Raw genomic sequence first — 230,686 nt, forward strand, 5'->3', positions numbered from 1 at the left:
GATAGTGGTAAAGTCTTCGGGCTTAACCTTAAAGCCAAAATTATTTTCCAGAACCACAACCATGTCTATATAATCCAGGCTATCCAGCGCAAGTGTTTCTTTCAGGCTTGCTTCAGGAGAAATCATTTCCCTTTCCACTTCAAATTCCTCCACCAGGAAATGGTTAATCTTCTCTACAATTACTTCTGTCGTCATAGCGGTTCTTTTTGCGATGTTTAGGTTAGGGGGGAATGGTGAATGGTAAATGGTGAATGGTGAATGATAAATAGGGAATAGGTCAACAGGTCAATGGCTTGACAATCACAAATTCGCGATTTAGGTAACATGTACAATTTCATCATGCAATAATCATTCACTTATTTAGCCTGCTCACCCATTAACAATTCCCCATTCACCATTCACTATTCACTATTCACTATTCACTGTATTTCTTCACAATCAAAGAAGAATTTGTTCCTCCGAATCCAAAGGAATTGGACAGAAAGCTGTTAAATTCTTTTTCAATCGTTTTTGTAACAATATTCAATTTAGCCGAATCTTCGTCCGGTTCCTCAAAATTAATATTTGGCGCGATGAATCCATAATTCATCATCAACATTGAATAAACTATTTCACTCGCCCCTGCCATCCAGCATTCATGCCCTGTCATCGATTTTGTTGAACTTATATAGGGGCGGCTGGTGCCAAAAACTTCATCAATTGCACGAGCTTCACTCGAATCACCTGCGGGTGTTGAAGTAGCATGGGCATTGATATAAAAAATTTCAGCCGGATCCATCCCGGCATCTTTCAGGGCCATATTCAGGGCGCGTACCGGACCATTTACTGTTGGATTGGAAATATGCCCCCCGTTTGAGGAAAATCCATACCCCACCACTTCACCCAGGATATTCGCTCCCCTTTCCAATGCACTATCCAGGCTTTCCAGTATAACTGTTGCCGCACCGCCACTGGGAATTAATCCATCGCGATTCTTATCAAATGGACGCGAGGCCCTGGCCGGATCATTTTCCCTTATAGAAAACGCAGAAAGCGCGTCAAAATTTCCCATCGAAAAAATATTTAACTCCTGGGCACCGCCACAGATTATCGTTTCCTGTAAGCCTGTCTTAATAAAATGATACCCCAGGCCAATTGCGTGAGACCCGCTTGCACATGCTGCACTTATGGTAAAATTGACCCCCTTCAAATGGAAGATGGTGGCCAGGTTCATCGTTACCGTAGAATTCATGGTCTGGAATACCGAGCCCGAGCCTACAAGGGTTGTGTCCTTTTTTTCACGCATCAGGTCAGTGGCAGTTACAACAGGTTCTGCTGAACTGTCGTTTCCATATAAAACCCCGATTTCCTTCTGCAGTAAAATTTCTTCGGTTATCCCTGCCTGTTGAAGGGCCTGGACAGTTGCCATATACGCATACTCACCCTGCTCGGGCAGCATGATCCTTGCCCTGCGGTCCAGCAAACCCTTGAGGTTCGGCCTTTCGACAAAACCTGTCAGGCCTGAACGGTAGCCAAATGCTTTACGTTCCTGGTCCAGCACTATACCAGATTTTCCCTCATATAAAGATTGCCGCACTTCATCCAGGCTCTTCCCTATACAGGAATAAATCCCCAATCCTGTTATCACTACTCTGTTCATACCTGACTACGTATATAATCCGCCATTTACTGATAAAACCACGCCTGTAATATAACCCGAATCGGGGGAAGCAAGAAATGCCACGGCATGCGCTACTTCGGCGGGCTGCCCGAACCTTTGTACCGGGATCATTGCCTTCAGTTCTTTCTCATTCAGCCCTTCAGTCATGTCCGTTTGAATAAAGCCGGGGGCAACAGCATTTACAGTTATACCGCGCTTGCCGATCTCCTGGGCAAGGGCCTTGGTTGCGCCGATTACACCGGCTTTTGCGGCAGAATAATTGGTTTGCCCGGCCATCCCTTTAATACCCGAAAGCGAAACGATATTGATTATGCGTCCCGACTTACGCAGCAGCATTCCACTAAGCACTTCACGGGTAACATAAAAAAAACCGCCCAGGCTGGTATCCAGCACATTCTCCCATTGCTCGTCTTTCATCCACATCATCAGGGTGTCATCCTTGATGCCTGCATTATTCACCAGTATTTCAATGTTTTTATCTTTATTATTTTCTATCCAGGCTCCCAATACTTCTTTAACCTGCTCTTTTTGCTGTACGTCAAACTGCAGCAGTTCACCATCTGCACCAAGGGCCTTTACCTGAGCCAGCGTTTCAAGGGCAGCTGCTTCATTGCCTTTGTAATTGACCAGGATATAATAGCCAAGGGCAGCCAACTTTACACATATAGCCCTTCCAATTCCCCTAGACCCGCCGGTTACCAGGACAGATTTCATACCTCTTATACTTTTAATGATGAGTGCTCCTTACTACAGCGCTTAATTTACAAAATAGTTCAGGCAACCCGCTCAATTGTTGAAGTTGCGGGATGTGTTACCACCGGTTCGGCATTTTCAAAATAGCGCTTGACCTTTTCCAGGTCTTTGTACCTGGGCTGGTCGTCTATGAATACCGGGAAAATAGCCCTGATTTGTTTGTACATATTGAGTGTGGAAGCTGCCATCCGGTCGGTGCAACCCAGGTAATCCACTGCCTGCAAAATGGTCATCATCTGGATGGCCAGCACTTCAAAGGAATTCCCGATCACCCTGCGGGTAAGTAAGGCTGCATTACAACCCATGCTTACGATATCCTGGTTGTCATTGTTATTGGGAATGCTATGGATATACATCGGGTTGGAAAGGGTCTGGTTCTCGGCGACAGTAGATGTAGCAGTAAATTGCATGCCCTGCATACCAAAGTTCAATCCCAGTGTACCGAGGTTCAGGAAAGGCGGGAATTTCTCATTCAGCTTGGCATTCAGGAGGTAGTTCAACTGGCGCTCAGACAACATGGACAATTTTGTTATGGCGATTTTCAACTTGTCCATTTCCAGGGAAACATAATCGCCATGGAAATTGCCGCCGTGGAATATATTGGCATTTTCATGATCAATAATCGGGTTGTCATTCACTGAATTAAACTCTGCCAGGATCACTTTTTCAGCCTGTGTTATAGTGTCTAAAACAGGTCCCAGTACCTGGGTTATACAGCGAAGGGAATAATATTCCTGCACCTTGTCTTCAAACACATCCTGGTCCATTTTATCCCCTTCATACAAATGTTTTTTCCGGGACCGGATCATATGGCTGTCGCCCAGCAGCTTGCGTAACATGGCTGCAACCACCTGCTGGCCGGGATGGTGTTTCACATGGTTCAATTCATGGGAGAAATGGTCATCATACGCTTCAACAACCTCATTTGTCATTGCCGACAGGAATACAGACCACTCCAGCAATTTTTTAGCCTGCAACAGGTTAATCAGCGCAATTCCGGTCATGGCAGAAGTACCATTAATGAGGGCGAGCCCTTCGCGAACATGAATTTTCAAAGGGGTAATTCCCAGTTCCGCAAATACTTCCGCCGTATCGCGCAATTCATTTTTATACCACACTTCACCTTCACCGATAAGGGTAAGCGCCAGGTGGGCCAATTGCACCAGGTCGCCGCTGGCGCCAACGCCACCATGTTCGTATATACAAGGATAAACCTGCTTATTCAGCAGGGCCACCAGCAAATGCACCAGTTCGGGGTGAACCCCTGAGTAGCCCTGCAGGAAATTATTCAAACGGGCCAGTAATAAGGCCCGAACCAATATAGGATCAATAGGGCGGCCACTTCCGGAACTATGGCTGCGGATCAGGTTATATTGAAGGGCAACCAGGTTTTCTTCACTTACCCGGTACTGGGCCATTGGGCCAAAGCCGGTATTAATACCATAAATTATTTTATTAGAAGCAAATCCTTTCAAAAATTCATGGTTCCTGGATACCTTATCCAACACAACTCCGTCTATGGCAACAGCTTTCCCGTCGCAAACAATTTCTTTAAACTCCCGGAGTGATAAATGTTTTTCGGTAATCAATTTTATCTCAAGTTGAGCAATTATGGAATGCTCCAAAAATAGGGCAAAACAGCTAATCAGCCTATATAAGCTTAAATTGTATGCAACCGGTTATCAATCAGTTTTTGGGCTTTCCGGCCACCTTCCGGAAATTGCATATGGTGCAATTCAGAAGCGGCAGCGAAAACAAGATCCGGTACTACCCTTAGCCGGGAACGCAAAAACTCCCTGATTTTGCTGCTTAACGGTTCTGAAGGTTCATTAACATGTACATGCACAATCACTTCGTCGGTGCCGAATTCATTGGTTTGCAATTCCACTACATAATCTGTTATTTCCGGTATTTCGTGCAAAACATCGTATAAGGCAGGTGGATAAAAAGTGGTGCCTTTCAGTTTGATCATTTGTTTTTTCCGGCCGATGACCGAGGTCAGCCGGGGTGTATTACGACCACAGGAGCAGGGATTATCAATCCGCCTGCAGATATCGCCGGTTTTATAACGCAGGAGTGGCATGCCTTCTACGCCCAGGGTGGTGATGGTCACTTCCCCGGCCTGGCCGGGCGCTACAGGCTGGTCAAATTCATCTAATAATTCCAGGATCAGCAGTTCTGCCATAAGATGTCCGCCATGGCCCGCCGGACATTCCGTAAATGCCGTTTGCATTTCCGTTGAGGCATAAGTACTAACCAGGTTGATTGGCCAGCTGCCGGTGATTCTCTGGCCGAGGCGATTTAACCGTCCGTCTTCCAGGCGGATACTTTCCCCGATACATAATGCCGTTTTTACACTTGTTTCAGCTAAATTGACCTTGTTGGCTTCGGCAAATTCAACCAGTTTTACCAGGAATGAAGGTACCCCGATAATAACGGTGGGGTTCACCCGCCTGATGGTTTCGTATTGCAGGAATGGCGCTCCCGGACCAACCCTTACCAATCCGGCACCCAGCTGCCGGATCCCCAGGTAATAGGCAATACCGGCCATGAATTGCCGGTCGAGGGTCAGCATCAGCTGGTAAATATCATCCTTTGAGCCGCCGGCAGACAGGAATGAGCAATATTCGTTATAGGACAACCGGGACAAATCATTTTCTGTAAGGGCAATAGTAACCGGGCTGCCCAGGGTGCCCGAGCTTGACATATATTCGGAGATCCTGTTCCTGGGGACGCATAAAAAATCCCAGTTCCTTAATTGCAGGTCTTCTTTAGAGGTCACCGGAATTTTTTGCAAATCATCCAGTGAGCGGATCATATCGGGTTGGATGCCATTCCCGTCAAAGAGCTCTTTGTAAAAGGGTGAATGGCCAGCCAGGTACTGGATGGTTTCCTGCAATTTCTTTTCCTGCAGGGACCTGATCTCGCCTGTTGCAGCAAATACTAAATCGTGCGAATACATATTGATGGTTGGTTCAATTTTCCAGGATAACAATAGCTGTTGCCATGGATGCCTGGTGGGATAAAGATACATGGATGCGTTTGATACCGTATGGCGCCAGGGTTTCGGCAGTTTGCCCGATTAGCCTCAGGTTGGGCTGGCCTTTGGCATCGTGTACAATTTCAATTTCATGGAAGGCGGTACCGTTAAGCCAACCTGAGCCCAGGGCTTTGAGGAAGGCTTCCTTTGCGGCGAAGCGGGCGGCAAAGTGTTGATCGGGGTGGGCTTTTTTTTCACAATATGCGATTTCACCCGGCGAAAAGACCAGTTCGCGGAAGCCCTGGCCTTTAGCAATTTTTTCAGCGATGCGTTGCACCTCAACAATATCAATACCAGTACCCAGGATCATGGGGGTCATTTTGGCCAAAACTAGGCAAAATCTCCGCTGGCGGGTCCGACTTATAGCGTGATCACCAATTCTGTTTCATTTTTTGGGATATCGAATGCCGCAAACCGAATGGTTGTTCCGGGGAGACTGGCATTTTCTTTTGTGGCGGTATAGGCCCAATCATACTCATTGTCCAGCTGGATAGCTTCGCCCGATTCGAGCAGTTGTCCATCGGGTGTGAAAATGGAGCAAAGAACACTGACCACTTTATAATTATCGGTGGCGGTAATGATGAGCTGCTGGCCGGGCTTACCGGTATAGGCCTTCAGCACGGGATCGCTGAGTTCGGGCGCTATTTTGGCGTCGCTGATGGCGGCATGGTAGACCGACTGGTGTTTGCGGGCCAGATTTTTATAGATGGCGCTAAGTTGCTCGTCTTTCCGGGCGAATTGGGCAAAATACACAGCTACCTGGAACTGTTGCTGGGCTGCAGATTGGCCGGGGGTAGGTTTCCGGTTTTTATCAATGCTCGGCCATTTGGCCATGATGGTTTTATCACCACGCTGGCGAAAAACCACCTGTTTTCCGAGGCCGCCATAGATGTTCCGAACCAGGATATTATCGGTTGCAATAGCCATAATATAGTGTTTTGTTATACTAAGATAGTATAATTTATATAATCAGGTTCGTTATTCGTTCGTCTTTCGTTCGTCTTTCGTTCGTCTTTTATATTATAATCAATGTACATGAGATGTATTCGCATTGTATACCAATTGTTTCCCGGATGGGCAGATCTTTAAAATTTTTAATCGGGGGGTGAGGTTTGGGGCCTTTTTGAACTTTTGCGGCAAAGCCTGGGAAAAGATCCCTGCTTTATCCACGAGCGGTAAGCGAATAACCTACACAAATTGAAGGAAACCGCTTCGTGGATAAAGTATTTGAAAAACCAGAAAACTCTAATCGATAGTAGTCCAGTTATAGGGGAAGCTTACAGTTTTTCTTCCTGGGTTAGTTTTGTCCGTTATATTTTGGGTCAAAGTCAACCATCCATTCAATACCATATTTGTCTGCAAACATTCCAAAGTATGAACCCCAAGGACTGTCTGCAATAGGCACTTCAATTTTTCCGCCTACCGAAAGTCCGTTAAATAATTTGTCGGCTTCTTCACGACTTTCTGCGCTAATTGATATCTTAAATCGGTTGTCATTTTCCCTTATTTGTCCCATAGGTTCTAAAACGTCAGAAGCCATTAACAAGTTGTTTTTACCGATAGGCAAAGCAATATGCATGATTCTATTTGCATCATTTTCTGCTACTGGAAATTCAGGGCTTGATATGTCCTTGAAACGAGTAATCCTTTCGAACTCTCCACCAAATACAGATTTATAAAATGTGAATGCTTCTTCGGTATTTCCGTTGAAGTGTAAATAAGGATTAATAAGTGCCATGATTTTTATTTTTTAGATTGTTAAATTGGTTATTTTCTTTCGTTAATTTTTAGCTTTTTTACACTAATTCTTCACAGCTGTAGCTATGAGCATTCAGCAAGCCTATTATTATCAAAACGATATTTTCTTCGCTGTCAATCCGCAAAATTTTATCGATGTCTTCAAGATCAAAATTCCATTTTGCTTTTGGCAGTATTTTCTCAATATGCGGTTTGAGTTTCTTAACCTGCATTTTAGATTTGACAGATGTTTTGAAAACGAAAATCATTTTTGCTGCAAATTCTTCAACAGATCTTCCAGGTTTTTCAATGTCATAGTAAATCCTTCTTTAAAGCCCATTTCAACCATCTTCTCCAGGCGGTCAAGCGATTCATTGTAAATACTAATTCTCACTTTGGTTGTTCCGTTTTCTTCGCTGAAATTAAAATCCCATTCAGAACCTGGTAATTCAGGGTTTTCATCTTTGTCTGCAAAAGCATTGTAAAATTTAAAATTGGTTTTTGGACTAATGGAAGTATATCGTTGAACTGACCAGCGCAGTTCCTGTCCTTCCGGGCTTACCATGGCATAAAATCTTCGCCCGCCCACTTCAAAATTCATGCTTTTTGTTTTTGATGCCCATGGTTTAGGTGCCCACCATTGGTCAAGAATTTCCTGTTTGGTAAAAGCGTCCCATACCAGCGAAAGATCGGCATCAAATTCCCTGGTTACAAATACCGTTTTTGTTGTTTTGTCAACGGTAAAATCAAATAATAAACTGTTGTTCATTTTTTTTGTTTTTTCATGGTTGATAATACTTTGTCAAGTTGATTGAATTGAGTTTCCCAAATTTTCCTGAATTGGGCTAACCAATTATCTATTTCCTGCATTTTTTGGGGATTTAAGTGATAATAAATTTCCCTTCCGGAATGCTCAGGTTTAATCAATTCGCATTCCTGCAGTACTTTAATATGTTTTGATACAGCTTGTCGGCTCATATCAAATTTTTCCGCCATTGCATTTGGTGTTAATGCCTGAATAGCAATTAAAGCCAAAATAGCCCTACGTGTTGGGTCCGCTATGGCCTGGAATATGTCTCGTTTCATTTTTCAATACTTAATTACGCAACCTTACGGTTGCAAATATATACGCAACTTTTGAGTTGCGCAAAATTTATTTGCAATTATTTTTTTCATGGTAAAACGTCGGGGGCAAATAGCCGATACCCTGGAGGCATCCCTGGATCACCTCGTCGGTGAAGGTGTATTCAATGTGTAAGCTTCCCCTCAATAGCTGTTCTCTCCTGTAGTGTAGCAATCTCTTTGGTGAGCGCCAGCTGGTAATATTTTTTAGCAGCTGCAATATCCTTTTTCCTTGCAGCCATATCCCCTGCCAGCACATAGGCATGGTAATAATTCGGGTTGCTGGCTATGATGCTGTCGGGATCTACACTTCCGCCATCGAGGATCCGCTGTTTGTAGGAACGGAATTGTGTAAAGCCGGCAAAGGCAGCTGTATTGACAAGTGTATCGGAAGCGATGGTTTGGGTAGAGTCGATGATCTCCTGGTCGATGCGCATGCCTTTCAGGCTAAAGACCTTGCTGAGGTTATAACAAACAAAGCGGCCTTCCTGCCAGGGTGCGGTGGAAACCCAGACCAAAAGCTTTTTCGGTTCAAATACAATGGAATGGTGCGCGATTAACTGGTTGATGGCTTTCTCATTACCCATGCCGATATCTGCGCCTTTCAGGCCCCTGGTATCACGCAGGATGGCAATTGTTTTTTCAACAGTGTTCTTTGGATTCCCGTTTAATAATTCCATCACCCGCTGGTAGCGGTAAGCAGAAGCGCTCTCCCTGATCTGGGTCTTATTGTCAACGGAGTTCACCAAACCCTTACTCTGGAAATGATTGGCACAAACAATATAATTCTGTTGCGGGTCATATATATCCAGTGAATCAGGGGTCTTTTCGATGATCACCGCTTTATTATCCGCGGCTGAACCCACCAGGAAGGACTCAGATACAAACATATGCCGGCTCCTGGCAATCTGCAGCGCCTGTTTAAGGTTGCCGGCATACTGCAGTATCTCCCGGGCCACCAATGAAACCGGTGTTGCCGAGCCCGATGGAAGGGCAGTTTTCGCAGCGTTGATAGTGACCGTGAGGCCAGCCTCATTCATGCCCGAAACAGCCCCTGTAAAACCACCCCAGGTAACCGTCATATAACCAAAACCAGAACTGGGTTTAAAGAATGCCACGATCTTGTCTTCAGCAAATTTGTCGCCGACATAGAAATCAAAATTGCGGCCGATGATAAAACTGCTATCAGCAGAACGGTCATTCCAGGTTCCGAAAGAAGTACAACCCACCAGTGCCATGCTTTGCAGGGCATGACCGATATCATGCGCTGCATGGTAGTTCAGGATCCGTTGGTACGGAGACCCGATATAATCATACTTTTCTGAAGCAGCCATGGATACCCCATAGATTTCCTTCTTGTATTCTTCCTTCACCTGGCTGGCCAGGTCACGGTTAAACCAGCCTATAAAATATTTCAGGAAATGCCGGTAAAATGTTGAAGGGATCATCTTTTCTATCTGAGCGCTGAAATGGTCCTCCTGCCGCTGCACCAGTTCCTTGGTCAGCTTTCCGTTGATGACCCCGCGTTCGAAATCATTCCCTTCAACATATAATTCAAATAAGCCACTCTTGCTTTTCCGGAACCAGTTGTTACCGAGATAATAAAAACCAGGTGAGGCCTCAGTGCGCTGCAGGTTTTCAACCGAATGGTCTGCAATTACCGGCGGATCAACTATGGAAACTTTATAGAGGTAAATAAATAATACCACCAAAAGCACGAATAGCGTACCCAGTATATACCCAATCCATTTCACTATTTTCCGCAGACTACGCATGCTTTATTTTTTCTATTAATTTTTCCAGGTCAGTGAATACACCACAGGTGGACAAAGCGCTTATACTAACACCCAGTATACCGTGCAACATCAGGTTTTGCCCGGTCAGGCAAAGATTGGGTATGCGGGTTAATGGAGATATGAAGGTACTTAAGGGATCCTTATAATCCTTGCTTACCCCATACATAGACCCATCTGTTGTTCCGATATAATCGCGGTAAGTCAAAGGCGTGGACGTATAATACGATTGGATGGATTCCCTGATGCCCGGGAATTTCCTTTCCACAAAACTGATCAGTGTTTCGGCCTTTTCCTTTTTATACTGTTCATAATCCTTGCCCCTGTCACCCGGAATAGTATCTGTATTAAAGGTATGCTGCCAGTCCGCAAATTTGCCGAAAGGCATATAAGCCAAAATGCACATGCCTTCTGCAAATTCAGATGAACGGGAGGATGCCGAAAAGAATATGCAGCAACTTTGCGGCCATTTATCTTCTTCGCAACTGATCGCTTCCCAGACACCATTTTTTTCGTGTATATAAAAATTGTGTTTGTAATAAGGGAAGCTGCCAGGCTTCATCACGGCATGCACACAAAATGAGGAAATTGTGTTTTCCATCCTTGCTATCCGCTTGCGGTATACCGAACGCAAAAGGCTGCTTTCGGTCATCTCAAGGGTTTGCTGCGGATGAAGGTTCGAAATAAAATGTTTAGCGGTTACAGTAGTGCCATCTGCGAGTTCAACATATTGAATAGCACCATCTTTTTCAACAAAGCGGGTTACAGTTGAATAATTCCTGATAACACCCCCATTTGCCCTGATTCTTTTAGCCAGGTGTTTTGTAATCTGCGATCCCCCGTTTACACATTTCCATGAACTCTCAATATAACTATTGAGCACCAGAGCATGAACATAAAACGGGGTCTTGTCACCCACGCCGGCATACAGGGTGTTATTTCCTGCAAGGACTTCCTGTAAACGCCGGTTGGATGTTACAGATTCAATGTATGCCTTTGTATCTATTTCCAGGATCTCTGCCTTCTCTGCAAAATTATCAGCCACCCGCAGGTTGTATAAAGGAAATTTGCTGCAAACTTCCCTGATCTTGTTACAGTATTGCCGGATATTATCTCGCTCACCGGGGAAATCAGCAGCCAGTGTATCAATAAACCTTTCATAACCCTGCGCCATGGCATATTCGCGGCCATCTTCCAGGAAAACGATTTTATCAAACACATCCTCATCCATTTGCTGGAGTTTCAAGGCATCCATCAAGCCCAGGTATTTGAACACTTTATTTAAGGTCTGCCCCTCGGATAACCCGCCGATATAATGCACGCCGCTATCGAACAAAACGCTGTCGCGGGCAAAGGTCTGCAGGCAACCGCCCAGCTGACGGTTTTTTTCAAGTATACATACCCGGTAGCCTTCAGCGCCCAGTATCGCCCCGCAGACCAGTCCGCCCAGTCCGCTTCCCACAATCACTATATCAAACTCAGGTTGCATGGGCAGTTTCTTTTCTTTCCAGAATATAAATGAAATTGGAGGTAAAATTACTATCCTTTAATTCACGGCAGTGAAAGCCCTGTTTTTCCGCCTGCGACTTAATCATGGAGGCGGACAGGTAATACAGGCGACCTGCATCAGACTTATTGAAGCCCATAACCTTTGTAGAGAAAAATTCAGTCAGTTTTGTCCGCCGGTGTGCTTGTTCCATTTCACTGTTGCCTTCCCGCAGGATTATTTTCCCGCCGGGTAAAATATGCTGCATGCATTTCTCCAATAGTGCTTCCTGCTGACCGTGTTGCAGGTAATGTAACATATCAGCAATAATGATCGCATCATAATAGTCAAATTCGAAATGCAGGGCATCCTTAGCGAGAAACCTGATAGATTGATCCTTTGAAAAACAATGGCTGGCAGTTAATATTTTTTCCTCATCATAATCAACGCCGGTAATATCCAGCTCTTTGTGTTTCAGGTGCAACATATAACTCATGGGTCCATATCCGCATCCCAGGTCGAGTAACTTGCCTTTTGCAGGCACTTCATTTAAGAACACCTGGTAGTTATTCTCAAGCCTTGCTTTTATGCGGATATACCATTCCAGAAAAGGGCCTTTATACCTGTAATTGGCGATCAGGTCATTCCTGAACCAATTACCATTTTCATTGGATTCCTTTCTTTGATTATATATATTTTTAAAATACCTGCTCACCAGTTTTGTACGTTCGGCATAGGTGGTTCCGTAGGATGTATTGTCGAGGCTGATTCTTGGTAATACTTCAATAATGATATGGCCATCCTTTAACAAATAGTCGCCCTTGCCCATGGTATGCCCGGTACCCAGTAAAAGTACAGGCAGCAGGTCGGCCTTCAGGTGTTCAGCCAGGAAAAATGCGCCTTTGTGAAACCTTTTTATGGTGCCGTCCGGCGACCTGGTGCCTTCCGGGAAAATAGCGATGGAATATCCCTGCCGAAACTTTTCAGTTAACTTTTCCAGGTTGTTTTCAACCCCAATAGATACAGGGAAGTAATCAGCCATGCGCACCACGAATCCGAAAACAGGCGAACGCCATACCCAGTCATTGGTTATCAAAATGATCTTTGGGTGCAGCATCACCAGGGATAAAATATCCAAAAAAGACTGGTGATTACTGATGATGACAGACGGTTTATCAAATTGTTCCTTACCCGGATTAATGATTGTCTTCTTTACATTAACCATAATATACATCAGGCTCTTTGTAAATTTCGACAACAGGAAGTGGTAGGCATACTTAGATTTTTCACCCGCGAAAGGATTCAGTTTTAGCAGTAAAACAGCCGCAACGGAAAGGATCAATGCACCGACTGTAAAATAAGTAAAGGCAAAAACAGAAGTGCAGGTATGCCATGCTGTTAGCGGTTGTTTACCTTTAGCGGTGCGGTTGGTGATAATAATCCTGAAAAGCACCGGGATCAGTACCTGGGAAATAAGCACCACACAAAGAATTCCCGTAATGGCAATCAGGGCAATGCTTTTTAACGACGGGTGTTTTGCAAAGATCAATACACCAAGGCCGGCAATTGTGGTGATAGCCGATAACAATATGGAAGACTTAAATGAGTCCAGGTTCTTCTTTCCTGTTTTATATTCCTGCAGCAGTCCGTCAATTGTAAAAAGGCTGTAATCATCACCTAAACCAAAAATCAATGCAGAAATTATGATGTTCACAATATTAAACGGGATGCCGGCAAGTCCCATGATACCGAGAATCCAGATCCAGGTGATGAGCATGGGGACGAAAGAAATCAGGGTTAGTTCAATGCGTCCGAAAGAAACCAGCAAAACAATGAACACGATACCTGCGGCCATCCAGCTGATGCTGTTGAAATCATTACGCACCATGTCAACCAGCCTGCTGGTAATATACTGCATATCCAATACGGTAATATCCTTCTCGTGATCAAAGGCCGCATAGACCGCTGCTTTTTGTTCCGGCGTTGTTTTTACGAGGGTCAATACTTTTACCTGACCGTCTTTTTTGATTATAAAATTATCCAGGATACCCGTAGCCAGTTTTGCTGAAGTTGAATCATCAACCGGCACAAATACTTTGTTGAGCAAATCAGTAACCGGCTGAAAAGCAGCAGCTTTGAACCCGGTTACTGCACCTTGTTGCTGCAGGTTTGACAATAATTTCGATTTCTTTTCAAAGGTCCAGTAAGCATTCCACCTGGAGATGCGCAGTCGTTGCAGGGAATCGGAAACCAGCACAGCTGAAAGGCCGGAATACTTTTTTACAACACCGTCCAGGGTAAGTTCTTCCAATTTCCCAACCACCTTTTCATTCCTGCGCAAGGCAGCCTGGAGATCTTTTCCCGGTGAAACAACGTACACTGATTGCAATGCAAAAGCATTGAGCTGGTTCATTTCCTTTTCTGCCTGCTTCAGTTTTTCCGGCATATAATTCATCCGGTTCATATCGGGTTCAAAAGCGACTTTCCCGACAAAGGCAGCGAAGAAAACAGTCAGTGCCAATATCAGCCACACCAGTTTCTTATTTGATTTCAGTTTGTAAGCAGCAAAGCGGTCGAGCCAACCATGTTGTGCAACAGCCGGACTATTGGATTTCCCAATCAACTGGGGCAGGAAGACCAGGGAGCAAACAGAAGCACCGATTAAGCTGAAGGCCCCGAACAGGCCCAGGTCGCGCAGCATTTCAGATTCCACCCATTGCATACACAAGAAGCCGCCGATGGTGGTGATACTTCCAATAGTCATCGGGTGGCTCAGGTCACGCAAGACCAATTCCATATCGGGCTGGTGCCGGTAATGGTTTAAAACATGCAGGGAATAATTAACAGCAATACCTAAAATGACCGAACCCGTTCCCAGGGCAATCACTGAAATTGAACCTTTAAATAAAGCAATGCAGGCCAGTGAAAAAATTGCACCAAACAATGCAGGCACCAGCACCAGGACCGGCGCCGTACCCCTGCGAAAATAGGCCGCTATGAAAATGATAAGAAACAGGATGGTAATGCCCTGCGTGACCATGGTGTCTTTGCGCAGTTGGAGCGCATTGCCCACGGCTACAGCGGTTCCGCCAAAATAATCCACCCTGATCCCAGGGTGGATATGCTGTAAGCTATCCAGCAGACGGTCAAGCCCCTGCAGGAAAATAGCATTTTTGCCGGTATTGTTTTTTGGGTAAGCCGGACTTATAAATAATACCAGTTTTTTCAGGTCACGCGTCAGGATATGGCTGTCGTATAATTCAAAGTGCTGGTCGTATTGCAGCAATTGTAATTTCTTCAAGGCAGGATTCGAAATTCCCGCCGGGTCTTTTGCGATAAATTGTTTCAGGGCCAAACCCGAAGGTGCGGTTAATATGCGGAAGTTCTTTTCCAGTGTAGTTTTTACCCCTGCTTCACTGATTAATGAATCGATTGTGGCATAATCCTTTTCCTCTAAAAATACAGGGAGGTGATCGTTGATCGTATTCAACATCCCATAGCTGGCTTCTTCATCCACTTTGTGGGAAACCTCGGTCACATAGCCGGGAATAGCCTGGTGGATAGATTGCACCAGTTCATCTGAAAAAGTAACCAGGCTATCGGGAATGGAAGCAGAAGAATCGGTGGCCGAAACGGTAAGAATCATTTTATCCAGCAACCTGGATTGCTGGAATACTTCATTCAGCGCGCGGGTCTTTTCATCTTTCGGGATAATGCTGGTGATATCTTCTTCCAGGTGGATGCGGCTGGCAATTAGTGCCGGTATTAAAAATGCCAGCCCAAAAGAACACCAGAAAATGATCCGGTGTTTTTTGAAAAAGCGATAAATCAGCACGAAAATATTTTCCATAAGAAGAGCCCGAATCTACAAAGCGTGACCAACTTTCTTTGAAAAGCGTTTTAAAAAAAAGTAGGCGATTAAGCCAATACTGATGCCTGCTAATATAGCCAGCGTAATACTCCCGGCAAGGTATTGTTCAAAATTCTGGTGAATGGCATCCAAAGAAAGATCGCCGGTCATGGGAATAAACTTAGCCTCATGACCCATCCAGGGGGCGCCAGCCAGGAAACTGGAATATAATATAAAAGGGATCATGGGCGGGATACTGATATTGGCTGCAGCGATCACGAGTACTTTATTCAGCCTCAGTAAAATAGCCAGAGCAATCCCTACAATCAGCTGAAAGCCCCAAATAGGTACAATACCCATAAATATCCCAAAACCGATTGATGCAGCTTTCCTTTCAGGAGATTGTCCGGGTTCAAGCATTTTCTGCATCAGCAATTCCCTTTTATCCCTGCTGAATAAAGCGCGGAAAAAGTTACGGGGCTTTATATATAAAAAGGCAATGAAGAAAAGGACCGTATTTAAAATACTAATACGGGTGAAGTCTTTAAATGGCCTGAAATGTGACACCCTTTCTTCTTTAGGAGGGTAATACACTTTCACCGGTACAAATAAAACTTCAATTCCCCTCCAGGCTGAACAAACCAGTACCTCGACTTCAAATTCATATTTCCGCGTAAAGAAATTAATGTCGCCCAGGGCTTTAACGGGGTAGAGGCGGTAACCGCTTTGGGTATCAGGAGCTTTAATACCCGTGTACAGCCAGAACCAAAAATTCGAGAACCGGTTACCAAAACTGCTTTTACCGGGAACATTTTCTACGTTCATATTCCGCGCCCCAACTACAATGGCCCGGGGGTGTGCATCAATTTGTCCTAAAAGCACGGGAAGGTCAGCAGCATAATGCTGGCCATCGGCATCAATAGAGATAGCATAGTCATATCCTTCATCCCGGGCCTTTTCAAAGCCTTTACGAAGGGCATACCCTTTACCCCGGTTCTTTGGGTAAGAAACAATTTTCACCCCGGGGTATTTCGCCAATGCGGTTTCGGTATTATCCGTAGACCCATCATTTACCACAATGATATTTGCAGTAAACCTGTATACATCTTCAATAACTGCCGGCAATGATGTGGCGTTATTATAAGTCGGTATAAGTACACAGGTTTTGCGATTAGAAAATTCCTCCTGGAAGGAAGGCATTGTAGTATTTGTCTGGTGTTCCATAGCTTACCTGGCCGCAAATAACGAAAAAGTACAGACTTAGACAGAAAAAGGGTTTCAATTGCTTGAAACCCTTTTTAAATGTAAAATATCCTTTTAAAATCAGGTCAATATTGCTTTCGCTTCGTAGATCTTCTCTTCCTTTCCGTTCTTAACAGAATATGTAAATCCTTTGTGGATAGCATAAGCGCCATATTCGCCTTTTTTGTTCAACGCAAGGAAACCGACCTGCAGGGTTTTCGCCCTTTCGGGGTTGCGGTTCACAATACGCTCAACTGCGTTTTTACAGGCTTTTTCAGGAGAAAGGCCCTGCCGCATCAGTTCGACCACGGTATGTGAACCGCAGGTACGGATCACTTCCTCACCCAGTCCGGATGAAGTTGCAGCGCCCACTTCGCCATCCACATACAATCCGGCGCCGATGATTGGGGAATCACCCACACGGCCCCGCATTTTCCAGGCGGCGCCACTGGTTGTGCAGGCGCCACCCATTTTACCCGTTTTATCAATAGCCAGCATACCAATGGTATCGTGGTTATTAGGTCCGCCGGGTAATTGTTTGGGGTCCACAGGCTTGAACTGGTTTTCGATATTGATCACCGGTGCATACTGTGAAGTTTTGAGCCATTCTTTCCAGGCCTTTTCTGATTCCGGTGTCAGCAGGTTTTCCTTCTGGAACCCATTAGCCAATGCAAACTGAAGGGCGCCTTCGCCAACCAGCATTACATGTGGTGTTTTCTGCATTACCAGTTTGGCGACAGAAATCGGGTGCACTATATTTTCGAGGAAAGCCACTGACCCGCAGTTGAGTGCAGTTCCTTCCATGATGCAGGCATCGAGGGTAACCTTACCATCGCGGTCAGGAAATCCACCATAGCCCACAGAATGGTTAGTAGGGTCAGCTTCCGGCACTTTTACTCCGGCTTCAACCGCATCAATCACGTCTCCGCCCGTGCTCAATAATTTCCAGGCTTCCGCGTTGGCCGCTTTGCCAAAATCCCAGGTTGAAATAACCACCGGGTCATTAATAACGGGGACCTTATCAAGGGTAACCGAAGCAAGAGCCTTGCGTTGCAACAGCAAAGCCATTGCCCCGGTTACTGAAGTTTGCAAGAATTTCCGACGATGCGACATTCAAAAGAATTTATACTATCGAACAATTAATTACCCTTACCAAATTCAGGTGCAGTCTTATCATACCAGACACGCTCCTTGGATAAAGTTAACGCATCCTGGACATTAGGCGTAAAGCCCTGTTCGGCATATGCAGCTGACCAGTTAGCGCGGTTTACTTCACCCGGGTCATTGATCCAGAAACGGCGGGGAATCGGCTCATTAAACACTTCGCGGGTGTAGTATTCAGAATTGTATTTCGGATACCCGGTCCTCCTGCTGAACACATAAGCTTCATTCGGCTGGCGAACAAGGTTCAGGTATTGCTGAACATAAATTCTTTCCAGGTCGTTTTCTGCGCCTAATGCCACTTCCGGACCAGCCAGGTAATTGGCAATTTCAGTAGCGCCGGATCCGGAATAAGGAGTCGTTGAACCAGCAACCTTTGCTATCGCGTTCATTGAACGAATGGAAGCTTCCACGCCTTTTTTGTACCACTCTTTATAATCACCGGAACCATACCCTTTCTTAATAAATTCTGCCAGCAGTAAACAGCTCTCACCTGCACCAGCCAACAATTCGGTATAGGTACCTGTAGTAGTACCATCGTAGCGTGGCGCAAAAAACTTACGATTGATTGTAGAAATCAGGAAGTACTTGTTTTCGGGACTAACTACAAATGCATTCTTGAAATAATTAGTCTGCGGTGCATTGATTGTCCAGTCAACAGGGCCGCCCTGGAATTGAATCAACGGATCATTGATATCAATAAAATCAGGAAGGGTTGCACCATACTTTGTAAGTGTGTCTTTAAAACTTCCTACCAGGTCATTTGGATTAAAGTAAACCCCGATACGCGGGTCATTTACTTTCTTCATGAAGTCTACAAGAGAAATAGTGCCGTATTTAATATCGCGGTAATTAATTGCTCCGCCAATTGGCTCATAATTCGGATTGCTGTACATCAGCTGTTCTTCTACTGTTGTAATTGGTCCAACAGAATTGGCAAGCACTTCCTGCACAATTGCAGTAGTTTTTGCCGCATCCTGGTTTTCATAACGGGCTGCAATACGCAGTTTAAGTGTATTAGCCAGTTTCACCCATTTTGTCCAGTCGCTTTTATAATACACATCAGAATTGCCATATGATTTCTCTGTGGCTGTACTTGCAGCAGACAATGTACCAATAGCACTATTCAATTCAGACAACCAGGTGGTGAATAATTGTTCCTGAGTATCAAAAACAGGATCGTACTTTCCTTCATAACGACCTTTGATGGCCTCTGAGTAAGGAATTGAACCGTTCATGTCGGTCACTTTTATACCATGCAGTACCTGGATGATATAAGTAACTGCCGCCATTTTAGCGTAATCTTCTTTATCCGTTTTCAGGTCAATCTGCCTCCTGATCTCAAACAGGTTAGGAAGGATGTTTGAATAGTAGGCATTATACCTTGAATTCGCATTCGAGGTCAATTCATACGGACTGGAGGTGAAATGCTGGGTGAAGCGGAACAATTGCTCCATGCTTTCCCAAACCCATTCGGTTCCCTGGTAAGTAGCCAGCTGGTCTTCAGAATAGGTGAGCAGGAATTTTACATCGGGATTCGTAACCGTTGATGGATTGGTATTAATTTCTCCAAAGTCTTTTGTACAACTTACCGAGAACATCATTGTCCCCAGCGTTACACCAAAGAGAAGTTTTTTATACTGAAGAATATTCATATAATGATTTTTATATTGATCGATATTTAGAAGCTAGCACGCAATGTGAACATGATATTCCTGACCATTGGAAGGAATCCGTTTTCACCGGAAAATGCTGTGTTATTTGAGTTATTAGAAGCCGGGTTGAAATTATACGGTAATGAATTTTGCAGGAATGCAATATCACGACCGGCAACTGACAAACTCAGGCCGTTCAGCTTCAGCTTAGTGTACAACTCCTTTTTGAAACTATAACTAAGCGCTACCTGGCGAAGTGCTATCCATGAGCTTTTAACTACCCAATAGTCAGCAACACCAGTAGATGATGAGCCATAACGGTAACCAAACTGAGGCAGGTGGGTTGGTTCAACCAAACCTTTATCGTAGGCTTCCTTAAATGTCAGGCCACCAACATCAGCCTGTGATCCATCTGGCTGGGTAATTTTCTGGCCAGCAGGGAAAACACCATCAACGATAATTCCATCATCATAAGTCTGGCCGTCATATTTACTTGTCCAGGTAATACCACCATGTTCTGCATCACGACCATGTAAGGTATTCGGGAAAACGCCGGTATGCGTTCCGAAGCGGTAACTGGCCAGGACGAAATCGCCACCAACTTTTGCGTCGATCAGGATGTTCAAAGAAAAACTTTTGTAGCGGAAGGTGTTATCCCATCCCCAACGGTATTTAGCATTAATATCGCCGACATCCTGCAGGTAATTACTGCGTTTAGGGAAAGCGGCACGGGCATCACCCCTCCAGCTGAGCACAGGCAATCCATTTCTTGGGTCTTCCACTTTATTGCCATTGGCATCTGTAGCCTGGTAAGGCTGGGAATGGATGGTTGTCCTTAATGTACCATAAGATTTTCCAACTACTGCCCAGGTGCTGATTTCAGCGATATCAGCGCCGAGGTTATATTCGGTCCTGCCGGGGTAAAGATCAACGATCATATTCCTGTTCCTGGAAATATTAAAGGCAGTATTCCAGCTGAAATCCTTGCTGCTGATGGGTGTTCCATCGATGGCAATTTCTATACCCTTGTTCTGGATTTCACCAGCATTGATCAGGATAGAGCTTACACCTGATTCAACGGGTGCAGTAATAGGCAGAATCTGGTTTTTCGTATTGTCCTGGTATAAACTCAAGGCAAAACCCACACGATTTTTCAGGAAACGCATATCCACACCAATCTCTTTGGAGACTTTCCTGAGGGGCTTGATGTTGGGTTGAAGAACCTGGCTTGATGTATAGGTGGATGTGGGTACAGTTCCACCATTAGCATAACTGAAACCATTCAAAGCGTAACCGGGATTCACCGTAAACGGATCAGTATCGCCACCCAGTGCGGCAATATTTGCCCTTAACTTACCAAAGCTGATAAAGGATGGCAGGTGAAATGTTTCAGTAAATATCCAGGAAGCACTTACTGCCGGATAATTGTAGAAATTATTTCCTGTTCCGTCAGAGTAGGTTAAGGCTGAAGACCAGTCACCTCTCCAGGTAGCCTGCAGGAAGAGCTGGTTTTTATACGCGAGGTCAGCACTTGCATATAAAGAATTGAATCTTTTCTTAGTCTGGATACCACCATTGGTGAGCGGTGGGTTAACAGAATTTGAAATAAAATAGTTACCAGGATAGTTCAGGCCTCCGCTTGTTTCACTGGAGGAATAAGTTGTTTTATAATTCTGCATCTCACCGCCTATATAACCAGATACGGAGAGATCCTTGTTGATATCCTTATTCATCATCAACATCCACTTCGCAAACTGGCTCTCCTTGGTATTGAAACCAAGTCCATAATAACCACCTGCAAAGTTTGGCAACTGTCCCAATTCCTTGGATTCAGATTTACGGTAGATATTATTGATATTACCTTCCAGCACCAACTTAGCCCAGCTGCTCAATTGCGTGGTAATTGCTACGCGGCTGCGCAGCAACTGCTCATTCTGTGTATAATTGTTGTTGAACAAGGAATACCAGAACCTTGTTTCAGGCGCTTTATTCGGCTCATCGGGATTGGCAGGATCCGGTGCGCCACCCAGTACACTGGTGTAATGCTCTGGCTGCATCCAGTACTTCGTATCGTAGTTCCGGGGAAGAACCCAGGTATACATGTGACCAATATTGAATGATCCGAATGCATCAAGTCCACCTAAACGTGGCGGATTCTTACCGACCAGGTTGGAATAAGAAGAACTTACATCAATACTGATGGCTTTAGTAACCTGGTGCGTAACGCGAAGGTCAAATGCATTTTTTACCATGGTATTATTCATGTAAATGCCTTCACCCTGGTTGTGGTTAACCGATAAGCGGAAAGTAGAGCGATCGGTTCCTCCCTCCAGAGCGACGTTTGTATTAGATCCGTATCCCTGCTGGTATGCGTCGAGGAAGTTGTTAGGCTGTGCAACGTATTTCGTCATCGTGCCATCGTAATTCTGCACTTCCTGGCCATTCAGGCGTGGTCCCCAGTTTTCCAGTTCACGGTTGATCTGGCGGTCGATATACTCTTTGCCGGTAATAGGATCAATAGGGAATACCTTGGTATACCAGTTTTCGTTTGGTTTGTAATTCGGTTCACGTGAATCGGTGAAAAATGCACCGACAGTACCGCCGCCAAATTCGTTCTGGAATTGCGGACCGGCATATGGATCAGTAATATTATAGCTCTGGTTAACCGTTACACCAATGCCCTTGCGCTGGACGCCTTTCTTTGTAGTGATCAGCACTACCCCATTAATGGCACGTGTACCATACAAGGCAGCAGCAGAGGATCCTTTTAGGATAGAAACCGTCTCAAAGTCTTCCATGTTCAGGTTCTTCAGGTCGTTACCGAAATCACGGCCGGTTCCGCTGAATACGTCGTTATCCATAATTACCCCATCAATTACAAAAATGGGTTGGTTATTGGTTCCCAGTGTAGAGTTACCACGGATAAGGATTTTCGTATTTCCGAACAAGCCTCCCGCGCCCTGGTCAATCTGTACACCGGCAACTTTACCCTGTAAGGCATTAATCGGATTCACCTCATTTGTTTTGGCCAGTTCAGAACCCTTAACCTCAGTTACAGAATAACCGAGTTGCCTTTTCTGTTTGGAGATACCGAGGGCAGTTACCACTACCTCGCCGAGGCTGGCATCAAGTGGCTGCAGGGTTACAGAAAGCATGTTGCTTGCGCCAACTTTGATTTCCTGGTTAGTAAAGTTTACGGAGCTAATAACGAGGATGGCATTATTGCCACTAACAGAAATACTGAAATTTCCGCTCTCATCTGTTGAGCTTCCGTTTTTTGTGCCTTTTTCCAAAACTGATGCACCCGCAACCGGGGCTCCTTTTGAATCTTTCACGTTGCCGGTCACCCGCTTTTGTTGTGATATTGCCAATGTTGTCCAGGAACATAGCAACACAACCAGCAGTACCCGAGTTGTTAATTTAATCATAGCAGTTGTTTTTTTAAAAAAGTATCCGTTTGTTTCAATCATTGCAGAACAGGCAAACCCTGGTTCTTATTCAAAGCGTTTTGATTAATATTTGGTTCGTCGAAATGGTCCATCACTAAAGTAGCAGCCCCGATCAGTTTGGCATCATAGCCTAAAGGCGAAATAGTGATTTCCAGGTTTTCAGAGAGTATTGGGATGCAGTGTTCATTCAATGCCTGTTGTATAGGGGTCATCCAGAATTTTCCGGCGATTGATCCCCTTCCGCTTAATATGATCGCTTCAGGATTGAGTAAATGGACCAGGATGGCAATCCCGCGACCAATATTGTAGCCGGCATCAGACAGCAACTCAATGGCAAACTGATCTCCTTTCAGCGCGGCATTAATTATATCAGTGTATGCCTTTTCCGGGTCATTGGCATTGAAAGCCTTACCAAGAACGGAAATCCGTCCTGCCTTAATGCCTTCGTTTACTTTTTCTATCAATACCAATAAGGAGGTTTCCGTTTCCAGGCAGCCGGTTTTACCGCAGCTACACAATTTATTGTTGTTAAACAGCGGCATATGGCTGAATTCCCCTGCAAATCCATTGTGCCCCCTGTATAATTCACCATTTAAAATCAGCCCTAAACCAACACCCCAGCTAATGTTGATGACCATGGCATCCATCTTGTTGCGGGCATTACCGAATTTCAGTTCTCCAAGGGCTATCAAGCTGGAATCATTGTCGATATATACCGGCAAATTGATTTTTTCCGAGAGGTATTGGGTAATCGTTTTATCCTTTATTTCCAGGAAAGAATAGTTAAGGCCTTTCTTAAAATCAATAAATCCGGGCATGCCAATTCCAATACCGATAATCCTGGTTTTGTCCACTGCCGATTTCCGGATGACTTCTTCAATTTTTTCAGCCAATAATGGAAGTGCGTCGGGATTATTATGGAGGGTCAGGTCGAATCTTTCAATTTCCCCGAAATAGTGGTTCTGGTTGGCCACCAGGGATATACGGGTAACCAACTGGTCCATGGCTACAGATAAAACATACATTATGTTCTCCCGTAAAGAATACATCATAGGCTTGCGACCTCCGCTGGAAGGCGCAAAACCCACTTCTTTAATATATTCTTCTTCTATAAGTTCTTCTATAATACGGGTAGTGAGCGGAATGCTTTTATTTATTTTAGTGCTGATTTCTGCGCAGGACATCACGTTCGTGAAGTACAACTGCTTTAAAACAGCTCTTTTGTATATAATATCTTTTGGACTATCCGCCATACCAGTATTAAGCAAATCTTATTTAAATGTTAATTAAAAATAACTATAATTTTAATTAATACGGCATTCTTTATAAATTTTTTAATAAGTCAATTTTATCATAACCCTGCTAAAAATTAACTGCCGCTGGGAGAGATGGGCACAAAAAAGCCGCTGCGAATTTGCAGCGGCTAATATAATACTGATAATCAGCTGATTATCCGACTTCTTCTGTTTTCATCATCTTAGTGAACCGGTTGCGGTCATTTTCATCCAGGTAGATTTTACGCATGCGGATGAAATTCGGAGTTACCTCGATACATTCATCCCCCTGGATATATTCCATACACTCTTCCAGGGTCATTAGTGTTTTAGGAGCGATGCGGCTCGCATCATCACTTCCACTGGCACGGTGGTTGGTGAGTTTCTTAGGCTCGGTTACATTCACGACAAGGTCACCTGGTTTAATATTCTCAGCAACGATCTGTCCGGCGTAAATATCTTCTCCCGGATCAACGAAGAAAGTGCCGCGATCCTGGAGTTTATCGATTGAATAGCCGGTTGTTTTTTCGGTATTCTTGGAGATCAGGACACCTTTATCACGTCCGGGAATAGGGCCCTTCCAGGGTTTATATTCCAGGAAGCGGTGTGCCATTACGGCTTCGCCTGTGGTTGCTGTCAGCATCTGTGTACGCAGGCCTATCAGTCCGCGTGAAGGAATTTCAAATTCCAGGTGTTGCATATCCCCCTTGGTTTCCATTACATGCATTTCACCTTTACGGCGGGTCACCAGGTCAATTACCTTGGAAGCAAATTCCTGCGGAACATCTACTACTAAAACTTCGAATGGTTCATGTTTCCTGCCATCGATGGTCTTCACAATAACCTGAGGCTGTCCGATGGTCAGCTCATATCCTTCCCGGCGCATAGTTTCGATCAAAATACCCAGGTGCAGGATACCACGGCCATAGACCATGAAACTATCCCCGCTATCTGTATCAAAAACACGCAATGCCAGGTTCTTTTCAGTTTCCTTCATCAGGCGGTCGCGCAGGTGACGGGAGGTCACGAACTTACCATCCCTACCGAAGAAAGGGGAGTTATTGATACTGAAGAGCATGTTCATGGTTGGTTCATCAACACTGATCAGGGGCAATGCTTCCATCACGTCAACATCAGAAACGGTATCGCCGATGTTGAAATTTTCCAATCCAACAATAGCACAGAGGTCACCAGCCAATACTTCAGTAACCTTGCGTTTGCCCATGCCTTCAAAAACATACAGTTCCCGTACGCGCTGTTTTTTGAAAGTGCCATCAGCCTGCATTAAAGCGATCGGCTGATTTTCTTTGACACTGCCGCGGGCAACTTTTCCGATGGCGATACGGCCAAGGAAGGAAGAGTAATCCAGGGAAGTGATCTGCATTTGCAGCGGACCTTCGGCTACTTTCGGTTCCGGTACATATTTAATAATGCCATCCATCAATGGAGTAATGTCATCACACTCTTCATTTTTATCGTTGAACCAGCCATTTTTCCCGCTACCATAAAAAGTAGGGAAGTTCAACTGCTCTTCTGTAGCATCGAGGTTAAAGAACAGTTCGAAAACCGCATCATGCACTTCATCCGGACGGCAGTTTGGTTTATCTACTTTATTGATGACAACGATCGGTTTCAGGTTCAGGTGAAGGGCTTTCTGAAGAACAAAACGGGTCTGCGGCATAGGGCCTTCAAAGGCATCTACCAGCAGGATCACACCGTCTGCCATTTTCAAAACCCGCTCTACCTCACCGCCGAAATCAGCGTGGCCTGGGGTGTCAATTACGTTGATTTTCACATCTTTGTAAACAACTGCGGCGTTCTTACTAAAGATGGTAATACCTCTTTCACGCTCCAGGTCGTTGCTGTCCATGATCAGCTCACCTGTTTCCTGGTTATCGCGAAACACTTTGGCAGTGTGGAGGATACGGTCAACCAGGGTAGTCTTACCGTGGTCAACGTGTGCAATGATTGCTATATTTCTGATGTCCATTTTCCTAATTACTTAACTATTAACTGGTTAGATAGGGATGCCTATTTCACCATATGCCTAAAGGCGCGCAAAGGTAAGCCTATTTGGCGGGCTGGCAAGTAATGTTGGAATAAAGATTTTGTTATATAAGTGTCCGGGGATCCGTTTTAACAGATCACTTATCCTTTTTAACGGCCACTGCGATCTTCGAATCGGCTGTTCCATAATAAAGATACCAACTGTCGCCGAAATGAACCAGTCCTTCCAGAAAACAGACATTATTCACCTGGCCTGTGATCTCAAAAGGCCGGTCGGGTTTAAAAAAATAATTGTCAGACCGCTTTAAAACGGTGAGTGGGTCTTTCGGGTCAACCAGCACCTGGCCGGCCGCATAGGTACCTTTGGGCAGGGAGCTATCGCCTTTACCCTCACTATTCATACTGTTATACATAAACAAAATGCCTTTGTCAGTAATCATTGCCGGGGGGCCCGATTCCACTAACCTGCTGTCAAACTTGCCGGGCCTTGGCCCAAATACTATTTTAAATGCCTCATAATGATTAGTTGAATCATATTGCTTTTTGGCAAGGTCGGTTTCTGCAACCGGGGTCCAGTTGACCAGGTCATCAGAAGTAGCGGCATAAATATTCGAATCACCCCAATACATCCAGTATTTGCCATTTATCTTAGTGGCGATCAACCTGTCTCCTTCCCTCCGGCAGATGACAGCCCCTGATTTTGACCAGTAGTTAATGTATTTTCCGCCTTCTGCATTTTTAAAGACCGAACCATGTTTTGTCCAGTTAACCAGGTCGGTTGAGCTGGCCACAAAGAGACGGGCGAGTTTGCCATCGTAAGTTGTATAGGTCATGAAATAACGCCCTTCTTCATTCTCTACAATCCGGGGATCTTCGCAGCCCCCTTCCCATTCATACATTTTATACTCGTCTTCAGCGGGAAATAAAACCGGGTCTTTCCTCCTGGTAAATACCAGTCCATCACTGCTTTCTGCCAGTCCTATCCTGGATGTTCCTGCGTATTTCCCGATTGTGTCTTCCGCGCGGTAGAGCAAATACACTTTCCCGTTTCTTACAATGGCAGCCGGATTGAATACGTCTTTATTTTCCCAGGCGATATTCCTTTTAAGGATCGGGTCTTCAAAAGTTCCCGTACCCGGCGTCATGCAGGGATTCACGCTATCGATTTTCTGAAAGCCGGTAAGCATCCAGTTTTGGTTGGATCCAATACCAGAACAACCCAATAAGAAAGAGGTCAATGCAAAAATGCCGGTTGCAACAAATATATATTTACGCATATCGTTATATTAAACCCTGATGTAAATTTTCTTTTTATCCAGCCACCAGCCAACCAGCCAGCAGGTCAGCATATAACAAACGGCAAAAAGCAGGGAGCCCGTGTAAGCGCCAAAACGCCTGAAAACGTTATCGTATATGGCCCTATAATAAGTATCACCCGACGATGTTCTCAGCATATTCAGGACGGTAGCCAGTATTTCAGACAAGAGGTAAATAAACAAGGGGTTCTTCCCCATTATTGTAAAAAAGCCAGTCCATTTAATCCTGCCAAGGAAATCAACCAGGTAAATAATTCCCGCAATAATCATACAATCCAACCCGGTTGTCAAGAGGACAAAAGAGCTGGTCCACAATTTTTTATTCACAGGGAAAACGCCATTCCAGCAATAAGCGCAGAACATCAGCAAGGAGCCGGCCAGTAGTAAAATGGCCAGGGTTTCCCATGTTTTGCCTTTACGCCTGACCAAATCACCCGCCCAGAAACCGATTACAACATTAACTATGGCAGGTAGCGTGCTGAGCAACCCTTCGGGTTCAAAACTAACCCCTTCCCCGTGAAACAGGTGTGCATCACCAAGCAACCATTTATCGAGTCGCAAACCCGCATTCCCTTCCATACTTAAGGGATCTGAAGGATCACCCAAAGTGAAGCAAAGTATCCAGTAGGCCATTAAGAACAAGGCCGAGAGCATATAGGTCGTGCGGGGTTTCAGGAAATAAATCAGCAGGGAGGCAAAACCATAACAGAGGGCAATCCTTTGCAATACCCCAAAAACCCTTGTTTCTGAAAACGGGAATGGAAGCAACTGGCGCCCATCCCACTTAATAAAAGGGAACCAATACATAAGGAAGCCCAGCCCGAAAATGATTACTGTACGCTTAAGGATTTTAGCTAAAACAGCGGACTGATTCAATCCTTCCCATTTGGGCATGACGAAAGCAATGGCATTCCCAACAGCGAATAAGAAAGAAGGAAAAACAAGGTCAGTCGGTGTAAATCCATTCCACTGTGCGTGAAGTAAGGGAGCGAAACTGGTTGCGCTGTTTCCCGGGGTATTGACAATTATCATAAAGCAAATCGTCATCCCCCTGAAAACATCCAGTGCAAGGAAGCGCTCTGAAGTTGTTGGATTCATGCAGTTGTGTTGGTCCCCCAATTTAATAAGAATATACCCATTTCATGGGTGCTATTTTTTGACCAGCGCTGCATGGAAAAGCAACTATCTTTGAAAGACACTGAACGATCTTCCATATGCGAAAAAAATGGTTGCTGGCAATTCCTGTTTTAATCATTGCCGGATATGCTGCCGGACCCTGTCCTGCAAAACCTGTGTATTCCCCGGTTATGCCTGCTGTTCCTTCAGGTGCTGCGGCCCTTGAAGCGTATGTGAAAAGCGGTGAAGCAATGCACCATATTAAACCGGACAATGAAGCGCGTATTATCTGGAATAATGACAGTCTGCGGCAACCCACAGAATACGCCATTGTTTACCTGCATGGCTTTTCTGCCTCCCAGTTTGAAGGAGCGCCAACCCATACCAATATTGCGCGGAAATTCGGGGCCAATCTTTACCTGGCAAGGCTTGCGGAGCATGGTATTGATACTACCGATGCCCTTGCCAACTTAACTGCAGATAAATATTGGGAATCAGCAAAGCAGGCCCTGGCCATCGGCAAACAACTGGGAAAAAAGGTAATATTGATGGGAACGTCAACCGGTGGATCCAATGCGCTGCAGCTGGCAGCGACCTATCCCGATGATGTATATGCGCTAATTCTATTGTCACCCAATATTGCCATTAATGACCCGAATGCCCGGCTGCTGAACAACCCCTGGGGGCTCCAGATTGCAAAAATGGTAATTGGCGGGGCAAACCGTGTGTCATCAGACCAGCGGCCTGTATATAAGCAGTACTGGAACAGCAGCTATCGCCTGGAAGCCACGGTAGCACTTGAAGAAATGCTGGAAACTACCATGACAAAAGAAATGTTTGCCAAAGTTAAGCAACCCTTGCTGCTACTATATTATTACAAGGACAAAAACTACCAGGACAATGTGGTAAAGGTTTCTGCCATGCAGGAAATGTTCAGGGAAATCAGTACCCCGGCAAAGGAAAAACGCGAAGTAGCCATGCCAAATACCGGCGACCATGTTATAGGGTCACCTTTTAAATCAAAAGATGCCGCGGGAGTACAACAGCAGATCGAAGACTTTATGCAAACCGTGGTTGTCCATTAAACTTACCTGATACCAACCATCCTGGCAGATTCATACATCTGGGTAAGGTTATAATCGGTTGCCAGTTTTTTATAGTTGACAAGATCAACGATGGTACCTATCAGGCAGAGGCCAGCGGTTAACAAGTACAAAATTCCCATGCCAACCTGGTCAAGAACAAAACGTTGAATGCCGGATGCCCCAACAAATCCCAGGCATGTCAGCAAAAGGATTTCCTGTGGTTTTTTCCGCTTTCCACTGTACAACATAAAAAATTGTTGCTGCTGTGATTCCGTCATACTGGAGGTCAGCTCTTTAAAACCGGCCATTTCTGCCGGTTGAAGGTCCTGAAAACCCATCAGGTAGTTGTCCATGAAGGCAAATTTTGTTGGTGATAATTAAAGATAGGATTCTGGTGAAAATAATCAGTACAGCAGGTAGCCCAAACCAATGGTAATGCCATGAAATGCCCCACTGGCCATGAAGGGCTGCATGCATACTGCGGCCAAGACCACAACCCGGACAGGCATTTACCCCCAGCCAGTGAAATATGCAAAGGCTTTGTTGGTGTGCGTCAGGTTGAATACCAAAATAAATCCAGAGCAGTGCGGCAGTCCAGATGAGCCATTCATTGTTCCGGTATAGCCAGGAGGTAAACATTCAGTCCCTGAATTTACTTGATTAGCGTTATATATAGCTTCAATAAACAGGTCAGGGATTAAATAAATCAACTGAAATAAAGACGCAGGCATTTCAAATCCCTATTTTTATGGACAAAACAGCTTGCTATGGTAAAATCCAGGATTGCGGGAATCGGTAAGTATTTGCCGAAAAATGTGGTTTCCAATAAAGACCTTACCAAATATATGGAGACCAACGACGAATGGATCCAGGAAAGGACGGGCATCAAAGAAAGGCGATACGCCGATCGGACAGGGGAAACGACAACGACCATGGCGGTTGAGGCAGCCACTGTAGCCATTGAAAGGGCAGGACTTACTCCACAGGATATTGATTTTATAGTATTCGCCACATTATCACCAGATTATTATTTCCCGGGATGCGGGGTGTTGGTGCAACGAGCCATGAAGATGAAAGAAATAGGTGCGCTTGATGTACGCAACCAGTGCAGCGGCTTTATATATGCTTTATCGGTGGCTGACCAGTTTATTAAAACCGGTATGTATAAAAACATCCTTGTCATCGGGAGCGAAAAACATTCTTTCGGGTTGGACTTCAGTACCAGGGGAAGAAATGTTTCTGTAATTTTTGGGGATGGTGCCGGGGCTGTTGTTCTGCAGGCAACCAATGAAGGCGGCAGCGGAATACTAAGCACCCATTTGCACAGTGATGGTGAAAGCGCTGAAATACTGGCCATGTACAATCCGGGTACCCATGCCAATCATTGGGGGCAATATGCGAGTTTCGACAAAGCTGAAATAGGTGAAATGTTTATGAGCCATTCGATGATTGACGAGGCCCAGAATTTCCCTTTTATGGATGGTCCGTCGGTATTCAAAAAGGCTGTGGTAAAATTCCCGGAAGTAATACTCGAGTCGCTCACTACAAACCATTTAAAACCAGGCGACCTAAATTTATTGATCCCGCACCAGGCCAATTTGCGGATTGCACAGTTTGTCCAGCAAAAACTTGGGTTGCGTGATGACCAGGTATATAATAATATCCAGCAGTATGGCAATACCACGGCGGCTTCGGTTCCCATTGCCCTATGTGAAGCCTGGGAAAAGGGGCTAATAGAAAAAGGCGACCTGGTTTGCCTGGCCGCCTTTGGAAGTGGTTTTACCTGGGCCAGCGCCTTGTTGCGCTGGTAAACCAGAATGCAATACCTACAATATTTTTTGTGTGTCAGTCATAAACACCCTGGTGCTAACCGTATAAGGATTGCCCTGGGTATCCATGTATTTGAGGTCTACATAGAAGGCCCGGTATCCTGATTCCGGCAAAGGCTCTGTGATAGTCAGTTTATCCTTCTTTGAGATATTGGTATCATCACTTGTCCACTTATCATTGCGGAAATCAGTATCCGGTGAATCAGCGTGCCATACAATAACGTCAATAAGTTTGTCTTTTGTGGCGTTGATATTCACTTTAATTCCCTTTTTACTAACTGATGTCGTCCATCCGCAATTAGGATATGCAGAGTTTGTCATCGTTTCGCCGAAGAAAGCACTCAAGGCTTGCAAAGCCTGTTTTTTATCGCCGAGGTCATGCCCGGCATTGGGTACGTAATGCAAACGGTTCTTACCGGGGATGCTATCCAGGTAATTTTTGATATTATCCACTACCCAATATTCATCATTAGTGCCCATAAAAATCAATTTAGGCATGGTCAATGTTTTGCGGTAGGAATAAGGGTCCACCATAGTGTTAATAGCCATTCCGCTTTCAGTTTTTGAGCCCTGCGGAATACCCAGTTTTACATAATCTTCAATCTGTACACTATAGTCACCCAGCGCTGTTAACTGGTATTGCAGGCTCACCGGCATATTCAGTACATCAATCACCATTGGTGCAATAGCCTGTGCCCGTTTATCATTAGCGCCAGTAAGCCAGGTAGTCCATCCGCGTTTGGAGGCCCCTGATATTACAAAGCGGTTCACGCTAAAATTGAGTTCCTTTTTTGAAAATTCCTGTACGGCATCCATTGCCTTAACGGCACTCTTCACCATTGGAAAAAGTAAAGGCCATGAATAGTCCTTCTTCTCTTTGAAGTTATGCAGTGTATAAGATATCAGTGCATCTTCAGTGAGGCTATCATACAATGGCTGGTTCGGGGTTTGCCTCAGTACGGCAACAATTGCGTGATTGGTTTCAGCAATTTTACCCATTGCATCATTAAAATCATCTTCGCGCCCGTTCCAGTTGGGCAGGCCGTCTTTCAGGGATCCGCCTGTGATAAAGAGGAGTGCGCCGTCGTACTTGTTTTCTTTTGGTACCAATATGGTAAGCTGGTGCTTCCAGGTATACTCCCGCCATTTTTGGGAAGTAACCAATAATGCATAAGCTTTTACATTACCAATGTCGTAACTGTCCTTTACTTCCCATTTAAAGCTGTTATCGCCATTATGCAAATAACTTTGCAAAGCCGTGGAAGGTGAAATGGGAGACTGGGCCAATACCAGTAAGGAAATAAATAATGTCGTAATACTTAAAGATATTTTCTTCATGTGAACCGGGTAATTTTAAATGTCTGAATTTTAAAGAAAGTAAAAACTATTTAGCATCACTTTGTGCAGCAGGGCTTTCCTTAACCAATTTAAGTGCTTCATTAATATAAATTTCGCCAGTCATTTCCCCCAGGCTCGTGCGGCTTACATAGTCATATCTTTCGAAGCTGTGGAAATCCACTTTGGTCAGCATGTAACCAAAGGCATCATTGGTTAATCCAAAAAGAAAAGGCTGTTTCGTGTGCATATTCCTTTTTACATAGTAACCAATATTGGGTAATGCTTCCCCCGGGATAGTCAGTACCTGTGCTGTACCAATATTCAGCAGGTTAAGTTGTGTAAAAGCAGAATCCGTGCTGGCATTACCCTTTGTCAAGTTCAGCGGAGAATGCGTAATCACATATTTCATGATATCAGATTCAATAGGGAAGCTGATTTTCCTGGATGTGCAAAACAGGTTGGGATCTGCCTGAACAGGGGCATTCGAAATAATGCGGAGGGCTTCATCTGCCAGAAGTTCGCCGATACGAATGCATTCCTGCCAATCATTGGCTTCCTTGCCATTATCAAGCCTGGTATCTGCGGTAACCATTCCTCCCTGCGCGCTATTCATAAACAAAGCAATACCACCGGCTTTTGATTCAATCCTGGAGTAAAGCGGGCCACAGAGATCCGGACTTAAAATACCCTGTCCAGAACCAATTATTTCAGGATGTATCGCGTAGTTAACCAGCGTTGCGATGGCCTTGCCTTTATTCTTTCCACCAGCAGCAATTGCCTGAATTACGCCGCAGCGTGGATCATACAATTTTGGTGCATAATAATTATAAGAAATTTTCCCCTTTGCATCAGCAACAGCAGTTTTTAATGAAGCAGGTTCCAGCTTTGAAACTGCTTCATTCACGGCATCTGCAATTTGTTGCACACACCAGTCCAGGTATTTAAGATCGGCATATGACGCGCCTTTTTCATCGGGGAATCCGTAAGCATCAGGGGCGCTATGGGTGTGGGTAACACCTATTAAAATATTCTCAGGTGGTATCCCTTTAATAAGTGCCCTTGATTTATTCCCTAACACTGATGGCCATCCTAAGTTATCAATATTCACGATGGCAATCCTGGTACCGCCTTTTTCAAGAACCAGGGCACGTGCGTAAAGTTCACCCTGTTTGATTTTTGTAGGTTTGGGTGTGCCTATACCACCAGACACCGGTAATAAAGGATCGGGGGTTATAACCCTTACTGCAGCGCCTGCTTTAAAGGTTTGGCTGTTCGCAAAAGGTACAAAAGCAACTAAACAAAAAATATAAAACAATACTCTTTTAATCATCTTTTTGTCTTTTTTAAGCAATATTTCAAAGGTTTGCCATTTATAAACCATCTACCAGGGTTTGCCTGTTCCTGTACTTATCCATGGTTTCGACCATGGGCTGTTTTTAGATCCATCATTTCCGAAATTAGAATACATGGTTGTTTCAAGATTATTTTCTGCAGCCGTTGCATTATTGCTATTCAGGTTCCTCTCTTCAAGAGGATAGTAAAATCTCACGGGAAGTTCTTTAGCAACTGTACGGCCTTCGACCCCATGCAATTCAGGATAGCCGGTTCTCCGCCAGTCAAACCATGCTTCTGTTGCTACTGACCAGCTGGCTATCCATTTCTGTGTTATGATCTGTTGCTGGGTACCGTTGAAAACCACTTCAGGCTGGTTGATGTAATTATTAAATTCACTGGTCACACCCCACGCATCGAATGAAGCCCTGATAGCTGCATTATAATGCAAGGCCGCATCACCCGCACTCCAGCCATATACTGAAGATGCTTCTGCCAGGATAAAATTTACTTCGGCAGCCGTCATCACCCTGGCCATTGCACCCTTTCCATTCGCGAAAGTTTTATTTACCCAGGAAACATGCGGATTATGGGCAGCCTGTTCGGCAGTTGGACTCAAATTATAAAGTTGCGGTGCATTTAACGCAACCGGAAGTCCGACATAATGCGGGTCCTGGTTAATATCATCAACGGTCAGGTTTTTTGCATTTAAATAACCGGTAGAAACTATTCGAACGGTCCTGGTTTCACCATCAATTACGGTATCGACTGTCCTGTTTACAGCTCCAGTAAGGCTGGGATCCAGCAGGATAGAAACCTGGACTTTTTCAGCCCATACAGCAATGCGCGGGTCCTTCAGCCTGAGGAGTTCCGTTACCAGGGTATTGCACATTTTGATCCTCCGGTAATTACTGCTGTCCGATTGCGGAACCGCATAGGATGGCCATGAATCAGCATCACTGTTACCAGGAAAACTCATGGTAGCGTCATCAGCAGCATTTGTTATAATCGGGTATTGGGTAGGATTACCTGCTATTTTTTCTATTCCAGCTTTTGCTATTTCCGGTTCTTTTACAGAAAGGCGCATGTAGTAACGAAGGGCGAGGGAGTTAGCGAATTGCTGCCATTTCTTCAAATCACCGCCGTAATACACATCCGCAGCCCCTATTGCTGACTCGTTATTATCTCCCTGGGACAATAAGGTATTCGCTAATTCAAGGTTAGCAAGGATACTGTCATAAATGCTTTTCTGGCTATCATAAGCGGGGAAAGTATATTCATTACCACCCATATCTCCCATCACGGCCTGTGAGTAAGGGACATCACCCCACAAATCTGTGATCAATCCAAACATCAGCGATTTCATGACTAATGTTATTCCTACACGTCCATTGTAACCCTTGGCTAATGATTTATCATAAACAAACTTGTTGTTCCTGAGGATATCATAAAAACTTCCCCAGCTATTGCTGTTACCCCAATCGTAGTTGTTATGGCCACCGCCCCAGCCATCTTTCTGAGTATGCTGCATTACACCTGCAATGTCACCATATCCCAGTGTTACAAATGTCTTGGCAGATTCAGTTAATACGGTTGATAAAACCAGGTCGGGGTTTGTAGTTTCCGGGTTAGCGCCATTTGGATTTTCATTCAGTTCCTGCAGGTGCTTTGAGCAGGAAAATAATACCGTGGCTAAAACGAGGAATGACAGTGCAAATATTTTATACTTATTCATAATAAATAACTATTTATGAATTACTTAAAAGGTTATGTTAAGCTTAACGCCCATTGGAATAGACCAAGGAGTTACATTATATCGTTCAATACCCTGTTTGAACTGCATACCCCCCTGGATACCAGTTGTAGGCTGATAGGCATTTTCAGGATCGATGCCAATTTTTGCCTGAGTCCAAATGATGATATTCCTGCTGTATACAGAAAAACTGACATCCTGCATCTTTAAAGACCTGGCAAATGAAGTCGGCAATGCGTACGATAAGGATACCTCCCTCATTTTGAGGTAGGAAGCGGAAAATAAAGTAGGTTCCGTAAACTCCCATGGGTTACTAACTGCATATAACATCGGGATCGTTTTATTAGGATTGTTAGGATCATCCATTCCTAAGATATTTTCACCGAGATTTTCTGCATATCCTGTTGGCTGACCATTAGCATCCCAGCCGGTTGCATAAACACCGGGTGCAAACAAGCCACCGTAGGGAAGGTTATATCCGCTGATAATAACAGGATAACTTGTACGCTCCGGAGTAGGCCAACCTACCCTTAAGAATTTTCCGTTATTAATTTTAATCAGCTTGTCTGCGTTAGCTACCAGGTAGTCACGCAGTTCCTTTCCGGTCATCGTACCCGGATCTATAAAATTGCCAAACTGCAGGGAAGCCTGTCCATCTTCAATACCATACCTGTAAGTCTGTGATACAAACTGACCGCCATTTCTCCAGTCAAGTGTCATATTTAAAGTCCAGCGCTTATAGGAGATGGAGGTTTGGAAGCCCATAATAAACCTGGGATTAAAATTCCCGATCTTATTTTTTACTGCAAGTCCATCCAGGGCTACCCATTTAGCGCCGTCTTCATTACCGTTATCAAGCAGCGGGTAACCATAATAGGGAGAACCTTTATCTTCTACGGTGCGCACTTTTGGACCATAAATATCTCCCACTTCTTCGCCTTTGAATGTATATGCGCCGCCCTTTGCATCTTCCCAATAAGTGAAGTAAGGCATTTCATCGGTCAGTTCCATTACCCTGGTACGGTTTCGGGTGAAGTTGGCACTAACATCCCATCTCCAGTCTTTTGTCAACACCGGAGTACCACCAAGGGTAATTTCATAACCGGTGCTTCTTAATAAACCGGCATTAATGTTTTTAGAACCATAACCGGTTGAAGGTGGCAGTGCTGTGCTGAAAATCTGGTTCTTGTTATCTACCTGGTAATAGGTACCGGAAAAGCGCAAACGGTTATTAAAGAGGTTAACATCAGTACCTACTTCAAAAGAATTAGCCTGTTCTGGTTTCAGGTTCGCATTTAATAATGTCCCTGAAGTGGTTAACCTGGGAACATCTCCCCATGTACCTGCGTTTTGAAGTACAGAAACTAACTGGTATGGGCTTGCATCATTACCGGCAATAGCATAACCGGCGCGCAGCTTAATCTGGTTGATATCAGTTGAATGAATTCCAAGCATTTCATCAGCCAGGACACTTAAAGAAGCAGAAGGATAAAAATAGGGTTTCGCTCCGGGCAGGGTGCTGGACCAGTCGTTACGACCACTCAGATCGAGGTAAACCATATCCTTGTATCCTACTGTTGCCATACCATACAAACTGTTTACACCCTTTTTATAAGTGTAGTTGCTGTATTCCAGGTTAGCAGGGAGTATGTTTTGCAAGGTAAATACACCGGGAACGATTAAACCTGTTCCATTTTTTGTGGCAGAGCGCTCATTACCACCAGTCTGGTAGCGGTTGTTACCACCGGCGGAAACAGAGAGGCTGAAATCACCCAGTTTCTTTCTATAGTTTAAGAGGAAATCCGCGTTTCCTTCAAAATTCCTGATATTATTTACACCGAAAGCTCCACGAGGATCTTCCGTATAGCTATTAGCAATAGTAGTTTGCCTTCTCTCGTTGATATTATCCAGGCCGTACCGCAACATCAGGCTGAATTCATTGGAAATCTGCCAGTCAGCCTTAATATTCCCGTATACCCTGTCGCGGACAAATGAGTTGTTTACTTCGTGTGCAAGGAAATAAGGATTATTATATACGCCATTATATTGAGTGCGTTGAACAAGACCCTCTTTGCCAGGCTCCCAATAGTCTTTCAGTTCATTGATGTCGATATGTGGTGAAACCATATATGCCCATTGCAAAGGATTGGCGCCTCTTTCACCGGCAGGCCTGTTGTTTGAATTGTTCCGGCTGAAGTCAATATTTGTGCTCAGGCGTAATTTATTGTTAAGTTTAAGCGAAGAGCTCAGGTTTAGGGTATGGCGGAAGAGGTCTGAGTTCGGAACGATACCTTTATTGCGCATATCGCCATAAGAAATCCTGTAATTAGCATTTTCTGTATTATTCGATACTGAGATGCCGTTTGTAGTGGTAATGCCCGTCTGCACAAAATCCCTGACATTATTAGGATGTGAAATTAAAGGAGTAGCGATCTGGTTCCCATTTGCATCCAAAGGACTATTCCATTGGATAGCGTTATAGCCCCTGTCCAATTCAGGACCGCCACGGCCACTGCTTGATTCATCAATAATAACATTATCGGGATTAAACCTGGGGTCTGAAACCCCGAGTGGGTCAGTAAGGATATTACCTGAAATGGAAACGGGTGTAGCAGGGTAAACACCAGAGGCAAATTTTGTCTGCCATTTCAAAAACTTATACGGTTTTTCAAAAACAGTATTGGTAATAAAATTAACCGTCATCCTTTTTGCCGCTTTGCCGCTTTTTGTAGTAATTAAAACAACACCATTACCAGCGCGTGAACCATATAATGCAGCAGCGCTTGGTCCTTTAAGCACAGATACACTTTCAATATCGTCGGGGTTAATACCACCGATTGCATTTCCGTAATCCACCCTGTTATCAGTACCAACCTGGCTAATATTGTTCAGTGTATTGGCAACAGGGACCCCGTCAATTACAAATAGCGGTTGGTTATCGCTGCTCAGTGAAGTAGCACCACGTATAACCATACTAACAGAAGAACCTGCTCCTCCAGTCTGGTTGATCGTTACGCCAGCCACTTTACCTGACATTGCATTCAGGATGTTTTCCTGCGCTACCCTGTTCATTTCCTTGCCGGCAACCTCTTCAACAGAATACCCCACAGATTTTTTTGTCCGGCTGATGCCAAGAGCTGTTACAACTACGCCAGAAAGCTCCTGGTTTGCATTTTCCATGGTAACAGTGAATTGGGTGCGGCCGGCAACGGCCACTTCAACTGTTTTAAAACCAACAGATGAAAATACAAGGGTGCTATTTGCGTCCTTTACTTTTAATGAGAAGGTTCCCCTGGCATCTGTGGTAGTGGCATGACCTGTCGCTTTTTCTGTAACGGTTACACCTGATATCGGACCGTTTTCATCTTTTACTGTTCCCTTTACTACAATTTCTGCCTGGAAAAATTCAGTGCCTTCAATGCCCGATACATTCCAGGCTGAATTAAAAAAAGTATTCTCTTTTTCCCGGATGGAAGCGGATGTGGATGCCCCATCATTCGCCAGCATTTTATTGGAAGCTGTTACCAGGAATAACAGCCCGATTACGAACCAGTATTTTCTCATGACCATTTAAATTGATGATTTTAATAAAGTATTACTTTAATGCAGTCCTATTATTTTTCCAGGAGGATGTAGACAGGGATATCTGCCCCGAATTCAGCGAAATGAATTGTGAAACTCAGGGAACCGAGTTTCATATCCGTACTGTTGATATTGTTGATCCAAAGAGGTGTGTCCTTATTATCTGTAGAAACAAGATGTAATGCAGATCCATAGACCTGTAAATTCCATTTCCCACTGTTTCCTGCATCGGGCAGAATCAGTTCTGTACAACCAGTAATGGTAAAATTGCCTGTTGAGTCGAAAGCATAAATATTATCAGCTGAACAGGTTATTCCCGGACCCGTAATGGGAAGGTAGGGTGCCAGGTTATATAAGCTGTACCCAACCGGAAAATCCGGTCCCCCAAATGGGTTTGGTATGGGATAGGCCAATACCAGGTCCTTTTGTTTCCATGTTCCTGTTACCCAACCTTTCTTGGTGGTGGCAAGATCTTCCGTCTTTGTTTCCTCCTTTTTGCAGGAAGCAATTAAAAATGCAGGAATGATAAGCAGTAATGAAAAAAACGTTTTGGTATTTTTTTTCATAGCGAGCGATTGTTTGGTTTACTATTAATATAAGAGCTATTTCTAGTTACAAAATATATACAAGACATATTACAAGCACATTTCACAGGAGGATAGTTTAATAGTCCTTAACGACGGATTAAGTAAACAAAAACAGTACACTTAGCTTTTCAATCTATTTAATAAACAATCGTTAGTTAGATTTTGAATTTAAGGAGAAGTATTTCAAATGTGAACATTATTTAACAATATTTTTTTTGGGCGACATTTTAGTATTATTTTCTGTCAACAACCTACCATTATTAAAGGACAAGATAATTTCCAGCACCAGATATCAATTGTTTCGATTATACATTATCGGTAGTTTATTTTCAATTTAAACTGGAATTTATATCGAGGGGGGCAAGGGAGTAATGGTGAAAAGGAAGCCATTCACCGTATTTTAACCTCATATTGCCAAATTTTCGCATTTGACTGGTAATTTATTAGAAATAACCTACTTTTCTTCCAGGGGGTATTTCATTCAACCTTACCAAATTCTGATTTATGAAAGTGTTGCAATTCACCATTCCTGTTCCGGGAGAAAAGAACATCATTGTTCAAAAAGAAAATCTTCCCTTTTTTTACCAGCACCTTCACCGCCATGATGAAATGCAGCTGACCTGGATTCAAAAAGGTGAAGGCACACTTGTGGTGGACAATAATATGCACCCCTTTCGTTCTAATGAGATCTATTGTATCGGCGCAAATCAGCCGCACGTATTCAAAAGTGACCCATATTACTTTACAGCGCGTAATAAGAAAATGGTTCAGTCCATGTCAATTTATTTCAACCCAAATGGTAAACTCAGGAATATTTTTGACCTCGCGGAAATAAAGTCACTTAAGACGTTCCTTCATAAACACCGGGCGGGATTTACCATTCCCGAGTCACGTGTGGCCGAGATATCAAACCAAATGAATAAAATCAGCGCCCAGACCGGAATGGATCAACTCATTGCATTCCTTGAATTATTAAAAAAATTCTGTGCCATCCCTGACCTGAAAGAATTATCAACTGTATCTGAAATGGCAAGTGTAAGCGAACATGAGGGAATCCGGCTCGGGAATATATATCACTATATAATGATGAACTATGCGAAACAGATCACGCTGGAAGAAGTTGCCGCACAGGCACATATGACCCCCCAGGCTTTCTGCCGTTATTTTAAAAAAAGGACAAGGCACACTTTTGTGTCTTTTCTCAATGAGGTGCGGATAAATGAATCCTGTAAAAAACTAACCGATGGAGGTTTTGAAAGCATTTCCGCAATAGCTTATACCTGCGGATTCAACAGTATTACAAATTTTAACCGAGTGTTCAAAACAATAACCGGGAAATCGCCCAGTGAATATGTGGGAACCTATTTCAATAATGCATTTGAACCACAGAATAACATGGCCCTTGCGGCATATTAAGGGCTAACACCAGTTATTTAACAATCCACTCGTGGATGCCGGCAGAGTGTTCTTTTGGCAATTGCACTTCAATCTTCAGCGCTGTTGTTTTTACTGTTTTGAAATGCACAGTATTGTATTTGTCCTTAGTGATTTCATAATTTCCTTCATTCTCAACCGGTAGCCAGGCTCCATCTTTTTTATAATAGATTTTCCAGTCAGCGGGGATCCGGCACCCCCCGAATGGCCCGTCATCAAACCAATAGACCATAGATTCCGAAACAGCATATTCCTGGTCAAAATCATATTGAACCCACTCCTTCGAATCTGTTTTAGGCCACCAATGCAGGTAAACAGAATTGTGGTCCTGTGAATTTTCAGGTTCAAACTGGTCATTCAATCCTTTAAGCATGCGCGGGTTAGACTGGGAGGAGCTGGCTTTGCTTTTTGAAGCAATCGTTGGGGCCGGTTTGGGATGGGCAGCTGATTCTACATAAGGAATCCAGACTTCCATTTCGGAAGGCCCGCGATTATTCCAGGCATAATAAGGAATAGCTTCAACGGCCTGTTCGGACTTCAATAACACATCAGAGTTCAATTGTCTTTTAGTTGAACTTCCTTTGGCAGTTAATACAACCACCCCATTCAGCAGTTTTTCATTATAGGCTGAAGAAAAGTTTTCATTTTCTTTTACAACTATATTCAAAACCGCACTGTCGAGGTTATCGGGCGCTTCGAGGCAATACACCAATGGACCACGCTGAAGGGCAAATTTGTTCTGGTCTTCTTTCACCTTTGCATTGGCGATTACTTTATTGATCTCCATCGGCAATTCAATGTCAACCTTGTCCCCTTTGCGCCACTCCCGGTTTATAACAATATAGCCCTTGTCGCTTTTGAATTCGATTAATTTCCCGTTCAGTTTAACAGCAACCGGGCTGCGTTTCTGGTCTAAAAAGGCATAAAGGCTACCGGGAATAGCTTCCTCACGGGCCCAGCCGGGGATCCTGAAGTGGATATTAAATCTGGATTTTTTCGAAGGATCCACTTTCACCAAAACATGTCCTTTCCATGGATATTCAGTTTCCTGGTCAATAGCCACTTTACCGGATGGAAGGTCTATTTCAGCAGAATTAGCGACATACAGGTTAACATAAATATTATTATCCTGCTGCGCATATACGTAGCCGGGAACTGATGGCATAAACCTTGTCATATTGGAGATACAACAGGCACAACTGAACCAGGGACTCCGTTGGTGCTGCCCCATAGATGTCAATGGATTGGGATAGAAAAATTTATCGCCACTCAATGATACGCCTGAAAGCAATCCATTATATAAAATCCTTTCCAGCACATCAATATATTTTGCATCGCCGTTCATCAGGAACATACGGCTATTCCAATACACGTTCGCAATAGACGCACAGGTTTCTGCATAGGCCGACATATTCGGCAGGTCATACGATGAGCCGAAGGCCTCCCCATTGCCGGTAGCACCAATGCCGCCGGTAAGGTATAATTTATGGTCAACCACATCCTGCCAGATATCATTGATGGCGCCAATATATTTTTTATCGCCGGTAAGGGCTGCTACATCAGCCATGCCGGTATACATATATGCTGCACGAACTGCATGGCCCACTGCCTCATGCTGGTCTGTGACCATTTTATGAGACTGGTTGTATTCTGATTCTTTGATATGCCCATCTCCACGGATATCTAAAAAGTACCTGGCAAGGTCAAGGTAAGCCTGCTTGCCGGTAACCCTGTACATTCGTGCCAGGCCCATTTCCACAACCTGGTGGCCGGGGAAATATGCAGCTTTGCCAGGACCAAAGTCCTTAACGAGCAGGTCGGCATTTTTAATGGCGATATTTAATAAGGATTTCTTTCCGGTTGCCATAAAATGAGCTACAGCCGCTTCATACAAATGACCCGCATTATATAACTCATGACTCAATTCGGGGTCTGCCTCCCACCTGTTGGGACTGATCCATTCGTGCAATTTCTCAGGTTTCATTGTGCGGAATGTATAGAGGTAGCCATCCGGTTCCTGCGCATCACCAATAATAACAATAAGGCTGTCGAGCGTTTTATCCATCGCCGGGTCGGGATTAACCTGTAATGAATAGGAAATGCCTTCAATAAGTTTATATAAATCAGAATCGTCAAAAGGATATTCTGTTATTTTACCCACAGGCATCTTGCCCGCAGCCTTAAGGAAATTATCTATACGGCCTGTTTCACGGCATTTGCGTAAAGTATAAGGGATGGTAACCCTTGCGTTAGTAGCAATTTTGGGGGCCCAGAAATTATCATGCAAATGGACTTTGGTGAAAGGTACCGGCTGAATAGGATAATCACCGGTAACGGATTGAGCAAATCCGGCAATGCAGGAACCTACAAGAAAAATGATTCCAAATAATTTCACTTTGACCATAATTTTGAGATTGACCTTTGGGAATATAAATGTACGGCTGACATTTAATACAAAGTTTACACAAATTGGCAGTTGCTAGCCGGATTTTCCCATTTCCTGGAATGGATTAGGATAATGTTTGTAAATTAATCAGCAATACGATTAAAATATAATTGCCATGAACAATCCCCGTCGCAAGTTTATTCGAACCAGTGGTAGCCTTTTACTGGGAACAGCAGTACTTCCAGCTATCGGATCTGAACTATTACCTGCATACCCATTTCGGACAGGAGCTGCTGACCGTTTGAATGTGGGTGTAATTGGTGTAAATGGAATGGGTTGGAGCGATCTCCAGGCCATTTTAAAAATTGATGGTGTAAAATGCATTGCCCTTTGCGATGTTGATGATAATGTATTAAAAAGAAGGGCGGCAGAATTGGAAAAGATGAATATGCCTGTAAAAACCTATTCCGATTACAGGAAGCTTTTAGAAAACAAGGATGTTGATATTGTGATTATCGGAACACCGGACCATTGGCATTGCCTGATTATGGTAGAAGCCTGTGCTGCAGGAAAACATGTTTATGTTGAAAAGCCATGTGGCAACTCCATTACCGAGTGCCGCATTATGGAGGCAGCCCAGCAAAAATATAAAAGCATTGTACAGGTAGGTCAATGGCAAAGAAGTGCACCGCATTTCCAGGATGCCATTGAATTCGTCCACAGCGGAAAGCTGGGCAATATCCGTACGGTAAAATCGTGGGCATACATGGGCTGGATGAAGCCAGTGCCCATAAAACCTGATGGGCCGGCTCCTGAAGGCGTTGACTATACACGTTGGCTGGGCCCTGCTACAAACAGGCCTTTTAATGGCAACCGCTTTCATTTTAATTTCCGCTGGTTCTGGGATTATGCTGGTGGGTTAATGACTGACTGGGGCGTTCACATGATTGATTATGCGCTATTGGGTATGAAAGCAGGGTTCCCTAAACAGGTAATGGCATCAGGCGGAAAGATGGCTTACCCGGATGATGCTTCCGAAACACCAGACACCCTCACCGCTATTTTTGAATATGAAAAATTCAACCTGGTATGGGAGCATGCAACCGGGATTGACCTTGGCCCATATGGATTAACACATGGCACTGCATTCATAGGCAACAATGGTACATTGGTATTAAACAGGGAAGGCTGGTATGTAACGGCAGAAGAAGATAAAATGGCACCGGTACCGATGCAGAAAGACCAGGGTAATTCTTTGGTACGGCATATGCAGAATTTTGTAGACGCTATCCGTGCGGGTAATGGAAGCACGCTGCATACCCCAATACAGGAAGCATCAAAAACTGCACAGGTTTGCCAGTTGGGTAATATAGCATTCCGCACAAGGGAAAAATTAAGCTGGAATACTGCTACAAATTCATTTGATTCAAAAGCAGCCAAAGAACTCATGACAGCAGGTTACCACAATGGATATACCCTGCCAAAGCTGGGCTAATATCCGGCCAATACAGATTAAAATTTACAAAGCGATCGCCCCATAGCGATCGCTTTTGATGTTATATATTACAGCAATTGAAATTACAGGGTATTATGAGTGAACCAAACTTTAAGCCGACCCTTCGTTTACTGGATGCAACCATGATTGTAGCCGGATCTATGATCGGTTCCGGCATATTTATTGTCAGCGCAGATATAACCCGGAATATTGGAAGCTCGGGATGGTTAATCGCTGTGTGGCTGATTACCGGTTTCATGACCATTACCGCAGCATTAAGTTATGGCGAACTCAGCGCAATGTTCCCAAAGGCCGGCGGGCAATATGTTTATCTTAAGGAAGCGTACAATCCCCTGATAGGGTTCCTGTTCGGGTGGAGTTTCTTCTCAGTAATACAAACAGCCACTATAGCGGCAGTAGCCGTAGCTTTTGCAAAGTTCACCGCCTATCTTTTCCCGGTTTTCAGTGAAGACAAAGTAGCCCTGAAATTTGGGGCACTGGCTATCTCACCGGCCCAGTTATTATCTATCGTTGTAATAGTTTTACTTACGTTTATCAATACACGAGGAATAAAAAGCGGCAAGCTGATCCAGACAACATTCACCCTCACCAAACTGCTAAGCCTGTTCGGATTAATACTGTTTGGTTTAATGGCTTTCCGGCCTGGTGTATGGGACTTAAACTGGACCAATGCATGGCACCTGCAATCGAGGACCCCGGCAGGCATATTGGGAGATTACAGCCTGTTTGCCGCACTTGGTGCCATAGCGGCTTCGATGGTGGGGTCAATATTCAGCAGCGACTCATGGAACAATGTGACATTTATTGCGGGTGAAATAAAAAACCCGCAACGCAATATCGGCCTGAGTCTTTTCCTGGGTACACTGATTGTTACTATTATCTATGTATTAACCAATATCACCTACACTGCGGTACTGCCGCTTGACGCAATTGCCGGCGCTGAAAAAGACAGGGTTGCTGTAGCTGCAGCACAGGAGATTTTCGGGCCTGCAGGCACCATGATTATTGCGATCATGATCATGATTTCAACCTTTGGCTGTAACAATGGAATCATTCTGGCCGGCGCCAGGGTTTATTATACCATGGCGAAAGATGGTTTATTCTTCAGCAAAGCCGGTTCCCTCAACAAGAATGGCGTTCCTGCATATGCCTTATGGCTACAATGCTTATTTGCCTGTGCCTGGAGCCTTAGCGGCAAATACGGACAGTTATTGGATATGATTTCTTTTGTAGTTGTTGGGTTTTATATGCTCACTATTGCTGGTATTTTTATCCTTCGCAGGAAAAGACCCGATGCCCTGCGGCCTTATAAAGCATTCGGGTACCCGGTGTTGCCAGTTATTTACATTATGATGGGCCTAAGCTTCTGTATTTTACTGATCATTTTTAAACCATCCTTTACCTGGCCAGGACTTATTATTACTCTTTTGGGAATCCCTATTTATAAGATTATTCCCAAAAAGAATAGCCCTGTTTAGTCTTAAAGGAGCAGTTAAAACCTGTTGGGGTCAAAGGCTTCGATGGAAACTGAAGTTTTTTTGCGGGAAGCGAGCTCAGCAACCAATTTACCGGTTGCAGGGCCAAGGCTTAAACCCATCATTGCATGGCCTCCGGCTACGATGAGGTTATCTAACGATTTTATATAACCGATATAAGGTAAGCCGTCCGGGGAGCAGGGCCTGAAGCCATACCAAACATCCTGTTCTGCCGGCATAGCGACCTGAAGACCGGGAAAATACGCTGGAATAGACTCAACAATTCCCCTTACCCTGTTCATATTTTTCGAATGGTTTACCGGGCCTAGTTCCATGGTTCCACCATACCTCATTTTACCTGCCATCGGTGTAATGGCTACCCTTGCTTCGCAAAGGATCGCAGGTATATTCAGGCTTTTTTGGGGATGATCTAACGTAAAGGAATACCCTTTACCCGGCATCAGGGGAATTTGCTGTCCGCATTTTTTCAATAATTCCGGTAACCAGGAACCTGCTGCAAGAATAAACAGGTCGGCTCCTATTGTCTGGGTTTCAGTTTGCACAGCGCTGACCTTTCCCTGTTTGCTGTCGATTCGGGTAATTTCAGTACCGGTAATAACGCGAACACCCCTCGCCTGTAAATGCTGCAGTAATTGCTGGTTAAGCTTATTGGGATATAAATGGGCATCACATTTATAATGTACAGCACCTAACACATCCAACGTCACAGCGGGTTCCAGTTGTTGTGCAGCCTGCCTGCCAAGGGTATCAACATCCAGTCCCATTGACCTTGCTTTTTCAGCAAGATGAGCTTCTTCTTCACCAACTTTCGGATCTTTGAAATACATCATGATTCCCTTCCTCTCGTAGGCAAAATCAAAACCAGGTAAAGACTTCAATTCCTCGTACAAGGAACGGCTCAACAGGTTAATATCCCTTAAATAGGGCGCCGCCGCCTCTGCTTTTGCCTTTGTAGCGCTTTGCATGAATTTTAATCCCCAGGAAACGAGGTTCCAGCTCAGCGAAGGTTTTACATAAAATGGACTCTTTGCATCAAACATCCAGCGAATGCCCTGTGATATAATACCCGGGGCCGCCAAAGGAACAAAGTGGCTGGGAACGATCATTCCCAAATTACCATAGGAACAATTATCTGCCAGGTCAGTGCGATCAATTATAGTTACATCCCATCCTGCTTCTGCCAGGTAGTAAGCGCTGCACAAACCAATAATACCTCCGCCAATAATTACTGCTTTCATAAATTAGCGGGTACAATAGGTTCGCGGGTATATTCGCCATTAACTTTTCGCATTATGCCAAGCGGATTGCTGTTTTGCAAAGCCTCGGGCAAGCTGGATTCCGGACAATCCTGTAAACAGATGGGCCGGAGGAAGCGCTTTATTGCTTCTGCACCCACCGAGGTGGAACGCGCGTCCGTAGTTGCCGGGAATGGCCCGCCATGCACCATAGCATGACATACTTCAACGCCTGTTGGTACATTATTGTAAATCACCCGGCCAACCTTACCGGATAAGGCTTCCACAAATGAACTATATTTTTTAACGTCTTCTCCAGTTGCATAAATGGAACCAGTTAACTGGCCATGAAGCCCCTGGATTGCTTCCAGCATTTCACTTTCATTCTCGCAAATTACTAACAGGGAAGCCGGACCGAAAATTTCATCCTGTAACATTTGCTGCTGAATAAATGCCTTCGCGCTAACCTGCAGCAGGCTTGGGGAGCCTTTATAATTCCCCTGTTCATCCGCTCCTTCCAGTAAAACAGTAACACCATCCACGGCGCTGATTTTTTTACGATCGCGGTAATAGCTGGAACAAATTGTCTTATTCAACATTACACCCGCAGGAACTGCAGCCAGGGCAGCCTGTAAGGCTACAATAAAATCTTCCGTAAGTCCATCCCTTGTTACAAATAATAAACCCGGGTTTGTGCAAAACTGCCCAACGCCAAGGGTAATGGAACCCGCCAGTTGCTGCGCAATGGCAGCATGATCTTCCGATAATTTCCCGGGTAATAACAGCACCGGGTTTATACTGCTCATTTCTGCATATACAGGAATTGGTGTAAGCCGATCATGGGAAGCAGTTCGGAATAAAGACATTCCTGCTTTAAACGAACCGGTAAATCCAATTGCTTTGATCCCTTCATGTTTGGCCAGCACCTGTCCAAGTGTTGCACCTTCACCTATAAGTGAAGAGAAGACCCCATCTGGCATACCCGATTTCTTCGCAGCATTTTGAATGGCCGTTGCCATCATTTCGTTTGTACCCAGATGCGCGCTGTGCGCTTTTACAATTACCGGATTCCCTCCAGCCAGTGCTGAAGCGGTATCGCCGCCGGCTGTTGAAAAAGCAAATGGAAAATTGCTCGCAGCAAAAACCGCAACCGGGCCAATTGGTACCTGAATTTTACGAAGGTCTGCCCGGGGTAAAGGTTTCCGATCAGGTTGTGCAGTATCAATCACCGCTTCCACCCATGAACCTTCCCGCAAAACAGCGGCAAATAAACGCAATTGGTTAACAGTCCTGTCGCGTTCTCCTGTCAGTCTTCCCATGGGTAAGCCGGATTCCAGGTTAGCACGTTCCAGCAGCTGGTCTCCCAAAGCCATGATTTCCTGGGCAATTGTTTCGAGGAATACTGCCCTTCCAATAGCGCTAATCCTGCTGTATACAGGGAAGGCTTTAGTTGCTTTATCAATGGCCAGCTGAATCTCTGCTGCAGAAGCAACGGAAAACCCTTCGGGTAACTGGGCACCTTTTAGTGTGCTGAAGGAAAATAATTTTTCTGTTTGTTCAGCGGCAATTCCGTGCCCGATTATACTAAGACCAGTTAGCATGTGCAAGGGGTTTCAGGTTTTTGTAATCTGGCAATTCAGGGCGAACTGCAAGTGCATCATTAATTGTTTTCAAAACAGTGACCCTTTCGGTGCCACTTAGGGGCATACGCGGTGCCCGGACATATTCACTGCCAATTCCGGTTGCTGTTGCGGCAAGTTTGATATACTGAACCAGCTTGGGATGAATATCGAGCTCAAGCAAAGGCATAAACCAGCGGTAGATAGAAAGCGCTTCCTGTATGCGGCCAGCTTTCACTAACCTAAAGATAGCTACTGTTTCCTGCGGGAAAGCATCTACCAGTCCGGCTACCCAGCCATCAGCACCCAAAACAAGGCTTTCCAGGGCAATCGGGTCAACACCTGTCAGTATTTTATAACGGTCCCCAAAGCGGTTAATCATCCTGGTTATATTCATTGTATTACGGGTGGACTCCTTAACAGACTGAATATTTTCAAAAGGCAGAAGTTCTTCAAACATGCTGATAGTGACCTCAATTTTGTAATCAACCGGATTATTATAGACCATAATCGGAAGGGAAGTATTGCGGGCTACAGCCTGGAAATAGGCTACTGTTTCATCATCAGAAGACTTATAACGCATAGGTGGTAAAAGCATCAACCCATCAGCTCCGTTTGCCTCGGCTTTCTGTGCCAATTCTACGGCAACAGCAGTGCTTTGCTCTGCAATACCGACGATTACCGGTGAATTCTTTGGAGAAATTTCCTTTGCATAAATCAGGAGGTCCCTTTTCTCTTCCATCAGCAATGTGCTTGCCTCACCAAGGGATCCACCAATAATCACACCATCAACCCCGGCGCTGACCTGCGCATCGAGATTGGTCTTAAACAAATCAAAGTCCACTTTATCCTCTTTATTAAAGGGTGTGAGTAATGCCGGGAATACACCACTCCAGTTAAAATTTGCCATAGATAAAAAATTTTATGCTTGAAATGCAAAAATAGGTCCGTATGATTCAATAACCTATGTGCTTATTAATATAAAATTTACCAATATTAACAGTTTCGTGGAATAGCTACCCGTCTTATTTAGCAGGTAAAGGATAAAACCGCCACTTAGTGGTAAAATCAATATTGGGTGGTTTCTGCAACAAAATTGTTCTCAATAATTCCACGGGCATTTCATTTTCCTGGAGGACCGCATCATGAAATTGCTTAGCAGTCATCTTTCCAGTTCCCACCAATTCTTTATTCAATGCATAAAACTGCAATCCACCAACCAGGTATGCGACCTGGTATAAAGGACCATAACCTCCGGTAAACGAACGACGTACTTCCCCTTCAGCGTTGGCACGTTCATGGCCGACCCGGTTTACCAGGAAGTCAATACATTGCTGTGGTGTCCATTTCCCCAGGTGATAGTTTAATGAAAAAATAATCCTTGCGCAGCGGTGCATCCGCCAGAACAACATACCGATCCTATCTTCCGGACCACGCGGAAAGCCTTTATCCCAAAGAATCATTTCCCAGTAGAGCGCCCAGCCTTCTATCCAGAAAGGTGTGCCGAAATTCCTGTAAGCATGGTTACGGCTGTTCATAAACATCTGGAGATGGTGACCGGCAATCAGTTCGTGATGAACTGTTGCCCTTGAAAAATGCGGATTATTGCCCCGCATACTCATTAACTTATCTTCTTCAGACATGCTATTCGTGGGGTAAGAAATAATAATTTCTTCACCCCCGAGGAAAAACGGGTTCACCAATTGGCGCTCCGGGCTCATCATACTCATCCGCCAGGTTTCCTCAGCAATAGGCGGGATTGTCACGAGGTCGTTTTTCTTAAGAAAATCAACACTCTGGTTATACAGGTCAAGGATCATTTCGGGTTGTTTACCCGCAGGAACATAAGTGTTTTTCACTTTCTCGAGGGCTTTTTTCCAATCGTTCCCAAACCCCATTTCATTACTGGCTTTCAGCATTTCCTTATCGCACCAGGCAAATTCCTTTTCAGCTATTGCAATCAATTCCTCCGGGCTATATGCTATGTATTCCTGTTTTAGCTGCCTCAAAACCTCGGCCTTGCCGATGGGCCTGCCAATTATCCCAGATCCATCGTCGGCACCAACAGCGTTTTTACGGCCCTGTTTTACCAGGTTTTGCCTGTAAATTTTTAAAAGGCTATCCACGGATCTATAAGGGGTTTCCATCCACCAGGAATATTGGGGATCATACCCGTTATAAAAATCATGTATGCTTTTTAAAGCCATTGATAAATCATTGGATAACTTCTCAGTTGCAAAGGCTGAATTAAGGTCAATCTGTTTGTCGTTGTCCAGGTTCTTAATAGCAGCCTTCAGTTGCACTGCCCAGCCATTCATGGTTTTAGCCAAATTCGGAGCATCAGGAGCAAGCCCCCTGCGCCTGTCTTTTTCGGCAGCAAATACTGCATCTGAAAAGGAAAGGTATTTCGAAGCCAGGCGGGTATTTTTTTCATCTTCGGTTAACCTGAACTGGTCATCCTGAATATTCTTTCTAAACAATATAAAATCAACTTTCCCTTCATCACTAAGCTGGTCAAAGCTGAATTGATCCAGTTTCCGGCTATATTGATTATCCAGTTCTTTTAACCTGGTTATTCTTTCCGGTGAGGATTCCAGGAAATAAAACCGGTCAAGGCTACCCCTGTCTTCACGATACTGGATAATAGTATTGGTTAACTCAGTGGCCTGAAGGGAAATTTCTTTATTGGTATTTACCTGCGAGAAAACCAACCCTGGGAAAACATATAACCAGGCGAATGCCAAACAGATTATTTTTTTCATACTTTCTGATATTATACATCAATTTATTAAAAAGCGACCCACCATATGGCGAGTCGCTTTATATAACCAGGTTCCGGCAATTAAAAACTATTGTGCATCCCACCAAAGGCGGTCAGTAAGTTTTGCTGTTTGCTGCGGTTGCGGGTTTGAAATTTTTTCTGACTGCGGATATAAAAACCTTCTTGGAATATCCGATAAGGCATTGGGGACTTTGGTCAGAACCGGGAAGCCGGTGCGGCGCCAGTCAACCCAATTTTCTATATTCAGGAAATTAGCCGTGGACTTTTCTTCAATAATACGTTGCAATGCATTTGCATCAGTTAATACACCGCGGATGGCCAGGTAGTTCATTACAGGCGCTGAAGCCGGGTCCAATCCAAGTCTTTCCATATTTGATTGAATTGCCGCAATATAAATGGGTTGTGCTGCTTCTGCCCCCAATTTAATCAATGTTGCTTCTGCTTTCAAAAAAGCAGCTTCGTCATACGTTAGCAGGAAATTATCAGAACTGGCACCGCCATAAAAAGTATTAGGAATAGAATAATCTTCAAGACTACCAACAAAATCCTCACCAATATCTTTACCATTATATTCACCTGTTGCAACAGCAGGAGCAACGATAACGGGTAAACGCGGATCATTCCTGTTTTTCAGTTCATCCACTAAATGTGAAGATAAAACAAGGGTTGAGCCGGGAAGGAAAGTAAGGTACCAGGGGTTTTCATTTCCTGCACTGCCAGGATAAGAAAACTTAAAATCATCATCTCTTGAACTCATGCCATTTTCAAGTGCCGACAGTGCCAGGGTTGCCTGGCCGGTGGCTGTATAACCTGGTGCTTTGGTTAAATGCATATAATACCTTGCCTTAAGGGTGTAGGCCAGTTTTTTCCACTTGTCAAGGTCGCCGCCATAAAAGAAATCATCGGAGGCTGGCGATTTTTTGCTATCCTTTGCAAGATCAGCAATACCATCATCAAGTTTTTGCTGTACTGCCTTGTATACGTCTTCCTGGGCGGTGTAAATGGGAACAAAATTTTCACTTCCCTTTAATGCTTCCACCAGGGGTAAATCGCCCCAAAAGTCCGTAGCCGCACCCAATGTATAGGCAAACAGGATTTTCCCTACGCCGGCATAAGCCGGATTGCCATTGGTTTCTGCTTTATTGATCATACTATTCAGGTTATTCAGTATGGTCACATATACATTACTCCAGTCGCCATCGGCTTCAGAATTCGTCATCAGGTAAGTTCCAGTATTGGGCACCGGTTGGTTGAGGCAAACTGTCTGCAAATAATGCTGTGTATAAATACCCAGCAATCCTGCATTCAAACTATGGGAAATAGAAAGTTCCGCAGGTGGAAGAATCAAAGATTCCTGCACATTTATCGGGCGGTTTGGATCATCGTTTACATCAATGAATTTTTTACAACCAGCAACCAGGACAAATCCTCCGAAAATTATTATTGTGATTAATTTTTTCATAATACTTGTGATTTAAAACCATTAAAAAGAAACCCTCACTGAAAAATTCACAGACTTTGAAGTCGGTGTCGAGAAAGAATAAAGCCCCTGGGAACCATTAGAAGATCCAAATGAACTCACCTCGGGATCACCTCCTGTAAAATGCGGTGCATAGATCCAGAGGTTTCTTCCGGTTACAGAGAAGACCAGGCCCTTCACTACGGATCTTTCCAATAATTTCTTAGGAAGTTCATAAGTAAGGCTTACGTTGCGGAGTTTTAAATAAGTGCCATCCTGGATTACTGCTTCAGTAATACTGTTTAGCCTCCGCCAGTAACTCTGCCCGCTTACTGTAATATCATTTGCTTTCCCGTCAGATTCTTTTATTCCCGGCACTATGCGGTCTGCGCGGTCTTCGGTTATTTTAGGTGTGCCATAAAAATAGCCATATCCATCAACGTTATTCTCGATATCACCGCCCATTTTCATATCAAAGAAGAAACTAAAACTGAATTGTCCATACCTGAAATTGTTATTTATGCCCGCCAGCCAATCTGGTGTAATATTTCCAATTATACCATCATTTTCGTCCCTGAATGGCAGGCCGTCATCATCAATTTTCAATTGTCCGTCTGCAGTACGGGCAAACCTGCCGCCGAATTTTACGCCATATGGCTGTCCCTTTATAATTTGAGTAAAGCCATTGCCTAATTGTTCAATTGGCGGATTAGCTGCATCATTAATTTCCAGAACCTTATTCCGGATCCTGCTATAATTGAAAGCAACATCCCAACTAAAACGGGAGGTTCTTACGGGAGTTGCGTTGATCAGGACCTCGAGGCCCTTATTCTCAAGTTTCGCACTATTGATAGTGGTAGAAGAATAACCAGAAGCTGCACTAACAACAACACCAGGAATTATTCCATCAATTGTTTGCTTATCAAAATAAGATAACTCTATACCTAGTTTGTTCTTGAAAAAACGACCCTCAAAACCAATTTCAAACTCATTTAACCTTTCGTTTTTAAGATTTGGGTTACCCAAAGTTGAACTCAGCGCAAAACCAGATTGTCCCTGGAATGGAAAGGTAATTGATCCAACAGTTGCTGAGCTATACGGCGTCAGTAATGAATATGGGGCAACCTGGTCATTTCCTACAGTTGCATAAGAAACCCTCAGTTTGGCGATATCGACCCATGACCTTGCCCTCTCACCCATAAATTCTGAAAAAATAAATGCTGCAGCCGCGGATCCGTAAGGATAGAAAGAGTTTTCCTTTGACAACACAGAGCTTCCATCATAACGACCAGTCAGTGACAGGTTCAGGAACCTGTTATAATCTATATTAGCCTGCATGTAGAAACCAACTTTCCTTTGCAGGTAGTTACTTTCACTAAAAGTAATTGTTGAAGCGTTGCTGATATTGTCGAAATCTTCAATAGTTGTACCCAAACCATTTCCCCGGTTATATTGCGAATAGGTGGAAATCATATTACTTCCCAGCAACAGGTTGGTGTTGAATTTTCCAAATTCCTTGTGGGCATTTACAATAAGGTCATTATTAAATTGCCTGAAACTGGTATTCTGGTCGATGATATGACCAGGTGTTGCGAGTGCGCTGCTGGGTGCTTCAACATATTTTGCCTGCTCTGAATAAAGGTCAGCGCCAAGCCTTTCTGTAACCGTCAGCCAATTGGTTGGTGTATAATTAAAAGTAATTACCGGGATTACACGATTAACTGTTGCACTGTTATTGATATTATCCAATACCCAATATGGATTATTACGTGAATACCTATACACTCTTTGTGTGCCATCCTCATTCAGGTATGGCAATGGATTCCAGGATATTGGCGCAGTATAAACAGTCCAGATCGGACTTTCCAGAACGTACCCTTCCGGTGGACGGTTACTATTGGTGCCGGAATAAGTAGCCTGGACGGTACTTGTCAGTTTATCGCTGATTTTATTGGTAAATTTTGTAAACAGGGAATGTCTTTTATAATCACTATTAGGAACAGTTCCTGTCTGGTCAAAATAGGAATAAGACATAAAATAGCTCGATGCTGCACCGCCCCCACTTACGCTTACCGAATTATTTGAAGTGATACCTGTTTTGAAAAACAAATCAGTTTGGTTATACCTGGGTGCAGGCGCCCCATTTATCTTTAAGGTATCCATTAAAGGACCCCAAACCCCACTTGTTTTCTGGTCTTCCCCATTATAAAACTGGCCGCCAAGTCCCTGGCCATATTTGTTTTGAATTTCCGGTAAAAACGGTTTTTCAAAAGAAAGGTCAGAAGAAAAAGTAAGGGTTGGTTTCCTGTTTACAGTGCCAGCCTTGGTGGTAAGCATAACTACGCCCCTTGCTCCGGATGAACCGTACAATGCAGTAGCAGCAGCGCCTTTCAATACGTTAACAGATTCAATGGTAGCAGGATCAATATCAGACAAACGATTGGTACCAGGGCCTGAATACAGGTTTCCGGTTTCATCATTATTGATAGGCACACCATCGACTACAATCAACGCCTGGTTATCGCCATAAATAGAAGTGTTACCCCGGATTACGATTCTTGATGAGGCACCTGGCGTACCGGAAGAACTGGTAACCTGCATCCCTGCTACCTTTCCCGCCAATGCATTTACCACATTGGGTTCTTTGGTTTTAAGCAACTCCTCACCTTTAACCTCCTGGGTACTGTAAGTAAGGTTTCTTTTCTCCTTTTTCACGCCTAGTGCCGTTACCACCACTTCCTCCAATTGTGCGCTTGAATTGGTTAATGTAATGCTGATATCATTCTGGCCATTAAGGGCAAGTTCCTGCTCTTTAAATCCCAGAGAAGAAACTACAAGAATCGCATTGCCGGAATATGGCAAAGTAAAACTTCCATCAGCATTGGTGGAAGCACCTGAAGCAGAATTTTTTATTTTTACTGTCGCAGATGGAACAGGAGCCCCGTTCTTATCCAGGATTTTTCCTCTCAGCAGTATTGTTTGTGAAAAGACCAATAAGCTACAAATAGCCATAAGGGTGGTCAGCAAACCCCTTTTAACGAGTAGTGTCATAAGCAGTAGTTTTCCTTAATCTCAAACATAACCCGAATTGCCGTTTACCTGTTTGTTCCGTTTATCTTAAACTTTACGAATATTAACCTTTCATGAAATGCTTACTGGTAGTTATTATTGTTTATAATACATTTATTTTTAATTTGATTTGGCTAATGCCTCAATGCTAAAAATGGTAAACAAATCACTAATTAACGGTGACCCATTATTATCACGGTAAATTATCTTCGGGCAATCAACCAGCAACTGCTAAACAAAGCAGAAAACATGAAAAAAACATTCTTTTGTATTGACGCGCACACCTGTGGTAATCCGGTTAGGGTGGTTGCCGGGGGTGGGCCAGCGCTTATTGGGAATTCCATGAGTGAGAAAAGGCAGGACTTCCTGAAAAACTATGACTGGATCCGCAAAGGGCTTATGTTTGAACCCCGCGGGCACGATATGATGAGCGGGTCAATCCTCTATGCTCCGCATGATCCCGCAAATGATGTGGCAGTACTGTTCATTGAAACCAGTGGATGCCTGCCCATGTGCGGCCATGGCACTATTGGTACAATTACAATAGGCGTTGAAGAAGGCCTGATTGTTCCCAGGACACCTGGTGTTATCAGGATGGAAGCTCCTGCAGGGTTGGTCAATATTGAATACAGGCAGCAGGGGCCAAAGGTAAAATCCGTAAAGCTTACCAATGTGCCTGCTTACCTGGCCGCATCTGAGTTAACAGTAGATTGTCCCGATTTGGGAGAACTGGTGATCGATGTTTCCTATGGCGGCAATTTTTATGCGATTGTAGATGTGCAGAAGAATTTTGCCGGGCTTGAACACTATTCTGCTGATAAACTAATTACATGGGCCCGCGAATTACGGAAACGCATCAATGAAAAATATGAATTCGTGCATCCTGAAAATGATACGATCAATGGATGCTCGCATATTCTTTGGACCGGCGCAGTTCTTGATCCTGCATCAACGGCAAGGAACGCTGTATTCTATGGCGATAAAGCAATTGACCGAAGCCCTTGCGGAACAGGCACTTCAGCCCGAATGGCGCAATGGTACACAAAAGGCAAGCTGAAGAAAGGCGATCAATTTATCCACGAAAGTATTATCGGATCAACTTTTATTGGCACCATTGAAGAAGAAACCGAAGTTGCGGGAAAGCCGGCAATCCGTCCGGGAATAGAAGGCTGGGCAAGGATCTATGGATACAATACTATTTCAATTGATCCTGAAGACGATCCTTATGCCTATGGTTTCCAGGTGATATAATAACTACTACATGAAAAGACTTTTTCCCTGCATGCTGGCTGTTGCAATGATTTCTTCAGCAATCCAGGCGCAATCTTATATTCCGGTAAAAAATGATACCCGATTTAAGGTGCATCCGGTAGCACCCATAAAGGCTTATGGCTTTGACCTGAAAGATATTCATATTGATAACGGGAGCCCCCTTAAAAATGCCATGGATAAAGACGCTGCATATTTGCTATTCCTGGATCCAAACAGGCTACTGAGCCGGTTTTATACCAATGCAGGACTCCCGGCTAAAGGTGAAAAATACGATGGATGGGAAAGCGAAGCAATATCCGGACATACCCTTGGCCATTACCTGTCGGCGATCAGTATGATGTATGCTTCATCAGGTAATAAAGAGTTCAAAAAAAGGGCGGATTATATAGTTGCAGAACTGGCCCGCTGCCAATCTGCCAGAGGGACGGGTTATGTAGGCGCCATGCCGGGCGAAGACAGCTGCTTTGCCAAACTATCACGCGGAGATATTAAAACAGGTGGCTTTGACCTGAACGGGCTTTGGTCGCCATGGTATGTAGTGCATAAAGTGATGGACGGATTAGTGGATGCCTATTATTATACCGGTAACAAGGAGGCATTGCAGGTAGTCATTGGCATAAGCGACTGGACGGCCAGGATTCTTAAAGACCTTAATGCAGAGCAGTTACAAAAAATGTTGCGCTGTGAATATGGCGGGATGAATGATGTACTGGCGCAGGTATATGCGATTACCGGTGATAAAAGACACCTGGCAACTTCCTATAAATTTTATGATGATTTTGTAATGGCGCCTTTGTCAAAACAAATCGATCCGCTACCTGGCAAACACAGCAATACCAATGTCCCGAAAGCCATCGGCAGTGCTACCCAATATGAAATAACCGGCAACAAAAGCGACCAGACCATTGCCTCCTTTTTCTGGAATACCATGGTGCATCACCATAGTTATGTAATAGGCGGGAACAGCAATTATGAATATTGCGGCGAGGAGGATAAACTAAGCGACAGGCTGAGTGACAATACCTGTGAAACCTGCAATACTTACAATATGCTTAAACTGACCCGGCATTTGTTTTCCTGGTCACCATCGGCAAAACTGGGCGATTACTATGAGCGGGCTTTATATAACCATATCCTTGCCTCGCAAAACCCGGAGGATGGTATGATGTGTTATTTTGTGCCGTTACGGATGGGCACTAAAAAACAGTTTTCCGATTCACTGCACACTTTCACCTGTTGTGTGGGAAGTGGTATGGAGAACCACAGTAAATATGGTGAAGGCATTTATTATGAAGGAGCTGACGGCAGTTTATATGTAAACCTGTTTATCCCTTCAACACTAAACTGGCGATCCAAAAAAATAAGCATCCGGCAGGAGACCGATTTCCCGACAGGCGACACAGTCAATTTCACAATTCAATCTAAAGGTGCTTCAGTATTCCCCTTAAAGATCAGGAAACCGGCCTGGTCCGATAAAACAATTATTTACGTGAATGGACAACCGCTTTCTGTGACTGTTGATATCGATGGATTCATTGTGATCAATCGTTCCTGGAAAAACAAAGACCGGGTACAACTGGTCTTATCCAAACAATTATACACGGAAGCCATGCCCGATAATGCCAATCGGATTGCTATATTATATGGCCCACTGGTACTGGCCGGTTCTTTAGGTACCACTATGCCCGACCCTGTATTTGGCACACCGGTTTTACTTACGGATGATAAAAACGTTAAGAACTGGATTAAACCCCTGGATAACCAGCCCCTTCATTTTGAAATGGTTGGCGTAGGAAAACCAAAAGATGTTCCATTGAGGCCCTTTTACCAGGTGTATAAGGAATACTACAGTGTTTATTGGGATTATTTCACCACCGCAGACTGGCAGAAGAGGCAGGCAGAATATGAAGCTGAGAAAAAGAGATTACAGGAAGTTACGGCACGCACTGTAGACTTTTTCCGCATCGGTGAAATGCAGCCCGAGCGTGACCATAATTTACAAGCCAGTGAAAAAAGTTACGTAAGTGATGCCATTGGTGTGAACGGCCGTGAAGTGAGGGCGGGTGGATTCTTCTCATTTGAAATGAATGTTGATACTACCGGGCAAAACACATTGATGCTTACATATATTGGTGATGATAAGGACCGGAAATTTGATATAGTGGTAAACGGGACCAAAATCAAAACTGAAGAATTGACCGGTGGCAAATCCGGCAAATTCTACGACCGGGAATATGTGTTGCCCGGGGAATTGATTGGTACCCATAAAAAAGCAACCATTCGCATAGAATCAAACTATGGTAAAACAGCCGGGCGTATATTTGGTGTAAGGATAATTAAATAAGAAAAATACCATGACTAAGTGGCCCTTGCTTTTCTGCATCTTCCTATCGTTTTTTTCCAGGGCACAAAAAAAGGACAGTGTTTTTCTATTTGCCTATTTTAAGAACAATGGTGAAGACGGGCTTCACCTTGCATCCAGCCAGGACGGTTTGAAGTGGGAGGCACTTAATAAGGACCGGCCCTTCCTGGCTCCCGCTGTTGCAAAAGATAAACTCATGCGTGATCCCTGTATTATCAGGGGGGCAGATGGCAAATTTCATATGACCTGGACCGTTAGTTGGAAGGATCGGGGGATTGGTTATGCCAGTTCATCCGACCTCGTTCATTGGTCAGCTCAACAGTTCATTCCTGTAATGTCTGATGAACCCGGAACCGAGAACTGCTGGGCACCGGAAATTTTCTATGACGCCGCAACCAAACAGTATATTCTATATTGGTCTTCAACTATTCCCGGGCGTTTTCCTGAAACTGCAAATAACGGCGACCACAATCATCGCATCTATTATGTTACCACCCGAGACTTTAAACAATTTAGCAAAGCAGCCCTGTTGTATGATGGCGGTTTTAACGTAATTGATGCAACCATCCAGTTAGCCGGTAGCCAATACCTGATGTTTTTAAAAGATGAGACCTTACGACCAGTACCCCAAAAAAATATCCGGATTGCTACAAGTCAGACAGCCACAAGCGGTTACTCTGCAGCAACAGGCCCTATAACAGGTAAATATTGGGCAGAGGGCCCAACTGCAATATTTAACAAAGGTCGCTGGCTGGTATATTTTGATAAATATACGGAGGACAGGTATGGGGCCGTTACCTCTGTAGATTTAAAAAATTGGACAGATATTTCAGACCAGGTCAAATTTCCTGATGGTGCCAGGCATGGGACAGTTCTAAGAATCAGCAAAGATGAACTTGACAGGCTGGTAAAGAGATAAAAGACTAAATAAACTAGCTTTGTCTTTTGTATACCCGAATGCCGAAACAACCAATCCATAGGAAAATTATTTTTCTGATAAATCCCATTTCCGGTACCAGGGCCAAGACTGAATTACATAAAAAAGTTTTGGCGGCTGCGGCCATGCATCACTGTGATGCCATCGTATTACCAACTGTTGCCAGTGGCGATTACAGTTTTGTAGAGCAAAAAATACTTGAAGATGCTTTTACTGATATAGTCATTTGCGGCGGAGACGGCACTGTTAACCAGGTTGTAAACAGTTTACACCATACAGGTATATATTTTGGCATTATACCGATGGGCTCAGGAAACGGATTGGCAAATACAGCAGGCATACCCAGTGTAACCGACAAGGCTATTGACCTCCTCTTTTCCGGCAAGCCCCGGTTCATAGATGCCTTTATGGTGAACGATCAGTTTGCCTGTATGTTATGTGGTATTGGTTTTGATGCAAAGGTCGCCCATGATTTTGCACAACAACCCGGAAGGGGGTTATTAACCTATACCCAACAAACCCTGAAGAACTACTTCACCGCAACACCCTACCAATTTGAATTGGTGGTTAATGACCAGGTCATCCAGACAGCAGCATTTTTCATCAGTATTGCCAATAGCAACCAGTTTGGCAACCAATTCACCATTGCCCCTAAAGCCAGCCTGAATGACGGATTACTGGATATTGTAATAGTTCCCAAAATGAATAAGGCAATATTACCCTTCGCATTAATCCAGCAAATCAGGGGAGGCAAACCGGCATCAGCAAAAGATTCATCCGGTACTACAATCCAATATTTCCAGACAGCCAAAATACAAATCCGGAATAAAGACAATGCGCCGTTGCATATAGACGGGGAACCGCGGGAAACCACGAAAGTATTGAATATAGGTATTGTGCCAAGATGCTTCCAACTGATCCAGCCGGCATCGTAGTTTTCTCATCGAAATGACGATGTCCTGTTAGATGAATCCGCCATCTGGACCTGCCTGAAAAGGTTAAATCCCTGTTTATTGAACTCATTATCAAGGGCCAGCACAATATCCCGTTTTTCCTCTTTGGTAAGGTGAAAATTCAGGGCGGCCTTTGAATCTTCCTTTACTGGTGTATACTGGAAACTGAGTTTATGAAACTGGTTTCCCATCATATCAGCAATAAACCCAAGCTGTTCATTTTGATTGTATTGCTGCATTTTATACCAATTATATTGCAACAATAACAAAGGTTTGGTCACCACTTCGGAAATATCTTTTGACTCGAAAGGATACTCCCATCCGCCACCGCGCCTGTCGCGGATTTGCAATAACACAACCCCGCCTGTATTTTCCCGAATCCAGTCGCGGAATACATTTATAAACCGCAATGCAGTTTCCAAACCATAATTATCCCTTAATCCAGCATCCATCACGTCTATTTTAGGTTCGGTGGGTAACCATACATTAGGCAGAACATATGGGAAAGTAGCGTTCATCCGGAGTGCCGTGAGTAAGCGCAGGTTCATGGGATCCTGCTTTGAAAATAAAGCAGCAAAATCAATAGCATCAGGATCCCGGCTATCCTGCAGCGAGCTGTCGCCAGCCGGTTTCATCAGGAAACTAAGCGGTAACGTGCTGATCAGCATTTTACGGCCGTCCCGGGTAATCACCGAATTGAACAGCATGTTCGGAATCACTGCAGCGCGTTCATCTGCGGCGAGTTCACTAAGTTCATGGTCCAATAAAAACCTGGTATTCCTGTTTAGTTTTTGTTCGAAAGAATAAGCCCTGTCTTTTACATATTCATATTCTCCCACTTTGAATTTTTGGGCAGGCGCTGCAAGGTCCCGCGCAATAAAAGAAGAAAAAGTGGGGTTTAGCAAATCCTTTGAAATATCATCCAGGTACTGCCGGTCCTGCAAATTAACAGGGTAACCCATATCCTTACGGCGGGCCAAAGCCCTGAAATAAGCAGCCCCAAGCATTCCGCCTGATGCACCTGTGATCATAAAGGTTTGCCGCATAAGGTGCCCATGGGATATGCTATCCAGTTTCTGCATTATCCCCATAGTAAATGTTGCACTGCGTGTACCCCCGCCACTTACCGCAATAAGGTATAAATATGGTTTTGCAGCTTTTTGCCTGGCTTTCCAATTCTCCAGCACCCGGATCATTACTTTTTTATCGGCAGCCACCTTTTCGGGAGTACTTAAGCTTTGCAGGTTTTCAGGTGTATACGCAGCACGGGCAATATCTTTCCTGTAATCCAATCCATATGCTTTATTTGTCGGATCAATGATACCGTAGCGGTACATTAAATTCAGGAAAAGAAATAGTATGACCGCAAATGGCACACTCCAGCTTTGCAAAAAATAGGAGAAAGCGCCAACAACCGCTACCAGGATAGCCAGGAAAACGGTTACGCTTGCAGCAGCGGGCAACTGGAAGATTTCATAATCGAGTAAAAAGCCGAGGAGCATCAGAAACAAAAAGGCAATAAAAATAGACAGCACTGCTGAAAAGTGGTGCCGGTTGAAAATATTCTCGAGGAACTCTTTACTATAGTGCGCCACGTCCCGTACAGCTTTCACCGAACCCCTGCCACTCAGGTAAGTCGTTACTTTAATCAGCCTGCTGCCACCGCTATTTAAAACTATATGAGGTTTTAATCCACGGTGAAAAGGCACCGGAGATGGCGAGAGGTTAATCATATTTCGTGAAATATGCATGTCTGCTCCAAAAAAATAGCCAAAAGAAATGGCAATAAGCAGAATTAGACCAGACAGGAACCCAGTAGTCAGCACCAAAACTTCGCCGACAGTCATCAGTTCCTTGTGCATATCAAAGTTCACCACCCTGATGAAGTAGAAAAGAAGGAAAACAAGCGGGATGATGGCATTATTAATACAATACTTTAAAAAAGGTCTTGTGGTTGTTGCCAGAAACCTGAAATGGCGGCTGAACAGGATGAATGTGGTGATATTCCAGCTCATAATGAATATGCCAATGGCAATACCAACTATGGCCGCACTGATTGCATCCACCCGTCCCATATATTCCGGGGACAGGTAAAGGGAGTTAACACCAAACGCACTCATGAAACTACCGTTCACAGCGCCGAATAGAATAAACCAAAAGAGCAATAATATCTGGAACTTCTTAAAGTGAAGCAGGATCAGCTGAACCGGGAAAGAATAAAATATGGCTTTCAACTTCTGCTTCATAACGCTTCAATATAGTGTTATAAACGCTTAGACAAGTGGTAAATTATGCCTGCTGCCTCCGTTTACCGAAAAGATAATACATGGCCACAAGTGATAATAACAGGAACATTGCTACCAGCTGGTGTAATTGCGCCATCCATTCAAAATTACCCCAATGGCCGGGCACTATCCCCTGGCTGGTCAGCACAGATAAAATGCCTAGCATCACCTGTACGACAACTAAAATAATTGGCGACCTGTTCCATTTTTTAATGAATGCCGGATTATCTGCCTGGCTTGATTTCCGGTACCAGAATATAACCAAAATAGTAATCAGGTATGCAAGGTTACGGTGCACAAAATGAATGGTTACCGGGTTGTCAATAAAGTTCAGCATAAGCGGACTGTCACGCCACAGTGAATCTGGCCACCACCGGCCATTAATTGTTGGCCATGTAGGCGCAACAGTAGCAGCCTTGTGACCGGCCATCAGGGCTCCATACATCAGTTGTAACCCAAGCAATACCAGCACAATAAGGGTCAATTTCCGAACCGGGGAAGATTCAGTCCGGTCTGTGTCCTGCACCAGTAACCGTAGTGCAAACCAAAATGTGTAACAGAGCAATCCGAGAGCAAGGATAAAATGTAATGCAAGACGAGTAGGCTTAACATAAACCGCATTGCCAGTCAAACCACTTGCAACCATGATCCAACCTACAGCGCCCTGTAATGCCCCCAGTAAAAACAATACCAGCAAAGGGTTGACCATATCCTTCCGCAAGAACTTTTTGGCAACCAGGTATACAAAACCAATTATAAAGACAAAACCCAGGAGCCTGGCCCAAACGCGGTGGAACCATTCCCAGAAAAAGATGAATTTAAAATCCTGCAGGTTAAACCCTGTATTCAACAAGCGATACTGTGGGGTTTGCTGGTATTCCTGGAATTTCTGCAACCATTGCTGTTCATTCAATGGGGGCAAGGCTCCTGTAACCACATCCCATTCAGTAATGGATAGGCCCGATCCAGTAAGCCTTGTTATTCCACCAAGTAATACCTGAACCATGATCATTCCCACGCCAATAAGCAGCCATATTGCCACTGCCCGGTTGCCTTTCTTAATTAAATTATCCATCATAGGGTTGCAAAGTTATTTTATACCATTCACCTGCCAATACTTTGCAACAAGAAAGGATTAAAAGAGCTTATTTATGCTCCGTTGGTAAGGCCAGGAGTGGTATATGCACACCGTCTGCAACCCGCGAAGTAATACTATAGTTGAATAGTTTTTCCAATACCGTCCGTTCATGTACAAACATGAGCAAAACAGCCTGTGAATAGTTAGCAGTAAACTGGACCAGGTTGCGCCATAAAGGCAAGTCGTCTTTTTTTAGCACCAGGTGCAGTTTTACAGCCGGGTAATCTTTCCTGAAAGAATCTGCCAAATCCTGTTCAGCTTCAGGAATGGAACTAATGGTAACAAGTTCAGGTGAAGCCTGCAGCCAGTTTGCCCATTTCAACACATTTCCCATAAACCTGCCGGTTTCCCGCAACGAAATAGCTGCCAATACTTCCTTAAACAGCACAGGTTGCCATGTACGGGGAATAGCCAGGACAGGGAAAATGGCGTGGTTAATCATTGTAGAAGTGTTTGAGCCCCAAAACCTGTCCAGCGCATTTGTTGCACCATGGGTGCCCATGATGATAAGTTCAGATTTACTCAGCAACATCTGGTTGATGATACCGCCATTGACCATAACGCTCTCTTTTACAAGACCGGAAATCTCCAATGGCTCATCACCAATACAATGCTTTTTACGAAATGCAATAGCTTCGTCGAGCTTCTGCCGGATAAAATCAGTATCCGTTTTATGGGCAGGATAATTCCAGCCTGCAGGATAATCTCTTATCACTTCCGCATTGGTAATATGTAACACGATAATGCTGCGCTTCGCCTGTTTAGCAAGAAGGATTGCCTGATCTAAAGCTGCGGCAGCATTTGCTGAAAAATCGAAGGGAACTAAAATATTTGCCATGGATGAAGGATTATTCTATATCAAGTCACAGACTTTTCACCAGATAAAGACAATTTACCAGCCAGGGGAAATTTCTTTACTGACAGCATAACTGAACTTTAGTTCAATATACGTCAGAAATCAGGCTGTTCCTTTTAAAATTTTATGCCAGTACAGCCAGGGTAATACATATTTTTTAAGGGCCCACATGCTCCACCGGGGTTTAGATTGATCAAACGGAAATGTTTCATCAATAACATTATCATAGTCAAATTCTGCCAGTATCAATTTTCCATAACCTACCACTAAAGGGCAACTGCCATAACCGCTATAGCTTCCCTCCAGGGCCTTTCCATCAATTAAGCTAAGGAGGTTCTTCACCAGGACTGGAGCTTGTTTGCGCACTGCCGCGCCGGTTTTGGCATTTGGAGTATTTGTAACGTCACCAATGCCGAAGATATTCCTGAAAGTAGTATGCTGCAGTGTATGCTTGTCCACATCAACCCAACCCGCTTCATTGACCAGTTTGCTGCTTTTAATAAAATCCGGAGCACTTTGTGGCGGTGTTACATGGATCATATCAAAATGCTTCACCACAGTTGAGGAAACGCCCTGTGCATCAATAACTTTAAAAGTCGCTGTTTTTCCGGGTCCGTCTATTGCAATAAGGTCATGTTTAAAATTCAGGTTAATCCGGTACTCATTAACCTTTTTCATAAGCTCATCTGCATACTTTTTAATACCAAAAATAACACCCCCTGCTGTTACAAATTCCACTTTTACCTGCTGGTTTCCCAAACCATGTTTGCGGAGGTAATCAGCAGCCAGGTACATGATTTTCTGGGGAGCACCTCCACATTTTACAGGGGTACCCGGACTTGTAAACAATGCTGTTTGGCCGGCTTTTAAGTTTTTAAGGCATTCGAAGGTATAGTTCGCATATTCGAAAGAATAGTTACTGGTTACCCCATTTTTTCCCAGGGTTTCTTTCAGTCCCTGCACCTGGTTCCAATTCAATTGGATTCCAGGGGCCACAACCATATAATCGTAAGTGTAGTTTGCACCACTATTGGTGGTAACCTGGTTGGATTCGGGCTGAAAACTAACAGCCGCTTCTTTTATCCATGTTACTCCTTCAGGCATTACTGACGCTTCAGGCCTGACAGTATCTTTCAAATCAAATACCCCACCCCCGACTAGCGTCCAGGCAGGTTGGTAAAAATGTTTTTCTGAAGGTTCGATAATGGCAATATTCAGGTTTCCCCTTTTTATCAGTAATTGTGCTGCTACAGAAATCCCGGCATTACCACCACCAATAATGAGGATCTGATAATGATTGTTCATGGCAATACTATTATTGCATGAATGTAGCCATTGGCCGGATCTTAATAGGTGACCAGTATCACATACCCATAAGATAAAAATCAAAAGATAAACTGATCCACGACCAATTTAATGTGGCAGTTTATCCCTGAATTTTCCATATACCCAGGTTCCGGCGATTGCACTCAACAAGGTAACCGCAATAACAGTTGCACCGCTTCCAATTTGGGCAAACAGCGGGCCGGGGCAGGCGCCGGTGATAGCCCAGCCAAAACCGAACATAAGTCCGCCAAAAACCTGACCCTTGTTGAATTTTTTAGGGTGTATGCTGATGGGCTCGCCATAAATAGTTTTTAAATTAAGCTTCTTAATCAACAATACTGACACCATACCCACAATAACTGCAGACCCTATGACACCATACATATGGAAGCTTTGCAGCCTGAACATTTCCTGTATCCTGAACCAGGAAATAATTTCGGCTTTAACAAGAACAATCCCAAAAACGATACCCACAGCCAGGTATTTCAAATTATAAAGCATGGGCTCGTCTTTCTGCATTTCATTAACGCACATCGCATCGAGAGACCTCACTTCGAAATCGGTATTATCTACTTCCAGCGGATCGGTTTTTAAAAATGGTGCATTACCCATATTTTCAGATAGCTTAAAGTGAAAGAATAAGTGGAAGGATGAAATTCGCCATAATAAATCCACCGGCCATAAAACAACAGGTCGCTACGAGTGAGGGCCATTGCAGCGTGCTTAAACCCATGATGGAGTGACCAGAAGTACAACCTCCTGCATAGCGGGTTCCGAATCCGACCAGGAATCCGCCACCAACCATCATAATTAATCCGCGAATTGTAAATAACTGTTGCCAGCTAAATACCTCGGTGGGCAAAAGTCCATGGTAATCTGCAATACCATATTTACCCAACTCATTAACCAGGTTGGCATTCACCGCAATTGGAGAAGGGTCAGCTAAAAATTGCGCTGCTATTATGCCCCCTAACAAAATCCCGGATACAAAAAATAAATTCCAGATTTCCTTTTTCCAGTCATAATGGAAAAAGGGGATTTTTGCTGGTATACAAGCGGCACAGATATGCCGTAATGAAGAGGAAACTCCAAAGGATTTATTCCCCATGATCAATAATATAGGAACCGTTAAGCCAATTAAGGGCCCGGCAACATACCAGGGCCATGGCTGCCTAAGCCAATCTAAAAAATTCATGACACAGTTAGTTTATAACAAATAGCTATAACCAGGCTTATTAACCGGAAAGAGCTGACTTTAATACGGATTCAATTTGACGGGCCTGAACAACACCACTTTGCCGCCATTTCACCTGCCCCTGCTGAAAAACCATTAAGGTTGGAACACCCTGTATGCCATATTTCTGAGCTGCACCAGGATTCCTGTCTACATCTACCTTGATGATCGTAACAGCATCCCCCAATTTGGCTTTCACTTCTTTCAGAATGGGCGCCATCATTTTACAAGGGCCGCACCACTCAGCAAAAAAGTCCACCAGAACCGGCTTTTCTGATTGGATAATATCATTAAAGCTTGACATAAAGATAATTTAAATAATTTATTTCATTTTACCTCTTCAAAGGAGATATCTTTTGTTGCGTCTTCGTTCCGTTTTGAACTTTTAAAATTTGGCGCACATGCTATTCCACAGCATCCTATGTTAAAAACTGCCATTGCCGATAAAAAGACCCCGGCAGCTGCCAACATGGGATCCCAGTCAATAGCTACCTGGACTAAAGCATATAAGCCAACAGCTAACCTTAAAAAGCGCATCCAGTTCCAACCATGCAATATCTGCTGCATATAATTACAATTTTTTTATGAGCTTGTTCCATGGCCCACCGTTATACACTTCAATTCCGGACTTTTCGATCTGGGCCTTAGCCATGCCACTCCGGGCACCGCTTCTGCAAACAGTAATCAGCGGTTTGCCTTTTTTCTTTAGATCATTAATCTTTTTAGGCAATACATTCAAAGGAATATTTACAGAGCCGGGGATATTACCTGATGCAAATTCCTCTTCAGTTCTCACATCTATTATCAGGGCACCGCGTTCTTTGATTGCTTTGAAATCGACTGGCTTACCGAATAAATTCTTTAAAATATTAAACATCGTTTTCCCTTTACTTATTTAAAAATCACAACTGCCATAACCTATAACAATGTTGTCGGGCAAACATACTTAGTCACTTTAAATAAATTACTTTCCTTAATAGCCTTGTAGCCGCCCTTTACATCAACCAGGTTATCAAATCCCCTGGCCCGCAGGATAGAAGTAAAAATCATAGACCTGTACCCACCAGCGCAATGCACGTAATAAATCTTATTCTTATCGATCTGCGCCATGCTTTCATTCACAAAATCAAGTGGTGCATTTTCTGCCCCAACTATATGTTCACTCAGGTACTCACTTTTTTTTCTAACATCAAGAATGTGCAGGTCTTCCAGCTTAGCCTTAGCAGCCATTCCTTCTGCCGTTACAGATAGGATCTGGTCGACTTCTTTTCCGGATTTCAACCAGGTTTCAAATCCCCCTTCCAGGAACCCAATCGTATAATCATAGCCAACCCTGGCCAGCCTGGTTATCACTTCTTCGATCCTTTCAGGTTCGGCAACTAATAAAAGCTGCTGTTTCACATCCGGAATAAGGGAGCCCACCCAAGGGGCAAAATTACCATCAATACCGATGTTAATAGAGTTGGGAATAAATCCTTTAGCAAATGAAGCTGCATCGCGGGTATCCAATATTAAAGCACCTGTTTCATTAGCTGCTGCTTCAAAAGCTTCTGCATTTAATGCATGTTGCCCGCGTTTCAACACCTTATCAATGCTATCATATCCCTGCTTATTCAGCATCACATTCAGCGGGAAATAAGCGGGTGGAGGTGTCAGTCCTGCAGTAACTTCTTTTACAAATTCTGCCCTGGTCATATCTTTTCTCAAAGCATAATTTGTTGCTTTCTGGTGACCCAGGGTATCAGTTGTTTCCTTACTCATATTTTTGCCGCAGGCACTCCCGGCACCATGTGCAGGATAAACAATAATATCATCAGCCAATGGCATGATCTTATTGCGAAGGGAATCGAACAGGGTTTCTGCCAACTGTTCCTGGGTTAAGTGCGCTGCCTTCTGGGCGAGGTCGGGACGGCCAACATCGCCAATAAATAATGTATCTCCAGAAAAAAGTCCAATTGCTTTTCCCGTTTCATCCTGCAACAGAAAGCAGGAGCTTTCCATGGTATGCCCGGGCGTATGTAAGACCTTAATAGTGAGCTTTCCAACTTTGAGTATTTCACCATCTTTTGCAATATGTGCGCTGAAGCTTGGGTTGGCTCCCGGACCATAAACAATTTCCGCCCCGGTTTTGCCTGCCAGGTCTAAGTGGCCGCTAACAAAATCAGCATGAAAATGTGTCTCCAGTACATACTTGATTTTAGCACCATCTTTTTCGGCCCTGTTCAGGTAGGGCTCTACTTCCCGAAGCGGGTCAATCACTACTGCTTCCCCCGCACTTTCAATATAATATGCGCCTTGTGCAAGGCAACCGGTATATATTTGTTCAATTCTCATATTGAAAATTTTCTGTTTGTATTGTACATGCAAATTTGAAGGAGAAACAGCCTTTTAACTATGACTTTTGTCACACTCGGTTAAACCTTTCACTGCCTGCCAGTAGGTTCGGGTTTCCTTTGGAAAGCCCGACTTAACTAAGTTTAATGATCTCTATGGAATTCCTGTTAAGTCGCACTTTCCCTAATTGTTCCATTTTTTTAAGCAGGCGTGAAATCACTTCCCGGGAGGAATTCAGTTCATCGGCAATTTCCTGGTGGCTGAGGGGGATAATATTAGTCTGCAAGGTCTCCTGGTGTTTTTTCAGGTAAAATTCCAGCCTTTCGTCCATCGCCTGGAAAGCGATATGGTCAACCGTGCGAAGTAATTCTTCAAATCGGGCCCGGTATGTTTCCATTACGAACTTAGCCCAGGACCGGTATTTAGTCATCCACTCATCCATAAAGTGAAGGGGAATAGCAATCACTTCTGTATCCTTCACAGCCTTTGCCATTATTTCACTGGCTTCCTGTTTCAGCGCGCAAACCATACTTAACGCACAGGCTTCCCCAGGTTGCAGGTAATACATAAAAAATTCATTACCCTGGTCGTCTTCACGATACACTTTTACCAATCCGTCAAGGATCAGCATGGTGCTTCTGAAGTATTGCCCTGTCTTCATTAATTCATCACCGGCTTTGAAATACCTGATTTCGCTATTTTGATTAATTTCTTCCCTAAGTGATGATTCAAAACCGGGAAAAAGCCGATTGATTGTTGGTGTAGACATTTCAGCAAATTTACAATAAAAGAATCTTCTAAATTTGGCCCTATGCTGCGAGCTTACTACCAGGAAGAGTTATTGGAAGCCGGCTGCGATGAGGCAGGAAGAGGTTGCTATGCAGGCCCTGTGTTTGCAGCTGCGGTAATACTTCCTCGTGCGTTCAACCATCCCCTCCTGAATGATTCCAAGCAGGTAAAGGAAAAACAACGCTATGAACTGCGCTCTGTTATTGAAGAGCATGCTATTGCATGGGGGGTAGCGGCATCCTCTGAAGAAGAAATTGACCGGATAAATATACTGCAGGCATCATGGCTGGCCATGCACAGGGCTATAGAACAGTTGGCAACCCGTCCCGAATTATTATTGATTGATGGAAACCGATTCAGGGCTTATCCGCATATCCCACATCGTTGTATTGTCAAAGGAGATGCACTGTTTACAGCAATAGCTGCTGCAAGTATCCTTGCCAAGACTTACCGGGATGACCATATGCGGCAGTTGCACCAGCAATACCCGCAATACGACTGGAAACAAAATAAAGGCTACGGCACAAAAACACATCGTGATGCAATAGAACAATTCGGGCTTTGCGAATACCACCGGAAAAGCTTTCAGATAGACCCGTCAAAATTTGGAGGGAATACGCTTATTCTTTAAAGCCTGGAAAGTAATTTCTCCTTTGCCAATAACCATTCCGACTTTAACAGGCTGTAATAAACCGAGTCCCTCCTCCTTTCACCAGGCATAGCCATATGGCTGCGAAGAATACCCTCCTCCGTCATACCCAGTTTTCTTATGGCAGCCCTTGAACGTTCATTCAATGCGTCGGTTTTTATTTCCACCCTTTCAAAATGCAGTGTTTCAAAGGCATACTGCAGCAGCAGGAATTTACAATGGGTATTAATTCCCGTTCCCCTATACGCTTCACCGTACCAGGTCCAACCAATTTCAATACGCTTATCGGGAAAGGATATGTTACCGAAACTGGTGCTGCCAGCCAAAGAACCGTTTAACCTGTCGATTACTACAAATGGAAACCTTAGCTGTTGTTGCTGTTGAACGAATGCTTCCTCCATCCATGCCTCCAGTTGGGGCCTGTTATCCAGGCGCCGGTTGAACCAGGTCCACAGACCGGGCACCTGGGATAAAGCCCAGAGGCCATCAATATCATTAGGCTGCATATTTCGCATAATCACCCTGGTGGACTGCAGCTGAAGGCTAGGCTGAAAAAAGTCTCCGTATATCATAAAACATTATTCAATAATTTCCCATTCCCCGGCTCCCTGCCGCAAAACTATTGGGGGTTCCTGTACGCAATCAATTATGGTAGAAGGCACCCATCCGCCAATACCACCATCAACCACCAGGTCAACCAGGTTACGGAAGTTTTCCTGCATTAATTCTGGGTCAGTATATTCCTCTACCATCTCGCCAGGTAAAGAGGCACTTAGAATTGGCCTGCCTAATTCCTGAACAATAGTGCGCGCGATATTATTACCCGGGACCCGCAAGCCAATTGTATCTTTTTTGCTTTTCAGCAATTTGGGCACTTCCCGGCTGGCCGGCAGGATAAATGTATAAGGACCAGGTAAATGGCTTTTTAATAAGCGGTATAATGGCGTTGAAATAGTTTTAGTGTACTTGCTAAGGTCACTAAGGTCATAGCAAATAAAGGAAAGCTGCGCCTTTTGAGGATCAACCTGTTTTATACGACATATCCTTTCAATAGCCTTAGGTTGGAAAATATCACAACCAATTCCGTATATTGTATCTGTTGGATAAATGATAACACCTCCTTTCTGAAGTGTTTCTACTATAGTTTTAATTGCCCTGGGCTGTGGGTTGTCGGGATGCACATGAATAAGCATGAACTAAGTTAGGAAGTTTACTGCTGTTCTTTTTTAACAGTAGCCTATTCGTTAAACTTTAAAATCTTATTAGTTTTGCCAGCTAAATAACTACACCATGCTATTAAAACCGGTAGATGTAGTTGATAACATAAACCCTGCATCTTTCAAGTCAGATTATTATGAGACCATGCAACCCGTGGTTATCAGGAATCTTTCAAAGGAATGGCCTGCTTTATCGAAGTGGAACTGGGATTACTTTAAAAATTTATTAGGTAATATAGAGGTTGGTGTATACAATAATATTAAAAGCGATGCATATACGCCGGTTAATAAAGCCGATGATTATATGCAGTTTGGTGTTTACCTGGACCTGGTAAAGCAGGGGCCGGTTGGGTTGCGCATCTTTCTTTTCAATCTTTTCGCCCATGCACCAAACCTGGTACAGGATTTTACCTGGCCCGAAGAGCTTTTAACAGGCTTTGTCAAACGGTTCCCAATGCTATTCATTGGTGGTGCAGGCTCAGTAACACATATGCATTTTGATATTGATATGTCACATATCCTGCACACCCAGTTTATAGGCAGAAAGCGGGTATTGCTCTTTCCTTTTGAAGAACAACACCATCTATACAGGAAGCCCTGGGAAGTACTAAGTTTAGTCAACTTTGAAAAATACTATGACCCTGCTTCCAGCAAACTAAATATTGACCAATATCCTGCGTTAAGGAAGGCAAAAGGGTTTGAGGTAATCCTGAACCATGGCGATACCTTGTTTATGCCAGCAGGCTACTGGCACCATATGGAATACATTGACAGCGGATTTGCCATGAGTCTCCGCGCCATGCAAAATACTGTTGGCGGTAAATTAAAAGGGGCATGGAACCTGATCGGAATGCGTAATATTGACACATTGCTTAAAAAGACAGCACCGGAATGGTGGTATAACTATAAAAAAGAGAAAACTTTTGAAGCTGCGGGCCATTAAAAAACGGTAATTTCTTTTGCAGGAACGTGACGTTCATAATAAGTGGAAAAAAACATTTATCTTTTTTGGAATAAATGTTGCGTTGTATTCATTCAGGCTTTAATTTTAGGCATCACTTGTAGATCACTTCACAGTATTATCCAATTTCCACGTCAGACTAAGCATTTCTTCAACCTATCCTTAAGGCCAAATCTGGAAAAACCGACCTGATCAAATATTCCCTTTGAACATACAGTTTATTAATTTAATCCACCTGGTGGAGCCAACCACTTATGTAGATTATTGAAAACCCATATATCACCTCTTTCTTTTTGTGGTTTCAGAGGTAAGCACAGGCCGGCGATGTCCATCGCTGGCTTTTTTTGTGTAAGTGGTGAACGGTAAACTGTGAGCGGTGGTATACAAGGAAAAAGCCACCTTATTCAGGTAGCTTTTTTATTTGTAAGAAATTTTCATTTTAATGTTTCTTACCGCTTACTTATTACCAATTTCACGCAATCGTCCATACCTCATTCCCTCTTAGCAGTTTATCCAGGTTGCCCTTGCCTTTAAGGGCAATGGTTTCTTCAATTTGCATTGCCATTACATCTTCGTAGCAAGCCCTTCCAGTTTCGAAGAAAACGCCAAAAGGACGTGGCATATGCCCTTCTTTTGATGGGTCATCAAACAGGCGCACAAGGATTTGCGCTTTATAGAAATCAAACTCATCATGGATCCAGCAATCATCAGCACTAGCCCCACTATTCAAATCAACAATAACCGGCTTCATTCCATCTAACTTTATCCCTTTATCCTTCGCAGCGCCAAACAACAGGGGCTTACCCTGTTCAAGGAATAATGCCTGTTCCGGCTTAGTCGATTTTTCTGTAAATATTTCAAAAGCACCATCATTAAAAATATTGCAGTTCTGGTAGATCTCCAGGAATGAAGCCCCTTTATGCTTGTAGCTTCTTTGCAGCATTTCCTGCAAATGTTTCGGATCGCGGTCCATGCTCCTGGCGATAAAGCTGGCATCTGCCCCCATTGCCAGCGCCAATGGATTGAATGGATGGTCTATCGACCCAAATGGAGAACTTTTGGTAATTTTATGCTCTTCAGAAGTAGGGGAATACTGTCCCTTTGTTAGACCATAAATCTGGTTATTAAACAGCAATATATTCACATCAAAGTTTCTGCGGAGAAGGTGGATGGTATGGTTTCCACCAATACTCAGGCCATCGCCGTCGCCTGTAACGATCCAAACACTCAATTCTGGCCGGGTTGCTTTCAACCCACTGGCAATGGCGGTAGCCCGGCCATGGATGGAATGCATGCCATAGGTATTCATATAATAAGGGAAGCGGCTGCTGCAGCCAATACCAGAAATGATCACAATATTTTCCCTGGGAACGCCCAGTCCGGGCATTATTTTCTGCACCTGGGCCAAAATGGAATAGTCTCCGCATCCTGGACACCAGCGCACTTCCTGGTCTGTGGCGAAATCTTTAGCGGTAAGGGCCGGTATTTGGTTGGCAATTGTCGTATTCATATCCTCGGAATATAGCGTTAAAGGTACTAACTATTCCCAAAGTTTTCAGTACGAATAAGGTTTTGCTTTCTGGACACAGGGAATAATAAAGGGGGTCCCTAAGGACCCCCGGAATTAACCAAAACAAAAATTGCCATCTGAAAATTAAAATGAGCCTTATCCAAGATTCAGCCAGATATTTATTGTAGGACATACTATCTGCAGCAATAAATTTGGCCAATATCTGTCAGAAAAAAACAAACAAACGTTTGCGCTGAATTACGGATTATGGAACAGATACCTTAATTAAGGATATAAGTTGCAGAATATGAACCAGTTAGCAAAATATCCCAACAAAACCAGTTAATATGATTTCCAAGATACACTAGGCAATTATCTGTATTTTTAGCTATCGCTTCCGTGTCATGAAAAACAAGAAACTCCCGACAATTAAAGAAATAGCGAAACAATTGAACATCTCTGTTTCTACTGTTTCCAGGGCGCTGCACGACCATCCCAGCATCGGGTTAAGAACAAAAAGCAGGGTTCAGGAACTTGCAAAAGAGTTAGGATATGAACCAAACCAGACTGCCATATTTTTTAAGCAACGCAGGACTTTTACGATTGGTGTAGTGCTTCCTTACCTGATAGAGGATTTTTTTGCAGGAGCAATAAGCGGAATTGAAGAAGTAGTAAATGCCAGTAAATACAATGTGCTGATCGGGCAGTCTAATGATGATGTTGAGCGCGAAAAAGCCATCATTACTGCCATGAAAAATCAACGGGTTGATGGCATTATTGTTTCCCTGTCCAAACACACAAAGAATCTCGACCACTTTACAGCGCTGGAACGATATGATCTTCCTGTTGTGTTTTTTGATCGGGTCCCTGCATCCAATACATATAATAAAGTTGCATTCGACATGCCGCATGGCACACACCAGGCCATATCATTCCTGATGGAAAAAGGACATCGCCGGATAGGTATTATCAATGGTCCAAAAGAAATGAAATCTTCCAAGGAAAGAACAGATACCTATATGCAGGTATTACAGAAAAAAAGGTTGAAAATTGATCTTTCACTGGTAGCCTATTGTGATTTGACAAAAGAAGGCACATCCCTGGCAATGGAAACCCTCCTTGCCCTGAAACATCCGCCTACTGCAATTTTAGCTATTAATGACTATGTTGCCCTTGATGCTATCCAGTATGCCAAATCAAAAAACCTGATAAACAATAAGGATATATTTTTTGTCAGTTATGCCAACCTGCCAATTTCAAAATACCTGGAAAATCCCCCTATGGCATCTATTGAACAATACCCCAAGAAACAAGGTGAAAAAGCTGCTGAAATACTATTAAGTATGATTACCCACGAGGGTCCGGATCCCCTCGAACCACAGAATATTTTAATCCCCGGCGAATTGGTTGTCCATATAAGATAAGTCAAACGATTGCAAAACAAACCTGCAATAGTTATGCTTAGATTTATTCTTACATAACGGAATTGCTACATGAAAAAATTATTATTGCTGGCCTCATTTATAATGGCTTTGATGTGCCTCAATGCCCAGGATCCGAAATACACTGACGGGAAACACAGCTGGAATGAAGATTCGCTTGGCAACCATCGCGCAGTAATAACGTTTTCAGGCAAGGGACAGGTAGCCAGGGTAATCATTTCCTGGAGAAGGCCAGATGAAAACCCCGACCTGAAAAGGATCATTGTTCAGGATGCAAGGACCAGCCAAAAAATCCTGAATACTTACTCCCGCCTCATTACAAACGAAAAAGGGGATATCCAGTTTGAACCTGTTTCAGGTCCCGGAACTTATTATATTTATTTCATGCCTTACAAAAACGAAGGCCGCGCCAACTATCCGAAAGGCAGTTATCTTCCTCCAGAAAATACCAGTTCAAAATCATGGTTGGCATCCTTGAAACAAAACCAACCTGTGAATGCCTTCGCGCATGAAATCCAGGCGATTGACGCTTTCAATAGTTTTTATCCGATGGAAGTTTGCGCAACGGCAGCGGAAACCCAGGCACTGGTAGCTAAATCTGGCCGCAAAGACTTTATCGTTTTCACGGAAGCCCGTGATAACCCCATCCGGATGCCTTCAACACTGCCATACCATTGGATAAAAAAAGGAACAAAAGCAAATTTTTCGGGTATAGCATCCCGTGGTGAAAAATATAGTTTCCAGATCGGGTTGTATACTTTGCAAAAGGTTGATAGTATCCAGCTTTCTTTTTCAGCACTTACTGATCAAAACGGCAATTCGATTCCAGCCGGAAACCTTTCCTGTATTAATACCCGTGGCATTGACTATAAGGGCCAGGCTTTTGAAAAAACCCTGTCGGTGCCTGCAAGCCAGGTGCAGGCGCTGTGGTGCCTTGCAAATATTCCAGCCGAAACAAGACCCGGCACATACACCGGGAAAGTCCTGATTCATTCTGCAAAAACAAAACCATATACGTTAACTGTCACCATAAAGGTTAATGATAAAATCCTGGCGGACGGCGGGATCAGCGAACCCTGGAAACAAACCCGATTGCACTGGTTAAACTCAACCCTATTCCAGGATAATACCGTAATTGATCCCTATATCCCTATCAAAGTTGAAAACAATACCCTCAGCTTCCTTGGCAGGAAAGTTGAATTGAATGAAGACGGATTTCCCAAACAAATCCAAACTTTTTTCTCGCCGGAAATGACCGGTTACACTTCTACCCCGAATAACCTGCTGGCCAGCCCGATCCGGTTTGAATTTTCAGGAATTGATTCAGGAAGTATTAAATATGGTCCACCCGTATTCACAAAAAAACAGGAAGGGACAGTAGAATGGTCTGCTACCAGCAATATTGGAAACATCCAGATGAAGGTAAACGGTTCTCTTGAGTTTGACGGATTCATGACTTATACTGTGAAAATAACAGCACTATCAGATACAAAGGTGAACGATATCAGTATGCAGATTCCATTAGAAAAAGATGCAGCAAAATACATGATGGGACTTGGACAAACCGGTGGAACAAGGGCACAAAATTTCAATTGGAAATGGAATGTAGCATATAAAAACCAGGATGGTGCATGGCTTGGAAATGTAAATGCCGGCTTACAATATTCCCTGCGGGATGAAAATTATTCCCGCCCCTTAAATACAAATTTTTACCTGCAAAAACCATTGAACCTGCCAACATCCTGGGGCAATGAAAACAAGGGTGGTATAAGGATTACCGAAAATGGAAACTCCGTTTTAGTGAATAATTACAGTGGAGACCGGCTGGTCAAAGAGGGTGAGTCACTGTATTACAATTTCACCTTGCTCATTACCCCGTTTCATCCTATCAATACAGACTTTCAATGGGAAAACCGTTTCTACCACCGTGCCCACCCCATAGAAACCATTAAAGCCAGCGGGGCAACTGTTGTTAATATACACCATGGCACCCGAATAAATCCATGGATTAATTATCCCTTTATTGAATACAGGCAAATGAAGGCCTTTATCGATTCGGCCCACCAGGCCGGACTGAAAGTCAAAATTTACAACACCGTCCGGGAACTTTCAGATAAAGCCTATGAAACCTTCCCGATGCGAAGCCTTGGACACGAAATTTATTCTCCCGGAAAAGGCGGCGGATTCAGTTGGCTTCAGGAACATATTGGTAAAGATTATATCGCAGCATGGTTTGTTCCTGAGGTGAAAGATGCAGCTATTGTTAACAGTGGTATGAGCCGCTGGCATAATTATTACGTTGAAGGCATGAACTGGCTGGTACAAAATGTTGGTATTGATGGTATTTACCTGGATGATGTTGCTTTTGACCGCATTACCATGAAAAGGATCAAACGCGCACTAACAAAAGATGGCCATCCCGGAATTATTGACCTCCATTCAGCAAACCAATTCAATAAAAATGACGGGTTCAATAATAGCGCTAACCTTTACCTTGAACACTTCCCTTACCTCAACAGGTTATGGTTCGGCGAATATTTCGACTATGAAAAAAACAAACCCGATTTCTATTTAACTGAAGTGAGTGGTATACCATTCGGATTAATGGGTGAAATGCTGGAAGGTGGTGGTAACCCATGGCGGGGTATGGTGTATGGAATGACGAACAGGTATCCGTGGGATGAAAAAGCGGATCCCCGGAATATCTGGAAAGCCTGGGATTCATTTGGTATGAAAGGTACCAGTATGGTTGGTTACTGGAGCCCGAACTGCCCGGTTACAACATCGGTACCCGGAGTATTGGCAACTGTTTACCAAAAACAAGGTGCAGCAATGATTTCAGTGGCAAGTTGGGCAGATGAAAATACAAATTTTAAATTGTTGATCGATTGGAAGAAACTTGGCATAAACCCGGAAAAAGCAACCATTTCAGCTCCCGCTATTAAAAATTTCCAGGAAGCCAAAACCTTCCATCAGGATGACCTGATTCCGGTGGAAAAAAACAAAGGATGGCTGATTATCATAAAAGAAGGCTAAAGCCTAAAAATATTACCATGAAGAAATTAATCCTTTTGCTGATACTAACGGTAATTTATAATTTATCTTTTGCACAGGTCCATCCGGCCACAGCAAAAGAATACAAAAAAATATATGCCACATACCCATTTTCGGATCCCAACCCGATTCCCCTTCTTACGGCCGTTTACCCCTATTTCAGGTTTGACGGTTTTACTACCAAACCAGAACAACATGCATGGAAAGTAGTTGAGTTGGAAAATGATTTTATAAAATTGCTGATACTGCCTGAAATTGGCGGGAAAATATGGACGGCCATTGACAAAACAACCAATAAGCCGTTTTTGTACGATAACGGCGTGGTTAAATTCAGGGATATTGCCATGCGCGGACCCTGGACCAGTGGCGGACTGGAAGCGAATTACGGCATTATAGGACATACCCCTAATTGCGCTACGCCCGTAGATTATACCATTCAGAAAAATGAAGATGGAAGTGTCAGCTGTTTTATTGGTGTATTGGAATTATTAAGCAGGAGCTACTGGCGAATGGAAATTAACCTGCCTGCAGATAAAGCATATTTCACAACGAGGTCTTTCTGGTATAATGCAACACCATTGGAACAACCTTATTACCATTGGATGAATGCAGGCCTGAAAGCAAGTGGTAACCTGGAATTTATTTATCCGGGTAATAAATACCTTGGCCACGAAGGGGAACATGCAAGCTGGCCGGTTAACAGTGATGGGAAAAAAATTTCCTGGTACAATGAAAACAATTTTGGCGGTTATAAAAGCTACCATGTATTCGGCAAATATGCAGAGTTCTCAGGTGCTTACTGGCATGACGAGGATATGGGCATGGTAAGATATGCTTCCAGGGAAAACAAAGCCGGAACAAAAATCTGGATCTGGGGATTGTCAAACCAGGGAATGATCTGGGAAAAATTACTGACTGACAAAGATGGGCAATACGTTGAACTCCAAAGCGGCCGGCTTTTTAACCAGAACGCTGAAAAAAGTAGTTTAACCCCTTTCAAACATGTAACATTTGCACCGTATGCGACAGATACCTGGACAGAATATTGGTACCCCGTGGGTGCTACCGAAGGAATTGTGAAAGCCACAGATCTTGGCGCATTAAACATCATGGAAGAAAATGGATGGCTGAAGATCCGGTTTAGTCCGGTTCAATCATTTACAGATACCTTACAAATCCGTGAAGGCAACAACCTTGTATACAGTAAAGTTGTTCAAGCGGTACCATTGCGTGTATTTAAGGATTCCATCCCGCTAAACACACACAAAAATCCCCTGACAGCCGACTTTGCAGAACATTCATTCAGCTATAACAGTGATCCGGCTTCCGGCGACCTTGCAAGGCCGGCTGATGCACCTGCCAATTTTAACTGGAATTCATTTTATGGTTTATATGTACAAGGCAAAGAAGCTATGGCCATGAAAAATTTTGCTCTGGCAGAAGAGAAATTTATAGCCTCCCTGCGTATGGATGAAAATTACCTGCCATCATTGGTTATGCTGGCAGAAATTTATTACCGGAATATGAGGTATGAAGAAGCCTTATCCATGGCATCAAAGGCCATCAGCATTGATGCACATGATGGTGCAGCGAATTACTTTTACGGCCTTGCCAATGAGGCATTGGGCCATAGCACTGACGCCAAAGATGGTTTTTCACTGGCTACTTTATCTATGAATTACCGCTCTGCAGCATACAACAGGTTGAGCCGTATAGCTATCAGGGAAAATAATCCCGAAAGGGCATTGGATTTTGCCAATAAAGCACTTGATTTCAATAGTTTTAATATGGATGCGGCCCAGCTAAAGGCTGTCAGCTTTAGGTTGCAACACAATGAATCCGCTGAAGGCACAACACTGGAAGCAATTCGCAGGCTGGATCCATTAAGTCATTTTGCTGCTATTGAAACATACTTAAACCATCCAACAGAAGAAAATAAAACGCTGTTAAGCCAACTGATCGTAAACGAATTACCGCAGGAATCATACCTGGAGTTGGCAACCTGGTATTATTCAATCGGCCAGGAATCTTATGCATTGCAGGTTTTAGAACTGTCCCCTAATTGCCCTGAAGTACAATTCTGGAAGAGCTTCCTGAACAAAGCAAAAATCGATTTCACTAAAATAAATCTTCGGTTATCCTTTCCATTCAGGTCAGAGACAGCAATGGTCCTTAACAACCTGCTTAAGGAACAGGACCATTGGATGTTGAAGTACCAACTCGCACTCATCTATAAGGACAGGAACCGGATCACAGAAGCAAAAGATTTGCTGAATAGCTGTGGCGATAAACCAGACTATGCCCCATTTTATGCTACCAGGGCCGCCATTTGCGGAAGCGATAACAACGGTAATGCCATTGCCGACTACCAAAAAGCTTTGTCCCTCGATAATAACTGGCGGTATAATAAATTACTTGCCCAACTTTATATTTCCCGCCAGGAACCTGAAAAAGCATTGCCCATAGTACAGCAATTCTATAAGGCAAATCCCGATAATTATATCATGGGTATGCTATATGCCAAGACACTCCTGCTTAACAGGAAATTCCCTGAAACAGATGCAGTACTAAAACAATTAAATATTATTCCCTTTGAAGGCGCGACCGATGGCCGTGAATTATACCGGGAAGCTAAATTGATGCAGGCGGTGGAACAAATGAAAAAAAACCAATACAAGAAAGCATTGAAATTCATCGAGGCTTCCAGGTTATGGCCGGAAAACCTTGGTGTTGGAAAACCATATGAAGAAGATATTGACTACAGGCTTGAAAATTGGCTGACCTACAGCTGCAATGAGAAAACCGGCCAATCAAAAAAGAACGAGGCTATCTTGCAGGAAATAATTGCATTTCGTCCCCGAATAGAGAATACCATTCGAAATTTTATACCTTCCAATGAACTCGTTACTGCATGGACTTATAAAGCCTTGAAAAGGCCCGAAAAGGGGGCGGCCTGGATGGAGCAGCAATCAAAAACCTACCCAGATAACAAACTGATTGCCTGGGGAAAAGCCGTATTTGAAAACCAACCGCAACCCATATTGCAGCTTTCCGAAAAAGATGCCAACACAAGGATACTGGAAGCCTATATGCAGCTTGAAAAAAAATAAAAGATTATTTCCTTACACTTGTCAGTTCCTCCCAATACTCAGCAGCCCGCCTCGTATGTGGAATAACAATGGTTCCGCCTACAATATTGGCTACTGCAAATATTTCATATAATTGGGCAGTGGTTACCCCCTGCTCAAAACATTTTCCCAAATGGTATTTAATGCAGTCATCGCACCTCAAAACCATGCTTGCAACCAGTCCCAGCATTTCCTTTGTATGTGTTGAAAGAGCCCCCTCTTCATAGGTATTGGTATCGAGGTTCCATAAACGCTTCATCACCAGGTTATTTTTACTCAAGATTACTTCGTTCATTCTTGCCCGGTAATCATTAAAGTCCTGTATTAAATTGCTCATAAAAGACGATTTACAGTGCCAAATGTACGGAAGCAGAACTGCACATTTCGTACATTAGACCGTAAAGCAATAGTATGAAAGCCAGCCTACTTTTATTAATCCAGCTTTTTACCCTGGCTGTCATGGCCCAATCTTCAAAAGATCCTGTTAAGCTTACCGACATGTTAAAAATCAAACAAGTCTATGGCCTGCAATTATCTAAAGATGGCAGCAAAGCTTATTTTATGGTAACATCAATTGAACCTGACGCAGAAAAAAAATGGGAGTACCAATTCCAGACACAAATCTGGTCGGTAAATACGGACGGACTATCTGCACCCAAACAACTCACTTCAGCTAAGGACGGAGCATCACAAATCGCCCTGAGCCCCGATGGCCAGCAGATAGCGTTTATCCGGTCAGCAGACAGCAAGTCACAGCTTTTCCTTCTTCCATTAAATGGTGGTGAAGCAATCCAGTTAACAAAGTCAAAATATGGTGTTTCCTCGCCTAAATGGAGCCCCGATGGCAAACAAATCGTATTCATTGGTAATATTCCATGGAAAGACCTGGCCAATGATTCTTCATTAAATTCCCGGCGTGAATTGCCCTTATGGGCAACCGAAAAGCCCGGATTTACAGATTATAGTTTCCTGAATAATGGCCGCAGCATTGCAGATCCAGATGGTTCTGTTGCAGAAGCAAGGGCCTGGTTGCAACTAAATGAAAAAGATAAAAAAGCAAAAGTGATCAATCGCCTGCAATTCCAGGAAGAATCAACCACTACAGGCGATATCGTAATTTCGCAGGTATTTATTATTGCTGCATCACCTGGTGCCACGGCCCGCCAATTGACAAGCGGATTCAATAGTTATAGTAACCCCCAGTTCATTTCAAATTCAAAATTACTTGTTGAAGGCGAGGCCGATGAAACAATTCTTCCCGACCGAAACGAGGCCGTTGCTTTATATACTTTGAAAACTGACGGGACAAACCCTGTAAAATTCCTTTCGGCCAAAGACAGTAGTTATTATGGCGCTGCAATTTCTCCGTCAGGAAAATGGATTTCCTTTCAATATGCACCGGTTGATTCAACAGCCGTTCCGGATCTGGCTATAATACCATCAAATGGCACACAGAAAGACATAATTAAAATTCCGCTTGACCGCAGTAAAAGCAACCTGGTGTGGAAAGGCGATGAATGTTTATATGGTGTGGCCCAAAGCAATGGTGGAGCAATTTTGTTTCAATACGACCTCAAGTCTAAAAAATTAATAACACTTGGATCAACAGACGAAGGTATCAGTAGCCCTGTTATAACGGGAAACCAAATGGCTTATGTTAAAACTACAGTCAACAACCCATTTGAAGTTTATACCAATAACGTTGCCGGAAAAAACGAAAAGCGAATTTCCGGATTCAACGAGGAATGGCTCACAGGCAGGTCAATCGCTCAACCCGTTAAATATAGTTTTGTCAATAAAAAAGGGCTGACTATAGAATACTGGGTAATGAAGCCCACTAATTATATACCCGGGAAAAAATATCCATTGCTGCTTGAAATACATGGAGGACCCAAAGCTATGTGGGGCCCTGGTGAAAGTACCATGTGGCATGAGTTCCAGTTCTGGTGCAGCAAAGGCTATGGAGTCGTTTACTGCAATCCCCGCGGATCAGGCGGTTACGGCAGCTCTTTCCTGAAATCCAATTTCAAAGACTGGGGCAAGGGTCCGATGGAAGATGTACTCCATGCACTGGATAATACTGTTGAAGAAGGATGGGCCGATTCCAGCCATCTTTTTGTTACCGGCGGCTCCTATGCCGGTTATCTTGTAGCCTATATAATAGGGCACGACCAACGCTTTAAAGCAGCCTGCAGCCAGCGGGGTGTTTATGACCTGAATACTTTTTTTGGGGAAGGAAATGCCTGGAAGCTTGTGCCAGAATATTTCGGTGGTTATCCGTGGGACAGGTCAACAAAGGAAATCCTTGATTGCGAATCGCCCATTAGTTATGTTAAAAACATTAACACTCCCCTCATAATTTTCCATGGTGAAAACGACCTGAGAACCGGGGTAATTGGTAGTGAAGAGCTCTATAAAAGCCTTAAAGTATTGGGCCGACCTGTTGAATATGTGCGGCAACCCAACGCAACCCATGAGATAACCCGCAGCGGGAATAACCGGCAACGGTTGGATCAATTATTGCGCACATGGGAATACTTTGAAAGGTTCAGGTAACACCGACGGTAAATTATTTATCTTTCCAAATTAATCTGAAGTCCACAATATGAAATTCGGTGATTTATTAAAAGCCTCCTTATTGCCTTCTCTGGTTCTGGTATGTTCATTATTACATGCGCAGCAATTTGATTCTGCCTTAATGAAACTGGAATCAAATTTTCCGCAGGAGAAACTGTACCTGCATTTCGATAAAAATGCCTATAACCCCGGAGAAACGATCTGGACTAAATCCTATATTCTCGTGGGTAATTCTGTATCGAACATCAGTAAAAACGTTTATTCAGAATTGCTTGACCAGCAAGGAAAATTAATCCAGAGAAAAATTACACCCATAATTTTATCAGGTTCTGCAGCCTCTTTTGAGTTGCCAACAAACTTAACGGATTCGATTGTTTATGTGCGCGCATATACAAACTGGATGCTCAATTTTGACACCGCTTTCTTATTTGTAAAAGCAATACCAATAATCACAGATAAGAAAATCAATGCCGCAAAACCAGCCCTTGTCCCAACCACTTTCCTTCATTTTTTTCCTGAAGGAGGCGACCTGGTAGAAAGTGTTGGATCGGCTGTTGCATTTAAAGCAAATGATGCAAGGGGGCTGCCGGTTAAAATTAGTGGAGATATCCTCAATAGCAAAGGTGTAAAAGTTGGTTCATTTGCTTCGGAACATGATGGAATGGGCAAATTTCCGTTTACCCCGGAACCAGGAGAACAATACAAGGCAGTATGGAAAGATCAGGCAGGGAAACCACAGCAAACCAATTTACCTGCGGCAAAAAATAACGGCGTTGTACTTTCCATTTCCCAGGTGCCTGATGGCATCCAGTTTATTTTGAAAAGAAGGGAGGACGCCACAGGACAATTCCCTGTATTGCATATTGTGGCCCAGGAACAACAACAAATTGTTTACCAGGCAAAGGCCAACCTTACAAAATCTTCGGCCGTACGTTCCATAATTCCCACGGAAAATATCCCAACGGGAATACTACAGGTAACCATTTTTGATGAAAATAAAAGGCCCCTCGCCGAAAGAATTGTGTTTGTTAACCACCAGGATTATTATTTTATCACCGACCTGAATGTGCAATTAAAATCACTTGAAAAGAGAGGGAAAAATGTATTACAGGTAGACGTTCCTGACACCCTGACCTGTAATTTGTCTATGGCCATTACCGACCTTGGTCTTAACCCGGTCCAGCCCGGGGAGAGTGATATTTTTTCGCACCTGTTGTTAACCAGTGATATAAAAGGTTATGTGCACAATCCCGGATATTATTTTTCAAGCGATGCCGATTCTGTTGCAAAGCATCTCGACCTGGTGATGATGACTAATGGATGGAGAAGATTCAAATGGGAAGATATACTTGCAGAAAAATGGCCAGCCATTTCGCATATGCCCGATAACTACATTACGCTGGAAGGGAATATCTCCGGACTAATTAAATCCGAATTAGTGAACCAGGAACTTTCAGGGTTCCTTAATTTAAAAAATGGTGGGCAGCAAATGATCAATATCCCAGTCCAGAGAGATGGAAAATTTTATATACCCGGTCTCTATTACTATGATACTGCTAAAATTTATTACCAGTTTAACAATGATAAAAACAAGCTGCTCACCACTAAGGCAGTTATAGATATAAAGAATAATTTCATGCTTAACAGCGGACCATTTTATCCAGATCCGCTATCGGTTTACCAGGTTAACAGGCCAGACAACCAGGCAGCCCTGCGAAATAAAAATATAGCCAAGAAAAACATTGAGGTTATTGAAGGGGAGCGTAAGGTTCAAACACTTGCTAATGTTGATGTTGTGGCAAAGCAAAAGTCCAAAAAGGCTAAGATGGATGAACAATATGCTTCCGGATTTTTCAGTGGCGGAGATGCCTATACATTTATTTTGGAAGATGATCCTTCAGCACAGGGATCACTAAGCGTATTGGAATATTTACAGGGAAAAGTTGCGGGATTACAAATTACCGGATCAGGTACGCAAATGAGCATGAGCTGGCGCGGAGCAACTCCCAGCCTGTTTCTAAATGAAATGTCTGGTGATGTTTCTCTTATCCAAAATCTTTCTATGAGTGATGTTGCCATGGTAAAAGTATTCAGGCCCCCGTTTTTCGGGGCACCTGGCGGGGGAAGTGGCGGCGCCATTGCAGTATATTCAAAAAAGGGCGGACGCATGAATAATGATAAGGTGAAGGGACTTAATTTTTCAAAGATCCCGGGATATGCCCCGGAAAAACAGTTCTATTCGCCTGATTATTTAAGCCTGGATACAGACCGGAGCCAGGATGACCTGCGGACAACCTTATATTGGAACCCAACTATTTATACCGATAAAAATAACCGCAGGCTATATTTCACATTTTTTAATAATGATGTGGCTAAGAAATACAGGATTATTATTGAAGGGGTAAATACAGAAGGCAAATTGACGAGGATCGAAAAAATTGTAGGGCAATAGCCTAATACTTTGAAAATATGCTGGAAAGAATAATTCCCGGATATAACAGGCTTCGCCTTTGCCTCTTATATCTTGTATTGGCACTATCCGGCATTGAAGGAGCATCAGCACAAGATTTCGATTCCCTACTCAATACCCTTAATAATAACTACCCTAAAGAAAAACTTCATATCCACTTTGATAAAGCAGTTTATAATCCAGGTGAAACAATTTGGCTAAAAGCTTACCTGTTTAATGGGAATACACCTTCTGAACTCAGCAAAAATATTTATACAGAACTGATTGATGAGAAAGGAAAAGTACTACAGCGAAATATTTCGCCGGTAATATTTTCAAGCGCTGCGGCATCCTTTGAAATCCCACCAGGCAGCACCGATTCCGTATTATTTATCAGGGCCTATACGAGATGGATGTTAAACTTCGATGCCTCTTTTCTTTATATAAAATCAATCCCGGTTATACAAACAGGCAATAGCGCAAAAAAAAGCACAACTATTGTTCCGGTTGCATTTCTCCAATTTTTCCCAGAAGGTGGCGACCTTGTGCAAGGCATCGAATCTGTCTTAGCTTTTAAAGCAACAGATGCAAAAGGACTGCCTGTAAACATAAAAGGGGAAATTAAAAATTCCAAAGGAGTTACCATAACAAGTTTCCAATCACAGCATGATGGAATGGGAATTTGCAAATTAACGCCACTTCCAAAAGAGCAGTACAAAGCAGTATGGACGGGCCCGGAAGGTAAAATGCAGGAAAGCCGGTTACCTGAAACAAAATTGCATGGCATAGTTATAGAAGCTCAATGCCTGGGCGGAGGTATACAATTTGCCATCAAAAGAAATGAATCAGCTGCAGGGGAATTTCCTGCTGTAAATATTGTTGCCCAGGCGCAACAGCAATTGGTTTACCAGGCTACAGTATTCTTAACAAAATCTGCAACAATTACTACTGCCATTCCGGCTTTGAACCTTCCCTCGGGGATTGTGCAATTAACCGTTTTTTCAACCGACGGAAAGCCATTGGCAGAAAGAATAGTTTTTGTAAACCATGGTGATTACTCATTTGCAACCGAACTGCATTCGCCTGAAAAATGCCTTGAAAAAAGAGGCAAAAACATAATCCAGATAGACGTACCTGATTCCCTGACCAGCAACCTGTCTGTTTCTGTTTCAGATGAAAGCGGTAATCCCTCGCTTGGCGAAAGCGATGATATTTATTCCCATATACTGCTAACCAGCGACATTAAGGGATATGTGCATAATCCGGCCTACTATTTTTCATCTGGTGCTGATTCGGTTTCCCGACATCTTGACCTTGTAATGCTTACAAACGGCTGGAGAAGATTCACCTGGAATGATGTATTGGCGGGAAATTTTCCCTCACTAATACATGATGCCGAGGACCCGTTGACCATCAATGGGATTCTGGACGGACTTCCCCAAAAACAACTCAATAAAAAAAGGGATTTAACCCTTATTGTTGGAATAAAAAACAGCCAACAGGAAATATTAAGTATTCCGGTTTCCAGTGATGGCAGGTTTACCGTAAACAATATATTGTTTTATGATACCGCCAGGGTTTTTTACCAGATCAACAAGGATAAAAATAAATTTCTCACAAGTAATACGAGCTTGAAACTCAGTACTAATTTTCTGCTTAGTGCTCCCCCATTTTCAATAGATTCCCTTGTTACTTACAGTTTACCACAATTTGAATCTGCAGTCACTATGTATAACGAGGATATTACTTCAAAGAATTTTGCCGTAATTGAAAGCCATCGAAAAGTACAAACTCTGGATAGTGTCACCGTAGTTGGCCGCCAGAAAACCAAAAGGGAACTTTTGGATGACCGTTATACTACCGGACAGTTTAAAGGTGGTAATGATTTTATTTTTATTCCGGATGATGACCCTTCCGGATTTGGCGCAACCAATGTATTCATGTACCTGCAGAATAAGGTGCCCGGATTAACTATCTGGAATTATGGATCCTATGTAGAAGTTTTCATGCGCGGAGGTAAACCGGGGCTCTATTTCAACGAAATGCCTGTATCATTAGGTCAACTTTACGATACACCAATGGAAGATATTGCTATGGTAAAAGTTTTCCGGCCACCATTTATTGGAAATTTTGGCGGGGGTTCAGGTGCAATTGCTGTTTATCGGAAAACGGGTAAAGATTTACTGAAAAGTATAAAAGGGTTGAACACAACAAAAGTAACCGGTTACACCAGCGACAAGCAATTCTATTCGCCTGATTATGCAAAATATGACCCGGCATACAATGATGAAGACCTTCGGACCACATTATACTGGAATCCATTTGTAATAACAGATAAGGATAACCGCAGTGTAACATATAGCTTTTACAATAATGATTCAACAAAAAAATTCAGGATCGTCATTGAAGGCATAAACACAGCAGGAAAGCTGACCCATATTGAAAAAATTGTGGAGTAACTGCATAAAAAAACAGGCCATCATTTCTGATGGCCTGCAAATTTTTGGGTGATGACCTAAGTCATCGGCTGGTGTTTACCAACGGCTTCCGCTGTTAGAACCACTGAAAGAGCGACGGTTTCCACCACCGCTGCCGCCGAAGTTACCACCGCCACCATTGCTACCACCACGCTCTTCGCGGGGTTTTGCAACTGATACGCGGATAGCACGTCCTTCAACCATACCACCATCCAGTTCGCCGATTGCTTTCTGGGCAGCTGTTTCATCGGCCATCTCCACAAAACCAAAGCCACGGCTTTTGTTGGTGAATTTGTCCATGATTACACGGGCAGAAGTTACTTCGCCATACTCGGCAAAAAATTCTCTCAGGTCTTCGTCTTCAACATTGAAGCTCAGATTTGAAACGTAAATGTTCATACTAAAAATAAAAAAATAAAAAATAATGAGCGATAAGATACAGGCGGGAGATTACCAGATAGCAGAAAATGCGTAGCAGAATAACTCGATCCAATCCGGGATCATTAACTCAAATGACGCTGCAAAGATATACCCAAATACCTTCACCACCAATTAAAATATGTTAACAACCTTTTCGGCAACTGCTATTTTGATGCGCTTTGTGGCTTATTGGTTCCGTGCAGGCCCCGGTATGCCAGGAATGAGCTAACCAATACAAGTAGGGCTGACATCAGGAAAGGAGCGCCCGGAAACCTTACAGGTGCCTGGGGCCGGGTAAACCATGAAAACAGGTTGGTCATCAGCGGCGGGCCAATTATTGAGGTTGCACTCATCAGGCTGGTTAAGGCACCCTGCAACTCACCCTGTTCATTGGAAGGTACTGCAGAGGAAATAATGCCCTGTATTGCAGGCCCGGCAATTCCACCCATACTATACACTACGGTAAATACAAACATCATCCAGCTTTGTGTGGCAAAAGCATATAACAAAAATCCAACACTATAAAATAACAACCCGATGTAAACACTTCGTTCATTCCCAAGCCTGGGGATTATTGCCCTGATCAAACCGCCCTGCACAATAGCAACCATCAATCCGGCAAACCCTAATGAGTACCCTATGATCTTCTCATTCCATCCGAACTTTTCAATATTGTAAAAGGTCCATGTGCTTTGCACCGCGTGAACTGAAATATAAACCAGCACAAGCGACACGATTAATCCGCTTACGGCAGGATATTTTTTCAGCTGAATTAATGAACCAAGCGGATTTGCCCTTTTCCAGTCGAAAAAGCGGCGATTTTCTACAGATAATGATTCCGGTAAAATAATATATCCGTAAAGGGCATTAAGCAAACTGAGTATGGCTGCAGCAATAAAGGGGATCCTGGCACCATACTGGCCCAGCAGGCCGCCAATAACGGGACCAATAATAAAACCCAACCCAAATGCAGCACCGATGATACCAAAATTCTGTGCCCTGTTTTCCGGCGTGCTGATATCAGCAATATAAGCAGACGCTGTTGTAAAACTTGCCCCGAATATGCCTGCAAAGATCCGCCCTACAAAAAGCCAGCCTATGGTTGGAGCAAATGCCAGGAATAAATAATCAATCCCAAAGCCCAGGAGCGATAAAAGCAATACCGGACGCCGACCATACTTATCGCTTAAATTTCCAATTATGGGAGCAAAAATAAACTGCATAATAGCATATGAAAATCCCATCCATCCGCCATATTTAGAGGCCTCACTTATATTGCCATGGATCAGCCCCTGGATCAGTTTTGGGATGACCGGTATGATAATTCCTAACCCTGTAACATCCAGCAATAGCGTAACAAAAATAAAACCAAGCGCTGCTTTTCTATTTGTTGCCATAAAAAATGGATTATCGCTTTTACCTGTGAAAACGATTGCGTGAAATTAATCCCTTTTGATTGACTATTTTGAGAGTTCATATAATTAGTCAATATGCCCAGTCAATCTTCCACGCAACAACGAAATGCAATCATCATCATTGGCATCCTCTTTTTCTGTTTTGGTTTCATCACCTGGCTGAATAGTACATTGATCCCGTTTTTAAAAATTGCCTGCCAGCTGGATAATGATATCCAGGCTTTCTTTGTTACGTCTGCTTTCTACATGGCCTATTTCTTCCTGGCACTACCTTCGGCTAAGATCCTGGAAAAGGTAGGGTATAAAAAAGGAATGGCCCTGGGCCTCTTTATTATGGCGATTGGTTCCCTTGTTTTTATCCCTGCATCATATAACCGCAGTTTTCCATTATTCCTAACAGGCCTTTTCGTCCAGGGAATGGGACTTGCCCTCTTACAAACCGCATCCAATCCATATATCAGTATTGTTGGGCCAATTGAAAGTGCAGCCAAAAGAATTAGTATGATGGGCATTTGCAATAAGCTGGCCGGGGTATTAAGTCCAATTATCCTGGGAGCCATTGTTTTAAAAAACGCCCAGTCAATTGAAAACAATATTTTATCCGCAACAGATCCACTAATAAGGGAAGGGCTCCTGGGTCAATTGGCACAAAGGATAATCACTCCTTATATAATTATTACTATTGTCCTGGTTTTGTTATCTGTTTTTATACTGCTTTCAAAGCTGCCGGAGATTAACAATCCTGAAACAGCAGAAACTCCGGGTATACCAGAGAAAAATTCCATTCTTTCTTTTCCGCACCTTTTATTGGGGGTGGTTTGCCTGTTCTTTTATGTTGGTGTCGAAGTTCTTGCCGGTGACGCAATCGGTACCTATGGAAAAGCTATGGGAATGAGCCTTGATATCACCAAATACTTTACTGCATTTACTTTAGGGGCCATGCTTCTTGGATATATCATTGGGGTTTTTGCTATCCCAAAATACTTAAGCCAGCAACAAGCCCTGCTCGGGTCTGCCATACTGGGTATCATTTTAAGTTTGGGCATTTATTTTACCCATGGATATGTGTCAATTACCTGCATTGCGTTACTTGGATTGGCAAATGCCCTGATGTGGCCTGCCTTTTTTCCCCTCGCAATTGACGGATTGGGAAAGTTTACACAAATAGGGTCTGCACTATTAATTATGGGTATAGCGGGTGGGGCCATTATCCCGCTTTTATATACATCAATGAAAGACAAGCTGTTTATACCGAATGAATTGTCCTTCTTTTTATGTGTTTTCCCTGCTTATGTATACATTCTCTACTATGCTACAAGAGGGCATAAGGCCGGCAAATTAAAAATGGCAGTTTTGAAAAGCGGGGATTAACAATTTCCTGGGGTAATTATCCGGGTTTGCTCCTTAAAGTGAACGGGCTTACCTTTGCGGCCTACGCAACCTGATGCAATGACTAATCAACAATTTGATTTTGGTATGGTAGGACTTGGCGTTATGGGACGCAACCTCCTGCTCAATGTGGCTGATCATGGATTTAAAGCGATCGGATTTGATAAAGACCCGGGGAAAACAACTGACTTCGAAAAATCGGCCTCGCCCGGTACAATTGTTAAAGGGGTAAATACCCTCCAGGAAATGGTCAGCCAGCTCTCTGTGCCGCGTCGCATTATGATTCTTGTGCCTGCAGGCAAGCCGGTTGATGATGTTATTGAAAGCCTTTTGCCATTAGTGAATGAAGGGGATATCATTATCGATGGCGGAAATACCTATTATACAGATACCCTTCGTCGTTACCAATACCTGCAACCCAAAGGAATTCATTTTATCGGGGTTGGAGTTTCCGGCGGAGAAGAAGGTGCAAGGTTCGGACCCAGCATGATGCCTGGTGGCGATCTCGTTGCCTGGGAACACCTGAAACCCATTTTAGAATCCATCGCTGCCAAAGTAAACGGAGAGCCATGCGTTGACTATATGGGAAAAGGGGCAGCCGGCCATTTTGTTAAAATGGTGCATAACGGTATCGAATATTCTATAATGCAACTGATTTGCGAAGTATATGATATCCTGCACCGCGGCGCTGGTTTAACCAACGAAGAACTGCACCGGCTCTTCACCAAATGGAACGAAGGTGATTTGAAATCATACCTGATCGAAATCACTGCGGAAATTTTCTCGCAGAAAGATAATAAGACTGATGCGTTTCTGGTTGATATGATCCTGGATAAAGCCGGATCAAAAGGTACCGGAAAGTGGACTTCGCAAATTGCCATGGATATGGGAGTTGCTATTCCTTCAATAGATATGGCCGTAACTATGCGAAATATCTCATCATTGAAAACAGAGCGGGAAACTGCCGCTGAATTGCACCATCCTCAGCAAAACCAGGCCTTTAATACATTCTTCAGGGATGATTCACTTGTTGAAAACTGCCGGAAAGGATTATACACCGCCATCATACTAAGTTATGTGCAAGGCATGGCCATGCTGCATACTGCGTCGAAAGACCTGGATATGGAAATTCCACTCGACAATGCTGTTAAAGTATGGCGGGGTGGCTGTATCATCAGGTCAACACTGTTGGAATCATTTTATAATGCTTACCAGAAGAACCCGGAAACACCAAACCTGTTACTTGATTCATCCATATCCGAACTGGTTAAAAATAATATTGGCTCACTCAGGCAGATTGCCGCAGCATCAGCCCTTGCCGGGGTTCCGGCCGGAGCGCTAATGAATGCACTGGCCTATTATGATGCCTATACAACTGCAAGGCTTCCTTTGAACTTGCTGCAGGCTCAACGTGATTTCTTTGGTGCCCACACATATGAAAGGATTGACCAGGAAGGGAAGTTTCATACACAGTGGGGTAAGGCTTGAATCGTTAGTAACCGACTTATTTAATTAATTAGAAAACCAATGTCTTCGAACCATAAAAGGCCACCAGCCTCACTAATCTTCATTTTTGGCGGAAGCGGTGACCTTAATCACCGCAAACTTTCGCCGGCCTTATACAATCTTTTCATTGATGAATGGATGCCGGAGAAATTTGATATTGTTGGTATCGGCCGCCGTCCATATGATAATAATAGCTATCGCCAACACCTGTTCAACGGTATTGGTCAATTCAGTCGTAGAAAAGATGACCAGGTCGGTATTTGGCAAACTTTTTCCAACCATGTTACTTACCTGCAGATGGATGCAGAAAAGGAAGAAGAATTTGAAAAAATTGCCGAAATAGTAAAACAAAAGGAAGCGGAATACGGTGAACACCCTAATGTGATTTTTTACCTGGCAGTTGCCCCACAATTAGTACCTGGAATAGTAAGTAAACTTGGACCACTAAATATCTGCGCAGATACCAAATGCACCAGGGTGGTAGTGGAGAAACCTTTTGGTCATGACCTGGCCAGTGCACTTGAACTGAATAAGTTACTTGCCAGCATGTTCGATGAAAAACAGATCTATCGCATTGATCATTACCTGGGAAAAGAGACAGTCCAGAATATTCTTGCCCTGCGTTTTGCAAATGCCTTATTTGAACCCATCTGGAACCGGAATTATATTGACCACATCCAGATTACAGCAGCAGAAACTGTGGGGGTAGAAGGCCGTGGCGATTTTTATGAAAGCTCGGGTGCCCTGCGTGATATGGTACAAAATCATATTCTCCAACTTCTTTGTATGGTCGCCATGGAGGCCCCGGTTAATTTTGATGCCGACGAAATCCGTAATAAAAAAGTAGATGTTTTGCATGCCATGCGGAAAATAGCCCGCGAGGAAGTTCACCAGTTTGCTGTACGCGGACAATATAGTATGGGTTGGATGAAAGGAACACAGATAAACGGTTACCGCCAGGAAAAAAATGTAGCTCCCGATTCACAGGTTGACACATTTGCCGCTGTAAAGTTTTATATCGATAACTGGCGCTGGCAGGATGTGCCTTTTTACGTTCGTACAGGAAAAAGGATGCACGAAAAAGAAACCATCATTACAATCCAGTTTAAGGCGGCTCCCAATTATGCCTTCCCACCAGAGGCGGCAGAAACATGGAGACCCAATCGACTGACCATCAGCATTGCACCTGAAATGGACATCAGGCTAAGGTTCCAGGCAAAAAGACCCGGACAAGGCGTTTCCTTAAGTCCGGTTGATATGATTTTCAACTACAAGGATGCTTATGAGGAACAGGAACCTGAAGCTTATGAAACTCTTTTACTGGATGTAATGGAAGGCAATGCCACTTTGTTTATGCGCGAAGACCAGGTGGCTGCTGCATGGAAAGTCATCATGCCGATCCAGGAGGCCTGGGAACAAAGGGAACCTGTTGACTTCCCGAACTACGCACCAGACTCCTGGGGACCTGAAGACGCTGAGGCCCTGATTGCCCGTGATGGAAGGAACTGGGTTACGGTCCCCGCACCGCACCAGGAGTAAGAAAGGTAAACGGTAAGCAGTGAGCGGTAGGTATTTCTCACGATTCAGTTTTCAAAATTCACAATTGACAATGCCCCCCATCATAAATATACATCCCAATGCAGAGGCTGTCGCCCAGGCAGCAGCTGCACTAATTGCTGAACGAATTAGTACTGTTTTGCAAAAACAAAACCGGTTCACCCTGGCTCTATCCGGTGGAAGTACTCCAAAAAGACTACACCAGATTCTGGCTGCATCTCCATATAAGGAATCAATTGACTGGAGCCGGGTTCATATTTTTTGGGGAGATGAACGCTATGTGCCACTGGAAGATGAACGAAATAATGCCAGGATGGCCTATGACACTTTGCTTAACCATGTGATGGTTCCGGAAAGCCAGGTGCACATCATGCGAACCGATTTGCCCGATCCAAGGGAATCTGCAGTTCAGTATGAAAAGATATTGCACAGGTATTTCGACGGTAAGGAAAACAGTTTTGACCTGTTGATATTAGGAATGGGTGACGACGGCCACACCTTATCCCTATTCCCGGGCACAGAAATAGTACACGAAACCCAAAGATGGTGTGCTGCATTTTTTCTGGAACAGCAGGATATGTTCCGCATTACTATCACTAAAACTATTGCCAACCGTTCTGCCTGTATTCTGTTCCTTACTACAGGTAAAACAAAAGCCCCCGCATTAAAACAGGTACTCAATGGCCCGGTAAATATCAACCTTTACCCCGCCCAAACAATACAGCCAGAAAACGGGGAACTGCACTGGATTATTGATAACGCTGCCGCAGGTCAGGAATGATTCCCGGCTATTTAAGCCCTGTTATCGGCAAAATCATCACTTCCGTCTAACAAATTTAGATTAGGAGTAAACCCTTACTTTATTTGTATTCCCAAACAGCTATTGCTTTAGGGGAAACTAATATTGTATGAAGTTTATACTTAACCTATTCACCTTGGTACTTGTACTAGCTGCAACGAAAACGGGGCTAGCACAGCAACAATCTCTAGCAGGTGAGAATACAAACAGTATTACTGTATTGCCAATAAGATGGGCAGCTCCACTTTGTACTAAAATTCCAGGTAATAAAAACAGGATCACCTGGACCGTTGCTGAAACAGTGGATACAAAAACATTTGAAGTTCAGCGTTCAGGCAACGGGAAAGACTTTTCCATTATTGGCTCTGTTGCCGCAACAGCACAAACTATTTCCGGAGCTTTTATATTTGAGGATGTGCAACCCCTTGCTATTGCTTATTACAGGATTTGTTCTGTAGACGTACAAGGGAAAAAAATGTATTCCCCTGAAATAAAAGCATTGAGTCAGAAAAGGAATACTTCAATAAGGCAGAGCTTAACCGAAACCATTATTTTATTCGGTGATAGTGAAAAGCGCCTGATAACCTTATTAAATATTTCAGGTCAGCAACTATCCAATACTGTCTCTACCAGTAATCAATACTCGATAAAAAATAACTCATTAAAAAAAGGGATATACCTGCTAAAAATAGATACAGAGGGATTATGTGAAGTGCAAAAATTTATGGTTTTATAATATAGAATCAGGCCTCTTCCACTGCATCGTAAACCACTACTTTTTGCCATAACATACTACACTCCTCAATAAATTTGAGGTGGTCGGCATCCTTTTGGTAGCTCTCCTGGTCCGCTGCATTGTCAAATACAAGTAGCCATGACACTGAATAGGTCGTATCAATTACCTCTCTCCGGGTTGCAGCCGGGATACCAATATGTGACATCCTGATGGTTTTTACCCTGGCCAGCTTTTTAAGACCTTCAATCAGTTTTTTCTTGTCATTCGCACTATCCGGATGCTTTAGCCAAAAGTAAACATGGTGAATAAACTTATGGGATAGTTGGTTTTCCCAGACTGCAGATGAGAATGCGCCCAATGCGCCCAGATTCCTTGCATTACCAGTTTCGGAAATTAATCCCTGACGAGTTTGGGTTTCCATGTGGTTGCTTTTGTTTTTGGGAATTTAAGCTACGAAAAATTACAGATATAACAGGTTACTGGTTTATCTGCGGCTAAATTTTAATACGAAAAATCCTACCACACCCAGACCCAGGCCAATAAGGACGTAAAGCAGAATATCAGGGGATTTCTTTGCCGGGATTTCTGTTATTGTGATCAATTGGTTTACTCCAATAGCCTTTAATTCCTGTTTATTTCCGCCGGTCCAGTAAACGGTTATTTTGTCAATTTTAGCGGCTTTACCGAGGCCAAAATGAGCTATATCAGAATTCTGGGAAAGGTGGCTGGATCCACCACCATCAATTTCACGGATCATTTTTATTCCGCCGGCTTCAACTTCAATTTTTGACCCTATCCCATGGGTTTCCGCCGCTACTCCCTTGAGGGCAATTTTAATCCAGTTACCGTGTGCAGAATCATTCCTGAATAATCTGGTCGTTGATGGCACCGGGTAATCGAGTACCGGGGCCTGGTTAACGACCAGGATATCCAGGTCACCATCGTTGTCGTAATCGAAAACAACTGAACCCCGTCCGATTCCATAATCTGCAAGCCCAACCGCACGGGCCTTTTCCTGAAATTTTTTTCCATCGTTCTCAAAATAAAAATTCGCCATGGGAACACAATTCGGATTCAGGTCTCCGTTTGCCACAAATAAATCCACGTCTCCATCATGGTCAAAGTCGGCGAAATTTGCACCCCAGCTTATCGCGAAAAATCCCAATCCCAATTCTGTGGCTTTGTTTACAAATGGTTTACCCACACCCTGGTTTACCATAAAATAATTGAACTTGATGTTGGTCATATAATAGTCCATCAGTCCATCATTATTATAATCCCCAACTGCGGTTCCCATCGAATTGATTTTAAGGTCCATACCGGTTTCCTTTCCCACATCAGAAAAGGCACTTTTGGGAAAATGATTCTCCAGCAGCATATCGGGTGTACGCTTATACCCAAAGTCGTGGTTTATAAATAAGTCCTGGTCACCATCGTTGTCAAAGTCAGTGAAGACCCCACCAAAACCAAACCCCCTGAAATCCAATCCATATTCTTCATATACATCCCTGAACTTTTTGCCATTCTCATTTAGCAATAAATAACCCTTTGCAATCTGGTTTGCACCAACTACTGTTGCATCGTTAATTACACTCAGCTTACCCTTATATTCGTTGAAATAATTACCAACATAAAGATCAGGCCATCCGTCCGCATTAAAATCGCCAAAACTTGCGCCTGTACTAAATGAAAAAAGCTGGTCAAGGCCATATTCTTTTGTAGCATCCCGGAATGTGCCGTCTCCGTTATTGAGGAAAAACAGGTTAATCTCCCTCGGAATGACCTCCTTTCTATCCCTGCGTGTAATAGTGGTAACAAACAGGTCAATATATCCGTCACGGTTTACGTCTGCACCAGCAACTCCCTGCGTTACATAATTCTTTGTAACAGCCATACCTGATTTCTCAAAAACATTGGTGAAAGTGCCATTCCCATTGTTCTTATATAAGACATCATCATTCATGCCACCAGTAATATATAAATCCTCAAATCCATCTTTATTAAAATCCAGTACACAGGCCCCACCACCAAACATGCCCTCATATACTTTGAATACATGCTTTATGCCGGATTGATCTGTGACATCAGTAAAAGGGGTTTGACAGAAACCTTGATTATTATGAAAGCTTGCAAAAACCAGTATCGTTATAATATAATGACGCATGACCTGTTAAGAGTTTATGATTTCGGCCTTTTCCAGTTTAACCGGTTAATATTATCAGCAATTATCTTCCCCTTCTCTAATCCCCTTGCATTGTCCTGTGGTATATGTATACCTCCATAAAACCGGGACATGGCTGTTTCTTCGGCGGCTTCCCAAAATGATTTAAAGTGCCGGGCCTTAAATTCTGTATTCCTTAATTCATCTCTTGGCCGACCCACATGTGCACTATCTGTAAATTCAAAATGATCCCCATATAAATCAGTCAGTACGGTTGCAGCAGCTGCCGCCTGTATTGCATGACCGGAAGGGAAAGCAGGAAATGGGGGATCTGGCCAGAATGATTCCCATTGCTGGTCTACATGTTGTGGAATAAATGTATTGGCGCGCTCTGTGAAAAACTGGTATTTCCATTTCCAGCAATTTCTGAAGGCATCAGCAACCGCCATACCGACACGTGCATAGGTCTCAGCACATTTTACCAGGTTGGGTTTTGTTTTTCGTATAGCAAGCGTAGCGAGGTAATAAGAATGACCAGGCGGAGTAAAAGTGACATCCGGATCATCACTCCACCATATCGCTGCTTCTTTTTCGGCCTGTGTCAACACTTTTCTCTTTTCATACACCTGCATAAATTGCTGGTAGTAGGCAGAAGAAGGAAGGGTATCATAGGGAATGTATTCTGGTGCGGCTATCGCTGAATCAACTGAAAGGAAGGTACGGTTCCGGCCCCAATGCGGGTGAAGCGGATAATGACTGAATGATTGGGCAAACAAAGGAGGCTTCCATCCTCCAGGCTTATTTTCAAATACGAGTTTCTTATCAAAATTGTTCAGGTAACCGCGGTGTCCACCATCAGTTTTCGACCATTCAAAAATTTGTTTCGCTATCTTCTTTCCATATATAATGGACCTTCTTACAATTGAATCATCAGGTGTTGTTGACTTGAATAGTGTTTCAAAATGATGCTCTAATGAATCAATTTTATTTTTGTTTTCTGCAGAAGTTTGGATATAAATACTACTGATGATTTCAGACTGTGCAGAATTCAATACCAATTTCCAGTTATAGGCCTTACCTTTTTCCGGTAAAGGCAAATTACCTAAACCGTTCAGCTCTGCGGCTATGGACTGATACTCGGGGTAACCATTCACAACCGATTCGTACATCGTCAGGCCAATATACCCGAAACAACGCGAGGCAAATGTGGGGGAATTTGCCGGAGTAGTTTTGGTAATATAATTCGTCATGTCTGCCCATGAGGTTGCCAATTCATAATCATCGGGCAATTTTAGTTTTTCCTCTTTGCATGAAAATGCAAACCAGGAAACAACCAGGCAGACAATTGTATTTTTTCTCAATAACTTTTTTGTGGTCATTTCTTTTGCTTCATCAGTGAATAAGCAATGAGGTCCTTACTATTTATGCCAAAATACAATTTGTCTTTTATTTGGATACAGCTTCTGACATCTCCCCAGATATTGAATCCTGATTCAGCCTGTGAAACGTAACCGAAATTGCCTTTGCCGTCCCCTGCAAGCAGTACACCATAATTTGCATCAAATTTTCCCAGCCTGATTTTCGTGCGACTGTTATTGCCGCAAAGTAACAGGTCGGTCTTTCCATCTCCGTTAAAATCCAATTGGTTAATGGTATATACCGGAGCATATTGGACTTCCTGCGGCAATTCAGCCAATGTAAACTTCCGGCCCGGACTGCTCAAAAAACAACTTGTCTTCATATAATCGGCGACAAGATGCATGGCCTCTTTCAGTTCATTATTCTGAAATAACTCATCCATTGTTATATCAGCATAACTCTTAAAATTGGAAAATCTTTTCCGCATAATGGGAAGCTGGCTAACTAACTCATCACGGGTAATATAGGGATACTTTTTGTGCTGGATAAAGAAACTAAACACAGGATCCACTGAGCCATTCTTGTCGAAGTCGCCGTAGAACATTTCCAATGGTTCTTTTTCTGATGCTTTGAATTGGGTATTCAGGCCCATGTTTCCAATTATAAGGTCCGGACGGCCATCGCCATTAAAATCGCCAACATTAATTGTATTCCAAAAGCCAGAATAGGACTGGTCAAAATATTTCCCGCTGCTATTAACCAGCTTGCCATTATCCTGGCTGAAAACAGTAACCGGCATCCACTCACCAACAACCACCAATTCATTCTTTTTATCAAGGTCGAGGTCAATCCATGCGGCATCTGATATCATTCCCAATGCCGAAAGGGCCGGACAAATATTCCCTGTCTGGTCTGAAAATCTACCTTTTCCATCATTTATTAAAATATAACTCTTTGGTGTCTCTGGATAACGGCCCGGGACAACCCTTCCTCCAACAAAAATGTCGGGCGAACCATCTCCATTGATATCCTGGATCCTCACACAAGACTTACTACCTGCCACTGCAGGAAGCCCATTGCTCCTGAAATAATTATTGTGGCCGTCATTAATATATAACCTGTCAGTTAGCAAACTATCCGTTGAAACCAGGTCATGATAGCCACCGCTTGCAATATAAATATCCGTATGGCCATCACCATTAGCATCAAAAACGGCTATAGCCGCATCGTCAAAAGCCTTGTCCTGTTCAAATGCAGGGACCTTTTTTTCAATGAAAGATCCATTCTTTTGCTGCATGAAAATTTTTGCTGCTTTACTGGCTTCCCCGCCAATTAACACATCCTCCAGGCCATCTTTGTTCAGGTCATCCTTCGTCATGCACGGACCATGATAGGAAAATTGACTAATCAATAAGGGTTGCCTGTTGAAGTCATTTATAGTAGTATCGGAACTCTTATATTTTATGCCAGGCTGAATCTCGGTAAACCAGCTGGAAACAGGCTGCGGCATTTTTGCATTTTCAAGTGCATCTTTCTCATCAAGGTTTAGAACCTGGTTGGCCTTTACATCTATTAGTTTTTGTGATTTACCACTATTCCAGGTTATAAAAAGGGAGTCTGCTTTATTAGCATTTCCTAATCCAAAATGAAGTGCATATGATACATTGGATAAATAACCCCTTGCCGGGTTTTGCTCCAGGGTTTGCCTGAGTCCATTGCAATAAATTTTCACCATCGCCCCCAGGCCCTGCGTATTTCCTGCAGCACCTTTAAGATGCAACTGCAGGTAATGGTTGCCCGCCAGATTTTGTGATTCATTTTTATATACGAATGCCTGCTGGTTGATATTGTTTACAACCAGGTCGAGGTCTCCGTCGTTGTCCAGGTCAGCATATATTGCACCATTACTATTAGAGGCCTGGTTAATGCCCCAGTCCTGGTTTTTATTCTGGAATTCACTGCCTTTCTTATTTTGGAAAATATAATTAAGCACATTAGAGGAAGGCATTTCCTTAATGATTTCCATTACATCTTCGCGCTGAAGCCGTCCTTTAGCCTGCACGTACTCATTCATGTAATTAATAAAATCAAGGTTAGTGTAATCCCTGTAATATCCATTAGTAACGTATAGGTCTTTCCAGCCATCATTATCATAATCTGCAAGGAGTGCCGACCAGCTCCAGTCAGTATTGGATATGCCAGCGATCTGGCCGGTTTCACTAAAAGTACCGTTGCCGTTATTCAACTGAAGCATATTCCGCATGTATTGGTAATAAAACCCACTTCGAACATTCAGGTTAAATTTGTCGTAATTATCCGGGGATAGTAACAATTTCTGCCTGTGGTTATCTTCCGGCAACATATCGAGGGTAAAAATATCGGGAAGGCCGTCATTGTTGACGTCTGCCACATCATTGCCCATTGAAAACTGGCTGGTATGGCCAATGCTTTTATTAAGCAGGTTGGAAAAGGTCCCGTTTTTATTATTGATATAGTAATAATCCGGCACAGCATAATCATTAGACACATAAAAATCAGGCCAGCCATCCCCATTAAAATCAGAGATACCAAGCCCTAACCCATAACTCAATTCAGAACCATTAATGCCGCTGCTTGTTGTAACATCTTCAAATTTGCCATTTGCCTGCCTGAATAAACGCAGACCCTTTTCAGGGCTATCCTGCTTGAAAAGTTCAGCTGTACTGACCTCATTCAGGATGGGCAGGTTTTTTGGATTATGGTTCAACAGCAGCATATCAAGGTCACCATCTTTATCATAATCGAGAAAATAAGACTGGTTGCTGAACCCAGTACTTGCCAGTCCGTATTCTGCAGCTTTCTCTTCAAAGACTGGAATTCCCTGGTCATTATTTCCCTTGTTAATAAATAACTGGTTTACCCTTTTTTCTGCTGGCATTGCACCGGAATAACAGAGGTAAATATCCAGTTTGCCATCTGCATTAATATCAACAGCGTTTACACCTGTTTTCCACGGACCAGGCCTGCCGCCTGCATTTGATGGAAGGGTAATATCCTGGAACTGTAAATTGCCTTTATTAAGGTAGAACTTGTTTTCACCCATATTTGAAGTGAAATAGAGATCCACCAGTCCGTCATTATTGAAGTCTCCGGCAGCAATACCACCGCCATTATAGAAATACTCGTACATCAGGATATTCGTATTTAATCCTTCCGTAAGGGTATTTTGAAAATTGATATTTGTAGCCGAAGAATCCAGTAAAGTGAACAACTGTTTACCAGTTGCTGCTTTGCCAGAATCGCCTTTATTATTGCAACTACTCATGGCCCAAAAGCAAATGAAAAAGGCAATATGGTATACTTTTTTAGGATTCATTTGGAATGGGTAATATAAAAAAATCTATCCCATTTCCGGGATAGATTTTTTTCAATTTGCTAAATATCTGTTTAATACCCAGGATTCTGAACCAGTTTGTTATTCCTGCTCATTTCATCACGGGTAATAGGACGGTAATACATTTTATCATCCCATTTACGCCTTTCGTTTTCTGTATTGTCTACTGGAGTGTATGTATAATCATAAACAGAAGTATCGTGCCTGTAAGGAACAAGGGCTGTTTTCCCAGTCTTCAGTTTTGCCGTTACATTAATGGCTTTAATTCCCCGACCAACTGTTTGCTCCGGAATCATCCAGCGTCTTGCATCATGGTAACGATGTTCTTCATAAACCAGTTCTATTCTCCGTTCATTACGATAGAGGTTTACCAGGTCTGCACCGGTAACTGTATTTGGAATAGCAGGCATACCTGCACGGAACCTGATTTTATTCAGCCAATCCCTTGCTGAAGCTTCGTCTCCAAGCGCCAGGCTTGCTTCCACAAAATTCAGTACCATTTCTGTATAGCGGATAAATGGCCATGGTATAACCTGGGCGCTTGATTGATTATCTGCCAGGGCTGGGTTAGGATCAATAAACTTCCTGGTATAATAATGGGTGCGGCTGCCGTTCCAGTTCTCAACCGGGGATTCCCGGGTGTCTACACCATTAACAATACCACCTTTACCATCATCATAATAACCGGATTGTATTTGGTTTACCTCATCTAATCCTTTTACATCTGAGGGTCTTGGTTTCCAATCAGCCCCATCAAACAAAATGGTAGCATAAAAGCGCGGGTCACGGTTTACATAAGGATCAGCTTTATGTTTGGCAGAATCCCAGCTAAACTTAGAACCATCCATCATTTCATAGTCATCCACCAAATTCTGAATGGGTGTATTTCCCGCCCAGTTGTGGTAACCATTGGGGCCATTATTGATACCATAATGAATACCACCCAAAGGCCAGTTGTCTTCCTGGGTATACAAAGCGGTATGTGTACGCTGGAAGATCAGTTCTGTAGCGGCAGCGGCATCACCAACTGCACTTTGTCCACCAAGCGCAATGGACATGTAATTATTTTTCCCTTCTTCTCGTGAAGCTGGTGCAGTAAGATTCAATTTATAACCCTGGCCGGCCTGTAGTACTGCATTTGCAGCATCCCTGGCAGCCTGCCATCTTGCCTCCCTGCTTCCGCTGGTATAAGCAACCAGTGCAATATTTGCACCATAAGCACTTAAGGTAGCAGATTTTGATTGTGCAGTTGGACCATCATGAATATCGCTTGCTGCATACAACAAAACGCGGGCTTTAAGCGCCATTGCTGCCAGTTTCGAGGTACGACCCGGTTGCATGGTTTTTCCATTAAGTAAAAGCGCAGCACTATCGAGATCTGATACAATTGAATTTATACACTCTTCATAAGTGTTCCTGGCAATAGAATAGTCTTCATTAAGTTCATATGGCCTTTTAATGAGTGGAACTCCACCATAGTACCTAACCAGCTGCTGATAATAATAGGCCCTCAGGAAATAGGATTCCCCCAATAATTGGTCCCTCAGGGTTTTATCTTCAAAAGTAGAGGTTGGCAAGCGGTTGATCGCCACATTAGCTTCCCGGATCGCATAATACATCCTGCTCCAGCCATAGGTATCGCTAACCCAGGCTACGTTGGAAGGCGTTTCAGTGGCTTCCGTAAAAGTATTGATATTCCTACCGGCGTGGGTAAACATAGCTTCATCCGTATAGGCTGCCAAGGCCTGCTCTTCAAAGCCGCCATAACCCAGGAAGGAGTACACACCAAAAACAAAAGCTTCGGATAATGGCCCATCCGCCCAGGTTGCTTCACTGGAGATTTTATCCAGTGGTTGGGTATTCAGGCCCTTTTTACAGGATGCAGCGAATACCAGCGACGCAGCTACTAACCCGATTATGATTTTAATATTTTTCATACGTCTAATAGTTTAAAAAGTTAAGCTCAATCCTAAATTGACTGTCCTGGATTGTGGGTAATAAACTCCGCTTTCTGCGGTTGCTTCCGGATCAAATACTTTCATTTTATCTATCGTAAATACATTCAATCCGTTTGCAAAAAGCCTCAGATTGCTGATATTGGCTTTGCTTAAAAGATTTGCCGGTAAATTATATCCCAGCTCAATATTTTTCAAGCGGAGGTAATTCTTACTGAACAGGTAATAGGTATTGTTTCCAAAATTACCACCAGTATAATAAGTATCGCCCCTGCTAGCAAGCCTTGGATCTGTGCTGCTTGGTTTATCAATAGACCACCTATGATCGTAAAAATACTGCAAATAGTTGCCTATGTCACCAGATTCTGTCTGGATCCGCATAACAGCGCCACTTGCGCCCTGGAAAAGGATGCTTAGGTCAAAGCCTTTATAGCGAACATCCAATGTCATACCGTAGTTTAAGGTTGGCGTACCGTTCTTATCCATCCGCACTTTGTCGTCAGCATTAATTTTTCCATCGCCATTAACATCCTTAAATTTCATGTCACCCGGTTTCAACTGGCTGGTAACGCCACTATAATCAAGGGTGTTCTTGTTAATATCATCCTGGTTTAAGAATGCGCCATCAGACTGATAAACCAATACGGCATCAATTGGCTTACCCTCTTGTTTCTGGTATTCCGGGGCTCCGGGTATTTCATCCATAAATACCACTTTATTTTTAGCATAGCCTCCGTTGATGCCAGCCTTAATATGCCAGTCTCTGCCAATATTTGCATTATAAGCAACCATGAATTCATATCCTGAATTATCAACCTTTCCAGCATTTACAGGAGGTAATAACGTGGTCATACCAGTAGAAGCAGGAGTAGAACCATTCTTTTGAATAAGGATCTGATCGCGCTTATTCATGAAATATTCTAAGGTCAGGTCAATTTTATTATTGAAGAAGGATCCATCAAGGCCGATGTTATAGTTATTCGCCCTCTCCCAGGTGAAACTGGGGTTCGCCACTACCGTTTCGCCCAATGTCGTCACAACTTCATTATTGATAGGATATGAACCAAACGAATATGTAGACAGATAATCATATTGGTGTAAAGTACCATTAAAATAAACCTGGTCATTACCCATCTGGCCATAAGAGGCCCGCAATTTCAGGTAATTAATCCCCTTCACTTTAAACCAGTCTTCGTTGGTCATGTTCCAGCCTAACAATAATCCAGGGAAAAATCCCCACCGATGATCCTCGGGGAAGTAGGATGAACCATCATAACGCCATACAAATTCTGCCAGGTATTTTTCCTTATAGTTGTATTGCGCCCTGCCATAATAGCCCGTACGTGCAGTCTCATAAGCATTTCCATCAGTATTTTGTTGTAAGGAACCACCTGCGAACAGCTGGTCAACTGCAGTGGAAATGTAATTCCTGCGAAATGCCAGGAATCCTTCGCCAGTGAATTTCTCCTGGGTTGCGCCTGCCAATAACCCAAAGGAATGGGCAGTACCAATTTTGAAGTCATAGTTCAACATGGCGGTCAGGTTTGTATTCAGAACCTGTCCGTAAGACTGGGTCAACCTTGGGTCTTTAAAATTTGAACGAACTGCCCCAACCAATAATGGGGTTACCCCATCAGCCTCATAGGTAACTTTATCCCAGTAATACAGCTCCCAGGGAGTCTGCCATACTTTGTTAGTCTGGCTGTTTTTATCAACGGCACCAGATAAGGTAAGTTTAAGCCCTTTTATCCATGGATTGGTAATTTCAAATGAACCATTTGCCTGCATATAGTCTTTAGGGTTCTTGGTATACCCTGTAGCATTGGTTGTGATTACGTATGGATTCTGGCCGTTTTCAATATCCGGACCGGGCTTACCATTTGGCCAAACTTCCGGTTCAGTTGGACGTCCCCGCATTAGCATACGGAAAATTGATCCGGCACTTTCAGTAGGGTAATTCCGGTCTTCCCTGCGAACCATCAAGCCAAAGTTTGCGGAGATATACTTATTTACTTTAGCCGTAAGGTTGGTCCGCATCTGGTACTGCTTGTAAAAAGTTGCAGAGTTATTGTAAATAGCATCCTGGTTCACATAACCAAGAGAAGTAAAGTACCGTACATTCTCATTCCCGCCACTCAAAGCAAGATTGTGCCGTGATTGTGGGGCCCATGTTTTAAAAGCATCTCCAAACCAGTCAGTATTAGGATATCCCCATGGATCAGATCCATCTGCAAATTTTTTAACTGCATCAGGACTGTAATTAGCACTTATGGCAGAAACACCTGGTGTAGGCGAAACATATTTACCGGTTGACTTGATGGCTTCAGAAGCTGCGGCCCACTCATTTACAGGTATTGTCTGATAAATAGGGATTTCATTCATAATACTGGCGTATTCTGGTGAACTCGCCATTTTAGGGACCCTGCCCGGCTGGCTCCAGCCCTGGTTAAAATCATAGGTCACCTTTGGTTTCCCCGTGCTTCCTTTTTTTGTCGTAATCAGGATAGCTCCATTAGCTGCCCTTGCACCATAAATGGCTGCCGAGGCATCTTTTAAGACAGAGATGTTCTCAACATCCCTTGGATTTAAACGGCCGAGGCCACCATCTCGATCTGGAATCCCATCAATTACGATAAGAGGATCGCTTTTACCCAGAGTATTTGTTCCGCGAATAGAAATGGTTGCCCCATCATACCCCGGTTCACCACCTTGCTGGATAACAACAAGTCCGGGTAAACGACCTGCGAGTGAGTTTGACATATCAACTGCAGGAGACTTTACCAGTACCTCGCCTTTTACAGCACTAACCGCACCAGTTACAGTCACCTTCTTTTGTGTGCCATATCCTACTACAACAACATCAGATAAGGTTCCCGATTCCTGTGCAAGAACAATAGAAACTGAATTGGAACTGTTCAGTTTGTACTCTTGTGTTTTGTACCCGACAAAACTAATCATCAGTGAATTTTTCCCTTCCGGAACATTTAATTTAAAAATTCCATCATCATTAGTAGTTGTTCCGATGGATGTTCCTTTCACAACTACACTTACATTCCCTATTGGAATGCCCTTTTCATCAACAATCCGGCCACTGACTTGCCGGTCTGCAAAAAAGGGGGCGCCAGCGTGATCCGCAGGGTTGGCATAACTAAATGCCGGTGCCGCTGCGGTTAATCCTATAAGAGCAATAAGCATTAAGCTTAGTCTCTTCTTTCCAAAAATTTGGTGAAGCGTAAATGAATTATTCATTTAAGTTAATTGACAATGGTTAAACAATAGTCCTGCATCATCTGTGGTGCATGCATCCTTTAATTACTCATGTATCAGGTTTCAGCCCGATAGTAATTTTGCTTGTCTGAACTATAAATCTTTTGAAGATTTGAAGGAAAGTGGTCGTGGAAGACATCACTTCTTACATGGCGGAGCCATTGGAGCAATCGTGTCATAATTGGCAGTTTTGGTTAATCCCAGTTACCAATATTAACAAATATTTTATAAAAGTCAACATTACACTTAAAAAAAATCCCGGTTTTCAAGCCGGGACTTTCCTGGGGAGGGTTTTTCCCCCCATAAACATATCAAGACCAGTCCTTTAATTAAAGCGGGTACTTGTTTTCTGAAATAATTTTAGCCGAAATCCTGCGTCTGGCTTCCTTACAATTGAAAGCTGCAACTTTAGTAAACCTTTTTAAGCCAAGCAGCATCATGCGCTGTTCATCCCCATCGGCAAAAGCATTTATAGCGTCTTTTCCGAATTTATTGATCCTGTCGGCAGCATCATATATATATGTCCTGACAATATCCAGTTCAAACTTGCAGGCAGGCTCACCGCGCTGTTCAACGAGTTTCATCACCCTCAACAGCGCGCATTCGGCATTAAAAGTCTCAATTGCCATATCAGCAATCTGCATAAGAATTTCCTGCTCATTTTCGATTTTAGCCATTAATTTCTGAACCGCACCGCCGGCAGTCATCAAAATGGCTTTCTTAAAATTCGCAATTGCTTTCTTTTCCGCATCAAAAGGCTGGTCATCACCTGCTCCGAAATCCGGAATACTCATAAGTTCCTTCATCACATTCGTTGCAGGCCCCATCAGGTCAAGCTTTCCTTTCATGGCCCGTTTCAATACCATATCAACTGTAAGAAGCCTGTTAATTTCATTGGTGCCTTCGTAGATCCTGTTGATGCGGCTATCCCGGTAGGCTCTTGAAATAACATATTCATCGCTATAGCCATTTCCCCCATGGATCTGAACGCCTTCATCAACAATAAAGTCCAGCACTTCACTGCCGTATACTTTCAACATGGCACACTCAATAGCATATTCCTCTGCTGCCCCAAGTAGCGCCTCTGCAAAGGATTTGCCGCTTGCTACCATCTCTACTTCCTTGTTGTCGATCCACTTGGAAGTACGATATAAGGCCGACTCACAAACCCATATCCTGATGGCCATTTCGGCAATCTTATTTTTTATGGCGCCGAAATTACTGATGGGCTGCTTGAATTGTTCGCGCGTATTTGCATAAACTATGGAAGTATTAAAAGCCCTTTTAGCGCCACCTAATGCAGCTGCGCATAACTTAAGGCGACCGATATTCAAAATGTTGAATGCTATAATATGGCCCTTTCCAATTTCACCCAGCACATTTTCAACAGGCACTTTACAATCCTGGAAATACAATTGAACGGTTGATGATCCTTTGATACCCATTTTATGCTCTTCCGGACCTTGGGTAAATCCTTCCATACCCCTTTCTATAATAAATCCGGTAAACTTATCACCATCAACTTTCGCAAATACAGTATATACATCAGCAAACCCGCCATTGGTAATCCAGCATTTTTGACCATTTAGTATATAAAACTTCCCGTCATCGCTTAGTTTGGCAGATGTTTTTGCACCAAGCGCATCACTGCCACTGTTCGGCTCCGTTAGTCCATATGCCCCTTTCCATTCGCCGCTCGCCAGCCTTGTAACATATTTTTCTTTCTGGGCCTGGGTGCCAAAATATAATATTGGTAAAGTGCCAATTCCTGTATGCGCTGCTATGGCCACAGAGAAGGAAAACCCCCCACCCAAACCTTCATTTACAAGGGTTGATGTAATAAAATCTTTCCCTAATCCACCCAACTCCTCCGGTACAGAAGTGCCCAAAAGTCCTTGTTCACCGGCTTTTTCAACCAGGGAAGGCATTAGCCCCGCCTCCAGTTTATCAATGCGATCAATGATGGGCAGGACTTCCGCATCCAGAAATCCGGCACACATGTCTTTTACCATCTGCTGCTCCTCATTAAAATCTTCCGGAATGAAGGTTTCAAAAGGAGCACTTTCTTTAATGAGCCATTCGCCGCCCTTCAGGACAGAAGCTTGTTGTTGTGCTGCATTTGACATGGTTATAAATTTATATGGTCAAAAAAAATTTCTCTTCTGCTCAGCGTTTGGCGCTTACGACTTACCTCAGGTTATCGTAAACAATCTGTAAAACCTGCTTACAGACTTCTACTTGGTCTGCCGGCACTTTCTCCAGGGCTTCATTCAAAGTCTCTTCCGCCAGCTCCATGGATGCTTCCTCCATTTTTCTTGCTTCATTAGTAAGAAAAATCATATTCATACGGCGGTCTTCCTTCGAGGAAACCCGCTTCACCAATTTTAATTTTTCAAGGTTGTCTACCAGGCGTGTAATGCTGGGCTTGTCGCGAAATGTAGCATTGCATAATTCCTGCTGGCTGATTCCATCCTGCTTCCATAAATGGTACAAAACGCTCCATTGCTCAATGGTTAAATTAAGATTGGCCGCATTGAATTTTTTCTGCAGCCTTCGGGCGATGGCTGTTGATGCCTTACCCGTAATAAAACTGTATAACTCCCCCTTCTTAAATTGGTTGTTTGGCATATAGTTAGTTAAACAACTAATCAAATTTAAGGGTATTCTTTCATTTTTGCAAGTTCTTTTTTAAGGGGGGTTACGTATTACCGTCAGTCCCATTATCTTCGGTCCGAGATCAGTCGCAAAAGCCCCATGGAAGTAAATATCAAGCAGCATACCATTCACTATGAACGATACGGTTCTGGCCCGGAACTGCTGTTTTGCCTGCATGGCTATGGGGAACGCGGACAGGATTTTGAAGCCCTGGCCAATCACCTTGGCCATCGTTTTACCATTATTTGCCCTGACCTTCCACTACATGGTAAAACAAATTGGAACGACCATGTTTTTGAACTTACTGACTTACGAAACTGCTTATCTGAACTCGCAAAAAAAGAAAGATTCAAGACGCAACAATTCAGTCTTGCCGGATACAGTATGGGTGGAAGATTGGCCATGGAATATGCGGAACACTTTCCGGAGCAACTCAGGCAATTAATCCTTATTGCACCCGATGGGCTCAAAATAAATTTTTGGTACTGGCTAACCACCCAGACAAAAGCAGGAAACAGGCTGTTTTTCAAAACCATGCAACATCCTGAGTGGCTTTTCTTTGGTATGAAATGGGCCAGGAAATTCAGACTCCTTAATGAAAGCATTTTTAAATTCAGTCACCGGTACCTTGATGATCCACAACAAAGAAATGAGCTTTATAAGCGTTGGACCCTCTTCAGGAATTTTAAACCCAATTTGCAAAAACTGGGGTATAACTTAAACAAGTCACCTTTGCCGACTCTCCTAATATTCGGAAAGTTCGACAGGATCATCCCCCCGAAACTTGGCCAGCGCTTAAAAGCAGGAAACGCAGGCTCAAACTCTATAATAGTACTTGAAGCGGGCCACCGTTTGCTTAAACCGCAATTTGCCAGTACCATTGCAGAATATATTAACACTATGCGAAAAAGATGATACTCGTATATACAATAACTTCAATTCTTCTAACGACATATGCTGTATTGCTGGGCTACTACCACAGAAGTTTTAAACAAATACCAGAAGACGAAATAGTTCCCGTAGATTTTGTACCACAAACAAGAATCAGTGTCCTGGTTCCGGCAAGAAATGAAGAACACAATATTTCCTATTGCATTGGATCTTTACTAGCACAAAACTATCCCGCAAATCTCCTGCAGTTCATCATAATTGACGATCATTCTGAAGATGCAACAGCTCAAATTGTAAAGAACTACAAGAACCCAAAGCTAGTCCTGCTTTCACTGGAAGAACACCTGCCCGCTGAAGCCATTAACGCCTATAAGAAAAAAGCCATTGATACAGGTATTGAACATGCAAATGGGGAACTAATAGTTACCACAGATGCCGACTGCATTGCTCCGCCGTTTTGGCTCAGGAATATAGCCTATACCTATGAAAGCAAAGACTCCTGCTTTATTGCAGGTCCGGTAAAAATGGAACTCCAACAGGGTTGGTTAACCAAATTTCAGGCGCTGGACTTCCTGAGCCTGCAGGGCATCACTGCGGCATCGGTATACAAAGGATTTCATAGCATGTGCAATGGCGCCAACCTCGCCTACTCCAGGTCTGCGTTTCATTCTGTAAATGGCTTTCGGGGAATCGACGCTATCGCTTCAGGAGACGATATGCTGCTGATGTATAAAATTGCCCAACAGTTCCCTGGAAAAATCACTTACCTGAAAAATCGCGCGGCAATTGTAACAACAGAACCCGCCCCTTCCCTGAAAACATTTCTCCACCAGCGAATCCGATGGGCAAGTAAAGCACAGGCCTACGAAGACAAGAGTGTTTTTAGGGTGTTATTGCTGGTATATATTATGAACCTGCTTATGCTTACTATTTTAATCACAGGTTTTCTTTCACTACAGCAGCTGGCATGGGCATTGCTGTTACTTGCCATTAAAACTGGCATTGAATGGCCTTTCATGCATTCAGTAGCCAATTTTTATGGGCAGGGGAAATTAATGAAATACTTCCCCTTCTATCAACCCCTGCATATAATTTATACGGTAGTTGCCGGGAGTTTCGGGCAATTTGGGTCATATGAATGGAAAGGCCGGCAAGTCCGCTAAACAGATGATACCAATGGTATTCTTTATTTTTAATGGATGACGACGAATCCAACGGCGAATGGATGGCAGAAACTCATCAAACACGGGGGTGCATTGACAGGCATAGTAATTATCGCCTTTTCCGGGTTCATTGCTATTTTTGCCTATTTGATTGCTCCCGATGCAACGCCAAATGCCAACCGGATGATAGTTGAAATTGGCGGTAAGCAACCTGGCTTTAAACAGCAATTTTTCCTATACCCAAAAGAAACTGTTGAAAACCCAGGAAATTGGATAAGCCTAGCCGTCCACGGCCGGCCTGATGCATTTCAATTTATTCCCGTTGATGGTTATACAGTAAAAGACCATAGATTAATCATTAAAAAATATATCGATGAAGGCATCTCGGAAAAGATTGAATATTCATTGTCCCGTTTGAAGGTACCAGTAGAAAAAAACTTTGTTACCAGGACCTTCCTGCTTGGAACCGATAAATATGGACGTGATATGATGAGCCGTTTGCTTGTTGGTGTTCGCGTGAGCCTTCTCGTTGGAGGCATCGCCATGTTATTATCACTTACTATTGGTGTGCTGTTAGGTGCTTTAGCTGGTTATTATGGTGGTAAAATGGATAGCTGGATCATGTGGCTGATCAATGTTATCTGGAGTATCCCTACACTTTTACTGGTCTTTGCAGTAACCCTTTTACTCGGCAAGGGATTTATGCAGGTATTCATAGCTGTCGGGTTGACAATGTGGGTAAATGTAGCCCGCATCGTAAGGGGACAAATGCTAGGTATACGCAAACTTGAATATGTTGAAGCTGCAAAGGCACTGGGTTATTCTGACCTACGGATAATCACCAAACATATATTACCAAATATCATGGGACCAGTGCTGGTGGTTGCTGCTGCAAATTTTGCATCTGCTATTATCATTGAAGCCGGACTAAGTTTCCTTGGTGTTGGTGTTCAGCCGCCTCAACCAAGTTGGGGTGGTATGATCAGGGAAAATTATAATTTCATTATTACCAATAATCCCATGCTTGCACTTGCACCTGGCTTTGCCATTATGCTTTTAGTCCTTGCTTTTAATTTACTGGGTAATGGCATCCGGGATGTATTGGATGTGAGAGGTTAAAAAAATCCACCACTTATTTCTTCGAATACAAATAAAATCCGGTCACGGTATTTGTTGACTTAGAGACTGAAGTAACGGTTACGGTTACGCGGCATATTACTCCTTGTGGAGTATTAGTTATCACAAAATTTGAAGTACTTACGCTGGTAGTCTTTGTGTCATTGTAAAAATCTGTAGCTGAACCGTCCTCCCTGGCAGAAACTTCAACCTTTACACCCTGAGGCGGCATTTTGGAGGTAACAGTTACCGCAAGCGGGAAATTAGGTCCGGGCGCAGCAACTTCTGACTGGCCGCCTATTGCAGGTGTAGAACTTATAACAAGGTTTTCTTCAGCAGGTGGTTCAGTAGTTTTACTTCCGCCACCGCAGGACGGGAGGATAAGAATGGAAACTCCGGCCGCAAAAAAAAGGAACACCAATGCTCTTTTCATATATGGGGATTATTTCTTTGCACTAAACATATAAAGATACTGGTAATGCTGGCTTTTTAAAACTATTGCAACTAATTGCCCGGTTAATATTAATTTATGGCTGAACCATTACATTTCTATTCAGGCTTTCATCCAGGGAAATAAAGGTTTCCGTCCTTTCAATGCCTTTAATTTTTTGCAACTGGTCGTGTAAAACGTTTCGCAACTGGTTTATATCTTTACACACTATCTCAGCAAATATGCTGTAATTTCCAGTGGTATAATTCATGCGGACGATTTCCGGAATTTTTCCCAATTCACGTGCTACTGTATCATATAAGGAGCTCTTTTCCAGGTATATTCCTATAAAGGCGATAACATCATACCCTAATAATTTAAGGTCTACATTCAGGCGGGTACCTTTAACTACACCCATTTCCTGAAGTTTCTTGATCCGAACATGTATGGTTCCGCCAGAAACAAAAAGCTTTTTGCCAAGGTCAGCATAAGAAGTTTCGGCATTCTCCATCATTTCATGGATAATCTGGTAATCGAGTTTGTCTAAATTTAATTTGATAGCCATTTTTTACTTCGATTTTTGATATTATCTACTTGAAGGTAGTATTTTTTGAACAATTTCGATAGTTTTTAATTTTTACTTGAATTATCTGCAAGAAATAGGCCGATCACCGTATATTTGCTTTATCAAAGTTCTTAAGACATATACTGTGGGATGATGAAATTTTCGGCAGACATGCCCTCTCGTCTCGGGGGTGGGGAAAATCGGATAAAACAGGTGAAAGCCTGGCTAACGACCCCGTGGAGGTTCGACTCCTCCTCCTACAGCGACCGTATTTTGTTAATTGTTCTTTATACTGTGGGGTGATGAAATCTTTGGCAGACATGCCCTCTCGTCTCGGGGGTGGGGAGTCCAGGATAAACGTAGCATAGAGCCGACTGGTATTCCAGTTCCGTAAGGAATCGGAATGAAGCCGACCAGGGTTGACCACTAATCTTTGTACTACAGCTAACTGCCCCGTGGAGGTTCGACTCCTCCCCCTACAGCTTTTTAAAATCCCGCCCCGCTGGTGGGATTTTTTTGTACCGCAAGCAACGATTGTGACCTGTAAGGATCGCAAAAAATTTGGTACACACTGTTTTTCTCATGTGTGTGTTTACAGCTGTTAGGTAGCCCCTCTTTAAAGAGGGGCTTTTTTATACTCAGTTCTTTTTGCGTAAGTCCCGCCATGTCTGTAATACAGGCCTGGCCTTGTGGTTCTCGTCATATAACCCGATATCCCTCCAAAAAAGAAACAAAGGCTGATAGTCACCGGTGGATTTCAGCGTTTCAATTAAAGCATCGTAATCTGTATGACAAAACCATAGCAAAAACTGGCCTTTTCGTGTCCGCATCAAATCACCCAGTTTTTCCAGGTATCGATTCTGCCATTCAGGCCTGCCTTCCTTATGCAGATTGTATTCGGGCACATCCAGATTTTGGGCAATATATCCAGTCTCTGAAAAGCACCAGGGTTTTTCCGGAGAAAGGTCGAGCCAATGCTCAAAATACCCGGTCGGAAACAGGTCCGGATTGGTATTACCACTTGCACTGCTGCTAACAGTAACATAAGGATAGGCACTCATCGCAACCCAATCGGTATAAGGCATTAATTCTTTTGCATTCTGGTAAGCCTTTGGTGCTTCACTGACCATTACACTCAGGAAGACCGGCGTTCCGGGATGGGATTTTTTCAATGCCGTATATACTGCCCTACAAAAAATCTTGTACCGCTGGAACTCAGTTTCATCCCAACTTTCAGAATTACTCTCCACTCCAAAATTGATCCAGGCCGGCGAAAACTCACCAACCAGGTAATTCACAAAATTAACATACGCTGTTATTACATCCGGATGGTCAAAAGGAAGTGATTCCCAATACTGTCGTATGGCGGAGGGAGTACCTTCATTATTCCGCCAGTAACCAACCTTTTTTTTCCGGCTGAGGTCCAAAGCAGACACACTCAAAAAAATAGCCTTGCCACTTGGTGTATTCTCTTTACGGAATTTAACCTCATTAACAAGTGATACTGGCATTGGCCGGTGATTAAATGCCTCGTCATAAGGAATTCCTTCATCAATATGGTGGGATACAAAATCACAATCACTTCCTATAAATGCATAAGCCTGCTGTTGATCGGCCAAAGAGTAAGCGGCCGGCCAGGGTGTTACCCCAAGCCTTACCGGCTCCGGAACCTGGTCCTTTTTTTTACTGCAAAACGGAAATAAAAGCCCTGTCAAAACTGCGACTATGATAAATCTTTTTCTACACATTGCCTTGTATTTGAGTTACAACAACATCCCGGATTATTATCAACGCCATTCTGTACCATTTTCTCATATTTACTGCAGTATTTCTCCTAATTTTCATTAGAAACCACTGTAAATGAAGAAAATTCTCTGCTTTTTGTCAATCCTCTGCTTTTCAATTTTTGTATCCGGCCAGCCCTCTGTCCATGATCTTCATTTCAATAGTCTGGCCCCTCAATGGGATGAAGCCATTCCTCTTGGCAATGGCATGCTAGGTGCCCTGGTCTGGCAAAAAGACCAGCAACTGCGATTTTCCCTAGACCGGGCCGACCTATGGGATGAACGCCCAATGAAAGGACTGCACCGCAAGGAATTCAGTTATGCGTGGGTACAAGAACAGGTAAGGAATAACAATTACGGAGTTGTTCAGCAATATTTCGATAGCCCTTATGACCACGAACCGGCTCCTTCGAAAATCCCTGGCGGCGCAATTAATTTTAATTCAGGCGCCTGGGGAAAAGTCCTGTCTGTTCACCTATTCGTTCAATCTGCGGTTTGTGAAGTTGCCTGGGAGAATGGAACACGCCTCCGGACATTTGTGCAGGCTGATTCCCCGGTAGGCTGGTTTCGTTTTGACCACCTGTCTGGACAATTTAAACCCCAACTGATAGCCCCAAAATACCAGGGTGAAGTTAAAAACAGCGGTGATCCAGTGGGTGGTGATGACCTTTCCAGGTTGGGATACAAACAAGGGCAAATTCAGCAACACAAAAACAGCATTACCTATCTGCAGGAAGGATGGAATGGATTTACCTATGAAATTGCCCTGCGCTGGAAAAACCTGAATGATTCCACTATTGAAGGGGTTTGGAGCATTTCCAGCCAACAGGCTAAACAGCCAAAACAAACTACTGCAGATGCGCTAACACTTAATGCAGTTAAAACTTCTTTTAATGCCGCCTTACAACTTCACCGCAAATGGTGGACTGATTTCTGGAATAAATCCAATATTCATGTGCCGGACCCTATAATCGAAAAACAATGGTGGCTTGAACTCTATAAGTTTGGGTCCACTGCCCGGAAAGACGCACCGCCTATATCTCTGCAGGCGGTCTGGACAGCAGACAATGGCCGGCTGCCCCCCTGGAAAGGTGATTTCCACCATGATCTCAATACCCAGCTAAGTTACTGGCCAGCCTATTCCGGCAACCACCTCCTGGAAGCGACCGGATACCTGAAACACCTCGAAAAAAACAAGCCTAATTATAAACGTTATACCCAGGATTATTTCGGGGTAACTGGATTGGCTGTACCTGGTGTTACCACTCTCAATGGAACTGAAATGGGGGGCTGGATCCAATATTCATTATCGCCAACTGTTTCCTCATGGTTGGCGCAACATTTTTACTGGCAGTGGAAGTATAGTATGGACCGGGGGTTTTTACAGAAAAGTGCATACCCATGGATTAAAGACGTAGCTACATTCCTGGAAAGAATTACGATCATAGACCCTAATGGCAAAAGAAAATTACCCATTAGCTCAAGCCCGGAAATTAATGACAATTCTATTAAAGCGTGGTTCAGCCAAAATACGAATTATGACCTGGCCCTAATGAAGTTTACTTTCAAAGCAGCAGAAGAAATGGCCCTGGTGCTGAATTTACCTGGGGAAGCTGCTCACTGGAAAAAAATCAATGGCCAAATCAATGAATTAAGCCTTACTGCAAATAATGAACTAATGTTCGCGCCATCAATGGCCTACAATCAATCACACCGCCACTTTTCTCACATGATGGCTGTCTTTCCCTTAGGCCTGATCCGATGGGAAGATGGTGAACAGGCCAGAAGCATTATCAAAAACAGTATTGAGCAACTTGATAGTGTGGGCTCCGATAATTGGATGGGCTATTCTTATGCCTGGCTGGCTAATTTGAAAGCAAGGGCCAAGGATGGTAGTGGCGCTGCTAAGGCACTCTCAATTTTTGCAAAAGCCTTTTGTTCTGCCAATAGCTTCCATTTAAATGGCGATCAGACCCAATTAGGGTATTCCACTGCACATTACCGGCCATTTACCCTGGAAGGAAACTTTGCCTTCGCATCGGGTTTGCAGGAAATGCTGCTCCAGAGTTATGCAGGTTATATTTCTATTTTCCCGGCAATCCCACCAGAATGGAAAACGGTATCTTTTGACCATTTAAGGGCTGAAGGGGCTTTTCTGGTTAGTGCTGAAATGAAAGGCGGCGAAATCAGCCGGATTAAAATTTATTCGGAAAAAGGCGGACAAACAAAACTTAAATTTCCTGATTCCACCTTGCAGGTTAGTGAAATGAAGGGAATGCAAAAAAAATATAGTTTGGATGGAATGATCGAATTGAAGGCATCACCTGGCGGGTACATCATTTGGACGAAGTAATAATAAAAGAATGGATTCACTAGCTTTGCGACCATGGGTCAAAATAAACTCGTTCGGTTTGAGGCGATAAAGGGTTTTTCCAATGTTTTGCAAAACCCTCCCGGTATGCAGGGTCAATGGCATAAACAATTCGGAAACCGGAATCCCATTACATTGGAATTGGCTTGCGGAAAGGGAGAATATACCGTTGGACTTTCCGCTTTATACCCAGAAAGGAATTTTGTAGGTGTTGATGTTAAAGGTAACCGCCTTTATGTTGGTGCAAAACAATGTATTGCTGCTAACCGCCATAATGCTGCCTTCCTACGTACCAAAATTGACCAGATTGCCGATTATTTCGGTGAGGGTGAAATAAGTGAAATCTGGATAACTTTTCCAGATCCCCAGTTACGTCGTTCCCATGCAAAAAAAAGACTGACCCACCCAAAGTTTTTACGCTTATACCAACAATTTCTGGTTCCCGGTGGTTTAATACACTTGAAAACGGATTCACCGGTGCTCTATCGCTTTACCCTGATGGTCATTGAAATGTATAAACTGGAATTGGTCACCAAGACAGATAATCTGTATGCAAAACCGGATATTAGCCCTGAGTTACAGATTAAAACACATTATGAAGCATTAGATATCGCGGGTAGCAACCGGATTCACTATATTACTTTCAAGCTCCCGGCTACACAATTGGTAAATCTGGACAAAGAACTTCAAGAACTGGTATTTCAATATGAAGAAGCGACTCATTGAGGGAATTGATTTCTATTATAATAAGGAAGGCTTTATTGTACTTACTGAAAAATACCACCTTGAAAAAGGGGTATGCTGCGGAAATGGTTGCCTGCACTGCCCATATGACTATATTCAGGTTGAGGAACCAAGGCGTTCCCATTTATTGCTAAATAAAGTCAGTAACCATGGCCAGGTCAGTGAAATCGACAAAACAGCGCCCTAAAAAGAGTGAAACCAACACCTTCCCCTTAAAAAAGCTGCAACCATCCGGCAAAGCAGAATCATCCTTTTTTGAACAGGTTTTTGATATTGTTGAGCAGGTACCGAGGGGAAAAGTAACCACTTATGGAGCTATTGCAAAAGCTTTAGGATCGGGTTTGTCTGCAAGGATGGTGGGTTGGGCACTGAATAGCGCCCATTCCCAGACACGGCCAATTCCTGCACAACGGGTCGTGAACAGAAACGGCCAACTCAGCGGCAAAGGGCACTTCGCAACACCGACTTTAATGCAGGAACTTTTGGAAAAAGAAGGGATTTCTATCGAAAACGATACTATAAAAAACTTCAGTAAACATTTTTGGGATCCTGCAAGTGAACATGAATCCTGACAAAAAACCCCGGTCACATTCCTGCTACATCAGTATCGTTTAAGCGCAATTGCAACATCACTTTTTGCTTGAAAGGGTTTAATCCACCAAATACAGCCAGCAGCATAATGGCCAAACCCAGGAAAGACCAGTTGCCGGTAATGACATAACAAATGATGCAAAAGATACCAGCCCCTTCGAGCAATGCCCACTGTACTATTGAAGCACTCTTATATTGAGCCAGCTTATCCCTGACAGGGATTTCCAGGGCCTTGATAGATTCAAGCCTGCGGCGGAATAATTGAAGTCCGACTATAACAGCAATAAAGGAATAAAAAACGGCGATGACCTGCAGCAGCCTGTCCAGTGATTCAGAGGCAAAGGGTTCAAAAATGCTTAACTGCACCAATAACAGGGCAATTATCCAAAAACCTATCTGGCTATATAACAATACCCGGTAGATAGTTTGTAATTCCCGAAATGGGGAGGATGGCAGCATAGTCATCACTGAAAATTATTGGTGGAAAGTTACGTAAAAGACAATCCATAGCAACGGTTACTAAACGCTAATCCTTCAACCAGCTTACAATCAGGTATATACGAAGCCAACTTATAGGTCATTCCGTAACACTTCAAGTGGGGGACGGTTCAGAATATCACGACTATTGAAGAGGCCGATCAGCACGGTGATGCAGCAAATTCCCAGGAATATAAACAGTACGGGCAATGGTGCTGGCGCAAAGCTTGCTTTAAAAGTGAAACGTGCCAGAGCCCAGCCGCCGGCCACGGCAAGCAGGATGCCTGTCAATGCCGCCAGGGAACCCAGAAAGAAATATTCAAGTGCGGTAATGGCAAGGATTTGCTTACCCGTACCACCAAGGGTTCGTAATAAGACCGTTTCGCGTATTCGCTGATATTTGCTGATTATGATAGAAGCAATTAGTACCACAAGCCCGGTGATAATGCTGAATCCGCCTATAAAACGAACCACAAATCCAATTTTATCAAGAACATCATCTACTACAGTCAGGATTAATCCCAGGTCAATGACCGATACGGTCGGGAAAGAATTTACCAGTGCCTGTTGGAATTTGGCAGAAACTTCGGGTGAAGGTACCCTTGTGACCAGCACATAGAATTTTGGCGCAGATTCCAATACACCAGAAGGGAAGACCACCCTGAAATTGGTCTGCACCCGGTTCCAGTCCACATCCCTTAAACTGCCGACGGTAGTATGTACCAGCGCACCCTGTACATTGAAAATGATCCGGTCGCCTAGTTTTACATGAAGCCAGCGTGCATACCCTTTTTCCAGTGATACCAAAATGCTGTCGCGGCCTGAATTTGCCGCCTGTAATGAGCCTTCCTGTAGTTTTTCAGAATCAGTCAGCGTATCACGGTAGGTGGCCCTGATCTCGCCCTCAAAAGCCCGTGGGGAAATTTCGAGGGTTGAATCTTTTCTTGCTATAGTTGCATTTATACCATTGATCTCTTCGATCCGCATCGTCACGATGGGAACCTCCTGGTTAACTGGCAGCCGGAAGGATTGGGTTAGATCTGCCACCTGTCTTTTTTGGCTTTCCTGGATATCAAAGATCACCATATTGGGCTGGTTGCCACTGGATGATAGTTGCACTTTCCGGGTAAGAATATTTTGTACAAAATATAACAGGCAGATAAATGATGTGCCAAGCCCGATAGCAACCACCAGGACCACCGTCTGGTTATTGGGACGGAATAGATTTGCAAATCCCTGGCGCCACAAATAACCCCAGGTTGACGGAAAGAACTTACGTGAAAGCCACATTACCAGCATGGCCACGCCTGCCAGCAATCCGAAAGCCCCGATAACACTAACGGTGAAGGTCATGGCCTTGAATAAATTGTTCAGTTGTAACCAGCTGAAGAAAAATATAAAAAGGATGATTAATGATCCTACCAGCCATTGCAGCGGATCACGAAAAAAACTGCTTTGGTATTCGCTGACACGTAGCGTATTTAGCGGAGAAATGTTCCGGATGGCGACAAGTGGCAGGAGGGCAAATAAAACCGACACAAGCAATCCCACGGCAACACCCTGGCCAATGGCCCTCCAGGAAACCTGAATATGAATATCAAAGGGCAGGAAGTCCTTTAGCAGTGCCGGTAATAAAAACTGTATTCCCGTACCCAGCAAAGCCCCGATTATGGAACCAATCAACCCGATACCTGCGATTTGAATGAGATAGATCAGGAATGCCTGGCGGTTTGTAGCACCTAAACATTTCAGCATGGAAATAGATGCCAGTTTTTCACGGATATAAATATGGATCGAACTTGCTACACCTATACATCCCAGTAAGAGGGCAATAAAACTGACCAGTTGCAGAAAATCATTCAGGTCCTCAAAAGATCTTGCAGTATTTCGCTTTCTGGTTGCAACGGTTTCCACATCAATGCCATCAGCCTCCATCCTGGGTTCAATATTGGCCAGCAATTTTTCAATGTTTACGGGCGTATCGAATTTAACATACTGCGTATAAGTGATGCGGCTTCCCTTTTGCAACAAACCGGTTGCATCGAGGTATTGCAAGGGGATCCATACAGCAGGTGCCACAGCTGACGAAAAACCTGTTTTACCGGGTGCTTTGCTGATTTCTCCAACGATCATGAAACTGAGTTGCCCCACCTTGATGGAATCTCCAACTCTTGCCTGGAATTGCAGCATTAGGGTTTTATCCACTAATGCTTGCCTGGCCTGCTGAAATTTTTTTGCGGCATCGGCTGGCTTTGTTTCAATGCTGCCATAAAAAGGAAAGCCGCCCTCTAACGCCCTGACCTGTGCCAGTCTTGTTCCGCCGGTTTTAATAAAATACACCATCGAAGCGAAACTTCTTTCCCTTGACTTTCGGTCACCTATAGAATCAATTAATGCCTGAGCAGTGGGACTGAAGGGCCGGTTATTGTCAAATACAAGATCAGCGCCGATCAGTGTTTTTGCCTGGGCTTCTATATCCTTTTCAATGGTAAAGCCCAGGGAATAAATCGCTACCAATGCGGCAATGCCCAATAAGACAGAGGATACAAAGAGAAAAAGCCTGCTGCGGTTTTTGCGGCTATCGCGCCAGGCCATTTGTAGTAGCCAGCTAAATTTCAGGGGTGACTTGTTGATTTCGCTTTTCATACGGCGGCGTCTTCGTTTTGAGCAATTCTTTCATCTGAAATGATATGTCCGCCTTTTAGTTTAATGATACGATCCGTTTTTGCAGCAAGTTCCAGGTTGTGGGTTACAATCACCAGTGTGGTTCCGGCTTCCCTGTTCAGGTCAAAAAGCAGTTTTACTATTATTTCGCTCGTCTCAGCATCGAGGTTGCCCGTAGGTTCATCTGCAAAAAGGATCCTGGGGTCATTAGAAAATGCCCTGGCAATAGAAACGCGTTGTTGTTCTCCGCCCGACAATTGAGATGGATAATGGTGAACCCTATCTGCAAGCCCCACTTTATCGAGAAGGCTCAGTGCCCGTTCGCGGATATTTTTTTCTCCCCTGAGTTCCAGTGGTACCATCACATTTTCAAGCGCGGTTAAGGTGGGCAGCAACTGGAAGTTCTGGAAAATAAATCCAACATACTGGTTACGTATACGGGCCAGCTGGTCTTCACTTAACTGGTTAAGCGCAATCTGGTTTAATTCAACCAGGCCGGTACTGGCGCGGTCAAGGCCGGCGCACAAACCCAGCAAAGTTGTCTTTCCGCTTCCCGAAGGCCCAACAATACTTAAGGTTTCGCCGGCAATCACCTCAAAATTGATGTCTGACAATACATGCAGGGTCCTGCCTGCATTCTGGTAATTTTTACTCAACTGAGCTACCCTAAGAATTGTTTCCACAATTGTATATTTGGTTAAAGGTATTTTGACCTATTATGCCAAGAAACATTTTAATTTATCTTTTTGTTTTTGCAATAACAATTTGGGCTTGTGGCAATAATGCTTCAGCACCATCAAAAAAAGCGGAAACTAAAACCACAATTGCACGAGCTGTAAAAGACTCCGCCAAAACTATTTTATTCTTTGGTAACAGTCTTACTGCGGGTTATGGTGTCGACCAGGCTGAAGCATTCCCAGCCCTCATCCAGCTTAAGATTGATTCACTACAATTACCCTACAAGGTAATTAATGCAGGGTTGAGTGGCGAAACATCCTCTGGTGGTCTGAGCAGAATTGACTGGCTGCTGAAACAGAACGTAGATGTATTTGTACTGGAACTGGGTGCCAATGATGGCTTGAGGGGTATACCATTGGTACAAACACAAAAAAACCTGCAAGCCATCATTGATAGGGTTAAGTTAAAAAATCCTGCTGTGGTACTCGTTCTGGCAGGTATGCAGGTACCACCAAATATGGGCCAGGTTTATGCGACAGAATTCCAAACGGTGTACAAAGACCTTAGCGTAAAGAATAAAATGATTCTGATGCCTTTCCTGCTTGAAGGAGTAGGCGGTAACCCAGAACTGAACCAGTCGGATGGCATACATCCCACCCCTGAAGGGCATAAGATCGTTGCCAATAATTTGTGGGAATATTTAAAACCTGTGATTAGATGACAGGAGCCTGGTTTATCTGATTCATACATTGACCTTTTTGAATATCTGGAATCAAAATTGAATTTTTCGGCAACTGGTCGGAAGTTTATCATTAAATACACTAACAAATGCTTGACAGAAGAAAATTCCTGATTCAATCCGCCTTGGCCGGAACCGGCCTGATACTTGGCGGCGGATTGAATGCTCTGGCGAAAAGCCCTAATGAAAAAATTATCATAGGTGCAGTTGGTACGAATAGCAGGGGGTTTTACCTGGCCAGGATGTTTGCTGTTTTACCCAATATAGAAGTTGCCTATATCTGTGATGTAGATGATAATGTGCTGGCCAAAACTATTGCAGAGATTGAAAAACTAAGTGGTAAAAGGCCAAAAGGCTTCAAAGATGTACGGAAACTCCTGGAATTAAAGGACCTGGATGCTATAGTAATTGCAACTCCAGATCATTGGCATGCACCAGCTACACTCATGGCGCTTCAGGCTGGAAAACATGTATACGTGGAAAAACCCTGTTCGCATAATCCGGCTGAAGGCGAATTGCTGGTAGCAGGCCAGCAGAAATACGGAAAGCTGATCCAGATGGGTAACCAGCGCAGGTCTTTCCCGAATGTTATAGCCGCTATGAATGAGTTGCACAATAGTGTTATCGGCCGGGTCTATTTTGCTAAAGGATGGTATGCTGCAAACCGGAAATCAATTGGAAATGGTAAGCCTGCCGCAGTGCCAGCCTATCTTGATTTTGACCTCTGGCAAGGCCCTGCACCAAGAAAAAATTATATGGATAACCTTGTTCCATATAACTGGCATTGGTTCTGGCATTGGGGTACTGGTGAAGCGCTGAACAATGGCACCCATGAGCTGGACGTGATGCGCTGGGGACTGGGAGTGAACTATCCGACAAAAGTAGTATCTGCCGGTGGCAGATTTGCGTTTAATGATGACTGGGAGACACCCGATACCCAGACTATTACCTTTGAATTCCCCGATAAAAAAGCAATGCTATGGGAAAGCCGCAGTTGCAATCCTTTTGAAGAACAGGGAAGCAGCAGGGGGGTAATTTTCTATGGTGAAAAAGGCACTATGGTTATTCCCGGTGGCGATGATTACAAAATTTTTGACCAGGAAAACAAGCTGGTCAGGGAGGTGAAAACATCCATACAAAAAGCCGATACCACCAATACCATGGGTGCGGGTGAAAAGTTGGATTCCCTGCATTTAGTAAATTTTGCAGAGGCCATAAGGGGCAAATCACAATTGGTGTCACCCATCCAGGAAGGATTCAGGTCAACGCTATTACCACAATTAGGTAATATCGCTTACAGGACTGGAAGAGCACTGCACTGTGACCCTTCCAATGGCCACATTTTGAATGATGCGGATGCATTGAAACTATGGAGGCGAGAATATGCGCCAGGATGGGAAATGAAATTATAACCATATTTACCGGGTAACCCCATTAATTAAAATAATGAAAAGGATTTCGCTGTTAACGTTATTTACAGGTTGGGTAATCTTGCTGACTGCACAGGTGAAGCCAACAAAAGAAAATTGGATCAGCTTATTCAACGGGAAGGATCTTAGCGGCTGGAAGCAATTGAACGGGCAGGCAAAATATGAAGTGAAAAATGGTTTCATTGTGGGCACAACCGTTTTTAATCAGCCCAATTCATTCCTGGCAACAGAAAAGAATTATGATGATTTTATCCTTGAGCTTGAATTCAAGGTGGATCCTCATATGAATTCCGGGATTCAGTTCAGGAGTGAAAGCAAACCTGACTATAATAATGGCAGAGTTCATGGTTACCAAATGGAAATTGATCCATCAGAGCGGGCCTGGAGCGGTGGCATTTACGATGAGGGAAGACGCAACTGGCTATATCCCCTTGAGTACAATGAATCAGCCAAAAAAGCATTCCATAATGGCGAATGGAACCTATACCGTATTGAATGCATCGGCAATACAATTCGGACCTGGGTCAATGGAGTTCCTGCTGCCCACTTGGTGGATAGTCTGAAAACCAAAGGATTTATTGCATTACAGGTGCATTCCATCGGCAAGCCCGAGGAAGCAGGCCACGAGATTTTGTGGCGCAACATCAGGATTCAAACGACTAACCTAAAGCCTTCTCCGGAAACGGGAATTTTTGTGGCCAATCTTGTTCCAAACAATCTAACTGAATCAGAAAAAAAGAACGGGGTTAAATTGCTTTGGAACGGTATAAATTCCGACGGCTGGCGTGGTGCCAAAAAAGATAAATTTCCGGAAAAGGGCTGGATAATCGAAAATGGTCTCTTACGGGTAATGCCATTTGACGGTGGTGAATCCGTTAATGGTGGTGATATAGTAACCAATGAAATGTTTGCTGCATTTGAACTTCAGTTTGAATTCCGGCTGACTGACGGGGCTAATAGTGGTGTGAAATATTTTGTTACAGAACAGGAACAAAATACCGGCTCTGCAATTGGCCTGGAATACCAGATACTGGATGATGATAAACACCCTGATGCAAAACTGGGTGTTGTTGGTAACCGCACAATGGCTTCACTGTATGACCTGATCCCTTCACTTAAATTGAATGCGGCAAAAAAAGATATCGGCGAATGGAACCGGGGCATGGTCAGGGTATATCCCGACAACCGGATCGAACATTTTCTCAATGGTTACAAAGTCGTTGAATACAAGCGGGGTACACCTATTTTTTATGCACTGGTGGCGCGAAGCAAATATGCCAACTGGCCCAATTTCGGTATGGCTGAAAAAGGCAGGATCTTATTGCAGGACCATGGTAACGCAGTTGATTTCAGGAGTATCAAAATCCGGGAATTATAATCCGGGATTAACCTGCAGAATAATATGGACTGATCAGCAGGTAAACAATCACGCCGGTAGTAGCAACATAAAACCAGATAGGCCAGGTAATGCGGGCCAGCTTCTTATGTTGGGGAAACTCCGCAACCAGGGCGCGATATGCTGTAAAAAGGATAAAGGGAAGAATAATCGCAGCAAGTAAAATATGGGTTACCAGTATGAAAAAATAAATTGGCCTTATTAATCCTGTGCCACCAAATTTTGTATCACCTGCAAATAAATGATGGCATATGTAGGATACCAGGAATATTGCAGATAAAATAATTGCAGTTATCATAATATTCCGATGCACAGCCAGTTTTCCTTGCTTAACAGCAATTAAACCGGCCAGCAGCAATACACTAACCATTGAATTGATAACAGCATTGATTTTTGCAAATACATGCACATCAAAACCAAGATCTGCAGTAATTTTTACCCTTGATAGGAAGACCACTGCCGCAAACACTACAAACGAAACTACGCCAATAAGCACCCTAGCCAGTTTGTCGTTTTTTTTGATCATTGCTTCCAACATATCTCCTGATTTATTTCCTGAAGAAATTCCGTTTTTTCTTTTTGTCCTTCTCCAGCATGATTTTCACAATATCGCCGCCAAGTTCCGCCATCGCCATACTGTCGAGCCCATCATAATAACCCCTGACAATCCTGTCTTTATCAATCAGTACCATTTTCTGCGTATGTATGAAATTTGTATCAACGCCTTCTCCGTCAACCAATCCCAATTTCACTTCATTCAGTGCAAAGTCATAGATCGTCTTTTTATCTCCGGTAAGCATCCACCATACATCATGATTAACCCCGAAACGATCAGCGTATTTTTTCAGTTGAACTGCAGAATCGCGTTCAGGGTCAACAGTGAAAGAAAGAAATTGCACGAAAGTAGTATCGTCCAGGCTGGTTCTGTCTTTCAATTTTAAAGCATCCTGGATTCGTTTCATATTCCGTGTAAGCGTAGGGCAAATTGAAGGACAATGGGTAAAAAAGAAATCGGCAACTATGACCTTTCCTTTGAGATCATCCAGTGATACGGAATTGCCTAATTGATTGGTGAGTTTGAAGTTCCCCACTTTGTGCCATACTGTATCAGTTTCTTCTTTGCCATCTACTACCTTAGTTAAAACTGTATCAACATAATACCTGCGGGGCATATTTACGGCACCTTCACTATAGGATTTAACAATCCAATAGCAAACCAGCGGAAGAAGCAGCGCGATACAAAGTCCAAGTAATGCTTTTCTATTCACTTTAAGCCGATTATTCCTGTTTTATTTAATATAAAAAAACCACCGCAAATATACGATGGTTCAGTTCCGTTAAGAGGATGTTTTACATCTATTGGAATCAAACATCTTAAAGATGTCTGAAAAAAGAATTATTCTTTGCTGCCTTCTTTTTTAGCATCAGGGTGTTCGCCGCCTTCGTGGGCTGGTGCTTCCACTTTCGTTTTGCTTTGCTCCAGATGGTAAGGATCGTATTTATTTTTCAGGTTTTTGTAGGAATTTCCGTCTGCGAGGAAGGCGATGATAAACCAGAAAAATAGTAACAAAGGAACCACTATTGTCATAATCATGTTCCGTAACTCATGCTTCAGGTGCATGAAATAGCCAACAATATAAAAGGCTTTGGCAAGCATTAAAATACAGATAACACCTTTGATGAGGTGGCGCATAAATTGGGCTTCAATACCCATTAGCCAGAATCCCAGTGCAAGTTCAATCAGTGTAAACACAGTAAGTATTACTGTTACACGGATAACTTCTTTTTTACCGGCTTCCCTGTCAAAACTATGGTGATGTGTTATTTCTTGAATATTCTCCATAAAATGCATTTCTAGTTTGGTTAAATAAGGTAAAAACAAGTGAATACAAATACCCATACCAGGTCTACAAAGTGCCAGTACAAACCAGCCTTTTCAATCATCAGGTAATGCCCTTTGCGTTCAAATACATCATTCAGGGTCATGATCAGCATGATAATATTAATGATCACACCGCTGAAAACGTGGAATCCATGAAAACCCGTTATCGTAAAAAAGAAATTGGTAAAATTTGTAGAAGCTTTTGTCCCATCTGCATTCAGGAAGGGGTTACTTCCCCACCAGGCACCTTCATGGTGTAAATGTGTCCATTCCCAGGCCTGGCAGCTTAAGAAGGCCAACCCGCCAATAATAGTCAGGATCAGGTTTCTGACCACAGCTTTTTTATCCATGGCGTGACCAGCCTGTACAGCAAGCACCATAGTAACGGAACTGATGATAAGGATAAAAGTCATTAAACTTACAAAAGCAAGGGGGTATCCTGAGCCCAAACCAGGGAACGATTGAAATACTTTATTAGGGTCGGGCCATCCATTACTGGCAAAACGAATGGTACCATAAGAGATCAGGAAAGCACCAAAAGTGAAGGCATCACTCATCAGGAAATACCACATCATCAATTTGCCATATTCCAGATTGAAGGGGCTTTTTCCGCCACTCCACCATTTTTGTTCTGCAGGAACTGCTTGTGCCATGTTCTGTGTTTAATTGATTCGCAAATTTAATTGGATAATAGGAATATTAAGTTATTGCAACAACATAAAAAATACCAACAAATAGATCCATAATGCGTCTACAAAATGCCAGTAAGTACTCATTACCTCTACAGGAACAGCATTATAATTCCTGAAACGGGTACTGAATGCATTAAAAAACATAATGATCAGCGCAATTATACCACCAATTACGTGAAAAGCATGTAAACCGGCAATAATGTACAAAAACTGCCCGCCGCCTGCACCGGCGAATGTTACTCCCGATTGCCAGATCTGTGAAAAACCGATCCACTGCATAATTACGAAAGCCATTCCCAGGAGAGCCGTTACAGTAATAAATGTCCTGTATTTAACACGCTCTCTTTGTTTAAACGCCCTTAACGACATTTGTATGGTCAGGCTACTGGAAAGGATTACACCCGTTGAATACCAGAAAATTACCGGCATTTCAAAAGTTGACCAATTGGGTTGGCTCCTCTTTACAATATAGGCGCTGGTCAAACCGGCAAACATCATAATGATGCTACCGATAGCCACCCATAATGTAAACTTTGTGGGGTGTATTCTTTTTCTCTGATCCATAACTATATCTCTGCTCATACGCACTAAAATGCTAAATTCTCAGCTACTATAATTTATCTGCCAGCAATGCAAAAAACACCACAAGCAGGTATATATAACTTCCAAACATCACTTTCCTGGCCGCTTTCACTTCCATATCACGGTATAAACGGATACTCAGATAGATCATTGCCAGGTTCGCGGCCAAAATAATCATCAGGCTCAGCCATCCGGTAAGACCTGCGAAATAAGGCAATACCCCAACCGGAATCAGCAGTACCGAATAAATGATCGATTGCACGGCTGAATATTTTGTTGGCCCTTTTTCTGAAGGCAACAATTTGAAACCAGCAGTTTCATAATCCTTGTGTGCAATCCAGGCAATCGCCCAAAAATGGGGAAATTGCCAAAAAAACTGTATCCCAAATATGGCCCAACCACCAAAATCGATCACGTCATTTCCTGCAGCGTATCCAATAAGGCAGGGCAAAGCTCCGGGAAATGCACCCACCAATACTGAAATTGAATTCACCTTTTTCAGCGGTGTATATATGAACGCATACAAAAAAAGACTGAACAGGGATAAGGCAGCAGACAATAAGTTAAAATAAAACCCCATCAGGAATATGCCTGCTATGCCACAAACCACTGCAAAAATCCAACCCTCTGTTGGTGTCATACGACCAGAGGCCACAGGTCTTTTTGAGGTTCGTTTCATCAATGCATCGGTATCTTTCTCCACAATCTGGTTTATTGTATTGGCACTTCCGGTTACAAGGAAACCAGCCAAAAACAAAATGCAGATCATAACGACGTCATAGTCGACCACCTTTGGAGCCAGCAGGTAGCTAACTACCGCCGAAAACACCACCATAATTGTCAAAGAGAACTTTACCAGTAGCATATAATCACGCAACCTTGTACCTATTGAACGGGTATTTACTGGTTGAACCTGATCATTGTGCTGCATGTAAAATATTAAACAAATTTCTGATCTTTTAAAAAAAGGCCCCGATGTTCCGATAAGCCAATCGGTATCAGGGCATTTTATAATGATTTATTTTATTCCCGGATAAAGAACGTTTTTAATGTTTGCTTTCATCAGCACCAACCGGTTCAGTTTGCGAAATAAAATCACGGCCATCTTTACCGTAATCGTATGCCCAACGATGTACTTCGGGTATTTCACCTTCCCAGTTACCGTGACCCGGATTGATTTGAGTTGTCCATTCCAGAGTATTTGATCCCCATGGGTTCTGGCTGGTAACTCTTCTTCCTTTAAACATGGAATAGAAGAAATTGAACACAAATAAAAGTTGAACCGCAAACACGATCATGGTCACTATAGAAATAAACCGGTTCAATCCACCAAACTGGTTGAAAGAAGCCCATCCGCTAAAGTCGAGGTAACGGCGGGGCATACCAGCCAGTCCTTCATAGTGCATTGGCCAGAAAATCAGGTAGGCACCAACAAGTGTAATCCAGAAATGGATAAATGCCAGGGTATTATTCAGGTACCGGCCATACATTTTGGGGAACCAATGGTAAATACCGGCAAACATTCCGAAGAAAGAAGCCACACCCATTACAATATGGAAGTGTGCTACAACAAAATAGGTATCATGTAAGTGAATATCCAAAGTTGAGTTTCCCAGAAAGATTCCGGTTAAACCACCAGAAATAAACAAGCTTACAAAACCAAGGGCAAAGAGCATACCCGGTGTGAACCGCAAATTTCCACGCCAGATAGTTGTAAGCCAGTTAAATACCTTGATCGCAGATGGCACTGCAATCAACAGGGTTAGTAATACAAAGAATGATCCGAGGAACGGATTCAATCCGGTTACAAACATATGGTGTGCCCAAACCAGGAATGCCAGAACGGTAATTGCGAATAAAGAAGCAATCATGGCCATATATCCGAAGATGGGCTTACGGGAATTGGTGCTCAATATTTCCGATGCCATTCCCATGGCAGGCAGCAAGATGATATAAACTTCAGGGTGACCCAGGAACCAGAATAAGTGCTGGTAAAGAATAGCGCTTCCTCCTTCATTGGGCAGTGCTTTCTGTGTAGATGCCAGGAAGATATCTGACAGGTAAAAACTTGTACCTGCATGACGGTCGAACAGCAACAAAATAAAACCAGAGAACAATACAGGGAAAGAAAGAATACCAAGGACAGCAGTAAAGAACAGCGCCCAAATAGTTAGCGGTAAACGCGTCATGCTCATTCCCTTCGTGCGCATGTTCAGAATAGTTGAAACGTAGTTCAAGCCTCCCAGCAATGTTGATACAACAAACATTGCCATTGCAACCAGCCAGAGATCCATTCCAGCCTTGGAGCCTTCTGAAGCATCACCTAAAGCACTTAACGGAGGATAAGAGGTCCAGCCACCAGACGCTGGTCCGGTTTGAACAAAAAGAGAAGAAACCATGATGATACTGGCAAGGAAGAAAAACCAGTAGCTCAGCATATTCATAAATGGAGATGCCATATCACGTGCACCTATCTGAAGTGGAATCAGGAAGTTGGCAAAAGTACCACTTAGGCCTGCCGTCAATACAAAGAAAACCAATACAGTTCCATGCATAGTAACCAGGGCGTAATAGAATTCAGGTTGGATTTTTCCACCTGCAGCCCACTTACCCAACAACTCTTCCAGGATCGGGAAAGTCTGGTCGGGATAACCCAGCTGTAAACGGAACAACACTGAAAACAGGCCGCCGATAATAGCCCAAATAATACCCGTTAGAAGGAATTGCTTGGCAATCATTTTATGATCCTGGCTGAAAACATATTTTGTAATAAATGTTTCCTTGTGGTGATGCCCATGATGCTCATCATGATGAACATCGTGCGTTGTTACCACCTCTGAATGTCCGTACAAAGTTGCTTCGTTGCTCATGTGAATCTGTTTATAAACCCCGGGTCAAATCCAACCCCAGGAGGTACGCGCTAATTAGATAATGATTTTTTATTGTCAACTGCTGCAGTTGCGGTGCTATCCGTTACTGCCGGCTTCGCTGCCGGATCCTTATCGGGGAAAACCATAACATAGTTAGGCTTTTGCTTTGCCAGCCATAATGCATATTCAGCTGCAGATACTACTTTAACTATACCCTTCATTGAATAATGCCCTTTTCCACACATCTGGTCACAGGAAATCTCATATTCAAAATCAGGATTACCTGTTTTTTCTTTCATTTCAGCAGTAGTAAACTTTGGTGTAAACCACATTGTAGTAGGCGTTCCCGGAACTGCATCCATTTTCATCCGGAAATGTACCAGGCCAAGATCATGCACCACATCGCGACTATTGATAATGATCTTCACGGGCTTGTTAACTACCAGGTAAAGGGCTTCGTTAGTTACTACATCATCGTGCGCTGCCTGGTCATCCCAGATCAGGCCAAGCTGGTTAGATTTACCTTCATCAATATTCTTATAGTATTTCTTTCCAAATACCTTGTCTTTACCCGGATACCTGAAAACCCATCCGAACTGTTTTCCGGTAACTTCTACTACAGTAGCATCTTTTGGTGGATCGCCAGTAATTTTGAACCAGTAGAACAAGCCAAAGCCCACCAAAATTGTCAATGCAATGGCTGGAACAACAGTCCAGAGTACTTCCAGCCTGTTATCATGTGGGAAATAATAAGCTTTTCGCTTTTCAGAGTGCTGGTATTTGAAAGCAAAGTAAAATAAAAGGATCTGCGTGATAACGAATACAACACCTGTAAGTGCAATAGTGATGTAGAGCATCGTATCGATCTTTTCACCATGGTCTGATGCTGCTTCGCCAAGGATTCTGCCTTTGAAGAGCTCATTACACCAGTATACCCCGATCAATCCAAGGATCATGAAGGCCAGCAGCAGGAAACCATTGATACGGTTATTCTGTTCAAAGGTTTTCTTCTCGCCCTTCAACACCGATACATACTCGCTGGCTTTTGCGATCTGAAAGACCACGATAAAACCCAACAACAGGATCGCAATGATTAATAAAGTTGACATGTTTTATACCGTGTTTATACAAAGTTTTGAATGAATGCTTATTTGGTCAGCTTTTGTTTAAAGTTTCTACCTTTTTTAAGTATGGTGTATAATACTTTCTTTGAAGAAAGGGTGGTTTTTTGCTAACAGGGAACGCTTGCCTAATGCAATTCCTGTGCTCCACATAATCAGGCCTACAAACCCTGCAGCAACCCCGAAATCAAAGAAATTAAACTCAACATGATCTTTTGAAATACTGGCAATAACCATCTGGTAAAAATCCAGCCAGTGGCCACAAATGATCAATACTGACATAAAAACCAGTAATGTATAGTTGCGTTTACTGCTTCTTCTCATGAGAATAAGCAAAGGTGCAAGGAAGTTAACGATCAGGTTCAGAAAGAATATACCACGGTATGGACCCTGGACACGGTGCTTGAAATAAACTGTTTCCTCCGGAATGTTGGCATACCATATCAGCATATACTGGCTGAACCATAAATATGTCCAAAATATAGAAAAGGCAAACATGAATTTTCCGAGGTCATGCAAGTGTTCATCATTAACCAGTTCAAGATATCCCTGGTTTTTGAGGTAAATCACAAATAACGTGATTAATGCTATTCCTGCAACAAAAGTTGAAGCAAACGTATACCAGCTGTACATAGTACTATACCAGTGTGCGTCAATGCTCATCAGCCACAACCAGGGAACAGTTGACATTACGGTTAATCCAAACCAAACCAGGAATAACGAGGCCCAGATGGTATTTTTAAAAATGTATTTTTTCCCCTCCTCCACAGACAAAGGGCCAGAAGAGTCAAGTTCCTTACTAATACTTCTCATTTTAGCACCCAGAGCAATCCACAGGATTATACTTAAACTGGTCCAGACTATGAAGAATGTTGGATTTAAAAATCCGGCTTTACCTAAAAGGATTTTATCATCTCCCGGAGTTAGCCAGTGATATATGTGGTGTTGATGGCCAAATACCAGTGCCAGCAATATTACTCCTGAAATGATGCCAATGGGGATAACTGCGAATGAAATAGCTTCAGAAACGCGGCGAAATGCCATCTGCCAGCCACCCATAGCCATAGTAGTTGCACAGATAAAGAACATCGAAGCATTTACTACCAACAGGAAGAATACACTGTTATACAATAGCGTACCCCAAAAACGGGCTTCGTGGTGTTCATCTCCAGTACCATACATAAAGTAGCCAGCTAGGATGGAAACCAATCCAACCCCCATCAATATCATCGACCACATTTTGTATTTAGCCGGTATTTCAAATTGTTCTCTGAAAGACATTCTCAAAAATTTTTCGTTTGGTCAAATTGGTTGTCGCTCACTTATTTTTTTGCAGCCGTTGAATCAGTTGGGGCTGCAGCGGTGCCAGCTGTTGCCTTACCTGCATTTTGCTTCGACTTTATATAATGAATTATCATCCAGCGCTGCTTCGGTGAAACCTGTGATGCATAAGATCCCATCATGTTCCTGCCATAAGTAATGGAGTAAAACATGGTTCCTTCCGCCATTGCTTCGTATTTAGCATCTCCTACAAGTGTGGCAGGCTTAACAGGATAAGGCCCGTCGCCACCCTTGTATAGTGGACCATTGCCATCTAGTTTTGGCCCGTGGCAAATACCACAGTTAATCAGGTAAAGACGCTCTGCTTCTACCGCTGTAGCGGAATCCAATGGTGCCAGCGGATTATGCAGTTGGTCTGATTTTAAATAACCTCCTGTTGTATCTGCAAGCATTTTATAAATCACATCTTCGCCACGGCTAACAGTACCAACAACAGGACGAGCAGTATAATTAATGCCTTCTGCCTGCAATTCCCTGTGATCGCTATAAGTTTCAACAGCCCTGCTGTAGGCCATATCGGGCATATAAATCGTACCTGGTGTGCGTTTTACATCACTGCAGGCTGCTATCGCTACAGCACCGATACAAACCGCTATAATTGATAAATTCTTCATTATTCTAAACTATTTTCCGTTATGATGTTTTGGTCTCAGGAGTGTGCAACTTCTGTTGTTCCTTTTGCATAAAGTTCGTCTTCTTTATCATAGCGTCCCAGCCACCAGTCTGCTTCAGCAACCTGGACATTAATTTCTTTGGCTCCTGCAGCCGCTAAAAAGTTTTTTGCTTCCTCCTCATTCGTTTTGCTGGTGCATTCCAGAACCATGATAAAAAGGTCATCTGTCGCCCTGGCATGAAAATGGTGTTTTTTCACAAAGGGTGCCAGCTGGCAGATATAGCAAAACGTCAAAACCATCCCCACTGCGGAAAATAATACAGTTAATTCGAAAGTAATCGGGATAAATGCTGGCAATGGAAAATGTGGTTTACCACCAATGTTTAACGGCCAGTCTTTATTGAATACCCAGCTCATAAAGGTTAATGCAGTTGTTGTACCTGTAATACCATAAATGAATCCCGCAGTATGCAGGCTGGTATCCCTGAGCCCCATCACTGCATCCAGTCCATGGATTGGAAAAGGCGTGTATACATCATGAATCTTATACCCGGCTTTGCGAACTTTTTTCACCGCCGGGAATAAAACCTTTTCATCATCAAAACTACCGACTACAAATTTCTTTATTGCCATGTCTTTAAAATTCGTTTGTTGTTAAAATAGCTCCCTCACCATTCTCTATTCACCGTTTATCATGCACACCTGTTAATGCGCGTGCGCATGTTCGTGAGCAAAATGCTCCACAGTATCTTTTTCCTCTTCATCCATGTTTTCTTTAAAACTTTCCCCATTCTTCTTAAGGATATGCTTGATCTCCGCAATTGCAATTACCGGGAAGAATTTGGAAAACAGGAAAAAGCAGGTAAAGAACAAGCCAAATGTTCCCATATAAAAGCCAACTTCCCAGACTGTTGGTGCATAATAGGTACTCCAGCTACTTGGAACATAATCCCTGTAAATAGAGGTTACAATGATCACAAAACGCTCGAACCACATACCTACGTTTACAATGATACTCATGAAGAATGTGAACAACAGGTTCCTTCTCAATTTCCTGAACCAGAAGAATTGTGGTGCTATTACGTTACAGCTCATCATGAGCCAGTAAGCCCAGCCATAAGGAGTGCTGAGATCCCAACGGTTACGGAAAGCTGCAGCTTCATATGGGTTCTGACCATACCAGGAAATAAACAATTCCGTAATGTATGCTATACCCACAATCGATCCTGTGAGTACAATTACCTTATTCATCACTTCAATATGCTCCATAGTGATATAATCTTCCAGATCCAGCACCTTCCTTGTTATGATCAGCAGGGTCTGCACCATCGCAAAACCCGAGAAGATCGCACCTGCAACAAAATAGGGTGGGAAGATGGTTGTATGCCAACCTGGAATTACTGAAGTTGCGAAGTCAAAAGATACAATAGTGTGTACTGAAAGTACCAGTGGGGTACTTAAACCAGCCAAAACCAGTGACAGGGCCTCGTGGCGCTGCCAGTGCTTCGTCGAACCGCTCCAGCCAAATGCAAGAACACCGTACATGCGTTTGCGCCATTTTTCTTTTGCACGGTCACGCACAGTTGCAAGATCCGGTAACAATCCAGAATACCAGAACAACAGGGATACGGTGAAATATGTAGAGATCGCAAAAACGTCCCATAACAAAGGGGAACTGAAATTCACCCATAATGGTCCGCGACTGTTTGGATAAGGCAATACGAAGAATGCCATCCATACCCGACCCATGTGGAAAATGGGAAACTGGCCCGCACACATTACTGCGAATATTGTCATCGCTTCTGCTGCCCGGTTTACCCCTGTACGCCATCCCTGGCGGAACAACAGGAGGATTGCCGAAATAAGGGTTCCCGCGTGACCAATACCTACCCACCAAACGAAGTTGGTTATATCCCAACCCCAGCCGATCGTCTTATTCAGGTTCCACTCCCCGATACCGTAAACAACTTCACGGTATACAGAATATACCCCGAACAATAAAAACATTACTGAGACAGTAAAGCCGATCTTCCAAAGTTTTGAAGGCTTTGCTTCAATGGGGCGCACAATGTCTTCAGTAACCTGGTGGTATGTCTTTTCGCCCACTACCAGAGGTTGCCTTACTTGCGATTCGTATCTTAATGATGCCATATCGTATAAGCATTTTGTGACCGGGTTTTATCCCTTTCACTGTTGGTTTTAAACTTCGTCTGTTCTTTATAGTTAACAGGATTGAATGCAGTCCGTTTCTGCAACTTCAAATCCAGGCATTTACTTTGTAGTTTCATGTTCAGCAGGTTCTTTCAACTCCTTCGGAGCTTCGCCACCTTCTTCATGACCACTTAACTTATCTGTGTTCCTTACTTTAGCCAGGTAGTTCACATTGGGCAGTACGTGAATCTGCTCCAGCGCATAGAATAACCTGTTCTTATTCTCAGTCCGCTCCTTTGCAATCGCACTCTTGCTGTTGTTCACGTTTCCGAAAACAATTGCATCAGCCGAACATGCTTGCTGGCAGGCTGTCCTTGCATCACTGTCTTCCAATGGACGACCTTCTTTCTTTGCTTTCAGTTTTCCTTCCTGCAGGCGCTGCACGCAGAATGAACATTTCTCAATCACACCACGGCTGCGCACAGTTACATCAGGATTCAATACCATGCGGGTAAGGTCATCATTCATCATCATTACCACATCATTCATCTCATCCTGGTTGCCCTTAAAGCTGTCTGCCCCTGTATAATCAGCCCAGTTAAAGCGGCGTACCTTATATGGACAGTTATTTGCACAATACCTGGTTCCGATACAACGGTTATAGGTCATCTGGTTCAACCCTTCACTACTGTGATTGGTTGCTGCAACCGGACAAACGTTTTCACATGGTGCATTGTCGCAATGCTGACAAAGCATAGGCTGGAAAACGGTTTGAATACTTTCCGGATCATTAATATCACCCGTAAAGTAACGGTCAATCCGCAACCAGTGCATGTCGTGTGCACGCAATACTTCAGGCTTACCTACAACTGAAACGTTATTCTCAGCTGTACAGGCTACAACGCAGGCGCCGCATCCATAACAGCTGTTCATATCAATGCTCATGCCCCATTTGATGCCGGGTCTGTCATACACCGGATAAATGGTACCATCCTTGGCGTAGTTTTCAAGGCCTCCCCATGGTTTCAACTCTTCTTCTCTTTCATTTAAAATCCTTGTCGGATTCTTAATGAGTTCAGTAAGGGTGAGTTCTTTTACTACTTCATGCCGTCCTTCATAAGAACTGTGCGTTTGGGTAGTTGCAATTTTATATTTGGTTTCTGACTTTTCAACAGTAACATCAGCATAATTGATCACTGTATTTCCGTTAAAAGAGGCAAGCTGGTATACATTCTTACCAACTCCAACAGCCGCCCTTCCAATATGCTCGCTCCGGCCATAACCAACAGCTATAGCTATTGTTTCAGGTTGCATACCTGGTATTAACAATACCGGTAATTCAATTTCTCCTTTATTGCCAACCTTAATTTTTACAACAGGCTTATCAGGGAAGGCTTCGTACTGGTCAGACTGGGTATTATTTGTAAGATCAATACCAAAAAGTTCCTTACCCATTGCCGGGGCCATCATTACATAATTGTCCCAGGTGGCACGAGTGATCGGATCAGGCATTTCCTGCAACCAGGGATTATTGGCATGCCGTCCATCAGCGATAGAAGCTTTCTGGTACAATACCAACTCTACCTTGCCACCTTTCTTGCCGCTTGTTGCAGCCGCAACCGCAGCGCTAACAACAGCACCGTTGAAAACGGGCGAGCCCATAACTGTTACAGTTGACTCAATAACACCATCCTGCAATGCTTTCAGGTAGTTATCATTACTACCCAATTTGGCAATCCAGAAATTCTTCAGGTAATCTGCATAAACTGTAGCATTCCCCGTCCATTTCAATAGGGTATCCTGCCATTGGCGGGTTTTAAACAAGGGTGCAATAGTGGGCTGAAGCAAACTTACATAACCCGCTTTATGCTCAGCATCACCCCAGCTTTCGAGGTAATTGTTGGCAGGAAGTACATATTTGCAGAGCTCAGTGGTTTCATCAAGTTTCTCATTGAAAGAAATTGATACACGGACTTTTTTCAATCCGGCCTTGAACTTCTCAGCGTCGTAATAATCATAGGCGGGATTGGCATCATAAATAATCAGGGCACCAACAGATCCTGCATTCAGGTCGTCCGTAAGTTTAACCATATCGGCATCAATAGCTGCCTTGTTTTGCAATGGAACTGCCCAGTTAATGGTCGTTCCGTTTGCTCCGATGGCTTCGTTAATAGCACTTACTATGATCTGAATATTCACATCATTGCTTCCACATACTACAAGTGCTTGTCCTTTATGTGCCAGCAGGTCCTTTGCCGCTTTATCGATACCTTTTTTCAGTTTTTCTCCATTTACACCAGTTACTCCCTGACCACTAACTGCAGCCAGTAAGGCCGCAGCAACTGAACCTGTTTCAGAAGGGCGATGGGTAAACCTTTCATCAGCATTCGCGCCTGTCATACTGAGCATGGACTCAAACTGATAATGCTTGCTCATGGTTGGATTGGCCTGGTTGATTTTACGGCCTTTGGTATAACCGCGCTGAAATTCAACCGGATTTAACCAGGTTCCTAGGAAATCAGCACCAAGGCTCACAATAACTTTCGCCGCATCAAACTGGAAAGACGGGATAGCCCTTTTACCATGTGTAGCTTCATTGGCGAGCAACAGGCCGGAATAAGAAATCCCATCGTATTGTACATGTCGGCTTCCAGGGTATTTTGCCAGGAATTCACCGATTAATTGTTTTGAGGATGGGGAGTTGACCGTGCTTGTTAACAAAACAACCGGTGCACCTCCCAGTCCATTTAAAGCATCAGCAACCATTTTATCGAATGCATCGAAAGTGCTCACTTCCTTTCCATTCGCTATAGGGTAACGTAAACGGGCCGTATCGTAAAGGTCAAGTACAGAAGCCTGCACCTGCGATGTAGTACCACCTTTTGTCCAGGTAGACAACTCATTACCTTCTATTTTAATAGGGCGACCATCCCTTACTTTGGCAATAACCGGAATGGCATCACCTCCTGAGATATAAGTCGTAGCGTAGTAATCGGAAACTCCCGGAATAACATCAGCAGGACGGTTAATAAAGGGAATCGCTTTCTTAACCGGGATTTCGCAACTGGCGGCAATTGCAGCGGCAGCTGTGCTGAAACCCACATATTTAAGAAAATCTCTCCGCGGTGTTTTAGCATCAGTTAAACCTTGGGCATCAAAATTCTCAAACGGCAACTCCTCCTTGAATTCATCCTTTGCGTTCTTTTGATGGGCTTCTGAGTTATTTAACTCACCGAAACTTTGCCAGTACTTTTTTTGCTCCATATACCCAAACCCCGGAAGGGGCTCTGATTTTTTGGTTATGAAAATTGGTTTGTAGTGATCTTCTTATAGCGAAACACGTTGATTCCCAACGGAATACTTGTGTTTATTAATAGTGACATTTTTGACATTCTGTACCACCGATTTTTTCTACGGTTACGCTGTCCAGAGTGCCATTTTTAAGGTCATTATGAAACTTTTCGTAAATGCTGTAAAAATTATTCTGAGTAAACTGCACTTTGGTTTCCCTGTGGCAGTTAACACACCAACCCATGCTCAGGTCTGAAAACTGGTAAACCTCACCCATGTTCTGTACTTCACCATGACAGGTCTGGCAAGCAACTTTACCCGCTTTAACGTGCTGTGCATGACTGAAAAAAACATGGTCAGGAAGGTTATGGATTTTTACCCATTCAATTGGCTTAGGTTCATTGGCATATTTCTTCTGGGCAGGATCCCAGCCAGTGTAAGAATACAGCTTTTTAATTTCATTGGTACCATTAACCTCTGTTCCATCCTCGCGATACAGTTTTTCTGACTTTTCAGAGTATTCATTAATAGCCATGTGGCAGTTCATACAAATATTCAGGGAAGGAATATTTGCGTGCTTACCATCCTGTGCGCCACCGTGGCAATAGAGGCAGTTTACCTGGTTAACGCCCGCATGTACTTTATGGGAATAATAAATCGGTTGCTCTGGCTGGTAGTCTTTACTGCGACCCAGTCCAATAGCGCCCTGGATTGTATAATATCCGCCAACAACAAATAAAACCACCGCGAACAGGGCGATATAGGCTTTATTTCTCCAGAAAGGAACCGGCTCATAAGAAGGGATACCTTCTTTTTCATCGCTCAGCTTCTTCAGGTTCGCATTTACCTGCAATAAAGTAAGTACTATGATCGCCAGGATCAGCGTCAGGATCCCGAAAAGAAGTGAATTGTCTGTGGCTGTTTCTTTCGCTGCAACTTTACCTCCCTCAGCTCCAGGGCCCGCAGTAGCCGCCTTTGCCTGGATGTTAATATAACCCAGAATGGCGTCAATTTCCCCATCGGTCAGGTTGGGGAACACGTTCATCGGTGTTTTATTGTACTTGGTATACAAATCGGTAAAGTACTTGTTACCAGTAGCTAAAACCGCCTGATTATTGCGAATCCATGCATGCAAAAGCTTTTTATCCGTTACGCGTTCCTCAACTCCCGCCAATGCCGGTCCGGTCAGATCTTTATTAACTGCATGACAGGAAGCACAGTTCTGCTGGAACAAGGCTTTGCCGTCTTGAGCGAATATTTGCTGATCAAAACAAACAACAGTGAGGAGAAGGATACTGATTACTAATTGCTTTGTAATCGATCTATAGTGACTCATAAGCTGGAAATGTCTGTTGGTAATGTTAAAATGTGGCGATTCGGTGGCAAAAATATGACACGATATTGACAAAATATCAACATCGGGATTTTTTTTTTGACTGCATAGGGCTTGCATTTCAGCGAATTGTGCAATTGTTCAAATGAATTATTTGTACTATTTGTAAACAATTTTGTTCAAACATTTCTGTTAGTTTGCGGCATGTTTGAAAAGTTGCAGCATAAATGGAAGGTAGGCGGCATGCAGTTATTGCTCATTATTGCCACCTTCGCTATAGGAGGTAGCCTTACAGGAATAGCTGCCCGAAACCTGTTACGTTCCCTGCCCGTAGAACAACCGGTTCTCTGGACTATAATATATATTATATTAGTTACCCTGGTTTGGCCAATAATGGTATTATTGGTGAGTATCCCTTTTGGACAGTTTTCTTTCTTCCGGAAATACATTAACCGCATCCTGGCGCGGCTGAAGGGGAAAAATGGTTGCATTCGGGTGGCAATTTTCGCCTCGGGTACTGGTTCCAATGCCAAAAAAATCATGGAGTATTTCGAAAACCACCCAAAAATCAGGATTTCCCTGGTGGTTAGTAATAAAGCAACCGCCGGAGTGCTTGAAAAAGCTGAATTACACCATATTCCCACCCTTATTATTGAAAAAGAGGCCTTTTTCAGGGGCGACGCATATGTTCCCTATTTAAAAAAAAATAAGATTGATTTTATCGTACTGGCCGGATTCCTTTGGAAAATTCCCACTGCCCTGATCTCGGCTTACCCTTTTCGTATCATCAATATTCATCCAGCCTTATTGCCCAAATATGGCGGGAAGGGAATGTATGGACAATTTGTTCATGAAGCGGTTATTGCTGCGAAAGAAACAGAAAGTGGTATTTCCATTCATTATGTTGATGAACAATATGACCATGGTGGAACAATATTCCAGGCTACCTGTCCTGTTACAGCATATGATACACCGGAAAGCCTTGCCCAGAAAATCCATGCCCTCGAGCACCGCCATTTTGCACCAGTTATTGAACAAACGATTCTGTCACAAGAAGTTAAAAAATAAATCCCTGTTCCCCGATTCAGGAATTGGTTGTACCGTTGTAACCCTGTATGCGTTGCTTAACTTTTTTCATATTGATTTTTTTGGTGCTTACCTGCTTTCCAGCCTTTTCACAGGTTCGGATAACCGGCACCGTTTTTGAAAAAAACCGGACTTTCCCTTTGAGCAACGTTAGCGTCTTAAGTTCCAATGGCCGGGGAACTGTTACTGATTCCATGGGACATTACAGTATTGTGGTATCTGAAGATGATTCCTTGTATTTTTCTTACCTGGGAAAGCCTACACCAAAATACGCTGTTACCAGCATCCCTGCGGTATACCAATTCGATGTTTCCCTTCATGTAAATGTCACCACACTTAAAGAAGTAAGGGTTACACCCAGAAATTATAAACGCGATTCCATTCAAAACAGGCTTGACTATGCCAAGGCTTTTGATTTTCAAAAACCAGGCCTCGGTATTTCCAGTTCACCTCCCGGATCAGGAAGTTTTGGGGTTGGTCTCGACCTGGACCAGCTGATCAATGCATTTCGTTTCCGTAGAAACAGGAGCATGGCCGCATTCCGCGACAGGCTGGTACTGGAAGAGCAGGAAAAATATGTGGAAAATAAGTTTTCGCGCGCCAAAGTCAGGAAAGTAACCGGGTTAACCGGGCCAGATATTGATACATTTATGCGGTATTATTCACCGCCTTATGAATATGTGCAGATTGCCACAGAATACGAACTGCTCGACTACATGAAAAGAGCCGGAGAACAATACAAACGGATCAAAAACCTGGGTGGTAAAATTTACGGTAAAAAGGAAGAAGAATATTGATTTACCTGATTAATATCAACTTTTTTATTGATCAGGCTTCTGTTTAATCTGCGTATACTTTCGGAATTTGTTATAATGAACTTATTTCCAGTATTGCTACTTTTTGGCTTTACCTGGGTAAGGCCAATTGCTTCCCCTCAACAAGAGTCAGCTACCGAAATAATTCGCAAAGCCGACCTGAAGATGCGTGGGAATACTTCTTATGCCTGGCTAACAATCAGGATCATACGCTCTTCCTGGAATCGTGAAATGGAGGCCCGCACCTGGTCAAAAGGAACCCAACTGGCCATGATCCGTATTGAGTCCCCGGTAAAAGATAAGGGAACCGTTTACCTAAAACGACAGAAAGAAGTATGGAACTGGATCCCCACCATTGAACGGAACATCAAACTCCCGCCCAGTATGATGAGCCAAAGCTGGATGGGAACAGATTTCACGAATGACGACCTGGTGAGGGAATTCTCCATTCTGGAAGACTACACACATAAGTTGATTGGGGAAGAAACCATTGGCGACAGGAATTGCTACAAGATCCAGCTTGACCCTAAGCCGCAGGCTGCTGTTGTCTGGGGTAAGATCATAGCCTGGATCGACAAGAAAGATTACCTGGAATTGAAAGCAGAATACTATGATGACAACAATGCGCTCATAAACCTGATGACAGGGAATGATATAAAAACACTCGGGGGGCGTTTGCTGCCAACCCGGATAGAGATCACCCCGATAAATAAAAAGGGACAGAAGACCATCATGGTGTACAAGGAAGTCCAGTTCGACCAACCCATACCAGACAATTTCTTCACCGTAGAAAACATGAAGAAAGTACAATGATCTATTTACGCTTAGCATGGCGGAATATCTGGCGAAATACCCGGAGGACCTTGATCACGGTAGCATCCATCTTCTTCGCCGTTATCCTTGCCACCATAATGTGGTCCATGCTGGAAGGCGTGTACGGCAAAATGATCCATAATATAGTCGCATTTTCCTCAGGTTACCTACAGGTGCACAAAAAAGGCTACTGGGAAGAAAAAAATATTGAGAATGTCTTTACAGCTGATACCGCCCTTGCCAAAAAATTATCCGGCGTAGAAAACATCACAGCTGTTGTGCCCCGCATCGAAAATTTCGCGCTAGCTTCTACCGGGGAAAATACCGCTGGTGTCATGCTGCTGGGTATTGACCCCGAAAAAGAAGATAACATCACCAATCTCAAGACTAAAGTTAAGAATGGAAAATACCTTCGCTCAACTGATAACGGCGTGATGATCGGTAAAGGTGTGGCACGTAAACTTCGGCTATCTGTTGGCGATACCATTATCCTGCTCAGCCAGGGATATCATGCATCCAGCGCCAATGGGCTCTACAAGGTTTTGGGTATTGTCAGCTTGCCATCGCCGGAACTGGACAAGGTGATGGTCTATATGCCATTAGCCACCGCTTCAGGGCTGCTCAGCCTGGACAACCATATCAGCTCATGGGCAGTGATGATCAGCGATGCAAAAAAGTTGGCATCGGTGAAAAAGGAACTGCTGCGGAATATAGATCCTACAGCCTATGAAGTGATGGATTGGAAAGAACTGATGCCTGACCTTGATCAGATGATACAGGCAGATGGCAGCGGACATAAAATCACCATACTTGTTTTATACCTGGTGATCAGTTTTGGCATATTCAGTACTGTGCTGATGATGATGGCAGAACGGCAACACGAATTCGGTATCATGACTGCTATCGGGATGAAGAAACGCCAACTTGCCTTCATCGTTTTCCTTGAAACTGTTTTTATAACCTTAATAGGTGTTATATCAGGAACCCTTGCCAGCCTGCCTATTACCTTCTACCTATCCGAACACCCTATACAATTGACCGGGGAAGTAAGGATTATATATGAGAGTTATGGTTTTGAACCAATAATTGCTGTTTCAACAGCCCCGGTAGTTTTCTTTTCACAGGCAAGGGTAGTATTGCTGATCACCTTATTGATTGGTATTTATCCTGTTTATAAGATCCTTCGAATGAATTTAATGAGCGCACTAAGAAGTTAAACGATATTAATGATACTAAGCATCGCCTGGCGAAATTTATGGCGTAATCCATTACGCAGCCTGGTCATCATTGGATCGGTCATGACCGGGCTTTTAGCGGGTATCTTCATTCTCGCATTCTTCCGGGGATTGATCAATGAACAGATCAACACCGGTATTTCGCAACAGCTTTCCCATATCCAGGTGCATAACCCGGTCTTCAGGGAACTGGATGAAGAGCAATACACCATCAATAATGTTTCGGGAGTCCTGTCGGCATTGGAAAAAGACGACCAGGTAGCCGGTATAAGTCAACGCCTGGTCATAACCGCAATGGCCTCTTCAGCCTACACTGCTTCCGGAGTAAGTATCTATGGCGTGGAGCCATTATCGGAAGCTGCCGTTACCGGCTTGAATAAAAGGATCAAAGAAGGACATTACCTGGAAAATTCCGCATCTGGTCAGATACTAATGGGAAGAAAACTTGCAAAGAAACTTCACCTCGGCCAGGGAAGTAAAGTGATCCTGACCTTCCAGGATAAAAACAATGAACTTATTGCAGCAGCATTCCGGATCACCGGGATCTTTGAGGCCGCCAACAGCAATTTAGAAGAGAACAATGTTTTCGTAAAAAAGAACGAGCTCGATTCGCTGACCCTTCTCGGTGGAAGGATACACGAACTGGCCATTCTGCTTAAAGACAATAAGGCTGTCGAAACAACAGCTTTTAAGTTGCGCAATCTCAATACGGGTAACAAGGTTGAAACATGGAAGCAACTTTCCCCCGAGATCAGGATGATGATTGATTCTTTCAGCCAGTATATGGTCATCATCATCGGCATTATATTGATTGCCCTGGTCTTTGGGATCGTCAATACCATGCTCATGGCGGTATTGGAACGATACCGGGAATTAGGTGTTTTAATGGCGATCGGTTTGAACAAGCGTAAGATATTCAGTATGATCATGACAGAAACCCTGTTGATGACAATTCTTGGCTGCCTGGCCGGATTACCATTGTCCTGGCTTACGGTTTATCTTACGGGAAGAAATGGCATCAACCTTTCCAGGTTTTCAGAGGGACTGGCCATGTACGGTTATGGCACAAGGGTATATCCCCAATTGGAACTGTCTTACTACTGGCAGGTTGGGGGAATGGCCATCGTGGCTGCGCTCCTGGCATCTGTTTACCCATCGTTGAAAGCATTACAATTGAAACCAGCTACAGCTATCCGAAAAATTTAAACCATGCAGAACACGGTTATTGATGCACATAATATCTCCAAGGTATACGACCAGGGTCCGGTTGCTGTCAAAGCGGTGAACAACGTGCACCTGCACATTGAGAAAGGCGAATTCGTCGCCCTGGTTGGTCCTTCGGGATCCGGTAAAACAACCTTACTGAACATGATAGGTGGACTGGATGAACCTACCACCGGGAACGTTGTGATTAACGGGGTGGATATTACTAAGCTTAGCTCGAATGAGCTTATTGATTTTCGATTGAATAATATTGGCTTTGTTTTCCAATCCTTCAACCTGATCCCGGTTCTAACTGCAAGGGAGAATATCGAATTCATCATGCTGCTGCAGAAAGTTGGCAAAGAGGAACGGGAAACCCGCGTCCTGAAACTACTTGAAGAAGTTGGCCTGACTGACAAAGCCAATGCAAAACCAGGGGAACTATCAGGCGGTCAACAACAGCGTGTCGCTGTTGCAAGAGCCCTGGCATCAAAACCCAGGTTTGTGCTCGCCGATGAGCCTACAGCCAACCTCGATTCGCAATCCGCTGCCAACCTGCTCGACATTATGGAAAAACTGAACCGGGAAGAAGGAATGACCTTTGTTTTCTCCACGCACGACCAACGCGTCATTCAAAGGGCAAGAAGAGTGATAACATTAGTGGATGGCGAAGTCGCAGAAGATACATTGCAAACACCACTTACCCATGCAGGCTAAAACCATATTCATATGTATTGCCTGTTTGTTTTTATTTTTGGTTTCTTACGGCCAATCAACAGATTCAACCAGGATAAAAGCGGAACTACATGGGTATATAAAGAACATGCCATCAATCTACTTTGGAAATAACCTGGATTCGGTAGAGTTTCTCAATGTATTCCATAACCGTTTAAACTTTTCACTGGATTTACCTCACAATTTTCTTATTAAAGCTGAAATGCGTAACCGCTTTTTTGCTGGCAGCGAGGTAAAAAAAATTCCCGGCTTTGCAGAAACACTTGACCAGGACGACGGATTGTTTGACTTGTCTTTTGTACCCATAAACCAACCGGGATTTATATGGCAAACCAATATTGACCGATCATATATCAATTGGTTCAATGAAAAATGGGATGTTACACTGGGGAGGCAAAGAATTAATTGGGGTATTCATACTATTTGGAATCCTAATGACTTATTCAACACTTTTAATTACCTGGATTTTGACTACGAAGAAAGGCCCGGAAGTGATGCCATCAGGATACAATACAATCTTAAAGCAATGAATAGTTTTGATTTTGCCTGGAAATCGGGTAAAGATGGAAAGGACCAGGTGGCCGCTTTAATGTATAAGTTTAACAGGCATGGATATGACTGGCAATTCCTGGCAGGTATGTACAAAGAGGACTGGGTTTTGGGAGGCGGTTGGGCAGGAAGCATTGGCCAGGTAGGCTTCAAAGGTGAAGGCAGCTATTTTCATCCAAAAAAGAATGGCACCGACATGGTAGGAGTACTAAGTTTCACTACCGGCTTAGATTATACGCTGGAAAAGGGATGGTACCTTTCAATATCTTATTTGCTGAATACTGCAGGAGACAATAATTATCAACCATATGGAACCGGCATATTGCTGAACCCTACCGCGAAATCCCTTTTACCATTCAAGAATACCGGATTTGTGCAGGTTAATAAAATATTTACGCCCCTTTTTTCCGGCGGTTTAGGTGTAATGTATGCCCCGGGCGGATCGAATTTTCTGCTGATTTTCCCAAGTGTACAGTATTCGTTTGCAGAAAACTGGGAATTGGCCTTTTTCGGCCAGCACTTCTTTGGAGAGCAAGACCATTATACAACATTGGGTAATTCCATTTACCTGCGAGTGAAATGGAATTTTTAATCCTTTACCATATTCAAATCAATCTGTAATTTTGTACCTTTTCCAATGAATAAACTTCTTATGGGAAAAAAAGTTTTCTCTGTCATCTTCATCGGGATATTAAGTTTACCCGGTTTCCAAACCAGAGCACAATCAAATTTTATAAATGACAGTCTTGATGTTTATGTAGTATCAGCCATGCAGGAATGGAAAATCCCTGGTGTAGCTATTGCAGTTGTAAAGAATGGCAAGGTACTGGTAATGAAAGGATATGGGGTTTTGGAAAAAGGTGGCAAAGAAAGAGTAGATGAAAATACCCGGTTTGGAATTGGCAGTAATACAAAAGCATTCACGGCAACCAGCCTTGCAATGTTGCAGTCGGAAAAAAAATTATCCCTTGATGATAAGGTGCAAAAATGGGTGCCGGATTTCAAACTTAAAGATCCGTGGGTTAGCAAAGAGACAACTATCCGTGATCTGTTATGCCATAGACTTGGATTTGAAACCTTCCAGGGAGACTTTATGTATTTTGATTCCGACCTCAGCTATCCGGAAGTAAAAGAAAAATTCGGTAAAGTTAAACCCCTTTATAGTTTTCGCTCTAAATGGGGATATACTAATGCAGCATTTGCGGTGGCCGGAGAAGTAATTGAGAAGGTAAGCGGAACAAGCTGGGGAAATTTCCTGCAGCAGAATATTTTTACCCCCCTTGGGATGACCCGCACAATGCCCTATTCTATTCAACTGGATACTGCATCGAACACAGCGAAAGCCCATACATTAGTGGATGGCCAGCTTAGAAAAATCCCATACGGTCATATTGACAATTTAGCACCTGCCGGAAGTATTTCTTCTTCAGCACATGACATGGCCAACTGGGCCATGGCATTATTGAAAAATGGCGAATGGGACGGGAAAAAAATTATACCCTCTGAGGCTATAACGGCTACGCGTACACCACAATCCATTTTAGGCGATGGTGGACATCCATTTAATAAATCACATTTTTCACTTTATGGGTTAGGCTGGTTCCTGACTGATTATGAAGGCAGGAAGCTGGTGGAACATACAGGCGGCGTAAATGGATTTGTGACCAGCTTTACCCTTGTTCCGGAAGAACAGGTCGGCATCGTGGTTTTGACAAATACAGATGCAAACGGTTTTTATGAAGCTATGAAATGGGAGTTATTAGATGCAAGCCTGGGGCTGCCTTACAGGAATTATAATCAACTGGCTCTTGATCAGAATAAAATTGAAAATGCCAGAATTAATGGTATACAGAAAAGTCGCAGGGATACTGTGGCAATGAAACTTCCCATGACTTTCCCTGTCACGCAAATTATCGGCAATTATGTGCATGAAGTTTATGGAAAAATGACCATTGCGGATGAAAAGGGGAAACTTGTTGCCCGGTTTGAACACCACAAAGGCCGGTATGCTGTTCTTGAACCAATGAAAGATAATCGCTTCCTTGCCAGTTTTAATGACCCATTGTATGGAGTAAGGGTCTGGCCATTTAGAGTTGAGAACGGGAAAATAAAAAGTGTAACCGTTAACGTTAATGGATTCGTTGAATTTACAACTTATGAGTTTTATAAAAAGTGAATTATGACCGCACTCACCCTCGGAATTGGTACACGTTTACAACACACCCAATTGGGGCCTGGTGTAATTATAGGCGTCCGCTATGCGACTTACCTGATTTCGTTTATCCACCATGGCATTAAAGAGATCGAAAAAACAGATCATCACCTGGAAGAAATTATTCCTGAAAACGTGACTGAAGAAATTGAAACACACTCGGAAGTAGAAAAATCATTATTAAAAATACTAAGGCTATGGAATGGCACCAGTGAAGTTGTACCCCTGGGAGACAGATGGAAAGGAGGAACGATGGTATTACAACCCGGTGATATTTCATTAAAAGGTAAAGAACTGCCGATTGAAGTATTCTTTCACAAAATAGTAATGTTAAGGGACCGGCTCCGGGTGATGGAACAGCAGATCAACGCGCATAAAATTATGAGCGATGAAGATAAGGTCAACCTTCAGCAATATATTTCCAGGATATATGGTTCACTAACTACTTTCAATGTCTTGTTTAAAAACAAGGAAGAATGGTTTATTGGCGATAAAAGCAGCGAATAACTTTAAACCTGGTCAGGCTTTTTTGCGTGGCAGGAATTGAGGCCAAAAATCGCGTAGATAGGGCAAAAGCTGATCACGCTGGTTGCTGCAAAAACTGCACCCAATATAACTAATACCAATCCCGGTGTACCTGCAATAGTACCTGAAAAATACAGGTAAGCAAACACTGCAGCGAGAATTAAACGAAAAATTCGGTCTGTATTACCAAGGTTCTTTTTCATGATAAACTAATTATAGTTTTGGAAAAAATGATCCAACTGAATTCAAATCAAAAAATATTATGGCAATTTAAAATATAAAGAAAATAATGCTTGTGACAAAGGTCACTTATCAATATGATGTTAGGCAGATAAAGCTGTAGCAGATTCTTCCTGGTACTCTGAATATAATTAAACCCAGGGATATATATACTTGATTGCAAGCCTGGTCCGTAAAATCCTGTTTTCTTTAGTTTTTGTCCGAGTATTTAAGGTGATCGAAAAAATGAATTAACTAGTTGCCTTAATATTTCAGCAGCTGATGGACAGTTTCCGACAACCTGTTTTTCGCCAGGAAATTCTTCTCCAGTTCAGTATTAAATGGAACCGGCGTATCCAAAGAGGCACAACGCATAACAGGTGCATCCAGTAAGGCAAAACAATGCTCGCTGATCCAGGCACTGATCTCGCCTCCAATGCCACCAGTAAGGGTGTCCTCATGCAATACCAATACTTTTCCTGTGCGGGAAACAGCTTTTTGAATTGCCTCGTAATCTAGTGGAAGCAGGGTTCTCAGGTCAAGGATATCAATGCTCTTCCCTGGATTTGCATTTGCATATTCCAATGCCCAGTGCACACCGGCACCATAGGTAATAATGCTGATATCTTCTCCTTCCTGCACATGTCTTGCTTTACCGATGGGTATTTCATAATATCCTTCAGGAACTTTTCCAGTTATACTTCTATACAATACTTTATGTTCAAAAAACAACACCGGGTTGGGATCATTAAAAGATGCAATCAATAAGCCTTTTGCATCTTCAGGAGTGGATGGATAAACTACTTTCAATCCGGGGGTATGCACAAACCATGCTTCATTACTCTGGCTATGAAAAGGCCCTGCACCTACGCCTGCACCCGTAGGCATACGCACCACCACATCAGCATTCTGGCCCCACCGGTAATGGATCTTTGCCAGGTTATTTACTATCTGGTTCAGGCCAACACTTACGAAATCTGCAAACTGCATTTCTACCATACTCTTATACCCCTCCAAAGACAAACCCAATGCTGCACCAAGTATCGCACTTTCACAAAGCGGAGTATTCCTAACGCGGCTTTTTCCAAACTCCTGAACAAGTCCCTCTGTAATTTTAAAAGCCCCGCCATACTCAGCTATATCCTGACCCATCAAAACGAGATTAGGATGTTCAATCATGGATAATTTCAGGCCCTGCTGAATAGCGTCAATAAACCGAATTTCAGCTAATGGTGAATCAGCCGGAGTTTCCCTGAATGCTGATGCCCGTTGCGCATATACATCACCTAATTCTTCTTCGGTATTAACCCGCATCTCTTCAGCCTGTTCGGCTGCTAACAACTCTTTTTCAATCAGTGATTTTATTTCTGCCTTTAAAAATTCAATTTTAGAATAGGTTATAAGTCCATTTAAAATCAACCATTCTTCATAGTTTTTAATAGGGTCGCGATTTGACCACTCTTCAAAAAGTTGGGGCGGAACATATTTGGTTCCGCTGGCTTCTTCATGCCCCCGCATCCGGAAGGTCATGCATTCAACCAGGTAAGGTTTTTTCTGCCGGATGCAATAATCCCGCACCCCTTTTATGGTATCGTAAACTTCCAGGAGATTATTCCCATCAATCCTAACACCTTCCATGCCGTATCCCTTTGCCCTTGCAACCAGGCTTTCACAACGGTACTGTTCGTTTACCGGGGTACTTAACCCATAACCATTATTTTCTATGATAAATATTACTGGTAAGTCCCATACTGCTGCCGTATTCAGTGCTTCATGAAAATCACCCTCGCTTGTTCCGCCATCACCGGTAAATGCAAGCGAAACCTTACCCTCAGCCAGCCCGGATTCCTCCCTTAATTTATTTGCTAATGCAACGCCATCGGCAATGGCAAGTTGCGGACCAAGATGTGAAATCATTCCACAGATATGGTGCTCCTTAGATCCAAAATGAAAACTCCTTTCCCGTCCTTTACTATACCCATCCTTGCTTCCCTGCCATTGCATGAATAACTTTGCCAGGGGAATTTTACGGGCTGTGAAAACGCCTAAGTTCCGATGTAATGGCATGATCCATTCATCTGGCTGGAGTGCCAGTGTTGCACCGATGGAAATGGCTTCCTGGCCTATACCGCTAAACCATTTACTGATTTTACCCTGCCGTAATAAGACCAGCATCTTTTCTTCTATCATCCTGGGTAGCAGGATAGATTCGTAAAAATAAATTAGCTGGTCGTTGGTCAGGTCTTTACGGTCGAAATTCATAACATTCAATTACCTGCCATGAAGATACCTGAAAACCAGGGATGATTAACTTTTATCAGAAGATTGCAAAATAGACGTGGTAACTGATAACAGGATGCTAAATAATAAGGCCCACCAGAAACCATCTACTTTAAACCCATCTACTAATTTACTGGCCAGCAAAATAATAGCAGCATTTATAACCAGGAGGAATAATCCCATGGTAATGATGGTAATCGGTAAGGTCAGGATTACCATTATTGGCTTTAGCAATGTATTAAGGACGGCCAGGACAAGGGCGAGGACCAAAGCAGTAATGAAAGTATCTATATGGATTCCCGGCAATACATAAGACAAACCAAATGCCACTAAAGCGGAGATGAGTAAGCGTACAAGAAAATTCATATCGGTATTTTTAATGATTACAATATTCTAGTATAAACATGGCCTGACTAAAAATTTTTCCTTAGTTCTACTATCGCTTGTTTAGCCTTATCCAAAGTAATCAATCCGCGATTTGGACGATCAAGGTCCAACGTACAATAGATAACAAGTGATGACAATAGGCAAAAGCCAACCGCAATGGGCCAATCAACATGGCCTTTTTTATTGGAATATCCCGCTAAAAAAGCACTTGTAAGGGTTAATATGAACAACATCATCAGGATTGATTCCGGTACCACCGCATATAGTTGCTGATGGCTGGTGGTGGTGATATCGATCATAGCGTTCAATGCAGGAAGCATATTGTTTACTGGAACAAACGCTCCGGTCCTATTAAAATGTCCTATAGCTTCCTGCCAGATTTTTGCAGAAATCGCATTCGCTTTACTTAGCGATTCATTTAATGCTGCCGTATCCGCTTTGATGTTATAGTAGTCAACCCTGGTTTCTATATACTCTTTAAACAATGGCCTGATTATATTTCGGATCGAGTCAGGGTAAAGGTCTGCCCGCAAAAGGGCAGTTCCTATATTATTGGCTTCCTGAACCACGATGTTCCTTTTGGCATCATAGCGGCTGGCCGACATACTAAAGGCAAAACCCAAAACAAAAGCACTCAGGGCAAAAACAGCCCCAACCAGGCTGCTTGATGTTTTTTCATCATCCTCCACCTGTCGCATTTTTTTTCTGTGTGCAAGGCGGGTCCCTATATAAAAGGACAACACCATCAGAAGGAACAGGACGAAGGAAATAGTAGCGGCGGAAAAAAAATATAACTGCATTTTCATACTATTTGGTTTAATGTCTTTGTCCCCCTCCTGTTCTTGCCGGACGGGTTACTGGACGACTTGGTGCGGTTGACCGGGGAGCAGGCCTGCTTTGCTGATAATTATTTTGCCTTGTTGCGCCGCGATCCCTTTGCTGACTGGCGCGGTTCAGGTCATTATTCCGGTCGATATTCCCAGGATTTGCAGGTTTCCAATCGCGACTTTGATTATCCCTCTGGTTCCAATTACCCTTGTCATCTTTTCTATAGGCATTGCCCTCGCGGTCTGAAAACACGTTGTTATCCCTATTGATGTCCCGTGCTGGCTGAGTGGACGGTCGCGATGGGTTGGCCGGATTGGCAGGCCTGGTGCTGGGGGCAGGCCTGGTACCGGGCTTGCTACGATCAACGTCCCTAGTGGCTACCCCTGGTTTATTATTATAAATATTCTCCCGGTGATTGATATTGGGATTGACCTGGTTCCCTCTATTGATATTGATGTCTCCGTTATTTATAAATACCGGTCCCCTGTTCCCATAATATCCCCCGCCATAATATGGTGGGCGATAGGGAGGACGATACATGGGGGGTCCAAACCATCCACCGCCATAGTACCCGCGGCCATAGCCAAAACCAAAATGCATAAATCCTACATTAAATCCAAAATTCATACTCCATCCGGTCCAGGGATTATAACTAAAACCAAAACCCCAGGTACAGGGCCTTGGGTAATAATAAGCACCATACCATGGGGTATAATAATATCCTGTTCCATAAACTACAGTTGGGCCGTAAATATAACTTCCCATATAGCCTGGTGTATAACCTACATATACATACTGAGGAGTGGTTTCATAGATATACACATACTTCGTATTATATGCCGGGCTGCTAGGTGGAATTTCATCCACTTCTCCCGGACGTTCCGCGGAAACCCGCCATGGGCCTTTTGGACTGGTTGACTCAAACCAGATACCATTATCAACAGCGAAATATTTTCCATTGGATTTTATCACTGTCGTAGTACTATTCGTAGCCAGTTCCATATTTGTTCCTTCTATGGGCTCGAACTTCGGGTTGCCATCATATTTCACATCTGTTTTGGCAGAGTTACGGTCCACTTTCGCAGTTTGAGGAATCTCGGCATCGATCTTTGCTTCTTCTGCGGCGGTTGTTCCTGCAACACTTGCTAACACCCCGTCTTTTTCAGATCCTTCAGGAATCTTAGCGAAATCGGCAGGTAGCTGATTGGACTGAATGTATGTCCAGGGACCATTGAAGCCCGGGGCCTGGTACCATCTTCCGGCGATAAGGACAAAAGTCTTTTGCGAATTAATATCCTTGAACAGGTCATTCGTAGAATTACTTACATATAAAAGGGAAGTTCCCTCTATCGATTTATATTCAGGTTCCCCTTTTGTTTGAACCAGCTCGGCAGGTTCGGTGCTGACAATAATTTCCGTGCGCTCCGGGGTTGCAGTTATCGCTTTACCTCCATTGTCCTCTTTTTCCTGTTTTTTAATTCGTTCATCTACCGATTTTAGTTTTGTTGAAAGACTTGAATTTGGGGTCCATCCCTCTGCGACGCTAGCAGACTTATACCATAAACCACCAGTATACAAATTCCATTGAGCTCCCTCCTTAAAAATAAGGTAGGGTGTATTTATGACCCGCTCTGCATCAAGGTCTTTGTCTTTCTGAATCTTTGGCTCTCCATCGATAAGAATCAGGCTCGAAGGCTTGTTGGTGTAAATAATTTTTGGTGGGTCATTCTTTAAATTATCAGATGACTTTGTACCGCTTTCCTTATTAATAGTTGCCACCAATTGATCTATGGAAATTTCAAGTTTTGACTTACCTGCGGCACCTTCAATCGCCGCAATTACATTGTTCATTTTTGTAATATCATCAACACCGGGAAATTTAAGGTTGGTGACCTTTAAAGATTCCAGGGTTGCCATACGGCTATCCCTTTCCGTTGATACAGTAGCTTCAAAAAACATTGCCCCGAATACTGGCTCTGCACCTTCAGTCTGTTTTACTGAAAGGGCACACCTGCCAACAATCTTATTATTTACATACGACTCAGGCTGCGGCTGGTAAATTGTCACGCTTCCCCCATTTGCAAGGGTAGTAACCTTCGGCCAGTTCGATTGTGCTAGAATTCCCGATGTGTTAAGTAAAAAAGCCACAAAAAAGATTAAGGTTGCGAAAAAGCTTTTTTTCATATCGAGATAGTTTGAAGATAAATTTTTGTACGCTGCTTACTTTTTCTTCCTATTGGATAGCTGATTTAACCTCCCTGGGTTTGGCAATATCACCAATGTAGGTAATTGATTGCCGGCTGATAGAAGTAACATGCAGATAAGCAGAACCATTTGTATATACAGTAAGAATTAATTCCTGTATATCAGGAACATCCTTAGGTTTAATATGTATATCCTTACCATCATTTTTTGCTGGCTCTGTGCTATATGTAAACTCTTTTGAAGTGAATTTAATGCCGCCATCAGTACTACCGATATTTGTTGTATACGCTTTCCCGATATAGGGCAAATCAGCAACTACCTGATCTTTGGATACCAGAAGATAATAGCTGCCTGTTATAGTTCTTTGCTTTCCGCCCATAGGGGTCATAAACTGGGCATTGAATTGGTACGATTGGTCCTGCAATACCTGGGCAACCTGACCTTCGCTTAGCGATGTGGCTGGTTGGGCACTTCCGCATGCAGTGACAATAGCAGAAAAAGCAACCGCGTAGAAAAAAATGCTTTTCATATATAATGATTTGTAGGCGCCAAACTCCAGATTTTGTTTGCTATTAAAGTTCATTCATTTTATCGAAATACTTATATTCTTTAGCAGTTTTGTCTTATCGTAGTATACCCTTCGGGACTTTCTTAACGTTTCTGCGTACCCGGCAACCAGAATTTTGGAAAAGGCAAAAGACTCAACAAGGACCTGAAAATTCCCCTACTGAAGATCATAACGGAATGTTGCAAACGAAGAAAAGGGACAATTTGACCTACAACAAAATCTTTATATTCGTAGTACAGAAGCGATTCGGGATTTAAAGAGAAGTTTATAAAATCTTAAAATATGAAAAAAGTCATATTACCTGTTGTCTTTGCTGTTTTAATTACAGCATGCGGACCTTCAACAGTTATTGAAAAAAGCTGGAGGGACCCAAACACCACAATAGTTTCCGGTAGCTGGAATAAGGTACTTGTAGTTGGCCTGCTTAAAGATGAAACAACCCGCCGGGTTGTGGAAGACCAATTAGTAAAAAGAATGAAAGGCAAAGGTGTTGCATCATATAATTATTATGTGGAGAAAGATGTTACAGAAGCTAAAGCAAGTGGGTTCAAAGACAAATTGATTACTGAAGGATTCGATGGGGCTGTTGTGATGCGCCTTGTAAATGTGGAAAAAGAGACCAGTTATGTGCCCGGGGCTTCAAGCTTTCCGCCTTATTATGGTGGGTTTGGCCCTTATTACTACAATAGTTGGAATTCATACTATTCTCCGGGTTATTATACTACAGATAAGATTTATAATGTTGAAACGAATATTTATTCATTCAAACAGGACAAACTTGTTTGGTCTGGGATAACACAAACCACAAATCCATCGAAAACGGAAAAGATGTTCAATGAAATCGCGGATGTGATAGGTGCAAAAATGAGAAGTGAAGGTTTCCTGAAATAGTGATGAACCTTATACCACAACCAGTTCATAAAAATCTTCAGGACGCAGGTATTTTTCAGCCAGCTTTTGGATGTCTTCAGCACTGGTCGTTTTTATCGTTTCAATTGTTTTATAAAAGAAATCCTCTTTTAACTCATTCAATATTATTGTTTTCCACCTGCTGATAATATGGAAGGGGCCATCCAGGTCGCCTAATATGCTACCTATGAGGTAATTCCTTACAAGCATCAATTCTTCTTCATCGACCAATTCAGTTCTAAGCAATTCCATTTCCTTATAAACTTCGGTAATAGTGGCTTCGCATACATCCCGGCCGGCCTCTGTTGACACCAGCCAGGCACTATCCTGAATATGGTTCTGAAGGTAACTGTAAATACCATAAGTATACCCTTTGTCTTCCCGGATATTATTCATCAATCGCGCCCCAAAAAATCCGCCAAAAACTGTATTTAAAATCTGTGCGCCCAAAAAATCGGGGTGATGCCTGTTTGGAAAATGTCTTGCAAGCCGGATAGCACCCTGAACGCCATTGGGATCGTTACTAATCCTGTATTTTTTTTCACTTGCAGGATGGACTTTATGGATAATCTCTCCAGGTTGGGTGGCATGTAATGGAAGGTCTCCAAAATTCCCTTCCATTAATTCATATAAATTAACCGGTAGCCTTCCCGCAACAAAGATCATACACTTCCCCTGCTGGTAATATCTTTTATAGAATTCCTGAATCTCATCGCGATTCAAAACAGCCAGGTCTTCAAACCTGCTATAGCGGCCATAAGGGTGATCAAAACCAAATAAGTATTCATCAATAAGGCGGTTAGCTACAAAATCATTTTTCTTCAGGTTTACCTCAAGCCTTTGCCTGCTGTTTTGCTGGTATAATTGCAATTCCTGTTCGGGGAAAACAGCATCTGTCAGCAATTCACGAACAACAGGTAATAATATTCCAAGGTGCTTCGTAAGGCATTGTAAGTTGATCGTGGCTGTTTCATTATAACAGGCCCTGCCCAGCGATGCACCATAGTAATCAAAATGCTCATTAATTTCAAAGGCATTTTTTTGTCTTGTGCCATTCTTCAGCAAAAAATTTACAGACGGAGCAAGCATGTTCTTCTCTTCATACCAGTTTCCTGCCCAAAACACCCATTCAACCTGGAGAACTTCTTCTGCACCTGCATTTACTGCATAAACTTCAACGCCATTCTTCAGCACATATTTATCATACGGCTTAAGGCTCAATTCAAATTCAACTGCATCTTTTATCGGAGGCGCTATCTTTCTGTTTAACATATAATCTGTTGTTTCTTACTACTACTTCGCCCTGTAATACAAAGTATGGCTGTTCTTCTCATCAAAAATAATCCTGCTTTCCTTTAAAATCTCCTCCGCACTCACTTCATGGTACTTCGATAATTCAGTATTCATGAGGTTAGCGTCGCCCAATAGTTCATAATAGGCCAGGCTGGCAGCACGGTTCATTACACTTATATCTTCAAACGCCATTGTACTCTCTGTCTTATTCTTAACCTTCTCCAGTTCGGAAACTGAAATGCCTTCCATTTTCAATTTTTCCAGCAATTGCTCAATGGCTGCTTCAGCTTTCTCCAGGCTTACACCTTTAACCAGCTTTCCATCAATACAAATTAAGCCAGCATCGGTTGATCCAAAATGATAGCAATCAATATTGGTAAACAATTGCTGCTCTTTTACCAGGGCCTGGTATAAACGCGAAGATGCCCCACTGCCAAGCACATCTGTAATAAGGTCTATGGTATAATACCGTGGGTCCATCCTGGCAGGCATATGCCATGTTTTTAGAAAAGCATCCACGGGAACATCTGCCGTTATATCCATGCGTTTTGGTGCCTGCTGTGGCTTTTCCTGGGGAAGGCTCCTAATATATTTCTCGCCGGAAGGAATATCACCGAACCATTTCAAGGCCAGTTCATAAACCTGTTCTGTTACTATATTCCCGGCAACAACCAGTATGGCATTTACTGGCGTATAGTGCTTGAAAAAGAAATTCTTTACATCTGTAAGTGTAGCCTCTTCTATATGACTTAACTCTTTGCCAATAGTCATCCACCTGTAGGGGTGATTTTCGTATGCCATTTCCCGCATCTTAAACCATACATCCCCATATGGTTTATTCAGGTAATGTTCCTTAAACTCTTCGCTAACTACTTTTCTTTGTACATCGAGGCTTTTCTTACTGAACGCCAGGCTAAGCATCCGGTCGCTTTCCAGCCAAAAGGCAGTTTCAATATTGGCAGACGGGAGCTGGCAATAATAATTAGTAAGGTCGTTTGTTGTATACGCATTGTTTTCACCCCCCGCTTTTTGCAACTCATCGTCATATTCGGGAATATGGATACTCCCGCCAAACATAAGGTGTTCAAAAAGGTGCGCAAATCCGGTTTTGGATGGATCTTCATCACGGGCTCCAACATCATATAAAACATTCACTACTGCCATGGGTGTTGAAGCATCCTCATGAACCAACACTCTTAAGCCGTTTGGCAACTCAAATCTGGAATACTGAATCATAACTGAAAAATGAACGCCGTTAGCAGCGAGACTGCAAGTTAGTGGTGAAAGCTGAAATAGGGAAAGCTTGTTTATGCCTTCCCGGGAAGACGGGTATTTAGCCTACTTTTTAAGAATGCTGCCCACTTTCATATAGAGCTCAATGAGTTTACCATCACTTTTACGGATAACTACAAATTTTAACTTTTCACCTTCCTGCTGCACCATACTACGGTATGCCTGCATATTTCTTGTCATATTATTGTTTATTGCGATTATTATATCGCCCTCAAGAAATCCGGCTTTTTCGGCAGGCGACCCTTTCATGATGTCGGTAACAGTTACCTGGCCATTTATATAATAAAAACCCAAACCAGTATAGGCATAGTCGAACCTGTCCCTGAAATGATTATTGGGAATAAGGTAAATATCCCGCCTGTCGTAGTTCAGAATAACGTTAAACCTTCGAAGCAGATCATTGCCAACCAGGCCACCTAGAAAAGGGTAATTGGTTACATTATATTCATCAGGGAAAATATAGGCAGGTACCTTCCTGAATTTATACGGACCAAACCTGAATTCCTTAACAGTAGTCAGTTTCATATTGGTCTTTCCGCCCAATCCTTCGGCCTGCGTATAAAATATTTTTTTGTTTTTACTGAAGAGACTACTGTCATTCACGAAATCATCAGTAAGCAATAAGGAAAGACCAGCGCCTGTATCAAAAAAATAACGGGTATTGGCAATGTTTTCGTCCTTGATACGCGCGCTGATAATAGGAATTGAAGTCAGGTTAGGCTTCAGGAGGTGTCCTCCTTTGGGATATTTCATAGTCCCTTTTGAATAAACAAAGACCCTAAGGGTATCATAATCCAGTTTAACAATATACCGGGAAAAAAAACTAAAGCCGATAATGCCGTCTATTTTCTCCCCATATACACTGGTTAGAATATCATAGTCGTTGATATGGAAATTCAGGGAATCAACAGTTAGTCCAGGGAAGAATAATTTGTGGTTATAGGCAAACCGGACTTTTTTTAGTCCGGCAATTCCCCGAATCGTTCTATCTGTAGCTACTGTTGGCAGCTTTAAATTGACTACGGTTCCTGAATCCAAGGATATGCCACCACTTCCTGTATCTAAAATGAAATTCAGGGAATCGGGGTAATTATCAAGTTTCGCCCTAACCATAATTACACCCCCGTTAAATTGGATAAATGGAAAATCAGTCAGTAGCTGTGCCGGGGGGGGTGAAAAATACTCCTGGGAATATGCCTTATCCTGGTTAAAAACAAGGAATAAGGTTACTAGTGCTATCGTGAATTTATTAAGCAAACAGAAGGGGTTTGTAACAATCGGCTGGAAACCAATTGAATTTACTACGTTTTTTTGGGGGCAACAACACCTTTTAACTGAATATTCCTGCCAGTTGTTCTAATGAATCCCAAACCGGAATATTTCAATGCATTCCATATACATGTGCTAATTTTGTAGGCCAAATTAAATAAGGCATTATGCACTTATCAGAGCTTTACAGGAAGGCATTGAATTTTGAATTTCTATCTGCTGAAGAAGGTGTTTTCCTTTTCAGGGAAGCCCCATTGACGGAATTAATGAATATCGCAGACCAGTTAAGGAAAATCCAGGTACCCCATGGAAAGGTAACATGGATCATTGATCGTAATATGAATACGACCAATGTTTGTATTGCCAATTGTAAGTTTTGCAACTTTTACAGGATTCCAGGTCATGCAGAGGCATATGTTACAGATATTGAGACCTATAAAAAGAAAATAGCAGAAACCTTCCGTTATGGTGGTGAGCAATTATTGCTTCAGGGTGGACACCACCCTGATTTGGGCCTGGACTATTATACCGGGCTGTTCAAACAACTGAAACAACTTTTCCCTGCACTGAAACTACATACACTCGGGCCGCCGGAAGTTGCCCATATCTGCAAACTTGAAAAGAAATCTCATTATGAAGTCCTGAAGGCCCTTAAAGATGCCGGGATGGACTCCCTGCCAGGCCCTGGAGCTGAAATATTGGTTGACCGTGTGCGCCGCCTGATCAGTAAAGGAAAATGCGGGGCACAGGAATGGCTGGATATTATGCATGAAGCCCACAAACTCAATCTGACCACCTCGGCTACCATGATGTTTGGACATGTGGAAACCATAGAAGAACGGATGGAGCACCTTGTGAAAATAAGGGATGTCCAGGCCAGGAAACCAGATAATGTAAAAGGATTTATTGCATTTATTCCCTGGACATTCCAGGATGTTGATACTTTACTCGCCAAAATCCGGGGCGTACATAACATAACTACTCCTGAGGAATACATTAGGATGATTGCGATTAGCCGGATCATGTTACCCAATGTGAAAAATATCCAGGCAAGCTGGCTTACAGTTGGGAAAAATGTTGCGCAGATTTGCCTGCATGCCGGAGCCAATGATTTTGGAAGCATCATGATTGAGGAAAATGTGGTCAGTGCAGCCGGGGCACCTCACCGCTTTACCTACAAAAGCATTCAGTCAGCGATCCGTGAGGCTGGCTTTGAACCCCAGCTAAGGAATCAGCAATACGAATTCCGGGAAATGCCCGAACAAATTGAAGAGCAGGTCATCAATTATTAAACCTTAAGAGCCAACCTCTTTGTTTTTATTCTCGTCTGCTTGTACATGAAAATCCTGCGACCAAGCCTGGTACTCTGCCTCTTGCTCGATGCTGTTGGCTATTTTACATACGCAATTCCCGTACTGGGAGAATTTGGTGACCTTATCTGGGCCCCGGTTTCAGGTATAATTTTTTACCATCTATTCGGTGGATGGAAAGGTGCTTTAGGCGGTTTATTCAGTTTCACAGAGGAAATACTTCCCTTCACGGATTTTATCCCCACTTTCACTATAGGCTGGCTTGTTCAGAGGTTCAGTAAAAAGAACCAGCAAAATGGGCTGTTTACCATTAAATAAACCATTGAATTACCTGTTTTCCGCGCTACTAATTTCCTGGAGAATTACCCGGCATGATTTTGGCAATAAATTTTAATAGGGTAAAAACCACCTTAAATGGTGGGAAGGATAGGTATGTGCATAAAAAAAGGGGTCAGAATAGAAATTCAACCCCGTTTTTAAAATCCAATATCCTATGAAAAACCAATACAATAATATAGGTTTTCACCTATATATGCAAGTATTTTTATAAATTGAGTAGAACTACGTATTGCAGAAATTAATTCTTGAGCAGCTTTTCTGTGAGTACCTGCCCGCTTTCTGCCTGAGTTAACGTAATGATATACAGGCCTTTCTCTAATCCTGAAACATCGAGGTACTGTAATCCGGCCTTTAATTTTACATTGGTCCTTACCTGTCCGCCTGCGTCAGTAAGTAATAGTTCCAAAGGTTGTTCGGAACGTACAATCAGGATATTATCGACCGGATTTGGATAAAACCGGCAGGTCATATCACCAGCAAAACTTGTTGAAACGATTCTCGAAACCTGTTGCCATCCAAAATCAGGTGACCATTTGACCCGGTAATAGTTATTTCCTTTTAACGGCAGTTCGTCAATAAATTGTCCCAGCTTCCCTTCCTGGCGAAGTACCGCAACAACTTCATAGTTACCATTCTGCAGGGGAGATCGCTCAATAGTAATATAGCCTGGTTGTGCTGAGGCGTTCAGGGACCATTGCAACAGCAATTTACCCTGGCCCGCATTGGCCGGTTCTTCCAATTTAATCATTATTGGGCCCGTAGCCGTAGCTACCAGGCGCTGAAAGGCTTGGCTGTAGCTTGTCTGCGCAACACCGGTATAAAAAAGGCATACCAATGCCACGGACAATAAATGGGTTAGTATTCGCATAGTCTGGTCCGTAAGACTGTGGATAACATGTGAACAATTATTGTGCCATAGGTAAAACGACCGGGAAAATATTTCTATTGGGTGGGTAGTGTTAATCCTTTTTTAAAGTGAACTTTATCTGATAAAGCGCGTGTAAACGATGAACAACAGAATATTTGGCAGCAGGAAAAGGATTGCAATGGTGGCCCACGACAAGAAGAAAAAAGAATTGCTGGAATGGGCAGAGCATAATAAGGTGTTGCTGTCGCGGCATGAGCTGATGGCAACGGGAACAACCGGTCGGCTGTTGGAAGACCAGCTGGACAGGCCCGTAAAAAAACTTTTAAGTGGCCCGCTTGGGGGTGACCAGCAGATTGGCGCCATGATCGCCGCCGGCGAAATAGATATCCTGATCTTTTTCTGGGACCCTATGGAGGCTCAACCACACGACAGTGATGTAAAAGCCTTGCTTCGCCTGGCCGTAGCCTGGAACTGCGTAGTCGCAAATGACCCTGCAACGGCCGATTTCATTTTCACCTCTCCCCTGATGCAGCAGGACTATGAAGCCATCGTACCCGATTACTCCCAGTATTTGCACAGGAGCATTGAAAAGTAACTGTATTTCTCTGCTGTGGTAATATTATTTCCGCAAGTATACTCGCTCGAAGACAAAAGGGCCGAATGGCAGAAAAGCTGCGAAGAAGGCAAATAAGAGTTGCTTCAGGGTCCAACCGCAAGCTTTTCCGGTTCGTATCACCATTAGACAATACCAGATAAAAAGGACCCCATGTGCCCAGCCCAGGTAACGTACCACTTCAGGAATTCCTAATAAATATTTTATTGGCATGGCAATGGCCACCAGTAATAAAAAAGATATCCCTTCGGCAAATCCAATTTTCCTGAACAGGTTTAGCGTGCGCAAATTTTCTTCCATTATCCAACAATTTGGCCGCGAAGATAATGATTCACCCGCCGGGTAATACCCGGCGGGTGAATGTGGGTTTTTTTTACCAGGCTATACCGTCTTCGGATTCTTTGGAATTCCCGGTTGCTTTTTTTCTTTGCCCGCCTCCTTCTGGATCTGGATGACTTTTCGAATGACATCAACTACCGGTGCGCCAATACCCAGGCGTTGGGCATTGGAATTTGCCGGTATTGCCATCATGGTGACAGGATCAAAAAGCAGGTAATTTCCTGCCTTTTTTCCTGAAGAATCGACGCTTCCCCCAGGTACATAAACTTGTATTTTGACGTTTTGGTAACCATTGGGAAAATAGCGCACATAATAACCTTCAGGCTGTAAATACCATTGGTCTTTTTTGTAGTCTGCATGCCTTATTACAGATGGTTGGCGCAACACCGCTACCCGCTCATATACCTCGTAAGAACTGGCACCCAATTCAAACAAATTATTGATATCCCGTGAAGCATTTCCTAATCCTGTTTCTGGCAGGGTTGTGGCGATTGTCTTAACAATGCCCATCACGCCACCTTTTAATTCAAATATTTGTTTGGGTGATAATAGCTGTACAGCTGTAGACTGCACTGGAAAAGATAGTTTATTGAAATTAGAACCGCTTACAACAGACCATAACAATAGCTGGATATTCTTCTGCTCGAGGTCCGGCTTTTTTAAAGAATTGCGCAGGATGGTTTCAATAATATCCCTGCGGTAACCTCCTAAGGGTGCCATCAGGTAGGCATCCCTGTCAGAAGGGGAAGGCGTTCCCGGTTGCAGGCAATAGCTTTTATAATCTGCTTCGTAATATCCGTCAACCAGCACATAATCCCCATCCTGCGTTTGGGGCAGATCCAATAGGGAGAGCGGTTTTCTATCTGCCAGGAAATCGAATTGACCGGAAATGACAGCTTCGGGATAAACTGTTTCCGGCTGAACCACCAGGCGGTTATTGCTGGAATTATTGCTGCTTGCTGTATCGTGTGTTGCAGTGGCGCAGGAGGCCAGCAGCATAAAAAACCATACTTTCCTAAGTACAAATTTTAGCATAGGGTGCTTTTTTAAATTATAGCTCTTGTAAAAGCATTGGCCCGGTAAAGAATCTTAAGATTCAGGAACACGGGTATCCTCTGATTAATAACGCAGAATTGGCGGTTATTGTATAAAGAATTGCCTTCTTCGTAAATTGCAACATGCCATTTCAACTCAAAGCGCCTTACAAACCAGCCGGGGACCAGCCCGAGGCAATCCGCCAGCTCATCGAAGGATTGCAGGCCGGGGAAAGGGACCAGACCCTGCTGGGCGTGACCGGTAGTGGTAAAACGTTTACTATCGCCAATGTCATCCAGGCCGTCCAGAAGCCGACCCTGGTATTGACCCATAACAAAACACTGGTGGCTCAGCTATATGGCGAATTCAAACAATTCTTTCCGGATAATGCGGTGGGATATTTCGTTTCCTACTACGACTACTACCAACCGGAAGCCTACCTGCCGGTATCAGATACTTATATCGAAAAAGACCTGGCCATTAATGAGGAACTCGATAAGTTGCGACTGCAGGCCACTTCACAATTGCTTAGCGGCCGCCGCGACATTATTGTCGTCGCCTCTGTGAGCTGTATTTATGGTATGGGTAATCCAACGGAATTTGAAAATGGCATCGTGCGCATCCACGAAGGACAGACTATTTCTCGGCAGGGTTTTTTACATGCCCTTGTTAATTCACTTTATAGCCGTACCCAGACTGATTTTACCCGGGGCACCTTCAGGGTTAAGGGAGATACCGTTGATATCAACCTACCTTACCTGGATATCGGCTACCGCATCGCCTTCTTCGGGGATGATATTGAAACTATTGAAAGCTTCGAAATACAAACCGGCAAAAGAATCGGGCGTCTCGAAAACGCCGCCATCTTCCCTGCTAACCTTTACCTCGCGCCTAAGGACCAGATGCAACAGGTCCTTTATGAAATCCAGGATGAAATGGCCGCACAGGTGGAATACTTTAAGCAACAGGGAAAATTCATTGAAGCACAACGCCTTAGTGAACGTGTGAATTACGACCTGGAAATGATTCGCGAGCTGGGTTATTGCAATGGCGTTGAGAACTACTCCCGCTTTTTTGACCGGCGCAAACCCGGCACCAGGCCGTTTTGCCTGCTGGATTATTTCCCCGGGGATTACCTTTGCGTGATCGATGAAAGTCACCAGACCATTCCGCAGGTTAGTGGTATGTATGGAGGCGACCGGAGCCGTAAACTTAACCTGGTAGACTATGGTTTCCGACTGCCTTCGGCGCTGGATAACCGTCCGCTCAATTTCCACGAATTCGAATCCCTGCTGAACCAGACCATCTATGTGTCAGCTACTCCCGGTGACTATGAGCTGGAAAAAACCGGGGGTGTAGTAGTAGAACAGGTAGTCCGGCCAACCGGATTGCTTGACCCACCCATTGAAATCCGCCCCAGCATTAACCAGATTGATGACCTCCTCAATGAAATCGACTTACGCGTAAAACAAGGTGATCGCGTACTGGTGACCACATTAACCAAACGTATGGCGGAGGAGATGGACAAATACCTGGGAAGGATAAATATCAAATCGAAATATATCCATAGTGAAGTGGATACCCTCGACCGGGTGGAAATCCTTCGCCAGCTGCGTTTAGGGGAGATCGATGTTTTGGTCGGCGTGAACCTGCTGCGGGAAGGGCTTGACCTGCCGGAGGTGTCTCTCGTAGCGATACTGGATGCCGATAAGGAAGGCTTTTTGCGCAATGAAAAATCACTGACCCAGACTGCAGGAAGGGCCGCAAGAAATGTAAACGGACTGGTTATATTTTATGCGGATAAGATGACGGAGAGTATGCAGAAAACTATCGATGAAACTACGCGCCGCCGCGAAAAGCAGATCGCTTATAACAGGGAACATGGCATTACTCCCCGGACAATTATTAAATCTATCGAGCAGGTGATGGCCCAGACATCGGTTCTTGACATTAAGGGCTTTGATGTGAAAAACCCATATGCCATTGCACCTGATGAAGACCTTATACCGGTTGCCGCCGATGAGCAAGCTGCATATAAGACCATACCACAGCTTGAAAAAGCCATCCAGCACACGAAGAAAACCATGGAAAAAGCGGCTAAGGACATGGATTTCATGGAAGCTGCACGCTTAAGGGATGAGATGTTCCGGATGCAAAAAGAGCTGGAGACCATGAAAAAATAGTATCTTATATTTTCATAATACCAGGCCATGATCTCTATTGCGTTGTACAACCTGAAAGGCGGTGTTGGTAAAACCGCCACTAGTGTAAACCTTTCTTACCTGGCTGCATTGGATGGCTATAAGGCCCTCCTATGGGACCTTGACCCCCAGGGTTCCGCCTCCTTTTACTATAACATACAACCGAAGGTAAAAAGCGGCACACAAAAATTATTCAGTGAGCAGCTTGACCTGGATGACCTGATTATGGCAACAGGCTATGACAATATTGATATCATTCCCGCCGACCTCACAGCCCGTAACCTGGAACTGATAATGGAAGAAATGCGGACCTCCAGGAAAAGATTCAAAACCATTTTATCCAGCCTGGCGAATGACTATGATTTTGTTTTCATTGATTGTCCACCCGGTTTCTCTGTTTTATCCGAAAATATTTTTACTGCTTCAGATATTATCCTGATGCCAACAATTCCTACTACGCTTTCCGTGCGTACGTATGAATTGGTAAAAGAATACTTCGAAGAAAAATCTTTAGACCTTAGAAAGCTGATGTGTTGTTTCACTATGGTTGACATTCGCAAGAATATGCATATTGATACTATGGAGCAACTGATCAAAGACAAAAGATTCTTCTCGAATTATATTCCCTACCTCTCTGATGTTGAAAAGATGGGAATCTACCAGGCACCCATTGCCGTATTCGCACCGTCCAGTTATGCAGCCAAGTGCTACCGGGATCTTTGGGAAGAAATAAAAGAAGGCGTAGTGGGATGAATGGCTGATGACAATCATTCTTTTTGTTGGCGGTAGTCCTATTTTAATTCTACTGTATGAACTAACCTTGTACTAATGAGTATTAGTTCAGTTTATATTGGATTAACAGGGGATGTGATGATTGGCAGAACTGTTAATGACATAATAAGTGAAAAAGGGTATCTCTATCCATGGGGAAATGTATTGCACTTATTGAAAAATACAGATTTCAATATTATTAATCTTGAAGCCGCATTAACTAACAGCCATATAAAAGTATTTAAAACTTTTAACTTTAAAGCCACACCTGACAGGATCAGGACTTTAACCGGGGGTTATGTATCCCTGGTGAACATTGCCAATAATCACATACTGGATTTTTCAAAAGAGGGATTAGCAGAATCAATTCATACACTTGCCGGTGCAGGCATAAAATATGTAGGTGCAGGCATAAATGCTATGGAGGCCCAAAGGCCCTGCATTCTTACAAAAAATGAAATCAATATTGGCGTGCTGGGTTTTACAGATAATGAACCCGGATGGGCAGCAACTCCATCTGGTAGCGGTATTAATTATATTGACGTTTCAAACGATGAAGACCGCGCAAGGGCAAAGGGCTGTATTTCAGAACTGCGAAAACAGGCAGATATTGTTATTGTAAGTATCCACTGGGGGCCCAATATGAAAGCATCCCCTGATAAGGAGTTTATCGATTTCGCGCACGAAATGGTCGATTCAGGAGCAGATATAATTCATGGACATAGTGCGCATAATTTCCAGGGAATTGAGGTCTACAACAAGAAACTTATTTTATATGATACGGGTGATTTTATTGATGATTATATGGTTGACCCTGAGTTGAAAAATGACCATTCCTTCTTTTTCAGGGTGGAAGTAAATAAAGAGGGAATAAAAAAATTAGAACTCTTCCCTGTAGTGATTTCGGATTACCAGGTAAACCTTGCAGCTAAAGCGGACTATCAATGGTGTGTTGAGAGAATGCAAAAATTATCTTCAAAATTCGGAACGACGCTGGTTGATAAAGAGGAATTTATATTAATAATATTTTAACCAAAAACAAAAGCCATGTTTGCCAACAGGAAGGACGCTGCTATTCAATTAGCAAAAGCGCTGGAAAAATACAAAGGCACAAATGCGCTTGTATTGGGAATCCCAAGAGGTGGTGCTGAAACAGCTTTTTATGTAGCCATCCACCTGGATGCCGAATTATCCATGCTTGTTTCACGCAAACTGGGTCACCCGGATAACCCGGAATTTGCTTTTGGTGCCATTGCAGAAGATGGTAGTATATATTTGAATCCATATGTAAAAAGCGAACTTTCAGCATCAACCATCAATTCCGTTGTGGAAGAACAGAAACTGGAAATTGAGCGCAGGATAAAAATGTTGCGAAAAGGGAAGCCATTACCCAACATAAAAGGAAGAACCGTAATACTGGTAGATGACGGTATTGCAACCGGTGCTACAATATTTGCGGCCATTGAAATGTGTAAAAAACAAAAAGCGGGTAAAATTGTGGTGGCAGCCCCGGTTTCTTCTAATGATGTTGAGGAAAGATTTGCCAATAAAGCGGATGAACTGGTTATTCTGGAGAAGCCGGATTATTACCATGCCGTTTCCCAGGTTTATGAAACGTTTAGTCAACTATCAGATGAAGATACAATCAGGTTTATGGAGCGATGGGAAAAGGAAAAAGGGCTAACAGGTTGATATATTTTACAACATCTATACATGTGGTACCAGTTCCTGAATATATTTTTCTTTGTATTTCATACCATATTCACTTTATTCAATATTACAGGATGGATTTTTAAAAGGACCAGGAAATGGCATTTGCTTACGCTTTCATTAACCGCATTTTCATGGTTTATACTGGGTATCTGGTATGGATGGGGCTATTGTTTTTGTACACACTGGCATTGGCAGGTACGATCTGCCCTTGGTTACGCAGATACGTCGAATTCCTATATCCATTTCCTGATACTCAAACTGACAGGCATTAATTTTGCAGAACAACTGGTAGAGTATGCCACACTAATTATTTTCCTGGTGAGCTTTGGGTTGAGTATCTGGCTAAATTTAAAAGACCATCGGAATAAGAGACTTTAAATTAACTTCTACCTGTTCTCCTCCAATTCTTCTTTAAACTTGCGCAACTGGTGTTCCAGGTCATCTACTACCTTTTCAAGCGCAATCTCAAAGCTTTCCGCTCTATCGCTGGCGAACAATATTTTTGACTTTGGCACTTCCATTTTTGCTTCAATGGAGTAATACTTCCGGACGTCACTTTTTTCCTTTCGGAGTACTACAGTACAAGTTCCTATCCGATCATACCTTTTGCCAAGGTGTTCAAACTTTTCACTTACAAGTTCCATTAACTTATCATCCGGTTCAATATGGGGTGATTCTATTTGTAATTGCATACGTTCACTTTTAATGTAAAACCCTACATTCTTTGAATTTACGAAATCTCCCTCATTAAACAGGTATTTCAAACTACTAACAATAGCATTCCATTAAAGTCCTGGTAAATGGTTAAACGACCTGCAAAACTGCCATCACCGGAGTTTGGCACCAATGCATTTGTTTGTTCTGTCCAGGTGCAGGATTGTGATCAAAACAATGAACGTATACAAAAGAATGGTGGGCAGGTAAGCGTTACCAAAATTTGCCATTCCCGGTAGATGCTGGAAGGGCTATTTCATTGATGCCGATAATAATACTTCCGGCATATTTGAAGTTGATGAAAAAAGTTGAGCCCATTATCTATAACTTGAGTCCATTATTTAGCAAAATGAGTCCATTATTTGGGGAATATGCGCCCTTCATTACTTGTCCCCGAAATCAGGAAAGGGTAGTTTTTTGCCGGTGCCTTTTTCCTGATCTTCAGGCTTTTCGCTATAAAAAGGAGTATATTAATGCCCCTGGTCGGGGTTTATATTAAGGAGATTCCTTTATTAAGTTTGCCGTTGTCTTGCCGTTGTCTTGCCGTTGTGTTGCCGTTCTACTAAATAGTATCTCAATATCATCTCATAGTTATTTAAGTATTTTGAAATATCATTATTAATACAAGCGTATAAAATCCAAATCCGTATAGGATTCCACCTAAATAAATTCTTACTTTTTATACACCCCGATCCTGTAATTTTTCAAATTCTTTACTGAAGGTGAGATAAACCCGATTGTAGCCTGGTCTCCTTTCACTTCCGTAATCATCCCCTGGCCAAGGTAACTCCAGTCAGCCATCTGCATGAAGACCACATATTGTCCGGCTTCCACAGAATTTGGCCGCACGCGAACAGTCGCTTTGTGGTCTGTAACATCTTCATCCGCAGGGTAGAAAGGCTGATCGATTTTAAAACCTTTGATATTGGTACTGTCCCAGCCATATTTATTAGTCACGGGCGGAACATAGAAAGAATTGGTGGGAGAATTCTTAATTCCCCGCAGGACTACAGGTTGCTTTAATTCCCCATAGTAACGCAAATTGCTGTTCAGGATGGTCAGGCTATTTGAGAATAACTGGTAATCTGGCAGGTATCCCAATTCGTTCTTATATTTAAAATTGATAAAGGCCTCAGACAAAACGTCCCCGCTATCACCATCCCAAACCCCAATTGATTCTACATTTTCTGCAAAGACTTTGCTCATGAACATTGGGCCCCAGCCGCTGGAAAGCCGGTAAATGATATTAGCAACACTTCCCGCAATATTCACACCTTCGATAAACCAGTTACCCGGCTGGCCTGCGCCATATTTATTGAAAACAAATAAAGTATGACAGGATTCCCAACAACCCAGATTGATGATCCGGTTCATTTTCTCCTGCGACTGACAGCCAGCAATGCCTGCCTTGCAAGCACCTATCCTTATATTCTGCAAGGTGATGATCTCAGCATTCTGCGTATATCCATTAGGGGAAGTAATCACCCCGATGGTAACATTCCCAATGGTGCAATCTTCAATTCGTATACCTGTTGATCCGGAGCGCGTCTGTGGACCCCGGTACCAGGCCTTAAGAGTTGGATAGCCGCCATCTGCGGGTAAGTCGCCACTAAAGGGATCAATACAAATGCCTGCATAAGGCGAAAACCTTGAATCGCGGCAACTCGGGTCACCAAAATTTTCAAAGGGAATGCCATAGGGACTTTTTTGCGTTACATATGATCCAAGAAGCGTTATGCCTTTAATGATCACGCCCTTCCCTTTCTGTATTGAGAGGATAGGTGCATTCTTAAATGTTGCACGGATTACCGAGTTAGCCCCAACATCCCACATGGAACCGGTTCCAAGCATCTGGAAATAAACCTGCCGGTATTCTTTTCCATTCCAATCGGCTGCAATCAGGGGTTGGTCAATGGTATAGTTACGCTCCACTTTCACTACACCATGTTGTTTAATTGCACTATCTATCTTGCCCTGCAATTCTTTCCAATCTGCATTTTGTGAAAAACCAAAAATGGGCAACCAAAGTAAAACGATCACAAATACCTTCATATAATTATTGTGGTTATTCTTAATATACCCATAACCGGCTAACTAATATAAATGCCGGTATAATTCATTTCACCTGCCCGGGCCAGCTTCTTAAATTGGGCCTGGGTAAAACCGTGCAGAAAATGGCAAACCCGCACCTGTTATATTTTAGCGGTTAGATTAAAGCATCAAACAAGACTTCAACAGGATGCAGCGCTTTCCTGCCTGTACCATCCTTGATCTGGTGGCGGCAACTGGTGCCGGGCGCGGCAATGATAACTTCATCGCTTTGTTTCCTTATGGTTGGAAATAAAACCAGGTCACCGATCTTAATTGACAGGTCATAGTGTTCTTTCTCATAGCCAAAAGACCCGGCCATGCCACAACAACCCGAAGGAATGTTTTCCACAGTATAATTGGCAGGAAGGGATAATAATTTAAGGGAAGGCGCTACCGAAGAGATGGCTTTCTGCTGGCAATGCCCGTGCAGCTTAATTTTCCGTGAATCTTGTGTAAACTGCTCTTTCCGGATATTTCCCTTCTCAATTTCTGAAGCAATAAACTCGTCTACCAGGAAAGCCCGCTTCGATAATTGCTTAGCCGCATCCAGTAATTCCTCACTCACCAGGTCGGGATATTCATCCCTGAAAGTCAGGATTGCTGAAGGTTCCACGCCTACCAGTGGGGCATCATCGGTAATTACGGGGTACAATAAACGAATATTATCATTGGCAATGACCTGCGCCTTTCTCAACAATCCTTTCGACAACCAGGCCCGGCCACTTTCGACATGTTCGGGAATGATTACTTCATAACCCAGGCGCTCCAGCAAGCGGATAGCCTTGATCCCGATGGCGGTATCATTATAATTCGTGAACTCATCGCAAAACAGGTGTACTTTCCGGCCTGATCCTGTCAATGGCTTTTGCTTCCTGTATTGCTTATACCAGCTTTGCAGGGTTGTACGATAAAGTGTAGGCATTGATCGTTCAACCGCGAAACCTGAAAACCTTTTCACCAGGCCACTTACCATTTTATTCGTCATCACGAAATTATACAAGCCCGGAACGAATGCGCCCAACCTGGCCGAGCGGCTGAAATTCGCGATCAGTTTTGACCGGAAGGGTACGCCATTCGCATCATAATAATGCTGCAGGAATTCAGCCTTCAGTTTGGCCATATCTACATTCGACGGGCACTCCGACTTACAGGCCTTGCAGCTCAGGCAAAGGTCCATCACTTCGTATATCTCTGGATGGTCAAACCTGTTCTCCTTATTTGACCGGGTAAGGTATTCCCTTAATATATTGGCCCTTGCGCGGGTTGTGTCTTTTTCATTTCGGGTAGCCATGAATGATGGGCACATGGTGCCTCCGCTCAGATGTGATTTCCGGCAGTCACCCGAACCATTGCACTGCTCCGCATGCTGCAACACATTTTGGTTATGGAAACGGAAAACCGTTTCAAATGCCGGTGTTTTTTGTCCGGGTTCATACCGCAGCATGGTATTCATCGGGGGCGTATCAACAATCTTGTTCGGGTTGAAAATATGCTGGGGGTCCCAGGTTTCTTTAACCTGTTTCAATAAGGCATAGTTCTTTTCACCCACCATTTGTTTGATAAACTCACCCCGCAAGCGGCCATCACCGTGTTCACCACTTAATGAGCCATTGTATTTCTTCACCAGAGTTGCGATCTCTTCCGCAATCGTGCGGAATAAGGCATTGCCTTCCTTTGTTTTCAGATTCAGGATAGGGCGCAGGTGAATCTCACCAGAACCCGCATGCGCATAATGGACGGAATGCAGGTTATATTTTTTCAATATCTCATTGAAATCGCGGATATAGGCGGGAAGGTCATTTACATCCACGGCTGTATCCTCAATCACAGGAACGGCTTTATCATCTCCCGGAAGGTTACTCAAAAGGCCCAGTCCGGCTTTGCGAAGGGTCCAGATTTTCTTTGTATCCTCCCCAAACAAAAGCGGAAAATGATACCCCAATCCGGCAGCCCTCATATCTGCTTCAACTTTGGCAGCAATGGCCACAACCTCTTCACGGTTAGTCCTTGCAAATTCGATTACCAGTATCGCACCGGGATCCCCTTTTACAAAAAACCGGTTCTTTAACTGCTCCCGGTTATCCTTCGTGCATTCCAAAATAAAATGGTCAATCAATTCTGAGGCGCTGGGCTTGTATTGCATCGCAATGAGGTTTGCCCGCAGGGACTCATCGATAGAATTAAAATGCACGCAAAGCAACCCGACCTCCTTTGGTGGCAGCGGTACTATATTTAGTTTGATTTCGGTAATAAAAGCTAAAGTGCCTTCTGAACCAGCAAGCAGTTTGCAGAAATTAAAATCCGGTTCCCCGGCAGTAAATGGTGCCGATTCCAATAAAACATCAATTGCATAGCCTGTATTCCTGCGCTCAACTGATTTTTTCGGGAATTCCTTCCTGATTTCAACCTGGTTATCGTAATTACCCAATAAGCCCCGGATGGTTTTGTAAATTTTGGCTTCCAGGGTATCGCCTTCGCATTTCCGGTGAAATTCTTCCAGGTTAAGTGCTTTAAAGATGGCTTCAGAGCCATCACTTAAGAAAGCTTTTACTTCGAGCAGGTGTTCCCTTGTGCTTCTGTACACCACCGAATTGGAACCGCAGGAGTTATTGCCTACCATACCCCCGATCATAGCGCGATTGGCAGTGGAGGTTTCCGGGCCGAAAAACAATCCATGTGGTTTCAGGAACATATTCAACTCATCACGGATTACACCCGGCTGTACCCGCACCCAATTTTCTTCCTTGTTCAGTTCCAGGACCTGGTTAAAATACCTGGAAACGTCTACAACGATGCCGTTGCCTACTACCTGACCGGCTAAAGAAGTACCAGCCGTCCGCGGAATCAGGGAGGTTTTCTCCGCCCTTGCAAATTCAATCAGTTTCCGGATATCTTCAGTCGTTTTCGGTACGGCTACAGCCAGTGGCATTTCCCGGTAGGCCGATGCGTCGGTGGCATAGAGGGTACGCATGGTCTGGTCATCATAAAGTTCGCCATCCAGTTGTTTTTTCAGTAGCTGCAATTTGTCAATCATCATTACAAAATGGGCGCATATGAGCAGGGGCAAATTTAAACCTAGTTTACGGATTATTGCGATAGAAGCTAATGATATTAAATAGGAAAAAGAGGCAGTTTAATAGTACAATTTGTACAATTTCACTATTTTCATTTTTCAGGAATCCGCCATTTTAAAGGATATTCTATGGCAAAATCAAAAAAAATAAAGAAAAATAACACCATTCGCGGAAAACGCGAAAAAGCCGTGGCCCCCTGGACGAAAGAAAAATTATTGCGCGTAAAAGCTTTTCTGGATAAAGAAAATAAAAAAACTATCCCCCAAAAAGACCGGAAAAATGCTTTGCTTAGTATCCAATACCGGATGGAATATTACCTTTTGACCAATAATGCCGAGATCCGGAAAATACGACCCCTTGAAGAATTCCTGTTATCCTCATTAAAAGCCCTCAATATTCCTTTTAAACTTTTTGCACTCAGCATCGATACAACTGATGCCAACCTAAAAAAATACCTCAGCGGCGCCCGTAAATTCAATATTGACCTGGCCATGAAATTTGGCGCATTTTTCCATATGCCACCTGAATTATGGTTGAATATCCAGGTAAAAAACGACATCATCAGGTTGCAGGAGGAAAAGAAACTACGCAAAGCCTATGAGTCCTACAATTATGAAAACCTTTTTTTATCCCGATAAAACCGGGCCCGGCCAATAAAAAGGGACCAGCCAATGGCCGGTCCCTGGACTAAAAAACTACTGCTGCTTATTTTATTTAACTAAGGTAATTTCTGCCACAACTGTTGCCTGGCCATCCAATACGGAAATGCCTTCTTTTGCCGCATTTTTATATGGCGGTTTGGCTTCAATAACCAGTTTATAGGTACCGGCCTTTGCACCAGGGATCTCAAAAGCACCATTTGCAATAGGTGCCTTCAGCGTGTCTGTTGCTGATATAGCCCAGGCTTGAACAGCGCCATCTGCGGGACTAACCTTACCCTTAATTGATCCGGTATCGATAGAAGTAAAAGCAAAAAATCCGGCTGTTGAAATACCTAATGCTATCAGGCTCAATTTGATCTGTTTCATAAACGTCTTTTTAAAATTCTCGAAAATAGTGCAGCAAATACTTGCTGTTACCTATACATTAGCCAATCATCGTGCCACGAGACCAACTTAAAACGTTAATGGATGGCCAGTCAGGGCTAAAGCGCTAACCCTTAAGGCCTTCCGCATATGTTAAGGTCTTCTTTCTTTTCCTACCTTTATCCGATGGACAAACGCCTCTTCCTTCTTGATGCCATGGCACTAATTTTCAGGGCCTATTACGCGTTGATCCGCAGTCCGCGCATCACCTCCCAGGGAAAAAACACCAATGCCCAGTTCGGATTTACCAATGCCCTGCTGGAATTGATCAATAACCGCAAGCCTTCCCATATGGCGGTTTGTTTTGATACGCACGCACCAACGGAGCGTCATACCGATTTTGCCGACTATAAGGCCAACCGGCAGGAAGCCCCCGAGGACCTGATCCTGGCAATCCCCGATATCAAAAAGATTATCCGCGGATTCAACATCCCCGTGATGGAACTGGATGGTTTCGAAGCCGATGACGTAGTAGGCACGCTCAGCAAACAAGCGGCCGCTGCCGGGTATGAAGTTTATATGGTGACCCCCGATAAAGATTACGGGCAACTGGTATCTGAAAAGATTAAAATTTACAAACCTGGCTACCAGGGTGGCGATGTTGAGATTATGGGGCCTGAAGAGGTCTGCTCCAAATGGAATATCAAAACGGTAGACCAGGTCATCGATATCCTTGGCCTCATGGGAGATGCGGTGGATAACATCCCCGGCATTCCCGGCGTAGGTGAAAAAACAGCAGCCAAATTGTTATCGGAATATGGTAACCTGGAAAACGTGCTGGCGAATGCCGACAACATAAAAGGAGCCCTTGGCGAAAAAGTACGTAATGGCAGGGAATCAGCAATCATGAGTAAAAAACTCGCCACCATAATAACTAATGTGCCGGTGGAGTTTCATGAAGAAGACTTCCGCCTGAAAGACTGGAACAAAGACGCATTAAAAGAAGTCTTTACAGAATTGGAATTCCGCACTTTTGCCAAAAGGGTATTGGGAGAAGAGCTGGCCATCAATACTACCTCATCCTCGCCGGTGGGTGTACAAACCGATCTTTTTGGAAATGTAGTCGCTGCCGCCAAACCCGTGAATAACAGTGATACTGAAGATGAAGAAGGAACAGAAAATATCGTTGCGGTCGATAAAAATATCCACAATACCCCGCACCACTACGAATCGGTAGAAGGCGAAGACGGCATAGACGCACTGGTGAAAAGATTATCCCTGGAAACCGAGATCTGCTTCGATACCGAAACTACCAATATCGATGCCAATGACGCAGAACTGGTCGGACTCAGTTTTGCGACCCGCGAACATGAAGCCTTTTATGTGCCTTGTCCGGCGGACCAGAGTGCCACTAAAAAGATCCTCCTGCAATTCCAGCCCTTGTTTAGTGATACTACCAAAACCTGGGTCGGACAAAATATCAAGTATGACCTTCTTGTTTTGAAATGGTATGGCATTGAACTGGCCGGCAACTTATTCGATACCATGCTTGCCCATTATGTGATTGAGCCCGAAGGCAAGCGTGGCATGGATGTGCTGAGCGCAAAATACCTGGGCTACGAGCCGGTACATATTGAAGAACTTATCGGCAAAAAAGGAAAGAACCAGGGTAATATGCGCGATGTTGAACCCGAAAAGATTAAAGAATATGCAGCCGAGGATGCAGATATCACCCTGCAACTGAAACACCGTTTCACACCGCTGCTGAAACAACTGGAAGTATCCGGGGTCTTCGAAAAAGTGGAGAACCCATTGGTGAAAGTACTCGCTGATATGGAGTTTGAAGGGATTAAAGTAGATACAGAATTCCTGAAAGAATATTCTAAGGAACTTGAACGGGAAGCTAAAGCTGCCGAAGAGCGTGTATACCAGCAGGCCGGTGTTCGCTTTAACCTGGCATCCCCCAAACAACTGGGAGAAGTACTCTTCGATAAATTGCAGATTGATCCCAAAGCAAAAAAAACCAAGACCGGCCAATATGCTACGGGTGAAGACGTACTTGCCAAACTGGCCATGCAAAATCCTATAGTTGATGATATCCTGGCCTTCCGGGAATTAACCAAGCTGAAATCAACTTACGTGGATGCCCTACCCTTGATGATCAACCGAAAAACAGGCAGGGTGCATACATCCTATGCTCAGGCAGTAGCTGTTACAGGGAGGTTATCGAGTAATAATCCAAACCTGCAGAATATCCCGGTAAGGACGGAAAGGGGAAGGGAGATCAGGAAGGCATTTGTACCCCGCGACACCAACCATATCTTATTATCAGCCGATTATTCCCAGATCGAACTTCGCATTGTTGCTGCCATTAGTGCAGATCCGAACATGTGTGAGGCCTTCCGCCTCGGAAAAGATATCCATACTGCCACCGCAGCAAAAGTATTCGGGATCGATGAAACTGAAGTGACGAAAGACCAGCGCAGAAAGGCCAAGAGTGTAAACTTTGGTATTATATACGGTCAGGGGGCATTTGGACTTGCGGATAACCTGGGCATAAGCCGTACAGAAGCCAAAGCGATCATTGATAATTATAAGAAAGAGTTCAGTGGCATTACCAGCTATATGGATGATACCATCAATTTTGCAAAGGAGAAAGGTTATGTGGAAACCCTGATGGGCAGGAAACGCTGGTTGCGGGATATCAATTCCTCCAACTTCACGGTAAGGGGCTTTGCAGAACGAAACGCCATCAACTCACCGATACAGGGTACCGCGGCTGACATGATCAAGCTGGCCATGACCGCAATGGATGCCGCCATAAAAAAAGCAAGGTTGCGCAGCAAAATGATTCTGCAGGTGCATGATGAATTGGTATTTGATGCCCTTCGGGAAGAAGCGGAAATATTGAAACCACTGATCATCGAGTGTATGCAGAATGCTTTACCACTGCCAAACAATGTGCCGGTTATTGCTGAAGTAGGCGAGGGCGAGAACTGGCTGGTTGCACATTGATCCACCAAAATTAAAAACCATGGATTGGTCCCCATACTTTTTCATTGCGCGTTTAATAGGTACCCGTTATTTCCTTTTTGCGGGAATAGCTTTCCTGTTGGGGTATGTTATATTCCGCAAAAAGATCCAGGGGAAAAAGATCCAGGGAAAGTTCCCGCAGGACAAAGATTATTTCCGGGAGATCGGTTATTCTATCCTTACCATTTTCATTTTCGCAGCAGTTCCTGTACTACTAATATATAATAATAGCATCCGGCCATTAACCATGTATTATACTGAAATCGGGCAACATGGATGGGGTTACTTTTTTGGTGCCTTCCCGATCATGTTAATAGTGCATGATACCTATTTCTACTGGACCCACCGGCTGATGCACCATCCAAAAATTTTCAGGTATTTCCACCTGGTCCACCATAAGTCAACAAATCCGTCACCATGGGCAGCGTATTCGTTCCACCCGCTGGAAGCTATTGTGGAAGCTGGCGTGGTAGTGGTCTTCCTGTTCATAATGCCAATACATAAACTGCACCTGGGCCTCTTTTTCCTGTTCATGATCATATATAACGTTTATGGTCACCTGGGTTATGAATTGTATCCTAAAAGCTTCAGCAGGAACCGCATCGGAAGGTGGATCAATACTTCGGTGAACCATAACCAGCACCACCAGTACTTTAAGGGGAATTATGGACTGTATTTTTTATTCTGGGACCGGGTAATGGGCACGATCCGCCCTGATTACGAACAATTTTTCGAGGAGGTAAAATCAAGACAATGACACCTACACTTTATTATTGTTATGATGCCTATTGCGGCTGGTGTTACGGGTTTAGTCCGGTCATCAAAAACATATACGAATTATATGCTGACCGCATTGCATTCGAAGTCTTATCCGGGGGAATGATCCTTCCTGAGGAACCTCGTCACATCAGCATAATGGCCGGCTATATCAGCGAGTCATACCAATCGGTAGAAGAACTTACAGGTGTCAGGTTTGGTGAAGACTACCTCTGGCATATTTTTAATCCAGGTGAGAGCGACTGGTACCCCAATTCAGAAAAGCCTGCCATTGCATTATGCATCCTCAAGGAATATTACCCCGACCGGCAGGTAGAGTTTGCGTCCGACCTGCAGTATGCCTTACATTATGAAGGCCGTGACCTTTGCGATAATGAGTCATACAGGCACCTGATTGATAAATATAACCTGGATGCAAAGGACTTTTATGAGCGGTTGGAAAGTGAAGACTATAAAGAAAAAGCCTATTATGAATTCGCACTTTGCAAGCAGCTCCAGGTGACCGGTTACCCAAGCGTACTGATACAGGTAAGCGAAACGAAATTCTTCCTGCTGTCAAGAGGATATACCGACCAGAATACACTAGTACAAAGAATCGAAGCGGTGCTGGCTGACCTGAATAAAAACTAAGCCGTTCATCAAAAAAGTAAAAAAAGAAAAGGTCGTTCCGTAACTTTACACTTTCCGGCCGCACCGGTATTAAATTATCCCAGGGAACCCTCAGGGAGAAAAGACTGGAGACTCTGCTTCAGTAAGGCTTATACCAATACTATTAGGTTAGAAAGGGCAATCTGATTATTAGCACCATTTTACAAACAAACTTTTCCTGTTCGATCAGGTACAGACCTTGTTGAATAGGAAAAATGAAGAATTTAATGACTAAAATCAGAAACATACTAAACTAAAATCATGTATTGCCGCGGCAAGGTATTTTAATTTCGATTTAGATATTATCTATTGTACGCTTGAAATTATCAAGGGGCTTGGTTATTCATTTAGCCGGGTTTTTTGGTATCTGCTGAATTAATCAATTTTTTAACAAACCACTAATATGAGAAAATCCATTGTTGTTTTTGCCACAGTATTGTGTGCCAGCTTATCGCTAAGGGCCCAGGAATTAAGACTGAACGCTTATGCCGGGTATGTTTTTGATGACAGGGTTGACGGGTATACTAGTAATACCAATTATTATGACGCTACAATTAAAGGTGGATTCACCTGGGGAGCCGGACTGGAATATATGCTAGGAAAAGAACAGGGTGTCGAACTGAGTTATATCCGCCAGGATACCAAAGCCCCTACAACTTACTTTGATTATACTTCAATCCCCCAGGGCACAAAGCAGAAAGAATTTGATATGGCTTTAAATTGGATCATGCTTGGTGGAAACCACTATTTTGTCAACAACCCAAAAGTTGAGCCTTATTTTGGTATGCAACTGGGTGCAGCCATTATCGATGTGTCTAACACAGTTGAGGGTGGTAGTGGCAGTGCAACAAAATTCGCATGGGGATTCAGGGGCGGTGTAAATGTTTGGGCCAGTGAAAAAGTCGGTATAAAACTGCAGGCCAACCTGATGTCTGCCGTTCAGGCATTTGGTGCCGGACTTTATGTTGGAACCGGTGGAGGTGGTGCTGGTGTAAGTACCTACTCTTCCATGTTGCAGTTTGGCTTAGGCGGCGGACTTGTATTTCGCCTTAAATCAAAATAATCCAAACCCGTATAGTTCATTAAACCTCTTCCCTGGTTAATGCAACGGACCAGGGAAATTAACCATAAAAAAACAGGATATGATAACAAAAAATTCATCCAGGGGCTTATTAAAAATATTGCTATCCGTAGCATTATTTTCAGCCTGTACACCCAGTTCTCCGGACTATATTGCAGACTATGACCTCGTGTATACGAAGGAGAGATCGGGTTATGATTTCAGTGCCGTGCATACTTATTTCCTTCCGGACTCAGTGGCACATGTAGGTGGAGATTCTAAACACATTTATGATTCAACAATTTTAAAAAGCCTTAAGACTAATCTCGATGCGCTTGGCTGGACCAGGTTGACCGAAACCGGAACAGAAAAAGCTGATGTTATGGTATTTCCTGCCGCAAATGAAGTGACCTATGCCTCTTGTACTGCGTATTGCTGGTATTGTTACTGGGGCTGGTACCCGGGTTGGGGATACTATCCACCTTACCCAGGATATGGATGGGGATACCCATCAGATATTGTTTGCGCCTCCTATAATACAGGTACAGTGGTCGTAACCATGACTGACCCAAACAAAGCAGCCAATGATACCATCCCTGTTGCCTGGGTAGGTATACTCAATGGCCTGCTGGAGGGCTCACAAGCTGAAATTACTTCCCGCATCAATACAAACATTGACCAGATGTTTATTCAATCTCCTTACCTCAAACAATAAATTGACCTCCATGAGAAAGATAATTTTAATGACAATATGTGTCCTTGGGAGCGGCTTTATGCTTGCCGGATACGCACAAAAAGTTGGTGAGTTTTCCTATCAGGCTTCTTTCCCTACAGGTAAATTCGGCGATTTTATCGGAAAGACAAGTTGGGTTGGCTTTAGTGGAGGCGGAAGGGGATACCTGAAGAGTAACGAGCAGTTATCCATAGGCGGTAGTTTAAGCTGGTTTTATATGGCTGATAAGAAAGGAAAACAAACCTTTACGGGTCCTGAAGGTGGCGTTACTACTGGCAACCTGACTAATTTTACCAATATTTACGGGTTGATGGCAGTAATACAATATGACCTCAAAAAAAGAAATGAAAAAAAGGTTCCCTATATAAGGGGCGGACTGGGTGGCGCATACCAGAACCAGAACTCAGATATTGGCATATACAGGATCCAGAACGATGGTTTCCAGTTTATGATGAATGCTGAAGCCGGTGTAAATTTTAATATGTCCGCTAATAATGGTATTGTATTGGCAGCAACCTATCATTACCTGCCCGAAGCAAGCGGTATGGTGACTACCAGTTTCTTTGGTATAAAGCTAGCCGTTACCAGTTTCAGCTATTGAGGGATAATAATTTATTAATTCACGCAAAATGAGAAAATGTACCGCTGTTCTCAGGCCTTCCATTTTGGGGATGCTTATATTTATTACCCATTTATCGTTTGCCCAGGATAGCACTGTTACAGATAAGAAGAAAAAAAGTGAAGAGCGTGAGTACATGAATGTTGTCCGTTATAACCTGTCGGGGCCAATTATGTTTGGCCCCGGCTATGTTGTATTCGGGTATGAACGGGTAATTAATGAGCACCATAGTTTCTCAATAAATATGGGCAAGACCGCCCTTCCTAAATTGAAGACTATTGTTTTAGACAGTTTTCAGACTTCGCATGACTTCAAAAATACCGGGTTAAACATTTCAATGGATTACAGGTTTTACCTGGCTAAGGAAAACAGGTACAGCGCACCACACGGCCTGTATATCGGGCCATATTATTCCTTTAACACATTTGCCAGGAATAATGATTGGACCGCAGTAGTTGAAAGCAGTGACAAGTATGCAAAATCCGAATCGTCGCTGAATATTCATACACTTGGATTTGAATTAGGCTACCAGTTCGTATTCTGGAAAAGGCTAACGCTTGATCTTGTTGTGGTTGGGCCCGGCATAGCCAGGTACGACCTGAAATCAACTGTTGAAGGAAATATCGATCCGGCAAACAAGGAACAAATATTGGAAGCAATCAATAAAGTTTTCACCCAGAAGTTTCCCGGAATGGATATTGCCATTGGGGATAACACACTTACGGGTTCAGGAACAGTAGGTACCTGGAATATTGGTTACCGTTATCTCTTCCAGGTTGGATTCAGGTTCTGATCGGTTTTTGCATACTTTAATCTAACTTTCATGAAATAATTCATGGAGCCTTCAACATCTTCCCCGAACCTGAACTATATTGAGAAAGCCCTGTTGCTGCTCTTCGTTCTTATCCTTTTGTACAATATATACGCTGTATTGGGGGTTTTCCTGGGTGTGTTCACCTATGCAATAATTCTATCCGTTTCTTTTTATTCATTATTTGAAAAAGTTGTAGCCCGCTTCTTCAAGGGTAAGCGGAAACTTGCTTCTACCATATACGCAATCCTGGCAATAGTCCTGATTGCTGTTCCTCTCTTTTTAATTCTATCAAAACTAGCAGGATTTATATTTGATGCACAACAATGGATTTCCGGTGTTAAAAGCGGGAATGTTCCACCTCTCCGGGAAGGCATAAAGGATTTACCGGTTATAGGAGAGCGCATAGCCGCTTTCTGGGTGGACTTTTCAAATGATCCCGAAAAGTTTTTAGGTGCCCATAGGGCAAAGATTATATCCATATTAGGTCATTTATTATCAGGTGGCCTTGGCATTCTTGGTGCCGGTTTTGAAATAATACTGGGCATCATAATTTCTGCAATTATCCTTGCTAAAGGATCAAAAACCACTGCTCCTATATACAGTATTATGAATAAACTGGTTGGGGAAGAAACTAGTTCCGCAATCATTGGAGTTGCCGGCAGGGCTATTAAAGGTGTTTCCATAGGTGTTATGGGAAATGCATTTTTAGGTGGCATCCTGGGCTGGATTGGTTTTACTATTGCAGGAATTAAAATCGCGGCAATCCTTGCAGCACTTACCTTTTTCCTGATGTTGATACAGGTTGGGCCGCTACTTGTTATATTACCCGTTGCTATCTGGCTTGGATCAACCGGCCAGACTGGTATGACCATTTTTTTTAGTATTTATGGAATAGTGGTGTTAATGGGCGTTGATAATATACTTAAACCCATACTTATTGGAAAAAGCGGACAGATGCCGGTACTGGTTCTCTTCCTCGGTGTTGTTGGTGGTATGTCTGCCTGGGGGTTTACCGGTATGTTCAAAGGGGCTATCATGATAGCTATATTTTATACCATCTTCCAATCGTGGTTAGGAATTAAACAAGGCAAAGAAATCGCACCAAATCCCGAAATAGCGCAATAGATTTAAAGGGTCCCTTACTCCTGTTTAGCTACACCTGAAGATGGTGTAGGAGCCGGAATGACATCGGGATCATTGGCATGTGCTTTTTCCCATGCCCTTACTTTAATTCTCGCTGCATCAAACAAACGCTCATAATTACCTTTTAGTAATTTGTAACGGGCATCTGGGGTCAGCTGGGCCAGTAACGGTGTATACATGTTATATATCTTCAGGTATTTTTCCTGAGTTGCCGGTGCAACTTCATCAGTACCGAAAAGAAACCTGTCGGGATACTTATTGATTACAGCTGCAGTGGCTTTTATTGCTTCAGGGGAAGAAACAATATACTTAGCAACTTCATCCCAGGAAATGTCGATATACACATGCTGGGTTTCAGGATTACCTAAAGCAATTTCCAAAAGCCGGAGCTGGTCGTGTATTGGCTGCACTACCCTGCCCAGCCCACAATGGGCCCAGATGATAGTTGCATCCTTATGCCTTCTGAAAAGGTCGCCAATCTGTTTAACCAGGTAAGGATCCTGTCCGGATTTAGGATATGGCATATCAATATCATTATGAAGGATAACCAACAAACCTGCCTCCGCAGCAAAATCAAGGATCTTGTCGAGTGCCGGATTATTCAGAGATGCTGTTTCACCGCTAATCTTGGAAGATACAAACTCCTTATGGATCGAAAACTCACCGATACCGCTGAATACCCCTGGAAAAACCTTCAAGACCCTTTTTATATGGTCTGCAGCATACATATCGGCCGGATTGAAACCGGTGATCATAGGATCAAACCGCTTCTGTTGCTCTGGTCGCAGGGATTTATAAGCCATGGCAATAAAAGCATCCGTAAAAGAATAATAATACAGGGGCGCGTCTGAAGCGAGGTAATAACTGGGGGCAAAATTTCCTGTATTGCCATAGGACCATTGTTGCTGTAAGGGTATGCCAAATAATGCCACCCTGCCCACTTTATCTCCCATAATATCCAGGAACTTATTGATATTAGTACCTTCCTGGATATAATTGGTAAGGTGAAAATGCGAGTCATTTAGTTCGTAATTCACAGGTGGAGCTGAAACCGGAGGCTTGGTTGCTGATTTTTTTGCCTGTGAGTAAGCTGGTGTACTTACAAGAGAAATTATTCCTGCCAGTAAGAATACAGCAAGGTTAACAAAATTGTTTTTCATGTCCCTCGTTTAAATAATTAAATACTCAGAGTATAATATCTGTACCAATGGTAATGGTTGTGCCGGTCTGACCAGCTGTATACAAGCCGAATGTACCCCCGGCTGATGTTTTATAAACGCGCATGACCTGCCCGTTCAACCGCCAGCTTCGGCTATTGATAGGATAAAAATTAAACCCACCACCAAATTCATAGGGATGGCGTTTGAACTCATCCCAGAAATAGGAATTTATCCCATAGAGCACCAACCTTCTGGGAACCACCAGATGGGATATTTGTAAGCTATAACCATAATCATTTATGGAAGATAACGGGACCGGGCCATCAGCAGCAAAATTGGATAACCTGCGGCCATAGACTTCCAGTTGGGCACTAAACCCCTTGTATTTCACCCCGGCATCTACAGCCATCATATTGTAGTCAGCCTGTTGAACAGTTAAACCATCTTTTAAGGCTCCTGTTTCAAAGAAAAGCAGGCCATCCGTCATCCTGACCTGTGTGTTATCAGGTGAAGGTGTTCCGATATTATTAAATCGGTCTTCCCGGCTATGCACAATTGAGGTACCAAATCTTGTGGCAACTTTCTTATGGTATTCAAAATCACCAATTCCACCCCTTGGACCAAACTCACCAGTGGTCGGCATCCATACCAGGGTCATACTTTTAGAAAGGTTTCGGGTTTCTTTAGACGCCTGGATCCCTAATGTACTAAGGTTATTTCCAAGCATAAGGGTATAACTGAGTTTAGGAACGATTTCACCTGTTACAAAAAAGCCCTGGGTGAAACCACCACGGAGGGATTCCTCACCCATTGTCCGGTCTGTTGATGCATAAAAAGGGAATGGCCCCTGCATGGATCGAATAGAAAGATTGGGTGCAACGCCAATACCGAACCTGAAATGTTTGTTTAATCTGTACTGTATGTTTCCATAAACAAGCGTTTGTTGTGTTGGCATAATAGTCCAGACCGTGGCCACATAACTTAGTCGGGGCGTTCCAACAAAACCTGAAAACCAGAGCATGGCCCTATGGAAATAAAAATCATTCCTGCCGACAAAATCCCGCTGGCGGCCCAGGTGATCAGTCCAGGTCTGATTTCCAGGTAACTGGTTTAGGTACCTGGCCATGGCATACAAACTGAAATTAAGGCTCCCATATTTTGTACGAACGAGGTCAAAACCCTTTCCGGGTGTAAATTCCCCTGAAGCAACATTCTTATATACAGAGTCAATTTCTGTGCTGCTTTTAAAATAGAGATAATAGTTTAATGCTTGAATTGAAGTATCAACACCTGGAACTTGTACCTGGGCAAAAAGTGAAAAGCTAAATGAAATAAAAATAGTAGAGAAAAGCACTTTCATTTTTATCATCGGATAAAATTTTTATACTGATTTTCAGAAATTATGCCTGTGAAAAAATGTTGGCTGCTATCCGCAACCAACATTTTTATAACAAAAAGCTTCAGAAGAAAGTCAGTTATTGCTTAGGCTTGATCAGGTAAGGATTCACGCCAAGGGCATCAATAATATACCTGATGGTGTAAATCGCTTTTACACTATTACCGGCTGGGGACAGTGGCGGGGAAATAACAGCAATACCAAATTTTCCAGGAACCACAGCGATGATACCTCCACCAACACCAGATTTACCGGGAAGTCCTGTAGCAAACAGCCATTGACCGGCATCGTCATAGAGTCCGGCTGTAGCCATTACAGGAAGGGTATATTTTACTGTTTCAGGTTTAACCACCACTTTTTTAGTAATAGGATTTAAACCTCCGTTTGCCAGGGTAGCAGCCATAATGGCCAGGTCTTTTGCATTAACACTGATTGCACATTGCTTGGTGTAGATGTCTGTTGCCTGCACAGGGTCGAAATACATTCTTCCATAGGCAAAAAGGAGGTGGGCAATGGCCTGGTTCCGCAGGTTATCACCAGCTTCACTGATATATACGGGCATGTCTAATGAAAGCGGCCTTCCGGCAAAATCACTATGCGTCTGCAGGATACTTTTCCACTTAGCTGCAGAATCTGCACCGGCCACCAGGCTTGAAGCAGCTATGGCACCTGGATTGACAAGCGGATTGATTTCCTTACCCTTCTGGAGTTCAACTGCCACAATGGAATTGAATCGCATACCTGTTGCATCTACGCCGATTTTATCCATAATGGCCCTGGGACCTTGTTCTTCAATTACCCTTGCCATTGTGAACACCTTGGAAATCGATTGAATAGAAACCGCAGACTGCAGGTCACCCTTTGTATAAATTGTTCCATCAGTGGTAACGATGGCTATGCCATAAATATTAGGGTCAACTTTTGCAAGTTCCTTTATATAATCTGCATTCTTTCCTTCCTTAATATCCTTGAATTTATCATAGGCTTCATCCAGCGCTTTTTGAATGTTTGCAGGAGTCAGTGTGTTATCAGCCTGAACAACCGGAGCTGCAGCTTTTTTCTTCTGTGCCTGCACAAAAGTTGCCGCCCCAAGAAACGCAATGGACAGGCAGGCGATCCGTATCGTGATTGCTGAAATTATATTCCTTTTCATATTGCGTCAATTTTATAATTATAGGTTTTATGTATAAAGTTTTGCTCAGTTATTTTTATAAAACGCCTGGGAGAAGTTGTATTTGAAACTAAACTGGAGCTTGGTAATATCTGAGCTGAATCCATCAGTATAATTATCCCTTTTACCATATTGCAATTCTGCGCCAAACATAAAATTGGGAGCAGGGGTACAAAGGAGGTTTACAATTGCATATTGACCCTTCTTGAAAGCGCTGGGAGATGAAGCATCTGTATTTTTAATATCAACAGATGAATATCCGATAGAAGTGCTGAACTTCTTGTTCCAGTTATGATCCACAAACGCAACAATACCTGTCAGCGGAAGTGGTTTACCTACTACCGGGCTGATTGAATTACCTGGATTATTCTTTACACCGATATCAGCAGGTCCTTCATTCATATAGTTCTGGATTCCTTCCCCATAAACCAGCGATCCGCGAAATATGCTATTCGTGCCAAGGTTCAGGTTTGTACTCAGGTTAAGGCCCCAACCAAGTGCGTTGCCACTCAGGTCATACTGGTCTGTTCCCTGGTCAACCCATTCGATCTTTCTCAGGATACCTGCCAGCTCAACATATCCAAACTTTCCGGCATAACGGTATTCTGCAGACAGGTCAGGCAGTTTGAAGCGGGGCTTCACATCTGCCAGTTCTATACGGTCTGCATACACGCCACCATCGGCACTGGCACCCGGGCGCTCCAATGCAATGGTCAGGCGGGTATCTCCCTGGATCGGCATATACCTGATCTGTACGTTACGGAAAAAGGCCATACCAGAGGGTCCCCAATATTCCACCGTGTTTGGGAACACATCAATATCCATGAAAGGGCTCCAGTACTGGCCTACCCCAAATTTGCCTAACTCTCCATAAGCATGGCGAAGTCGGATGGTGGTTTGTCCGGCATCCACACCGGTACCAAACATTTCAAATTCAAATTGCGTCTTTAACAAACCTAAAGGGGTCTGTGTGTACCCTTTTACACCAAACCTGGTCTGGCGAACACTGAAGTAAGCGTTACCGTCCGTGCCATATTGATTTTTATAAGAGGGCAGTTTTGTTGGCCGGACAACATCAAACCAGTCTCCTTGTATCTGCTTGAAGTTATACCCGATATCAGTCATTACAAAGCCATAAAATTCCAGGGTTTTTTGCTTCGCTGAGTCCTGGGAATAGGAAACCAGGCAGAAAAGCATAAAGAGGGGTAAAATGAACAGGATTTTCTTTCTCATAGTCCCAGTTTTAAAAGTTAATCAGCCAATGAAAATAAAAGTGCATATCAAAGACATTGATTTGCAATATAAAACTAGCCCGTTCAAGCCGGCGCAAGCCTGATTAAGGTCAATATCAGGTCTGATCTTTATCACGTTCCAGATGTCGCAGCTTAATCAATTAGTAAATAAGTAATTAAAAAATATTTACCGCCACAACCCGATGATCGCCCCCATTATGGTCAGGGCAACCAGGCTATAGCCGCCATTAATCAGGATATGCCGCCAGCTTTTTAACTCAAATAAACTATGAATGGCAATAGCACAGAAGGTCCAGATGCCCGCGAGGAAACCGGCGGTAGCACCCCAGGTTAGATCTGTTTTCATTTGGGGCGTATCTACAAGGAATATGGCCAGATTGGCTGCCATAACCAAAGAAAAAATGGCGGTAAACCCAAAGATCTTAGCCTTGTTGCCATTCTTAATATCGGCTTCGGTAAGCTGGCTATCCTTCATCCATTGTTTACCAAATAAGGCGGGGGAATACCAGATACCGCCAGTTGCAAATCCTGAAAGGCCGGCCACCAGTACAGCAAGCCAGTTGATTGAGGACATATCCATAAAAATGAATTGTACCCTAATTTAAGTCTTATTACTGTTTTTTACAATAATTAAGGCTACTAGAGAAGTTGGCGCAGGCCTGACCCCAAAATACCTGAAACCACCAGTTTTGGTGAAAGGATGGATGCCTGTGCATTTTTATTATCTTGCACGTCCTTTACAATATTGAGATATGGAATACAACAGAATAATTGCAGTAACCGGATTGCCCGGATTGTTTGAAATGGTTAGCAGCAAAACCGATGGCGCCATTGTCAGGTCCCTGGATGATAAAACCACAAAATTCGTCTCTTCCCGCGTGCACAATTTCTCTCACCTGGAAAGCATCGAAATTTATACCCAGCGTGATAATGTGAACCTCGTGGATATTTTCCAATCAATGGATAAAAGCAGCGATAAGCTTCCCGATGGAAAAGACGCGGCCCAGTTAAAGGCCTATTTCCAGAAGGTTTATCCTGATATGGACTTCGAGCGCGTTTACTCCAGCGATATGAAGAAAATGGTGAAGTGGTTTGAAGTGCTGAAGAAAAACGATGTGGTTTTCAAGTTATCTGAACCGGCTGAAGAAACTGTTGAAGAAATAGAAGCTGTAGAAACACCTGTTGTTGCAGAAAAGCCGGTTAAGGCAGCAAAGAAAAAAGAAACGCCTAAAAAAGAGGCAGCTGCCGATGAGGAAACCAGCGAAGCTCCGAAGAAAACCGCGCGTAAGAAAAAGTCAGAAGAATAAATGATGCAATACTCAGCACATATCCATAAAGCACCCCGTCAATTCCTTCCGGAAGGGTTCAGCATCACAACATGGGAAAACCTGGAGCCTTATTTTAAGGAGCTGCTCGAAAGGCCCATTATGTCTGGTGCAGAACTCGAAAAATGGATGAAGGACTCGAGCGAACTGGAGGCCGTAATCAGCGAAGATGCTTGCTGGCGCCAGATCCGCATGACCTGCGATACGGAAAACAAATCACTTGAAGAGGCATTTACTTTCTTCGTGATGGAAATTCAACCGCAGATCCAGCCCTATGCAGACCAACTGAACAGGAAGCTGATAGATTGCGTATATACCAAGGAGTTAGATGAAAAAAAATACTTTACTTACCTGCGCAGTGTAAGAAAATCAATAGACCTGTTCCGTACCGAAAATATACCACTGCAGGCCGAACTCAGCGTTATGGCGCAGCACTTTGGTGTGGTTTCCGGTAAAATGACAGTGACCATTGATGAGAAGGAATACACTTTGCAGCAAGCGACAAAATTCCTCGAAAATCCGGATCGCGCAGTAAGGGAATCTGCCTATAGAAAAATCAATGAACGCAGGTACCAGGACAAGGAAGTGCTGAATGAGCTGTTTACAAAATTGGTCCAAAAGCGCCACCAGGTTGCCTTAAATGCAGGTTTTTCAAATTACCGCGACTACAAATTCGTGGAGATGGGCCGCTTTGATTATACTAAAGAAGATTGTTATGCTTTCCATGACGCAGTAAAGCTCCATGTAGTTCCGCTTGTTGCAGCAATCTATAAACATAAGCAAAAACAATTAGGCCTCGATACGCTGCGTCCATGGGACACAGAGGCGGAGCCTGAAGGTACCGCACCTTTAAGACCCTTCCATACCGGGGAAGAGTTGCTGGAGAAATCAATCGCCTGTTTCCGCCAACTCAGGCCTTTTTTCGCAGACTGCCTGGTTACGATGAAAAAAATGGGCCGGCTTGACCTGGAAAGCCGGAAAGGAAAAGCGCCGGGTGGTTATAACTGCCCGCTTGCTGAAACTGGTGCGCCTTTTATTTTTATGAATGCTGCCGGACAAATGAATGATGTCACCACTATGGTCCATGAAGGTGGCCATGCGGTACATTCCTTCCTGGCGCACCCTTTGGAACTGAGTTCGTTTAAAGAATACCCCATGGAAGTTGCTGAGGTAGCCAGCATGAGCATGGAATTGTTCAGTATGGATTACTGGAATAGCTTTTTTAATGATAATGCAGAATTGGTCCGGGCAAAACTGCACCAGCTGGAAAGGGTAATAACAATTTTCCCATGGATCGCAATCATTGACAAATACCAGCACTGGATTTATGAAAATCCTTTCCATACAGAGGATGAAAGAGCTGCAAAATGGATGGCCATTAATAATGAATTTTCGACTGGTGTCCTGGATTATAGCGGACTGGAAGAGTTCAGGAAGTACGGATGGCAAAAGCAATTGCATCTTTTTGAAGTGCCTTTTTATTATATCGAATATGGCATTGCGCAATTAGGGGCAATAGGTATGTGGATGCAATTCAAGGAGGACAAGGAAAAGGCCCTGGATAATTATTGCCAGGCATTAGCCCTTGGCGGAACCAGGACTTTACCGGAATTGTATAAAGCTGCAGGCATTCCTTTTGACCTGGGCCCGGATCGTGTTAAAACTTTAATGGAATTTGTAGGAAAAGAAATAAACAAATTAAGCTGAAGCTGCAAAAAATTACCACTTTAGGGTATAGAAAATTATTTTATTTAATGATTAATAACAATATATTTGTACAGGAAAACACTTAGAAGAGAAATCTTCTTTAAAAATAGCTACTAATCAGAGCCTTAACCAAAAGTCCCGGTGTGTCTACATCGGGGCTTTATTTTTTATCCCTTACATTCCCTGCATTTGCCGCTTATGACCATTTCCACTTGTTTTGGTGTAAAGCCCAGGGGCAATTTGATAGTTGGGATAGTCACTTCATCAAGGCAGACAGTATTTCCGCAATCATCGCAAACAAAGTGAACATGGTTATCGTGGTGATGCCCTTCCGCACAATTGTCCTTACACAATGCATAGCGGATACTATTATCAGCCGTGGGAATGGTATGGATAATGCCCTTATTCATGAAAGACTGAAGTGTCCTATAGACAGTAACCCGGTCAAACTTTTCACCGGTACGCTTCTCAATATCCCCGTGAGCGAGCGCACCCTGCTGAGCAAGAAACAATTCCAGGATTTTCACCCTGCTTTCCGTAATGCTTAACCGGTGTTTTTTTAATAAATCCTGAATGGCAGCTTCCATAAACAATTATTGGGGATTGTTATTGAATAATCCATTTGAAAACCTAGAGCCAGTCGCTTCATTTTCTTCAAGAAGAACAGGAATATCTTCAATAAGTTTATCAACTTCTTCTTTTTTCAATCCGTCATAAATTCGCCTTACGCGGCCAGATTTGTCCACTAATGCAAAAAACTGGGTATGGATAAACTGGTCTTCAATCTTTTCATTGTTGTTTTTGGGATCATCAAGCAGGTAACTAACCCTTGCAGCCTGGTACAGGCTATCTTTCCTGCCGGTTAAAAAATGCCAGTTTGCTCCGTTCACACCCAGCGAATCAGCATATATCCGCATCCTGCCAACACTATCGGTAACCGGGTCAACAGAATGTGAAAGAATAAGAAAACCGGGTTCGTTCCTGAACCGGTCAAATACTTTTTTCATGTTCCTGTTCATTTTGGGGCAAATACCCGGACAAGTTGTAAAAAAATACTCGGCCACATAAACTTTCCCGGCCACATCACGATCTGTAAAATCTTTCCCCGACTGGTCCTGGAAATGAAAAGGCTGTACATAACTCAATACCGGCATTTTTACGGATGTAAAACCAGGAATTACCCTTGACATTGCAAATACAAAACCAATGAACAACAACCCGAAAAAGGCGATATAATACCAGGATCTCTTACTCATAATGCACAAATTTACAGCCACAAAAGCGATTTGACCGTAATAGTATATAAGAAGAAAAATTTTGCAACAAAGTTGCATCTTGCTATTTTTGCGCTTCTTTATGTCATTTAAAATCAATTTGGATGCTTTGGGAATTGCCACTTCGGTAGCATGTGCGATACATTGCGCTGTCTTGCCGCTATTACTGACAAGCCTGCCTGTTTTTGGCATCAACATCGTTGAAAATGTGCCTTTTGAGTATTTTATGATCTTTTCCGCAGCAGCAATAGGCGCAAATTCACTCTATCACGGTTATAAAAGCCACCACCACAAGGCCGGCCCCGTAATCATATTTGGAATTGGCATCCTTTTTTTGCTGGCCAAGCAACGGTGGCATTATCTGCAATTGTGGTTCCTGGTTCCAGCCGTAACAGCAATTATTTTTGCCCATTTTCGCAATTTTCAGCTTTGCCAGAAGGCAAACCACTGCCATGCCGGGGATTGTAACCATTAAGATTTCCGTATTTCACAAACTTTCCCACCCCGCAATTGTTATTTTTGCCAGTAAATCTGTTGAATTATGATTAAGACCGGAAATCCTGTTATTAGTATCTATACGGAAATGACGCCCAATCCGGAGACCATGAAATTTGTGGCCAATAAGTTGCTCTACCCCGGAAAGAGCATTGACCTTCCTGATATGGAAAGCGCCAGGCCATCTCCATTAGCTGTAGAGCTTTTTGGTTTCCCTTTTATCAGGAGTGTTTTCATTGCCAGTAATTTTGTTACCCTTACTAAAACTGCGGAAACAGAATGGAATGATGTGATCCCTTCCATACGCCAGTTTTTAAAAGATTACCTGGAAGAAGGAAAACCAGTGGTTAATGAAGATGAAGTGGCAGCCACAAAACAACAGAGCAGTAACACGGTTAGCGCCGATGATGATGACGTGGTGAAGCGGATTAAAGAATTACTGGAAAATTATGTTAAGCCAGCTGTTGAAATGGATGGCGGTGCAATACAGTTTAAAAGTTATACAGAAGGGGTTGTAAACCTGATGTTGCAGGGAAGCTGCAGTGGTTGCCCTTCCAGCATGATTACACTGAAAGCCGGCATTGAAGGCATGATGAAAAGAATGATCCCCGAAGTTAAAGAAGTGGTGGCAGAAGCCGAATAAGACGAACTATTCCAATTGCTTTTTGTAAATTGATAGGGTATTTTCTTATTAACCTATTGATAGTCTTCCTATTCGCCATTCTTATTCCATCTACCCCCTGTCAGAATCAGCCCTGACACTTTCTTACGGAACGGAGATTTCTATTGACCGTCACCGTGAACTATTGGGCCTGTTAACCGAAGTTCGGCAAACCGGGTTTGAGGGGCTACTGGATGTATCCATTGCCTATAACAGCCTTTCTGTTTTTTTTGATCCGGGGTTGGTTTCCAGGCGTTACCGGCAATCTCCGCAAGCTTTTGTTTTCCAGTGGCTGGATGAGCTGGCAGCAAGGGAAAGAGTGGAGGTTGGGCCTGTGATGGGAAAAGAACATATCCTGCCTATTTGCTACGACCCGCCATTTTCGCCCGACCTGGATACAATGGCCGCATTTCACAATTGTTCGAGGGAAGAAATTATTTACTTACACCAAAGCCAGCCTTACTATGTCTTTATGGTAGGGTTCAGTCCGGGTTTTCCTTACCTGGGAATAGTTCCGGAACGGCTTGATACCCCCCGAAAAGCTACGCCGGCATTAAAAGTGCCTGCAGGGTCGGTAGGTATTGCCGGCCGGCAAACCGGTATCTATCCATTTGAGAGTCCGGGTGGCTGGAATATTATCGGCCGGACACCAATCAGGATGTTCAACATTCTTGACCCCGATTTATGCCTGTTGCAAGCTGGGGACCGGGTATTGTTTAGTCCCATCGACCAGCAAACATTTAATTACCTGAACCAATATGCTGATACTTAAAACAGGCATGGCCACAATACAGGATATGGGCCGTTTTGGCTACAGGAACAAGGGAATCCATGTGGGTGGGGTAATGGATAAAACCAGTGCATTCCTGTGTAATATGCTGGTGGCCAATGAACAGGACGCAGCTCTTGTAGAAATCACAGGAGGTGAATGGCTTACGGAAATGAGCCATCCCCAATTGATTGTAGCTGGGGGTAAAGGATTTAATGTTTTTGTGAACGATAATCCCGTCAGTTTTTGGCAACCCTGTTTTTTACAAGCTGGTGATAAGCTGCGGCTAATCCCTTTGCCCGGCGGTGGAATCAGCTACCTGGCTATTCATGGTGGAATTCGGATAAAACCTGTTTTAAATAGCCGTTCTACGCACCTCGGCGCCTCTTTCGGTGGTTTTAATGGCCGCTTACTGAGGCCTGGTGACCTGCTTCCAACGGCTGTTCTTCGTACCACGCAGGCGGAAAAAATTGTACGCCATATCTGCCGGCCGGGCGCGCAACATCACCTTCGCTTGTCTAACACAGCAATACCAGACCATTCCAGGAATTCGGTACGCATCATTGCAGGGCATGAATATGATTGGTTTACACCAGCAGCCCGGGAATTGCTGGCATCTTCGCTTTTTGAACTAACAGGAATGTCGAACCGAATGGGGTACAGGTTTAACGGACCTGCTTTACAACTCGGCCAGCACGAGCAGGTTATATCATCTGCCGTTTCACCCGGAACAATTCAGGTTAGTCCGGATGGGCAATTATTAGTTTTAATGGCAGATGCACAAACCACAGGCGGGTATCCAAGAATTGGACAGGTAATCAGTGCCGACCTTCCCCTGCTTGCGCAAAAATCTGCCGGTTGCCAGTTGCAATTCAGGTTGGTCACTATAGCAGAAGCGGAAACTGTATATTTAAAACGGGAAGAACAGCTGGCAAATCTGCAAAAAGACTATGCCCTGATTTTCACATGAGCCAAACCGTTATAGACATCAATTGCGACCTTGGTGAAGGTACTGGAAATGAATTAGCCATCATGCCCTTCATCAGTTCTGTGAATATTGCCTGCGGGTTCCACGCCGGGAATGCCCTTACCATGATGGAAGTAGTCCGGCTGGCAAAAAAACACCATGTTGCAATCGGGGCGCATCCTTCCTATGAGGATCGCGAACATTTCGGAAGAAGGATAATGCATATTTCCCCCTCCGAAATTTATGCAGGCGTATTGTACCAGATGGGTGCATTGGCCGCCATTTGCCAGACTGAAAAAATCAACCTGCACCATATTAAACCTCATGGTGCTTTATATAACCAGGCAGCCCGGGATATGGAAATTGCGAAAGCAATTGCTGCTGCAGTTAAAGATTTCAACCCTTCCCTGATCGTTTATGGTTTATCAGGTAGTATGTTGATCAGTGCAGCAAAATCAGCCGGGCTTAGAACCGCATCTGAAGTTTTTGCTGATAGAACCTATACCCCGGAAGGGGAATTAACACCACGGTCTATGCACAATGCCCTGATTACGGATCCCCACGAGGTTACGCGGCAGGTCCTTTCTATAGTGAAGCTAAATGCTGTAACCACTACTGATAATAGCCTGTTCTCCGTAAATGCTGAAACAATTTGTATCCATGGCGATGGCCTGCATGCACCAGAATTTGCCCGGGAAGTGAGCCATGCCCTGGCCAATGAAAACATTAAGATTCAATCCCCTTCCTGAAGACGCCCGGTTCAAACCGCACCGCCTTACGGGGAGCAGCCGGTTTCCCTCCTCATTCTTTTACTGGCCGTACAAAAACAACAGATTAGTAAGGGCTACCAACACCCGAAATGGTTAACCATAACCGGTGGGTTGATAGCCCTGGCCCTGGCAGTCATTGCTGCACAGGTAATCTTTCAAGAATTTTTATAACAAAGTGCCTTCAGAACTGATTGCTGTATTCAGGACTTTGGAGATCGGGCAATTCGCTTCCGCATCTTTAACACAGGCATCAAATTGTTCTTTACTTATGCCTGGAACTTTCCCCTTGACAACCAGGTGCGATTTTACAAGAACCCCACCTTCAAAGCTGATCTCACATATTGTTTCCAGTGATTCTGGCGTAAATCCGGCAGCGCCAAGCACAAAACTCAGTTTCATTGTAAAGCATCCCGCATGTGCAGCTGCAACCAGTTCTTCTGGGTTAGTGCCAATCCCGTTTTCAAACCGGGAATTGTACGAATACTGTACTTTGCTTAATACTCCGCTTTGTGTTGATACATGACCATTTCCTTCTTTTCCTGAGCCGTTCCAAACGGCAGTTCCTTTACGAATCATTTCTTTATTTTTTAAAATTTAGGCGAATAATTAATATGAAATATTAAAGTTAATTCATCCGTTCAGGATTTAATCCAGTGAACGCCTCTATCCTTAAGATAATTCACAACAAAGTCAAAACACCTGGCATTTTTTCCGACAAGTTCAGGAGGAAAAACACCTTTCTCCCGGAATAAATTTCCGGCAACGAGTTCAACAGCTGCAGTGCAGGTATAGCCTGTTGTTCGTGACATGGAAGATATTTTGGAAACAGGGTCATAACGGTCCAGCATGTTATATTCAATCCGCTCTGATTTACCATTGTGCTCGCCTTCAACAATCACGCGCATTATTGTAAATTCTTCCTCTTCCGGTCCGAGTTTCCATTCCTTAAACAGGATGCTTGAAGAAAAGTCGATCGGCCTGATTTTCGTCCCATTTATTTCTAATGGGGTTTCATCGAAGAACCCGCCCTGCTGCAACGCCAGGATAAGGTCTACATGTCCCGGGTAACGAAGGGTCTGCTCTTTCAAATTCGGGATATGTGGCATCGTAAAAAGCAGGCTCCTTAAGCCATCGGTATTAAATGCCTCCAGGGTACCTATCTCCCCGAATTCCATATAATGCCTTTCTGTTAAGGCAGGTTTTACAATGATAAAGCCATTTTCTTTGAGGCGGGCGGGCCGTGTATATTCTTCAATGACATCTACCGGGGAAAATGGCGCCTTGTATTCAAACGGTTTTTTCCGTGTTTTGGGTAAGCCGCCAACATAGCATTCGAAGCTATGCACTTTCATCGTTTCATTGTACCTGCCAATTATAAAATTACTCATACCTGGGGCAACACCACAATCCGTAATAACGGTCACGTTCTTTTGTTTGGCAAGCAGGTCTAGCTGCAGCGCGTCTTCCGGGAAGAAAGATATATCCACAACATCTTTACCGGCATTAATTACAGCTTCGAGGGTACGGTAGCCCATGAATCCGGGGACAGCAGTAACCACCAGGTCGAATGGCGATAACCAATTATTATATTGAGCAAAATCTGCCAGGTCATTCACCACCGTTTTAATGGCATTGTTCCTTTCCTTCAATAGCTGCAAAGGCATTTCATACTTATCAAAAGAGGTCACTTCATGGCTGGCAGACAGGTCGAGTGCCATAGCCCGTCCAACCATTCCAGCTCCTAATACGGCGATTTTCATATAAACAATTTCAGGCAATCTAGAAATTCTGGTGCATTTTTAAGCATGGAACATTCGATATGGGAACAATTTATTGCGGGACTGCAACAAACCTCCTTATTGGAATTCATAGCGGTGATCGCAGGAATTGGCAGTGTCTGGTTCAGTAAAAAAGAAAATGTCCTGGTTTACCCGGTTGGGCTCATCAATACGATATTTTATATATTCCTGAGTGTAAAAGGTCATTTACTGGGTGAAGCAAGCGTAAACCTGTATTATACGATCATGAGTGTTTACGGATGGATACTCTGGACCAAAAAGGATAAACAACATCACCATATACTAAACATCACTTATTCGTCCGGCAAGGAACTGGTGCAGCAAAGCCTTTTCTTTACAGCATGTTATTTCGCCATATTCGGTGCTTTAAGCTGGTTAAAACAGGAATTTGCACCCGAGGCCATTCCATGGGCCGATGCCCTGGCTAGTGCAAGCGCGTATACCGGCATGTGGCTGATGGCCCGGAAAAAAGTGGAAAGCTGGTACTGGTGGATCCTGACAAATACCGCCTCCATTCCGTTGTATTTTGTTAAAGGATATGTATTTACCAGTTTTCAGTTTATTGTTTTACTGATTTTAGCCATAGCCGGTTTAGTGGCCTGGAAAAGAAAAGCAGCCAACCCATAACTTTGACAGGCAATATGGTAAAAAAGATCGTTGTATTAGGGCCTGAATCAACTGGTAAAAGCACATTATGTGAACAGTTGGCAAACCGCTACCAAACCAGTTGGGTCCCGGAATTTGCAAGGGAGTACCTGTTAAAAAATGGAACGGACTATTCCCATGAAGACCTGCTTACAATTGCGAAGGGCCAGATTGCCCTTGAAGAGATGCACACGCAAAAAATAGTTGCTGAAAAACGGGAAAACCCGCCGCTCCTGTTTATTGATACCGATATGTACGTGATGAAAGTATGGAGTGAATTTGTATTTGGTAACTGCCATCCATATATCATCGACCAGATAGTTGACAGGCACTATGATCTTTACCTGCTTTGTAATACAGATATTCCGTGGACGAAAGATGAATTACGGGAATATCCAGACTTAATAACGCGACAAAGGCTTTTCCACATGTACAAGGATATTCTTGTAAATCAATCTACGCCATGGATTACCATAAGCGGCGCTGCCGGGGAAAGATTATCCCAGGCTGAAGATGCTGTAAAAAAGTTTCTGTTATAACTTAAATTAAACCATGTCATCAATTGCCCGCTCCGTCCGACAACACCCATCCATTTGGTTCTACAGTTGCTGGTTGCTGGTAAACCTGGTGCAGGCTGCCGGTACGGAATTGCTTAATGACGAAGCTTATTACTGGGTGTATTCGAAATACCTCGACTGGGGTTATTTTGACCATCCTCCAATGATCGCAGTATTGATCAAATTGGGTTATTCAATTTTCCATAATGAATTAGGGGTGCGTTTATTTATGGCGCTGATGAATACTGCCACCATTTTCATCATTCAAAAACTACTCCTGCGGGATAATGAACGCCTGTTTTTTGCGATTGTTTTATCCATGGGCGTATTGCAGATAGGAGGCATCCTGGCTGTGCCGGATATTCCACTGGCATTTTTCACCGCCCTGTTTTTCTGGCAGTACAAAAGGTTTTTACAAAATACCGATCTCTTACAATCCGTATTACTGGGGGTTGTAATGGCTTTAATGCTATACAGTAAATACCATGGAATACTAATCATATTTTTCACATTTATCAGTAACCGAAAACTTGCACTTCAATGGCCAGCCTGGCTGGCTGCTATTATTGGCGCATTGCTATTTAGTCCGCATTTATGGTGGCAGTTTACCCACGATTTTCCTTCCGTACAATATCACCTGAAAGAACGAAATGCACCAAGCTATCAGTTTGCTTTTACACTTGAATATATTGGTGGTCAGATATTGCTGGCTGGTCCTTTGATAGGTTGGCTATTATTATATGCTGCTGGAAAATTCAGGACCTCAGATCCTTTTGCCAGGGCTTTAAAATGGAGCATGGCAGGTTTCTATGGTTTTTTCCTGGTTAGTACTTTAAAAGGAAGGGTGGAAGCCAACTGGACTGTTCCGGCCTTAGTTCCCCTGATTATCCTTGCACATGCATGGCTTTCCGATTCGGGAATACTTGTACGTTGGGTATACCGGTTAATGAGCCCGACGATTTTGATCATTGTAATTGTCCGGATTTATATGCTGACTGATATCTCCTTTTTTACAAGCAGGTTTAATGATGAAATGCACCACAACAGGTCCTGGGCTGCAGCAATCAGGGAAAAAGCCAATGGGCTTCCGGTTGTATTTCTCAATTCATACCAACGCCCTTCCAAATATTGGTTTTATACCTGTGATGCCAGCTTTGGCCTGAACACAACCATGTACCGGCGTAACAATTATAATTTCTGGCCTATAGAAGAAAAATTCCAGGGCAGGCAGGTTTTTGTGGTAGATAACCTGGTAGCCAATGAAGTGCGAAGCATACCAATTATAACAGACAGGGGGAATACTGCAGGTATAGTGGCAGAACATTTTGAAAGTCATTCCGCCCTCCGTTTTCAGAGCGCCTTGCCTTCACTGGAAATCGAAAACGAAAAGCTGGTGCCATTCCCCCTTACGATATATCCGGATACACTTGGTCAGGCATTATTGAACCCTTCCTCTCCAGGCCATGTTACCGCGGTATTGGACATATTCATGGGCGATTCGTTAATGGCCAGGGTAGAACCTGAATTCACAAGGACCGGTGGCCAGTGGGAATGTTCCTTTTCTAAAAAGATTGCATTGGAAAACGGAAGTTATCGTGCAAAAATCGGACTAGCTTCTTCCCTGCCTGGGTTCTTCAGTCAGAATAGTGCATCGCTTCCCATTAAGGTGATTAAATAAGCCCTATTGAATAATGGCCTGGATATCCGAATCATCCGAGAGGTTATTCATTTGTCGCTGGATAATAAAACCACGACTGGTCACATATTTTCCGGCCGGCTGGGCAAGGAATTTTTTCGGGTTGGGTAATCCGGCAGCAATTCTTGCTGCTTCTACTTTGCTTAACTGGCTGGCGGGTTTGTGGAAATAATATTGCGATGCGGCTTCAATACCAAAAACACCAGGGCCCATTTCAATTACATTCAGGTACATTTCCAGGATCCTTTTTTTACCCCATACCAATTCAATCATGAAAGTAAAATAAGTTTCCAGTGCCTTTCTTACCCAACTTCTTCCCTGCCATAAGAATACATTTTTTGCAGTTTGCTGACTGATTGTACTGGCGCCGTGTACCCGGTTAGGTTTGCGCTTATTATATTCCATGGCCTTTTCAATGCTCCTCCAGTCAAATCCTTTATGGTCTGCGAAAAGCTGGTCCTCGGAAGATATAACTGCTAATTTTGCGTAACGCGACATTTCTTCCTTATTGATATAATCGCGCTTCAGGCCATAGCCGCTGACAAGGTTGCCCAGTTGTGTAAGTGTGAATGGCGGATTTACCCACTTCAAAATAATAATATAGCAAAATTGCCCGATGAACAGGAAAAGAAACAGTTTCTTTAAAAATCGCCAGCTTCGGGGTATCAAACCTTTTGTCTTCACGTAGGACCTTGATATTTAGGTGGCCGCAAGATATAAAAATTGGTGGACCATTAATGGTCTGTCATATGGACGTATTCAATCTTATATTTTTTCCCTTCCCTTTCTTTTTTCCTATAAATGCGGTTTAAAATAAATCCACCTGTGGCAACTCCCAGCGCAATGCCGAGGGAACGCATGTTTGCCGGATCGTTAACGGGTTCGTGCAGGTATGCAGCATTTATTAAATTCAATGCAACATAACCAAGACCGCCGATCATAAAAATGCTGCCGTTTTTTACAAAGCGCCAGCTCTCCTTTTTATCGGGAATAATTGTCCTGATCTCCTTATAGTGCATTTTGTGTACAAAATAACCGACAGTATCCACCTTGGTAGTTCCCAGGGTAGTCATATAGGTCTGGATCTGCCATTGGCGTACAAATACCGAATCATTTCGGATTGCATCAATGAGTCCTTCAATTTGCTGGCCGTTTACATGCTGGAATATAATGTAACTGCCCTTGAAATAGGTAGCAACATGCTTGCCATTCATTTTCTTCAGGGAAATAAAATCACTCATTTGTATCTGCCCCTGAACACCCAGGGCCAGCCCTAAAATCAATATAAAAATGGTACTTCTTAACATAATGTATGTTGTTACCCGGCGGGTAATACCCGCCGGGTGGATTGAACAAACTAACTTAATCGGATATGAATGCGACCCCCCAAAGCAGCGCAATACCAAATCCCACAAGTATTAAACCAGATATTTTATTAATTACTGAAAGGTTGTGCAGGGTCAGCTTCTTGCGAAGCTTTCCAGCCATTAGGACCTTCAGCACATCTGCAATAATATTAACCGCGATACAGGTCGAGAAAATGATGATCCTTTGCCGCATGGTATGGGTAACCGCAAAAGCCGTGGCATTTATTAACCAAAAAAGGATTACACTCGGATTTAATGTATTTATAAGGAATCCCGAGGAAAAAATCCTGGCCATATCCCTTTTCCTGAAGCGTGATTCTTCGGTAGAAGCGTCTACAGTCAGTTTCACTTTTTTAAGAAACAAATAAAATGCGCCTAACCCTATTAAAAATATACTGCCGAAATAACCAATGGCCCGCTTATACTGGAGCAATGCATTGACCCATTCGGAAAATGCATTGCTTAAAAAAACCAAAACTATATCACTCACCCAAACACCAGCCACAAAGCTCATTCCGCCTTCTTTACCATTATTCAGGCTTTGCTTGATAATTGTAAAAATGACAGGCCCCACCGATAAAGCGAGTATACTGCCCAATGCCAATCCTTTTAAAAATGCTTCTGTCATAAGCGTAATACGGAGCCTAAAAATAATGATTACCTGCTCATTACAAGTTTTCTATAATTTCATTGTAAGATGATCAGGAAATCTATCAATAATAAGATCGGGAAACCAACCAGGCGCTACCTGCGTTATCTTGGCCTGAACATTCTTTTTGGTACCGACCGGACCAAGGAAATTTTACATGTTAATCCGACCCTTCCCCCGAAGCGTGAAGAGGCTGGTGAGGTCCGGGTATTTGTCTTTGACTATGATGCCAGCCAACTCGAAGAACATGAATTTAATGCTGTGGAAGCATGCTTGCAGTTTCGGCACAGCAATAGGATCAGTTGGATTAATGTGGATGGCCTGAGAAAAGCGGATGTGGAAATGGTATGCAATAAATTTGAGGTACACCCGCTTTTGGTAGAAGACATATTAAGTATTGGCCATCGGCCCAAAATGGACGAAGTAGAAGGAGTGCTTTTCTGCCTTTTGAATATGCTGTATTTTAATGACCTGGAAGGAACAGTTGAGCAGGAACAAATCAGTATTGTACTGGGAAAAGATTTTGTAATCAGTTTCCAGGAAGATGCATCAAGGGATGTATTCAATCCGCTTCGTGATAAACTGCGCCTGGCCAATTCCAAGATCCGCCAGCGTTCGGCCGATTATTTGTGTTACAGTATGCTGGACCTGATCGTTGACAATTATTTCCTGGTGATGGAAAAACTGGGGGAGCGTATTGAAGAACTGGAGGAGCAGGTCATCAGGAACAGCAATAGCAGGGCACTGGCCAGGATCAGTGCCTTAAGGAAAGAACAAATCGTCCTGAAAAGAAATATTGCACCGGTGCGGGACCTGCTGGGTGGAATCATCAGAAGCGAAAGCGATCTCCTTGATGATCGTACTACCAAATACTTTAAGGATGTTTACGACCATATCATGCAGGCATATGACCTTAGTGAAAACTACCGGGATATCATGATTAACATGCAGGACCTTTATATCAATAATGTTAACCTGAAGATGAATGAAGTGATGAAAGTAATGGCCATCGTAACCTGCCTGATGGCTCCGGCTACAGTGATCGGGGGAATCTTTGGGATGAACTTCGACAGGATACCCTACCTGCACAACGACTACGGCTTTTTTATTGCAGTTGGCCTGATGATCCTTATTCCTTTTTATATGTTATGGGTCTTTAATAAGCGGGGTTGGTTTTAGCATCATTCCAGGTCAAACCGGTAATAACGGTCTGTTTCGCGGATCCACCCGTTTTTTTCATATACCGACTGTGCAATGGTATTATCTTCTGCTGTTTCAAGCAATATCCATTTGGCATTTGAATGCCTGCCTATTTCCTTTGCGGCATCAAGTAACATCGAACCAATCCCTTTTCCACGTTGTTCGGGGGAAACAAATAAATCATTCAGCAGCCAGGTCCGCGAGAGGGAAACTGAAGAAAATATTGGATACAATTGGGTGAATCCTAAAAACTCTCCATTTTCCATGGCCACAAGAATGACGGATTCATTTTTCTCTAGCCTTTCTTTCAGGAAGGCACGTGCTTTATCCAGATCAGGAAGCTGGTTATAAAACTGCCGGTATTGATCAAAAAGGAATGCCACTGCAGCGAGATCGGATAAAAAAGCTTTTCGGATAGTGATCATATGCTAAATCCTGGATGGTTATTGACACGCACTCTTTTTAATGCTGCTTCAAACGGCTGGCTCACCCAAAAATGCCTGCCAGTCCTGCAGCATCTTACCCTTCAGCACCCTGGGAAATTTGTGCTGGCCGCCCACCTTGCCTTTTGATGCCATAAACTCCATGAATTTACTCTCGGGCAGAACATCCAGGAACACTTCTTTCAGGGCACTTTTCCGTTCAACAATGTAATCATCATTCAACTCTTTCAGGTGCTGGTCAATTTTTTGCAGCAGGATTGCCTTATCGACATGATCATTTGAAGCTACATACCAATGGTGTGCAAAAAAGTTACCGTACGGAATACCAGCTACAGTATATTCCGGAATTGACACGTTCAATTCTTCTGAAGCGAGTTGCAGGGCCCGGTTCATATTATCCACAGATAAATGCTCCCCGACCAGGCTTAAGAAATGTTTGGTACGGCCAGTAATAATAACCTCGCACCTTTCAATATCTGAAAACCGTATTGTATCACCAATAAGGTACCGCCAGGCACCTGCTGAAGTACTGATCAAAAGTGCATAATCACGGCCTTCCTCAACCTCATGGATCATATATGATTTTGGATTGGGAACCATATTCCCTTCCGCATCAAAATTCTCATCGTCAAAAGGGATGAATTCAAAAAAGATATGGTCATTGATCGACAATTTCATGCCCTTTGCATGTTGCCTGTCCTGGTATGCAATAAATCCCTCCGACGCCAGGTAAGTTTCAATATAGGTCAGCGGCTTCGCCAATAATTTTTCAAACCCTTTCTTATACGGTTCGAAAGAGACGCCTCCATGCACAAAAAAAGAAAGGTTTGGCCAGATATCATGAATCGTTTTCAATTGATAGCGTTCAATGATCTTTTCCATGCACATCTGGATCCAGGCGGGAACGCCTACTACAAAACTGATATCCCAATTGGGTGCCTGCTCCACAATTTCATCGAGCTTATCGTTCCAGTCGTTCATCTTGGCAATCTTCCTGCCGGGCTTATAGAATGGTGTAAACCAGAATGGCACTTTTTTGGCCGTGATGCCGCTAAGGTCACCGGCATAATAGCCTTGCCCCCGTTGTAACTGGGTACTACCCCCCAGCATCAGCCAGCCTTTACCAATATTGCTGAAGGGAATATCATCATAATGGCGCAGGGAAAACAATTGCTTTACCATAACTGTGCGGTTTCCCTTCAAAAGGTCTTCTGTAATGGGAATATACTTGCTCGCAGCTTCTGAAGTTCCAGAAGACAACGCATAATATTTGATCCTTCCCGGCCAGCATACATCCCGCTTACCTTCAAGGGTCCTGTGCCACCATTGCTGGTAAATAGAACTATAATCGTGTGTGGGTACTAATTGCTGAAATCTTTTACCTGGATGCCTGCTTAGCAGGATCTCATCAAAACGGTAATGCTGCCCAAATTCCGTAAACCTGGCTTTTTTCAGCAGTTTTTTTAAGACTTTAAGCTGCTGCCCCCTCGGAGAACTGGCTGGTAGCCGAAGCGCCCTTGCAATCGTTTTTGGCAAACTAATCTCAATCAGCGGCATTACTGTGTATCTGGCTTTAGGTTAGGACAAAAATACTTATTCAGGGGCCAATATCGTAAAATGCTTACACAGGCGGTTCTTTTTTTAGGGGGATAATTATACCGTTGCCGTTTTTGTCATCACTGCCTACAATACAAGCGGTGCCTTTCCCATGAAAACGGGTGGGTAACGATGGCCTTTCCCGCATCCAGTTTTCCAAAACCTCTAGCATCCCATAATTTTCACCTAATGCATAAACCAGCCAAGCCGGCACTTGCTCCCCCCCATTAAAAACCGGTGCAAAGGACTGCAATTCTTCTATTGACCGGGCATCACCAATAATTTTCCAATTAGCATTGGGTGCTATTTTCGGTTTTCGGTAAGGCAGCAATTTTGCAAGTGCCGCAAAAATTCCCCTGAATAATATACCGGTTTCGAGGATTCCCTTCCATATCCAGGCCTGGTTACGGTAATATTTCCGAACGAAAAGGACCATAGCTTCATAGAAATGCCGGGTATAGCGCATATTGCGGGTGGTGCTTTCACCCTTGAAATGTACTATTCCGGGAAAAGGCAGGTAATAATTGGTAAACCCGGCGAGCATAATCCGGTAACTCAGGTCTATATCCTCACCATACATAAAAAATTGCTCATCGAAACCTCCTACCTGCTCATATACCCGCTTTGGCAGCATGAAGAAAGCACCGGCCAAAACTTCAACCTGCTGGACTGTTTCAGGGGATAAATGACCCAGGTAATACCTGGCGAATGCAGGGTGCCTGGGAAATAAGCGGGTAATCCCGCTCAGTTTGTAAAATGCGGTCGCGGGCCCTGGCAAACCTCGTTTTGATTCCGGCAGGTATTTCCCGGTGCCATCAAACATGCGCATACCCACAGCCCCTGCACCAGGATGGGTTTTAAAAAATTCGAGGCAGGTACTTAATGTATTTTGCGGTAGAAGGGTATCAGGATTTAATAAAAGCAGGTATTCCCCTTTTGCAATGGCCAGGGCCTGGTTATTGGCGGCACCAAATCCCCTGTTCTCCTTATTCCAGATAAACTGCACCCCCGGAAAGTGGCCCGGAAGGTAGTTCCGGCTGTCATCGGCAGATGCATTATCCACCACAATAATTTCTGTATCAATGTTTTTTGTGGCTTCCAAAACAGTATAGAGGCATTGCTCCAGGAAGTAACATACATTATAATTAACGATGATGACAGATAACCGCATGCTGCGAAATTATTGGTAATTTGCCGCATGTTACAGGAAACACTTATCAATGCTACAAAAGCCGGAGCGGCCATACTGGAACAATTCTTCAACCAACATGATCTTAAAATTTCCAATAAGGAGAGCATTAACGACCTGGTTACGGAAGCGGACCATGCATCAGAAAAAGTAATCATCGATGTTATAAGGCATGCTTTCCCGGATCATCATATACTAACCGAAGAGAGTGGTGACCTGCCCACTTCTTCCAATTATAAGTGGATAATCGATCCAATCGATGGCACAGTAAATTTTGCCAATGGAATACCTATTTGTTGCGTTAGCATCGGTTTGGAAAACGACGGACAAATGATAATGGGTGCGGTTTATAACCCCTTACTCAAGGAGTTTTTCTTTGCGGAAAAAGGGAAAGGTGCTACGCTGAACGGGCAGCCTATCCATGTAAGCAATAAAGCTGAAGTTGCCAGCAGCTGCCTGGTTACCGGTTTCCCTTATACCTACCTTGATGCGCCGAATGGCCCATTAGCGTGTTTTGAAAGGTTTATCCGCAGGGGTATCCCGGTTCGACGCCTTGGATCCGCGGCAATTGACCTTTGCTGGGTCGCTGCAGGCCGGTTTGACGGTTTCTATGAACACAAACTGAACGCATGGGACAGCGCAGCAGGTTTTCTGATTGTTGAAGAAGCCGGTGGAAAAGTGACTGACTTCAAAGGCGATTACTACTCTCCCTACCAGCCGCATCTGCTGGCCACCAATGGAAAAATCCACGATGAAATGTTACAGTGGATTAACGGTGAAAAATCTTAAGGGTTTAAAATTGTACTATGGAACAAAGAACAGAAATCGCTTCGCTTGGTGAGTTCGGCCTGATCGACCACCTTACAAAAAATATAGAATTCCAGAATGCTTCCACCATTTTAGGTGTTGGTGATGATGCTGCCGTAATTGACCATTACGGCAAACAAACAGTTATTTCAACAGACATGCTTGTTGAGGGTGTGCACTTCGACCTCATGTATACACCCCTGAAACACCTGGGCTATAAAAGTGTGGTGGTAAACCTGAGTGACATCTACGCGATGAACGCACACCCCACCCAAATTACCATGAGCATTGCCGTTAGCAACAAGTTCAGCGTTGAAGCACTGGATGAATTTTATGAAGGGGTATATGCCGCCTGTGATAAATACGGAGTTGATTTGATTGGTGGTGATACCAGCACCTCACGCAGCGGTTTCGTTATCAGTGTTACTGCCCTTGGCGAAGTGGTTCCGGACCAGTTTGTAAAACGTTCCACAGCCCAAAAAGGTGACCTTATCTGCGTCAGTGGTGACCTTGGTGGATCCTTCCTTGGATTGACACTGATGGAGCGGGAAAAAAGGATATACCTTGAAAATCCCCGGATCCAGCCCGACCTGGAGAATGAGGCCTATATTGTTGGGCGTTTATTAAAACCGGAAGCAAGGCGCGATATCATCGCTTTTTTTGCGGATAATGAATTACGGCCAACAGCTATGATGGATGTGAGTGACGGATTAAGTTCAGATTTACTGCATATCTGCACCCAAAGCCAATTAGGTTGTGTTGTATATGAAGAAAAGTTACCTATCCATGAAGATGCGCGCCAGGCTGCTTTCAAATTTGGTTTAGACCCGACTGCCTGTGCACTGAGCGGCGGTGAAGATTATGAGTTGCTGTTTACTATAGCACAGGCTGATTATGATAAGTTGGTCCTGAATGAACAGGTTAGTGTAATTGGTTACATGACCGAACCAGAAGCCGGTACCCATATTTTAACAAAAGGAGGCAATCAATTTAAGATTACTGCCCAGGGATGGAATGCATTTAAAGAGCAGTAGCGCTTATCTTTATTCAATGCTGCTGAGAAAGAGAATCGCGAAACCATTTTATTGGCTATTGCCCGTTATTATTTGTTTTTTCGGGTGCGGAATCAGCCACCCGGCGTTTAATGCTGATAAAAAATACCCGCTTCCAGAACTGCAGCGCGACTATACAATTTTCCGGAACATCCTCCAGGAATCTCACCCCAGCGTTACCTGGTATACGCCCGCCGATAGTATGCAATATTATTTCGACTGGGGTTACCGTCAACTCAAAGATTCAATGACTGAACCACAATTCAGGACAGTACTCACCTATGTAATATCAAAAATTCATTGCGGGCATACCAGTACACGGTATTCAAAAAAATATATCCATTATCTCGATACGGCCAGGTTACCCATTTTCCCGGTATCTATTAAAGTACTCGACAACGATACGGTAGTCCTGAATAATACCCTGAAAAGGAAAAATGCAACATTACCGAAGGGTACCATTTTAACCAGTTTCGACGGGAAACCTTTCCGGGAAGTTATTGACAGCATTGGTCAATTTATTCCGAGTGACGGTTATAATGAATCCTACCTGCGCCAGGCGGTGAGTAACCGCGGCGCATTTGGTTCCTGGCTCAGGCTGCTCAGGGGTTGGAAATCAAGCTATGAACTGGGTTTCATAGATAGCACCGGCAGGGAACAAACAACAATTTTCAGTCTTATTGAACCCAGGCCAAAGGATACCATCAAACGTATTGTAATTCCTGACCTGACGGAAAGGCTTAACCGGCGCGAACGCAGGGAAGAACGATTATACGAAGCACGTTCCCTGCAAATTGATACCGGGTTATCTACAGCCTACATGACAGTGAATACTTTCAATAATGGCAATCAGTTGCATTCTTTTTTTAAATCATCATTCAGGGAGTTAAGGAAGGAGCGGATTCAGCACCTTATTATTGATATCCGCAGCAATGGTGGCGGTAATGTGAACCATTCCACATACCTCACCAAAATGCTGGTGGATAAACCATTTAAAATTGCCGATTCCTTATATGCCAGTAATAAAAGAAGTAAATACGGACGCTATATACAATATAATGGCATTACCGGGATATTCATGAGTTTCATAACTAAAAAGAAATCCGACGGCAAATACCATTTCGGATATTATGAGCGCCATGTTTTCAAACCTGTTAATAAAAACCACTATAAAGGCAATGTATATGTGCTTACCGGGCCGAACTCATTTTCTGCAGCGACGATTTTTGCCCGGGCAGTTAAAGGCCAGAAAAATATTATGCTGGTGGGTGAGGAAACCGGCGGCGGTAACTATGGTAATACTGCGTGGTTTATTCCCAATGTAACGCTTCCTGAAACAGGTATCCGTTTTCGTTTACCAAAATTCAGGTTGGTTATTGATAAGGATACCGAAAAAAATGGCAGGGGGGTAATACCGGATATTGTTATACCACCTACAAGATCATCACTTATACAAAACCGCGACCTGAAAGTGGAAAAAGTCCGTGAGTTGATTTTATCACCGGAAACAGTCTCCAAAAATTAATGCATCATATAAAACCGGGCCATATAACCGGGAGCAATTTTACCCCATTCCTTTTCCAGGCCTAAAACCCTGGCAGGGTACAGCGAAGCCATGCGTAGGGCTTCTCCTTCATCAATGCCGACTTGCTCAACGCAATATTTTACAGCTTTGGCCATTGTAAGCGCAGATCCGGAAAGTGTGCCATCGGGCATCACATAACGGTTTCCGGCGAGCCTGTGCTGGTAATACCCTTCATTGTTTTCAGTGACCGCATCCGTTATAATAAATAACCTTTCCCCCATTAACTTTTTTGCAAGCCGGATTACTGCGGCGTCTACATGATAACCGTCTGTGACAATACTCGACATTACAGTAGGATGATCCAATATTGCGCCAACAAGACCGGGCGCGCGATGTTGGAGCGGGGACATAGCATTAAATAAATGGGTACATACTTTGATGCCTTTGTCAAATGCTGAATTTGCTTCGGTATACGTAGCATTGCTATGTCCGGCAGATATTATTATTCCGGCTTCCTGCAAAATCTTCATTGCTTCTTCGGAAAATAATTCGAGGGCAATGGTCATCATTCGAACAACGCCTTTCCCGTAATCCACTAGTTTTCGGATATTACTTACCGTTGGCTCCTGTATCTTATCTATAGCGTGTGCGCCTCTTTTTGCTGCATTCAGAAACGGGCCTTCCAGGTGCAATCCTGCAACGCCCTTGCCACCGGCTTTCCAATATTCCCGGACAGCATCAATTGCTGCAAAAGAAACATCATTTGTATTTGTTGCAACAGTAGGTAATATGAGGCTGGCGCCACCTTCCCGGGAATATGCTACAGTGGCTTCTAACGCGGCCACAGTTGGATGTTCCCCAAAAAACTGTCCATTTCCGCCATACAACTGAATATCAATAAAGGCCGGTACCAGTTTTTTCCCCTGGAGGTCTATCTGCTCATCTGTACTTCCATCATTTGCAACAGATGTAATCCGATCATTTTCGATACTGATAACTGCCTGGTCCATCCAGCTCTCACCGTTAAAAATCCGGCCATTGAAATACTTTATACTATGCTTACTCATGTATTCTCATCATTTAATAAGGTGAAAGGATCCGCATCTTTCAAAAACGGCAACTTGCTGCGAATTTCCTGCAAGGCCGATTTCTCCAGTGTAATGGTATGCACGTCTTCATCATGCGATTTATCATACAATGCAACGCCCATGGGTTCAATTACCATTGTATCACCACTATGGTAATTATCGAGTCCGTCGTTTCCCACCCGGTTCACCCCTATTACATAACACTGGTTTTCAATAGCCCTTGCAGCCAGCAGGGTCTTCCAGGCATGATTGCGCCGCTCCGGCCAATTCGCCGAATAAATCAACAGGTCATACTCCGGGGTGATTTCACCCTCATTCACCCGGCGGGTAATACCCGCCGGGTGAATTTGCTGCCGTGCCCAGACCGGGAAGCGAAGATCATAGCAAACCTGCAGCATGATTTTCCAGCCTTTGACTGAAGCAACCAGCCTTTTTTTGCCTGCCGAATAATACTTATCCTCGCCGGCAAATGCAAACAAATGCCGCTTATCGTATACCCCATACTGTCCTGTGGGCAGCATCCAGATTAACCGGTTAAAATATTTTCCGCCTTCTTCAATAATCAGGCTTCCGGTTAGGATAATTCTTTTTTTCGCCGCCAGGTTTTTCATCCAGGAAACTGTTGGACCATCCATAGATTCGGCAAATTTCGCCGGTTGCATACTGAACCCGGTGCTGAACATTTCGGGAAGCACTACGATTTCGGTATTCTCAGTGATTCCCAAAATCTTTTTTTCAAACATCGCCAGGTTGGCAGCTTTATCTTCCCAATGCAGGGAACTCTGTATTGTAGTAAGGGTCAGTGAAGACATAACCGAAATTAATTCTTTACGGTGAAGGATTGATCAATCGGGCCTGCCTTGCAATTTTTTGATGACTGCTTGTATATTTTCCCATTCGTACCCCTTATATAGCAGGTAATCCTGTGTTTTCTTAACCCGGACTAATTTGGCCGAATCAGCCAGACTTTCCCATTTTACGCTTGCAATCTTATCAAGTGTGGCCTGGTAATCGTCATCCGGGATTTCTTTCATGGCTTTCCGGATGCAATAATCACTTACCTGCCTTTGCTTCAATTCATTCTGGATCCGGTTGCGGCCCCAGTTTTTCATGCGGAATTTTCCCCCGGCAAATTGCCGGGCAAAACGCTCCTCGTTCAGGTAGTCTTCTTCTATCAACTGCGATAAAAGCTGTTCCACCTGGGTTTTGTGCAGGCCAAAGCCATATAATTTCTCCTTTACTTCCTGGTGGCACCGTTCCTGGTAACCGCAGTAATGACGGGCTTTCTGCAACGCCTGCTCAGGGGTTAATGATTTGGGATAGGCCATCCTGCAAATTTGGGGTAAAAGGGAATGTGGAAAAAACCCAATTCCTTTGGCCAATTAAAGGAACAACCACAAAATTGTGTAGTTTCGTCCCTATCAATAAATCGTAACCAGCTTTATGAAGTTTATCGTTTCCTCATCGGCCTTATTGAAGCAACTGCAGCAGATCAGCGGTGTAATTAATGCAAATACCGTTTTGCCTATCCTCGAAGATTTTCTGTTTGAAATTGATAAAAACAAACTGAACGTGGTGGCCACCGACCTGGAAACAGTAATGCGTGTGCAGATGGAGATTGAAGCCAAAGACAGTGGGAGGGTTTGTATTCCGGCTAAAATATTGATTGATTCCCTGAAAAATATCGCAGACCAGCCACTTACGTTTACAATTGATAAAAATTTTGGCATTGAAATCACAAGCGATAATGGCAAGTATAAAGTGATGGGTGAAAATCCGGATAATTTCCCTAAAGAGCCATCCGCAGATGATACCACTTCATTTGAAATGCCAAGCACGGCAATGGTTACAGGTATCAACAAAACCCTTTTCGCAGTTAGTAATGATGATCTTCGTCCGGCTATGACGGGTGTATATTTTGAACTCGATAAAAACTTCATCCAATTCGTGGCCACCGATGCCCATCGCCTGGTACGCTATAAAAGAACTGATGTAAAATGTAAAAAGAGCGACACTTTTATCGTTCCTAAAAAACCATTGAATATCCTTAAAAGTGCATTACCGGATAATGAAGATATTATTACGGTAAGCTACAACAGCAATCATTTGTTTGTTACCCATGGTAACACCCAGATGAGTTGTCGCCTTATTGATGCACGCTTCCCTGATTATAAAGTGGTAATTCCTGCTGATAACCCTTATAAAATGGTCGTTACAAAGGCTGATTTCCAGGGTGCATTGCGCCGGGTCAGTGTGTTCAGTAATAAAAGCACCAACCAGGTGGTTTTGAATATAACCGGCAGTGAATTGCAACTGGCAGCACAGGATATCGACTTCAGCTTTGAGGGTACAGAACGCATGAAATGCCAGTACGACGGTGAAGACCTGGCTATTGCATTTAATGCCCGTTTCCTTATCGAAATGCTGAACGCGGCTGAAAGTGATGAAATCAGAATGGAGTTATCCACTCCTACTAAGGCTGGAATCATTAAGCCAATGGAAGCCGATGAAAATGAAGAGTTGTTAATGCTGGTGATGCCGCTTATGCTGAATTCCTGACAGCCCAACACACATGAAGTTTTTGCAGATCAGATCATATGACAATTATATAGTTGCCAACCTTCAGCTGAACCTGTTGAAAGATCATGGTATTTCCTGTTACCTGCAAGATGAGCATACTATAACCATCGACCCATTATTGAGTCCGGCAATTGGCGGAATGAAATTGATGGTCATGGAAAATGACGCAGATCAGGCTAGCCAGCTTTTAGAAAATGTTGATGAAAATTACCTGGCTACAGTTGACTGTCCGGTTTGCAGATCCAAAAGTCTTGAAAAAATTACCCATGTCGAAAACCCGACTGGTTTCTGGCGAAAATTAAGAAACAGGCTAAATAATGGCACGCCTGCAGCGCTTAAAACCTATTATCATTGTCGTTCCTGCGGGAATAAATTTTCCTCCCTTCCTGCTTGATTGCCATCAAAATAACTAGCCGGGTACGATAGCTTCCGGTTTCCTTTCATATATTAACAGGAATATCTTTCAGGTATGGAAAAATTCATGGAATTCTGGACGCATATCTCTTCATTGCACCGCTTAGTGATAATCATGGGGGGAATGATTTTTTTCTGGTTGCTGGAAGGATATTATCCTTTATTCAGGTTTTCCTTTAACAGGTTAAAACATGCTGGTGTAAACCTGGTTTTTTTAACCACAACGATTGTGTTAAATCTGGTTTTTGGCATATTCACGATTAAAGTTTGCCAATATACGGCTGACCATAATTTTGGCCTCTTGAACTGGATGCTATGGCCACTTTGGGCAGAAGTTCTCCTGGGAATTTTTATGATGGATTTTTTCGGTCAGTACATGCCGCATTGGCTCATGCATAAAGTAAAATTTATGTGGAAGTTCCACATGGTGCACCACAGTGATACAAAGGTTGATGTAACTACCGGAACCCGTCACCATCCCGGCGAATGGTTATTCCGCGAAACTGCTGCCATTGCTGGGATCCTGGTGTTGGGACTGCCGGTTGGTATGTATTTCTTGTACAGGGCATGCGCTGCTTTGTTCACCCATTTCAATCATGCTAATATCAGGGTTCCCATTTCGGTTGATAAACCCATCAGCTGGATTTTTGTTTCGCCCAATATGCATAAAGCACATCATCACTTTCAAAGGCCGCTTACTGACACCAATTACAGCAATATTTTTTCGTTGTGGGACAGGCTGTTTGGAACATTCGTTTATGTTGATCCAAAAAATTTACACTACGGATTGGATGTGCTGGATAGCACCACAGATGAAAATCTGAAATACCAGTTCAGGTTACCATTTGATCCAACCATTAAAACCGACTATTGACTATGGGAAAAACTATTGCCATGATTCCGGCAAGATATGAAGCCACAAGGTTTCCGGGCAAGCTTATGAAAATGCTGGGCGATAAAACGGTAATTCGCCTCGCCTATGAAAATACCTTAAAGACGGGATTGTTTGATGAAGTCAGCGTGATCACGGACAGCGATATTATTGAAGAAGAAATTAAAAAAATAGGTGGTGTCGTAAGAAGAAGCATTGCAGAACATGAAAGCGGAAGTGATCGCATCGCCGAAGCCGCAAAAGAAATGGACGTTGATATTATCCTGAATGTTCAGGGTGATATGCCTTTTGTAAAAAAAGGCCCTTTGGCCAAATTGCTGGATATTTTTAAAGATCCTTTGGTTCAGGTCGGCTCTTTGATGCAGGCAGTTCATGAAGAAGAGGCCATTAAAAACCCAAATGTTGTAAAAGTGGTGGTGGACAGGAATATGAACTCCCTCCTGTTCAGCCGAAGTCCGATACCATATCCACGAAACACAGACCTGCCAATCACCTGGTATGAGCATATTGGTGTTTATGCTTATAGAAAACAGGCCCTGATGAATTTTACCACCTGGCCAATAACACCTTTGGAAGCTGCTGAAAAAATTGAATGCCTGCGGTATCTCGAATATGGGATACCATTAAAAATGGTTATTACAGAATACATGGGAGTAAATATTGATACCCCCGCGGATATGGAAAAAGCATTACAGTTATTACAGTAAATTGTAATAAATTAGTGTACATCATCGTCAACTGCTCCCATAACCAAAAAATACCTTTTTATGAATCAGACAAAAGCGCTCATGGCTGAATTCCTGGGAACAGCCTGGCTGGTCCTGGGTGGATGTGGGAGTGCCGTATTGGCTGCGGCTTTCCCAAATGTCGGAATTGGCCTTTTGGGTGTTTCGCTGGCCTTTGGTTTAACGGTGGTAACTATCGCCTATGCCCTGGGCCCAATTTCAGGGGCGCATCTTAATCCGGCTGTTTCTGTAGGTTTATGGGCTGCTGGTAAATTTCCTGGAAGTTCCCTTCCTGGTTACATCATTGCACAGGTTTTGGGCGCTATAGCCGGTGCAGGCATTTTGTTCCTGGTTGCATCTGGCCAGGATGGCTTTTCCCTGGCTGGCGGTTTTGCTGCTAATGGCTACGGCGAACACAGCCCGGGTAAATACAATATGAGTGCAGCCCTGGTTTGCGAAATAGTGATGACCTTTTTCTTTTTACTGATTATCCTGGGCGCCACGGCGAAAAGGGCAAGCGCTGGTTTTGGTGGTTTGGCGATAGGCCTTGGTCTTACCTTAATTCACCTGATTAGTATCCCTGTTACCAACACTTCCGTGAATCCTGCGCGCAGTACCAGCCAGGCCATCTTTGTTGGTGACTGGGCAATGGGACAGTTATGGTTGTTTTGGGTAGCGCCGATAGTGGGGGCAATACTTGCAGGTCTCGTTTACAAATATATTTTTAGGGAAGAGTAATTTATTCCGGTCAACGGTCACTTCTTTTTATATACTGGTACAGTACTGCAAGGCTCACCGTACATGATCGTTTTTGCTACTGGCCGGAGAATGCTGGTTATTTCCAGGTAGGCGAAGTCGCCGATCGGGGTTTCGCCACAACCTTTCACTACCACTCTCTTATCCAGGAATTCCTGGGGGTCAATTTGGTGTAGCCGGTCGATGAAGATTTTTTTATGGAATTCTTCAGCGGTACCCATGAAAATTTCCCTTGCGAATGGTTGGAGGCCAGACGCTACCAACATATAAGCCCAAACCGGAATTACAGCATCTGCAGTACAGGTAATGGCAACATACTTGTCCTGGTACTGCGACCAATCGAGCTGTTTCATAGCTTCCCTGAAATCCTTTTCCTTCAGGATTAATTCCATGAAGAGGTAATTCTTCATGTCAAATACTGCAATGGTTTCACGCGGATAATAGGTTTCCAGGTCAAGACTGACAAGACCACTTTCCGCTACTTTATTCACTATCAAATCTGGCATACCAAAGCATTTAATTAAATAACAATTTTGGATTGATAAAGTTACAGCCAAAAATAAGAAAGCGGCCTGTTAAGGGCCGCCTTCCTGTTTAATTATCGCTTCTAAAATTGCTATGGCTTGATTTATAGAATTTTAGCTCTTTCATCTTTAATGGTTGCAGCTTTACGAAGGCCGTCAATAGCCCTGAACCCGCTCATTTGGCGCATTTGTTGCATTTTAGCTTTCCGTTGGTCATCCGGATTAACTCCACCGTCAGAGACTGCTGAAACATTTTCCGTTTTCAGGACGTATACACCAGCATTTCCTGGGATTGGAGCTGATATTTTAGCCTGGTTAGCTTTATTGAATGCAGCACCAATAACTTTTGGTTCCTGTCCAACATTTGGAATAATCGGCGCTGAAAACCGGATACTGTCAGAATGTTTAATGGTTTGCTGGGTAGCCGCTGCAATTGCATCGAGTGTATTTGCAGTACCTATTTTTTTCCTGATCTGCTCAGCTTTCTTTTGGTTTCTTATGATAAATTCTACCTGGGGCCTGGCCTTTGCCACACTCATAGTTCCTTCTGTATTGATTTCTGAAAGGAGGGCCACTACATATTTATCTTCAATATTAAACGGCTCGGAAACATCACCGATTTTAGCTTCATTGATCCAGCGAACCAATTGACGGCTGGAACCAAGTCCCTGTATCATAGCATCATTCGGCTTAATTTCAGAAGCCTGCAGTTTAGTCAATTTGTCTTTAACGACCATATCTTCAAATGCCTTTGCCGTGCGACTTTCGCCTGCAAATTGATTGGCGGCGCCGGATGCAGCATTTTCGGTTTCAACACTTGCGGTAATCGCCCTGCTTAAATAGGCCACTTTATAGGCTGTCTCAAAATTCTTTTGATCCAATACCTCTATATAGTGATAACCAAAGCTGGTTTTCACAACTTTTTTATCTCCTTTGTTACCATATAAAATAGCATCCCCAAATTCCTTTGCCAGGGTAGGGATTGTCTGGGAAGCAAAACTGTATTCCCCACCTTTATTTTTACTTCCCTGGTCATCACTGTATTTTGCCGCGAGTGCCGCAAAATCAGCTCCACCCCGGATAGCCAATTCTATACTATCAATTCTTTTCCTGGCAATACTGTCGGGAATATTTTGGGTGTTTATTAATATATGGCGACACTTTACACTGTCAGGCAGGGTACGCTTGGAAATCATTTTTGCAATCGTAACGTTTGCGGCATCCAGGTAAGGGCCGAATAATGCGCCTTCAGGAAGGTTTCTAATGGTGTCTGCATTGGGAACCTGCAATTTCGATTTCAATACATAGCCGTCAAAATATGGCGTTTCCGTATTATTCCTGACCAGGAAGGCCGCTGGATCAGCCGCTGCGGCAAATTCTGGTTTTAAATTGTTGAGTGTTGTTATAATAGCTATGGAATCAGCTGATGAAGGTGCTGCGCTAAAAGCTACATAACTTATTGACCGGCTTGCTTCCTGCTTATATTCTTCCTTATGTTTTGCGATGAATGATTCAATATCGCTATCGGTAACTTTTACTTCTGCTGCACTGTCACTTACTGTAGAATAGGGAACGGCCACATAATTCACTGCAGCCAGCTGGCTATTGTCTGCGGTGGTTTTTTCTGCCATCCATTTAGGGATATAATAGGTATTGCCCAGCAGGGAAGAATATTTTTCACGCAACCTGGCTTCCATTAAAGAAGGAAGGTAAACGTCGTTTAAATTTTGGGCCATGGGGTTATCTTTCTTAGACCGCAAATTTGCAAGCGCTGCCTTTGCCGCATTTGCATCATAAACTCCCTGCTCATTAGTAAACTGCTGGCGGAGGTCCTGGGGTGGATTTGCTCCGAATAAAATATCATCCAGTTCTTTGGGCGTTACTGAAAGCCCGAGTTCCTCATATTCTGGCTTAAGTACATTTTCTTCAATAAACTGGTTCCAAACCTGGTCCTGAACATTTTGCCGCATCATTTCATTCATTGGGTAACCACTCTGCTGATATTGGGTTTCCACCATCTGAACTTTTTTCTGATACTCTATATAATCAATTTTATTTCCGTTAACAGATCCAATGGTTGATTTATTTCCTGCCATGATTCCGCGACCGCTTTTTCCAACAAAAGCGTCCATTAACAGGAATCCCAATAAACTCAGCGCAATAACGCCAAATACCAGCCACGCTGCCTTGTCCCGAATAGTCTGAATGATCGACATGGTTTTTTCTTAATTAATATATTATATGGTTGACCAAAAATGAGTGGCGAAAATAAGGAAATTCGCCATATGAACAAATTGTGGATAATGCCTCAAATTCGCTTCAAATCAGCATTTCAGGCTATATGTCCATCTTATTTAAAAGAATTACCAAATTTTATATTCTATTTAATATATATATATTATAAATCTATTGTTCCACGGAAAATTTGAATGGCTTCCTTTAAAAATATAAGACTGTATTAGGTTTTTGCAGTTTTTTAATAAAAAATATACTTGTGAAACGGGTTTACACAGCGATTTGTGGATTGAATAGATTTTTAGTGGAAAAGGGCGCTTTTTTCATCAGGCGCCCGGGGAGAATAGTAGAACAAGTTTACCCGCTCCATTAATTCATTTAAGCAAGTCTTAACAACCCTTTATTTATACCTATCAAATTAACAGGTAGGGTCAATATTTTTTTTACAGTAACTATCTTCCTCCACAACTGTTAATAAACACGGTTTGTTGAATCAGGGCAAGGATATAGTTCTGTTGGATTTTTGTGGATTACTGTGGATAAGCAACTAATTTTGACAGTAACAAGCGATTTAAATTTTATTATCCCCATATCCACAGCCCTAATAGTAATAGGTTTATTTTATAAATTATTTATTATAGTATAATACTATGGCAGTTATCAACATCGAAGAAGCAAAGTCAAATATTTCCCGGGTAGGTTTCCTGGATATTGAAATTGATCCAACCATGGACCTGTTTCATGAAATTGAAAGGTTGAAGAAAGAGAAGAATGCAATTATACTTGCGCATTACTACCAGGAGCCGGATATCCAGGATGTTGCCGATTATATTGGTGATAGCCTTGGCCTTGCGCAACAGGCCGAAAAGACAACTGCAGATATTATTGTTTTTGCGGGGGTTCACTTTATGGCAGAGACTGCGAAGATTTTGAATCCATCAAAAAAGGTTTTATTGCCTGATCTCAAAGCTGGTTGTTCACTTGCTGATTCAGCTCCTGCAGACCTTTTCAGTGCATTTAAGCGGCAGCACCCGA

At 43.4% G+C, this 230,686-nt stretch carries 197 protein-coding genes (2 of these 197 running past the window's edge); 80 read left to right on the forward strand and 117 right to left on the reverse strand.

Features of this window, described 5'->3' with window-relative positions; translation table 11 throughout:
• From LAQ65_RS17200 to LAQ65_RS17305, 22 genes are all read right to left on the reverse strand, one after another.
• Positions 1–195: the 5' portion of an acyl carrier protein gene (locus tag LAQ65_RS17200; RefSeq protein WP_224118237.1), read on the reverse strand. It extends 63 nt beyond the left edge of the window; 195 of the gene's 258 nt are visible here — the first part of the coding sequence; it begins with the start codon at positions 193–195; its stop codon lies off the left edge, out of view.
• A gap of 220 nt (positions 196–415) precedes the next feature.
• Positions 416–1,639 (reverse strand): beta-ketoacyl-[acyl-carrier-protein] synthase family protein, encoded by a 1,224-nt coding sequence (locus LAQ65_RS17205; protein WP_224118238.1) that lies wholly within the window; start codon positions 1,637–1,639, stop codon positions 416–418.
• A gap of 6 nt (positions 1,640–1,645) precedes the next feature.
• Positions 1,646–2,374 carry a 3-oxoacyl-ACP reductase FabG gene (gene fabG / locus LAQ65_RS17210; protein ID WP_224118239.1) on the reverse strand — a complete coding sequence of 243 codons (729 nt, stop codon included), beginning with the start codon at positions 2,372–2,374 and terminating at the stop codon, positions 1,646–1,648.
• 59 nt (positions 2,375–2,433) lie between these two features.
• Positions 2,434–4,002 (reverse strand): HAL/PAL/TAL family ammonia-lyase, encoded by a 1,569-nt coding sequence (locus LAQ65_RS17215; protein WP_224118240.1) that lies wholly within the window; start codon positions 4,000–4,002, stop codon positions 2,434–2,436.
• 71 nt (positions 4,003–4,073) lie between these two features.
• Complete coding sequence (locus LAQ65_RS17220) at positions 4,074–5,447, reverse strand: phenylacetate--CoA ligase family protein (RefSeq protein ID WP_224118241.1); 1,374 nt, start codon at positions 5,445–5,447, stop codon at positions 4,074–4,076.
• Complete coding sequence (locus LAQ65_RS17225) at positions 5,389–5,763, reverse strand: holo-ACP synthase (protein WP_224118242.1); 375 nt, start codon at positions 5,761–5,763, stop codon at positions 5,389–5,391. The genes LAQ65_RS17220 and LAQ65_RS17225 overlap by 59 nt, the downstream gene beginning before the upstream one ends.
• Positions 5,764–5,813: 50 nt before the next feature.
• The gene (locus tag LAQ65_RS17230; RefSeq protein ID WP_224118243.1) at positions 5,814–6,380 is read right to left on the reverse strand and encodes a hypothetical protein; all 567 of its coding nucleotides are present in this window, start codon (positions 6,378–6,380) and stop codon (positions 5,814–5,816) included.
• A gap of 370 nt (positions 6,381–6,750) precedes the next feature.
• Positions 6,751–7,191, reverse strand: coding sequence for a VOC family protein (locus tag LAQ65_RS17235; RefSeq protein WP_224118244.1), 441 nt, complete (start codon positions 7,189–7,191; stop codon positions 6,751–6,753).
• Positions 7,192–7,249: 58 nt separating this feature from the next.
• Entirely contained in the window at positions 7,250–7,459 is a 210-nt protein-coding gene (locus tag LAQ65_RS17240; RefSeq protein WP_224118245.1) for a hypothetical protein, read from the reverse strand.
• Positions 7,456–7,959, reverse strand: coding sequence for an SRPBCC family protein (locus LAQ65_RS17245; protein ID WP_224118246.1), 504 nt, complete (start codon positions 7,957–7,959; stop codon positions 7,456–7,458). Before LAQ65_RS17245 ends, LAQ65_RS17240 begins: the two co-directional genes overlap by 4 nt.
• Complete coding sequence (locus LAQ65_RS17250; RefSeq protein ID WP_224118247.1) at positions 7,956–8,276, reverse strand: ArsR/SmtB family transcription factor; 321 nt, start codon at positions 8,274–8,276, stop codon at positions 7,956–7,958. The genes LAQ65_RS17245 and LAQ65_RS17250 overlap by 4 nt, the downstream gene beginning before the upstream one ends.
• 161 nt (positions 8,277–8,437) lie before the next feature.
• The gene (locus LAQ65_RS17255; RefSeq protein ID WP_224118248.1) at positions 8,438–10,087 is read right to left on the reverse strand and encodes a C45 family autoproteolytic acyltransferase/hydolase; all 1,650 of its coding nucleotides are present in this window, start codon (positions 10,085–10,087) and stop codon (positions 8,438–8,440) included.
• The gene (locus LAQ65_RS17260; RefSeq protein WP_224118249.1) at positions 10,080–11,594 is read right to left on the reverse strand and encodes a phytoene desaturase family protein; all 1,515 of its coding nucleotides are present in this window, start codon (positions 11,592–11,594) and stop codon (positions 10,080–10,082) included. The genes LAQ65_RS17255 and LAQ65_RS17260 overlap by 8 nt, the downstream gene beginning before the upstream one ends.
• Positions 11,584–15,441: a trifunctional MMPL family transporter/lysophospholipid acyltransferase/class I SAM-dependent methyltransferase gene (locus tag LAQ65_RS17265; protein WP_224118250.1), complete on the reverse strand. Its 3,858-nt coding sequence runs from the start codon at positions 15,439–15,441 to the stop codon at positions 11,584–11,586. The genes LAQ65_RS17260 and LAQ65_RS17265 overlap by 11 nt, the downstream gene beginning before the upstream one ends.
• 15 nt (positions 15,442–15,456) lie before the next feature.
• Complete coding sequence (locus LAQ65_RS17270) at positions 15,457–16,665, reverse strand: DUF2062 domain-containing protein (protein WP_224118251.1); 1,209 nt, start codon at positions 16,663–16,665, stop codon at positions 15,457–15,459.
• A 99-nt stretch (positions 16,666–16,764) separates the two neighbouring features.
• The gene (locus LAQ65_RS17275; RefSeq protein ID WP_224118252.1) at positions 16,765–17,796 is read right to left on the reverse strand and encodes a N(4)-(beta-N-acetylglucosaminyl)-L-asparaginase; all 1,032 of its coding nucleotides are present in this window, start codon (positions 17,794–17,796) and stop codon (positions 16,765–16,767) included.
• A 26-nt stretch (positions 17,797–17,822) separates the two neighbouring features.
• Positions 17,823–19,499, reverse strand: a complete 1,677-nt coding sequence (locus tag LAQ65_RS17280) for a SusD/RagB family nutrient-binding outer membrane lipoprotein (protein ID WP_224118253.1) — start codon at positions 19,497–19,499, stop codon at positions 17,823–17,825.
• A gap of 26 nt (positions 19,500–19,525) precedes the next feature.
• Positions 19,526–22,927: a SusC/RagA family TonB-linked outer membrane protein gene (locus tag LAQ65_RS17285; RefSeq protein WP_224118254.1), complete on the reverse strand. Its 3,402-nt coding sequence runs from the start codon at positions 22,925–22,927 to the stop codon at positions 19,526–19,528.
• 38 nt (positions 22,928–22,965) lie between these two features.
• Positions 22,966–24,201: an ROK family protein gene (locus LAQ65_RS17290; RefSeq protein WP_224118255.1), complete on the reverse strand. Its 1,236-nt coding sequence runs from the start codon at positions 24,199–24,201 to the stop codon at positions 22,966–22,968.
• A gap of 196 nt (positions 24,202–24,397) precedes the next feature.
• Positions 24,398–26,212 carry a translational GTPase TypA gene (typA, locus tag LAQ65_RS17295; protein ID WP_224118256.1) on the reverse strand — a complete coding sequence of 605 codons (1,815 nt, stop codon included), beginning with the start codon at positions 26,210–26,212 and terminating at the stop codon, positions 24,398–24,400.
• Positions 26,213–26,366: 154 nt separating this feature from the next.
• The gene (locus tag LAQ65_RS17300; protein WP_224118257.1) at positions 26,367–27,506 is read right to left on the reverse strand and encodes a glycoside hydrolase family 130 protein; all 1,140 of its coding nucleotides are present in this window, start codon (positions 27,504–27,506) and stop codon (positions 26,367–26,369) included.
• Between the two features lie 9 nt (positions 27,507–27,515).
• The gene (locus LAQ65_RS17305; RefSeq protein ID WP_224118258.1) at positions 27,516–28,643 is read right to left on the reverse strand and encodes an acyltransferase family protein; all 1,128 of its coding nucleotides are present in this window, start codon (positions 28,641–28,643) and stop codon (positions 27,516–27,518) included.
• Between the two features lie 116 nt (positions 28,644–28,759).
• Here LAQ65_RS17305 and LAQ65_RS17310 point away from each other — a divergent pair, with 116 nt between their 5' ends.
• Complete coding sequence (locus tag LAQ65_RS17310; RefSeq protein ID WP_224118259.1) at positions 28,760–29,746, forward strand: alpha/beta hydrolase; 987 nt, start codon at positions 28,760–28,762, stop codon at positions 29,744–29,746.
• 2 nt (positions 29,747–29,748) lie between these two features.
• Here the strand turns inward: LAQ65_RS17310 and LAQ65_RS17315 are convergent, their stop codons facing one another.
• Both LAQ65_RS17315 and LAQ65_RS17320 read right to left on the reverse strand, forming a co-directional pair.
• Entirely contained in the window at positions 29,749–30,099 is a 351-nt protein-coding gene (locus tag LAQ65_RS17315; RefSeq protein WP_224118260.1) for a TM2 domain-containing protein, read from the reverse strand.
• A complete protein-coding gene (locus tag LAQ65_RS17320; protein WP_224118261.1) occupies positions 30,041–30,385 on the reverse strand; it encodes a DUF2752 domain-containing protein in 345 nt (114 codons plus the stop codon). The genes LAQ65_RS17315 and LAQ65_RS17320 overlap by 59 nt, the downstream gene beginning before the upstream one ends.
• A gap of 128 nt (positions 30,386–30,513) precedes the next feature.
• On the opposite strand from LAQ65_RS17320, the gene LAQ65_RS17325 reads away from it, so the two are divergent.
• Positions 30,514–31,557, forward strand: coding sequence for a 3-oxoacyl-ACP synthase III family protein (locus tag LAQ65_RS17325; protein ID WP_224118262.1), 1,044 nt, complete (start codon positions 30,514–30,516; stop codon positions 31,555–31,557).
• A 15-nt stretch (positions 31,558–31,572) separates the two neighbouring features.
• Here the strand turns inward: LAQ65_RS17325 and LAQ65_RS17330 are convergent, their stop codons facing one another.
• From LAQ65_RS17330 to LAQ65_RS17350, 5 genes are read right to left on the reverse strand one after another with little or no spacing between them, the layout of a single operon-like run.
• Positions 31,573–32,913, reverse strand: coding sequence for a PhoPQ-activated pathogenicity-related family protein (locus tag LAQ65_RS17330; RefSeq protein WP_224118263.1), 1,341 nt, complete (start codon positions 32,911–32,913; stop codon positions 31,573–31,575).
• Positions 32,914–32,959: 46 nt separating this feature from the next.
• On the reverse strand, positions 32,960–34,243 hold the full coding sequence (locus LAQ65_RS17335) for a hypothetical protein (protein WP_224118264.1): 1,284 nt from the start codon (positions 34,241–34,243) through the stop codon (positions 32,960–32,962).
• Between the two features lie 51 nt (positions 34,244–34,294).
• A complete protein-coding gene (locus LAQ65_RS17340) occupies positions 34,295–35,980 on the reverse strand; it encodes a SusD/RagB family nutrient-binding outer membrane lipoprotein (protein ID WP_224118265.1) in 1,686 nt (561 codons plus the stop codon).
• A 24-nt stretch (positions 35,981–36,004) separates the two neighbouring features.
• Entirely contained in the window at positions 36,005–39,562 is a 3,558-nt protein-coding gene (locus LAQ65_RS17345) for a SusC/RagA family TonB-linked outer membrane protein (protein WP_224118266.1), read from the reverse strand.
• Positions 39,563–39,612: 50 nt separating this feature from the next.
• Complete coding sequence (locus tag LAQ65_RS17350) at positions 39,613–40,146, reverse strand: hypothetical protein (RefSeq protein WP_224118267.1); 534 nt, start codon at positions 40,144–40,146, stop codon at positions 39,613–39,615.
• 525 nt (positions 40,147–40,671) lie between these two features.
• Here LAQ65_RS17350 and LAQ65_RS17355 point away from each other — a divergent pair.
• Positions 40,672–41,583 carry an AraC family transcriptional regulator gene (locus LAQ65_RS17355; RefSeq protein WP_224118268.1) on the forward strand — a complete coding sequence of 304 codons (912 nt, stop codon included), beginning with the start codon at positions 40,672–40,674 and terminating at the stop codon, positions 41,581–41,583.
• A gap of 13 nt (positions 41,584–41,596) precedes the next feature.
• Here the strand turns inward: LAQ65_RS17355 and LAQ65_RS17360 are convergent, their stop codons facing one another.
• Complete coding sequence (locus LAQ65_RS17360; protein ID WP_224118269.1) at positions 41,597–44,005, reverse strand: glycoside hydrolase family 127 protein; 2,409 nt, start codon at positions 44,003–44,005, stop codon at positions 41,597–41,599.
• Positions 44,006–44,162: 157 nt separating this feature from the next.
• On the opposite strand from LAQ65_RS17360, the gene LAQ65_RS17365 reads away from it, so the two are divergent.
• Both LAQ65_RS17365 and LAQ65_RS17370 read left to right on the forward strand, forming a co-directional pair.
• Positions 44,163–45,482 carry a Gfo/Idh/MocA family protein gene (locus tag LAQ65_RS17365; protein ID WP_224118270.1) on the forward strand — a complete coding sequence of 440 codons (1,320 nt, stop codon included), beginning with the start codon at positions 44,163–44,165 and terminating at the stop codon, positions 45,480–45,482.
• A gap of 95 nt (positions 45,483–45,577) precedes the next feature.
• Positions 45,578–46,981, forward strand: coding sequence for an APC family permease (locus LAQ65_RS17370; RefSeq protein ID WP_224118271.1), 1,404 nt, complete (start codon positions 45,578–45,580; stop codon positions 46,979–46,981).
• Positions 46,982–46,995: 14 nt separating this feature from the next.
• Here LAQ65_RS17370 and LAQ65_RS17375 read toward each other — a convergent pair whose 3' ends face one another.
• From LAQ65_RS17375 to LAQ65_RS17400, 6 genes are all read right to left on the reverse strand, one after another.
• Entirely contained in the window at positions 46,996–48,237 is a 1,242-nt protein-coding gene (locus tag LAQ65_RS17375) for an NAD(P)/FAD-dependent oxidoreductase (RefSeq protein WP_224118272.1), read from the reverse strand.
• Positions 48,234–49,835 carry an aldehyde dehydrogenase (NADP(+)) gene (locus LAQ65_RS17380; RefSeq protein ID WP_224118273.1) on the reverse strand — a complete coding sequence of 534 codons (1,602 nt, stop codon included), beginning with the start codon at positions 49,833–49,835 and terminating at the stop codon, positions 48,234–48,236. The genes LAQ65_RS17375 and LAQ65_RS17380 overlap by 4 nt, the downstream gene beginning before the upstream one ends.
• Positions 49,819–50,763: a dihydrodipicolinate synthase family protein gene (locus LAQ65_RS17385; RefSeq protein ID WP_224118274.1), complete on the reverse strand. Its 945-nt coding sequence runs from the start codon at positions 50,761–50,763 to the stop codon at positions 49,819–49,821. The genes LAQ65_RS17380 and LAQ65_RS17385 overlap by 17 nt, the downstream gene beginning before the upstream one ends.
• A gap of 115 nt (positions 50,764–50,878) precedes the next feature.
• On the reverse strand, positions 50,879–52,615 hold the full coding sequence (locus tag LAQ65_RS17390; protein ID WP_224118275.1) for a DUF885 family protein: 1,737 nt from the start codon (positions 52,613–52,615) through the stop codon (positions 50,879–50,881).
• An 87-nt stretch (positions 52,616–52,702) separates the two neighbouring features.
• The gene (locus tag LAQ65_RS17395; RefSeq protein ID WP_224118276.1) at positions 52,703–54,097 is read right to left on the reverse strand and encodes a SusD/RagB family nutrient-binding outer membrane lipoprotein; all 1,395 of its coding nucleotides are present in this window, start codon (positions 54,095–54,097) and stop codon (positions 52,703–52,705) included.
• Positions 54,098–54,118: 21 nt separating this feature from the next.
• The gene (locus tag LAQ65_RS17400) at positions 54,119–57,145 is read right to left on the reverse strand and encodes a SusC/RagA family TonB-linked outer membrane protein (protein ID WP_224118277.1); all 3,027 of its coding nucleotides are present in this window, start codon (positions 57,143–57,145) and stop codon (positions 54,119–54,121) included.
• A gap of 267 nt (positions 57,146–57,412) precedes the next feature.
• Here LAQ65_RS17400 and LAQ65_RS17405 point away from each other — a divergent pair, with 267 nt between their 5' ends.
• From LAQ65_RS17405 to LAQ65_RS17420, 4 genes are read left to right on the forward strand one after another with little or no spacing between them, the layout of a single operon-like run.
• Entirely contained in the window at positions 57,413–58,414 is a 1,002-nt protein-coding gene (locus LAQ65_RS17405) for a 4-hydroxyproline epimerase (RefSeq protein WP_224118278.1), read from the forward strand.
• Between the two features lie 10 nt (positions 58,415–58,424).
• Entirely contained in the window at positions 58,425–60,779 is a 2,355-nt protein-coding gene (locus LAQ65_RS17410) for a glycoside hydrolase family 127 protein (protein ID WP_224118279.1), read from the forward strand.
• Between the two features lie 10 nt (positions 60,780–60,789).
• Positions 60,790–61,716, forward strand: coding sequence for a glycoside hydrolase family 43 protein (locus LAQ65_RS17415; RefSeq protein WP_224118280.1), 927 nt, complete (start codon positions 60,790–60,792; stop codon positions 61,714–61,716).
• Positions 61,717–61,754: 38 nt separating this feature from the next.
• Complete coding sequence (locus tag LAQ65_RS17420) at positions 61,755–62,669, forward strand: diacylglycerol/lipid kinase family protein (RefSeq protein WP_224118281.1); 915 nt, start codon at positions 61,755–61,757, stop codon at positions 62,667–62,669.
• Positions 62,670–62,674: 5 nt separating this feature from the next.
• Here the strand turns inward: LAQ65_RS17420 and LAQ65_RS17425 are convergent, their stop codons facing one another.
• From LAQ65_RS17425 to LAQ65_RS17475, 11 genes are all read right to left on the reverse strand, one after another.
• Complete coding sequence (locus LAQ65_RS17425) at positions 62,675–64,933, reverse strand: patatin-like phospholipase family protein (RefSeq protein WP_224118282.1); 2,259 nt, start codon at positions 64,931–64,933, stop codon at positions 62,675–62,677.
• Positions 64,934–64,976: 43 nt separating this feature from the next.
• The gene (locus LAQ65_RS17430; RefSeq protein WP_224118283.1) at positions 64,977–66,050 is read right to left on the reverse strand and encodes a COX15/CtaA family protein; all 1,074 of its coding nucleotides are present in this window, start codon (positions 66,048–66,050) and stop codon (positions 64,977–64,979) included.
• A gap of 67 nt (positions 66,051–66,117) precedes the next feature.
• Positions 66,118–66,948, reverse strand: a complete 831-nt coding sequence (locus LAQ65_RS17435) for a universal stress protein (protein WP_224118284.1) — start codon at positions 66,946–66,948, stop codon at positions 66,118–66,120.
• Positions 66,949–67,068: 120 nt separating this feature from the next.
• Positions 67,069–68,271 carry an NAD(P)/FAD-dependent oxidoreductase gene (locus tag LAQ65_RS17440; protein WP_224118285.1) on the reverse strand — a complete coding sequence of 401 codons (1,203 nt, stop codon included), beginning with the start codon at positions 68,269–68,271 and terminating at the stop codon, positions 67,069–67,071.
• Between the two features lie 108 nt (positions 68,272–68,379).
• Positions 68,380–68,904, reverse strand: a complete 525-nt coding sequence (locus LAQ65_RS17445; protein WP_224118286.1) for a DUF6691 family protein — start codon at positions 68,902–68,904, stop codon at positions 68,380–68,382.
• Between the two features lie 13 nt (positions 68,905–68,917).
• A complete protein-coding gene (locus LAQ65_RS17450) occupies positions 68,918–69,487 on the reverse strand; it encodes a YeeE/YedE family protein (RefSeq protein WP_224118287.1) in 570 nt (189 codons plus the stop codon).
• Between the two features lie 40 nt (positions 69,488–69,527).
• The gene (gene trxA, locus LAQ65_RS17455) at positions 69,528–69,830 is read right to left on the reverse strand and encodes a thioredoxin (RefSeq protein WP_224118288.1); all 303 of its coding nucleotides are present in this window, start codon (positions 69,828–69,830) and stop codon (positions 69,528–69,530) included.
• 23 nt (positions 69,831–69,853) lie between these two features.
• Positions 69,854–70,093: a hypothetical protein gene (locus LAQ65_RS17460; RefSeq protein ID WP_224118289.1), complete on the reverse strand. Its 240-nt coding sequence runs from the start codon at positions 70,091–70,093 to the stop codon at positions 69,854–69,856.
• A 4-nt stretch (positions 70,094–70,097) separates the two neighbouring features.
• Positions 70,098–70,403: a rhodanese-like domain-containing protein gene (locus tag LAQ65_RS17465; RefSeq protein ID WP_224118290.1), complete on the reverse strand. Its 306-nt coding sequence runs from the start codon at positions 70,401–70,403 to the stop codon at positions 70,098–70,100.
• Between the two features lie 41 nt (positions 70,404–70,444).
• On the reverse strand, positions 70,445–71,860 hold the full coding sequence (locus LAQ65_RS17470) for an MBL fold metallo-hydrolase (RefSeq protein ID WP_224118291.1): 1,416 nt from the start codon (positions 71,858–71,860) through the stop codon (positions 70,445–70,447).
• A 133-nt stretch (positions 71,861–71,993) separates the two neighbouring features.
• A complete protein-coding gene (locus tag LAQ65_RS17475; RefSeq protein ID WP_224118292.1) occupies positions 71,994–72,629 on the reverse strand; it encodes a Crp/Fnr family transcriptional regulator in 636 nt (211 codons plus the stop codon).
• 42 nt (positions 72,630–72,671) lie between these two features.
• On the opposite strand from LAQ65_RS17475, the gene LAQ65_RS17480 reads away from it, so the two are divergent.
• Positions 72,672–73,280, forward strand: coding sequence for a ribonuclease HII (locus LAQ65_RS17480; RefSeq protein WP_224118293.1), 609 nt, complete (start codon positions 72,672–72,674; stop codon positions 73,278–73,280).
• Here LAQ65_RS17480 and LAQ65_RS17485 read toward each other — a convergent pair.
• Positions 73,277–73,870 (reverse strand): GNAT family N-acetyltransferase, encoded by a 594-nt coding sequence (locus LAQ65_RS17485; RefSeq protein WP_224118294.1) that lies wholly within the window; start codon positions 73,868–73,870, stop codon positions 73,277–73,279. The genes LAQ65_RS17480 and LAQ65_RS17485 overlap by 4 nt on opposite strands.
• A gap of 6 nt (positions 73,871–73,876) precedes the next feature.
• Complete coding sequence (locus tag LAQ65_RS17490) at positions 73,877–74,491, reverse strand: L-threonylcarbamoyladenylate synthase (RefSeq protein WP_224118295.1); 615 nt, start codon at positions 74,489–74,491, stop codon at positions 73,877–73,879.
• 97 nt (positions 74,492–74,588) lie between these two features.
• Here LAQ65_RS17490 and LAQ65_RS17495 point away from each other — a divergent pair, with 97 nt between their 5' ends.
• Complete coding sequence (locus tag LAQ65_RS17495; protein ID WP_224118296.1) at positions 74,589–75,458, forward strand: cupin-like domain-containing protein; 870 nt, start codon at positions 74,589–74,591, stop codon at positions 75,456–75,458.
• 490 nt (positions 75,459–75,948) lie between these two features.
• On the opposite strand, the gene LAQ65_RS17500 is transcribed toward LAQ65_RS17495, so the two are convergent.
• On the reverse strand, positions 75,949–76,986 hold the full coding sequence (locus LAQ65_RS17500; protein ID WP_224118297.1) for a 2-oxoacid:ferredoxin oxidoreductase subunit beta: 1,038 nt from the start codon (positions 76,984–76,986) through the stop codon (positions 75,949–75,951).
• Positions 76,987–77,390: 404 nt separating this feature from the next.
• On the opposite strand from LAQ65_RS17500, the gene LAQ65_RS17505 reads away from it, so the two are divergent.
• The 3 genes from LAQ65_RS17505 to LAQ65_RS17515 all read left to right on the forward strand — a co-directional run bounded on the left by LAQ65_RS17505 (position 77,391) and on the right by LAQ65_RS17515 (position 84,592).
• Complete coding sequence (locus LAQ65_RS17505; RefSeq protein WP_224118298.1) at positions 77,391–78,410, forward strand: LacI family DNA-binding transcriptional regulator; 1,020 nt, start codon at positions 77,391–77,393, stop codon at positions 78,408–78,410.
• Positions 78,411–78,479: 69 nt separating this feature from the next.
• Positions 78,480–81,464, forward strand: a complete 2,985-nt coding sequence (locus LAQ65_RS17510) for a glycoside hydrolase domain-containing protein (RefSeq protein ID WP_224118299.1) — start codon at positions 78,480–78,482, stop codon at positions 81,462–81,464.
• A 17-nt stretch (positions 81,465–81,481) separates the two neighbouring features.
• Complete coding sequence (locus LAQ65_RS17515; RefSeq protein WP_224118300.1) at positions 81,482–84,592, forward strand: DUF5107 domain-containing protein; 3,111 nt, start codon at positions 81,482–81,484, stop codon at positions 84,590–84,592.
• A gap of 4 nt (positions 84,593–84,596) precedes the next feature.
• Here LAQ65_RS17515 and LAQ65_RS17520 read toward each other — a convergent pair whose 3' ends face one another.
• Positions 84,597–84,947, reverse strand: coding sequence for a carboxymuconolactone decarboxylase family protein (locus LAQ65_RS17520; protein WP_224118301.1), 351 nt, complete (start codon positions 84,945–84,947; stop codon positions 84,597–84,599).
• Positions 84,948–85,021: 74 nt separating this feature from the next.
• Between LAQ65_RS17520 and LAQ65_RS17525 the strand changes: the two genes are divergently transcribed.
• Genes LAQ65_RS17525 through LAQ65_RS17535 form a run of 3 tightly spaced genes read left to right on the forward strand, consistent with a single transcriptional unit; the run spans position 85,022 to position 92,095 of the window.
• Positions 85,022–87,166, forward strand: coding sequence for a S9 family peptidase (locus LAQ65_RS17525; protein ID WP_224118302.1), 2,145 nt, complete (start codon positions 85,022–85,024; stop codon positions 87,164–87,166).
• A 49-nt stretch (positions 87,167–87,215) separates the two neighbouring features.
• Positions 87,216–89,639, forward strand: a complete 2,424-nt coding sequence (locus LAQ65_RS17530) for a hypothetical protein (protein WP_224118303.1) — start codon at positions 87,216–87,218, stop codon at positions 89,637–89,639.
• A 17-nt stretch (positions 89,640–89,656) separates the two neighbouring features.
• The gene (locus LAQ65_RS17535) at positions 89,657–92,095 is read left to right on the forward strand and encodes a hypothetical protein (RefSeq protein WP_224118304.1); all 2,439 of its coding nucleotides are present in this window, start codon (positions 89,657–89,659) and stop codon (positions 92,093–92,095) included.
• A 75-nt stretch (positions 92,096–92,170) separates the two neighbouring features.
• Here the strand turns inward: LAQ65_RS17535 and LAQ65_RS17540 are convergent, their stop codons facing one another.
• Both LAQ65_RS17540 and LAQ65_RS17545 read right to left on the reverse strand, forming a co-directional pair.
• Complete coding sequence (locus LAQ65_RS17540) at positions 92,171–92,512, reverse strand: RNA recognition motif domain-containing protein (protein WP_224118305.1); 342 nt, start codon at positions 92,510–92,512, stop codon at positions 92,171–92,173.
• A gap of 185 nt (positions 92,513–92,697) precedes the next feature.
• The gene (locus tag LAQ65_RS17545; protein ID WP_224118306.1) at positions 92,698–93,930 is read right to left on the reverse strand and encodes a TCR/Tet family MFS transporter; all 1,233 of its coding nucleotides are present in this window, start codon (positions 93,928–93,930) and stop codon (positions 92,698–92,700) included.
• 93 nt (positions 93,931–94,023) lie between these two features.
• Here LAQ65_RS17545 and LAQ65_RS17550 point away from each other — a divergent pair, with 93 nt between their 5' ends.
• The 5 genes from LAQ65_RS17550 (at position 94,024) to LAQ65_RS17570 (ending at position 99,935) form a co-directional block, all read left to right on the forward strand.
• Positions 94,024–95,319: a sugar MFS transporter gene (locus LAQ65_RS17550; protein ID WP_224118307.1), complete on the forward strand. Its 1,296-nt coding sequence runs from the start codon at positions 94,024–94,026 to the stop codon at positions 95,317–95,319.
• A 78-nt stretch (positions 95,320–95,397) separates the two neighbouring features.
• Positions 95,398–96,825 (forward strand): NADP-dependent phosphogluconate dehydrogenase, encoded by a 1,428-nt coding sequence (gndA, locus tag LAQ65_RS17555; RefSeq protein ID WP_224118308.1) that lies wholly within the window; start codon positions 95,398–95,400, stop codon positions 96,823–96,825.
• A gap of 39 nt (positions 96,826–96,864) precedes the next feature.
• On the forward strand, positions 96,865–98,382 hold the full coding sequence (gene zwf, locus LAQ65_RS17560) for a glucose-6-phosphate dehydrogenase (RefSeq protein WP_224118309.1): 1,518 nt from the start codon (positions 96,865–96,867) through the stop codon (positions 98,380–98,382).
• Positions 98,383–98,452: 70 nt separating this feature from the next.
• Complete coding sequence (gene pgl / locus LAQ65_RS17565) at positions 98,453–99,181, forward strand: 6-phosphogluconolactonase (RefSeq protein WP_224118310.1); 729 nt, start codon at positions 98,453–98,455, stop codon at positions 99,179–99,181.
• Between the two features lie 127 nt (positions 99,182–99,308).
• Positions 99,309–99,935, forward strand: a complete 627-nt coding sequence (locus LAQ65_RS17570) for a T9SS type A sorting domain-containing protein (protein WP_224118311.1) — start codon at positions 99,309–99,311, stop codon at positions 99,933–99,935.
• A gap of 7 nt (positions 99,936–99,942) precedes the next feature.
• Here the strand turns inward: LAQ65_RS17570 and LAQ65_RS17575 are convergent, their stop codons facing one another.
• From LAQ65_RS17575 to LAQ65_RS17610, 8 genes are all read right to left on the reverse strand, one after another.
• Positions 99,943–100,356 carry a Dabb family protein gene (locus tag LAQ65_RS17575; protein ID WP_224118312.1) on the reverse strand — a complete coding sequence of 138 codons (414 nt, stop codon included), beginning with the start codon at positions 100,354–100,356 and terminating at the stop codon, positions 99,943–99,945.
• A gap of 63 nt (positions 100,357–100,419) precedes the next feature.
• Entirely contained in the window at positions 100,420–102,099 is a 1,680-nt protein-coding gene (locus LAQ65_RS17580) for a CRTAC1 family protein (protein WP_224118313.1), read from the reverse strand.
• Positions 102,100–102,113: 14 nt separating this feature from the next.
• Positions 102,114–103,475: a vanadium-dependent haloperoxidase gene (locus LAQ65_RS17585; protein WP_224118314.1), complete on the reverse strand. Its 1,362-nt coding sequence runs from the start codon at positions 103,473–103,475 to the stop codon at positions 102,114–102,116.
• Positions 103,472–106,810 carry a VCBS repeat-containing protein gene (locus LAQ65_RS17590; protein WP_224118315.1) on the reverse strand — a complete coding sequence of 1,113 codons (3,339 nt, stop codon included), beginning with the start codon at positions 106,808–106,810 and terminating at the stop codon, positions 103,472–103,474. Before LAQ65_RS17590 ends, LAQ65_RS17585 begins: the two co-directional genes overlap by 4 nt.
• 71 nt (positions 106,811–106,881) lie before the next feature.
• Positions 106,882–108,765 (reverse strand): RagB/SusD family nutrient uptake outer membrane protein, encoded by a 1,884-nt coding sequence (locus tag LAQ65_RS17595; RefSeq protein WP_224118316.1) that lies wholly within the window; start codon positions 108,763–108,765, stop codon positions 106,882–106,884.
• Positions 108,766–108,777: 12 nt separating this feature from the next.
• Positions 108,778–112,032, reverse strand: a complete 3,255-nt coding sequence (locus LAQ65_RS17600) for a SusC/RagA family TonB-linked outer membrane protein (protein WP_224118317.1) — start codon at positions 112,030–112,032, stop codon at positions 108,778–108,780.
• 347 nt (positions 112,033–112,379) lie between these two features.
• The gene (locus LAQ65_RS17605; protein ID WP_224118318.1) at positions 112,380–114,176 is read right to left on the reverse strand and encodes an acyl-CoA dehydrogenase family protein; all 1,797 of its coding nucleotides are present in this window, start codon (positions 114,174–114,176) and stop codon (positions 112,380–112,382) included.
• Between the two features lie 61 nt (positions 114,177–114,237).
• Entirely contained in the window at positions 114,238–114,678 is a 441-nt protein-coding gene (locus LAQ65_RS17610) for a MarR family winged helix-turn-helix transcriptional regulator (RefSeq protein WP_224118319.1), read from the reverse strand.
• A 126-nt stretch (positions 114,679–114,804) separates the two neighbouring features.
• Between LAQ65_RS17610 and LAQ65_RS17615 the strand changes: the two genes are divergently transcribed.
• Genes LAQ65_RS17615 through LAQ65_RS17625 form a run of 3 tightly spaced genes read left to right on the forward strand, consistent with a single transcriptional unit; the run spans position 114,805 to position 117,878 of the window.
• Positions 114,805–115,620, forward strand: a complete 816-nt coding sequence (locus tag LAQ65_RS17615) for an alpha/beta fold hydrolase (RefSeq protein ID WP_224118320.1) — start codon at positions 114,805–114,807, stop codon at positions 115,618–115,620.
• On the forward strand, positions 115,617–116,759 hold the full coding sequence (locus LAQ65_RS17620; protein WP_224118321.1) for a glycosyltransferase: 1,143 nt from the start codon (positions 115,617–115,619) through the stop codon (positions 116,757–116,759). Before LAQ65_RS17615 ends, LAQ65_RS17620 begins: the two co-directional genes overlap by 4 nt.
• Before the next feature lie 36 nt (positions 116,760–116,795).
• Positions 116,796–117,878 carry an ABC transporter permease gene (locus LAQ65_RS17625; RefSeq protein ID WP_224118322.1) on the forward strand — a complete coding sequence of 361 codons (1,083 nt, stop codon included), beginning with the start codon at positions 116,796–116,798 and terminating at the stop codon, positions 117,876–117,878.
• Positions 117,879–117,891: 13 nt separating this feature from the next.
• Here the strand turns inward: LAQ65_RS17625 and LAQ65_RS17630 are convergent, their stop codons facing one another.
• The 3 genes from LAQ65_RS17630 to LAQ65_RS17640 all read right to left on the reverse strand — a co-directional run bounded on the left by LAQ65_RS17630 (position 117,892) and on the right by LAQ65_RS17640 (position 120,618).
• The gene (locus tag LAQ65_RS17630) at positions 117,892–118,308 is read right to left on the reverse strand and encodes a hypothetical protein (RefSeq protein ID WP_224118323.1); all 417 of its coding nucleotides are present in this window, start codon (positions 118,306–118,308) and stop codon (positions 117,892–117,894) included.
• Positions 118,309–118,402: 94 nt separating this feature from the next.
• The gene (locus LAQ65_RS17635) at positions 118,403–118,870 is read right to left on the reverse strand and encodes an Lrp/AsnC ligand binding domain-containing protein (RefSeq protein ID WP_224118324.1); all 468 of its coding nucleotides are present in this window, start codon (positions 118,868–118,870) and stop codon (positions 118,403–118,405) included.
• Positions 118,871–119,508: 638 nt separating this feature from the next.
• Positions 119,509–120,618, reverse strand: coding sequence for a hypothetical protein (locus LAQ65_RS17640; RefSeq protein WP_224118325.1), 1,110 nt, complete (start codon positions 120,616–120,618; stop codon positions 119,509–119,511).
• A 112-nt stretch (positions 120,619–120,730) separates the two neighbouring features.
• Between LAQ65_RS17640 and LAQ65_RS17645 the strand changes: the two genes are divergently transcribed.
• The 4 genes from LAQ65_RS17645 to LAQ65_RS17660 are packed head-to-tail and all read left to right on the forward strand — an operon-like array spanning position 120,731 to position 124,341.
• Complete coding sequence (locus LAQ65_RS17645) at positions 120,731–123,007, forward strand: glycoside hydrolase family 95 protein (protein ID WP_224118326.1); 2,277 nt, start codon at positions 120,731–120,733, stop codon at positions 123,005–123,007.
• Positions 123,008–123,040: 33 nt separating this feature from the next.
• On the forward strand, positions 123,041–123,751 hold the full coding sequence (gene trmB, locus LAQ65_RS17650; protein WP_224118327.1) for a tRNA (guanosine(46)-N7)-methyltransferase TrmB: 711 nt from the start codon (positions 123,041–123,043) through the stop codon (positions 123,749–123,751).
• Positions 123,732–123,956 (forward strand): DUF5522 domain-containing protein, encoded by a 225-nt coding sequence (locus tag LAQ65_RS17655; protein ID WP_224118328.1) that lies wholly within the window; start codon positions 123,732–123,734, stop codon positions 123,954–123,956. Before trmB ends, LAQ65_RS17655 begins: the two co-directional genes overlap by 20 nt.
• Positions 123,919–124,341, forward strand: coding sequence for an MGMT family protein (locus LAQ65_RS17660; protein ID WP_224118329.1), 423 nt, complete (start codon positions 123,919–123,921; stop codon positions 124,339–124,341). The genes LAQ65_RS17655 and LAQ65_RS17660 overlap by 38 nt, the downstream gene beginning before the upstream one ends.
• 13 nt (positions 124,342–124,354) lie before the next feature.
• On the opposite strand, the gene LAQ65_RS17665 is transcribed toward LAQ65_RS17660, so the two are convergent.
• The 3 genes from LAQ65_RS17665 to LAQ65_RS17675 form a co-directional block, all read right to left on the reverse strand.
• Positions 124,355–124,825, reverse strand: coding sequence for a hypothetical protein (locus LAQ65_RS17665; protein ID WP_224118330.1), 471 nt, complete (start codon positions 124,823–124,825; stop codon positions 124,355–124,357).
• 105 nt (positions 124,826–124,930) lie between these two features.
• Entirely contained in the window at positions 124,931–127,483 is a 2,553-nt protein-coding gene (locus LAQ65_RS17670) for an ABC transporter permease (protein ID WP_224118331.1), read from the reverse strand.
• Entirely contained in the window at positions 127,480–128,184 is a 705-nt protein-coding gene (locus LAQ65_RS17675; RefSeq protein WP_224118332.1) for an ABC transporter ATP-binding protein, read from the reverse strand. The genes LAQ65_RS17670 and LAQ65_RS17675 overlap by 4 nt, the downstream gene beginning before the upstream one ends.
• Before the next feature lie 35 nt (positions 128,185–128,219).
• Between LAQ65_RS17675 and LAQ65_RS17680 the strand changes: the two genes are divergently transcribed.
• From LAQ65_RS17680 to LAQ65_RS17690, 3 genes are all read left to right on the forward strand, one after another.
• Positions 128,220–128,900, forward strand: a complete 681-nt coding sequence (locus LAQ65_RS17680) for an arylesterase (RefSeq protein WP_224118333.1) — start codon at positions 128,220–128,222, stop codon at positions 128,898–128,900.
• 107 nt (positions 128,901–129,007) lie between these two features.
• Entirely contained in the window at positions 129,008–130,330 is a 1,323-nt protein-coding gene (locus LAQ65_RS17685; protein WP_224118334.1) for a Gfo/Idh/MocA family protein, read from the forward strand.
• Positions 130,331–130,364: 34 nt separating this feature from the next.
• On the forward strand, positions 130,365–131,726 hold the full coding sequence (locus tag LAQ65_RS17690) for a 3-keto-disaccharide hydrolase (RefSeq protein ID WP_224118335.1): 1,362 nt from the start codon (positions 130,365–130,367) through the stop codon (positions 131,724–131,726).
• A gap of 7 nt (positions 131,727–131,733) precedes the next feature.
• On the opposite strand, the gene LAQ65_RS17695 is transcribed toward LAQ65_RS17690, so the two are convergent.
• The 14 genes from LAQ65_RS17695 to LAQ65_RS17760 all read right to left on the reverse strand — a co-directional run bounded on the left by LAQ65_RS17695 (position 131,734) and on the right by LAQ65_RS17760 (position 147,623).
• Positions 131,734–132,282 carry a DUF420 domain-containing protein gene (locus LAQ65_RS17695; RefSeq protein WP_224118336.1) on the reverse strand — a complete coding sequence of 183 codons (549 nt, stop codon included), beginning with the start codon at positions 132,280–132,282 and terminating at the stop codon, positions 131,734–131,736.
• A 10-nt stretch (positions 132,283–132,292) separates the two neighbouring features.
• Complete coding sequence (locus tag LAQ65_RS17700) at positions 132,293–133,012, reverse strand: SCO family protein (RefSeq protein WP_224118337.1); 720 nt, start codon at positions 133,010–133,012, stop codon at positions 132,293–132,295.
• A gap of 128 nt (positions 133,013–133,140) precedes the next feature.
• The gene (locus LAQ65_RS17705; RefSeq protein WP_224118338.1) at positions 133,141–133,587 is read right to left on the reverse strand and encodes a cytochrome C oxidase subunit IV family protein; all 447 of its coding nucleotides are present in this window, start codon (positions 133,585–133,587) and stop codon (positions 133,141–133,143) included.
• Between the two features lie 20 nt (positions 133,588–133,607).
• The gene (locus tag LAQ65_RS17710; protein WP_224118339.1) at positions 133,608–134,279 is read right to left on the reverse strand and encodes a cytochrome c oxidase subunit 3; all 672 of its coding nucleotides are present in this window, start codon (positions 134,277–134,279) and stop codon (positions 133,608–133,610) included.
• Between the two features lie 51 nt (positions 134,280–134,330).
• The gene (locus LAQ65_RS17715; protein WP_224118340.1) at positions 134,331–134,900 is read right to left on the reverse strand and encodes a cytochrome c oxidase subunit 3; all 570 of its coding nucleotides are present in this window, start codon (positions 134,898–134,900) and stop codon (positions 134,331–134,333) included.
• Between the two features lie 28 nt (positions 134,901–134,928).
• Positions 134,929–135,831 (reverse strand): heme o synthase, encoded by a 903-nt coding sequence (gene cyoE / locus LAQ65_RS17720; RefSeq protein WP_224118341.1) that lies wholly within the window; start codon positions 135,829–135,831, stop codon positions 134,929–134,931.
• A gap of 115 nt (positions 135,832–135,946) precedes the next feature.
• Positions 135,947–137,770: a cytochrome c oxidase subunit I gene (locus LAQ65_RS17725; protein WP_224118342.1), complete on the reverse strand. Its 1,824-nt coding sequence runs from the start codon at positions 137,768–137,770 to the stop codon at positions 135,947–135,949.
• A gap of 50 nt (positions 137,771–137,820) precedes the next feature.
• A complete protein-coding gene (locus LAQ65_RS17730) occupies positions 137,821–138,879 on the reverse strand; it encodes a cytochrome c oxidase subunit II (RefSeq protein ID WP_224118343.1) in 1,059 nt (352 codons plus the stop codon).
• A gap of 75 nt (positions 138,880–138,954) precedes the next feature.
• Positions 138,955–140,172 carry a quinol:cytochrome C oxidoreductase gene (locus LAQ65_RS17735; RefSeq protein WP_224118344.1) on the reverse strand — a complete coding sequence of 406 codons (1,218 nt, stop codon included), beginning with the start codon at positions 140,170–140,172 and terminating at the stop codon, positions 138,955–138,957.
• A 41-nt stretch (positions 140,173–140,213) separates the two neighbouring features.
• Entirely contained in the window at positions 140,214–140,846 is a 633-nt protein-coding gene (locus LAQ65_RS17740; RefSeq protein WP_224118345.1) for a c-type cytochrome, read from the reverse strand.
• 35 nt (positions 140,847–140,881) lie between these two features.
• Entirely contained in the window at positions 140,882–141,478 is a 597-nt protein-coding gene (locus LAQ65_RS17745; RefSeq protein WP_224118346.1) for a DUF3341 domain-containing protein, read from the reverse strand.
• Between the two features lie 72 nt (positions 141,479–141,550).
• A complete protein-coding gene (nrfD, locus tag LAQ65_RS17750) occupies positions 141,551–142,996 on the reverse strand; it encodes an NrfD/PsrC family molybdoenzyme membrane anchor subunit (protein ID WP_224118347.1) in 1,446 nt (481 codons plus the stop codon).
• A 120-nt stretch (positions 142,997–143,116) separates the two neighbouring features.
• Entirely contained in the window at positions 143,117–146,260 is a 3,144-nt protein-coding gene (locus LAQ65_RS17755) for a TAT-variant-translocated molybdopterin oxidoreductase (RefSeq protein ID WP_224118348.1), read from the reverse strand.
• A gap of 106 nt (positions 146,261–146,366) precedes the next feature.
• Positions 146,367–147,623 (reverse strand): c-type cytochrome, encoded by a 1,257-nt coding sequence (locus tag LAQ65_RS17760; protein WP_224118349.1) that lies wholly within the window; start codon positions 147,621–147,623, stop codon positions 146,367–146,369.
• Between the two features lie 201 nt (positions 147,624–147,824).
• Here LAQ65_RS17760 and LAQ65_RS17765 point away from each other — a divergent pair, with 201 nt between their 5' ends.
• From LAQ65_RS17765 to LAQ65_RS17805, 9 genes are all read left to right on the forward strand, one after another.
• Positions 147,825–148,688, forward strand: coding sequence for a phosphoribosylglycinamide formyltransferase (locus LAQ65_RS17765; protein ID WP_224118350.1), 864 nt, complete (start codon positions 147,825–147,827; stop codon positions 148,686–148,688).
• 158 nt (positions 148,689–148,846) lie between these two features.
• Entirely contained in the window at positions 148,847–149,503 is a 657-nt protein-coding gene (locus tag LAQ65_RS17770) for a hypothetical protein (RefSeq protein WP_224118351.1), read from the forward strand.
• Positions 149,504–149,578: 75 nt separating this feature from the next.
• A complete protein-coding gene (locus tag LAQ65_RS17775; protein ID WP_224118352.1) occupies positions 149,579–150,334 on the forward strand; it encodes an outer membrane lipoprotein-sorting protein in 756 nt (251 codons plus the stop codon).
• Positions 150,331–151,551, forward strand: coding sequence for an ABC transporter permease (locus tag LAQ65_RS17780; RefSeq protein ID WP_224118353.1), 1,221 nt, complete (start codon positions 150,331–150,333; stop codon positions 151,549–151,551). Before LAQ65_RS17775 ends, LAQ65_RS17780 begins: the two co-directional genes overlap by 4 nt.
• A gap of 9 nt (positions 151,552–151,560) precedes the next feature.
• Positions 151,561–152,775, forward strand: a complete 1,215-nt coding sequence (locus tag LAQ65_RS17785; protein ID WP_224118354.1) for an ABC transporter permease — start codon at positions 151,561–151,563, stop codon at positions 152,773–152,775.
• Between the two features lie 3 nt (positions 152,776–152,778).
• Entirely contained in the window at positions 152,779–153,489 is a 711-nt protein-coding gene (locus LAQ65_RS17790; RefSeq protein WP_224118355.1) for an ABC transporter ATP-binding protein, read from the forward strand.
• A 106-nt stretch (positions 153,490–153,595) separates the two neighbouring features.
• Positions 153,596–154,648, forward strand: a complete 1,053-nt coding sequence (locus LAQ65_RS17795) for a hypothetical protein (RefSeq protein ID WP_224118356.1) — start codon at positions 153,596–153,598, stop codon at positions 154,646–154,648.
• 60 nt (positions 154,649–154,708) lie between these two features.
• Entirely contained in the window at positions 154,709–156,232 is a 1,524-nt protein-coding gene (locus tag LAQ65_RS17800; RefSeq protein ID WP_224118357.1) for a serine hydrolase, read from the forward strand.
• A gap of 3 nt (positions 156,233–156,235) precedes the next feature.
• Complete coding sequence (locus tag LAQ65_RS17805) at positions 156,236–156,775, forward strand: hypothetical protein (protein ID WP_224118358.1); 540 nt, start codon at positions 156,236–156,238, stop codon at positions 156,773–156,775.
• A 2-nt stretch (positions 156,776–156,777) separates the two neighbouring features.
• On the opposite strand, the gene LAQ65_RS17810 is transcribed toward LAQ65_RS17805, so the two are convergent.
• The 6 genes from LAQ65_RS17810 to LAQ65_RS17835 form a co-directional block, all read right to left on the reverse strand.
• Positions 156,778–156,996 (reverse strand): YgaP family membrane protein, encoded by a 219-nt coding sequence (locus LAQ65_RS17810; RefSeq protein ID WP_224118359.1) that lies wholly within the window; start codon positions 156,994–156,996, stop codon positions 156,778–156,780.
• Positions 156,997–157,276: 280 nt separating this feature from the next.
• Complete coding sequence (locus tag LAQ65_RS17815; protein ID WP_224118360.1) at positions 157,277–159,274, reverse strand: alpha-ketoacid dehydrogenase subunit alpha/beta; 1,998 nt, start codon at positions 159,272–159,274, stop codon at positions 157,277–157,279.
• Between the two features lie 45 nt (positions 159,275–159,319).
• Entirely contained in the window at positions 159,320–159,658 is a 339-nt protein-coding gene (locus tag LAQ65_RS17820) for a phage holin family protein (protein WP_224118361.1), read from the reverse strand.
• A 47-nt stretch (positions 159,659–159,705) separates the two neighbouring features.
• On the reverse strand, positions 159,706–160,485 hold the full coding sequence (locus tag LAQ65_RS17825; protein WP_224118362.1) for a bestrophin-like domain: 780 nt from the start codon (positions 160,483–160,485) through the stop codon (positions 159,706–159,708).
• Positions 160,486–160,495: 10 nt separating this feature from the next.
• Positions 160,496–162,691: a hypothetical protein gene (locus tag LAQ65_RS17830; RefSeq protein ID WP_224118363.1), complete on the reverse strand. Its 2,196-nt coding sequence runs from the start codon at positions 162,689–162,691 to the stop codon at positions 160,496–160,498.
• 49 nt (positions 162,692–162,740) lie between these two features.
• Positions 162,741–163,241, reverse strand: a complete 501-nt coding sequence (locus LAQ65_RS17835) for a DUF4251 domain-containing protein (RefSeq protein ID WP_224118364.1) — start codon at positions 163,239–163,241, stop codon at positions 162,741–162,743.
• A 321-nt stretch (positions 163,242–163,562) separates the two neighbouring features.
• Here LAQ65_RS17835 and LAQ65_RS17840 point away from each other — a divergent pair, with 321 nt between their 5' ends.
• Positions 163,563–164,171 carry a hypothetical protein gene (locus tag LAQ65_RS17840; protein WP_224118365.1) on the forward strand — a complete coding sequence of 203 codons (609 nt, stop codon included), beginning with the start codon at positions 163,563–163,565 and terminating at the stop codon, positions 164,169–164,171.
• 9 nt (positions 164,172–164,180) lie between these two features.
• On the opposite strand, the gene LAQ65_RS17845 is transcribed toward LAQ65_RS17840, so the two are convergent.
• The 3 genes from LAQ65_RS17845 to LAQ65_RS17855 all read right to left on the reverse strand — a co-directional run bounded on the left by LAQ65_RS17845 (position 164,181) and on the right by LAQ65_RS17855 (position 168,032).
• Positions 164,181–165,461, reverse strand: a complete 1,281-nt coding sequence (locus tag LAQ65_RS17845; protein WP_224118366.1) for a M16 family metallopeptidase — start codon at positions 165,459–165,461, stop codon at positions 164,181–164,183.
• A gap of 21 nt (positions 165,462–165,482) precedes the next feature.
• Complete coding sequence (locus tag LAQ65_RS17850; protein ID WP_224118367.1) at positions 165,483–166,718, reverse strand: M16 family metallopeptidase; 1,236 nt, start codon at positions 166,716–166,718, stop codon at positions 165,483–165,485.
• Between the two features lie 102 nt (positions 166,719–166,820).
• The gene (locus tag LAQ65_RS17855) at positions 166,821–168,032 is read right to left on the reverse strand and encodes an aspartyl protease family protein (protein ID WP_224118368.1); all 1,212 of its coding nucleotides are present in this window, start codon (positions 168,030–168,032) and stop codon (positions 166,821–166,823) included.
• A gap of 179 nt (positions 168,033–168,211) precedes the next feature.
• Between LAQ65_RS17855 and mqnC the strand changes: the two genes are divergently transcribed.
• Together mqnC and LAQ65_RS17865 are read left to right on the forward strand one after the other, a co-directional pair.
• A complete protein-coding gene (gene mqnC / locus LAQ65_RS17860) occupies positions 168,212–169,336 on the forward strand; it encodes a cyclic dehypoxanthinyl futalosine synthase (protein WP_224118369.1) in 1,125 nt (374 codons plus the stop codon).
• Between the two features lie 45 nt (positions 169,337–169,381).
• Positions 169,382–169,672, forward strand: a complete 291-nt coding sequence (locus tag LAQ65_RS17865) for a hypothetical protein (RefSeq protein WP_224118370.1) — start codon at positions 169,382–169,384, stop codon at positions 169,670–169,672.
• 259 nt (positions 169,673–169,931) lie between these two features.
• Here LAQ65_RS17865 and LAQ65_RS17870 read toward each other — a convergent pair whose 3' ends face one another.
• A complete protein-coding gene (locus LAQ65_RS17870; protein ID WP_224118371.1) occupies positions 169,932–170,441 on the reverse strand; it encodes a T9SS type A sorting domain-containing protein in 510 nt (169 codons plus the stop codon).
• 259 nt (positions 170,442–170,700) lie between these two features.
• On the opposite strand from LAQ65_RS17870, the gene LAQ65_RS17875 reads away from it, so the two are divergent.
• Positions 170,701–171,156 carry a methylglyoxal synthase gene (locus LAQ65_RS17875; RefSeq protein WP_224118372.1) on the forward strand — a complete coding sequence of 152 codons (456 nt, stop codon included), beginning with the start codon at positions 170,701–170,703 and terminating at the stop codon, positions 171,154–171,156.
• Between the two features lie 24 nt (positions 171,157–171,180).
• On the opposite strand, the gene LAQ65_RS17880 is transcribed toward LAQ65_RS17875, so the two are convergent.
• Positions 171,181–171,474 carry a DUF3817 domain-containing protein gene (locus LAQ65_RS17880; RefSeq protein WP_224118373.1) on the reverse strand — a complete coding sequence of 98 codons (294 nt, stop codon included), beginning with the start codon at positions 171,472–171,474 and terminating at the stop codon, positions 171,181–171,183.
• 81 nt (positions 171,475–171,555) lie between these two features.
• Positions 171,556–172,548: a hypothetical protein gene (locus LAQ65_RS17885; RefSeq protein WP_224118374.1), complete on the reverse strand. Its 993-nt coding sequence runs from the start codon at positions 172,546–172,548 to the stop codon at positions 171,556–171,558.
• Positions 172,549–172,691: 143 nt separating this feature from the next.
• On the opposite strand from LAQ65_RS17885, the gene uvrB reads away from it, so the two are divergent.
• From uvrB to LAQ65_RS17910, 5 genes are all read left to right on the forward strand, one after another.
• Complete coding sequence (uvrB, locus tag LAQ65_RS17890) at positions 172,692–174,731, forward strand: excinuclease ABC subunit UvrB (protein ID WP_224118375.1); 2,040 nt, start codon at positions 172,692–172,694, stop codon at positions 174,729–174,731.
• A gap of 27 nt (positions 174,732–174,758) precedes the next feature.
• Positions 174,759–175,502 carry a ParA family protein gene (locus LAQ65_RS17895; RefSeq protein WP_224118376.1) on the forward strand — a complete coding sequence of 248 codons (744 nt, stop codon included), beginning with the start codon at positions 174,759–174,761 and terminating at the stop codon, positions 175,500–175,502.
• Positions 175,503–175,577: 75 nt separating this feature from the next.
• Entirely contained in the window at positions 175,578–176,552 is a 975-nt protein-coding gene (locus LAQ65_RS17900) for a CapA family protein (RefSeq protein WP_224118377.1), read from the forward strand.
• 15 nt (positions 176,553–176,567) lie between these two features.
• Positions 176,568–177,212: a phosphoribosyltransferase gene (locus LAQ65_RS17905; RefSeq protein WP_224118378.1), complete on the forward strand. Its 645-nt coding sequence runs from the start codon at positions 176,568–176,570 to the stop codon at positions 177,210–177,212.
• 21 nt (positions 177,213–177,233) lie between these two features.
• Positions 177,234–177,611 carry a DUF2784 domain-containing protein gene (locus LAQ65_RS17910; RefSeq protein WP_224118379.1) on the forward strand — a complete coding sequence of 126 codons (378 nt, stop codon included), beginning with the start codon at positions 177,234–177,236 and terminating at the stop codon, positions 177,609–177,611.
• 8 nt (positions 177,612–177,619) lie between these two features.
• On the opposite strand, the gene hpf is transcribed toward LAQ65_RS17910, so the two are convergent.
• Complete coding sequence (hpf, locus tag LAQ65_RS17915; RefSeq protein ID WP_224118380.1) at positions 177,620–177,925, reverse strand: ribosome hibernation-promoting factor, HPF/YfiA family; 306 nt, start codon at positions 177,923–177,925, stop codon at positions 177,620–177,622.
• A 108-nt stretch (positions 177,926–178,033) separates the two neighbouring features.
• Here hpf and LAQ65_RS17920 point away from each other — a divergent pair, with 108 nt between their 5' ends.
• Complete coding sequence (locus LAQ65_RS17920) at positions 178,034–178,186, forward strand: hypothetical protein (protein ID WP_224118381.1); 153 nt, start codon at positions 178,034–178,036, stop codon at positions 178,184–178,186.
• Positions 178,187–178,619: 433 nt separating this feature from the next.
• Here the strand turns inward: LAQ65_RS17920 and LAQ65_RS17925 are convergent, their stop codons facing one another.
• Positions 178,620–179,999, reverse strand: a complete 1,380-nt coding sequence (locus LAQ65_RS17925; RefSeq protein ID WP_224118382.1) for a hypothetical protein — start codon at positions 179,997–179,999, stop codon at positions 178,620–178,622.
• A 154-nt stretch (positions 180,000–180,153) separates the two neighbouring features.
• A complete protein-coding gene (locus LAQ65_RS17930) occupies positions 180,154–183,105 on the reverse strand; it encodes an FAD-binding and (Fe-S)-binding domain-containing protein (protein WP_224118383.1) in 2,952 nt (983 codons plus the stop codon).
• A gap of 135 nt (positions 183,106–183,240) precedes the next feature.
• On the opposite strand from LAQ65_RS17930, the gene LAQ65_RS17935 reads away from it, so the two are divergent.
• The gene (locus tag LAQ65_RS17935) at positions 183,241–183,750 is read left to right on the forward strand and encodes a helix-turn-helix transcriptional regulator (protein WP_224118384.1); all 510 of its coding nucleotides are present in this window, start codon (positions 183,241–183,243) and stop codon (positions 183,748–183,750) included.
• A gap of 72 nt (positions 183,751–183,822) precedes the next feature.
• Here the strand turns inward: LAQ65_RS17935 and LAQ65_RS17940 are convergent, their stop codons facing one another.
• Positions 183,823–184,140: a carboxypeptidase-like regulatory domain-containing protein gene (locus tag LAQ65_RS17940; protein WP_224118385.1), complete on the reverse strand. Its 318-nt coding sequence runs from the start codon at positions 184,138–184,140 to the stop codon at positions 183,823–183,825.
• A gap of 183 nt (positions 184,141–184,323) precedes the next feature.
• Here LAQ65_RS17940 and polA point away from each other — a divergent pair, with 183 nt between their 5' ends.
• The 8 genes from polA to LAQ65_RS17980 all read left to right on the forward strand — a co-directional run bounded on the left by polA (position 184,324) and on the right by LAQ65_RS17980 (position 192,946).
• Positions 184,324–187,152 (forward strand): DNA polymerase I, encoded by a 2,829-nt coding sequence (polA, locus tag LAQ65_RS17945; RefSeq protein WP_224118386.1) that lies wholly within the window; start codon positions 184,324–184,326, stop codon positions 187,150–187,152.
• Between the two features lie 19 nt (positions 187,153–187,171).
• The gene (locus tag LAQ65_RS17950; protein ID WP_224118387.1) at positions 187,172–187,927 is read left to right on the forward strand and encodes a sterol desaturase family protein; all 756 of its coding nucleotides are present in this window, start codon (positions 187,172–187,174) and stop codon (positions 187,925–187,927) included.
• Complete coding sequence (locus LAQ65_RS17955; protein WP_224118388.1) at positions 187,924–188,577, forward strand: DsbA family protein; 654 nt, start codon at positions 187,924–187,926, stop codon at positions 188,575–188,577. The genes LAQ65_RS17950 and LAQ65_RS17955 overlap by 4 nt, the downstream gene beginning before the upstream one ends.
• A 421-nt stretch (positions 188,578–188,998) precedes the next feature.
• On the forward strand, positions 188,999–189,658 hold the full coding sequence (locus tag LAQ65_RS17960; protein WP_224118389.1) for a hypothetical protein: 660 nt from the start codon (positions 188,999–189,001) through the stop codon (positions 189,656–189,658).
• 79 nt (positions 189,659–189,737) lie between these two features.
• Positions 189,738–190,370, forward strand: a complete 633-nt coding sequence (locus LAQ65_RS17965) for a DUF4136 domain-containing protein (RefSeq protein WP_224118390.1) — start codon at positions 189,738–189,740, stop codon at positions 190,368–190,370.
• Positions 190,371–190,380: 10 nt separating this feature from the next.
• Complete coding sequence (locus tag LAQ65_RS17970; RefSeq protein ID WP_224118391.1) at positions 190,381–190,989, forward strand: outer membrane beta-barrel protein; 609 nt, start codon at positions 190,381–190,383, stop codon at positions 190,987–190,989.
• A gap of 28 nt (positions 190,990–191,017) precedes the next feature.
• Positions 191,018–191,800 carry a hypothetical protein gene (locus LAQ65_RS17975; RefSeq protein WP_224118392.1) on the forward strand — a complete coding sequence of 261 codons (783 nt, stop codon included), beginning with the start codon at positions 191,018–191,020 and terminating at the stop codon, positions 191,798–191,800.
• A 42-nt stretch (positions 191,801–191,842) separates the two neighbouring features.
• The gene (locus tag LAQ65_RS17980; protein WP_224118393.1) at positions 191,843–192,946 is read left to right on the forward strand and encodes an AI-2E family transporter; all 1,104 of its coding nucleotides are present in this window, start codon (positions 191,843–191,845) and stop codon (positions 192,944–192,946) included.
• 14 nt (positions 192,947–192,960) lie between these two features.
• On the opposite strand, the gene LAQ65_RS17985 is transcribed toward LAQ65_RS17980, so the two are convergent.
• From LAQ65_RS17985 to LAQ65_RS18005, 5 genes are all read right to left on the reverse strand, one after another.
• Positions 192,961–194,124 (reverse strand): amidohydrolase family protein, encoded by a 1,164-nt coding sequence (locus tag LAQ65_RS17985; protein ID WP_224118394.1) that lies wholly within the window; start codon positions 194,122–194,124, stop codon positions 192,961–192,963.
• A 25-nt stretch (positions 194,125–194,149) separates the two neighbouring features.
• Positions 194,150–195,493, reverse strand: a complete 1,344-nt coding sequence (locus tag LAQ65_RS17990) for a hypothetical protein (RefSeq protein ID WP_224118395.1) — start codon at positions 195,491–195,493, stop codon at positions 194,150–194,152.
• Positions 195,494–195,599: 106 nt separating this feature from the next.
• Positions 195,600–196,673 carry a glutaminase A gene (gene glsA / locus LAQ65_RS17995; RefSeq protein WP_224118396.1) on the reverse strand — a complete coding sequence of 358 codons (1,074 nt, stop codon included), beginning with the start codon at positions 196,671–196,673 and terminating at the stop codon, positions 195,600–195,602.
• A 45-nt stretch (positions 196,674–196,718) separates the two neighbouring features.
• Positions 196,719–197,924 (reverse strand): DcaP family trimeric outer membrane transporter, encoded by a 1,206-nt coding sequence (locus LAQ65_RS18000; RefSeq protein ID WP_224118397.1) that lies wholly within the window; start codon positions 197,922–197,924, stop codon positions 196,719–196,721.
• A 186-nt stretch (positions 197,925–198,110) separates the two neighbouring features.
• The gene (locus tag LAQ65_RS18005) at positions 198,111–198,524 is read right to left on the reverse strand and encodes a DUF1761 domain-containing protein (RefSeq protein ID WP_224118398.1); all 414 of its coding nucleotides are present in this window, start codon (positions 198,522–198,524) and stop codon (positions 198,111–198,113) included.
• Between the two features lie 172 nt (positions 198,525–198,696).
• Between LAQ65_RS18005 and LAQ65_RS18010 the strand changes: the two genes are divergently transcribed.
• Both LAQ65_RS18010 and LAQ65_RS18015 read left to right on the forward strand, forming a co-directional pair.
• On the forward strand, positions 198,697–199,251 hold the full coding sequence (locus LAQ65_RS18010) for a DUF5606 family protein (protein ID WP_224118399.1): 555 nt from the start codon (positions 198,697–198,699) through the stop codon (positions 199,249–199,251).
• On the forward strand, positions 199,252–200,976 hold the full coding sequence (locus LAQ65_RS18015) for a M3 family oligoendopeptidase (RefSeq protein WP_224118400.1): 1,725 nt from the start codon (positions 199,252–199,254) through the stop codon (positions 200,974–200,976).
• A 167-nt stretch (positions 200,977–201,143) separates the two neighbouring features.
• On the opposite strand, the gene LAQ65_RS18020 is transcribed toward LAQ65_RS18015, so the two are convergent.
• Together LAQ65_RS18020 and LAQ65_RS18025 are read right to left on the reverse strand one after the other, a co-directional pair.
• Entirely contained in the window at positions 201,144–201,563 is a 420-nt protein-coding gene (locus LAQ65_RS18020; RefSeq protein ID WP_224118401.1) for a Fur family transcriptional regulator, read from the reverse strand.
• Between the two features lie 6 nt (positions 201,564–201,569).
• The gene (locus LAQ65_RS18025) at positions 201,570–202,232 is read right to left on the reverse strand and encodes an SCO family protein (RefSeq protein ID WP_224118402.1); all 663 of its coding nucleotides are present in this window, start codon (positions 202,230–202,232) and stop codon (positions 201,570–201,572) included.
• A gap of 100 nt (positions 202,233–202,332) precedes the next feature.
• Between LAQ65_RS18025 and LAQ65_RS18030 the strand changes: the two genes are divergently transcribed.
• The 5 genes from LAQ65_RS18030 to LAQ65_RS18050 all read left to right on the forward strand — a co-directional run bounded on the left by LAQ65_RS18030 (position 202,333) and on the right by LAQ65_RS18050 (position 205,891).
• The gene (locus LAQ65_RS18030) at positions 202,333–202,725 is read left to right on the forward strand and encodes a MerC domain-containing protein (RefSeq protein WP_224118403.1); all 393 of its coding nucleotides are present in this window, start codon (positions 202,333–202,335) and stop codon (positions 202,723–202,725) included.
• Between the two features lie 66 nt (positions 202,726–202,791).
• Positions 202,792–203,388, forward strand: coding sequence for a NifU family protein (locus tag LAQ65_RS18035; protein WP_224118404.1), 597 nt, complete (start codon positions 202,792–202,794; stop codon positions 203,386–203,388).
• A gap of 97 nt (positions 203,389–203,485) precedes the next feature.
• On the forward strand, positions 203,486–204,178 hold the full coding sequence (gene pxpB / locus LAQ65_RS18040) for a 5-oxoprolinase subunit PxpB (RefSeq protein ID WP_224118472.1): 693 nt from the start codon (positions 203,486–203,488) through the stop codon (positions 204,176–204,178).
• Positions 204,165–205,145, forward strand: a complete 981-nt coding sequence (locus LAQ65_RS18045; protein WP_224118405.1) for a 5-oxoprolinase subunit C family protein — start codon at positions 204,165–204,167, stop codon at positions 205,143–205,145. The genes pxpB and LAQ65_RS18045 overlap by 14 nt, the downstream gene beginning before the upstream one ends.
• Positions 205,142–205,891 carry a 5-oxoprolinase subunit PxpA gene (locus tag LAQ65_RS18050; protein WP_224118406.1) on the forward strand — a complete coding sequence of 250 codons (750 nt, stop codon included), beginning with the start codon at positions 205,142–205,144 and terminating at the stop codon, positions 205,889–205,891. The genes LAQ65_RS18045 and LAQ65_RS18050 overlap by 4 nt, the downstream gene beginning before the upstream one ends.
• 186 nt (positions 205,892–206,077) lie before the next feature.
• Here LAQ65_RS18050 and LAQ65_RS18055 read toward each other — a convergent pair whose 3' ends face one another.
• Together LAQ65_RS18055 and LAQ65_RS18060 are read right to left on the reverse strand one after the other, a co-directional pair.
• Positions 206,078–206,488 (reverse strand): OsmC family protein, encoded by a 411-nt coding sequence (locus LAQ65_RS18055; protein WP_224118407.1) that lies wholly within the window; start codon positions 206,486–206,488, stop codon positions 206,078–206,080.
• Between the two features lie 62 nt (positions 206,489–206,550).
• Positions 206,551–207,672 carry a saccharopine dehydrogenase family protein gene (locus LAQ65_RS18060; protein ID WP_224118408.1) on the reverse strand — a complete coding sequence of 374 codons (1,122 nt, stop codon included), beginning with the start codon at positions 207,670–207,672 and terminating at the stop codon, positions 206,551–206,553.
• A 45-nt stretch (positions 207,673–207,717) separates the two neighbouring features.
• On the opposite strand from LAQ65_RS18060, the gene pnuC reads away from it, so the two are divergent.
• The 3 genes from pnuC to LAQ65_RS18075 are packed head-to-tail and all read left to right on the forward strand — an operon-like array spanning position 207,718 to position 210,591.
• Positions 207,718–208,338, forward strand: coding sequence for a nicotinamide riboside transporter PnuC (pnuC, locus tag LAQ65_RS18065; protein ID WP_224118409.1), 621 nt, complete (start codon positions 207,718–207,720; stop codon positions 208,336–208,338).
• Between the two features lie 14 nt (positions 208,339–208,352).
• A complete protein-coding gene (locus LAQ65_RS18070) occupies positions 208,353–208,895 on the forward strand; it encodes an AAA family ATPase (protein WP_224118410.1) in 543 nt (180 codons plus the stop codon).
• A gap of 13 nt (positions 208,896–208,908) precedes the next feature.
• The gene (locus tag LAQ65_RS18075) at positions 208,909–210,591 is read left to right on the forward strand and encodes an ArnT family glycosyltransferase (RefSeq protein WP_224118411.1); all 1,683 of its coding nucleotides are present in this window, start codon (positions 208,909–208,911) and stop codon (positions 210,589–210,591) included.
• A 3-nt stretch (positions 210,592–210,594) separates the two neighbouring features.
• Here the strand turns inward: LAQ65_RS18075 and mtgA are convergent, their stop codons facing one another.
• From mtgA to LAQ65_RS18090, 3 genes are read right to left on the reverse strand one after another with little or no spacing between them, the layout of a single operon-like run.
• A complete protein-coding gene (gene mtgA / locus LAQ65_RS18080) occupies positions 210,595–211,293 on the reverse strand; it encodes a monofunctional biosynthetic peptidoglycan transglycosylase (protein ID WP_224118412.1) in 699 nt (232 codons plus the stop codon).
• 50 nt (positions 211,294–211,343) lie between these two features.
• Complete coding sequence (locus LAQ65_RS18085) at positions 211,344–211,916, reverse strand: hypothetical protein (RefSeq protein WP_224118413.1); 573 nt, start codon at positions 211,914–211,916, stop codon at positions 211,344–211,346.
• A 55-nt stretch (positions 211,917–211,971) separates the two neighbouring features.
• A complete protein-coding gene (locus LAQ65_RS18090; RefSeq protein WP_224118414.1) occupies positions 211,972–212,604 on the reverse strand; it encodes a LysE family translocator in 633 nt (210 codons plus the stop codon).
• A gap of 69 nt (positions 212,605–212,673) precedes the next feature.
• On the opposite strand from LAQ65_RS18090, the gene corA reads away from it, so the two are divergent.
• Entirely contained in the window at positions 212,674–213,804 is a 1,131-nt protein-coding gene (gene corA / locus LAQ65_RS18095; RefSeq protein ID WP_224118415.1) for a magnesium/cobalt transporter CorA, read from the forward strand.
• 2 nt (positions 213,805–213,806) lie between these two features.
• On the opposite strand, the gene LAQ65_RS18100 is transcribed toward corA, so the two are convergent.
• From LAQ65_RS18100 to LAQ65_RS18110, 3 genes are all read right to left on the reverse strand, one after another.
• Entirely contained in the window at positions 213,807–214,250 is a 444-nt protein-coding gene (locus LAQ65_RS18100) for a GNAT family N-acetyltransferase (protein WP_224118416.1), read from the reverse strand.
• A 48-nt stretch (positions 214,251–214,298) separates the two neighbouring features.
• Positions 214,299–215,825, reverse strand: a complete 1,527-nt coding sequence (locus tag LAQ65_RS18105) for a GH3 family domain-containing protein (RefSeq protein WP_224118417.1) — start codon at positions 215,823–215,825, stop codon at positions 214,299–214,301.
• 64 nt (positions 215,826–215,889) lie between these two features.
• Positions 215,890–217,035: a glycosyltransferase family 2 protein gene (locus tag LAQ65_RS18110; protein WP_224118418.1), complete on the reverse strand. Its 1,146-nt coding sequence runs from the start codon at positions 217,033–217,035 to the stop codon at positions 215,890–215,892.
• 27 nt (positions 217,036–217,062) lie between these two features.
• Here LAQ65_RS18110 and LAQ65_RS18115 point away from each other — a divergent pair, with 27 nt between their 5' ends.
• From LAQ65_RS18115 to LAQ65_RS18125, 3 genes are read left to right on the forward strand one after another with little or no spacing between them, the layout of a single operon-like run.
• Positions 217,063–217,842 carry an inositol monophosphatase family protein gene (locus tag LAQ65_RS18115; protein WP_224118419.1) on the forward strand — a complete coding sequence of 260 codons (780 nt, stop codon included), beginning with the start codon at positions 217,063–217,065 and terminating at the stop codon, positions 217,840–217,842.
• Between the two features lie 17 nt (positions 217,843–217,859).
• A complete protein-coding gene (gene thiL, locus LAQ65_RS18120; RefSeq protein ID WP_224118420.1) occupies positions 217,860–218,894 on the forward strand; it encodes a thiamine-phosphate kinase in 1,035 nt (344 codons plus the stop codon).
• 16 nt (positions 218,895–218,910) lie between these two features.
• On the forward strand, positions 218,911–220,437 hold the full coding sequence (locus LAQ65_RS18125; RefSeq protein WP_224118421.1) for a S41 family peptidase: 1,527 nt from the start codon (positions 218,911–218,913) through the stop codon (positions 220,435–220,437).
• Here LAQ65_RS18125 and nagA read toward each other — a convergent pair.
• From nagA to LAQ65_RS18140, 3 genes are read right to left on the reverse strand one after another with little or no spacing between them, the layout of a single operon-like run.
• Entirely contained in the window at positions 220,434–221,504 is a 1,071-nt protein-coding gene (nagA, locus tag LAQ65_RS18130) for an N-acetylglucosamine-6-phosphate deacetylase (protein WP_224118422.1), read from the reverse strand. The genes LAQ65_RS18125 and nagA overlap by 4 nt on opposite strands.
• Complete coding sequence (locus LAQ65_RS18135; protein WP_224118423.1) at positions 221,501–222,337, reverse strand: nitrilase family protein; 837 nt, start codon at positions 222,335–222,337, stop codon at positions 221,501–221,503. Before LAQ65_RS18135 ends, nagA begins: the two co-directional genes overlap by 4 nt.
• 33 nt (positions 222,338–222,370) lie before the next feature.
• Complete coding sequence (locus LAQ65_RS18140) at positions 222,371–222,853, reverse strand: regulatory protein RecX (protein WP_224118424.1); 483 nt, start codon at positions 222,851–222,853, stop codon at positions 222,371–222,373.
• A 115-nt stretch (positions 222,854–222,968) separates the two neighbouring features.
• Here LAQ65_RS18140 and dnaN point away from each other — a divergent pair, with 115 nt between their 5' ends.
• The 5 genes from dnaN to aqpZ all read left to right on the forward strand — a co-directional run bounded on the left by dnaN (position 222,969) and on the right by aqpZ (position 226,874).
• The gene (gene dnaN / locus LAQ65_RS18145) at positions 222,969–224,084 is read left to right on the forward strand and encodes a DNA polymerase III subunit beta (RefSeq protein WP_224118425.1); all 1,116 of its coding nucleotides are present in this window, start codon (positions 222,969–222,971) and stop codon (positions 224,082–224,084) included.
• 22 nt (positions 224,085–224,106) lie between these two features.
• Positions 224,107–224,499, forward strand: coding sequence for a putative signal transducing protein (locus tag LAQ65_RS18150; RefSeq protein WP_224118426.1), 393 nt, complete (start codon positions 224,107–224,109; stop codon positions 224,497–224,499).
• A gap of 75 nt (positions 224,500–224,574) precedes the next feature.
• The gene (locus LAQ65_RS18155) at positions 224,575–225,393 is read left to right on the forward strand and encodes a sterol desaturase family protein (protein ID WP_224118427.1); all 819 of its coding nucleotides are present in this window, start codon (positions 224,575–224,577) and stop codon (positions 225,391–225,393) included.
• Between the two features lie 2 nt (positions 225,394–225,395).
• A complete protein-coding gene (locus LAQ65_RS18160) occupies positions 225,396–226,118 on the forward strand; it encodes a 3-deoxy-manno-octulosonate cytidylyltransferase (RefSeq protein ID WP_224118428.1) in 723 nt (240 codons plus the stop codon).
• A gap of 60 nt (positions 226,119–226,178) precedes the next feature.
• Entirely contained in the window at positions 226,179–226,874 is a 696-nt protein-coding gene (gene aqpZ, locus LAQ65_RS18165; RefSeq protein WP_224118429.1) for an aquaporin Z, read from the forward strand.
• Positions 226,875–226,891: 17 nt separating this feature from the next.
• Here aqpZ and LAQ65_RS18170 read toward each other — a convergent pair whose 3' ends face one another.
• Positions 226,892–227,398 carry a DUF2480 family protein gene (locus LAQ65_RS18170; protein WP_224118430.1) on the reverse strand — a complete coding sequence of 169 codons (507 nt, stop codon included), beginning with the start codon at positions 227,396–227,398 and terminating at the stop codon, positions 226,892–226,894.
• Between the two features lie 122 nt (positions 227,399–227,520).
• Complete coding sequence (locus LAQ65_RS18175; protein ID WP_224118431.1) at positions 227,521–229,632, reverse strand: peptidylprolyl isomerase; 2,112 nt, start codon at positions 229,630–229,632, stop codon at positions 227,521–227,523.
• A gap of 669 nt (positions 229,633–230,301) precedes the next feature.
• Here LAQ65_RS18175 and nadA point away from each other — a divergent pair.
• Positions 230,302–230,686, forward strand: partial view of a quinolinate synthase NadA gene (gene nadA / locus LAQ65_RS18180; RefSeq protein WP_224118432.1) — the 5' end (the start) only. Its footprint extends 632 nt past the window's final position; only the first 385 of its 1,017 coding nucleotides appear in the window; it begins with the start codon at positions 230,302–230,304; its stop codon lies off the right edge, out of view.

The organism is Flavihumibacter profundi (assembly GCF_020076305.1).
GTDB classification, from domain to species: Bacteria; Bacteroidota; Bacteroidia; order Chitinophagales; family Chitinophagaceae; genus Flavihumibacter; species Flavihumibacter profundi.

What these genes read in the sequence shown, in the direction of transcription:
- trmB (WP_224118327.1), top strand. Translation starts at nt 123,041, where the DNA reads ATGGGTCAAAATAAACTCGTTCGGTTTGAGGCGATAAAGGGTTTTTCC.
- LAQ65_RS17955 (WP_224118388.1), top strand. Translation starts at nt 187,924, where the DNA reads ATGACACCTACACTTTATTATTGTTATGATGCCTATTGCGGCTGGTGT.
- zwf (WP_224118309.1), top strand. Translation starts at nt 96,865, where the DNA reads ATGTCTTCGAACCATAAAAGGCCACCAGCCTCACTAATCTTCATTTTT.
- nrfD (WP_224118347.1), bottom strand. Translation starts at nt 142,996, where the DNA reads ATGGCATCATTAAGATACGAATCGCAAGTAAGGCAACCTCTGGTAGTG.
- LAQ65_RS17910 (WP_224118379.1), top strand. Translation starts at nt 177,234, where the DNA reads ATGTGGTACCAGTTCCTGAATATATTTTTCTTTGTATTTCATACCATA.
- pnuC (WP_224118409.1), top strand. Translation starts at nt 207,718, where the DNA reads ATGGAACATTCGATATGGGAACAATTTATTGCGGGACTGCAACAAACC.
- LAQ65_RS17845 (WP_224118366.1), bottom strand. Translation starts at nt 165,461, where the DNA reads ATGTTAAACAGAAAGATAGCGCCTCCGATAAAAGATGCAGTTGAATTT.
- LAQ65_RS17745 (WP_224118346.1), bottom strand. Translation starts at nt 141,478, where the DNA reads ATGGCAATAAAGAAATTTGTAGTCGGTAGTTTTGATGATGAAAAGGTT.
- LAQ65_RS17335 (WP_224118264.1), bottom strand. Translation starts at nt 34,243, where the DNA reads ATGATTAAAAGAGTATTGTTTTATATTTTTTGTTTAGTTGCTTTTGTA.
- LAQ65_RS17585 (WP_224118314.1), bottom strand. Translation starts at nt 103,475, where the DNA reads ATGACCACAAAAAAGTTATTGAGAAAAAATACAATTGTCTGCCTGGTT.
- LAQ65_RS17315 (WP_224118260.1), bottom strand. Translation starts at nt 30,099, where the DNA reads ATGGACAACTACCTGATGGGTTTTCAGGACCTTCAACCGGCAGAAATG.
- thiL (WP_224118420.1), top strand. Translation starts at nt 217,860, where the DNA reads ATGGAACAAAGAACAGAAATCGCTTCGCTTGGTGAGTTCGGCCTGATC.
- LAQ65_RS17570 (WP_224118311.1), top strand. Translation starts at nt 99,309, where the DNA reads ATGAAGTTTATACTTAACCTATTCACCTTGGTACTTGTACTAGCTGCA.
- LAQ65_RS18110 (WP_224118418.1), bottom strand. Translation starts at nt 217,035, where the DNA reads ATGCGGTTATCTGTCATCATCGTTAATTATAATGTATGTTACTTCCTG.
- LAQ65_RS17850 (WP_224118367.1), bottom strand. Translation starts at nt 166,718, where the DNA reads ATGATTCAGTATTCCAGATTTGAGTTGCCAAACGGCTTAAGAGTGTTG.
- LAQ65_RS17755 (WP_224118348.1), bottom strand. Translation starts at nt 146,260, where the DNA reads ATGGAGCAAAAAAAGTACTGGCAAAGTTTCGGTGAGTTAAATAACTCA.
- LAQ65_RS17465 (WP_224118290.1), bottom strand. Translation starts at nt 70,403, where the DNA reads ATGTTTAATATTTTAAAGAATTTATTCGGTAAGCCAGTCGATTTCAAA.
- LAQ65_RS18090 (WP_224118414.1), bottom strand. Translation starts at nt 212,604, where the DNA reads ATGACAGAAGCATTTTTAAAAGGATTGGCATTGGGCAGTATACTCGCT.
- gndA (WP_224118308.1), top strand. Translation starts at nt 95,398, where the DNA reads ATGACTAATCAACAATTTGATTTTGGTATGGTAGGACTTGGCGTTATG.
- LAQ65_RS17495 (WP_224118296.1), top strand. Translation starts at nt 74,589, where the DNA reads ATGCTATTAAAACCGGTAGATGTAGTTGATAACATAAACCCTGCATCT.
- LAQ65_RS17805 (WP_224118358.1), top strand. Translation starts at nt 156,236, where the DNA reads ATGACCGCACTCACCCTCGGAATTGGTACACGTTTACAACACACCCAA.
- LAQ65_RS17680 (WP_224118333.1), top strand. Translation starts at nt 128,220, where the DNA reads ATGCCAAGAAACATTTTAATTTATCTTTTTGTTTTTGCAATAACAATT.
- LAQ65_RS18005 (WP_224118398.1), bottom strand. Translation starts at nt 198,524, where the DNA reads ATGGATATGTCCTCAATCAACTGGCTTGCTGTACTGGTGGCCGGCCTT.
- LAQ65_RS18175 (WP_224118431.1), bottom strand. Translation starts at nt 229,632, where the DNA reads ATGTCGATCATTCAGACTATTCGGGACAAGGCAGCGTGGCTGGTATTT.
- LAQ65_RS17400 (WP_224118277.1), bottom strand. Translation starts at nt 57,145, where the DNA reads ATGACACTACTCGTTAAAAGGGGTTTGCTGACCACCCTTATGGCTATT.
- LAQ65_RS17415 (WP_224118280.1), top strand. Translation starts at nt 60,790, where the DNA reads ATGACTAAGTGGCCCTTGCTTTTCTGCATCTTCCTATCGTTTTTTTCC.
- LAQ65_RS17740 (WP_224118345.1), bottom strand. Translation starts at nt 140,846, where the DNA reads ATGAAGAATTTATCAATTATAGCGGTTTGTATCGGTGCTGTAGCGATA.
- LAQ65_RS17325 (WP_224118262.1), top strand. Translation starts at nt 30,514, where the DNA reads ATGGTAAAATCCAGGATTGCGGGAATCGGTAAGTATTTGCCGAAAAAT.
- mqnC (WP_224118369.1), top strand. Translation starts at nt 168,212, where the DNA reads ATGCACTTATCAGAGCTTTACAGGAAGGCATTGAATTTTGAATTTCTA.
- LAQ65_RS17655 (WP_224118328.1), top strand. Translation starts at nt 123,732, where the DNA reads ATGAAGAAGCGACTCATTGAGGGAATTGATTTCTATTATAATAAGGAA.
- LAQ65_RS17645 (WP_224118326.1), top strand. Translation starts at nt 120,731, where the DNA reads ATGAAGAAAATTCTCTGCTTTTTGTCAATCCTCTGCTTTTCAATTTTT.
- LAQ65_RS18075 (WP_224118411.1), top strand. Translation starts at nt 208,909, where the DNA reads ATGTCATCAATTGCCCGCTCCGTCCGACAACACCCATCCATTTGGTTC.
- LAQ65_RS17640 (WP_224118325.1), bottom strand. Translation starts at nt 120,618, where the DNA reads ATGTGTAGAAAAAGATTTATCATAGTCGCAGTTTTGACAGGGCTTTTA.
- LAQ65_RS17235 (WP_224118244.1), bottom strand. Translation starts at nt 7,191, where the DNA reads ATGGCACTTATTAATCCTTATTTACACTTCAACGGAAATACCGAAGAA.
- LAQ65_RS17480 (WP_224118293.1), top strand. Translation starts at nt 72,672, where the DNA reads ATGCTGCGAGCTTACTACCAGGAAGAGTTATTGGAAGCCGGCTGCGAT.
- LAQ65_RS17790 (WP_224118355.1), top strand. Translation starts at nt 152,779, where the DNA reads ATGCAGAACACGGTTATTGATGCACATAATATCTCCAAGGTATACGAC.
- LAQ65_RS17255 (WP_224118248.1), bottom strand. Translation starts at nt 10,087, where the DNA reads ATGCGTAGTCTGCGGAAAATAGTGAAATGGATTGGGTATATACTGGGT.
- LAQ65_RS18000 (WP_224118397.1), bottom strand. Translation starts at nt 197,924, where the DNA reads ATGAGAAAGAAAATCCTGTTCATTTTACCCCTCTTTATGCTTTTCTGC.
- LAQ65_RS17895 (WP_224118376.1), top strand. Translation starts at nt 174,759, where the DNA reads ATGATCTCTATTGCGTTGTACAACCTGAAAGGCGGTGTTGGTAAAACC.
- LAQ65_RS17390 (WP_224118275.1), bottom strand. Translation starts at nt 52,615, where the DNA reads ATGAAAAAAATAATCTGTTTGGCATTCGCCTGGTTATATGTTTTCCCA.
- LAQ65_RS18030 (WP_224118403.1), top strand. Translation starts at nt 202,333, where the DNA reads ATGTCATTTAAAATCAATTTGGATGCTTTGGGAATTGCCACTTCGGTA.
- glsA (WP_224118396.1), bottom strand. Translation starts at nt 196,673, where the DNA reads ATGAAAAGGAATATAATTTCAGCAATCACGATACGGATCGCCTGCCTG.
- LAQ65_RS17695 (WP_224118336.1), bottom strand. Translation starts at nt 132,282, where the DNA reads ATGTTGGAAGCAATGATCAAAAAAAACGACAAACTGGCTAGGGTGCTT.
- LAQ65_RS18135 (WP_224118423.1), bottom strand. Translation starts at nt 222,337, where the DNA reads ATGTCTTCACTGACCCTTACTACAATACAGAGTTCCCTGCATTGGGAA.
- LAQ65_RS17800 (WP_224118357.1), top strand. Translation starts at nt 154,709, where the DNA reads ATGGGAAAAAAAGTTTTCTCTGTCATCTTCATCGGGATATTAAGTTTA.
- LAQ65_RS17965 (WP_224118390.1), top strand. Translation starts at nt 189,738, where the DNA reads ATGATAACAAAAAATTCATCCAGGGGCTTATTAAAAATATTGCTATCC.
- LAQ65_RS17470 (WP_224118291.1), bottom strand. Translation starts at nt 71,860, where the DNA reads ATGAGAATTGAACAAATATATACCGGTTGCCTTGCACAAGGCGCATAT.
- LAQ65_RS17940 (WP_224118385.1), bottom strand. Translation starts at nt 184,140, where the DNA reads ATGAAACAGATCAAATTGAGCCTGATAGCATTAGGTATTTCAACAGCC.
- LAQ65_RS18170 (WP_224118430.1), bottom strand. Translation starts at nt 227,398, where the DNA reads ATGCCAGATTTGATAGTGAATAAAGTAGCGGAAAGTGGTCTTGTCAGT.
- LAQ65_RS17540 (WP_224118305.1), bottom strand. Translation starts at nt 92,512, where the DNA reads ATGAACATTTACGTTTCAAATCTGAGCTTCAATGTTGAAGACGAAGAC.
- LAQ65_RS17270 (WP_224118251.1), bottom strand. Translation starts at nt 16,665, where the DNA reads ATGGAACACCAGACAAATACTACAATGCCTTCCTTCCAGGAGGAATTT.
- LAQ65_RS17225 (WP_224118242.1), bottom strand. Translation starts at nt 5,763, where the DNA reads ATGATCCTGGGTACTGGTATTGATATTGTTGAGGTGCAACGCATCGCT.
- LAQ65_RS17205 (WP_224118238.1), bottom strand. Translation starts at nt 1,639, where the DNA reads ATGAACAGAGTAGTGATAACAGGATTGGGGATTTATTCCTGTATAGGG.
- LAQ65_RS17550 (WP_224118307.1), top strand. Translation starts at nt 94,024, where the DNA reads ATGCCCAGTCAATCTTCCACGCAACAACGAAATGCAATCATCATCATT.
- LAQ65_RS17285 (WP_224118254.1), bottom strand. Translation starts at nt 22,927, where the DNA reads ATGATTAAATTAACAACTCGGGTACTGCTGGTTGTGTTGCTATGTTCC.
- LAQ65_RS17515 (WP_224118300.1), top strand. Translation starts at nt 81,482, where the DNA reads ATGAAGAAATTAATCCTTTTGCTGATACTAACGGTAATTTATAATTTA.
- LAQ65_RS17670 (WP_224118331.1), bottom strand. Translation starts at nt 127,483, where the DNA reads ATGAAAAGCGAAATCAACAAGTCACCCCTGAAATTTAGCTGGCTACTA.
- LAQ65_RS17925 (WP_224118382.1), bottom strand. Translation starts at nt 179,999, where the DNA reads ATGAAGGTATTTGTGATCGTTTTACTTTGGTTGCCCATTTTTGGTTTT.
- LAQ65_RS17535 (WP_224118304.1), top strand. Translation starts at nt 89,657, where the DNA reads ATGCTGGAAAGAATAATTCCCGGATATAACAGGCTTCGCCTTTGCCTC.
- LAQ65_RS17870 (WP_224118371.1), bottom strand. Translation starts at nt 170,441, where the DNA reads ATGATTAAATTGGAAGAACCGGCCAATGCGGGCCAGGGTAAATTGCTG.
- LAQ65_RS18115 (WP_224118419.1), top strand. Translation starts at nt 217,063, where the DNA reads ATGTTACAGGAAACACTTATCAATGCTACAAAAGCCGGAGCGGCCATA.
- LAQ65_RS17775 (WP_224118352.1), top strand. Translation starts at nt 149,579, where the DNA reads ATGAACTTATTTCCAGTATTGCTACTTTTTGGCTTTACCTGGGTAAGG.
- LAQ65_RS17985 (WP_224118394.1), bottom strand. Translation starts at nt 194,124, where the DNA reads ATGAAAAACAATTTTGTTAACCTTGCTGTATTCTTACTGGCAGGAATA.
- LAQ65_RS17330 (WP_224118263.1), bottom strand. Translation starts at nt 32,913, where the DNA reads ATGAAGAAAATATCTTTAAGTATTACGACATTATTTATTTCCTTACTG.
- LAQ65_RS17900 (WP_224118377.1), top strand. Translation starts at nt 175,578, where the DNA reads ATGAGTATTAGTTCAGTTTATATTGGATTAACAGGGGATGTGATGATT.
- LAQ65_RS17340 (WP_224118265.1), bottom strand. Translation starts at nt 35,980, where the DNA reads ATGAATAAGTATAAAATATTTGCACTGTCATTCCTCGTTTTAGCCACG.
- LAQ65_RS18125 (WP_224118421.1), top strand. Translation starts at nt 218,911, where the DNA reads ATGCTGCTGAGAAAGAGAATCGCGAAACCATTTTATTGGCTATTGCCC.
- LAQ65_RS18015 (WP_224118400.1), top strand. Translation starts at nt 199,252, where the DNA reads ATGATGCAATACTCAGCACATATCCATAAAGCACCCCGTCAATTCCTT.
- LAQ65_RS17485 (WP_224118294.1), bottom strand. Translation starts at nt 73,870, where the DNA reads ATGATATACGGAGACTTTTTTCAGCCTAGCCTTCAGCTGCAGTCCACC.
- LAQ65_RS17660 (WP_224118329.1), top strand. Translation starts at nt 123,919, where the DNA reads ATGGCCAGGTCAGTGAAATCGACAAAACAGCGCCCTAAAAAGAGTGAA.
- LAQ65_RS17865 (WP_224118370.1), top strand. Translation starts at nt 169,382, where the DNA reads ATGAAAATCCTGCGACCAAGCCTGGTACTCTGCCTCTTGCTCGATGCT.
- pgl (WP_224118310.1), top strand. Translation starts at nt 98,453, where the DNA reads ATGCCCCCCATCATAAATATACATCCCAATGCAGAGGCTGTCGCCCAG.
- LAQ65_RS17990 (WP_224118395.1), bottom strand. Translation starts at nt 195,493, where the DNA reads ATGATAAAAATGAAAGTGCTTTTCTCTACTATTTTTATTTCATTTAGC.
- LAQ65_RS17275 (WP_224118252.1), bottom strand. Translation starts at nt 17,796, where the DNA reads ATGTCGCATCGTCGGAAATTCTTGCAAACTTCAGTAACCGGGGCAATG.
- LAQ65_RS17220 (WP_224118241.1), bottom strand. Translation starts at nt 5,447, where the DNA reads ATGTATCTTTATCCCACCAGGCATCCATGGCAACAGCTATTGTTATCC.
- LAQ65_RS18035 (WP_224118404.1), top strand. Translation starts at nt 202,792, where the DNA reads ATGATTAAGACCGGAAATCCTGTTATTAGTATCTATACGGAAATGACG.
- LAQ65_RS17230 (WP_224118243.1), bottom strand. Translation starts at nt 6,380, where the DNA reads ATGGCTATTGCAACCGATAATATCCTGGTTCGGAACATCTATGGCGGC.
- LAQ65_RS17780 (WP_224118353.1), top strand. Translation starts at nt 150,331, where the DNA reads ATGATCTATTTACGCTTAGCATGGCGGAATATCTGGCGAAATACCCGG.
- LAQ65_RS17600 (WP_224118317.1), bottom strand. Translation starts at nt 112,032, where the DNA reads ATGAATAATTCATTTACGCTTCACCAAATTTTTGGAAAGAAGAGACTA.
- LAQ65_RS17395 (WP_224118276.1), bottom strand. Translation starts at nt 54,097, where the DNA reads ATGAAAAAATTAATCACAATAATAATTTTCGGAGGATTTGTCCTGGTT.
- LAQ65_RS17525 (WP_224118302.1), top strand. Translation starts at nt 85,022, where the DNA reads ATGAAAGCCAGCCTACTTTTATTAATCCAGCTTTTTACCCTGGCTGTC.
- LAQ65_RS17765 (WP_224118350.1), top strand. Translation starts at nt 147,825, where the DNA reads ATGTTTGAAAAGTTGCAGCATAAATGGAAGGTAGGCGGCATGCAGTTA.
- LAQ65_RS18105 (WP_224118417.1), bottom strand. Translation starts at nt 215,825, where the DNA reads ATGCCGCTGATTGAGATTAGTTTGCCAAAAACGATTGCAAGGGCGCTT.
- LAQ65_RS17380 (WP_224118273.1), bottom strand. Translation starts at nt 49,835, where the DNA reads ATGCTAACTGGTCTTAGTATAATCGGGCACGGAATTGCCGCTGAACAA.
- LAQ65_RS17250 (WP_224118247.1), bottom strand. Translation starts at nt 8,276, where the DNA reads ATGAAACGAGACATATTCCAGGCCATAGCGGACCCAACACGTAGGGCT.
- LAQ65_RS17665 (WP_224118330.1), bottom strand. Translation starts at nt 124,825, where the DNA reads ATGACTATGCTGCCATCCTCCCCATTTCGGGAATTACAAACTATCTAC.
- nagA (WP_224118422.1), bottom strand. Translation starts at nt 221,504, where the DNA reads ATGAGTAAGCATAGTATAAAGTATTTCAATGGCCGGATTTTTAACGGT.
- LAQ65_RS18045 (WP_224118405.1), top strand. Translation starts at nt 204,165, where the DNA reads ATGCTGATACTTAAAACAGGCATGGCCACAATACAGGATATGGGCCGT.
- LAQ65_RS17290 (WP_224118255.1), bottom strand. Translation starts at nt 24,201, where the DNA reads ATGGCGGATAGTCCAAAAGATATTATATACAAAAGAGCTGTTTTAAAG.
- typA (WP_224118256.1), bottom strand. Translation starts at nt 26,212, where the DNA reads ATGGACATCAGAAATATAGCAATCATTGCACACGTTGACCACGGTAAG.
- LAQ65_RS17950 (WP_224118387.1), top strand. Translation starts at nt 187,172, where the DNA reads ATGGATTGGTCCCCATACTTTTTCATTGCGCGTTTAATAGGTACCCGT.
- LAQ65_RS17575 (WP_224118312.1), bottom strand. Translation starts at nt 100,356, where the DNA reads ATGGAAACCCAAACTCGTCAGGGATTAATTTCCGAAACTGGTAATGCA.
- LAQ65_RS17425 (WP_224118282.1), bottom strand. Translation starts at nt 64,933, where the DNA reads ATGAAGCAGAAGTTGAAAGCCATATTTTATTCTTTCCCGGTTCAGCTG.
- dnaN (WP_224118425.1), top strand. Translation starts at nt 222,969, where the DNA reads ATGAAGTTTATCGTTTCCTCATCGGCCTTATTGAAGCAACTGCAGCAG.
- LAQ65_RS17595 (WP_224118316.1), bottom strand. Translation starts at nt 108,765, where the DNA reads ATGAAAAATATTAAAATCATAATCGGGTTAGTAGCTGCGTCGCTGGTA.
- LAQ65_RS18100 (WP_224118416.1), bottom strand. Translation starts at nt 214,250, where the DNA reads ATGATCACTATCCGAAAAGCTTTTTTATCCGATCTCGCTGCAGTGGCA.
- LAQ65_RS17590 (WP_224118315.1), bottom strand. Translation starts at nt 106,810, where the DNA reads ATGAATCCTAAAAAAGTATACCATATTGCCTTTTTCATTTGCTTTTGG.
- LAQ65_RS17505 (WP_224118298.1), top strand. Translation starts at nt 77,391, where the DNA reads ATGAAAAACAAGAAACTCCCGACAATTAAAGAAATAGCGAAACAATTG.
- LAQ65_RS17265 (WP_224118250.1), bottom strand. Translation starts at nt 15,441, where the DNA reads ATGGAAAATATTTTCGTGCTGATTTATCGCTTTTTCAAAAAACACCGG.
- cyoE (WP_224118341.1), bottom strand. Translation starts at nt 135,831, where the DNA reads ATGCAGCACAATGATCAGGTTCAACCAGTAAATACCCGTTCAATAGGT.
- LAQ65_RS17605 (WP_224118318.1), bottom strand. Translation starts at nt 114,176, where the DNA reads ATGTCAAATGCAGCACAACAACAAGCTTCTGTCCTGAAGGGCGGCGAA.
- LAQ65_RS17710 (WP_224118339.1), bottom strand. Translation starts at nt 134,279, where the DNA reads ATGGCACAAGCAGTTCCTGCAGAACAAAAATGGTGGAGTGGCGGAAAA.
- LAQ65_RS17490 (WP_224118295.1), bottom strand. Translation starts at nt 74,491, where the DNA reads ATGCTTATTCATGTGCATCCCGACAACCCACAGCCCAGGGCAATTAAA.
- LAQ65_RS18140 (WP_224118424.1), bottom strand. Translation starts at nt 222,853, where the DNA reads ATGGCCTATCCCAAATCATTAACCCCTGAGCAGGCGTTGCAGAAAGCC.
- LAQ65_RS17615 (WP_224118320.1), top strand. Translation starts at nt 114,805, where the DNA reads ATGGAAGTAAATATCAAGCAGCATACCATTCACTATGAACGATACGGT.
- LAQ65_RS17510 (WP_224118299.1), top strand. Translation starts at nt 78,480, where the DNA reads ATGAAAAAATTATTATTGCTGGCCTCATTTATAATGGCTTTGATGTGC.
- LAQ65_RS17970 (WP_224118391.1), top strand. Translation starts at nt 190,381, where the DNA reads ATGAGAAAGATAATTTTAATGACAATATGTGTCCTTGGGAGCGGCTTT.
- LAQ65_RS17405 (WP_224118278.1), top strand. Translation starts at nt 57,413, where the DNA reads ATGAAAAAAACATTCTTTTGTATTGACGCGCACACCTGTGGTAATCCG.
- LAQ65_RS17300 (WP_224118257.1), bottom strand. Translation starts at nt 27,506, where the DNA reads ATGCGTAAATATATATTTGTTGCAACCGGCATTTTTGCATTGACCTCT.
- LAQ65_RS18160 (WP_224118428.1), top strand. Translation starts at nt 225,396, where the DNA reads ATGGGAAAAACTATTGCCATGATTCCGGCAAGATATGAAGCCACAAGG.
- LAQ65_RS17245 (WP_224118246.1), bottom strand. Translation starts at nt 7,959, where the DNA reads ATGAACAACAGTTTATTATTTGATTTTACCGTTGACAAAACAACAAAA.
- LAQ65_RS17580 (WP_224118313.1), bottom strand. Translation starts at nt 102,099, where the DNA reads ATGCGTCATTATATTATAACGATACTGGTTTTTGCAAGCTTTCATAAT.
- LAQ65_RS17705 (WP_224118338.1), bottom strand. Translation starts at nt 133,587, where the DNA reads ATGGAGAATATTCAAGAAATAACACATCACCATAGTTTTGACAGGGAA.
- LAQ65_RS17240 (WP_224118245.1), bottom strand. Translation starts at nt 7,459, where the DNA reads ATGATTTTCGTTTTCAAAACATCTGTCAAATCTAAAATGCAGGTTAAG.
- LAQ65_RS17620 (WP_224118321.1), top strand. Translation starts at nt 115,617, where the DNA reads ATGATACTCGTATATACAATAACTTCAATTCTTCTAACGACATATGCT.
- LAQ65_RS17840 (WP_224118365.1), top strand. Translation starts at nt 163,563, where the DNA reads ATGAAAAAAGTCATATTACCTGTTGTCTTTGCTGTTTTAATTACAGCA.
- LAQ65_RS18070 (WP_224118410.1), top strand. Translation starts at nt 208,353, where the DNA reads ATGGTAAAAAAGATCGTTGTATTAGGGCCTGAATCAACTGGTAAAAGC.
- LAQ65_RS18020 (WP_224118401.1), bottom strand. Translation starts at nt 201,563, where the DNA reads ATGGAAGCTGCCATTCAGGATTTATTAAAAAAACACCGGTTAAGCATT.
- LAQ65_RS17935 (WP_224118384.1), top strand. Translation starts at nt 183,241, where the DNA reads ATGGCAAAATCAAAAAAAATAAAGAAAAATAACACCATTCGCGGAAAA.
- LAQ65_RS17435 (WP_224118284.1), bottom strand. Translation starts at nt 66,948, where the DNA reads ATGGCAAATATTTTAGTTCCCTTCGATTTTTCAGCAAATGCTGCCGCA.
- LAQ65_RS17830 (WP_224118363.1), bottom strand. Translation starts at nt 162,691, where the DNA reads ATGAAAAAAAGCTTTTTCGCAACCTTAATCTTTTTTGTGGCTTTTTTA.
- LAQ65_RS17410 (WP_224118279.1), top strand. Translation starts at nt 58,425, where the DNA reads ATGAAAAGACTTTTTCCCTGCATGCTGGCTGTTGCAATGATTTCTTCA.
- LAQ65_RS17690 (WP_224118335.1), top strand. Translation starts at nt 130,365, where the DNA reads ATGAAAAGGATTTCGCTGTTAACGTTATTTACAGGTTGGGTAATCTTG.
- LAQ65_RS17905 (WP_224118378.1), top strand. Translation starts at nt 176,568, where the DNA reads ATGTTTGCCAACAGGAAGGACGCTGCTATTCAATTAGCAAAAGCGCTG.
- LAQ65_RS17545 (WP_224118306.1), bottom strand. Translation starts at nt 93,930, where the DNA reads ATGGCAACAAATAGAAAAGCAGCGCTTGGTTTTATTTTTGTTACGCTA.
- LAQ65_RS18155 (WP_224118427.1), top strand. Translation starts at nt 224,575, where the DNA reads ATGGAAAAATTCATGGAATTCTGGACGCATATCTCTTCATTGCACCGC.
- LAQ65_RS18010 (WP_224118399.1), top strand. Translation starts at nt 198,697, where the DNA reads ATGGAATACAACAGAATAATTGCAGTAACCGGATTGCCCGGATTGTTT.
- LAQ65_RS17725 (WP_224118342.1), bottom strand. Translation starts at nt 137,770, where the DNA reads ATGAGCAACGAAGCAACTTTGTACGGACATTCAGAGGTGGTAACAACG.
- LAQ65_RS17685 (WP_224118334.1), top strand. Translation starts at nt 129,008, where the DNA reads ATGCTTGACAGAAGAAAATTCCTGATTCAATCCGCCTTGGCCGGAACC.
- LAQ65_RS17835 (WP_224118364.1), bottom strand. Translation starts at nt 163,241, where the DNA reads ATGAAAAGCATTTTTTTCTACGCGGTTGCTTTTTCTGCTATTGTCACT.
- LAQ65_RS17735 (WP_224118344.1), bottom strand. Translation starts at nt 140,172, where the DNA reads ATGTCTTTCAGAGAACAATTTGAAATACCGGCTAAATACAAAATGTGG.
- LAQ65_RS17760 (WP_224118349.1), bottom strand. Translation starts at nt 147,623, where the DNA reads ATGAGTCACTATAGATCGATTACAAAGCAATTAGTAATCAGTATCCTT.
- LAQ65_RS17500 (WP_224118297.1), bottom strand. Translation starts at nt 76,986, where the DNA reads ATGAATACGACAATTGCCAACCAAATACCGGCCCTTACCGCTAAAGAT.
- LAQ65_RS17305 (WP_224118258.1), bottom strand. Translation starts at nt 28,643, where the DNA reads ATGAATCCAACAACTTCAGAGCGCTTCCTTGCACTGGATGTTTTCAGG.
- LAQ65_RS17440 (WP_224118285.1), bottom strand. Translation starts at nt 68,271, where the DNA reads ATGAACAATCATTATCAGATCCTCATTATTGGTGGTGGTAATGCCGGG.
- LAQ65_RS17530 (WP_224118303.1), top strand. Translation starts at nt 87,216, where the DNA reads ATGAAATTCGGTGATTTATTAAAAGCCTCCTTATTGCCTTCTCTGGTT.
- LAQ65_RS17960 (WP_224118389.1), top strand. Translation starts at nt 188,999, where the DNA reads ATGAGAAAATCCATTGTTGTTTTTGCCACAGTATTGTGTGCCAGCTTA.
- LAQ65_RS17885 (WP_224118374.1), bottom strand. Translation starts at nt 172,548, where the DNA reads ATGCTAAAATTTGTACTTAGGAAAGTATGGTTTTTTATGCTGCTGGCC.
- LAQ65_RS17475 (WP_224118292.1), bottom strand. Translation starts at nt 72,629, where the DNA reads ATGTCTACACCAACAATCAATCGGCTTTTTCCCGGTTTTGAATCATCA.
- uvrB (WP_224118375.1), top strand. Translation starts at nt 172,692, where the DNA reads ATGCCATTTCAACTCAAAGCGCCTTACAAACCAGCCGGGGACCAGCCC.
- LAQ65_RS17810 (WP_224118359.1), bottom strand. Translation starts at nt 156,996, where the DNA reads ATGAAAAAGAACCTTGGTAATACAGACCGAATTTTTCGTTTAATTCTC.
- LAQ65_RS18055 (WP_224118407.1), bottom strand. Translation starts at nt 206,488, where the DNA reads ATGATTCGTAAAGGAACTGCCGTTTGGAACGGCTCAGGAAAAGAAGGA.
- LAQ65_RS17785 (WP_224118354.1), top strand. Translation starts at nt 151,561, where the DNA reads ATGATACTAAGCATCGCCTGGCGAAATTTATGGCGTAATCCATTACGC.
- LAQ65_RS17920 (WP_224118381.1), top strand. Translation starts at nt 178,034, where the DNA reads ATGGTTAAACGACCTGCAAAACTGCCATCACCGGAGTTTGGCACCAAT.
- LAQ65_RS17795 (WP_224118356.1), top strand. Translation starts at nt 153,596, where the DNA reads ATGCCATCAATCTACTTTGGAAATAACCTGGATTCGGTAGAGTTTCTC.
- corA (WP_224118415.1), top strand. Translation starts at nt 212,674, where the DNA reads ATGATCAGGAAATCTATCAATAATAAGATCGGGAAACCAACCAGGCGC.
- LAQ65_RS18085 (WP_224118413.1), bottom strand. Translation starts at nt 211,916, where the DNA reads ATGTTAAGAAGTACCATTTTTATATTGATTTTAGGGCTGGCCCTGGGT.
- LAQ65_RS17715 (WP_224118340.1), bottom strand. Translation starts at nt 134,900, where the DNA reads ATGAGCAGAGATATAGTTATGGATCAGAGAAAAAGAATACACCCCACA.
- LAQ65_RS17370 (WP_224118271.1), top strand. Translation starts at nt 45,578, where the DNA reads ATGAGTGAACCAAACTTTAAGCCGACCCTTCGTTTACTGGATGCAACC.
- LAQ65_RS17430 (WP_224118283.1), bottom strand. Translation starts at nt 66,050, where the DNA reads ATGATGGATAATTTAATTAAGAAAGGCAACCGGGCAGTGGCAATATGG.
- LAQ65_RS17875 (WP_224118372.1), top strand. Translation starts at nt 170,701, where the DNA reads ATGAACAACAGAATATTTGGCAGCAGGAAAAGGATTGCAATGGTGGCC.
- trxA (WP_224118288.1), bottom strand. Translation starts at nt 69,830, where the DNA reads ATGTCAAGCTTTAATGATATTATCCAATCAGAAAAGCCGGTTCTGGTG.
- LAQ65_RS18025 (WP_224118402.1), bottom strand. Translation starts at nt 202,232, where the DNA reads ATGAGTAAGAGATCCTGGTATTATATCGCCTTTTTCGGGTTGTTGTTC.
- LAQ65_RS17610 (WP_224118319.1), bottom strand. Translation starts at nt 114,678, where the DNA reads ATGCCAAACAACCAATTTAAGAAGGGGGAGTTATACAGTTTTATTACG.
- LAQ65_RS17360 (WP_224118269.1), bottom strand. Translation starts at nt 44,005, where the DNA reads ATGGTCAAAGTGAAATTATTTGGAATCATTTTTCTTGTAGGTTCCTGC.
- LAQ65_RS17980 (WP_224118393.1), top strand. Translation starts at nt 191,843, where the DNA reads ATGGAGCCTTCAACATCTTCCCCGAACCTGAACTATATTGAGAAAGCC.
- LAQ65_RS17385 (WP_224118274.1), bottom strand. Translation starts at nt 50,763, where the DNA reads ATGGCAAATTTTAACTGGAGTGGTGTATTCCCGGCATTACTCACACCC.
- LAQ65_RS17630 (WP_224118323.1), bottom strand. Translation starts at nt 118,308, where the DNA reads ATGAAAAGAGCATTGGTGTTCCTTTTTTTTGCGGCCGGAGTTTCCATT.
- LAQ65_RS17350 (WP_224118267.1), bottom strand. Translation starts at nt 40,146, where the DNA reads ATGAAAAAAAATACCAAAACGTTTTTTTCATTACTGCTTATCATTCCT.
- LAQ65_RS17730 (WP_224118343.1), bottom strand. Translation starts at nt 138,879, where the DNA reads ATGTCAACTTTATTAATCATTGCGATCCTGTTGTTGGGTTTTATCGTG.
- LAQ65_RS17355 (WP_224118268.1), top strand. Translation starts at nt 40,672, where the DNA reads ATGAAAGTGTTGCAATTCACCATTCCTGTTCCGGGAGAAAAGAACATC.
- LAQ65_RS17975 (WP_224118392.1), top strand. Translation starts at nt 191,018, where the DNA reads ATGAGAAAATGTACCGCTGTTCTCAGGCCTTCCATTTTGGGGATGCTT.
- LAQ65_RS17450 (WP_224118287.1), bottom strand. Translation starts at nt 69,487, where the DNA reads ATGAATTTTTTAGATTGGCTTAGGCAGCCATGGCCCTGGTATGTTGCC.
- LAQ65_RS17820 (WP_224118361.1), bottom strand. Translation starts at nt 159,658, where the DNA reads ATGAATTTTCTTGTACGCTTACTCATCTCCGCTTTAGTGGCATTTGGT.
- LAQ65_RS17365 (WP_224118270.1), top strand. Translation starts at nt 44,163, where the DNA reads ATGAACAATCCCCGTCGCAAGTTTATTCGAACCAGTGGTAGCCTTTTA.
- aqpZ (WP_224118429.1), top strand. Translation starts at nt 226,179, where the DNA reads ATGAATCAGACAAAAGCGCTCATGGCTGAATTCCTGGGAACAGCCTGG.
- LAQ65_RS17460 (WP_224118289.1), bottom strand. Translation starts at nt 70,093, where the DNA reads ATGCAGCAGATATTGCATGGTTGGAACTGGATGCGCTTTTTAAGGTTA.
- LAQ65_RS17520 (WP_224118301.1), bottom strand. Translation starts at nt 84,947, where the DNA reads ATGAGCAATTTAATACAGGACTTTAATGATTACCGGGCAAGAATGAAC.
- LAQ65_RS17815 (WP_224118360.1), bottom strand. Translation starts at nt 159,274, where the DNA reads ATGAATTTCGACCGTAAAGACCTGACCAACGACCAGCTAATTTATTTT.
- LAQ65_RS17260 (WP_224118249.1), bottom strand. Translation starts at nt 11,594, where the DNA reads ATGCAACCTGAGTTTGATATAGTGATTGTGGGAAGCGGACTGGGCGGA.
- LAQ65_RS17320 (WP_224118261.1), bottom strand. Translation starts at nt 30,385, where the DNA reads ATGTTTACCTCCTGGCTATACCGGAACAATGAATGGCTCATCTGGACT.
- LAQ65_RS17310 (WP_224118259.1), top strand. Translation starts at nt 28,760, where the DNA reads ATGCGAAAAAAATGGTTGCTGGCAATTCCTGTTTTAATCATTGCCGGA.
- polA (WP_224118386.1), top strand. Translation starts at nt 184,324, where the DNA reads ATGGACAAACGCCTCTTCCTTCTTGATGCCATGGCACTAATTTTCAGG.
- LAQ65_RS17375 (WP_224118272.1), bottom strand. Translation starts at nt 48,237, where the DNA reads ATGAAAGCAGTAATTATTGGCGGAGGTATTATTGGTTTGTGCAGCGCT.
- LAQ65_RS17880 (WP_224118373.1), bottom strand. Translation starts at nt 171,474, where the DNA reads ATGGAAGAAAATTTGCGCACGCTAAACCTGTTCAGGAAAATTGGATTT.
- fabG (WP_224118239.1), bottom strand. Translation starts at nt 2,374, where the DNA reads ATGAAATCTGTCCTGGTAACCGGCGGGTCTAGGGGAATTGGAAGGGCT.
- LAQ65_RS17345 (WP_224118266.1), bottom strand. Translation starts at nt 39,562, where the DNA reads ATGAGAAAATACTGGTTCGTAATCGGGCTGTTATTCCTGGTAACAGCT.
- LAQ65_RS17825 (WP_224118362.1), bottom strand. Translation starts at nt 160,485, where the DNA reads ATGAAAATGCAGTTATATTTTTTTTCCGCCGCTACTATTTCCTTCGTC.
- LAQ65_RS17420 (WP_224118281.1), top strand. Translation starts at nt 61,755, where the DNA reads ATGCCGAAACAACCAATCCATAGGAAAATTATTTTTCTGATAAATCCC.
- LAQ65_RS17445 (WP_224118286.1), bottom strand. Translation starts at nt 68,904, where the DNA reads ATGGGTAATGCACCATTTTTAAAAACCGATCCGCTGGAAGTAGATAAT.
- LAQ65_RS18060 (WP_224118408.1), bottom strand. Translation starts at nt 207,672, where the DNA reads ATGAAAATCGCCGTATTAGGAGCTGGAATGGTTGGACGGGCTATGGCA.
- LAQ65_RS17280 (WP_224118253.1), bottom strand. Translation starts at nt 19,499, where the DNA reads ATGAATATTCTTCAGTATAAAAAACTTCTCTTTGGTGTAACGCTGGGG.
- LAQ65_RS17625 (WP_224118322.1), top strand. Translation starts at nt 116,796, where the DNA reads ATGACGACGAATCCAACGGCGAATGGATGGCAGAAACTCATCAAACAC.
- LAQ65_RS17635 (WP_224118324.1), bottom strand. Translation starts at nt 118,870, where the DNA reads ATGGCTATCAAATTAAATTTAGACAAACTCGATTACCAGATTATCCAT.
- hpf (WP_224118380.1), bottom strand. Translation starts at nt 177,925, where the DNA reads ATGCAATTACAAATAGAATCACCCCATATTGAACCGGATGATAAGTTA.
- LAQ65_RS18050 (WP_224118406.1), top strand. Translation starts at nt 205,142, where the DNA reads ATGAGCCAAACCGTTATAGACATCAATTGCGACCTTGGTGAAGGTACT.